Here is a 185,836-nt window from a genome sequence, read left to right as displayed (position 1 = left end):
AGCTGACGCCCGAGATGGCGCCATTGAGGCGTACCCCGGTGGTCTGGCTCGATTGATTGCCCAGCGCCAGGTTATCCAGGCCCAGGCGGTACTGGTAGGCGGTGGCGGTCAGCTCGGGCATGAGCACGTACTGGGCATTCAGCAGATGGCTGTGGCCTTCGATATTGGCCGGGCTGGCCGCCGTGTCGAAGCGGCCGTTGCCCGGGCCGAAGATGCTGTTGATGTTGTCGAGGTAGGCGTAAGTCAGGGTCAGGCCGTCCAGCGGCTTGAGCTGGCCGAGCACGCCGTCATAGGTCTGCTCGTTCTGCCGCCAGGCGACGCCGCCGACGAAGCGCTGGTTGTCCAGATTGATGCGCTGACGGCCAACGACCGCGCTGCCCAGGCTGTGGTCATAGCGCAGCAGGGCCTGGTTGACCTCGCTGCCGTCCGGGTCGGCGACCACCGCGTAGTCGCCCTGGCCGTTGCGCGTGCTGTTGTAGCTGGCATCGCCGATACGGCTGACGTTGTCGGCCTCGATCAGGGCGGAGAGGCCGTACCACTTGCCGCTCTGGAAGCCGACGCGGGTGCGCAGGGTCTGGGCGTTGGCGTTGTTCAGGGCGTTGTCCTGGTCAACGTGTTCGTAGCGGTAGCGCAGGTCGAGGATCGGTTTGCCTTCAGTGATCAGGGTGCTCAACGGTTGGGTGGCACAAGCGGCGTGGCTGAAGGTGCTGCTGGCGATGGCCAGGGACAAAAAAGAGAGAGTTATCGGGCGCATGGCATGCTTCCTATATGGGCCAAAATCGCAAAAAAAAACGCCACAGTGCCCAGGGCTCAAAGATGAGCGGGGTACCGTGACGTCGTTGTCGGATGTGTGGCAGACACGCCGTTGTGCTGACCGAGGCTGGTCATAGCAGGTGGCGTGCCATAATTTACAAGTGCATGATTTATATGGATTTAGATATTGTTTGATGACGTTTTACGATCAGGTTACGCACCGTCCCCGTTCGTTGCGCATTGATACAGTGCAGCTGTAATGCCGTTATCCGGGGCGACTGTAGCGGGCGCCATGCCGGCGGCCACGGCATGCTAGGCCTTACACATGCCAGGAGTTTCACCCATGCAACTCGAATTCCATCAGGTCGACGCCTTCACCAATCGCCCGTTTTCCGGTAACCCGGCCATGGTCTATCGCCTGGACAGCTGGCTCAGCACCGCGCTGATGCAGCAGATCGCCGCGGAGCACAACCTGGCGGAAACCGCGTTTCTGGTGAAGGAGGGCGCCGCCTGGCATATCCGCTGGTTTACCCCACTCGCCGAGGTGCCCTTGTGCGGGCACGCCACCCTGGCCAGTGCCCAGGTGCTGTTCGAATGCTATGCCGAGCCGGGTGAGTGCATCGACTTTACCTGCCAGTCCGGGGCTCTGCGGGTGAGTCGGGAGGCGGGCCGGCTGGTGCTGGATTTCCCGCTGCGCAGGGCTGAGCCTTGTGAGTTGACCGTGCAGGTCGAGCGGGCCATGGGCATGCCGGTGCACGGGGTATTGGCACTGCAAGGCCAGCAGGGCATCCAGGAACTGCTGGTGATCCTGGCGTCGGAAGCGGCGGTGCGTGCGTTCCAGCCGAACTTGCCAGCCCTGGCCGAGTTACCGGGCTTGGGCGTGCTGATCACGGCGCCAGGCGAACGGCATGATTTCGTCTCGCGCTACTTTGCCCCGGCAATCGGCATCAATGAAGACCCGGTCACCGGCTCGACCCATTGCATGCTCACGCCTTATTGGGCCGAGCGCTTGGGCAAGAGCGAACTGAGTGCCTACCAGTGCTCGGCCCGGGGCGGCGAGTTGCACTGCCGGCTTGAGGGTGAGCGCGTCAAGATCGCCGGTCAGGCGCTGTTGGTGGCCAGTGGACGCTTGTGCTTGAGCGAGGATTAGCGGCCTGAGCCAGCGGCGGGTGTCACTCGCCGCGGGTCGTCGCTGCGCTCCTAAGTCGCCCGGCGGATGGACAGTGCGCCGAATTTGGGGCACTCCAGGGTTTATATGAACTGCCTGCGCGTCCTGGCCTGGACTCAGCTGGCGCTACTGAAGCGGCGCACGCTGGAATCGCCGAGGTTAATGTGGGCGGCGATGCTGCCGGGGGCGGGGAACACCACCAGGTGATCGGCCGCCACACGAATGCCGACGTGTTCGCCAGGGCGGTGGTCGGCATGGCTGGGGAACAGCGATTCCAGCAGGCTGCCGGTCGCCAGTTGCAGGCGGTAGAGGGTGGCGGCGCCGAGGAAGGTCTTGCCGACGATCAGTGCTTTCAGCTCGCTGTCCGGGGCGTAGACGATGTCGTCCGGGCGCAGCAGCACATCCACTGCGCTGCCGCTCGCCCAGGTATAGGCGCGATTGCCGCGAATCAGGCCCAGTTCGGTCTGCACCGTGTCCGGGCTGAGCAACTGGCCGCGAATAAAGTAGCCCTGGCCAATGAAGCTGGCGACGAAGGGAGTCAGTGGTTCGTGGTAGAGGTTGTACGGGGTATCCCATTGCTGCAGTCGGCCCTCATGAAAGACGCCGACATGATCGCTGACGGCGAAGGCCTCTTCCTGGTCATGGGTCACCAGAATCGCACTGGTGCCGCGGGCTTTGAGAATGTCGCGAACCTCATGGCTCAAGCGTCGGCGCAACTCGCCATCGAGGTTGGAAAAGGGTTCGTCGAGCAGCAGCAGGCGTGGCTCCGGGGCCAGTGCGCGGGCCAGGGCCACCCGCTGTTGCTGGCCGCCGGACAGCTCGTGGGGATAGCGCTTGCTCAGGTGGCTGAGTTTGACCAGCTCCAACAGTTCGCCGGTGATGCGTTCGCAGTTGGGTTGCTGGCGAATGCCGAAGGCAATGTTTTCCGCCACGCTCAGGTGCGGGAACAGCGCGTAGTCCTGGAACACCATGCCGATTCGGCGCTTCTCCGGCGCCAGGGTGAACCCGGCGCGGGAAATCACCTCGTCGGCCAGTTGAATCTCGCCCTCGAGCACCGGCTCGAAGCCGGCGATGGCGCGCAGGGTAGTGGTCTTGCCGCAGCCTGACGGGCCGAGCAGGCAGCCGATGTCGCCGGCGTTGAGGTGCAGATGGAGGTTCTGCACCACCTTGTGCTCGGGGTAGCCGCAGCTCAAGTCACGCAGGTTCAGCAGCAGGGGGGTGCTCATGCGTGGTGATACGCCGGCTCGACCAGAAATTCGAGCAGGGCCTTTTGCGCATGCAGGCGGTTCTCCGCCTGGTCCCAGGCCGCCGAGCGCGGGTCGTCGAGCAGGTCTTCGCTGATCTCTTCGCCGCGGTGGGCCGGCAGGCAGTGCAGGAATAGCACGTCTTCGGCAGCGGCATCGAGCAGGGCGCGGTTGACCTGATAGGGCGTGAACAACTTGAGGCGCTCGGCGATTTCTTCCTCCTGGCCCATCGAGGCCCAGACATCGGTGCTTACCAGGTGCGCACCGGCTACCGCCTCGCGCGGGTCGCGGAAGATCGTCACCCGATCCTCGGCCTGAGCCAGGAACTGGGGGTGCGGCTCATAGCCTTCGGGGCAGGCGATGCGCAGTTGGAAGTCGAATTGCTGCGCGGCTTCTATATAGGAGTTGCACATGTTGTTGCCGTCGCCGATCCAGGCCACGGTCTTGCCTTTGATGCTGCCGCGCTGTTCGTGGAAGGTCTGCATGTCGGCCAGCAGCTGGCAGGGGTGCAGGTCGTCGGACAAGCCATTGATCACCGGCACTCGTGAACTCGCGGCGAACTCGGTCAGGGTGCTGTGGGCGAAGGTGCGGATCATCACCGCATCGAGCATGCGCGACATGACGATGGCCGCATCGCCGATCGGTTCGCCACGGCCAAGCTGGGTGTCGCGCGGCGACAAAAAGATCGCCTGCCCGCCAAGCTGGATCATGCCCGCCTCGAACGACAGGCGGGTCCGGGTCGAGGCTTTCTCGAAAATCATCCCCAGCACGCGGTTCTTCAGCGGCTCGAACAGCACGCCACGGTTGCGCAAGTCCTTAAGCTCCATGCCGCGGCGGATCAGGCTCACCAGTTCTTGCGGTGTGCAGTCCTTCAGCGAGAGAAAGTGTCTTGCGCTCATGGTTAACTACCTTTTGACAGCTGGGCGCAGGTTCAAGGGCCGGGTTTAACGGTGGAAACGGCAGAACCTGCGGCTGGGAGCCGCACAGTGCGACGAAACGGGGAAGGCGCGATCTTATAAGGAAATGGCGAGCAGGCGCAAATTGTCCTGTCGGCCATGGATAAGCCGGTGCCGTGTAAGCGTTTACCTCATTCGCTGTGCGAGAGGTCATATTTCTGGCATCTGTGCTTGCCCGGCAGATGCATGGCTTCTGGGATGCCCGCGCCTTTTCGAGGCAATGCAGTGTCCCCGCAATGGGTTATCCATGGAATGTAATGCACAGGAGTCTTGCATGAAACGCATCCTAACTATCGCCACGCTCTCTGCCGTCGCCCTGTTGACTGGTTGTGCCAGCCAGAACGTCAGTCAGCCGACTGCGCAGCTCAATGGTGAAGTGACTACCAACCTGAAGGCCGATGTCAAACTAGGCGAGACCATCACGGGTTAATCGTCGGTGAACATCCTGTTCAATGTGATCAAGCTGGGTGGCGACACTCAGTTCGCCGATGGCGTGACCTATGGTGGTGACGAGGGTGGTTTCGCCCTGGGTATCGACCCGGTTGCTTCCGCCAAATCCGCAGCTGCTTACAAGGCCGTCATGTCTCGGGTGCCGATCTGATCGTTGCACCGCGTTACGAAGTGAGCGTTGAGGATTACCTTGTCTACAAGACCGTCAACGTAAAAGTGACCGGTAAGAAAGGCACCGTGACCGCTATCCGCTAAGGACTAGTTGTTCGCACCTATGAATCGGTCGGCATGATGCCGGCCGATTCATCAGATGAACGCTGCTGGCGCAGTTCCCTCTCAGTCGCCATAGTCATATTCGTGCCGACCATTGCGGTCGTATTGAACAAGAATATGAGGCTAGGCCATGACCAAGACCCTCCATCACCGTGCGTGCCATCTGTGCGAAGCCATCTGCGGCTTGACCATCGAAACCGAAACCCAAGCTGACGGCTCAACGCAGATCCGTTCGATCAAGGGTGATGCCCAGGACAGCTTCAGTCGCGGTCATGTCTGCCCTAAAGCCGTGGCCTTGCAGGACATCCAGAACGATCCCGACCGTTTGCGGCACCCCATGCGCCGAGTCGGTAGCGAATGGCAGGCGATCGAATGGGACGAGGCCTTTGCCCTGGTTGCCGAGCGTCTCAGTGATATCCAGGCGCGCCATGGTGCCAATGCCGTGGCCAGCTATCAGGGCAATCCCAGTGTGCATAACTACGGGTTGTTGACCCACAGCAACTACTTCCTCGGTCTGCTCAAGACCCGCAGCCGCTTCTCCGCCACCTCGGTGGATCAACTGCCCCATCACCTGGTCAGTTTGCAGATGTACGGCCACGGTTTCCTGCTGCCGATCTGCGATATCGACCACACCGACTTCATGCTGATCCTCGGCGGCAATCCTTTGGCCTCCAACGGCAGCATCATGACCGTGCCCGATGTGGAGAAACGCCTGAAGGCGATCAAGGCGCGCGGCGGCAAAGTCGTGGTGGTCGACCCGCGCCGCAGTGAAACCGCAGCGATTGCCGATCAGCATGTGTTCGTGCGGCCGGGCGAGGATGCCGCGCTGCTGTTCGGCCTGCTCAATACCCTGTTCGAGGAAGGCCTGACGCGTACCAGTCATCTGCCGGTCACCGGGCTGGACGAGGCCCGTGCAGCCATCGCCGGCTTCACCGCCGAAGCCATGAGCGAGCGTTGCGGTGTGCCGGCCGACATCATTCGCCAGTTGGCCCGCGACTTCGCCGCGGCGGACAAGGCGGTGTGCTACGGCCGCATGGGCGTTTCCACCCAGGCCTTTGGCACGCTGTGCCATTGGCTGATCCAGTTGATCAATCTGGTCACCGGCAACCTCGACCGCGAGGGCGGGGCGCTGTGCACCGAGGCTGCCATCGACCTGACCACCGGCAGTTCCGGCACCCGCTTCGACCGCTGGCGCAGCCGCGTTTCCGGGTTGCCGGAATATAGCGGCGAACTGCCGGTCGCGGCCCTGGCCGAAGAAATGCTGACCCCGGGCGAGGGGCAGATCCGTGCCCTGGTCACGGTCGCCGGCAACCCGGTGCTCTCGACCCCCAACGGCCGCCAGCTGGAACAGGCGCTGGACGGCCTGGAGTTCATGCTCAGCATCGACACCTATATCAACGAAACCACCCGCTACGCCGACCTGATCCTGCCACCCACCGGACCGCTGGAGCATGATCACTACGACATGACCTTCAACAGCTTCGCCGTGCGCAACGTCGCCCGTTTCAACCTGCCGGTGCTGGAAAAGCCGGCCGGTACCCTGCACGACTGGGAAATCTTCGTCGGCCTGGCCAGGGCCTTCGCCGGCAAGCTCGGCGTCGAGCTGAAGCCGACCATGGAACCGGCGAAAATTATCGACATGGGGCTGCGTGCGGGCCGCTATGGCGATAAGTCCGAGCATCAGCTGTCCCTGGCCACGCTGCTGGACTATCCACACGGTATCGACCTGGGGGCGCTCAAGCCCAGCCTGGCGGCACGCTTGCGCACCCCGGACCAGCAAGTCCAGGCCGCACCGGCCTTGCTCTTGAGCGATCTGCCGCGCTTCGCTGCGCAGCCGCTACCCGAGGCCGACCAGCTGCTGCTGATCGGCCGTCGCCATGTGCGCAGCAACAACTCCTGGATGCACAATTACCACCGCCTGGTGAAAGGCAAGCCGCGCCATCAACTGTTGATGAATCCGGCGGATCTGCACCAGCGCGGCTTGGCCGACGGCCAGTTGGTCAGCGTGCGTTCGCGGGTCGGCGCCATCGACGTGGAGGTCGCCGCCAGCGACGAGATGATGCCCGGTGTGGTCAGTCTGCCCCACGGTTGGGGTCATGCACGTCCCGGCGTACAATTGACCATAGCCAGCGCGCAACCCGGTGCCAGCGCCAACGACCTGACCGATGAGCGCCAGCTCGATGCCTTGTCCGGCAATGCTGCGCTCAATGGCGTGCCGGTCGAGGTCTGTGCCGCCTGACTCCGTAGCCACTCGGCGGAGTCGGTTGAGCCAAGGCCGAGCATTGCGCTCGGCTTTTCGCTACAATGCCGCCACCGTGCCGACCCGTGAGTCGGGAAGTTTAGACCTGAGGTGCCCCATGGATATCATCGAAACCATCAAAGAGCAGATCGCCAACAATACCGTTCTGCTGTACATGAAAGGCTCGCCGAACGCGCCGCAGTGCGGTTTTTCCTCCAAAGCTGCGCAGGCGGTAATGGCTTGTGGCGAGAAATTCGCCTATGTCGACATCCTGCAGAACCCGGAAATCCGCGCCAATCTGCCGAAGTACGCCAACTGGCCGACCTTCCCGCAGCTCTGGGTTGGCGGCGAACTGGTTGGTGGCAGCGACATCGTCGCCGAGATGTTCGAGAAGGGTGAGCTGCAGACCCTGATCAAGAGCGCCATGCAGAAAACCGACGCCTGAGTCGGTTTTGCGGCAAAAAAAGCCCCGCGATTGCGGGGTTTTTTGTGCCTGAATGCCTGGCCGTGACAGGGCAAACAAAAACGGGAGCCTCTAGGCTCCCGTTGATCTCGCGCAATAGGCGATCAGTCGTTCATCTGCGACTGCAGGTAGTTCTGCAAACCGACGGCGTCGAGCAGGCTCAGTTGGGTTTCCAGCCAGTCGATGTGTTCTTCTTCCGAGCAGAGGATCTCTTTCAGCAGATCGCGACTGGCGTAGTCGCCGATGCTTTCGCAATAGGCAATCGCCGCCTTCAGGTCGATATGCGCCTTGTGCTCGATCTTCAGGTCGCACTCGAGCATTTCCTTGGTGTTTTCACCGATCAGCAGTTTGCCGAGATCCTGCACGTTCGGCAGGCCTTCGAGGAAGAGGATGCGCTTGATCAGCTTGTCCGCATGCTTCATCTCGTCGATGGACTCGTGGTACTCGTGTTCGCCGAGTTTCTTCAGGCCCCAGTCTTCATACATGCGCGCGTGCAGGAAGTATTGGTTGATGGCGACCAACTCGTTACCGAGGACCTTGTTCAGATGCTGGATGACTTTCTTGTCGCCTTTCATGGTCTGAGCTGCCTTGCTGGGAAAGTTGATAGGAAATCTTGGGCCGGGCAATAGCGTCTGTCAAATCTAAGTATCTGAAATCTAAACATAAATAACTATCAATAAGGACTAATGTCCTCCCTGCCCAAGGCCTAAGCTCTTGAATTTCGGGTATAAAAAACCGGGCACGTGGCCCGGTTGTTTTACATCGAGTACCTAGGCGGCGACAAAATTCGCTGTACAGGCCAAGGCCGCCTGACTGCTTTGCACTTCGCTGAGGGTTTCGCGAACCACTTGCTTGGCCAGGCAGGCACATTTACCGCATTGACTGGCAACGCCGAGGGTCGTGCGCACATCACGGTAGCTGCAGCAACCTTCAAAGATTGCGTCGCGGATTTGATGGTCGGTGACACCTTCGCAGAGACAGACATACATGGGATAAGACTCGTCGCAGGGCAGTGGTTGGTTGCGTTCGATACTAATGCTAATGAGAATGCTTGTCAAAGCTCTTGTCCAAGGCTGACGATCGATGTCGGGTGCAGCAGGCCAGCGGTGGAGGAGAGGCCCGGAAAGCGGCCAGGGCCTCCGCTCAGAAAAGCGCTGGGCGAGGCTGAAAATCGACGTGTATGATGGCCGGCCCCGCAGGTGCGGGCGTTGTCATCATGCGGTCGTCAGGCGGCTTCAAGGTGAATTCGGCTCGCACCCGATCCATGACTCAAGGAGATATTCAATGAGCGTACTCGTCGGTAAGAAAGCCCCTGATTTTGATGTTGCTGCAGTACTGGGCAATGGCGAAATCGTCGATAGTTTCAGCCTGTCCTCGGCGATCAAGGGTAAATACGGCCTGGTGTTCTTCTATCCACTGGATTTCACCTTCGTTTGCCCATCCGAACTTATCGCTTTGGATCGCCGCATTCCCGAGTTCCAGGAACGTAACGTCGAAGTAATTGGCGTGTCGATCGACTCGCACTTCACCCACAATGCCTGGCGCAACACCCCGGTAGAAAAGGGCGGCATTGGCCCGGTCAAGTACACCCTGGCGGCCGACATCAATCACGAAATCTGCAAGGCCTACGACGTCGAGTCCGAAGACGGCGTGGCCTTCCGCGGCGCGTTCCTGATCGACTTGAATGGCGTTGTGCGGTCGCAGATCGTCAATGACCTGCCGCTGGGCCGCAACATGGATGAGTTGTTGCGTCTGGTCGATGCCCTGCAGTTCACCGAAGAGCATGGCGAAGTGTGCCCGGCCAACTGGATCAAAGGCGACAAAGGCATGGTCGCCTCGCCGGAAGGCGTAGCCAAGTACCTGACCGAGAACGCCGCCAGCCTGTAAGGTATTCTGCGGCGCACAAAAAAACCGGCTCGCGGCCGGTTTTTTTGTGGGTGGGATCTTTAGGAACCAGCTGGCTGTGGTCCTGCAGATGCAAGCAGGCGTCAGTCGTCGAAGTCGTGCCAGCCACCCATTTCCTTCCAACGGTTGACGATGCCGCAGAACAGCTCGGCGGTTTTTTCCGTGTCATAGCGTGCCGAGTGAGCTTCACGGCCATCGAAGTCGATATCGGCAGCCTGGCAGGCTTTGGCCAGTACGGTCTGGCCGTAGGCGAGGCCGGCGAGGGTGGCGGTGTCGAAGCTCGAGAAGGGGTGGAAGGGGTTGCGCTTCATGTCGCAGCGCGTGACGGCGGCATTGAGGAAGCCGAGGTCGAAGCTGCTGTTATGCCCCACCAGGATCGCTCGTTTGCAGCCGTTGGCTTTCAGCGACTTGCGCAGGCTGCGGAAGATCTCGGTCAGCGCGTGTTCTTCGCTGACGGCCATGCGCAGCGGGTGATCGAGCTTGATCCCGGTGAAGTCCAGGGCTGCCTGCTCGATATTGGCGCCGGCGAAGGGCTCGACGCGGAAAAACAGGGTGTGCTCGGGGTAGAGGAAGCCGCTTTCATCCATGCCGATGGTGGTGGCGGCGATTTCCAGCAGGGCATCGGTGGCGCAATTGAAGCCGCCGGTCTCCACGTCCACGACGACCGGCAGATAGCCGCGAAAGCGTTCCGCCATCGGATGCCGCGAGCCGCTGCCAGTATTCGGGTGATCCAGTTCGGTGTCGAAATGTTCGCCGCTCACGCGTTGTCCTCCAGCAGGCGCCAGCGCAGTGTTTCACCAGCGCGCAGCGGGATTACGGTTTGTTCGCCCAGTGGCAATTCGCCAGGTACGACCCAGTCCTGACGAACCAGGGTGATAGTGTCGCTGTTGCGCGGCAGGCCATAGAAGTCGGGACCATGCTGGCTGGCGAAGGCTTCGAGCTTGTCCAGGGCATTGCGCTGCTCGAACGCTTCGGCATACAGCTCGATGGCGGCATAGGCGCTGTAGCAGCCGGCGCAACCGCAGGCGGCTTCCTTGGCGTGCCGGGCATGTGGCGCCGAGTCGGTGCCGAGGAAGAACTTCGGGCTACCGCTGGTGGCGGCGTCGAGCAAGGCTTCCTGGTGCACGTTGCGCTTGAGAATCGGCAGGCAGTAGAAGTGCGGGCGGATTCCGCCAACCAGCATGTGGTTGCGGTTGTACAGCAGGTGATGGGCGGTGATGGTGGCACCGACGTTGGCCGAGGCCGCGTTGACGAATTCGACCGCATCGCGGGTGGTGATGTGTTCGAATACCACCTTGAGGGTCGGGAAGCGCTCGACCACCCGGCTCAGTTGTTCGTCGATAAAGAACTTCTCGCGATCGAAGACATCGATCTCGCTGCGCGTCACTTCGCCGTGTACCAACAGCGGCAGGCCGACTTCGGCCATGGCTTCCAGGGTCGGGAAGATCTTGTCGATGCTGGTTACGCCGGAATCGGAGTTGGTGGTGGCGCCGGCCGGGTAGAGTTTGGCCGCATGCACAAAGCCCGAGGCCTTGGCGGCGCGCACATCGGCCGGGCTGCTCAGGTCGGTGAGGTAAAGCACCATCAGCGGCTCGAAACGACTGCCTGCCGGGCGTGCGGCAAGAATCCGCTGGCGGTAGGCATCGGCCTCGCTGGCATTGCGTACCGGCGGCACCAGATTGGGCATGATGATGGCGCGGGCGAAGGTCCGGGCGGCGTCGGCAACAGTGTGCGCCAGCACGGCGCCATCGCGCAGGTGAATATGCCAGTCGTCGGGACGCAGCAAAGTGAGGCGGTCGGTCATGGATGTTTCCAGGCGGGCAAAACGTGCAGGGAATGCTACCGGAAAAGCCCAGTCAGGGCACGCCGAAAGCGGCCTCTGTGCAATGGGCTGTGGTGGTGAAAACCGGGCGCAGTAGCTGCTTAACCCTGAATCAAGACATCCGCAGTGGTTTGCTTGCGCCTGCCGGCGCAATCGGCTGCTCAAGTTTTGCCCGATGGCACCGATAGTCAGGGGGTACGTGGTATTTCCTGGAGTCTTCCGTGCGCTCGTCCTCTCTCGTCCTATTGTGCCTGCTGGCCAGCCAGCCAGCGCTAGCCATCACCTTCCAGACCCGCCTGGAAAAGGTCGAGTGGGCGGTTGCCGGTGACCAGTTCGAGTGCCGCCTGAGCCAGCCGATCACCGACTTCGGTGCAGGGATCTTCGTGCGCCGGGCTGGCGAGCAGGCGACCTTTAATCTGCAGGTACCTGAGCGCTGGCTGGGCGCCGGCTCGGCAACGCTGCTGGCGGCCGCCGCCCCTTGGCAGCCGGGGCGTGGCGATATCAACCTGGGGGCGGTCAGGGTTGGCGACGGGGAGGTGCCTTTCAGCAGCACTCAGGAACAGGCCAGTCGTCTGCTCAGCGGCTTGCTGGAGGGGCGTAGCCCATTGATCCGCCATCGCAGCCGGCATGCGGGCGATAGCCTTGAAGTGCGCTTGCTGCCGGTCAGGTTTCGCAAGGCCTACAACGATTACCTGGCCTGTACGGCCAAGCTGCTACCGGTCAATTTCGAACAGATCCGCCAATCCCGTGTCGGTTTCCCAGGTGGCGGCGTGGACTTGGCGCCGCAGGCCAAGGCCGAGCTGGACGTCATTCTGAGCTATCTCAAGGCCGACCCCAGCGTCAATCGTATCCAGCTCGATGGCCATGCCGATAACAGCGGTAATCGCCTGACCAATCGCGACCTGTCGCGGCGTCGTGCCCTGGCGGTGATGGAGTACCTGCAAGCCAATGGCGTGTCGCCCGAGCAGATCACCTTGCGCTTTCATGGCGAGCGTTACCCCCTGGTGCCGAATAACAGTGAAGCCAATCGCGCGAAAAATCGACGGGTCAGCGTAGCGTTGGCCCGGGTGGCCGAAGCGGATGAAACGCCTGAGACCCCGCTGTAGCGCTGCCTGCAGAGGGGGGGCTGAATCGCTGCGAGTGGGCTGGGCCGATTCCCGGCTTTGCCGCTTCGTCGTCACAGACTGTCGCAGTGCTGTAAATCATCCTGCGTGACCAGTAGAATCACCGGTTTCCCGAACAACCCCGTGGAGTTGATTGGCATGGCCGACGTAAACAAGGTAGTCCTGGCATATTCCGGTGGCCTGGACACTTCCGTGATCCTCAAGTGGCTGCAAGACACCTATAACTGTGAAGTGGTGACCTTCACCGCCGACCTCGGCCAGGGCGAGGAAGTCGAGCCGGCCCGCGCCAAGGCCAAGGCCATGGGCGTCAAGGAAGTCTACATCGACGACCTGCGCGAAGAATTCGTCCGCGACTTCGTCTACCCGATGTTCCGCGCCAACACCGTCTACGAAGGCGAGTACCTGCTGGGTACCTCCATCGCCCGCCCGCTGATTGCCAAGCGCCTGATCGAAATCGCCAACGAGACTGGTGCAGATGCCATCTCCCACGGCGCCACCGGCAAGGGCAACGATCAGGTGCGTTTCGAGCTGGGCGCCTATGCGCTCAAGCCAGGTGTGAAGGTGATTGCTCCTTGGCGCGAGTGGGACCTGCTGTCGCGCGAGAAACTGATGGACTACGCCGCCAAGCACGAAATCCCGATCGAACGTCACGGCAAGAAGAAGTCGCCGTACTCCATGGATGCCAACCTGCTGCACATCTCCTATGAAGGCGGCGTGCTGGAAGACACCTGGGCCGAGCATGAAGAAGACATGTGGAAGTGGACGGTGTCCCCTGAAGCTGCGCCGGACAAGGCGACCTATATCGAGCTGACCTACCGCGCCGGTGACATCGTCGCCATCGACGGCAAGGACATGACCCCTGCCACGGTATTGGCCGAGTTGAACCGCATCGGCGGCGAGAACGGCATCGGGCGCCTGGACATCGTCGAGAACCGCTTCGTCGGCATGAAGTCGCGTGGCTGCTACGAGACCCCCGGCGGCACCATCATGCTCAAGGGCCACCGCGCCATCGAGTCGATCACCCTCGACCGAGAAGTCGCTCACCTGAAAGACGAGTTGATGCCCAAATACGCCAGCCTGATCTACAACGGTTTCTGGTGGAGCCCAGAGCGTCTGATGCTGCAACAGATGATCGACGCCTCCCAGGCCAACGTGAACGGCGTAGTGCGCATGAAGCTGTACAAGGGCAACGTGATCATCACCGGGCGCAAGTCCGATGACTCGCTGTTCGATGCTAATATCGCCACCTTCGAGGACGACGCCGGCGCCTATGATCAGCAGGACGCGGCCGGCTTCATCAAGCTCAACGCCCTGCGTATGCGCATCGCGGCTAACAAGGGTCGCAAGCTGCTCTGATAGACTGAGCACCTAAGCCCCGCAAACCCCGGCCTAGAGCCGGGGTTTGCATTTCAGGCCCGTGAGCGCGGGCAGCGGACAAGGAGAAACCCAATGAGGCTACTGCACACCATGCTGCGCGTTGGCGATCTGGATAAATCCATCGCCTTCTATACCGACGTGCTGGGCATGACCCTGCTGCGGCGCAAGGATTACCCGGACGGCCAGTTCACCCTGGCCTTCGTCGGCTACGGTGACGAGGCGCATAACAGCGTGATCGAGCTGACCTATAACTGGGGCGTCGACAGCTACGAACAGGGTACAGGCTACGGCCATATCGCCCTGGAAGTGGCGGACGTCTACAAGGCTTGCGAAGACATCCGCGCCCGCGGTGGCAAGGTCACCCGCGAGCCGGGGCCGATGAAGCATGGCAGCAGCATCCTGGCCTTCGTTGAAGACCCGGATGGCTACAAGATCGAGTTGCTGTCGCCGTCGCGTGCGGACTGACGGTTACTGGCGCGCCCCGGCAGCGTAGTTGGCCGCTCGACCACGAAAAAGCCCCGCATCGTTGCGGGGCTTTTTCGTATTGGCGTGAGAACTACAGGTCGAAGTCGTATTCGGCCAGTTGTTTGTGCAAGCGCCGCTCTTCGAGGAAATTGTCGATGACGCGCCGTTTGGTCAGGTTGGTTTTGGCAACCTCAACAGGGGCATCGGCATCGCCGTCGTCGGCATCTTCTGCGACAAAGTCTTCGTCGAGCTCGAGGTCTTCTTTACCAGTGCTCATGTTTTTCACTCCCGGCTACAAGGGCCATTTGCGCACCTTATAGCCGCAAAAGCGGGGCGGGTAAAAAAGATTTTTTCTATCGGTCAGGCGTTGAACTGTTGAAAGCTCAATCGTCCGAGGTTTTGTGCTTGTATTCGCACAGGTCTTCGATGCGGCAACTGCCACAGCGTGGCTTGCGCGCCAGGCAAACATAGCGACCATGGAGGATCAGCCAGTGGTGTGAATCGAGGAGAAATTCCGTGGGCACGAACTTCAACAGCTTCTTTTCCACCTCGAGCACATTCTTGCCGGGGGCAATCCCGGTGCGGTTGCTGACCCGGAAAATATGCGTGTCCACCGCCATGGTCAGCTGGCGAAAGGCCGTGTTGAGCACCACGTTGGCGGTCTTGCGGCCGACCCCTGGCAGCGCTTCAAGGTCTTCGCGCGTCTGCGGCACCTGGCTGCCGTGGCGTTCGATCAGCAGGCGACAGGTCTCTATGACGTTCTTCGCCTTGCCGTTGTACAGACCTATGGTCTTGATGTACTCGGACAGGCCGTCCACGCCCAGGGCATAGATCGCCTCCGGTGTGTTGGCGACGGGAAACAGTTTGGCGGTGGCCTTGTTCACCCCGACGTCGGTGGCTTGGGCCGAGAGGATGACCGCGATCAGCAGTTCGAAAGGCGAACTGTAGGCCAGCTCGGTTTTTGGCTCTGGATTGTCTTCGTGCAGACGGCGGAAGATTTCGTAGCGCTTGGCGGCATTCACTCGATCACTCCGGTGACCCGCACCCGACGGCTGGGCGCCGGCACGTCAACCTGCTTTGCTTTGGCCCGTTCGGCCAGCACTTGATCGATGCGGTTTTTCCCGGCGATCAGCAGGCCCAGAACGATGAAGGCGCCTGGGGGCAGAATGGCCAGCAGGAAGCCTTTGTAGTCGGCTAACAGGGTCAGTTGCCAATCGGCGGCGCCGGGGCCGAACAGCAGGTGCATATTGGCGAACAGCGAGCCGGTGCCGAGCAGTTCGCGGACGGCGCCGATCATGACCAGCACCCCGCCGAAACCGATACCCATCACCAGGCCGTCATAGGCTGCTCGCCCCGGATCGTTCTTCGCCGCAAAACCGTCGGCGCGACCAAGAATCACGCAGTTGGTGGTGATCAGCGGGATGAAGATGCCGAGGATCTGATACAGCTCGTAGGTGTAGGCTTGCATCAATAGTTCGATGCAGGTGGTCAGGGCGGCGATGATCATCACGAAGGCCGGCAGACGCACGGCGGTGTTGACCACGCCGCGCACCAGTGACACCGCGGTGTTGGAGCAGATCAGTACCACCGCACTGGCCAGGGCCAGGCCCAGGGCGTTGACCGTGGAGTTGCTGACCCCGAGCAGCGGGCAGAGACCGAGCAGCTGAACCAGCGCCGGGTTGTTCTTCCACAGACCGTTAAGGGTGATCTCGCGATAGCTGGGGCTGCTCATGGCGTGGTTCCTCGATCATCCGGGGCGCTGCTGTCGCCCTCGCTGGTGCGCGAATGGCTGACATCGGCCTCAGCCTCGTCACGCAGGTCGGCATCGCGGGCCGCGCCCGTATTGCTGGCGACCAGCAGTTCGGCGCGATGCCGATCGAAATACAGCAGCGCGTTGTGCACCGCTTTGACCACTGCGCGCGGGGTGATGGTGGCGCCGGTGAACTGATCGAACTCGCCGCGATCCTTCTTCACCGCCCAGCCGGCCTCATCTGGATCGCTGAGCGATTTGCCATTGAACCCCAGGATCCAGTTGCTTTTCGCCAGCTCGACCCTGTCGCCCAGGCCCGGGGTTTCGCGGTGACTGAGCACGCGCACACCAGCCAGGTGGCCATCGGCACGAATGCCAACCAGCAAGCGGATTGTGCCGCTGTAACCGTCCGGGGCGGTGGTCTGAAGGATCACCGCGCTGGGCTGCTGCTCCTTCAGGGCGATATAGGCGGTTTGCGGCAGCTTGCTGCCGAGCAGCAAGGGGTCGCGCACCTCGATGCGGTTGTCCAGCAGATGGTTGTCGTAGCTCTCCGCCGGAAGGATTTCAGTCAGGGTGCGCATCTGCGCCTGTTGCTGGGCCACTTCGATCTGCCTGGCGGTGGCGAGTTGCACCAGCGTCACCACGCCGACCGTGGCCACAGCGAACAGGCCGAGGACCAGGCTGTTCTTCAGCATCGAGCGGCTGATTTCCGGGAAGGTCATGGTCATTCTCCCAGATTGAAGCCGCGAGTCGGCTTGCGGTGACCGTAGGTGCGCGGTCGCGTGTAATAGTCGATGGTCGGCGCGGCCAGGTTCATCAGCAGCACGGCGAAGGCCACGGCGTCCGGGTAGCCGCCCCAGGCGCGGATCACATAGACCAGCACGCCGACGCCGGCACCGAAAATCAGGCGCCCACGGTTGCTGGTGGCGCCGGATACCGGGTCGGTGACAATGAAGAAGGCGCCGAGCATGGTCGCGCCGGTGAGCAGGTGAAACAGCGGCGAGCCATTGGAATCCGAGCCCGAACCATGCCAGAACAGCAGGCTCATGAGGGCCAGGCTGGCGAGCATGCCCACGGGCGCATGCCAGGTGAACACGCGCTTGTAGAGCAGATAGAGGCCGCCAGCGAGAAAGGCCAGGTTGACCGCTTCAGCTGCTGCGCCGCCGAAGCGGCCAAACGCCGGGTTTTGTGCCCAGAGTTCGTCCATGGTCAGGCTCTTGTTGATCTTGATGACATCCAGCGCGGTGGCCTGGGTCCAGCCATCGGGCAGGGCGGCCAGGCCGAAAATGTGCTGCAGGCCATCGAGTAGACCGACCGAGTGCGGCGCCGGCCAGCTGGTCATTTCCACCGGGAAGGAGATCAGCACCACCACATAACCGAGCATCGCAGGGTTGAACGGGTTCTGTCCGAGGCCGCCGTACAGTTGCTTGCCGAAGACGATGGCGAAGCCGGTGGCGATCAGGGTCAACCACCAGGGGGAATAGGCAGGCAGGGCCAGGGCCAGCAGCACCGCGGTGACCAGAGCGCTGTAGTCCTTGAGAAAGAAACCCAGGGGGCGCTGGCGCAGGGTCAGGATCGCTGCCTCGAAGCCCAGGGCGCAGGCGCTGGCCCAGAGCAGGTTGGTCAGGGTGCCAAAGCCGAACAGCCAGGTCAGTGCCAGGATCCCCGGCACGGTGGCCAGCAGTACCTGCAGCATCACCTGCTGGGTACGGTTGCTGCCCTTGGCGTGGGGCGATGTGATGCGGGGCAGGGCCATTGGCACTCCGGTTGGTGTCTTGCGCAGGCCACGCGGTGCGCGGCCTTGATAGCTGTTCAGAATCGCAGCCCGGATGCACTCCCGGCTACGGGGTGTCGGTTAGCCTGCGTGTTCCTGTAATTTCTGTTCGGCTTCCACCAGGCGCTGACGGGCTGCCGTCAGGGCATCGGCAGCGCTGCTCTCGTCACGTTCCAGTTTGCGCAGGTCGGCACGGGCGAAGGCCACTTCGGTTTTCAGGGCGCGGGTGGCCTCATCGATCGGCTGTTTATCCATGCGTACCAGTGTTGGTACAGGCTTGCCGGCCATCGCTTCGGCCGCGTGGAGAGTTTGTTCGGCCTGGGCCATCGCCTCGCGCAGACTGCCTAGTTCGACGTCATCGCGGTCGGCTTTCTCGGCTTTTTTCAGCTCGGCGCGTTTCATCGCCAGTTCAATCTTGGCTTTTTTCAGGGCGCTATCGTCGCCAGCTTTGGCTGACGCGGCGGGCGACTGGGTGTCCAATTCAGCCAGCAGTGCTTCTGCGGCCTGCAACTGCACGCGCAGTTCCCTCAGCTGTTCAGGGCTGGGGGTCTCGGTTTTCTCCAGCTTGCGCAGCTGGGCGCGGAGCATGGCCGCGTCGATCTTGGCTTTCTTCAGGGCGCCGTCGTCGACCGGCTGTGGTGGCGGGGCGGCCTGGCTTTGCAGGCTACTCAGGGCCTTTTCGGCCTCCTCGAGCTGCTGGCGCAGGCGGGCCAGTTCGGCCAGCTGGTCGTCATCCGGGGCTTCGAGTTTTTCCAGCTTGCGCAACTGGGCGCGGAGCATGGCCGCGTCGATCTTGGCTTTCTTCAGGGCGGTATCGTCAGCCGGCTTCGGCGCGGGGGCGGCCTGGCTTTGCAGGGCGGCGAGGGCCTTTTCGGCTTCTTCGAGCTGCTGGCGCAGGCGGGCCAGTTCGGCCAGCTGGTCGTCATCCGGGGCTTCGAGTTTTTCCAGCTTGCGCAACTGGGCGCGGAGCATGGCTGCGTCGATCTTGGCTTTCTTCAGGGCGCCGTCGTCGACCGGCTTCGGCGCGGGGGCGGCCTGGCTTTGCAGGCTGCTCAGGGCCTTATCGGCCTCTTCGAGCTGCTGGCGCAGGCGGGCCAGCTCGGCCAGTTGGTCGTCATCCGGGGCTTCGAGTTTTTCCAGCTTGCGCAGTTGCGCGCGGAGCATGGCCGCGTCGATCTTGGCTTTCTTCAGGGCCGCATCATCCGCCGGAGGCGCCGCTGCGGCAGCTGGGCTGGACAGCATGGCGTTGTCCAGAGCCTGCTGTGCGGTTGTTGCGGCACTGCGCAGCTGGTCGACCTGGGCCTGCATCTCGGGCGTGGCGTGGCTCGCCAGTTGTTTCTCGGCCTTCTTCAGCGCGACCTGGGCCATGCTGGCTTCGATCTTGAGTTTCTTCAGTTCATCGCTGAGGCCGGCCGGCTTGGCTGTGTGCGCGCCATCGTCAGTGCCCACTGGCGCCGCAGCTTGGGCGGCTTTGGCGCGGGCGGCTTTCTCGGCGCGGGCTTTGCGCTCGGCTTCTTTCTGCTCTTCGGCGCGGCGCAGGCGCTCCTGGCGCAACTCAAAGCGCTGCTTGGACTGCTCGGCCTTGAACTGCTTCTGTTCCAGATCGCGAATTTCGCCCTTGGCCGCCCGGTAGTACTGCACCAGGGGAATGCTCGACGGGCAGACATAGGCGCAGGCGCCGCATTCGATGCAGTCGAACAGGTTGTGTGCCTTGAGCTGCTCGTGTTCCTGGCCGATGGCGAAGAAGTGCAGCTGCTGCGGCAGCAGGCTGACCGGACAGACCTCTGCGCATTCACCACAGCGGATGCAGGGCAAGGCCGGTGGCGGCGCTGGCAATTCTGCGCTGGTCGCGGCGAGCAGGCAGTTGGTGGTTTTGATCAGGGGTACGTCGAGCGATGGCAGGGTAAAGCCCATCATCGGCCCGCCCATGATCAGGCGGTTGAGCTTGCTGCGGTCTAGGCCGGCAAACTCCAGCAGTTCGCCGACCGGGGTGCCGAGCAACGCCTCGACGTTCATTGGTCGCGCCAGAGCCTCGCCGGTCAGGGTAGTGATGCGCGAGATCAGCGGTTTGCCGAGAACCACGGCATCGTGGATGGCTTTGCAGGTGCCGACGTTCTGGCAGAGGATACCGATATCCGCTGGCAGACCGCCGCTGGGCACTTCGACGCCGGTGAGAATCTGGATCAGTTGCTTCTCGCCGCCGGAGGGGTATTTGGTCGGGAAGACCCGCAGTTGATAGCTGCGCTCGCTCAAGGCCGCGCGCAGTGCGGCGATGGCTTCTGGTTTGTTGTCTTCGACGCCGATCAGAACCTGGTCGGGCTGGATCAGTTGCGCGACGATGTCGATGCCGGAGATCAGCTGCTGGGTCCATTCGCGCATCAACAGGTCGTCGGCCGTGATGTACGGCTCGCACTCGGTACCGTTGATCACCAGCGTATGGATTTTCTGAGTTGGCCGCGCGTTGAGCTTGACCGCCGTGGGGAAACCGGCGCCGCCCAGGCCGCTGATCCCGGCCTGGCGAATCATCTCCAGCAGGCTGCTGGTTTCCAGGTGGCGGTAATCCGGGCAGGGTGTCAGTGCACACCACTGATCCAGTCCGTCGCTGTCGATGACGATGGCCTGGGCGAGCATGCCGGAAACATGGGGATAAGGCTGCGGGCCGATAAAGCTGACCGTGCCGGAGGTCGGGGCATGCAGCGGCACGCTGACGAAACCGGTGGCGGCGGCGATCAGCTGGCCCTTGAGTACCCGTTGGCCCAGGTTGACCACAGGCTCGGCCGCTGCGCCGATGTGCTGGTTGAGCGGCAACACCAGGCGCTTGGGCAGCGGTGCCGGCTGGATCGGCGTGCGGTTGGAGAGTTCTTTACGCTCCGGCGGATGGATGCCGCCGGGGATATCCCATACCAGGGGTTGCATCGCCGTCATGCTGCCTGCTCCCGGTCGGTAGCGATCAACTGGCCGGGCGCCAGGGGTTTGCTCCACTTCCAGCTTTGCACGCTGCTGCCAAGCGGGATCATGTCGATGCAGTCTACCGGGCAAGGTTCGACGCACAGGTCGCAGCCGGTGCATTCGGAGACGATTACCGTGTGCATCTGCTTGGCCGCGCCGACAATGGCGTCCACCGGACAGGCCTGGATGCACTTGGTGCAGCCGATGCACTCGGCCTCGCGAATGTAGGCGACCATCTGCGGTTTTTCGCCTTCCACCGCGTCCAGCGGTTCGGCTTCGACATCCAGCAGGTCGGCCAGGGCCTGGATGGTCGCTTCGCCGCCCGGTGGGCATTTGTTGATCTTGTCGCCGCCGGCAATCGCCTCGGCATAGGGCTTGCAGCCTGGATAGCCGCACTGGCCACACTGGGTCTGCGGCAGCAGGCCGTTGATCTGCTCGGCGATCGGGTTGCCTTCGACCTTGAAGCGCACCGCGGCGAAACCGAGGATGGCGCCGGCCACCAGGCACAGCGCCAGCAGGGCAAGCACCGCGCTGAACAACAGACTCATAGCTTGATCAGCCCGGTAAAGCCCATGAACGCCAGCGACATCAGACCGGCCGTGACCATGCCGATAGCGGCACCCTGGAAGGTTTTCGGCACGTCGGCGATGGCGATGCGCTCACGCATGGCGGCGAACAGCACCAGCACCAGGGAAAAGCCGAGGCCGGCGGCGAAACCATTGGCGGTGGCGGTGATAAACGTGAACTCGGCCTTGTTGGCATTGAGCAGGGCCACGCCAAGGACGATGCAGTTGGTGGTGATCAGCGGCAGGAAGATACCGAGCACGCGGTACAGCAGCGGACTGGTCTTGTTCACCACCATCTCGGTGAACTGCACCACCACGGCGATCACCAGGATGAAACTGATGGTGCGCAGGAATTCGATATCCAGTGGCTCGAGCACGTAATGCTGGACCAGGTAGCTGCACATGGCCGCCAGGGTCAGGACGAAGGTGGTGGCAAGGGAGAGGCCGATGGCCGTCTCGATTTTCTTCGACACGCCCATAAACGGGCACAGGCCGAGGAATTGCACCAGCACGAAGTTGTTGACCAGGATGGCGCTGACCATGATCAAGGCGAGTTCGGTCATTGCGGGTTCCGTTGGTGGACAGGGCAAGGCCGTAGGCAAAGGGTTGTCTATTATCGGGAAGCCTGCCCGGCCATACAAGCTGGATCACTGTTGCTGAATGGCAAGCATAAGGCTGGCGCAGCGTATTGGGGGTACGCTGCGCCTATACGCCGCAGTAGCGTTACTTGACCCGCTGGCCCGGCTTGGCACCGCTGTCCGGGCTGAGCAGGTAGATTTCCTCGCCACCGGGGCCGGCTGCCAGGACCATGCCTTCGGACACGCCGAACTTCATCTTGCGTGCGGCCAGGTTGGCGACGTAGAGGGTCAGGCGGCCTTCCAGCTGACTCGGGTCCGGGTAGGCGCTCTTTATCCCGGAAAACACGTTGCGCTTGCCGTCGCCGATGTCCAGGGTCAGGCGCAGCAGCTTGTCGGCGCCTTCGACGAACTCGCACTTCTCGATCAGGGCGATACGCAGGTCGACTGCGGCAAAGGCGTCGAAGGCGATTTCCGCAGCCAGCGGCTCCTTGGTCAATTCGCCATTGCCTTGCGGCGCACTCTCGGTCTGGCTGGCGGCGAGGTCTTCTTTGGAGGCTTCGATCATGGCGTCGATTTTCGCAGGCTCGATACGGGTCAGCAGGGCGCTGAACGGGTTCAGTTGGTGGTTGGCCAGCAGGCTCTGGTGGTCGTTCCAGGTCAGCGGCGCAACATTGAGGAAGGCTTCGGCATCGGCGGCCAGTTTCGGCAGCACCGGCTTGAGGAAGATCAGCAGCTGGCGGAACAGGTTGATGCCCAGGGCGCAGATGGCCTGGACCTCGTCCTGCTTGCCATCCTGTTTGGCCAGGGACCAGGGCGCCTTGTCGGCGATCCAGGCGTTGGCGCGGTCGGCCAGGCCCATGATTTCGCGCATGGCGCGGGCAAAGTCACGCGCCTCGTAGGCCTCGGCGATGCTCGGCGCGGCGGCCTGGAAAGCCTCGGTCAGCTCGGGTGCGGCGTTGCCGGCGACCAGCACGCCAGCATTGCCCTTGTGGATAAAGCCGGCGCAGCGGCTGGCGATATTGACCACCTTGCCGACCAGGTCCGAATTGACCTTCTGCACGAAGTCTTCGAGGTTGAGGTCGAGGTCGTCGACGCCGCGCGCGAGCTTGGCGGCGTAGTAGTAGCGCAGATATTCCGGGTTCAGATGATCGAGGTAGGTGCGCGCCTTGATAAAGGTGCCGCGCGACTTGGACATCTTCTGGCCGTTGACGGTCAGGTAGCCGTGCACGTTGACCCCGGTCGGCTTACGGTAGCCGGCGCCTTCGAGCATCGCTGGCCAGAACAGGGCGTGGAAGTTGACGATGTCCTTGCCGATGAAGTGATACAGCTCGGCTGTCGAGTCCTTGCCCCAGAAGGCGTCGAAGTCCAGTTCGGGAGTGCGTGCGCAGAGATTCTTGAAGCTGGCCATGTAGCCGACAGGGGCGTCCAGCCAGACATAGAAGTACTTGCCGGGTTCGTCGGGGATCTCGAAGCCGAAGTAGGGCGCATCGCGGCTGATGTCCCATTCCTTCAGGCCGGAATCCAGCCATTCGGCGATCTTGTTGGCCACTGCGTCCTGCAGGGCGCCGCCGCGGGTCCAGCCTTTCAGCATGGCCTCGAAGTCCGGCAGCTTGAAGAAGAAGTGCTTGGAGTCGCGCAGCTCCGGCACCGCGCCGGAGATCGCCGAGCGCGGGTTCTTCAGCTCGGTGGGCTCATAGGTGGCGCCGCATTTCTCGCAGTTGTCGCCGTACTGGTCCTCGGCGCCGCACTTCGGGCAGCTGCCCTTGATGAAGCGGTCGGCGAGAAACATGCCCTTTTCCGGGTCGAAGTACTGGGTCACCGAGCGGGTGGCGATATGCCCGGCGTCGCGCAGTTTCAGGTAGATCGCCGCCGACAGCTCGTGGTTCTCTTCGGAGTGGGTCGAGTGGTAGTTGTCGAAGTTGACCAAAAAGTCGCCGAAGTCGGCAGTGTGCTCGGCCTTGACGTTGTCAATCAGCTGTTCCGGGGTGATGCCTTCTTTCTCGGCGCGCAGCATGATCGCCGAGCCATGGGCATCGTCGGCGCACACATAGATGGCCTGGTTGCCGCGCAGCTTCTGGAAACGCACCCACATATCGGTCTGGATGTACTCGAGCATATGGCCAAGGTGAATCGAACCATTGGCATAGGGCAGGGCGCTGGTAACGAGAATCTTGCGGGCTTCGCTCATGGGAATCGGCTGCACTGGTATAACGAAAGAAGTCGGCAACTATATAGGCGGCGCGGATTTTTTTCATCCGCTGGATCGTCTGGGCAGGTGGCGCTGCATCGACCAGGGGCGATGATGAGCCAGAGAGGCGGTGCGCACGGCGCAGTCTACGGGGTAATATGCCCGCCTGTTTTACTCGGTCTTTCCCTGGGAGTCTTCTATGTCCGTCACCCGCGCAGCGATCGAAGCTGCACTGTCCCAATACACCGATCCCCACCTTGATCAGGATCCTGTCAGCGCCGGTTGTCTGCGTGAAGTGGATATCCAGGGCGGCAAGGTCAGCGTGCGTCTGCAGTTGGGTTACGCTGCTGGCCTGTTCAAAAGCGGCTGGGCGCAGATGCTGCAGATGGCCCTGGAAAACCTCGAGGGCGTCGACAGCGCGCAGGTGCAGGTCGACTGCGTGATCGAGGCGCACAAGGCGCAGGATCAAGTGCCGGCGCTGGCCAGCGTGAAGAACGTGATCGCGGTGGCTTCGGGCAAGGGCGGGGTGGGCAAATCGACCACCGCCGCCAACCTGGCGTTGGCGCTGATGCGCGAAGGGGCCAGGGTCGGCATTCTCGATGCGGATATCTATGGGCCTAGCCAGGGCATCATGTTTGGCCTACCTGAGGGTACGCGGCCCGAGATCAAGGATCAGAAATGGTTCGTGCCGCTCAAGGCCCATGGCGTCGAAGTCATGTCGATGGCCTTTCTGACCGACGAAAACACCCCGGTGGTATGGCGCGGGCCAATGGTCTCCGGTGCGCTGATCCAGTTGATCAGCCAAACCGCTTGGGGCGACCTGGATTATCTGGTGGTCGACATGCCCCCGGGCACTGGCGACATCCAGCTGACCCTGGCGCAGAAAGTGCCGGTGTCCGGCGCGGTGATCGTCACCACGCCGCAGGATCTGGCGCTGCTGGATGCCAAGAAGGGCGTGGAGATGTTCCGCAAGGTGAATATCCCGGTGCTCGGTGTGGTGGAAAACATGGCAGTGCACATCTGCTCGAACTGCGGGCATGCCGAGCACCTGTTCGGTGAAGGGGGCGGTGAGAAGCTGGCGGCGCAGTTCGGTGTCGACCTGCTGGCGTCCTTGCCCCTGTCGATGGCCATCCGCATGCAGTCCGACGGCGGCAAGCCGACCACTATCGCCGACCCGGAAAGCCAGATCGCCATGATCTATCAGGAGATTGCTCGCAATGTCGGCGCGCGTATCGCTCGGGGTGAGCGGCAGGCGCAGGCCATGCCGAGTATTGTGGTCAGCGAGGACTGAATGAGTCAGCGCCGTGCGCCTGGGGCGCACGGCGTAGGCGACGGATTAGCGCCCACAAAAAAGCCCCGCACATGGCGGGGCTTTTTCTCAAGCGAGGTTAGATCAGGTTATGCAACCTGAACTTCCTCAGCTTGCATGCCTTTCTGACCACGGGTGGCCACGAAAGTCACTGCTTGGCCTTCTTTCAGGCTCTTGAAACCATCGCTCTGGATAGCTTTGAAGTGTACGAACAGGTCGTCACCGGATTGCGGAGTGATAAAGCCGTAGCCTTTCTCATCGTTAAACCACTTGACGGTACCATTCTGACGATTCGACATGTTATGTCTCCTAACAATTTTTAATAACAGCCCTGGAAAAGCCCAGGCCGGGACTGAGTGCAACGAGTACTAGGAGTCGGACGATGTTTGGATCGAAATCTAGGCATCAAGTAGCGATTCGCGGTGACACATGCAGCACAGTGGCGCTACTGTACTCGTTTTTAACGCTAAGCGCGAACGCTCTGTACACCTTTCTGTTATTTGGCGACGGCTGAAGCAAAGCGCAGGCTTGCGTGATGACGTTGGTCGACAGCCTTTGAACCCTGCCGCCGGCCCCGGTAAGATGCGCTCACTTTTTCATCACCCGCTTATTCAGGACGCCCGCCATGAGCATCAAATCGGATAAATGGATTCGCCGCATGGCGCAGGAACACGGCATGATCGAGCCTTTCGTCGAGCGCCAGGTGCGCACCGAAGGCAGTCAGGCGCTGATCTCCTACGGTGTATCCAGCTATGGCTACGATGTGCGCTGCGCCGATGAGTTCAAGGTGTTTACCAACATCAACTCGGCCACCGTGGATCCGAAGAATTTCGATGAAAAGAGCTTCGTCGACGTAAAGAGCGATGTCTGCATCATTCCACCGAACTCCTTCGCCCTAGCCCGCACCGTCGAATTCTTCCGTATCCCACGTAATGTACTGACCATCTGCCTGGGCAAGAGCACCTACGCGCGCTGCGGCATCATCGTCAACGTCACCCCGCTGGAGCCCGAGTGGGAGGGTCATGTGACGCTGGAATTCTCCAATACCACCACCTTGCCGGCGAAGATCTACGCCAACGAAGGCGTGGCCCAGATGCTCTTTTTCGAGTCCGACGAGGAGTGCGAAGTGTCCTATAAGGATCGCGGCGGCAAGTACCAGGGGCAACTCGGCGTAACTTTGCCGAAAGCCTGATCGTTCTGCTGGACCACGAAAAAGCCGGTTTCCGCGCACTGTGGGAACCGGCTTTTTCTTGCCTGCAATTTGGTGATCAGGGCGCCAGTGGCAGCTCGCGCTTGTGCCGGCTGTTGTCGTAGGTGCGGGTGATGATGGCGTAAGCCTCGTCGCGGACCGGCTGGCCATGCAGGAATGCGTCGATCTCGGCGTAACTGACGCCGTGCGCTTCTTCGTCCGGCTTGCCCGGACGCAATTCCTCCAGGTCGGCGGTGGGCACCTTGAACACCAGGCTTTCCGGTGCGCCAAGCTGCTTGGCGATGGCCCGCACCTGGCCTTTGACCAGGCCGCTGAGCGGTGCCAGGTCGCAAGCGCCGTCCCCGAACTTGGTGAAAAAGCCCATGACCGCCTCGGCAGCATGGTCGGTGCCGATGACCAGGCCGTTATTGGCGTTGGCAATGGCGAACTGGGCGACCATGCGCATGCGGGCCTTGATGTTGCCGACGACGAAGTCGCGGCGTGCCTCGCTGAGCTTCTGCAGGTGGCTGACCTGCTCGCCAAGTGCGTACACGCTGTCGGCGATGTTCACTGTGTCTTCTTCGTCCGCGCGGATAAATTCCAGTGACGCCTGGGCGTCGTGCTCGTCGTGCTGGGTGCCATGGGGCAGGCGCACGGCAATGAAGCGATACGCGGCGTCGTTCGTCTCGTTGCGCAGCTCTTCCACACTCTGTTGCGCGAGGCGTCCAGCGGTCAGCGAATCGACCCCGCCGCTGATGCCCAGCACCAGTACTTTCAGGCCCGCGTTACGCAGGCAATTCTTGATAAAGGTTTTGCGCCGCTCGATCTCTGCCAGCAGGGCGGTTTCGTCGGCAAAGGGGGGCACCACGTTCAGGGCGGTGGCGATCTCGGCTTGGCGGCTGCTCATGGTGGTTCCTTAGTGCAAGTCGGTTGCGCAGATGAAAGTGAAACCTGCTCGTTGGGTAATGCGGCCAGTTGGCATGGCGTGGCGCAGGCGCTGCAGGATCATATGCCAACTGTGGCCTTGCGTTAATCGTCAATGGCCGTGGATTAGGTGAAAATTCAGGCAAAAAAATAGGCGCCATGGGCGCCCGGAGAATCAATCGATGCATCTGCTTTGAGGCATGCCGACACATAAGGTTCAGTCTTGGCGGTAGTGCTGTTCACTTTAGGGGGCGCTGATCCTGCTGTTCCACCTCCGTCGCGCCCTGTCGCCTGTGGCTTTCGCCAATTTACCCAGCTACAAAAATACTGCTCAGTTGGCTTAAAAGAACAGCATTGCAGTCTTGGCGAGCTATCGGCGCTGAAACATTCGGAAAACCTGTCCGGCGGGGTATTGCCCAAAGTGCCCGGACGGCTTTGCTAAGGTGGGGCTAAGCAGGCTCGTGTCCGTCAGCATGCGAAGATTGAGTGGGAGGAATGAGGTATGACGACCTGGAAGATCACATACAGTAAAGATGAGCGCACTGAGGTGTTCGAGCTTCAGTCCGCCAGCAAGCCGAGCCTGGAAGAGGCGGTAATGCATCTGCTCAAAATGGCCGAGCAGGTGTACGAGCGCGAGGAACCCAGAGACCTTCCGAATGAAATCCAGACCCCAGCTGTGCGTCTGGCTGAGTGTTACGGCATTACCATTACCGGGATTACTCGCGACTGACCATTGTCCAGCGCCCGGCAGGCTCGGGGTGCGCGGTCGCAGGCCCAAGTTGTGCGCAAAAAAAAGGCGCCCAAAGGCGCCCTGAAATAATGATCTATGGAGTAAGTCCGTCAATTCAGAGCGCAGACCTGGCAGCTTGGTTCAGCCGTCGCCGACCAGCGGTAACTATTTTCCGGGTGTCAGGATCAGGCGTTTACTGCCGTAGACCTTCTCAAGGTTCTGCGGCTGAAACGGGAAGCTCATGTACTGGCCCTTGCGCCAGGCCTCGATGCCGTCGGCGTAATGCTCACTCGCCGGGTTGCCGGATTGGCCGGAGCTGTTCAGGCCGATCAGTGGCTCTTCGCGACCGAAGTCGACCACGATGCGCATGGCCGGAATCAGCCAGGTGTCGAAGTCCTGTCCCCAGCTGTAGGCCGATACGTTGAGGGTGCTGTGGTCGCCGCCGGCCGGGTAGGGGCCGCGGTCGAGGTAGTCCTTCAGTGCGTTGATTGCGGCGCGCTGGCTGGTGCTCATGTAGGGCGCCAGTTTGCTGGTTTCACTGATCCAGGTGTAGCTGTGCAGCTTGCCCCATTGCCAGCCACTGCGCTCACTGCCGAGCTTGGTTTCGGCGAAGGTCACGGCGGCGGCCAGGCTGCGGGCGAGAATGGCAGGCTTGTCTTCTTGCTCGGCGCTGCCGATATCGTTCCAGAATGGACTGTCGTCGCGGCCAAGCAGGTGGTCGGCCTGGGCCGAATAGGATTGCTTGGCGGTTTCCACCAGAGCCAGCCAGGGCGCACTGGTATCGGGGCCCAGTTCATCGAGGAAGATCTGCCGCGCGCTTTCGTGCAGGAAGGCACCATAGAGTGCGGCATCCCCCGAGCTTGCCCTGAGATTGCCGTCGAATGCCATCAGTCTGCTGTAGGCTTCGCTCGCCTTTGCGCGTTCCTGCGCGGGCAGGGCAGCGATGGCCTGTTGCAGCGGCTCGGCCATGCCGGGGGCTGTGAACATGCTTTGCAGCTTGCTGACGAAGGGGCTGGTCTGGTCGTATTGCATGGCAATCATGCTGCGCGTGTCGTGCCTGCCGCTGCCAGCCAGTTGTGCGAGGCGCTCGTAGCGCTCCGGGTAGAACCAGGAATTGGACAATTGCATGCCATAACCGCGTGGCACGGTGCGATTGTTGGCGGTGCCCAACCAGCCTTGCTGCGGGTCCTGGTCGTAGGGATGCAGCATGGGGTCGGCGAAACCATCCCAGTCGTAGCGGCCATCCCAGCCAGGCGAGGGCATCAGGCCAAGGCCTTCGCGGCGATTGGGGAAGCGCCCGGTGACTTGCCAGCCGATGTGCTGGGCGTCGGCGAAGACGATGTTCAGTGGCATGGCTCGCACTTCACGGGTGGCTTCGAAGGCTTGCTCTACCGACTGCGCGCGGGACAGATCGAATAGCGCATCGAGGCTCTGGTCCGTCTCGAATTGGCTGGTCTGCAGGGCCAGGCCGTAACCGCTGCCCAGCTGCAAGGGCTGGAAAGGGTGCTTGCGTTCGCCCAGTACCGAATTGAGCAGCGGCCCGTGACGGGTCTCGAAGATGGTTTCGCGGATCGGTCGCTGACCCTTGATGAAGAAGGTCTCCTGGCGCTCCCGGGCGGGCAGCCATTTGCCCTCGGCCTGATAATAGAGGCGGTTGCCTCGGCGTTGGATTTTCTCCAGGAACAGGTCCTGGTTGTCGCCCATGACCATGGTCATGCCCCAGCCGAGCTTGCCGTTGAACCCTGCGACGATGGCCGGCACACCGGCAATCGACACGCCCGCGGCCTGGAATTTCGGTGAGCGGATCTGGACGAAGTTCCACGCCGATGGCATCGCCAGTGGCAGGTGGGTGTCGTTGGCCAGCAGGCTTTTGCCGCTCCGGCTGTTCTGTGGGGCAATGGCCCAGTTATTCGATGCTGCGACGCCGAGCATGTGAGCGCTGGCGAGTTGGCTGGCGGCATTCTTGATGGCGGCCAGGCCGGGGACTTGTCCGCTCAGGGTCAAACCCTTGAGTTTTTCGGCCTCATCGAACGGTAGCGGTTCGTTCGGGTAGGTGGGCAGCAGCCAGGCGAGTTGGTCGCTGCCGACTTTCTGCGCCAGCACCAGTGCGGCGATTTCTTCCTGCAGGTTGACCGCCAGGCCGAAATTCAGCAGGCAGAACACCAGCACCGAGTCTTCGGCTTTCCAGTAGGGCGGCCGATAGCCGGATTGGGCCAGGTCCATCGGCAGCTTGTCGCGATAGCGGAACAGGTAGGCATTGACGCCGCGGGCGTATACCTCGAAGAACTTCTTCATTCGTGGCGAGGCGCTGTCGTAGAGCACTGCGGCACTTTTTTTCAGGTTGACCGCGCGCATCAGGCGATCGATTTCCAGTACGCCGGGGCCTGCCATCTCCGCCAATCGGCCTTCGGCCATCAGGCGCAGGCCGACCATCTGGCTGAGGCGGTCGCTGGCATGCACATAGCCCAGGGCGAACAGCGCGTCGTGGAAGGTGTTGGTTTCGATCAGCGGCATGCCCAGGGCATTGCGTCGCACCACAACGGTTTGTGCCAGGCCCTGAATGCGCACGCTGCCTTGGTCCGGCTGCAGGCTATCGCGGTAACGGCTGTCGAGAATCGACTGGCAGCCGCTTAACGCCAAGCCGCTAGCAAGGGTGGCGGCGAGGCCCAGATGGGCCATGGGACGGAATGCGCGCGATAGCATGCGGCGAGCTCCTTGCAGAACGCAGGACAGGAAAGATCGGTGGAGAAAGTGCCGGCCAACCCCTGAAAGCCTGCCAGGGTCAGTTGCCGGGTTGCTTCAGGCCTTCGTCGAGCAGCCAGCGCGCGGCTGTGCGAGCGGCAGCCTTGTGCTGCAGTTCCAGTTCATTGAAGCGTTTTTCGTGCTGGCGCCGCTCGCTCGGGTCCAGTGCCTTCCAGTTCGCATGGGTCGGCACCTGGGCGGTGGCTTCGAACAGCAGGTGAAACACCTGGCAGCGACTGTCCTGGCTGAGCGCAGTGTCGTAGTTGTCCAGCAGCACCTTGATCCGAATAGCGCCTTCGATCAATGGCAGCTGGCTATCGAGCAGGCTGCTGGCGAGCACCTGCAAGTCGCCAGCCAGACGTTCACGGCGCTGGTTTTCTGCCTGCGCCACGTTGCGCCGTTGCGCCCAGACTCGGCGCCACAGCAGCAAGGCATACAGCGCAAGGGCCGTCACCAGCAGGGCGCCGGCCAACAGAAGCAGTAGATTCAAGGTGCTCATGGGCACATCAAGCACCGTGGCATTTCTTGAACTTCTTCTGGCTACCGCACGGGCAGGGGTCGTTGCGACCGACATCTTTCAGGGTGTTGCGCACCGGCTCCTGGTGAGCATGGTTGCAGTCCGGGCCATGCACGTGACCGTGATCGTGATCGTGATCGTGGTCATGATCAGGCTCGGCGTGGTTGCAGTCGGGACCGTGTACGTGGGCTTGTTGGTTCATGTGCATTTACTCAGGAATGAAATCGCCGGGGATTATCTCGCCATTACGCGACATGTGCACGCTGCGCCCGAACATCAAGCCAGTTTTTACCTGACCTTCGAGGCGATAGCGGATCGGCTCTTCGGGTCGCTCAAGCAATTTGACGATTTGTCGTAGGTGCCGCCAGAGGTTGGTGCGCACCGGGACATCGAACACATGGTGACCATGGGCCGGAACCGTGAACCAGGTATTGGTTTCGCCTTCTGCCAGTTTCACCTCGTTGAGGTGCACCCGATAATCCAGGCCGCGCACCGGCAGGCTCATGCTGTTGGGGTTGTCGATGCGAAAACGCAGGACGAACTGCTGCTCCAGCAACTTGGCCCTGATGACTTCGACTTTGACCAAGCTGACATCCGGATCCTTGAATCCCCCGCTCATCCAGGTGGAACATCCACCGATGCTGGAAAATAGGCCGAACAACATCAATAGGCTGAGAGTTCTTATAGTTAGCGCCTGGGAAAACATTTCATACTCCAAAGGACGCGTCAGTGTAACAAGCACGTGCTTCGCTGCAACGTGTTGTGCGAGATTGTGAAGTAACGCCCGCCTGCCGGGCCATCCCCCATGCGGCTGGCCGCTAACGTCTGGAGGCGGCGCCGCGACAGCATTCGATGGTTTTACGGCCTCTGCGGGTACAAGCCTGCGCCATACTGGGCGCTGATGAAGACAGGAGAGTGACCATGGTTCGTTATGAGATCGCCTTCACCGGCCAGTTAGTGCCGGGGGCGCAACTGGAGTCGGTGCAAGCTAATCTGGCCAAGTTGTTCCAGGCTGATGCTCAGCGTATTGCCTTGCTGTTTTCCGGTCGGCGCATTGTGATCAAGAACAACCTGGATGCAGCGGGCGCGGAAAAATACCGCAGCACCTTGCTGCGCGCCGGTGCTCAGGTCGAAGTGAGGGACATGGCGGAGGAGATCGAGTTGGCAGCGCCGCCCGCCGCCGAAGGGGTTGTGCCTGCGGCAGCGGCGGATGCGCCTGTCGGCAAGCGGCTGAAAGTGCTGCCGCGCGATGAGTACATGGCGGCGTTCTCCGAGGTTGATGCGCCGGATTTTGGAATCGCCCCGCTTGGTGAGGACTTGCAGGATGAGAAGCCTGCGCCGCAAGCACCGCCTGTCGATCTGTCGCAATTCAGTCTGGCGCCTGCCGGTAGCGACATGGGTGAGATAAAGCCCGCACCGGCGCCGCCACCTCCGGATATTTCCCATCTGAAATTACAGGAATAGGCCTAGGTCGGGATTGCTCCCGACCTTGTCGCAGCACCCGGCAGGCGCACAGAGCCGTTCACCGAAGGCTAGTACGGGCTTTGCTGCGCGCGGTTGAAATGCGCGTGGATCTGCAGCCGGCAGCACCACCGTCGCGTTATTCCAGCGCGACGCGCCGAGCACCTTGTGTGGAGCAAACGGGTGAGCCGCTCAATGAGCGCAACGGCATCGCCGTTGTACCCGGATGAACCGGTCTGCTGCGTTTTTTTTCAGACAAATCCCGCGCAGCATTTCTTGAATTTCTGTCCGCTGCCGCAAGGGCAGGGGTCATTGCGGCCAGCCTGTAGCGCGACCGTAGGGTCAATAAAGTACCAATGGCCCTTGTGCTGGACGAAGGCGGAGCGTTCGCGGTGGGCATGTTCGCCGCTGTCATCGTGCCAGCGGGCGGTAAAGGTCACGAAAGCATGCTCCGGCTCGCCGCCCAGTACTTCAGAGGTCTCGACGTTGAGGCTAAGCCAGGTGCTGTGCAGGCTCCAGGCACTGATAGCGGCGCGATCCAGGCCCGGCTGTTGAGCCACCAGGGTAGTCGCCAGGAGGTAATCAACCAGTCCCAGTACATAGGCGCTGTAGCGGGAGCGCATGAGTATTTCGGCGCTCGGCGCCGGCAGCCCCGCATGGTAGCGACCGCAGCACTCGCTGAGTGAGTCGCCACTGCCGCAAGGGCAGCTTGGCGGAACGGCGTTGACTGTGTGCATGTGGTTCACCACCAGTATTTGCCAAAATTTTCCGGGTTGGCCCAGAACTTGGCATTCAGCCAGGCGGGCACCTGCTTGTAGTCGAGCAGGTCGTAGGTGAACAGGCTCAGGGTCTGTTCGCCTCGCTGAAAGCGCTCGCTGGCTTGCAGGGCCAGGGCGAAGAAATCGGTGTCCTGCCAGGCGCAGGCCTGCAGGTCGACCAGCACGGCCAGGCGACTGGCATTCAGGTTGCGGATGCCTCCGAGCAGCTCCAGCCCGGTTCGCTTGGGCAGGTGTTCGAGGCAGTCGACGACCAGCGCCAGGTCGAATCGTTGAGCGGCCAGTTCCGCCGGCAAGGTGCCTGCGGCGGCATGGGCGACTTGGCAATCGGCATGTGCGGCCCTGAAAGCGTCCAGCGCCGGCAGTTCGCTGGCGCCTATCAACAGCAGGCGGCTGGGTGCGTAACGCTCCAGTAGAGCGGCTAGCGCTTGTTGTGGCGTGCGGGAACTAATGCTCGCGGTCATCGATAATCCTCGATCGGTTCCGAAAAGACTAACGCGCGGCTGCGTGAAGGCCTAGAGCCGATGATTTTTAGAGTATTTAAATGAAGTCTGGCGAATTCTAAAGCAGAGGTCTTTAATCCATAAGTGTCGGTTTTCGTCCGATCCCTACTGGAGATATGCATATGAGCATCATAAGGAAAGCGGTACCCCTAATTTTGACGACAAGTTTCTTGACGGGTTGCGCCGGTTTGCAAAAAACCGATTGGCCGATGTGTGCGGCAGTTGGTGGTGTGGGCGGCGCGGCACTGGGCGCTATCGAGAGTTCGACCTGGGCGGGTGGCGGCGCGTTGGTCGGTGCCGGCATGGCGGCGGCCTATTGCTGGGTGCATGGCGCCGGCGAGGAAGAAGAAATGGCGATGGTAGAGGAGGTGATGGTCGAGGAGCCTGTCATGCCTGAACCCGTCGCAGAAGCTGTTCGAGTCGAACTGGATGTGAAATTCGATTTCGACAAGGCTCAAGTGAAAGAAGGCAGTTTTGCCGACATCAAAAACCTTGCAGACTTCATGGCGCAATACCCGCAAACCACCACCGTGGTTGAAGGGCATACCGACTCCGTCGGTACCGACACTTACAACCAGGGTCTGTCCGAGCGTCGTGCCAACGCTGTTCGCGATGTGCTGGTCAACCAGTATGGTGTGGCAGGTAGTCGCGTCAACTCAGTAGGTTATGGCGAAACTCGACCGGTCGCTGACAACTCGACTGCTGAAGGTCGGGCAATCAACCGTCGAGTTGAGGCTGAAGTCGAGGCACGGCCTTAACTGTAGCCATGTGCACCCTCACGGAGGGTGCACTTGTACTATCCAGAGGGTGCGCTTAACTCCTGTGTTACCGGCGTGCTGCTGGTAATACAGGAGATACACCATGAGAACCAGACTCTTCAGAGTTGCTTTCCCCCTTCTCTTGGCCAGTAGTATTCTTTCTGGTTGCGTCACGACTTCCAGTACGGGAGACGCAGTACTCAACCAAGGGAACTGGCCCTTGTGCACTGCGATTGGAGGCCTGGCCGGTGGTGGCCTAGGCGCAATCGAGAGTTCGGCTTGGGCAGCAGGCGGTGCCGTGGCCGGAGCGGTCATAGGCAGCCTTATTTGCTATGCCCAGGACGGTGATGAGGATGGCGATGGCGTGTTTGATCGTCGCGACCGTTGTCCCGGTACACCACCCAATACTTCGGTGCGCCACAATGGCTGCCCATACACGGAGTATGCGAGTCCAGCGCAAGCGATGGAGCCTGATGAGCCTGTAGTGCCGGTTCGCGTCGAGTTGGACGTCAAGTTCGACTTTGACAAGTCGGTCGTCAAGGAAGGCAGTCAGGCCGACATCAAAAGTCTCGCTGACTTCATGACGCAGTATCCGCAGACCACTACGGTTGTCGAGGGGCACACCGATGCCATCGGCTCCGATGCCTATAATCAAGGCTTGTCCGAGCGGCGTGCCAATGCGGTGCGCGACATACTGGTCGAGCAGCATGGTATCGAAACCAACCGGGTATCGGCTGTAGGTTACGGCGAATCACGCCCTGTTGCCGATAACGACACCGAGTCTGGACGCGCGATCAACCGAAGGGTCGAAGCCGCGGTCGAAGCGCTGCCGTAGCCGACGTTACCTGATACGGGCCGATCTTTGATCGGCCATGTATCTGGCGCGGCGGAGGCCGCTGCACTTTTTGCTAGCCTGGCGCAAAGCAGTTAAGGTGCCGCAGAACAAACAGCTGCCAGGGGCGAACATGAAAATCTTGTTGGGGTTGGGGAAAGTGCTGACCGCATTATTTTGGGGCGTGGTCTTGGCCAATCTGATCAATCCGTTCGCGCAACCTTTTGCACTGTTGCTGAATATGGCGGGCGCTTTGCTTGTATTGATCCACGGATTGGAGTTGTGGCTATTCAATGAGCGTGTGAACGGGCGTACTCGGCTGGGTCTCGAGCGCGTACAGATATTACTGTTCGGCATCTTTCACTTGCAGGGATTGTCGTTGGCACCGGCGCAGCTGGTGAGCGCGCCCCTGGCGCAGGTGGAGGTCGAGCATGCGTAGCCTGTTGCTATTGGCCGCACTCTGCAGCCCGCTGGCACTGGCGCAGAGCCTGATCGAGGTGCAGTCGCATACCATGCTGCGATTGCCCGCGACAACCCATGTGTTGCAGGTGGAGCGCTTGCACATCGCAGATCATGGCACCTTGCTGATTCCGTCCGGGCTGACTGACATGCATGTCGCGGAACTGCGCCTGGGACGTGACGCGCGAATTGCCATTGCACCTGGCGAGCAGCCATTTCGTCTCGACGTGGGCAGCGGTGAGGTCGCTGCCGGCGCGCAGATCAGCGTGCGTGGTGCCCCGGGATCGTTCCTGCAGCCGGCATTGCCGGGTCGGACGCTGAGCCTTCGCCTTGTGGGTGTGGTAACCGAGGCCCTCCTGGTCGATGCCCGAGGTGGCATGGGTGCGCCAGGTTACTCCGGTCTGGATGGTGCGGATGGCAAGCCGGGCGGCTGTGCCTGGGGTCAGGCCAGTCGCGGCCATGATGGGTTGCGCGGCGGCGATGGCCAGGCCGGAGCCAGGGGTGGGCAAGTGCGCCTGGAGGTGCCGCTGGACTTTCCTCTGGAGCGGTTGCAGGTGCGCCTCGATGGCGGCGCTGGTGGCTCTGCCGGCAATGGCGGAAACGCTGGGGCTGGTGGCGCGAGCAAGGGCTGCTGGCTGTACAGCACTTCGCATGCCCGTGATGGGCGCTCCGGTCAGTCCGGCCAATCAGGCATTGCAGGGGCGGCAGGCAATCTGGATGTAGTGCGCTTTTAACTCAGCGGCTCCAAGGCCAGGAGCGTAATGCGCTCCTGGCTCGCCCTCAAAAGCCTGGGCGGGTGGCCGCGATGCTGATCAGGCCCAGACCCAGAATCAGGTTGATTCCCACCAGGCGGCGAATTCGCCCGAGCACGGCACCGCCGCTCGGCCAGTCTTCAGCGGCCACCGCGCGACGCAGTTCAGGCAGTTGCAGCGCCTGTACACGGAGAAACAGCGCGAGCATGGCGATATACAGGCCAATCATGATGTGGACATAGCGCGGCGCGGCCTCGAAGCCGGCAAAGCGCAGGTTGAGCATGACCACGCCGGTGATCGGCAGCACTATCACGGCCGCCCAGACCCAGTAGAAGAAGCGCTGAAATACCTCGAGCCACAGTTTCAAGCGAGCCGGCGCCTCTAGTGCGCTGACGGCGGCAGGGCGCAGGATCATCCAGGCGAAGAACATGCCGCCGACCCATGCGAGTGCGGCGAGCAGATGCAGGGCGTAGGTCACAGCGTAAGGTGTCATGTAAAACTCCAGTCCGGGTTCTGCGCATTATCGATTAGCGCGCTATGATAGCGGCCGTTGCAAGACACTGAAAATTTATCCAGCCTTTTCGCGCCCAGACCCCACGTCCAGATCCCATGCTCAGTACCGAACTCAAGTCCCAGATCCAGGGCGCCTACACGCGTTTTCTCGAAGCCAAGTCGCTCAAGCCGCGCTATGGCCAACGGCTGATGATCGCCGACATCGCCAAGGTGCTGGGGGCGATCAAGGTCGACGGGGAAGGCCGGCGTGAGGGTGAGCCGGCCGTGGTGGCGGTAGAAGCCGGTACTGGCACCGGCAAGACAGTGGCCTACTGCCTGGCGGCGATTCCCGTGGCCAAGGCTGCCGGCAAGCGTCTGGTGATAGCCACCGCGACAGTGGCCCTGCAGGAGCAGATCGTCCACAAGGATCTGCCCGACCTGATGCGCAACAGTGGTCTGAGCTTCAGCTTCGCCCTGGCCAAGGGCCGGGGCCGCTACCTGTGCCTGTCCAAGCTCGACATGCTGTTGCAGGAAGGCCAGGCGCAAAGTGCCACCGCCCAGTTGTTCGAGGAAGAAGGCTTCCGTATCGACGTCGACGAGCAGAGTCAGAAACTGTTCGTGGTCATGATGGAAAAGCTCGCCGGCAACAAATGGGATGGCGATCGCGACAACTGGCCCGAGGAGCTGGAGGACGCGCGTTGGTCGCAGCTGACCACCGACCACAGCCAGTGCACCAGCCGGCATTGCCCGAACTTCCAGCAGTGCGCCTTCTACAAGGCCCGCGAGGGCATGGGCAAGGTCGATGTGATCGTCACCAACCACGACATGGTGCTCGCCGACCTGGCGCTGGGCGGTGGCGCGGTGCTGCCCGACCCGCGGGAAACCCTCTATGTATTCGACGAAGGTCACCATCTGCCGGACAAGGCTATCGGTCACTTCGCCCATTTCACCCGCTTGCGCTCGACCGCCGATTGGCTGGAACAGACCGCGAAGAACCTCAGCAAGCTGCTGGCCCAGCACCCGTTGCCGGGTGATCTGGGGCGCTTGATCGAACAGGTTCCGGAGCTGGCGCGGGAGATCAAGACCCAGCAGCAGTTCATGTTCAGCGCCTGCGAGCAGGTGGCCGAGTTCAAGCCCGGCGAAGACATGCAGGGCCGTGAACGACCGCGTCATCGTTTCGTTGGCGGTCAGGTGCCGGAGCACCTGCGTGAGCTGGGAACGGAGTTGAAGAAGGGTTTTTCCAAGCTGTCCGAGCTGTTCACCGGAGTGACCGAAAAACTCAAGGAAGCGATGGATGGCGAGGCCACAATCGGCATCGCCAGTCACCAGGCCGAGGAGTGGTATCCGCTGTTCGGCAGCCTGCTGGCGCGTGCCCATGGTAGCTGGGAGCTGTGGCTGGCCTTCACCGCCGAAGACCCCGAAGACAGTCCGCCGATGGCGCGCTGGCTGACCCTGGCCGACAGCGGTGCGCTGTTCGACATCGAGGTCAATGCCAGCCCGATCCTGGCCGCCGAAACCCTGCGTCGCAATCTGTGGAATGTGGCCTATGGCGCCCTGGTGACCTCGGCAACCCTGACTGCGCTGGGTACCTTCGATCGCTATCGGATGCGTGCCGGCCTGCCCAAGGTGGCGGTGACCTCCGTGGTGCCGAGCCCTTTTCATCATGCCGATGCCGGCGTTCTGCGGGTGCCGAACCTGAATGCCGATCCGCGTGATGCGGTGGCACACACGGCAGCGATCATTCGCGATTTGCCAGCATTGGTGGAAGGCTCGCGCGGCACCCTGGTGTTGTTCTCCTCGCGTAAACAGATGCAAGACGTGTTCGAGGGGCTTGAGCGCGATTGGCGCAAGCGGGTATTTATCCAGGGCAATCTGTCCAAGCAGGAAACCCTCAACAAGCACAAGGCGCGGGTCGACAGCGGCGAAGACAGCGTGTTGTTCGGTTTGGCCAGTTTCGCCGAAGGCGTCGATCTGCCCGGCGCCTACTGCGAGCATGTGGTGATCGCCAAAATCCCCTTCGCGGTGCCGGATGACCCGGTGGAGGCGGCGCTTGCAGAGTGGATCGAAGCGCGCGGTGGCAACCCCTTTATGGAGATCGCCGTGCCCGACGCCTCGCTGCGCCTGGTCCAGGCCTGCGGGCGCTTGCTGCGTACCGAAGCCGACCGCGGCACCATTACCTTGCTCGACCGGCGAGTGGTGACCCAGCGTTATGGCAAGGCAATTCTCAATGCGCTACCGCCCTTTCGGCGAGAGATCAGTTAGCCGGCTGCCCGGGTTCCCAAGTGCATGCCGGGCTGGAACAATGCGCGGCTGATCACCCATTCCCCATACCAAGGAGCCGTTTGTGCAGATACAGGGCTATTTCGACCTCAAGTTCGAGGCGGTCAAGGACGCCTTCGCCGCCCTGTTCGACGACCCACAGGAGCGTGGTGCCGCGCTCTGCGTGCAGATCGCCGGCGAGACGGTGCTGGATATCTGGGCCGGGGTGGCCGATAAGGATGGCCAACAGGCTTGGCACAGCGACACCATCCTCAACCTGTTTTCCTGCACCAAGACCTTTGCCGCCGTCACCGCCTTGCAACTGGTCGGCGAGGGCAAACTCGAACTGGACGCCCCCGTTTCCCGGTATTGGCCAGAGTTCGCCGCCGCTGGCAAAGCCAGGATCACCCTGCGTCATTTGCTCAGTCATCAGGCCGGGTTGCCGGCGTTGCACCAGATGCTGCCGGCAGAGGCCTTGTACGACTGGCAGGCGATGACCAGCGCCCTGGCGGCCGAAGAAGCCTGGTGGCCACTCGGCGAGGGGCATGGCTATGCGCCCATCACCTATGGCTGGCTGGTTGGCGAACTGTTGCGGCGCGTCGAAGGCTGCGGCCCGGGTGAGTCGATAGTCGCGCGCACCGCCAAACCGCTGGGCCTGGACTTTCATGTCGGTCTGGCCGATGAAGATTTCGACCGCGTGGCACATATCTCCCGCGGCAAGGGCAGCATGGGTGATGCCGCCGCCCAGCGCCTGCTCAAGGTCATGATGAGCGATTCGACCGCCATGACTACGCGGGCATTCAGCAACCCGCCGTCGATCATGACCAGCACTAATAAGCCGCAGTGGCGTCGAATGCAGCAACCGGCGGCCAACGGTCACGGTAATGCACGCAGTCTTGCCGGTTTTTACAGCGGTTTGCTCGATGGCCGCTTGCTGGAAAGCGAGTTGCTCGATGAGCTGACCCGTGAGCATGGTGTCGGTGATGACAAGACCCTGCTGACCCGCACGCGCTTCGGTCTGGGCTGCATGCTTGATCAACCCGGGGTGGCCAATGCCACCTATGGCATGGGCGCGCAAGCTTTCGGGCACCCGGGTGCGGGTGGTTCCAGCGGCTTCGCCGATCCGGAGCGTGATGTGGCATTTGGCTTCGTGGTCAACAATCTAGGACCGTTCGTCTTGATGGACCCTCGAGCGCAGAAACTTGCGCGGGTATTGGCAGATTGTTTGTAGAAAGCTCGGCTAAACTCCGGGCACAGCTTGCTTGTTTTTATGTGCTTATGCCGGCCCTTCGCTGGTTTCTTTTGACTGTTTCGTAGTAGGTGTCCGATGCTAGCCAACAAACCCCTCGCCTTCGTCCTGTGTCTGCTTCTCGCCGGTTGTGTCGGCTCTGAGAAGATCAAACAGCCACGAGTGGTTGCCATGCCCGACCCGGAAGTCACCCAGGCCTGGCTGGACGATTACGAACCGCGCGTGCGGGAGGCGATCAAAGGCAGCCACTTCGAGTTGGAACGGCGCGAGAACCTGCTGGTGGTAACCGCTCCGGTGCTGGGCAGCTTCAATCCGGACCGTCCATTGATGCTGCTGCCAGTGACCCTTGGGCCGATCAGCCGGGTTGCCAAACTTGCGGAAAACGACCAGAGCGTTGCCGTGCTCGTGCTCGGCCATGCCGACAGCAGTGGCGTCGCTACGGCCAACCGCGAACTCAGTCATGAGCGGGCGCGGGCCTTTACCGCGATTTTCCGCTTGAGCGGGTTGAAGCAGAATCGCCTGATGGTCAAAGGCATGGGCTCGGACATGCCGCGTGCGGCCAATGACAGCGTCGAGGGTCGCGAACTGAATCGGCGGGTGGAAATCATGCTGACCTCGAAGGGCACCATGAAGGGGCTGGTCGCCAAGTACAGTCAGCCGGCTCCGGCCGCTACGCCGGCGCTGGTCGCAGTCCGCAGCAAGCAGCAAGACAGTGCCAGCTCGGTTACCGGCAAGTAGTTACTTGCTCTGGATCAAGCCAAGTACGGCGCGTCCGGGTAAGCTAGGCAGCCTCCGTTCTAGAGGGCTTTGTCATGACCCAGACCCTGGCCGATATGCGCCGCGACTACACCCGTGATGGCTTGTGCGAAACGCAGGCGCCTGGCGAGCCATACAGCTTGTTCAAGCAATGGTTTGCCGACGCGCTGAAGACCGAGCAACCGCCGGTTGAGCCCAATACCATGACCCTGGCCACTGTAGATGCCGAGGGTTGCCCGCATTGTCGGGTGCTGCTGCTCAAGGGTTTGGACGAGCGTGGTTTCACCTTCTTCAGCAACTACGACAGTGCTAAAGGCGAGCAATTGGCCGCCAGGCCCTATGCGGCCATGACCTTTTTCTGGCCGACCCTGGAGCGCCAGGTGCGCATCGAGGGACGGGTCGAACGCGTCACCGCGGCCGAGTCCGATGCCTATTTTCAGGTGCGTCCGCTGGGCAGTCGCCTGGGCGCCTGGGCTTCGCCACAGAGCCAGGTGATCAAGGACCGCGCCGAGCTGGAACGTTTGCTGGCGCAAGTCGAAGAGCGCTTTCTCGATCAGGCGCCCCACTGTCCGCCACATTGGGGCGGTTATCGCCTGCTGGCCGAGCGTGTCGAGTTCTGGCAGGGCCGTGCCAGTCGTCTGCATGATCGCCTCGACTATCGCCTGCACAACGATGTCTGGAGCCGCGAGCGGCTGGCCCCCTGATTACGCGCGCGTCTGAAAAGTTCGCGCCTGCTGCGGCCGCCTACAGTCCGGTTACCTTGAGAAAATCCGTGATCCCCATGGTGCACTTGCCCTGGGCAGTGCGCCGATGGGCTCATCGGAGCGGCACAAAAGTTGGCGGTTTGTCGCTGCGCTCCGAACGGATCACGGCACGCGTCCTCGGAAGGGCGCTCGAGATTTTCACAAGCGCTCAGGGCGCGCGGTAATCGGCGGCCGCGCGTTCCAGCCAGGCGTGCAGCTCACGACGTTTGACCTTGCCGGCCTGGGCTTCGGCAAGGCGCTGGAGCATATAATTCTTCTTCGCGGCGTCCTTGCCTGCCATCGATAAGGCCAGGTCGCGGTCGGCCCAGCGCTTGATGCGCACGTACAGCCACCAGTGGAAGTAGAGCCCAGCGCAGGTCAGGCTGGCGATGATGAAATAATCCATGGGTGTTCCCTCCTGCGGCGAAGCCTAACCGATAGCCTAAGCTGACTGAAGCAGGCAGGTTGTCGCGCAGGGTTTTTCCGAGGGCAGGATGACAGCTGCGGACTTTGCCGGTCTAATGAGCCCTATATTGCAAACGGAGGCGGTTCTCATGCGTAAGCCTGTTGCGTTGGTTACAGTTTTTACTGCATTGGCTCTGATCCTGGGTGGCTGTGCGTCCAGTCTCACGGGCGACACCTATTCGCGCGATGAAGCCCGCACGGTGCAAACCGTGCGCATGGGGACTATCGAATCGCTGCGGCCGGTGAAGATCGAAGGCACCAGGACGCCGATCGGTGCTGGTGCCGGTGCGGTGGTCGGGGGTGTGGCTGGTAGCGGTGTCGGTGGCGGTCGCGGCAGTGCTGTCGCGGCGGTGATCGGTGCAGTCGCCGGCGGCTTGATCGGTGCCGCCACGGAAGAGGGCTTCACCCGTACCCAGGGTGTCGAAATCACCGTGCGAGAAGATGACGGCACCATGCGCGCCTATGTCCAGGCCGTTGAAGAGAATCAGGTCTTCCGGGTTGGTCAGCGTGTACGGATCATGACCGCCAACGGCACCAGCCGCGTCGCCCCGTAACCCGTGTTCAAGCCGGATCGGCGTCAGCTGATCCGGCTTTTTCGTGCGCGTCATTTAATGGCTTTTATGCTGTTGCCTGGCAACCGCTACAGTCAGACAATCCCGCGGGTTGCGATTTTAGTAATACTTCTATTTATAACGCTGTATCGATAGGCGAGGGTAATCGTGGAATAATCCTGCGCCGACAAAGGCTTAGCTGGCTCTGGCGGGGGGTGGCGAGTGGCACTTGAGTCATGCGAGGGCTCCCTGGGAATGATCGCAGGCCTTTCAGATCATGCAGCAGGCGTAGACCTGCAGATACATTAAGGCGCGCCAGCCCATGACGGTGAATCCGCGTCATGGGCTGGCGTAGCAGTTTGGACGCTAACCGTCGGCCACGATTTGGCTGGCGGGCATGCAAAAAAGGGGTTTTGTGTATGGCGCTTGCGCTTATTGTCGCCTTGCCATTCTTGGGGATGATCCTGCCACTGTTGGCTGATCGATTGGGGCGTTCAGCCTGCTCGGTGGCGGCGGGACTGGCGCCGTTGGCGGCTTTGCTCCTGCTCCTGTCGCAACAATCGTCGGTGTTTGCCGGTGAGTTGGTCAAGGTTCAGCTGAACTGGTTGCCGGCGCTGGGGCTGAACCTGAGCCTGCGCCTGGATGGCCTGGGCTTTCTGTTCGCCCTGCTGATTCTCGGCATTGGCCTGCTGGTGATTCTCTACGCCCGTTACTACCTGACGAAGCAGGAACCGATGGGGCGTTTCTACGCTTTCCTGCTGCTGTTCATGGGTTCCATGCTCGGCGTGGTGCTATCGGAAAACCTGTTGCTGATGCTGATGTTCTGGGAGCTGACCAGTCTCTCGTCGTTCCTCTTGATCGGCTTCTGGAGTGGTCGTTCGGATGCTCGCACGGGTGCGCGCATGGCTCTGGCGATTACCGGCGGCGGCGGTCTGGCCCTGCTTGCGGGGATTTTGCTGATCGGTCATATCGTCGGCAGCTTCGAGCTGTCGCAGGTGCTCACCGCCGGCGATGCAATCCGTGCCCATGAACTCTACCCCTTGGCTCTGGTGATGGTGCTGCTCGGGGTGTTCACCAAGTCGGCGCAATTTCCCTTCCACTTCTGGTTGCCCCATGCGATGGCCGCGCCGACGCCGGTTTCGGCCTATCTGCACTCGGCGACCATGGTCAAGGCCGGGGTGTTTCTGCTCGCGCGGCTGTACCCGGCGTTGGCCGGCACCGAATGGTGGTTCTACCTGGTCAGCATCACCGGTCTGGTGACTTTGTTGGTCGGCGCCTGCATGGCCCTGTTTCAGCACGACCTCAAGGGCCTGCTGGCCTACTCGACCATCAGTCACCTGGGCCTGATTACCCTGCTGTTTGGCCTGGATACCCGCCTGGCGACGGTGGCCGCGGTGTTCCATATCATCAATCACGCGACCTTCAAGGCTTCGCTGTTCATGGCCGCGGGCATCATCGACCATGAGACCGGCAGCCGCGATATGCGCCGAATCAACGGCATGTGGAAATACATGCCACATACCGCCATGTTGGCGATGGTCGCGGCCTCGGCGATGGCCGGGGTGCCCTTGCTCAATGGCTTCCTGAGCAAGGAGATGTTCTTCAGTGAGACCCTCAACCAGCACCTGCTCGGGAGCTTCAACTGGGTGATCCCGGCGACGGCGACCCTGGCCGGGGTATTCTCGGTGGCCTACTCGCTGCGCTTTATCCATGACGTGTTCTTCAACGGCGAACCGATCAACCTGCCGAAGTACCCGCCCCATGAACCGCCGCGTTACATGAAGCTGCCGGTGGAAGTCCTGGTATTCCTCTGTCTGCTGGTTGGTATCGTGCCGGCCTACACGGTGGCGCCGCTGCTCGCCGCGGCGGCGACGTCGACCTTGGGTGGGGACCTGCCCGAATACAGCCTGGCGATCTGGCATGGCTTCAACCTGCCGCTGCTGATGAGCTTTATCGCCCTGTTTGGCGGGATTCTCGTGTATTTATGCCGTCAACCGTTATTCCGCTGGTATTCCGGCCTGCCGAGCATGGATGCCCGCTTGTTGTTCGAGCAGGGCATGCTGCTGCTGGTGCGGGTTTGCGTAGCGATCACCAAACGCCTGGAAAACGGTTCGTTGCAGCATTACCTGGGGTTGCTACTGGGCAGCGCGTTGCTGGTGGTGACCTTTGCGCTCAGCACCTTGCCGCAAGTTACCGGCCCGTTGGCAATGACCCCGATCGATGGCATCACCGCATTGGGATTGGGCATCCTGGCCCTGGCCGCGTTGACGACGGTGGTGTTTCATCGCCAACGCCTGGTGTCGCTGCTGATGCTCAGTGTGGTCGGCCTGATGGTGGCACTGGCCTTTGCCCGCTATTCGGCACCGGATCTGGCCCTGACCCAGCTCTCGGTGGAGGTGGTGACTATCGTCCTGCTGATGCTGGCGCTGTTCTTCCTGCCGGCGCAGACGCGCAGCGAGTCGAGCAGCATCCGTGGACTGCGCGATTTCATCCTGGCGGTGGGCTTCGGGCTGATGGTGGCGATCCTGGTGTTTGCCGTCCTCACCCGGCCCTATGACAGCATTTCCAGTTTCTTCCTGGAGAACAGCCTTTCCGGCGGCGGTGGCAGCAACGTGGTCAACGTGATCCTGGTGGACTTCCGCGGCTTCGATACCCTGGGCGAGATCAGCGTGCTGGCGATTGCCGGTGTTGGCATCTACGCCATGCTCGATGGCCTGCGCCTGTTCCAGCCGCGCGCCGATACACACGGCCGCAACTGGGCGCGTGATCGGCATCCGTTGATCCTGGTCACTCTGTCGCGGGTGTTGTTGCCGATGGCCCTGTTGATTTCGGTGTTCATCTTCCTGCGTGGACACAACCTGCCGGGCGGCGGTTTCATTGCCGGCCTGGTCACCGCCGTGGCGCTGATCCTGCAATACGTCGCCAGCGGCGTGCAGTGGACCCAGTCGCGGCTGCCGCTCAACTATCACCGCATGGCCGGGGCCGGGGTGCTGATCGCCGGGCTTACCGGGCTCGGCAGTTGGCTGTTCGACCGGCCGTTCCTGACTTCGGCATTTGGTCATTTCGAGATCCCGTTGATCGGCGAGATCGAACTGGCCACTGCCATGTTGTTTGACCTGGGTGTGTACCTGACCGTGGTCGGTGCGACCCTGCTGATTCTCGCCAACCTGGGCAAGCTGACCCAGGATCAGGCCGGACAAGAGGTACTTTGAGATGGAAGCTTTGTTTGCCGGAGCCCTCGGCATTCTCACCGCCAGCGGTGTTTACCTGCTGCTGCGGGCGCGCACCTTTCCGGTGGTGATGGGCCTGACGCTGATCTCCTATGCGGTCAACCTGTTCCTGTTCGCCATGGGTCGCCTGCAGACCGGGGTGACCACCGTGATCGGCGCCAACGCCGACTATGCCGATCCGCTGCCGCAGGCACTGGTACTGACCGCCATCGTGATTGGCTTCGCCATGACCGCCTTCGTGGTGGTGCTGGCGCTGCGCAGCGTCGGCGAAATGCAAACCGACCACGTCGATGGCCGGGAGTCCACCCGATGAATCACGGGTTGATCCTGCCGGTATTGCTGCCGATGTTCATCGGCTGCCTGCTGCTGTTCGGTGCTCGGCTGAGCATGCCGGTCAAGCGCACCCTGTCGTTGGCCTGCGCCACCGTGCTGGTGCCCCTGAGCTTCTGGCTGATGTGGCAGGCCGACCAGGGCGTGCTGCAGGTCTATGCCCTGGGCAACTGGCAAGCACCGTTCGGCATCATCCTGCTGCTCGATCGGCTGAGTGCGCTGCTGCTGGTAGCCACCGCGGTGCTGGCCTTTTTTGCCCTGCTCTATGCGACACGCGGCGATGACGAGCGCGGGCGCAATTTCCATGCGCTGTTCCAGTTCCAGTTGATGGGCATCAACGGCGCCTTTCTCACCGGCGACCTGTTCAACCTGTTCGTGTTCTTCGAGATCCTGTTGATTGCCTCCTATTCGCTGTTGCTGCATGGCGGCGGCGCGGATCGGGTGCGCGCGGGCTTGCACTACGTGATCCTCAATCTGGTCGGTTCGGCCTTGTTCCTGCTGGCAGTCGGCGTGCTCTATGGCATCACCGGCACCCTGAACATGGCCGACATGGCCGTGCGGGTCGCCGCCGCCACAGCCGATCAGGCGCCACTGTTGGGGGCCGCCGGCCTGCTGCTGCTGGTGGTGTTCGGCTTGAAGGCGGCGTTCCTGCCGCTGTATTTCTGGCTGCCCAGGGCATATGCCTCGGCCACGGCGCCGGTAGCGGCCCTGTTCGCGATCATGACCAAGATCGGTTTGTACTCGATCCTGCGCGTGTACACGCTGATCTTCGGTGACGATGCCGGCATGCTGGCCAACATGGCCCAGGAATGGCTCTGGCCATTAGCGCTGTTGACCATCAGCCTGGGCGTCATCGGCGCGCTGGCGGCGAGCAGCCTGCACGGCTTGCTCGCCTACCTGGTGGTGGTGTCGGTCGGCACCGTGCTGGCGGGGATTTCCCTGGGCACGCCGCAAGCCCTGGCCGCTGCCTTGTTCTACCTGCTGCACAGCACCTGGATTGCCGGTGGCCTGTTCCTCCTGGCCGACCTGATCGCGCGCCAGCGCGGGGTGAAAGCCGCCCAGCTGATCCAGGGGCCGGCATTGCAAAATCCGCGTCTGCTGGGGACCCTGTTCTTCGCTGGAGCGATCAGTGTGGCCGGCTTGCCGCCGCTGTCGGGGTTCTTCGGCAAGCTGCTGCTGTTACAGGCAGTCGAACCGGGCCTGCAGGCGCTGTTCCTCTGGCCAGTGCTGCTGGGCGGAGGCCTGGCCACCTTGGTCGCGCTCAGTCGCGCCGGCAGCACCTTGTTCTGGCGGGTCGGGCTGAGCCAGTTGGACAGCGCCGAACTGGACACCGGGCGTTTGCTGGCCTGCATCGGCCTGCTGCTGCTCAGTCCGCTGCTGGTTGGGCTGGCCGCGCCGCTGCTGGCCTATGTCGACGCCACGGCCAACCAGTTGCTGGACCTGCAGTTGTATCGCCAGATCATCCTGCCGGGAGGTGCGTCATGAAAGCCCGTCGCTGGCTGCCCCATCCGCTGCTGAGCCTGACCTTGCTGCTGGTCTGGCTGCTGCTGGTCAATGAGCTGAGCGTGGGCCACTGGTTGCTTGGTACGCTGCTGGGCTGGCTGATTCCGCTGGTGACCCAGGTGTTCTGGATCAACCCGCCGCGCATTCGCAAACCACTGAAGCTGTGCTTTTTCTTCCTCCAGGTACTGGGAGATATCATCATCGCCAACCTGCAGGTAGCCAAGCTGATCCTGGGACCCAGCGCCAGGTTGCGTCCGGCCTTTGTCGAGATTCCCATGCTGCTGGAGGATGAACTGGCCCTGACCATGCTCGCCAGCATCATTTCCCTGACCCCGGGGACGGTCTCCGCCGATTTGAGCGACGACCGCAAAACCCTGTTGGTGCATGGTCTGGATGTGGACGACGAGGCCGCCTTGGTCGAGCAGATCAAGCGCCGCTACGAAGCACCACTGCTGGAGGTATTCGCATGCTCGCCTACGTGATTCCGCTATGCCTGGCGATCATGGGCCTGGCCCTGATGCTGACCCTGGCGCGCCTGATCAAGGGACCCGATATGCCGGACCGGATCCTGGCCCTGGACACCCTGTACATCAATGCCATCGCCTTGCTGGTGCTGTTTGGTATCTGGCTGGGCTCGGATCTGTATTTCGAAGCGGCGCTGCTGATCGCCGTGATGGGCTTTATCGGCACGGTGGCGGTGGCTAAATACCTACTGCGCGGCGACATCATCGAGTAGGGAATTGTCATGCATAGCTGGATCGAAGCGTTGGTCGCCCTGTTTCTGCTGCTTGGCAGCCTGTTTGCCCTGGTTGGTGCCATTGGCCTGTACCGCCTGCCGGACTTCTTCATGCGCCTGCACGGGCCGACCAAGTCGACCACCCTGGGCGTAGGCGGCATGGTCATCGCCTCCCTGATCTACTTCGGCAGCCGTGGCGACGGCATCAGCCTGCACGAGTTGCTGATCACCCTGTTTCTGTTCATCACCGCACCGGTCAGCGCCCATATGCTGGCCAAGGCCGCCCTGCAGCAGAAACTGCGCCTGAGCGACAAGACCCGCGGCAGGCCCTGGGAGCAGTAGGGCGAGTGGCGCGGCGTTCCGTTTGGAGCGCCGCGACGCCCGTCAGCGTTGTGCCGTGCCGGTCAACCCCTGGTGCACTGCCTCCGGCGAGTGACAGCCTACGGATCGCGGATTACTCCAGATCACAGGGCCACTCGGGAGGGCGGACGCTGGCCGGAACCTGCCTGCGCACTATGCCCCTGTCTCCTGCGCAAGCATTGCCAAGCGCACAGTTCGTGCCCCTGACTGTATCTGTTCGCACCGCACAGGCCTCACTACACTCGGGCTTTTGCGGGGAGTGGCACATGAGCGGGCAGGGTAGAGGAGTGGCAGTGGTCTGCCTGGTCGTGGCCATGGCGCTGTGGGGCAGCTCCTTCATCGCCCTGAAATGGGCCTTTGCCGAACTGCCGCCGCTGTGGGTGATCTTCGCCCGCATGGCCCTCGGCAGCCTGGTGTTCCTGCTTGCCTGGCGCTGGCGCGGGCGCATCTGCTACCGCGCTGGCGACTGGAAGTACCTGCTCGGTCTGGCCGCTTGTGAGCCCTGTCTGTACTTCATCTTCGAGGCCTTGGCGCTGCAGAACACCAGTGCCGCGCAGGCCGGGATGATCACTGCGCTGCTGCCGTTGCTGGTGGCCATGGGCGCCTTGGTCTTCCTGCGTGAGCGGATCAGCCGCACCACCCTGGCCGGCTTTCTCCTGGCGGTAGTGGGAGCGGTCTGGCTGAGCCTGGCTGGCCATGCTGACCTGCACGCGCCCAACCCGCTGCTCGGCAACTTCTACGAACTGCTCGCCATGCTCTGCGCCATGGGCTACACCTTGCTGCTCAAGCACCTGTCCGCGCGCTATTCGGCCTTTATCCTGACGGCGATGCAGGCGTTTATCGGCAGCCTGTTCTTCCTGCCGCTGGCGCTGCTCAGCGCACCCCTGCCCGCGAGCATCTCGCCGCAGGGCTTGCTGGCTGTGGCCTACCTGGGGGTGGTGGTGACGGTTGGCGCCTATGGTTTGTACAACTATGGTGTCAGCCAGTTGCCAGCCAGCCAGGCGTCGGGCTTTACCAACCTGATTCCGCTGTTCACCCTGGTGTTTGCCATGCTGCTGCTCGGCGAGCGCTTGAATACCCTGCAACTGTTTGCTGCGGCGCTGGTGTTCGGCGGTGTGGCCCTGAGTCAATGGCGCAATGCGCCAGCCGTACCGGTTGGCGTGCTGGATTGAGGAGGTACTGATGGGTGATTGCAGGCTGTGGGAGCGCGAGGCGATCCGCATCATCGAGGCGGATTTCCAGCGCAGTGCCGATACCCACCTGATCCCCCTGGCGCTGCCTGGCCTGCCGGGCATCGAGCTGTATTTCAAGGACGAGTCCAGCCATCCCACCGGCAGCCTCAAGCATCGCCTGGCCCGTTCGCTGTTTCTCTATGCCCTGTGCAATGGCTGGCTCAAGCCAGGCGCGCCGGTGATCGAAGCCTCCAGCGGCTCCACGGCCGTTTCCGAGGCCTATTTCGCCGGCCTGCTGGGCCTGCCGTTTATCGCGGTGATGCCAGCATCCACCTCGCCGGAGAAGATCGCGCAGATCGCCTTCTATGGTGGCCAGAGCCATCTGGTCGACGATCCGCGGCAGATCTACGCCGAGTCCGAACGGCTGGCGCGTGAGCGTGGCGGCCACTTCATGGATCAGTTCACCTACGCCGAGCGCGCCACCGACTGGCGCGCCAACAACAACATCGCCGAATCGATTTTCCAACAGATGCGCAGCGAGCGCTTTCCCGAGCCGACCTGGCTGGTGTCCAGCCCCGGCACCGGCGGCACCCTGGCCACCCTCGGCCGTTATGTGCGCTACCGCCGTCACACCACCCGGGTGCTGTGCGCCGATGCCGAGCGCTCGGTGTTCTTCGACTATTACCGCAGCGGCGATGCCAGCCTGACCCTGGACTGCGGCTCGCGCATCGAAGGCATTGGCCGGCCGCGGGTCGAGGCGTCCTTCCTGCCCTCGGTGATCGACGCCATGTGCAAGGTGCCCGACGCCCTCTCGCTGGCGGCCATGCACTACCTGGCGCGACGCCTGGGCCGGCATGTCGGTGGTTCCAGCGGGACCAACCTGATCGGCGCACTGCTGGTCGCGCAACGCATGGTCGCGGCCGGCGAATCGGGCTCGCTGGTGGCGATTCTCTGCGATGGCGGCGAGCGCTATGCCACCACCTATTACGACCAGAACTGGCTGCAGGCCCAGGGCTTCGAGCTGGCGCCGCTGATCGACGCGGTGGCGGCCTGCGCCGAAGGTGGCGAGCCGTTGCCGGGCGAGCTGCCCACGGCTGGCTTCGAGGGCTGATCCTTCGAACGGGGCGCTGTTCGGATGGCTCGGCGAATCGAGGGCCGCTGGACTGGCGCTGCGTGGATGCTCGAGAAACCATTCGGATCTTGAGCTGAGATGACGCGGACGGTGCACCGCAGCCGCCGCGTCATCCGGGGTCAGGTTTTAATGGCCGGTCTTGACCTGGGTCCAGCTGCGGGAAATGACGCGCAGGGTCTTGTGCGGCAACACGTCGGCGACCCATAGACGCTTGAGCACGTCTTCTGACGGATAGACGCCTGGATTGCTGGTGATGGCTTCATCGACCAGGGCGGAGGCGTCCTTGTTCGGGTTGGCGTAGACCACGTAGTTGGTGATCGGGGCGATGACCTCCGGGCGCATGATGTAGTTCATGAACTGGGTGGCTGCCTCGGGGGCGTTGGCATCCGCCGGAATGGCCATCATGTCGAACCACAGAGATGACCCTTCCTTGGGAATGCTGTACTTGATCACCAGGCCATTCGTGGCCTCCTCGGCACGGGCGGCTGCCTGCAGCACGTCGCCGGAATAGCCGATCGCCACGCAGATATCGCCATTGGCCAGGTCGCTGATATAGCGCGAGGAGTGGAAATAGCTGATGTACGGGCGGACTTCCAGCAGCTTGGCTACTGCCTTGGCATAGTCCTTCGGCTCGGTGCTCTGCGACGGCAGGCCGATGTAGTTCAGGACCATCGGGAAAAGTTCGTCGCCGGAGTCGAGCATGGCGATGCCGCACTTGGCCAGCTTCTCGGCGTATTTCGGCTCGAGGATCATGGCCAGGGAGTCCACAGGGGCATCTTCGCCCAGAATCTCCTTGACCTTCTTTTCGTTGTAGCCGATGCCATTGGTGCCCCACAGGTACGGGATGGCGTATTCGTTGCCCGGATCGGCCTTCTGCAGCTGCTGCATCAGCACCGGGTCGAGGTGGCTCAGGTTCGGCAGCTTGCTCTTGTCGAGCTTTTGAAAGGCGCCGGCCTTGATCTGCTTGGCCAGGAAATGCCCGCTGGGAACCACGATGTCATAGCCGGAATTGCCGGAAAGCAGCTTGGCCTCGAGGGTCTCGTTGCTATCGAAAACATCATAGGTGACCTGGGTCCCCGACTCTTTCTCGAAGTTGCTGACGGTGTCTTCAGCGATGTAGTCGGACCAGTTGTAGATGCGCAGGCTGGTAGCCGCCTGCGAGCTGGAGGCGGCGAGCAGACCGCCAAGGGCGAGGCTGAGCAGGGAGTGGGTGACGCGCGTACTCATGGAAGGATTCCTTGAATTATTGTTATTGGGCATCCGCACACACACACATGTTGTGTGCGGAATGCTGTTCGATAGTGTGGTATTTGTCTTACGGTCGCAACAAGAAACTGCACCAATTTGGCGCATTTTCACGATACTGTTTGGGGATTGGCAGCGCTGGCCCCGCACGCTGGGGCCGTGTCCGTTGGGGCGTCGGGGCTATCCGGGCCAGGAGGGGACGGGAAAGGTGAAGAATTGCCGTCAGTAAGTCGCCTGGACATCCCCGGCGGACAAGGTTTCGCCATTTTCCACGTTGCGCGGTGGCGAGGGTCGTGCAGGGTGGACAACGCGTAGCTTGTCCATCATCGCTCTCCGGCGCGCCCAGCGTTCAGGGATCAACCCTGTTGTCTGGCTGGGAAAAAAGTGAAAAAGGGGCGGATCCCTTTTTCATCCTCGCGATTGAGTCACAAGGCGCTGTTCCCGCTACCGCCAAGCCAAAAGGCCCATCATTTGATGGGCCTTTTGGCTTGGCGGTTGACCGCGGCTTTCAGGCTGCAGCCGACTGAGCAGAGCAGGGCATCAGCTGCGCAGCATGTCCTTCGCTACCGCCTCGGCCACGCGGATGCCGTCGACTCCGGCCGAGAGGATGCCGCCGGCATAACCGGCGCCTTCGCCGGCCGGGTACAGGCCCTTGACGTTGAGGCTCTGCAAGTCGGCGCCGCGGGTGATGCGCAGCGGCGAGGAGGTGCGCGTCTCGATGCCGGTGAGTACCGCGTCAGCCATGGCGAAGCCCTTGATCTGCTTGTCGAAGGCTGGCAGCGCTTCGCGGATCGCCTCGATGGCGAAGTCCGGCAGGGCCAGCGCCAGGTCGCCGAGCTTGACGCCCGGCTTGTAGGACGGCTCGATACTACCGAGCGTGGTCGAGGGACGGCCGGCGATGAAGTCGCCAACCAGTTGCCCCGGCGCCTCGTAGGTGCTGCCACCGAGCAGGTAGGCCTGGGATTCCAGGCGTTCCTGCAACTCGATGCCGGCCAGTGGGCCGCCCGGATAATCCTGCTCCGGGGTGATGCCGACGACGATGCCGGCGTTGGCGTTGCGTTCGTTGCGCGAGTACTGACTCATGCCGTTGGTCACCACGCGCTCGGGTTCCGAGGTGGCGGCGACCACGGTGCCGCCCGGGCACATGCAGAAGCTGTAAACCGAGCGGCCGTTGCTGGCGTGGTGCACCAGCTTGTAGTCGGCGGCGCCGAGCTTGGGGTGGCCGGCGTACTTGCCCAGGCGCGCCCGGTCGATCAGCGACTGGGGGTGCTCGATGCGAAAGCCCACCGAGAACGGCTTGGCCTCCATGTACACGCCACGACTGTGCAGCATGCGGAAGGTGTCGCGCGAGCTGTGGCCCAGGGCCAGGAGCACATGGCGGCTGCGCAGTTGCTCGCCGCTGTCGAGCACCACGCCCTGTAACTGACCGTCCTCGATCAGCACATCGCTGACTCGCTGCTGGAAGCGTACTTCGCCGCCCAGGGCCTTGATTTCCTCGCGCATGGTGGCGACCACCCCGGTCAGGCGGAAGGTGCCGATGTGCGGTTTGCTGACGTAGAGGATTTCCTCGGGTGCGCCGGCCTTGACGAATTCCTGCAGGACCTTGCGCCCCAGGTGCTTGGGGTCCTTGATCTGGCTGTACAGCTTGCCGTCGGAGAAGGTGCCGGCGCCGCCTTCGCCAAACTGCACGTTGGATTCCGGGTGGAGCACGTTCTTGCGCCACAGATCCCAGGTGTCCTTGGTGCGCTGGCGCACTTCGGTGCCGCGTTCGAGCACGATCGGCCTGAGCCCGGCTTGCGCGAGGATCAGCGCGGCGAAGATTCCGCAGGGGCCGAAACCGACCACCAGCGGACGCTCCTCGAGGCCTGCAGGCGCCTGGCCGACCGGCTGATAGGCGATGTTCGGCGCGGGGGTTATGTGGTGGTCGTTGGCGAATTTGGCCAGCAGCGCCGATTCGTCGCGCAGGCTGCAGTCGATGGTGTAGATGAACTGCAGTTCGCTGGATTTCTTGCGGGCGTCATAGCTGCGCTTGAACAGATTGAAGTCGAGCAGGTCGTCATCGCCTATCCCCAGGCGCTGGATTATGGCTGGGCGCAGGGCCTCTTCGGGGTGGTCGAGCGGCAGCTTGAGTTCGGTGATACGCAGCATGAGGCAATCCAGGATCAGGGCCGGAGGCAACCCGGCAGCTAAGACAAGGTGGCGATTATAAGCGCTATTGGGCCGGGAGGGGGCACGCTGCACTGGCCTGGATCCATCTGCGCTTCAGCCCAGCGCTAGCAGCGGCAGGTTGCTCAATCCTCGCGCGCGCCGCCGAAGTAGGCGCAGCCGCGCATCACTTGACCATTGAGGCGCAGTTCGGCTGACAGGTGCTGTACGGCGCCGCTCATGCTGTCGACGCAGCGTTGCGGCGCGGCCCACAGCTCCAGGCGTTGGCCGTTGGCTTCACTGGTCAGGTTGAGGCGGTTTTCCGGCAACTGTTCTTCCAGATAGGGCAAGGCCAGCGGTTCCTGGCCGGCGCGGTTGAGAACCAAGCCCTGGCTGCTGACGGTCACGCTCCAGCCTGGCTCCTGGCCGCTGGCATGCAGGGTGGTGCGCTTGAAGTTGGGGTCATCGCAGCCCGGGCCTTCGCGTTGCAGGCGGTATACGCGGCTAAGGGTCAATTGGCCATCGACGCCGGTTCGCTGGCTGGCTGCCAACTGGCCACGCAGATCGGCAAACAGCGGACCGGGGCCGTCGGCCAGCAGTTCGGCCGCGTCGCGCATGATGCTGGTCGCGCCGTCATTGGTGATGACGAAATGCCGTTGCTCCTGGCAGGGGCGCAGCAGCAGTTGGCCGGCATCCAGGCTCAGCTCGCCTTGCAGGCGGGTGGGTATCGCCGAATCGGTCTTGGGTTTTTCGCTGAACACCTGGCAACTGGCAAAAAGCGGTAACAGGGCAAACAATAAAATACGACTGGCGTGCATCGCGGCTCTCCTGGCAAGAGCGGCCACGGTACTCAGCCACATGGGCGATCACAAGGGCAGAGTCTGATGATTCAGTGCAAACGGGTATACGACGAAGTGGCCGCAACCGATGGTCGGCGGGTATTGGTCGACCGCCTATGGCCGCGCGGTTGCAGCAAGGCAACCTTGCAACTGGACGCCTGGCTGCGCGAGGTGGCGCCATCCACCGAATTGCGTCGCCAATTTGGCCACGCGCCCGATCGGTTTGGCGAGTTTCGCCAACTCTACCGGCGCGAACTGGCCGGCCACCCGGAATATTGGCAAGGGCTGCTGGACATCGCCGAGCAAGATACCCTGACCCTGTTGTTCGCCGCCCGCGCGACGCAGTCGAACAACGCCCAGGTGCTGGCCGAGTTTCTCGAAGAGGAGCTGGACCGCCGAGCCGAGCCCAGCTCGGCGCTGTGTTACGCGGACAGGCTCTGAGCCTTGCGCCTAGCCGGCCAGGCCGACATAGACATTCTGCACGTCGTCGTGGCCGTCGATGGCCTCGAGGAAGGCTTCGACTTCCTCCATTTCGGCGTCGCTCAGGCCGGTGACCGGGTTCTTCGGTCGATAGCCCAGGTTGGCCGAGTTGACCGTGAAACCCTGGTCGGGCAGGGCGCGGCACACCGCGTCGAGATCGGTCAGCTCGGTGATGAACAGGGTGTTGCCCTCATCGGCTGGCTCGAAATCCTGGGCGCCGGCTTCGATGGCGGCCAGTTCCGGGTCGGCGCCGCTGTCGCTGGAGGCTTCAATCAGGCCCACGTGGTCGAAGTCCCAGGTCACCGAGCCGGAAGCCCCCATCTGGCCCTTGCGGAACAGCACACGGATCTCGGCCACGGTGCGGTTGATGTTATCGGTCAGGCATTCGACGATCACCGGCACCTGATGCGGCGCGAAGCCTTCATAGGTGGTGCGTTCGAAGTTGACGGTTTCACCGCTCAAGCCCGCGCCTTTTTTGATCGCCCGGTCCAGGGTGTCCTTGGGCATCGAGGCCTTTTTCGCCTGATGCACGGCCAGGCGCAGCTTGGGGTTCATGTCCGGGTCGGCGCCGTTACGCGCGGCGATCATGATTTCTTTCACCAAGCGGCCGAAAATCTTGCCCCTGGCGTTGGCGGCGGCTTCTCTAGGTTTGGCTTTCCATTGTGCGCCCATGCGGATTCTCTTGGTCTGTGCGGGTGAGTAAGTAGCCGGCCGTGAGGTTCTTGCCGGTGAGGCCACGTGCAGATGAGCGGCGGCCAGCAGAAAACCAGGCTACGGAGTTAGACCACGGATTTTAATCGCTCCGCCGGCGCCTGACACCCTTTGATTGACATGACCCCTTCGCCAGCGCTGGCGGGAATCTACTGGCAGCCGCTTGATCCGGGAAAAACGTCCAGGAGCAGGCCACTCGGGGGGATCTGAACAACGTCCAACTTGTCCTGGCGCAACTGACGGCCTGATGCGCTGGTCTATGCTTGTCGTGAATCAGCAGAGGAGACGGGTTATGCGCAAGGTATTGGTTGCATTCGATGGCTCGGACAGTTCGAAGCGTGCTCTACAGTACGTCATCGACTTCGCCCGTGATCATGCGGCGACGCTGGAGGTGCATTTGCTCAATGTGCAGCACGAGCCGGTGTTGTACGGCGAGTACGTGACTGGCGCGATCATCGAGCAAATGCAGCAGTCACTGCAGGCCACCGCATCCGAAATCCTCGAGTGGCCGGCCGATCACTTAAAGGCCGCCGGTATCCGCTACAAGGCGCACACCGCGATCGGCAACGTGGCGGCACTGGTGAGCGAGTTCGCCGATCAACTGGGCTGTGACACCGTGGTGATGGGCACGCGCGGCCTGGGCAGTTTCACCGGCATGCTGCTGGGCTCTGTGGCCACGCGGGTGGTTCATGAAGTGTCGGTGCCGGTGCTGCTGGTGAAGTAGGCACTCGAGTAGATCTGCGCCGAACATGCGGCAGGCGGCACCGGTCTATGCTTGTAAATGAAGCGAAAGAGGAGACTGGTGATGCGTAAGATACTGCTTGCCTTCGATGGTTCGGACAGCTCGAAGCGTGCCCTGCAGTACGTGATCGACTTTGCCCACATGCATGCCGCAACGCTGGAGGTGCATCTGCTCAACGTGCAGCATGAACCCGCGCTGTATGGCGAATACATCAATGATGAAATGATCAGCAATATGCGCCAGTCCTTGCAACTGGCCGCCACTGAGCTGCTCGAGTGGCCGGCCGCGCAGTTGCAGGAGGCGAAAATAGCCCATGAGAAGCACACCGCCTTCGGCAATGTGGCGGAGCAAATAGGCCTCATAACCAAGCACCTGCAGTGCGACACCGTGGTGATGGGCACGCGTGGCCTGGGCAGTTTCACCGGCTTGTTGCTGGGCTCGGTGGCCTCGCGGGTGATTCATGAGGTGTCGGTGCCGGTGCTGCTGGTGAAATAGCCGGTCAGCAGATGTTGCTGATTAGCGCAGCCAAGTGGCGGCGGGCCATGCCTTCAAGGGCATGCCAGCCGTGCGTAGCGTTGCGAGTGGCGAAACCTGGGAACGCTGTAGCCAGCGTCTTCCGCTGAGAGGGTCGCAGCGTCGGTAGTCCACCAGTCTTTAGCCTGCATTAGTCCAAGTCGCGTTATGACCTGGGCTAAAGCAGGCTTGTGTCCGCCCAGGTTAGAGGTTGCGCCAGATCAGTTGAATGCCTGCCAACAGCATTCCCAGGCGAGCTATACGGTAGAACCAAGTGTGATTGACCCGCGACTGCAGCCACAGGCCGCTCCACACACCAAGCGGCACGATAGGCGCAAGCATCAGGCTGTACAGCAGGTTCTCCTCGCTGAACTGGCCCAGGGCCGCATAGGGGATCAGTTTCAGGGCGTTGGTCAGCAGGAAGAACAGGTTGATGGTGGCAACGTAGCGCACCTTGTCGAGCTGTTGCGGCAGCAGGTGCATCATCACCGGCGGGCCGCCGGCGTGGGCGACAAAACTGGTGAAGCCGGCCAAGGTCGAGAGCAGGGTGCCGCGACCCCTGTGCAGCGGGCGCGGCGACTGGCTGCCGTTGATCAGGCCCAGCAGCACGAAGGACACGGCAATCATCCCGATCAGCAAGCCGATCAGGTTTTCATTGAGCAGCTCGAAGCTCAGCCAGCCGATGCCGATGCCGATCAGCGCGCCGGGCATCATCACCTTGAGGTTAGCCATATCCCACTTGCCGAAATAGGCCTTCAGCCCCACCAGGTCGGCCAGGCAGAGAATCGGCAGCATCACGGCCGCCGCCTGCTTCGGCGTGCTGGCCAACGCCAGCAGCGGCACTGCGATACCGCCGAGTGCGCCGCCGAAGCCGCCTTTGGAGAGTCCGGTGAGGAATACCGCCGGTAGGGCAAACAGGAGAAAATCAGACAGGCTCATAAAACCAGGCCACAGCGCAAAAGCGCGCAGGTTAGCAGAGGGCAGGCCGTTGCTGCATGGCGTCTGTGGGGTTTGCTGAGGATCGTCCAGCGCCGCAAGCGCACAGCGGACTGTGTGGCCATTTTGTCCAGCGACTGTGTATAGAGGCGATAGGCCGTCGCTGCTCTAATGACTGCTCACCCGTGAAGATGAGGAAGCGCCGTGTCGCCCAAGGATTTGCTGTTGGCGCTGGTAGTGATCATCGTCTGGGGGCTGAATTTTGTAGTGATCAAGATCGGCCTGCATGACATGCCGCCGATGTTGCTGGGGGCGTTGCGTTTCATGCTCGCAGCCTTCCCGGCGGTTCTGTTCATCAAGCGCCCGCAGATTCCGCTGCGCTGGCTGCTGCTTTACGGGCTGACCATCTCGCTGGGCCAGTTCGCCTTTCTGTTCTATGCCATGTCGGTGGGCATGCCGGCGGGCCTGGCTTCGCTGGTGTTGCAGTCCCAGGCCTTCTTCACCCTGTTATTTGCCGCGCTGTTTCTCGGCGAACGCCTGCGCCTGGCCAATTTGTTCGGCCTGTTGGTGGCGGCGGCAGGCTTGCTGCTGATTGGCCTGCAGGGCGACCGGCTGATGACCCTGGCCGGGTTTTTCCTGACCATTGGCGCGGCGTCAATGTGGGCGCTGGGCAATATCGTCACGCGCAAGCTGGGCAAGGTGAACCTGGTTGGCCTGGTGGTGTGGGGCAGTCTGGTGCCGCCACTGCCATTCCTGGCGCTGTCCTGGCTTGTTGAAGGGCCCGAGGCGATCGAGGCCGCCCTGCGTGGGATCAGTCTGGATTCGATCCTGGTGCTGATCTACCTGGCTTTCGGCGCGACCATTCTCGGCTATGGCCTGTGGAGCCGGCTGCTGTCGCGCTACCCGGTCAGCCAGGTGGCGCCGTTCTCGCTGCTGGTGCCAGTGGTGGGGCTGACATCTTCGGCGCTGCTGCTCGACGAACGTCTGGGGGCGCTGCAAGTGCTTGGCGCGCTCCTGGTCATGCTCGGGCTGCTGATCAACGTCTGCGGCGGCTGGCTGTACGGGCGTTTACGCCTGGCTTGAGCGGCGTTCGGCTGTTAGCGCTTGCCCATGGAGCGGCGGGTGCCATTCGGTGCCGGACCGATCTTCTTTTCGTGAGCGGACTTGTTGCCTTTCTGGTGCCAGGCCTGGCCGTCGTTTCTGGCCGAGGCGTCTGCGGCGGCGGAGAACAGCGAGGCAAAGCCTGCCAGGCCGGGTTTCTTCACCACGGTCGGTTCGCTGGTTGCGGCTGTAGCGGGTTCACCATCGGTAGCCTGAGTGGCGAGCGTTGGGTCAGGCGAGTGGGTGCTGGTCATGGAAGGTCCGCTGCGGCCGAGGGAAAAGTGGGGCGCGAGTATACCTGTCTATCCAGCGCCACCCTATTCCGTTGATCGAGGGGGCTCTCAGTTCGCTTCGGCAATCGCCCTGGCCGCTTTCAGGTGACTGGCGCCGTCCGGTCAAACCTTGCAGCCGGTGGCTCCAGGTCGCCGCGTGGAGGCCAAGTCGGCGCCGCTGCGCATCGCCTGGGTCGTGGCTGCGATTCTTGGATCTTTACCCTCGGCTTACTCATGGCTGACCTCAGCTGACGCGTATCCGTTGTTTGATGGAGGTCGGGGAATACGTCCCCGTGAATACCAGGAGGTACTTATGCTGAGTCGAATTTCCAAGGTCGTACTACTGGCCGGTTGTCTTGTCGCGGCAGGCAGTGCATCCGCTTTCGAGCGAAGCCAAGTCGTTCCCGTCATCGCAGGCGTGGCCGTCGGCGCGCTGCTGGTTTCTACGCTCAATAATTCGCATGACGATAGACATCGCCATGATTACCGCCAGCCGCAACGGGTGGTGCACTACGCACCGCGCCGCTACTCGCATCATCGCCATGGTTACGCACCACAACAGGTTAGCTACGTGGCCGTGCCGGTTCGTGGCGACTATCGCAATAATCGTGGCCATCGCGACTATCGCGATCAGCGTAACCACCGTGACCAACGCAACCATCGCGATCGCGATCAGCACAATCAGCGCAACTATCGTCGCGATTGAGCAGACGCCGCGTGGCGAGATCTTGTTCAACTGAAATTTAAGGTGCGCACTTTTAACACCCTGACTCCCTTCCTGGCCCGCGTCCTGCGGGCCTTTCTTCGTCCGCGCTCCGCGTCATGCTCTAGCCAGCGCTCAAGCGCAATCAGCCACGCCTGTCCTTGGTAACCGGGTGCGCTGGAAAAGCGTCGGCGGGTCGACATGGCCCGAGGTGCAGTATGGCGGGCGGCCGTCTGGCCGTAATCGATGATCTTTCGCGCCAAGGTACTACCCTGACTAAAGCCATTGCGCCTGAGCCGAAGGGCAAATCCGGCATACGTCCAGCACGAGGAAACTTGCATGGAAAAGAAAACAGAACTCGAGACCTATCAACGCTTGCGTAAGCAGCACCCGGATTATTTCGACGCGGTCGAGGCGTTGGGCAAGGCTGTGCGACTTGCCGGCCCGCTTGAGGGGCAGGTCATTCAACTGGTGCAACTTGGCGCCGCGGCGGCCATCCGCTCAGAGGGCGCGGTGCACAGTCATGTGCGCAGGGCGCTGGAAGCCGGAGCCACTGCCGAGCAGATCCACCACGCGCTGCTCTCGCTCACCAGTACCATCGGTTTCCCGACAGTGGTTGCGGCCTTGAGTTGGGCAGACGATGTGATTGGCAAAGCGCAGGCCTGAGGCCAGGGGGGCAGGAGGCTGATCGTACCTGCGCAAAACACAGGTACGATCGAAACTGTCAGAGGGTGTGAAAATATCCAGCGCCGTCACGAGACCGTTTACTGACGGTCGCAGTAGGCGAGAGATTTTTCATAGACGCTCAGTCCTGACGACTGGTGACTTCGAGCAGGTGGAAACCGAACTGGGTTTTCACCGGGCCTTGCACGACATTGATCGGGGCGCTGAACACCACGGTGTCGAATTCCTTGACCATCTGACCCGGGCCGAAGGAACCGAGGTCGCCGCCGCTACGGCTGGACGGGCAGGTGGAGTTGTCTTTGGCAACCTGGGCGAAGTCGGCACCGCCTTCGATAGCGGTTTTGAGTTCGAGGCACTTGGCTTCGGATGCAACCAGGATGTGACGGGCAGTGGCTTTGGCCATGGGGGTGACTCCTTTTCAAATAAGGTGCAAAGCCTACCGTAATCACCGCGGGATTCAAACGCCGGCCAGCGGCTGCCCTGGATAAGGCCGTCTGCTTGCCCGCTGGTGTGGGTGATGCCTTGCCGTCTATCGCGCTGCTTGGCGAGCAGCGCGCCGCGCAATATGTTCCCGGACTCCGAGGCCTGCGTTCGGGGCTTGGAGTGCGACTGCCTGGACCGCTCGGTACGGTAACAACGGATCAATATCTTTTCAGCCGTTGTCTAAAATTGAACAGGAGGGCATGACGGTCCCCAGGCATCCATTTCAGGAGGTCTTGCCATGAATACCTTGACCATTGAAGGCTGGTGCAAAGCCAGCGGCGCCACAAAGTCCACGCCGGTGGGCAGCTTCCATTTTCGCGTCAGTGAGCCCGATCATCTGCGCCTGGAACAGGCCGAGGAGCGCTTGCAGAAGACGCACGAGGCAGAAGCCATGATCGATGCCGATATGGCCAGCATGGAGTTGGCTACGCCGGAGGAATGTGGCCTCCTGTCCGATTGCCAATGGCGCGTCTATTTGAATGCGGATCAGCGCGGCCAATTTCATCTGGTCGGGCACCGGGCGAGTGACGGCAGTTTGGTTTACACCAATGCAGTCATGATCGACCAGCTGGGTTAGGCAGGGCGGCGCAGGCGCGCGAACCGTTACGCAGACCAGCGGCCACGCCTTTGATATTGCCCTGCTGGGGTGTTGGCAGATGAGGGGTAACGCTCGATTTACTGAGCGGCGGTGGTGGTTTGCGCCTTCAAGCTGAATCCAGTTGCAGTACAGTGTCACCGAGCAACCGGTCGATCATTCTAGCGGCCCAGCCAGGCCATCAAGCTCCAGGACGTGTATGACACGAACCATGCCCCTTGCCGCCCATTCCACTGGCTGTCGCGCGCGCCGCAACCGCCTGACACTGCTCACGCTGGCGACGGTTGCGCTGCTCGCTGGCGCATCGGCATCCGCCAGCGACAGCCAGCAGCTGATCGCACTGATCAACCAATACCGCGAATCGCCACAGACCTGCGCCGGCCAGCCAGGCGAGGTCGCCGGCCCGCTGGTGCCCGACGAGCGCCTGGCCCGCGTGCAGCTGGCGCCCAGTGGGCAATTGCGGGACGCCTTGCAGCGGGTCGGCTATCAGCCGGCCACGGTAAAGGTGATTACCTTATCCGGGCCGGGCAGCGTGAACGCCGCGATAGAGGTGTTGAAACAGCGCTACTGCGCCTCGTTGCTGGATGTGCAATACGCTGAGGTCGGGGTGCAGCGAACGGCCAATACCTGGCAGGTGATCCTTGCCCGGTCATTCCTGCCCAGCGGCCTGCCGGATTGGCAGGTGGCGGGTCAGGAACTCCTGCAATTGGTCAATGCCGCCCGCGCCAAATCGCAGCGCTGTGGCAGCCAGGCAATGAGTCCGGTAGGGCCGTTGCGCTGGAGTGAGCCGCTCGGCCAAATTGCCCTGGCGCACAGCCGCGACATGGCCGTGCACAATTATTTCAGCCACCGCGCCAAGGACGGCAGCCTGGCGGGTACACGCGCAGTGCTCGATGGCTATGACTGGCAATTGATCGGCGAAAACATCGGCGCAGGGCAGGGCACGGCAAAACAGACAGTCGCCGGCTGGCTGGCCAGCCCCACATACTGCTTCAATCTCATGAACCCGGACTTCACGGAAATGGGCGGCGCCTATGCGCTGAATCCGCAGAGCGATGCGGCCATCTACTGGACGCTGCTGTTGGGCACGCCGCAATAGGATCAGCGTGCCCGAGGCGCGGGTGGGCCCATGTCGATGCATCCGGTTCGAGGCAGCGCTGCCAGGTACAGGCGCAGCTAGCCGAGACCTTTTCGCCAGCAGCGTTGTCTACACTCAGACTGTTCAGCCCACCCAGTAGGCATACACGCAAAGTGAACACAGACACCATGGTCGCGATACGAGAACCCTTGTCCGCACCCCGGAGCCTTGTCCGCCGCTGCGGTCTGCGCGGCGTCGCGCTGCTGTTGCTCGGCATGCTGTCTGCCACCACGGCGCAGGCCTCCGATTCGCGGACCCTGCTGACGCTGATCAACATGTATCGCCAAGCCTCGCCAATCTGCGATGGCCGGCAGGTTCCGACACTGGGCCCGCTTGCGGCAGATGGCAGGTTGGCGCGGGTGCTGGTGGCTACCGAGGCGCAACTTCAGCGCGAACTGAAGAGGGCCGGCTATCAGGCCGGCAGGGTGCAGGTGATTGCCCTGACGGGACTCACTAACGTCAATGCCGTGATGGCTGCGCTCAAGCAACGCTACTGCGGCCCCTTGCTGGATCCCCAATTCAGCGAGATCGGCGTTTTGCACAGGGACAGGACCTGGCAACTGATACTCGCCCAGCCTCTGCTATCCCGTGACTTGGGCGACTGGCAGCACGCCGGGCGGGCGATCCTGCAACAGGTCAACCAGGCTCGCGCCAGCCCCAGGAACTGCGGCGCTCAGGCGTTCGCCGCGGCAGCGCCGCTAACCTGGAATGCTCGACTCGCCGACTCCGCGCTGGCGCACAGTCGCGACATGGCCGCGCGCAATTACTTCAGCCATACCAGTAAAGGCGGCAGCCAAGCCGGCGTGCGCGCCCAGCAGGCCGGCTACCGCTGGCAGCGCATCGGTGAAAACATCGCCGCCGGCCAGGGCAGCGCGACACAGGCGGTAGCCGGCTGGCTGGCCAGCCCGTCCCACTGCCCCAACATCATGAACCCGCACTTCACCGAGATGGGCGCCGCCTACGCGGTGAATCCCGAGAGCGATTCGCTCATCTACTGGACCCAGGTGTTCGGCACCCCGCGTTAGGCTGCGGCAACTGGCAGTCATGGCGATCCGGCGATCCGGCGATGATGTGTCGCTGGTTATCGGATCGAGTAGTGCGCCGCGCGGTAACGGCCTCAATGCCCGAAGCCACGTCCCAGTATGTCGCCACCATCCATTCTCGCGACGCTGGATCCCGGCTGCGCTGATTCGCCGCCAGCCGAAGCGAGCGGGCGGACCTCGTGCAAGGTCGCGCCGCCTCATAGCCTTTGCTACTTCTGGTGCTGCTAGCCCTGCAGCCAGGCTTCGGCTTGTGCCTCCTGGCCCAGGTCGAAGGCCTTGATCTGCAATCCCGGAATCAGCGCGCCCTCGAATTCGCTGGCTTTCCTCACCCATTCCTTGCCGGCGACCACGGCCATGCGGTCGAAGCGCCGCACAAAACGGAACAGTTGCGGAATACGCGACAACTCGACGGCCACCGCGCCCAGTGTCGGCAGCGCAAAATCGCCGATTCGATACAACATCAGGCCGTGCTCGATGCCTTCGGATTGCTGGCTCAGCTCATCCAGTGCGCTGCGCATTTCTTCACGGTCGAGCTTGCCGGAAAATTCGACGTCGATGCGGTTCTCGCCGTGGCGCATGACCTTGAACATGGGGTCTTCTCCTCGTGTGATGTGACTTCCACCATACGCCTCCTGCCTGCACACGGTCATGGCCGTTCGCTGAGCGTCAGCGCCCGAACCAGCCAAATCGCGGCGGGTTGAGCTCTATGCTCGCTAGCGTACAGACAGCTCGCCGCCATCCCCTGAACAATGCAACGTTACCTGTGCGTGAGCAAATCGAGCGCCAGGTGTTTCAACAAGGTTTTGCACTGGAGTATCACCCATGGACATTTTCAAACTTGCTTCCACCGCTATCCTGCTCTCCGCTTTAGGGCTGAGCGGCTGCTCCGGCATGTCTCATCAAGAGAAGGGCACAGTCGCAGGGGCTGCCGTTGGTGGCGTGGCGGGCAACTTGCTCTGTGGTGGCGTGCTCTGCACGGGTGCCGGCGCCGTGGTGGGTGGCGTAATTGGCCACGAAGTCAGCAAAGACAAGGATTAGGCCACATCGCGGTGAGCGCCCGACAAGCACGCCATGTGCGCATCGGGCCGGCCGCAGCACGCGAACACGCCGAGGGCGGCACTCGGTGGATATATTGCACAGGGGGGGCTTTGGCCGCGAAGCCCTGGTTCATTTGACCCCAGAAAGGGCACCTCGATAACGCCCTTGCCGTGCAGGTCCTCTGTTGCGCTTGCCTGCTAACGGCCCGCGCGGCACATGGTCCGGCTGAGTAAACCAATCATCTATAGAGCGGCGTGACTCATAGCGCCAGCGCCCCAGTTCCTCCCGGATGGGCAGTGCGATCTGCTGGGTGCGGACACGGCCAGTCTGCTCGACTAGGGGGTTGGGCAGGCAGGGCTGGCTTTGCCAGTACTCAGCATGCCCAGGCAATATTGATTATTGCCGTTGCGCTTGGCCGCATACATCGCCTGGTCGGCAATGTGGATGAGGCTGTCGATGTGCGAGCCGTGCTCTGGAAACATGGCAATGCCAAGACTGGCGCCGACCTGATGGCTGGCATTGCCGAGGCTGAGCGGCAGGGACAGTCGCTGCAGAATCTTCTCGCTGATTATCTGCGCCTCCTGGTGCAGGCTCTTGCTGCGTGCCAGGCCCTCGATGATCACGACAAACTCATCGCCGCCGAGCCTTGCCACCATGTCGGATTCGCGCAGCGTCTGCTGTAAGCGTTGTGCCGTGCTGACCAATAATTGGTCGCCAACGGCATGCCCGTATTCATCATTGATTTGCTTGAAACCGTTGAGGTCGATAAATACCAAGGCCACCCTGGTGGCGTTGCTGCGTGCGCGCACCAGTGCCTGGGTTAAAAACTCTTCCAGCAGCAAGCGGTTGGGAAGTCCGGTCAGTGGGTCGTGGCGGGCGATTTTTTCCAACTGGCTGACCGAGGCTTTCTCCTCGGTGATGTCGCGCACCACACCCATCATCTTGATCGGTTGGCCGTTGGCATCCTTGACCACGTTGCCGGTTTCGCGCAGCCAGTGGATGCTGCCGTCAGGCCAGATCACCCGATACTCTTCGTCATGGTTGTGGCCGGTTGCAATGCACTGCAGCTCGCCGGCCCGCACTTGTTCGCGGTCATCCGGGTGGACGCAGTTACAGAACAGCTCATAGGTCGGGGTTACTTCACCGGCCTCGAAGCCGAACATGCCGTAGATGGCCTCCGACCAATACAGCTTGTCGGTATCGATCGACCAGTCCCAGGTACCAATGCGGGCGAAGTACTGACTGCGCTTGAACCGTTCGACATCTTCACCGGGATTGTCGTGCTGATACGTCGAGCGGGTCAGCACGAAGGCATGGCCGTGCGTGGCCACCGCTACTGGGTTCACATCCACCATCTGTTGCTTGCCATCCGCCGGCAGCAGGATGTGCTGGCGAGTAGGCGTTGTGGCTTGCTCACCGGGCGTTGGCAACCAACGCAGCAGCGGCGTGCCTTGCAGCGTTGCGGTGGGGTTGCCCAGCAGCCTTACCGCCGCGGCGTTATGCGCGCTGATGCGACCGTCGCGGTTCACCAGCAACAGCCCCTCGGGCAGGGCGTCGAGCAAGGCGCGATGTTGTGCCAGCTGTTGTTTTATCCGGCGCAGGCGCTGCAGCAACACCAGTGTCGGCAAAACGAGCAGAAGCGCAGCGATGATGGCGAGGCTGGTGGCAAGCATTGGCTTCCGTGCACAAGAGTGAAGGACGCGCCGCTGGAAAACGACTAATGCTGGCCATTATGCCCGGTAAGTATAGGGGGAGGTATCCAGCCATTACCTAGGGCAGGTTGTATCCGGCCCGACAGCGCCGCCCGGGCTGCCCTTCTATGAATAGTCCATGGAATCTGCAGCGAGCCGCGATTCGCAGGGTGCCACTCGCCGCAGGCAATGCACCGCGGGTATTTGCGAGAGGCACAAGAGCTGGCGGGTTGTCGCTGCGCTACGCGGCACGGCGTGGGGGGCTTACTTGGCTACATCCAGGCGCTGATCGGTGAATACGCAGAGCACGCCGGCCCGGTTGTGCATCACCTGATGGTTGAAGTCGCAATAGGCGGCGGCCACGCTCAGGGCCATTTCTTCGGTGATCAACTTGCCCTGGTCCGGACGGAACCAGGCCATCTGGCCGGTTTTGCAGCGCTGCGCCTGGGGGTCGGTGTTGTAGGTGCACAGGCTGCCCAGATCAACGGGCGGGGCATCATTGAAACAGGCGGATAACGACAGGGTAGCGGTGCTCAGCAGAAGCAGGCGGACGATGGGGCGCATGGCAGGGTATCCCGACTATGGAGGAGAGGCTGGTGTTAGTGCCAGAAAAGCCGCGAAGGTTCCGTTGCCGCCGGATCTGGCGCGGTCAGGCTCAAGGGTCAGCGCATGCAGAACCTGCACGCTGTCCGCCCGCCGCCGAGTGGCGTGAATCAGCCAAGCTACTGCGCTGCTGGTGAAGTAACCGTTCGTGGCAATCATCCATGGCCTGCCGGCATCCCCGCTCCCTGCCGACAAGTGCCGACAGGAAGCAGGAGTGCGCTGCTGCGCTTCAGGTACACCTCACTGCACGGACTCTCGCCACTTGGCGTTGGCGAAGCCAATTTGCAGGGCTTGGTCGATCTCGATGATAGGCACCAGTTTGAAATCGAAAAATGGTGCCCAGGCGCCATGCACTTGCAGAGCCGCAGCGGCGGAGTCCGTCTCGACCAGCGCTAAACCACCGCTGCCGTCGGCATTGGTGTAATGGGCCTTGAATATATAAGTTTCTGGCGGCGTCCAGTTGGTGAACAGTTTGAGGGCACGGCTCTGTGACTCCTCCGTGGTATTGGCGCGAAGCTGGTAGCTGACTGCGAATAACATAAGAGCCTCCTGACAGGAGTGCAGCAACGTCCCTTTGCAGGACATCGGGCTGCGAGAGCGCCCGGTGCGGAAATGTGGACGGATCGCCACTCTAAAACTATAGCCAAGGGGCAAGAGCCTGAGGCTGTCTGAGTCCATCAACTGAAACGTGGAGAAAGCTATCCAATGAAGTCGGGTAGTCGGCCCTGCACAAGCCACTCCCAGGGGCGCTTGGCGTGGCCCGGCAATTCGGCAATGAGTGACCCGGGACACGATCGAGGGCAGTAAGTCCCTGCAGGCCTTGGTAGTTGTGCTGGCTGATAGCTGTTCTCATTGGCGAACGATTGCGATTGCAATTATAATTCGCGGCTTTTGACCGAGGCCGATCTGCCGTGGGTATTCTCTCGCCTATCCCTGACCGCCTGAGCGAGCTGGCGATCGAGCCGGTAATCCAGCAGTTTTCCGGTATTTTCGATCTGAACGGGCGCTTTGGCCTGCTGTTTCTCGGCATCTCCTACAGCGTCGCCTACGGCCTGTTTCGCTTCAGGCGGCATCGCGGGCTGACCGACGCACGTTCGTTCTGGCACTTCATCGGTGGCAGTCGGGTCAATTTCCATCGCTCGGCGTTGCTGGATTATCGCTACTACTTCGTGCGGGCCATCCTCAAAGTGGCGCTGGTGCTGCCGATCATCGGCCTGGTCGACCCGCATATCCTCCGCGCCGCCGACTACATGGCCTTTTTCAGCACACTCTGGGGCGCGCGCCCGCAGCTGGGGCAGAACCTCTCGCTGTCCCTGCTCTACGGGCTGGGCGTGTTTCTGGTCAGCGACTTCACCCATTACTGGACGCACCGGGCCTTTCATTGCCGCTGGCTGTGGGCGTTCCACAAGGTCCATCACTCGGCACCCGTGCTGGTGCCGGTGACCGCGAGCCGGGTGCACTTTGTCGAAAAGCTCGTCGGCAAGCTGGCCAGCGCCATCTGCCTCGGCGCCTACGCCGGGACCTTCTGGTACGCCTGCGGCGGTGAGATCAGCCGCTACACCCTGTTCGGTGTGACCTACTTGGTGTTCATCTGCAGCGCGCTGGCGGCCAACCTGCGCCACAGCCATGTCTGGCTGTCGTTCGGGCCGCTGCTCGAGCATGTGCTGAATAGCCCGGCCCAGCACCAGATCCACCACAGCGATGCGCCCCGGCACTTCCACAAGAACTTCGGCACCAACCTGTCGCTGTGGGACTGGATGTTCGGCACGCTCTACGTCACCAACGCCAAGCCGGAAACCATCAGCTTTGGCACCGCCGAGCAGGATTCCCATCGCTACCTGACGCTCTACGGCTTGATCGTCACGCCCTTCGTGGACACCGCGCGACAGCTTTTCCCGGCGCAACGCGCACAGGTGGATGCGTCTGGATCTTCAACTCTGGATCGGATCTACCCAGCCAATTGAAGTGAATCCCTAGCAATCGCGTTGTCGGCCCTGGGGCAGGCCATTTCCGGGGCGACATGGCTGTTGCAGTGCATCTGGGGCGCCTAGCCCGCAGGAGGCATGCCGTCCTCCACCCTTAACGCACGCGTCTTGCTCAGTGAAAAGCTGGGGTTGTCCCCTGATCTTCTCGGCGGATCAAACCGCTAGCGCGAGGACCTGCGCCAGGTGTTGCTGGTAACGGGCGACGTCCGCCTCGATGGCCGGACGCTTCATCACGTCGACGCAGAGGAAGGTTGCCAGCGGACTCATGCCGAGGAACTGGTTGGCTTTGTGGAAGGGCAAGTACACCGCATCCACGCCTTGGCCCGCGAAGAAGTCCGTCGGGTCGTCGAAGGCCTGCTGCGGTGCATTCCAGGTGAGCGAGAGCATGTACTGCTTGCCCTGGAGCAGGCCACCGCTGCCGTACTTCTGCGAGGCGTCCGCGCGGGTGCGACCATCGTTGGCGTACAGGCTGCCATGGCCGGCGGTGAAGACTTCGTCGAGGTACTTCTTCACCGTCCAGGGCGCGCCCATCCACCAACCCGGCATCTGATAGATGATCACATCGGCCCAGAGGAATTTCGCCACTTCCTCGGCGAGGTCGAAGCCGGCATCGATCCGGGTCTGTTGCAGGTCGCAGCCCGCGCGGTCGAGAACGGCCAGCGCGGCGTCATGCAGGGTGGCGTTGTAACGGCCTTCGGAATGGGCGAACTGTTTACCGCCGTCGAGCAGCAGAATCTTTTTCATGGCATGGGCCTCGGTCAATTGGATGGCGGCATGCTATGGGCTGCGGCTGCGGAGAAACAGCGGCTGCGCAGCAAATGATATGTGCTTGAAAGGCATGAATCAGGAGGCTTTACCCAGTGTAAGGTGAGTGAATCCTGCCTTGGAGTACCACCATGCCTGACCGATACGGCTTCATCCTGCATGCCCACACCCGGCCCGAAAAGGCCGCCGAGTTTGAAGCGCTGTTCCGCGCCTATGTCGAGCCCAGCCGGGCGGAGGAGGGCTGCATCGAATACCACATGCTGCGTGATCAGCAGGATCCGACGCTGTTCATCTTCGTTGAGGTCTGGCAATCGAAGGAGCACCTGGCCATCCACAGCGCCTTGCCGCACATGCGGCGCTTCCATGAGCGGCGCCTGGACTACCTGCGCAGCGACTTCGAGGTTCGCCAGGTCGAGATGCTCAGCCCGGCCAGCTAAGTCGCAGGCAATAGCCATTCACCCGTCAGATAAAATAGAACCATTGCGCCGCGCAGTGTTCCACTCTCTGTAACCCATCGAACTGAGGTGTGGCATGAGCAGCACGAAAGACAAGATCACCGGCAATGCCAACGAAGCCATCGGCAAAGTGAAGGAAGGTATCGGCAAGGCTACCGACAATCCCCGCCTCGAAGGCGAAGGTCTTGCCCAGCAAGTGAAAGGCAAGGCCCAGCAAATCAAGGGCGACATCAAGGACGCGATCAAGAGCAGGGTCAACAAGGTCTGATCGAGCTACGACCAGCCCGGCCATGTTCAGCAATGGCCGGGCTTGCTATGCGTGCCCCGAATCTTTTCCGCGGGTAAATCAGGGACGGCGCTGATGGCTTCCAGGACAGGCATCCCTTCCTCCTGCCCTTAACCCACGGGTTTTGCTGCGCTAAGCGGCTGTCCAAGCGATTATCACGCGGTGTTTTTCTTCACTCTCAGCAGAAGCGCAGGGGCGCTCCCGTACGCCCGCACGACAATTGCCGCTGGCCCCGGCGCTGACTATCCCGCGAAACTGCTGCGCCAGACGCAGGCTCAGGCCCCCTGGCAGCAGGCTTTTTTGCGTTGGCTACCGCCCGGCTGGCGTTGCGCGGGCACTGCAGTGCCTTGCTAGACTGACCAAGGAGAAGCTCCACGCGCACGAGCCTGCTATCCAGGGACGGCGTGGTCAACGGAGGTTGCCAATGAACGGTCATTTGTATGCATGCGTGCTGGCTGCGGTGATGGTGGGGCCCTGGGTGGCCACTGCAAGCTACGCCGATGAGCCTTCCCATCTTCTGGACGGTAAGACCTTCATCGGCCGCAATGGCGAAAAGGGCAATTCGCTGGCGACCGACGAGGAGGAGGCACTTATCTTCACCGATGGCCTGTTTACCTCGGCCTCCTGCGAGCCCTATAACTTCGGCAGCAGCGAATACTCCACCCGGGTCGACGGCGAACGCATCTACTTCGAGGCGACCACCACCAGTCCCAGCCATGGTCAGATTGCCTGGCAGGGCGTGGTCGAGGGCAATACAGCACGAGCCACTTTTGTCTGGACCAAGGAGCGTTGGTACTGGGATACCCGCCGTGAATACTGGTTCGAGGGTTCGCTGAAGGAATAGTCGGGCTGCGAACGCCACAGTAATCTCGTCATGGAGACCTGCCAATGATCGAACCCAGGCAACCGGCACGGCCACTCTTGCCCTGGGCGCGTTACCTGAAGATCAGCCTGTTTGTGCTGGTGGTGATGGTAGTGAACGTCGGTGGTTCCTGGCTGATGCGGCAGACCAACTTTCAGCTCTTTCCCCGTCATGAGCCCTTGATGCAAGCCATGGTGCTGGGGTTCGCGCTGCTCTACGTGGTGCTGATGGCCACACCGTTCATGCCCGGTATCGAGGTTGGTCTGGCGCTGATGTTTCTGCTTGGCGGCAAGGGTGCGCTACTCATCTACCTGTGCACGCTGGCGGCTCTGTCGATCAGCTTTGCCGTAGGGCGCAGCCTGCCGCCAAGGTTGTTGTGGCATATGCTCGACTGGCTGCACCTCCATCGCGCCGGCGCCCTGGTCCGTCAGCTCGAACCCCTCGATCCAGCAGCACGCCTGAAGCTGCTCAACGACAAGGCCCCGAAGACAGTCGCGCCGTTTTTGCTAGAGCACCGCTACCTGACGATTGCCGTACTGCTCAACCTGCCAGGCAACGCTCTGATCGGAGGCGGCGGTGGCATAGGACTGGTGGTTGGCATGAGCAGGTTAGTCCCCTTCCATGGCTATCTCACGCTGGTGGCCTGCGCCGTGGCCCCGGTGCCGCTGTGGTTCTGGCTGCATGGCGCCTAGTTGATGGTCGTGCGCCTGGATTGGAGGCGTCGCGTGGGGCTGCCTGGCGCATCGATTGGCCCGCAACACCCGGGCATTTTAGGTGGGGGTCGCTAGGCACGGGGCGCTGGTGATTTCGCAATGCCGGGTTCAACCTTCCTTGCGCCGGCTACACGTGGTTCAACGTCCTCGTCGTTGCGCTGACGCAAGCCGTGTCCCCGTTGTTCTGTGGTGTCGAATCGACAGGCAAAAATAAAGCCGGCTGATTGGGCCGGCTTTATTGTGGGCAGCAGTTCTGATCTAGTCATACGGTGTTCTCGCTCAGACAGTCGGAGCCACCTTAGGCGGTGCGGCTGTCGATCAGGCGGTCCGAGCCACCTTCGGCGACGCGGCTGTCGATCAGGCGGTCCGAGCCACCTTCGGCGACGCGGCTGTCGATCAGGCGGTCCGAGCCACCTTCGGCGACGCGGCTGTCGATCAGGCGATCCGAGCCACCTTCGGCGACGCGGCTGTCGATCAGGCGATCCGAGCCACCTTCGGCGATGCGGCTTTCAATCAGGCGATCCGAGCCGCCTTCGGCGACAACTGGCTGAGCGGAGGACGCAGCAAAAACGTTGGCGGCCAGTACAGAGAAAGCAACGCTGAGGAGGAGTTGGCGTTTCATGATGGTGTGCTCCGGGGTGTTGGTTGGGTGTGGAGCAGATGGTACGCCCGAGGTTTTTTAAGAGAACTTCATTGGGCTGATGGTAAGTATCGATGCCAGCAATAGCGCCCGAGCATCTCCGCAACTGGTAGGCGGGGGCGAAAAATCCCCTACCTGCCGCCGGTCCCGATTGATGGGCGCCCCCCGGCAGCCTTGTACACTGTGGTTTTTCCCCGGAGACCCTTGCCATGAACAATCCGCCTTTCGGCGTCGGTGACGCCTCTTACCAGGCCGCAGGGGGGATCGACGGCCTGCGTCGCCTGGTCGACGATTTCTACCGGCTGATGGACCAGTTGCCGAAAGCGGCCGCGTTGCGCCGCATGCACCCGCAGAGCCTGGATGTGTCCCGGGACAAGCTGGCCTGCTTCCTCAGCGGCTGGCTGGGTGGGCCGCGTCTGTTCAGCGAGAAGTACGGCGCCATCTCGATACCAGCCTTCCACGCCCAGTGGCCGATCGACCAGGCCGGCAGCGATGCCTGGTTGAAGTGCATGGCGCAGGCGATCGAGTTGCAGGGCTACACCCCGGCGTTCGCCGAGTACCTGCTGACCCAGTTGCGGGTGCCGGCCCAGCGCATTGTCCAGGCCAGCCAGAACCGGCACGGCGTTTAGCTCGGAATTGGCGATGGATCTGTCGGTGTTATCCCGGCGAGGCGATTGGCATGGCCGTCGGTCCAGCTGACAAGTCCGGCCGCGCTGACAGCTGGATCGCCAACTAGACTGATTGCATTCGGGCCGGGTCCTTGCCACGGGATGCGGTGATTGGCATGCCGGGGCAGACCCCGGCCAGGAGGTCGAGGTGGACAAACGGCAAAGGCTTGGCGCAGGCCTGTCACGGCGTCGCTTTCTCTATGGCAGTGCGGTCCTCGGCGCAGGCTTACTGGCCGCGCCGGCCCTGGCGCAGCAAGTCTGTCGACCCACGGCGGGCGACATCCTCGGTCCCTACTACCGCTTCGGCTCGCCTTTTCTGGCGAAACTGGCCGGGCCGGAAGAGGCTGGCGAGCGGCTGGTGGTGAGCGGTACGGTGCTCAGCGAGGACTGCCGAACGCCGATTGCCAACGCCCTGGTCGAAGTCTGGCAGGCCAACAGTACCGGCCAGTACGACACCCAGACCCCCGGCAACTTCACCGACAAGGGCAATTTCCACCTACGCGGCATGCTTTACACCGACGCCCAGGGTCGCTACCGCATCGAGACCGTGATGCCCGGACGCTATCCGGTACCGCCGAACCTGCCGGGGTTGGAACAGTACGCCGGGATCACACGGCCGGCGCATATCCACTTCCGGGTGATGGAGTCGCTGCACGTGCCGGTGACCCTGCAACTGTACTTTGCCGGTGACCCCTTCATCGCCAAAGACCCCTGGGCCAGCGCGCACCCGGATAGCGTCATCGCGCTGGAGGCAGAGGGCGAGGGGCGGCGCGGGGTGTTCGATATCGTGCTGTCCAGAGGGGTCTAGCAGCATCTGGCGCGCCAGGTGCTGAGGGCAGCTGGCGCCGCGCGATACCCGTGCAATGGGTGACTTGCTTGCTCAGGATCGCGTCGCTCAACTTATCCTGCGAGCTAGCCAAGTAACTGAAATGTATAGACATTAATGCAGGATAAGGCGCTCGCGGACCAGCGCCTGCGCTTGCTGGGCCATCTGGTCGAGCTGGCGGTCGCGCTGTTTCTCCGCCTCGCTCATGGCCTTTTGGCCGTGCTCCTTCACCAGGTAGGTGTGGATCTGCCGGACTTCCTTGGATTGATAGATGGGCGCCAGGTCCTGCACCGCCACCATGCCGTCCGAGGCATGGCCTCGGGTACTCATCAGCACTTGCGGCCCCCGCGCCGCCAGCACCTGAAAACCCATGGCCTCGAAGGTCGGCACCTTGCTGGCCACACAGGCCAGTTCGGCATGGGGATGGCGAGTGACCATGCGCTGCAGCATGGCCCGCGCCATACCGCGCCGGCGCTGGCTGGCCTGGACGGCCATATAGGCCAGGGTGCAGGCCTCGGGGTCATCCTTGGCCGGCAGGTAAAGGGCAAAGCCCAGCACCTGGGAAGGGTCGAGGTCGTCCAGGGCCAGGATCAACTGCGCGGTGCTATCCACGGCACTGTCCATGGCCTGCAGGTATAGGTGCATCTCGTAGCCGATCACGTACTGGTACAACTGGTAGAGGGGATTGCTGGGCGTCAGCGACACCGGGCTGATGTCGCTGAGGTAGTCCACCACCATCTGCAGGATCTGGCTTTTCAGCGACTCCGGAGGCGGGTTGTCCAGGTGTACAAGGGTAAACATCGTGAGTCTGGCTCCGGGGCGTGCCTGCATAGGGGAATCGGCGTTGGCGGCATTGTAACGGCTGCATGGTTTGCTCGTTTACATACGCTGTATGGGCGCGATCAGAATGTTGGGCCGTTAGCTCTGCACCGTCTGATGTTCGGTTTGATGGGTATCGCTGCACTTATCCCATTCTGCGAGTTATTGCACGAGAGCTACTCGACAGCCGTTGCAATAACGCCTGCTCACACAACCTGAAGAGCATGTAGCAGGCCATGGCCAGCAGCGCTATCAGCGTTAGTTCGACAAACTGAAGTAAGCCGCCGCTCATCAGCGCCACCCAGCCATGCCTAACGATAAAGGCAGCATTGCTGCTGAGTAAATGCACCAGGTCGATAGTGAGGTAGCCAAAAGCCAAAAAGCTCGCCGTCATCAGGAGGAAGCTAACCAATAGATGACGGTGTAACCATAGATAAAATGAACTGAAAGTTGGCATGTTCACTCCCGTTGAGCGGGCAGTTTGGTCGGGGCTACCTTTGCCGCCGGCACGGTGTTGCCATTGCGGCAAGGACGTACAGGAAATGTAGCTTAGCTGGGGGGCAGGGTGGGCCAGCTGACAGGATGATGGGTATTTGATCGTTCCCACGCGGACGGTTCAACCAAACATTTGGCTTTCGCAATAACAAGGTGGCCAATGCAGTGGGGTAGATCACCGCACTGCGCCGACAGTCGAAGGGACGGAAAACTGGGACTCTGTGCAGGGCAGCCTACAGCGGCCCCTGCGCAGAGTCATCGCGGCGTCAGAGCCAGGTCAAGCCGATGCTGATGATGATTCCGGTAATTAGCAGCAGCATCAGGCAGTAGCCCATGATGTCTTTTGCCTTCAGCCCGGCAATAGCCAGTACGGGCAACGCCCAGAAGGGTTGTAGCAGATTGGTCCAGGCATCACCCCAGGCAACGGCCATTGCAACACGGGGTATGCTCGCCCCCAGCTCCTGAGCCGCAGGCAACATGACCGGTGCCTGAACAGCCCATTGGCCGCCACCGGAGGGCACGAAGATATTCACCAGCCCGGCGCTGATAAAACTCCAAAACGGCAAGCTTTCGGCTGTAGCTATGGACACAAATCCAGAAGAAATACTGGCGGCCAGCCCCGAAGCGGTCATCACACCCATGATCCCGGCATAAAACGGAAACTGGATAACGATGCCGGCACTGCCTTTCACCGCTTCGTTCAGGCTGTCCAATAACCGGCGTGGGGTCTGGTGCAAAATGATCGCCAGGAACAGGAACATGAAGTTCACGATGTTCAGGTTCAGCCCACCGTCGTTGAGAAAATACTGAAAGATAAAGGCAAGGCCACTGAAGCCCACAAGCCAGGCAAGCATCCGGCTGTTTTCCAGGTGCTCCGCGGGACGGGTGATAGTGAACTGGGTGTCGGGTTGATCATCCAGTAACTTCGGGTCTACATAAACACTGTCTTCTGCGCTGGGCAGCATCAGGCGATTGACTGCCGGCACCACAATAAACAACGCGACCACGATGGCCAGGTTAAAGAAAGCGAAAATGGTTTCGCCGGTGCCAATGACCCCAATCACGCTTTCGCTAAAGTGCCCATCGGTGGCGATGACCAGCGGAATTGACCCGGCCAGGCCGCCGTGCCAAACGATGAAGCCAGAGTAGGCGCTGGCAATCAGCAGCGGATAATGCACGCGGATCTGGCGAGCCAGGGCCTTGGCAAACAACGCACCAACCACCAGGCCAAAGCCCCAGTTAATCCAGCTGGCGATCAACGCCACAAAGGTGACCAGAACAATCGCCTGCCCCGGGGTTTTCGCGAGGGACGCTAGGCGGTTGAGGATGTCTCGAACCAGCGGTGTGCTGGCCAGCATGAAGCCGGCCACCAGCACGAGCAGCATCTGCATCGAGAAGCTCAACAGGTTCCAGAATCCCTGCCCCCACATTTCGATAACCGCCATCGGCCCATGGCCTTCAACAATAATCGCGGCAGCAAAAGCCACCAGCGTGAGTATCAGCACGAATATAAAAGGATCAGGCAGGTATCGGTCTACCAGCTTCACTAAGGGTTTGGCTGCACGGTCAAGCATGTTGAGTTTCTCCATTATTATAAATTTTGCATTGGAGTTTTCCGGATGACATGCGTCGGAGCAAAGCCACTCGAAACTGAGCCTGACGTCTTACCAGACCCGGGATGGAACATAACTACAGGGGAATTGGTTGGCTCGTAATACCTGGTATTAGTGCTTCAAAGCGGAGTTGTGAGGCCGCGGCGGCGTATCTTGGCGATCAGGTTTGCCGGAATTGCGCACAGGCCAAAGCCTCCGGCCTGGACGGATATGCGGTCGGTGAGACCGGCCAGGGGTTCCTCGTGGTGGCCTACACGCTGGTCGAGTCCATTCATGCTGCTGCGCCTCTTGTCGGTGTCGTGTCGGCAATCGTGCCGCCGGGAAGCGAGGCAGAGCTTCTCTTGTGCAGACTGTTTTGTTAATTTTGTTTTTCTTTGCAATTGATCGTAAAAGTAAATGAATAACCGTCAGGCAATGTAACGGCGCAGTGCCCCGCTCGATCCACGTAGCCCCGTTTGAGTGGGTTGTGGTGGATGTAGTCGAGCTTTTCTCGCATCACCTCTGAACTGTAAATCAGCTCCGCATGCGAACCCTCCTGCCAGAGTTGGTGCACACGGTCGCCCTTGTATGCACGTTTGGCGAAGCGCAGTCGTTCCAATACACGTTCTGCTCCGCGGTCTCGCAGGTGATCGATGATCTGGCGTGCCGTGAATGACTTGAATCCCCTGACGCATTTGCCCAGCTCAGGGGCCTGGGCGACGTAGTGCAGGTGGTTTTCCAGTATCACGTAGCCGTGGAGGCGCAAGCCTTGGTTTGCCTGTTGATAGCGCCAGCAGTCGAGCAGAATTTCGACCAGAGCAGGGCGGTTGAACAGCGGTAGTCACTCCAGCACTGTGCAAGTGAGGAAGTGCGGTTTTTCAGGTTCGGTGATGACGTAACGGCTGCGGCCCATTGGATTCTTCCTTGAATCGGCTGGCTATGAGTGGAGTAGGGCGGTTTCTCTATTTCCGATGGCTTCCCACGCTTCGCGTACAGCTGCTGCTGATTGCGGTATTCGACAACGGTCGACTGGCTTTGCGGGCAAGTCTGCGATGCGAGTAAAGGAAGTAATTCGTCGTAAGGGCGATGAGTTACTTCATCGCAGTGAAGATGCACCGGCTACCAAGTCGATAAAGCATCCAAGCTGTAAGTCTGCAAAAGTCGTGGTCGGTTCACTATTCCTTCACGGGCTTATCGACAACCACATAACGCTTGCCCCCACTGCGTTTGGCCACGTACATGGCTTCATCCGCGTGCTGAACCATATGCAGATCACTCTGGCCGTGCTCTGGGTATATCGCGATGCCCAGGCTTGGAGCACTAATCAGGGTATTCCCTTCCAGTAGGTAGGGGGCGCTCAGGGTGACAATGATTTTCTCGGCCACCAGGGTGGCATCTTCCTGCCTGCAGATGTTGTCCAAAACAACGGCGAATTCATCACCGCCCAAACGGCCAACAGTATCGGACTCCCGCACGCACTGCTTCAGGCGCTGAGCGACTTCCCGCAGCAGAAGGTCGCCTGTGGTGTGGCCAAAGGTATCGTTGATGTGCTTGAAGTTGTCCATGTCGAGATAAAGCACCGCCAGCCGTAAGGAATCTCTCTGCGCCCTTTGCAGGGAACTGCGCAGGCGGTCCAGGAACAGCGCACGGTTTGGCAGTTCAGTCAGTTGGTCGTATTGCGCAAGAAACTCCAGGCGAGAATGCGTGCGCTTGCGCTCTATCGCAGCCGCTACCTGGCTCGACACGAATTGCAGCAGCACCTTGTCCTGTTCGTTGTAACGCACGACCCCGGAATAGTTCTGAAGCACCAGCGCGCCGATGGTATTGCTGCCCGATATCAGCGGCACACTAAGCCAGTCCACGGCGCGTGTACCTACCACGGCACCAATCTTTGCGAGCAGCCGCTCGGCCGTCTCGGGCGTTAACAACAGGGCTTCGCCGGAGCGTATAACCTCGGCAACTAGGGCCCCAGAGCCCAAGGGCATGGGTGACGGCGGCGCCTCAAATTGATCAACGTAATACGGAAAACTGAGCTGTTCATGCGTGGCGTCGTATAACGCCACCGAAAAATTCTCGCCGGGCAGCACCTGACTGATCACCTCGTGCACTCGCTTATAGAGCGTCTGCAGGTCGCCAACCGAGTGGGCCACTTCCGATATCGCATACAACGCGGCTTGCTTCGCCTCGGCACATTTGCGCCGAGTGATATCGCGCGCCACACCCACCCGCACCTGCTCAGTCTCAAGCCATTGGGCAGACCACATGATATGAACGACATGACCGTCTTTATGAAAATAACGGTTCTCATGATCCTGCGAGGGTTCGCCCAAATTAATGCGCTCGACGAGCGTCCGGCTGACGGCGCGATCATCCGGGTGCATCATGTCAAAGGCGACCCGGCCAACCATTTCTTCGGGCCGGAACCCGAAAACCCGCTCGCTGGCCGCGCTGACGGATAGAAAACGACCGTCTTTATCCACTACGCAGACAACGTCCAGTAGCAGATCCAGTAGCTTGTCGTGGGGTAGGTAGGGTTTTGACGGCATGGTGATGACTATACTGCCCCGCTTGTTGGGTTCGCTAGCGCGATGATTTACCCATGGCCATGATCCGGTGTAAGGCCGAAATCAGTAATAGTGGTTAATGGCCGTGTGGTTCGTTCTCTATCTACTGAGCTTATGGAAACTGCTGCAATCCCGTAGGCGCGGCCTTGGCCGCGATTCCCTGTTTTGATCGTTCGACGCCTCGACGTGGCAACGCTCTGCTGGGGGTTCAGGCGGCCTGCCGCTGGCCGCCGAGGCTGATGAACCAGCTCAGCGCTTCGTCCCACAGCGGCTGCGCGCTGCTGCGGAAGTAGCCCATGTGGCCGATCGCACCGAGGCCCTCGGCCCGTGAGTCAATGGTGCGGGGTTGGTAGGGCGCGTTGTGGTAGTGCGCCATGAAAGCATCACGCGAGGCCGGCGGTGCCCATAGGTCGTCCAGGGCGTTGGCGGCGACCATTGGCGTGCGTACGCTGGCGAAGCGCTCGGCCATGCCCGTTTGCTCGGGGTCGTCGAAGAAATAGCGGGGGAAGCGGCACCAGCGTTTCCACTGCTGGTACACCCCCAGCGGCAGATCTTCACCCATGCCCAGCTGGCTCCAGGCCAGGTAGCCCTTGCGCTTGACGATCAGGGGCGCGACCAGGTGCCACATCAACTGCACGCGCAGACGTTCAAATGGCGGCATCCAGCCGTGCCAACCCGGCCCCGGTGCCGAACGTGAAGAAACCAGCGACCCGCTCATGTCCCGGCAGCAACCCAAAGGCATGCCCGCCGAAGGAGTGGCCGACCATGTAGGTGGGCAGATCGGGTTGATGCAGGTGGTCGAGGGCCGCAGCCAAGTCGTGCCAGGCCCAATCCAGGTACTGCATCTTGAAGCCGCGCAGGTTGCCTGGTTTGGACTGGCCGATGCCCCGGTAATCGACGCTGAGGGTGGTGAAGCCCTGCTGTGCGGCATATTCGGCGAAGCGCCGATAGAACCCCTGGGGCACGCCGGTGGCGCCGCCAATCAGCAGGCGTGCGCGCGGCTCAGGCGCGTGATAGAGGACGGCGCGCAACGGGTAGCCGTCGCCGGCTTTCAAGTTCAGCTCTTCGCGGTGGATCGCATGCTCAGGCTTCATGGCGTTTCTCCCGTGGGTATTGGCGGATCAGTTCGAACAGCGCGTTACTGGCGCGTACCAGCGGCTCCCGGCTACCGGCCACGCGGGCTTGCAGCAGGCCGCCTTCGTAGAGGGAAACAAACAAAGTAGCGAAATTCTCGGCGGGCTCGGCGGCAAAACCGACGTTGCTCAGTTGTGCGGCCAGCGCTGCGCGCAGACGCGCAAAGCAACCCGCCAAGGCTGCACGGATTGCCACATCCTCGGGGCTGCTTTCCAGGGCCACCGTGGCCAGCGGGCAACCGCGCTCGAACTGGCTGCTTTCCAGTTGCTGCAGGGTGTTGTGCAGCCAGCGCCGCATGGCTTCCAGCGGTTCCGGGTGGCGGGCGAACAGCTGGGCGAAGAAGGCATCTATGCCGTTGCCGATATGTTCGATGGCGGCCACCGCCAGCTCGGTCTTGCCACCGGGGAAATGATGATAAAGGCTGCCCTTGGGCGCTTGCGCGTGGGTCAGCAGTTCATTCAGGCCGACACCATGCAGGCCCTTGCGTTGCAGAGCGTCGGCCATGGCGGCGATCAGTTTGTCGCGGGTAGTGAGTGTGTTCATGGCGGGATTATATAGACCGGTCGGTCCAGAGGTAAAGGCGGTATAGCGGTCAACCTGCATGGCAAATCAGTCAGTCTGGGGCTGGCTCGGCATACGCTGCCTTGGGGCAGCGCGCATCCGGGCTCTGATGGCTCCCATGTCGATGCGTCGAACCGTCCGCGTGGTAGCAAGCTTGTGGCGCTCCGCGCCGACGTAGGAACGATCTGAAACTCATCTTCCAAGTCTACGGGTACCAACAGGCCCTCGACATGCGGCGCGCGTGAGTGGTTCTGGTTGAGCAGATGCAGACGCTGCTGGCCAACTCCGCTGTGTAGCCGGTGGCTGCAACGGGCGGCAATCAAGTACCCTGGCGCCTTGATCTATCCCCTCGATCCCCTGGCATTGGTCGTTGCACAAGGACGCGAAGTTTGAGCGACACGCACAGCTACTACGAGCAGAACGCCGAACAGTTTTTTGCCGATACCATCGCCGTGGACATGAGCGCGTTGTATGCGCGCTTTCTCGAAGCGATACCCGTCGGCGGCTTCATCCTGGATGCCGGCTGTGGTTCCGGGCGCGATGCCAAGGCGTTTGCGGCGTGCGGCTATCGCGTCGCGGCTTTCGATGCCTCGCCGGCGTTAGCGGTGCTGGCCAGCCAGCACCTCGGCCAGCCGGTTCCGGTGCGGAGCTTCGCAGAGGTCGACGAACTCAACCGCTATGACGGTGTATGGGCCTGCGCCAGCTTGCTGCATGTGCCGCATGCGCAGATGCCCGATGCGCTCGCCCGCCTGTGGCAGGCGTTGAAGCCGGGCGGGATCTTCTATTGCAGCTTCAAGGTCGGTGAAGGCGAGCGCGAGCATCAGGGCCGTCGCTTCACCGATGCGGCCGAAGCGCAGATGGATACCTGGCTGGCGCCGTTGGCCGACGTGGCCGACGTCAGTTACTGGCACAGCGCCGACCAGCGTCCCGGGCGCAGCGATGCCTGGCTGAACGTATTGGCCCGGCGCCAGCCGGTACCGTCGGCGCGCCTGGTCACCGGCGGCAAGCTGGACCACTTCCTGCCGCACCTGTGCGCCGCGATCAACAGCGCCAGCGAAGTCGACATGGCGGTGGCCTTTATCAAGAGCACCGGGCTGCGCTTGTTGCTGCCCGATTTGTTGGCGCGGCTGAAGCCGGGCGAGGAGGGCGCGCCGACCGCGCGGGTGCGCGTCGTCACCAGCGATTACCTCGACGTCACCGACCCCGAAGCGCTGCGCAGCCTGATGTTGCTGCAGGATGAAGGCGCCCAGGTGCGCGTCTACGAAAGCGCCGGCAGCAGCTTCCATATGAAGGCCTACCTGTTCGCCGCCCAGGACGCGGACGGGCAACTGCGCGGCCAGGCGTTCATCGGCTCGAGCAACATCAGCCGCCAGGCGCTACGCGATGGCTTGGAGTGGAATTACCGCATCGACTATCCCGGCGATGACGGCTTCCTCGAGGCGCGCAGCCGCTACGAGGAATTGTTCGCCAATCCACGCAGCAAGCCGCTGAGCCATGCCTGGATCGACGACTACGAGGCCCGGCGCCAACCGCCACCGGTCGCCATCGCCCCGGGTAGCCTGGAAGTGGAACCGCCACCGACGCCGACGAGCATCCAGGGCGAAGCGCTGCAGGCCCTGGCGCTGACCCGCGAGCACGGTTACCGGCGCGGCCTTGTGGTGTTGGCGACCGGCCTGGGCAAGACCTGGCTAGCTGCTTTCGATGCCAAACAGGCCGGGGCACGGCGGGTCTTGTTCGTGGCTCACCGCGAGGAAATTCTGCATCAGGCTGCCGAGACCTTCGTGAGTATTCGGCCGGGGCAGCGGGTCGGTTTTTACATGGGCCAGCAGCGCGACAGCCAGGTCGACGTGCTCTGCGCCTCGGTACAGACGCTCGGGCGCGTCGAGCACCTGGAGCGCTTTTCGCCGCGGCATTTCGATTACATCGTCATCGACGAATTCCACCATGCCGCCGCGCCCACCTATCACCGCTTGCTCAACTATTTTCTGCCGTCTTTCCTGCTCGGCCTGACCGCGACGCCGGATCGTACCGACTGCTCCAATATCCTGTCGTTGTGCGACGACAACCTGGTGTTCGAGACCAACCTGTTTCGCGGCATCGAAAGCCAGTTGCTGGCGCCGTTCCATTACTACGGCATCTTCGACGACAGCGTGGATTACCAGGCGATTCCCTGGCGCAATGGCCGTTTCGACCCCGAGCAGCTGGCCAACAAACTCGCCACCCTGGGCCGCGCGCGCCACGTGCTGAAAACCTGGCGAGAACACGCCCAGAGCCGGACGCTGGCGTTTTGCGTGTCGATCCGCCATGCCGAGTTCATGGCCGAGTACTTCCGCAAGCAAGGCGTCGAGGCCGCCGCCGTGTATGCCGGCTCGAGCCTGTCGCGGGGTGAGGCGCTGGAGCGACTGGACGATGGCCGCCTGCCGCTGATCTTCTCGGTCGACCTGTTCAGCGAAGGCGTCGACCTGCCCGCCATCGACACGGTGATGATGCTGCGGCCGACCGAGTCGAAGATTCTCTTCCTGCAGCAATTGGGCCGTGGCCTGCGCAAGGCCGAGGGCAAGGACAAGTTGGTGGTGCTCGACTTCATCGGCAACCACCAGAGCTTCCTGCACAAGCCGCAGGCGTTGATGGGCAACAGCATGAACCACCGGCAACTGGCCGCGTTTGCCCGCGCCGCCGCAGAACAGCGCTTGGAACTGCCGGAGGGTTGCTTCGTCAACTACGACCTGCAGTTGCTCGACTTCCTCACGTCGCTCGACGGCGACGGCGTGCAGAGCCATTACCAGGCATTGCGCGAAGGGCTAAACCGGCGCCCCAGCTTGAGCGAGTTTTACCGCTCCGGCGCCAGCCTGCAGCAGATGCGCAAGCAATTCGGTGACTGGTTCGCCCTGTTGGAGCAGATGGGCGACCTGCCCGAGGCGCAACGGGACTTGGCCACGGCGCATCGGCCCTTCCTGCGCGAGCTGGAAACCACCGCCATGACCAAGAGCTTCAAGATGATCCTGCTGGAAGCCTTCCAGGAACTGGACGGCTGGCGCACAGCGCCCAGCGAAGCGGCCTTGGCCGAGCGTTCCTGGCAGCTCCTGCAACGGCGCCGGCCGCTGCTGGCCGACTTGCCGGAGGAACAGGCTCGATTGGCGGACGGCAGCGCGCCGGCCTGGCTGCGCTACTGGCAGAGCAACCCGATCAACGCCTGGGTCGGCGGCAATCAGCAGCGCGGCGGCCAGCGCTTCTTCGTCGTGGAACAAGGGTGTTTCGTCCCGCGCTTTAAGATCGGCGAAGCCGAGCGGAAAGGCTTCGCCGAGCTGGTCCAGGAATTGGTCGACTTCCGCTTGGCCTCCTACGCAGTGCGCAGGGCGGTCACGGCAGCGCCGGTGGTCAGCTTGCCGGTCGCCACGCGCAGCGGCACCGAGCTGCCGTTCTTCCCCAACCTGAAAATCGCCTGCGGCCACTTCAAGACCGGCACGGCCGACAGCGAGGAATACCGTCTGGTCGGCGAGGGCCATGGCCGCCTGGATAGCTCACGGCACTTCATCGCCCGCGCCTCCGGCAACTCGATGAATGGCGGCAAGCAGCCAGTGCGCGATGGTGACTACCTGCTGCTCGAGCAGATCAACCCGAAAAGCGCCGGCTCGATCACCGGCACCACCATGGCCATCGAGCGGCAGGACGCTGCCGGCGACAACCAGTACCTGCTGCGGGTGATCCTCAAGGCAGCGGACGGCAGCTACCTGCTGCGCGCGAACAATCCCGACTACGCCGATATCGCCGTCACCGAAGAGCTGCGCGAGCAGCTACACACCTTCGCCCGCCTCAAGGCGGTGCTCGACCCGCTGGAGCTGGTGATCGGCGAACGCTTCCTGCGCGAGAACATCCCGGCGCTGTTTGGCGCCAAGTTCAACACCGGCAACTGGAACGCCGGCCATGTACTGTTGGCCGAGCAGCGTGCCCATGTGCTGCTGGTGACCCTGAACAAACAAGGCAAGGTTGCGGAGCACCGCTACCTCGACCATTGGCTCGACGAACAGAGCTTCCACTGGCAAAGCCAGAACGCGACCACACCCAGCAGCAAACGGGGCAAGGAAATCATCGAGCACGAGAAGCTGGGGATCAGCATTCATCTGTTCGTGCGGGAGAACAAAGTCGAAAACGGCAAGGGTGCACCGTTTACTTATCACGGCAAGGTGAGGTATCGCAGCCACAGTGGCAGTGGGCCGATGAGTGTGGTGTTTGGTTTGATGTAGGGGCGCGCTTCGTAAGCGTTGGGGGCAGTAGAAGATATTGGTGTCCCCTAGCCTCCCAGACAAGCGTGTCGTTGAACCGACATATCATGTTGACGCGACACTAGGACCGCAGAGTTAAAAATATATGCGGGCCGCGGAATTGATCAAAAATAAACCACTACGCCCCTTTAGCTCTTGCTCTAGTTGTCTGATCTCACAATGGCCCGAATGAATCTCGATGGAATTTGCATCGTGCGTCCATCATCGGTGCGAAGTATCAGATTTTCACCAAGCGACCAGACGACGTGGATCTTTGTCAGTGCGCAGCCTTCATCCAACGCTAGCCATTTCAGCGTCGCCTCGTCGCAGTAGCTCTGCTCCAGCAAGAGTGCGTCGGCTTGGTAATTACCGAGCCCCAGGGCACGCACCGTTTTATCTGGCAGGGTGGTGAGCACGCCGCTGTAGCCGGCAATCAGCAGTGCGAAGAATACGGAAAAGTGCAGCGCAGCATTCCAGCCTGCGATAAAGAGAAACGAGCATAGCGCCGCTATGAACGAGACGGCCAGCATGACAGCGACATAAACCAGCCACTTCCACGCACCAATATCGAACCCTTCGATGACCGGTGCGGTTTGCGCCAGGATGACGGCGGTAAATCCACCTACTGCCATGACGGCCACATCAGCGACCCACAGATAGCGAAGGAAACTGAGCGGCGGCAGCCCGAAAGCAGATTGGACGATCAGGCCGACGATCAGGCTAACCAGTACTGGCATCAAAAAGATCGACAGAACGAATAGTTTCGGCGCAAGGAGCGCAACCGTCACCAGCCCGGCTGTACAGGCCAAGAAGGGAAGCCAATACACCAGGCAGCCCAATTTCAGTACCCACCAGACCCGCTGGTTATCGAGATAAGGGCGCGAGTACCGTAGCTCATCCTTGATCGTCGTGTGCTCGAGAAATTGGGCGAAGATCCAGGGGCCGGGTAGGAACAGCGGCACTACCAGAGCGCCAATGATGGCGAAGCCAATGGCCGCAGCAGCAAGCAGTAAAGAGGAAAACTGGAACAGGTCGAAGCTGGGATAGAAATGGTTGCGGTAAAAATAGAAGATGAATATGCATAAGCCGAAGAGCGGCGGGGCGACCTTGGCCACCAAGGAAAAGTGCCGACGGAAAAAGCCGTTAGATTGCTCAAGTGCCAGATCAAACCAATCCGTGTCCGATGCCGGGCGATCAATCCATTTTTGTTGCATTTCATCATCCCTGGCGTCGTTCAAAGGCGGAAAGTGTACAGAGGCTGAACCCGCAGTGCTGGCTCTTCTTCTGATAGTCCCTAGGTTCCACCTGAACGCATCCCGGGCGGAATTCCCATTCGGCAGCATGTTCGCGGTCAACCCGGAAAGGGAGCAGCCGGCAGGGAAAATAGCAGCTTAAAAACACGGCTGACGCGCCAACTACTTTGCAAAACGCCGGTCGCCGGCATGTATCCGCCGCTTCTGTATCGACATATCTAACGGTTCCGCCCTTACGGCGGGTTACTTTTGGCAGTCGCCCCAAAAGTAACCAAAAAGTCTTGCCCCTGGCATTCGGGTCTCGCTGCGCTCGACTTCCCTCGTTCCATCATTGCTCCAGGGGCACGCCGCGAAGGGCCATCCCTGGCCCATCGCGGCTCTCGCGGCATCCATGCCGCTCAACTCCTTCCGCAACGATTCCACTCGGCCTCCTGATGGGGCGTTTGGCGTCGTCTGTGCCATTGCGGTTCGATGACCCAAAGCAGAGCCACAGCTTTTTGATGGGTATCGCTGCGCTCAACCCATCCTCCAAATCTGCGGATACCAGCCGGCCCTGTAGGAGCGGCCCACGGCCGCGATGCTTTTGCTGTTCGCCCTGTCCTTCACAAATCGTCCAGACAACGCGATCCCTGATCCCGTCAGGAGGCCGAGTGGAGGTGCTGTGGAGAGGGGCGTTTGGCATGGATGCCAAACGAGGAACGATGGGCCAGGGATGGCCCACCGTGACGACCCTCGGAACAGCACCGGAGCGAGGGGAGTTGAGCGCAGCGAAACCCGGATGCCGGGCGCGCTTTCTCTTTGGTTACTTTCTCTTTTGCGCGAGCAAAGAGAAAGTGACTCGCCGTAAGGGCGAAACCAGTAGACGCGTGCAGCGGAGAAAATAAATCTGTCCCCTTTTCTTAGTCCCCTTTTCTTTACTGGTGGATGACGCTTTTTCATCCACCGTTGCTGCGGTTGTCCGGGCTACTCGCTCTTTTTCCCTTTTCTACTTGTGTAGTTGGTCGTCAGCGATCCTTGAAGCTCTTTTGCTGTGGATGTCGTTTAAGAAGGATATGTTTGCATATACAACTTGTACGACGCTTTCTATTTGGAAGTAACACAAATATATTGTGGCGGTCAGTGCTGATATTTTTATAATATGGATGTGTTCTTGATAAATTTGTGTTTCAGATAGTATCGCTTTTAGTAGGTATAGTATCAGTATTGATGTGGCTATGAGGGAGGATTTTATGATGCTCCCTACAATTGCTTCTAATCTTTTTGTGTCTTCGCTGGTCTCGCTGAAGTCCGCTGGGTTTAAGTTTTTGTTTGTTATTTTTAGTAGTGCGTTTGGGTATAGGAATGCGATCCATATTCCCATGATGGTGAATATCATGCCTGAGATGGCTAGTAGTGTTGATGTAATATCTTTGTATGTGCTGTAGTCAAAATTTGTCCCTGCCTTGAATAGGCTGGCAAAAACTATGGGAAGTAGTATTGCTAAGATTATATTTTTCTTCATTCTAAGCCTCGGCTGCTTGCAAGGCTTTGATTGCTTCTTTTTTGATCGGAGCAAGAATTCCGTCGCGTTTTCCGTTTAGGTGCATGAAGAGGTGGGCCGCGGATAGTATATGTTTGCCTTCATCGTCGACCGAGATATTGTCGGATAGTCGGTATTTGTCCGCCCAGCATATTCCGTTTTCAGTTTGAAAGCCGACATTGGTGAAAGTGCTAGCATCGTTATTGTTCTCTCTGGCATAGGCGTCGATGATTTCGCGGATTTCGGCTGGTGTAGGTTTCGCCTCAACGCGAATTTCAAGGTTGCGAATTTGTTTTTTATCTTTTGCTGAGGCATATGGCACGCCAAAGCGGTCGAATAGCTTCAGCCACTCAGCTCTTTCATCTTTGATAGATAGAGAGATTTGTTCTCTTTTTACTAGATGAGTAACTTTTGCTGCTAGTTCTGTAAGCCGGGAATCTGATGTATCTAGACTCATCATGCTTACATCAAATCTGAAATGCAGCTTCGGAGCTGCATGGTCTATATTGCCGCTCTCATCGTTCTGTATTATCTGAACATAATTATGTTCAGTAATTCGTTTGGTAGTGTTGGGTATGTCGATTCGATTGTTTATGACTTGAGTAACCCAATCTTGAAAGGGAGACGTATCGCAACGCGAATGATCAAATTTTATGGAGGCAACTGCTTCAAGTGATGGGATTATCCAGTAATAGCATGGCTTTCCCCATATTACAGGTTTTCCTTTGTGGTTGTCTTCGCGTGAGAGTACCTCGGTTTCTCCTGGTACTATCCCAATTGTTTTTCCGGTGGAGTCTGCGTCGCTTTTCCAGAGTGTTACCAAAAAATCCCCTGTGGTGGCGTCGTGGAATATTTCATGGCAATACATTTTCTCTTTATTCTTTTTTGTATCCCAAGGTAGGGATTTTTTCAAAATCTACAGTGCTTTTCCAATCCTGAATTAAGGAGAAGGCTTGTGCCGCAGTGCAGCCAAAAGGGTTGGGTGTGACGTATTTATAAAGGCCGCATTTGTTGATGTTGAAGAAGTTAATATATCCATTGATCAGCATTTTAGATCCTTAAAAAAGAAAGCCCCGCACTAGGCGGGGCTTTTAGTTTCTCTCGCTACCCCGAACATTCGTAATCAGGTAAAGCGCTTCTTATCTGTCCTAACGGTTTAGACCCCGAAGGTTTTCATGAATTGCTGAAACGCTAGGGTTGATGCATGGCACTTCCCTTGTTTAGAGTTTCACAAATGTTGAACTGGATTTTCAGGAAATCTGAATTTTTTTGAGTCGACTTCATGTCCAGCGAAACAACTGGGTTTTCGCATGCTTAGGATACTCAATTTGTCTAGCATTGAGAATAATTCTTGGGCGACTGCGGAAGTAACGTGTAATCAAGAACGAGTGCTGAATACATAATTGCACACCGGCCGGGATTACGTAAATGAGTGCCGTGCTTGCCTACGAGCCATTTTCGGCACTTGGCTGCCGAGTACGATTTGGCCGGAATTAGGCTGCGTTTATAGTGAGGTCGTGAGGCAGCATCGCAACAGGCGCGGGCAAAATCGGAAAATATACAAATCGAATATTATACTGTCCTCGCTCTTGTTTCAGTGCATCGTGACGTATGATTGACGATGTTAGAGTCCGCCCCGGGGGGGCAAAAAAAATCGTTGGAGAATAGTCATCCTGACTATTAGCGGAGCTCCTGGGTTTTTCTAGGGACGCCTTCTCTATTATATCTGCGATTAAATGGATGGATGATGCGACTGAACTAGACCAGGTTGTGTCGTTTTTTGGCAATCTCCTTTACGTCATCAATTCGCAGAAGAGGTTGTTTATAGTAATAGTTTGGTAGAAAATGTGGTCGGATTTTGTTTTTTGAAAGCAATTTTCCTGATGCGTTTTTTGGGGCGTTAAGAATTTTGTCCGCTTCTCCAAGGCTACAATACTCGGCTAGCAGCAGATTGAGTTTTTGTAAATCAGGTGGGTTAAGGTACTCAGTATTGCCTATTCTAACGATTTGTACGTATTTGGGTGTGGCAAAGCGCCGCACAAAGGATGCGTGTGTCATCTCGCGGATCGATAAAAAATCTGACAGCGGCGTCAGTGATTTTAACAGGGTCTCAAGCGTGGAAAGCTCTTTAATCGAAACTCCCCAGTAGTGTTGATAGCATGGCGCACGCTTGGGCTTGATCTCTAAGCGGATCAGTTGCGTTGTATCATGTTTGGTAATCCCTAGGCTTTTTGCGACCTCTTCCACGGGTAAAATTTTTTTTTGCAGCCAGTATATTCCAAAGTCATCATGATAGGGGTTCACATGATGCGCAAGGTCCGACGGAAGTTTTGAGCGGTCAAAGATCTGACTTCCTGTGCCAGTGACGGCCGGTCCTGCTATTGGGGATATGCCGAGGTTTTGCAGAACGCGCGTTACCATCTTGGAACTTAAATTGAGTTCTTTCCCGAGATCTGTGGGAGTAGCAAAGCGCTGATGAAATTTCAGTATATCCTCATGGGCAATTAAATTTAAATCGTCTTTATGGTGAGCGAGCAATCCCAAGTCTCGGTAGTAGATAACTGTTCGTAGGTGCACGTGCAGAAATGATGCGGCCTTGGAGAGAGATATTGTCGGTGTTGAACTAGACGGGCAAATTTTTCGAGATTGAAATTTTCCCAAGGAGTATTTCAAGGAAGGCAGATCTCGTATGGTCGCCTCTATAGCTGGTACGTCTTCGAGGCTGATGAAGAAAGGAGGGCCGTACCATTCTGAAAATATTGAGTATTGAATGGAAAACTTTCGGAGTGCCAGATGGATAGTGGCGGTCGATTTTCCGAGGCGGCGGCTAAGTTGCCGAAGCTGGATGTGGGTGTCCACAAATGCGTCGACGGCGTATTTTAGAAGGTAGGTCTTTGAATTGAAGATCTGTTTTTTGCCGAAGGCATTGTGTTTAAGTAGATAGGCAAAGTGCCGTTTGCAGACGGAGAGCTTCGTGAAGGCTTCCTGATATTCATAGTAAACACCCTCACGGATCGCCATTTCTACACTCTGCCTTCTACCGATTGGTCGGTTGGACGCTTTTATTACCTCAGCAATTTGTGACAATTCTTCAGTCGTGTAAGGTTGACCGCCAGTATGAGTTGGGAACAGCTTTCTAAAACGTTTATCTTTCCTAAGCATACTCCATTCCTCTTGGCCGATGTGAAGAAGGTTCGGCATCAGGCTCGAGGGGATTCGGATGGATGAGGGAGTGGAGAGCGTGCGAGCAGGGAACTTGTCGAAATGACAGCGTAATTGTGCCGCTATGGATAGCGGGATGACCGGTTGTAATTTTCTCAGCAGTACTTCAATTTCTAACGGATCCGTTATGTTGTAGAGATGAGAAAGAGACAAGGCCGCTCGCTCAACGTCGTCAAATACAAGCGCTATTGCTGCGGCAAATTTCTCGTGGATAGGAGTAGTGCTGATTTCTTTGAGATCCGTGTCTAAATGGCGGAGAATTGAAATGACTCGGTCGAAGCGAAGTTGGTCTTCGGCTTCTAATATTTCCATCAATCGCCGCTCCGGCAGCGCCTCTTCCCAAGAACATGCGGGCGATTTAAGTGGTGCGCCGCAGTCGCAATGGCTTGACAACTGGTTGAGCCAGGTCAGGTGCTTTTGGCATTTAGGACAGGTGGACAAATAATGCCTGTTGTGAATGGGGCAGTGTGAGGTGAGATAGATGTCTTTCAAGGAGTGTTCCCATCCATCACTTGCACACTCCGTACACAATGCGGCGTCGACTCTACGCAAGAGACGACGGCTCATGCGGAGTTTTCCGATGCTGATCGGCCCCCAGGATTGTTCGCCTGTGCTGTAGAAACTGCACCGTACTTGGTCCTGCAGGGGTTCCTCCAGGTTTGATGCAATGAACCGTTCGAATCGGCTACCTTGAAGCAAAGAGGAAATAGGGAGTAGTCCCGGCACGAAGTGGAATGCTATGAACTTGCTCACATTTGAATAGCCATTGCGACGGCAGAGCCGTTTGATTACGCTTGTTGGACTTTCATGTGGCAAGGGGATTGGAATAAAGTTAAGTGTCTTCATGGTTGTGGTCATATATTTTATGGTAGCAATTGCTCAGCGGCTCGTCGAAGGGGCACTCAAATTGACGGAGCTTCAGGTCAAGCAACGCTGCGGCTCTCTTGAAATCGGCCAAATTAAGACCCGTGCTTCGGTGAGGGAGCGCATTTTGCAAGGCTCCGTGAATTACCATCCGAATATATTCCAGATTTCCCGACGTGGCGACATACAGGCGCGCAGCAATGTCAGGATCTGTCAATTTGGATCCGCCAGATATATTGGCAATGGCCTGGATGTGCTCATCAAGCTTCGAGAGCAGAATCATATAGTCTGACGCTTTGTCCTCGCTGTACGAAAGGTATTTCAATTCGATTACATACGGAAAGCGACGGGCCAGGGCAGGGCGTTCATCTAACAGCTCTAAGCAATTGTTGGTACCTGCTAAAACAAAAGAGCGATGGCTCTCATTGATCAGGGTGATGAGCCAATCAACTACAATTTCTTTGGCTTTTACAGCTTCAGGCTTGACCAAATAATGAAATTCATCAAATTCACATACTCGGATGCGACACGTTTTGAAGAGCTCCAACATGCGAAACGTCAACTCTACCGTATCGCCTCGAAGGTCAGCTGGTTTTCCTATCGGAGCGAGTTTTTGAACGACTGTCTTGGCAAATGATTTAACGGTGACAGGCGATGGCGTGCTGCAATAGAAGGCAGGTCGGATGGTATAAACGCCGTCGGGATAAGTCTCTTCGTGAGTAGGTCCGAAAGAGTCTCTGAAGATTTCGCATAACGTCGATTTTCCCGAGCCAGATGGTCCGATCACCATAGCCGAATTTGGTACCCCGCGTTGCTGTGTGGTTTCAACACTTTTTTGCAGCATGGTGTAAGCATGGTGGAATGCTGGAAACAGCACTATCTGAGTCGAAAACTCATTCAAAACGGTGGTATTCGAGTTAGTCATGGTGCACCTGTACCGTGGTTGCGAACTCGGGGGGACTTGAGTCGACCAGCGTCACCTCTGGATAGGTCGTCGGCGACGTGGTGGGCGGCTTGGCCTCTGGGCTTTTGGATGGTGAAGGCAGGTAGGTGGACCGATTTTCCTCCAGCCGGGCTCGGCGTTTACGTCCCCGCTTACTCTTGTCGGCATGCAACTTCAGGATGAGCTGGACGCGCGCCCGGCGTGCGGCTTGGAAATCGAATTTTGCCGCGTTCTGTCTGAGTTCTTGCTGGATCAAATGATGCATTTCGAGCGTGAGGTTGGACTGATAATCCATATCCACTGCTTTAGCGGTGATGAGCTCGTCGGGCCAACAGGGGTGGCACATCGTTATGCTGCCAAGATCGCTGATGTCGTAGAAGATGCACAGCTTCACCCGTTTTACAGAGCGTTGAGCGAGACGACGTATGCCGGGTGCGGTCCACCGTAGTTTTTCGAATCCGATGGTGTCGCCTGTGGTGGCTGCATATCGTTTACTCAACATCAGCCGACGCACGTCGCTGGCGTCAAAGAGTCTGGGCGGTGAAAACCGGTCCAGATTGTTGATCCAGGTATTATGCGGAGAGTCGTTGAGCGACCTGTGGAAATTGTTGTGATAGACCTGAAGGAACTCTTCAAATCGAAGTATGAGTTCCTCAAGTGTATAAATTGTATGTTCTGCTGGGTTGTAGTCCCCTCGATCATCAGGATTGGAGAAGGTGGTCCCGCTCAAATGGTGGGAAAATTGCGTGTTGAGCGTTTTAAACCAGCGTTCGACATGTGGCTTTTGATTAGGGCTGTAGGGTTCGCAGAAAATTATGTGTGCACCCAAGAGATCCATCACTTCGGACAGCTTCTTGCCCGCGAACTCATTGCCGTTATCAAGTACGTAATATTGCCCTAGTCCAGCGTATGGGTTCCCTGATATCAGTCCGTTTTTCAACGCACGCAAGGTTTTCTCTATGCAGGGAGGGTTCAATGAAATGTCGTATGCGTTGACGCACCGGGACTTGCTGTCAAGAAAGAGGCTCAGGAATGGTCGACCTAATATGTCACCGCCGGCGCCTCGGACAAAGACGTCCATTTCTTGTGTGTCTCCCTCAATGCGCTCAAGTAGGCGAAAGGGCGAACTGGTCTTCTGGCTCCAGTGTTGATTTTTCAGCGCAAGGCGTTTGCCCTTCTGGTGAAGATCTTTTTCGTAGGGATCAATTTCCTGAATGATCCTCCAGAGTGTCGTTTTGCTGGGAACGTGCAGTTGGTCCGTGATCGCACGGCGTTCGTTCAAGTCCTCGACACTGGAAATGATGACATCAATCAGTTCTGTTGCGGTAATCGGCGTATCTTGAAAGTACAACTCTTGGATCCAGTAATCGATTAACTCTTGGATTACGGGAAGTTGGCGGGTTACGCGAAGCTGGCGAGTTCGGCGTCTCGTCGGGATCAGCGCGATCGGGTTGCCCCCCGCTAGGCGGTAGGATCTGGTCCATTCATATAAGGTTGTATAACAAGGAGGCGAAGGGTCAGAAATTTCAACTTTCACTCGTGCTATCAAAGCCTCAGTCAATTGGCGAGGAAGTTGGCCGCCAAGCTCAGTTTCGCCAGCCCGAACATAGAAGAGTCGCCTATTCAGTTCATTTTTTGCCGAATCGTCCAGCGCACTGATGATGCGCTTCGAACCGTCTATAAAAGGTGCCTCTTGAACTTTCACCAAGTTCCCTCTGCGGTAGGCTTGGTAGAGTTGGTCAATGTGATGAATTAAAATATGATTGGGTCGACTAAGGCTACGCAATTGAGCCCTCTCAGGCTCCACCGCGGTGACCTGATAAGTTTCAGTGCGGAGCCTCCAGTGCTCGCCTACGAGTATTGTAAAGGTCTGAGAAGTACCCATCGTTTTCGCAAGCCTGCTTGATCAGGTATGACGTGAGCGAACCACGTGTTGGTCTTGAGTACACAAAAGCAAGATGTACTCTCGGTTCGGGAAAGTTGCTACTTCAACGCCCGCTTTCAGGGTGGGCGTTGCCGTTTGTTCCGCACTCTGGTGGAGCAGGTGATTGCGTTGGAAAGGTCAATGTCGAGTGCGCCGTAAAATACGGCATGCGCGATGTTGCCGGGCAGAAACCCCAGATTCAGCAAATCACCAATGCTCGTAGGTTGTTGACGTGATGCCAGTAGGGCGCAAAGTTTCGCAGTGCTTTCGCCGTTGCTTGGAAAAGACTGGTGATATAGAAAAGCAAGGTTGGCAGTGCGGATTTTTTGATAAAAATGCGACGCTGCAAGGTATTCCAGCATGCAACCTCGCGTGGCCAGCAGTTCAGCATAGCGTGTAATCCGGGCGCTAGTGGCCTTGTCTTCAAAGCTTTCGTCATTCTTGACTTCAACCAGACGCTGTGACCCGTTAGCAAAGCAGACCAGAAAATCAGGCGTGTAGCGGTAGTTAGTTCTAATAAATTTCAGGGTGTAGGGGTGGGCTTCATAGTGAACAACATCGTTGCGGCGTTCGAGTTCCAAGCAAAAGGCTGCCTCGAGCAAGGAGTCACAGACGACGACTGAACGGTTCTTCCGCGAAGAGAATTTTGTGACTCGGCTGCCCATCCGTCCGTGGCGAGGATGCACAGCCTCGACAGCAGTGGCTACTTCGGTAAGTTGTTCAACCACACCGCCGGTGATGAGAGTGGTCATTTTTGCTCACCTTGATCGTTTGGCATCTGGAATGTTGATACCGAATGAGGATTTTCCTTACTAACAATATTTGACGTCCCAATGAAATCGTTAATGAATTGTTTCAAATCTTCAAGTTTTGTTGATTTCGGAGTTTCAGCGCTCCCCCAACGTGCAGAGTGTGGCACTGCCCTACGTAGGGCCTGTGTCAGCTTTGTGAGGGGGTGTTCGAGGAAGCACCACGGCATAGAATGCTGAGGAGTGATTGCGAAGACCGCCGTACTAAAGTGTTTTTCAATAAGTTCCGGGCTGAACAGCGCGCGATCAGCATGAATGACCAAGTTACATCCGCGAAGCGTGGAAGCGGATTGTTTGGGAAAAACCAAGCTCGTGAGGGGATGGCTAGCGGTCGGGTATTTCATAGTGATCGCATAACACCAAATTTGATTTGAATATTTGAATGCCATCATGCTTAAAAAGGGCCGGCCAGCACGCAAGCCCACGGGGGAGTGACATCCATCCTGCACAAGTACATCCAGTTTGGTTACGTCAAAACCTATAAGCACGGAGGGTATGCTGTCGCCCGTTACTCTAACGGCGGAATGCTTTCTCATTGCGACCTCTCGTTAGGCTAAAGGTATCTATAGAAATGGCTCGATATTTCCAATCGCTCTTTGTAATAAAACTACATTCTTGAGGTTTAAGTATGCGCCTATCCTGCTGGATTGACTCTGACCGAAATTGGTGTTTAATATAATTGACGAATTTTCCGCGCAAGGCTCTATCTTCAATGTTGTAGAACAAGCTGTTGAGGACGGATATCCGCGCAGGCTGAACGGGCCTTAAAACTGTGAGGATCATCCATGCGATTTCCTCATCTTGACCAGACTACCCGGGGACTGCGTGGCCAGGCATTTGTTCACGCCGCCGCAGATATGGCCGGGCGCCCTCACAAGCCTGATTCGATGGCAGCCTGGTATCTTCAGTGCCACCCAAATCTGCGTTCGGACGTGAGCAAGCAGTGGCGTCGTGCATTCGAGGGGGCCACGATTGCCAGCTGGGTGCGCGAGGACCTATCCAACCGTTTTCCTTCGCTACGCCAAGTCTTTGATAATCCGTTCTGGGCGCTAATGTCCGAGTCGTCTGCTGCAATGGATTGGGACGAGTTGGCCGATACCATCCGTGTAGCAGATCAACCGCTTGACGGGGCTATGGGAAGATTGACTGCGCTGTTATTCGATCGCGTGGATTGGCCATGCTTTTGTGTTCACTTGGTGTTGCTGCGTACTCACCACCGTCGCTTCATGATGTACCGACAGTGGCTCGCGAATAACTTCGTTCGAGTCTTCGGTTGGGTTAGCGTGCAGTCACCGTTTCTGTTTATAGCAAACGAAGTTTACCGCCAGTTGAACCCATCAGTTCTTGGTATGCGTGCCAGTCCTCCCGCTGTAACTCCGTGGGCTGCGTGGCCAGACATTCATAAACTTAACCTAGGGCTAATCGAGCGGTGTGGACAGGCGGGCTGGTTGTCTAAGCATGATCAGCAATTGGCGTTGTTGTGGTGGAATCTCTCGCCAGTGCAGTGTAGTGCGGTGTTGGACCTGTTGTACGAGGACGATGAGACCGTGTGCTTGCCCGAAGCGATGCCGACGGTGCTCCAGCAAGTTTGGCGAAGAAAGCGCAATCGCTGGCTCGATCACCCAGTTACCTTAAATGGATTTCATTGCAGTTTTCCCCAAGTTGAATAGTTGTCTACAGCACCTTGAAATATCTCGCATGGTCGGCGACGGCAGTGCCCGCAATTTCTTCAGCGAGTCGATCGAGCCCGGGCCGATGTCGTGGGTTGCGCGCTGATGGCCAGAATCCGGTGGCGGTGGCGGTGTTTCAATCGCCACGCTGCTGGATCGGAAGAAGTCGTTCCAGCTGGCGAGCCATGTTGCGCAGGTCCTGCCGCCGATCTTGCACGCAGTGACGGGTTGTCTCGCGCATCACTGACAACTGCAACTGGGAGGTCGCCGCGTCGGCTTGGGCAGCCTGGAGCCTGGCCTCCAGCTGCTGATACCTGTTGACCTGGTGTTACAACTCCTGGGCGCGATTCCGCAGCTCCTGGGCACGGATGACGATGAAACGGCGATTGTTCCTGTGATCACTCAGGATCATGCCGACGCCATCCATGCCGACTCAGAGGTGGTGAAGCTCTTCTACCAGGAGAGCTACAAGTACGGATGCCATGCGTTCAATTGGGGAGCGAGCAAAGGCATGGATCACTTCCAGGATGTGTGCGTTGTGTTGAGCGACAGAAATTGGAAACTCTATCTTGGGAGTAGTTTCGAGGTTCTCCCTGCCCAGACGCGCAATAAGCTCTACGTGGCCTGCTCCCGTGCGCGTGGCAATCTCTATCTGGCGCACGAAAAGCACTTTAGATCTTTTAAGGCCATCTGACGCGGGTCACACAAGCGCCTTTTGAACAGCGAACTGTTGGGCTGGGAGCTTTTGCGGGAGGAGTTCAGTGTCCGCTTTTGGCCCAGGCTGTGTAAAAACGTTGGCATCGACTTTGCTGTGATTTCATGGATTTGAAATTAGTGGGGACGCCGATGAAGCGTTTTATCCAGGGAGAGCATCGAGGCCAAAGCACGCTGCTTCCCGAGAGCCTGGATGACTATGTGGCGGACACCAACCCGGTGCGGGTGGTCGATGTTTTCGTCGATGAACTCGACCTTGGCCAGCTGGGTTTCGACGGTGTCGTCCCGGCTGAAACAGGTCGGCCCGCCTACCATCCTGCCGACCTCCTGAAGATCTACATCTACGGCTATCTCAATCGCATCCAGTCCAGTCGCCGTCTCGAACGCGAGGCTCAGCGCAACGTTGAGTTGATGTGGCTGACTGGACGGTTGATGCCGGACTTCAAGACCATCGCCAACTTCCGCAAGGATAACGGCAAGGCAATCCGCGGCGTCTGTCGGCAGTTCGTGGTGCTGTGCCAGCAGCTTGGTCTGTTCTCGGAAGCGCTCGTAGCCATTGATGGCAGCAAGTTCAAGGCGGTCAACAATCGCGACCGCAACTTCACCAGCGCCAAGCTTCAGCGGCGAATGGAGGAGATCGAGTCCAGCATCAACCGCTACCTGACCGCACTCGATACCGCAGATCGTCAGGAACCTGCCGTGGCGCAGGTCAAAGCCGAACGCCTCCACGACAAGATCGCGACCTTGAAAACTAAGCTGCAGGAGCTCAAGGAAATCGAGGTTCAGCTCAACGAAACACCGGATAAACAGATCTCCCTAACCGATCCCGATGCCCGCTCAATGAAGACCCGGGGCACCGGCATGGTCGGCTACAACGTGCAGGCGGCGGTCGATGCGAAGCACCACCTGATCGTGACGCACGAGGTCACGAACAACGGAGTTGATCGAGACCAGCTGAGCGCCATGGCCAAGCAGGCGCGAGACGCCATGGGGGTCGAGGAACTCTCGGCGGTCGCAGACAGAGGCTACTTCAAAGGCGAAGAAATCCTGGCGTGCCATGAGGCTGGAATCACTGTTTTCGTGCCTAAGACGCTGACCTCGGGCGCGACAGCGGCTGGCCGCTTCGGAAAAGGTGATTTCATCTATGACGCAACCAAGAACGAGTACCGATGCCCGGCAGGGCAAAGCCTGATCTGGCGTTTTTCAAGCGTCGAGAAAGGGCTGAAGTTGCACCGCTACTGGAGTTCGCACTGCCAAGGGTGCGCGTTGAAAGAGCACTGTACGCCGAGCCCACAGCGCCGGGTGAGCCGCTGGGAGCATGAGGCCGTGCTCGAGGCGATGCAGAGTCGCCTGGATCAAGCGCCCGAGATGATGCGGATCCGCCGCCAAACGGTCGAGCACCCGTTCGGCACGCTGAAATCCTGGATGGGCGCCACCCACTTCCTCACCAGAACGCTCGACCGGGTGAGTACTGAGATGAGCCTGCACGTGCTCGCCTACAATCTCAAACGCGTGTTGAACCTGCTGGGCAGCGGTGCCCTGATGGCCGCGATGAAGGCCTGAGGCCTGTTTTACGACTTCTGCCGCCCTCCAGCAGGCACGCCGAAGCCGAAAGTGCATAGTAACCAGAATCACCGATTGCGCTTGATTGGGCCCCCGACAGCCTCCTGGACACTGAGAAAATCCCCCGGCAGTTGATTGCCATCGCTTGCTGCGTTTTTACACAGTCTGGGCCGATTTCTGCCTGTCGCCACCGGCAGCTTTGGGTCGACATCTGCCCACTGCGCCAGACTGAGGTCGGACAAAAGCGGCCATCGAGTTTCTACGAATACAGGGGCGATTCAACCATCCAAAATTTCGGCTCAAAAAAAGGCCCTTGCAGGGCCCTTTTGTACTCAAACAAAAATCACTTGGTCAGCCAGGACTCGACGGTAGCGGAGCCATGCTCAGCTTTCCATTCCTTCAGCGTTTTCTGATTGCCGCCTTTGGTTTCTACGACTTCGCCAGTGTGAGGGTTTTTATAAACCTTTACCTGGCGTGGTTTGCGGCTGCCGGCTTTGGAATCGACGGTTGGAGCGCGACGACCAGCTTGAGGATCAAGCAGGTTGATGATGTCTTTCAAGCTGAAGCCGTACTTGGCAAGCAAGTCCCGTAGCTTCGATTCAAATTCTATTTCTTTCTTGAGACCTGCATCGCCCTTCATTGCTTCAAGCTCAGCAAGCTGGGACGCAAGTTGTTGTTCGAGTTTACGAAACTCAGCAAGACGGGACATTTGATGCTCCAAATAAATTTAAGCGGGTAAAAATAACAACCCTATCATACTAATTTTAATGGATAGAGTAAGCACGTCAAACAGAAGCCGTTGCGCTCCCAATACAAAATCTTCACCCGGTTACGCGACTTGTTGAGAAAGACGAACAGTACCGGGTCGAACACGGCTACTTTGATGTCCAGCTCGACCAGGGCGGCCAGGCCGTCGATGGACTTCCGAAAATCCACGGGCTTGGGGTAGAGGTAGACTTTTTCGACCTTGGCGTCGGGACGCATCATGCGGGGTAGGCTCCAGAGGGAATCGGGAGCTCAGCATCGGGCCTTAGTCAGCCCTTTTGAATGTGTGCTTTATGGAGCGGTTACGTTGGTCGAGGTGAATCGCCCCTGGTTTCGTAGACACCTCACAGCCCTCGGCTAGAAGGGGATATCGTCGTCATATGCATCTAGATGCCCCGGCTGACCTGGTAACGGCATTGCAGGCTGCGCTGCTTGATTCTGATCCACATTGGGCTGTTCCGCTCCCGGCTGTGGGGCATCGGGAATCACCCACCCCGGCTCCCTAACCTCGGCCCATGCGCCAAACTCGGCATCGCCCGAACGGGGCTTAGGAGAAGCATTAGGGGCTCGAAGGAGTGTTGGCATTGAGATGCTGCCGCCGAAAACTATCGCAGTCTGGCGGGGCAATCCGGCAATCCGTCTAATTTCACGCCGGTCAGCCCATTCGCTTGCGGACTGGATTGCAGCCAAGTCCTTTTCAGAGGTCAGCCGGAATGACACCCAGTTATTACACTGTGAAAGCACCGTCGGAGAAATCTCTGAAGGCCTTTGCGTACTGAGCCACAGCGCGAGTCCAAACTTACGACCTTCCTTGGCAAGCCGCTCATACGCCAGTGAGTTATCGCCTGCCTCCTCACCGGAACCTATGGGCCGCAAGTAATGGTGGGCTTCCTCCAACACCAACAAAGTAGGGATTTTATTGTCTTGCCCGCGTCGAAAAAGCTCGTACGCATACAGCTCCAACAGGGACCCCAATATAAATGGAGCAAGGTCATGGGACAGGTGCCGAAGGTTAATTATGTGGACCCGCCAAGGCACCTCCTGTCCGCCAAATATTTGCTCGACAAGGTGAGTTGACTCCCTAGTCCAACTAAGGCCTTGCTTATCGACACCAGGCCCACCTTCGACATTCACAGCGTCCCGAAACATCGGGTCTTCTGCGAACCTATGAATCCGAGTAACCAGCGGAGACACATTGGAATAGTGGAAGGCGCTCCGTTCTACTCCATTTTGCTTGGTGGGCTGCAAGCTATGGCTCTCTGCAACAAGTGCCGCAAGCGCAGCCATATTGGGCCAATGCATTGCACTGACCGCTTGGCCATTACGCATGCGTTTGATTCGCTCGTCCGCTGTATCTGCACCATGCTGGCGACAATCATCGAACATGGAGGCCACCGGGTCGGTCGCAAGACCAGCACCTCCTTGCTGTGGAAACCACTTAACTTCATGAAGGTGCTCAAGAGCAAAGGTCAAAGCCGGCCTTTGAGTTTTCTCGCTAGGGATAAGCAACCGATGGAGCCCGTACCGCCCAAGCGCATAGTAGGGAATCTTGAAAGCGTCCGGCCCCTGCCCACCAATGGTGGTGCACTTGACTGCACCCGCAGGGAGTTCAGGGAGGTTCAGTGCATCCTCGTATTCTCCGTTGATGTCAAAGATGACTACTCGCGCGCTAGGCAGGCGCACGATTTGCTGCAGGACTGCCGCAGTAAAGCAGCTCTTTCCCTGCCCTGAGCTACCCAGCACAGCAACATGCCTGGAAATAAGACTTTCTAAATCGACATGGAGACTACCGCCTCCGCGAAGGTCATCGCCCAGTTTGATCGGTACGCCGCCTTGGATGTCGCTTCCAAGGATGGCAGTCAGCTCCTCCGTAGTCAGCGGGAAAGCTTCCGCACCCAGGGGCGGTGTAGCAATCGAGTCGCTTATGAAGCGGGCCTTCCCGGCTTCTCTGGTTAACCTGCCAACCACTATTCCTGAAATATTCCGCAGAGGTTCGCTCTGGTGGGTGCTGGAGCCGACACCCTGCCGATGCGCCTCTCTAGGCTCATCGAAGCTCAGTGAAACTACTTTCATAACGAGCGCCCGACTGCCTGAATCGAGTACAAGCAGGCTACCGACCTCAGTAACGGTTGATACGCCCTGCGCATGTGATGCCAACTGCCCTCGATGCATGTCCAGCAAGTTGAGGGTGACATCAGACCCTTCGATTTTTACGACGTATCCGACAGGAAGACGGCTCCTCATTCCGCGTCACCTGCATTCTGTTGCATGCGTTTCAACGTTTCAGCTAAGCGACGCATTTCATCATCGTAGAGCAATGGGTCAGGCAAATTCCGGGCTAGGGAGTCAATGTAAGCGTGCGCTCCGCCCCCTCCAACAACGGTTACCCTTGGGTTGTTCAGCGACAGCAGTTTGCGAAGTGCGGATGGCAACTCAGCCGCTGCAGGGTCACCATTGAAGCCTGATGAGTAGATGACCAACTGCAGCGTTGGATTTAGCAGCGCGGATCGGATGAGCCGATTGATGTGCTCATCACCAAATCCATACCCACAGAGAATTAAACATGTCTGAGGCTTAGACATGAATTCGGCAAATCTACGGAATAGCTCTCCTAGAACATAGCCAACGGTATCCATGTACTTGGCCGCCCTTGGCATCACCATAAGCCCCAGCCCTGAGCCTTCTGGGTCAGCTAGGAAAGCCTTAATCCGCTGGTGCGCCAACGAGGCGGGAATTTCGAAAACCTCTCCCCGCTCCTCCCGCCAGGTCAAAGACCCATGTAACTTCGCCAGGTAGATGTTGTAGACACCAAACCTTGCCTCCCCGCGTGCCTGCGTGTTCCTAAATCCCAGATCAAAGCTCTGTGGTGAAAACCGGCGATTATGTATACCAAGAAACCCATTCGACACCTGCAAATCGATTGACTCCGCTGCCCATTCAATTGCGAGGTCATAGTTGGTAGTAAACACCCACGGCGACGACTGGCCAGGCTGCCTGGCTGAAACAAGTTTCTGAAGGATCGTTCTTTGACTTGCGAGCCCAACTTCATCTGACTCTACGCCACTTGGAGAAGTCCACCAGACCTCCTGCAAAAGGGCAGCCTCTACAACCACCCCATCTAAAGCTGCACGGACTTTTTTCAGTGTATTAAGCGCGTTCACTTGTTTTTGCTCATCGGGGGTGAGCCCCAACAATTCATCGTCATTGATGCGTGCTGTTTCCCGAGCCCATTCCGATAAAGCAATTTCAAGACGATCTATTAGGCGCTCAATGTTTGGGACTACTGGCGCATCGGGTCGCACCTCAGGGGCATCCAAGAAGCCATTTGCAAGCAACCAGGCAGCCTCATCGGCGCACTGCCCTACAAAGTTCCGCCATAGCGCCGCCATCGTATGGCCACCCGCATCGACAGAGGCCCCCGCCCCCAAAAGAAGCCCAACATTTTCTAAGCGAAGCAGAGACGCTAGGTGAGCCTGAAGCTCAAGTTCGTCGGTTAAACGTGAAGCTCCGCGTATTGCGACAAAAGGCATCCTGACCCCCTGGGAATATCCATTCATTGGGCACTTCGAGTCAAAGCACGCTCAAGCCTACCGCCTTGGTCATCGAGAACATAGGTCGACGCTACCAAATAGCCATCATTCTGCGTTGCTGTTGGGTAGCCATCCAATCCGGTTCCAAGGAGACCCTACTAGATGGCTATGCAATCTATTTCACCAGCACTGCTTCGCCTTCCCAGCGTCTGCGCCCTAGTGGGGCTAAGCAAATCACAGGTCTACAGGTTGATTCGGGCGGGCGAATTCCCTGCGGCTATTCAGCTCGGCACAAACTCCATGGCGTGGCCTGCTGAGCGGGGTCACGCCTGGATTGCGGATAAAATCAGTGCATCTGCTCGTTAGCAATGATGCCAATACCGGCACGAATCTTTGCCCTGTTACGATAAAAGGGGGACGCATTTATTTGTAGGAACGACCGACCGATTTTGGCCGGTTGTGGCCTGTTGCATCTCTGCCACTACTGGTCTGGCAATGCATGGTGACGGGCTAGAGCGGGTCACCGACCAACATGGCGGCGCTGGCATCGAACTCGCAGTCATCGCCCTTCGGCAGCAGTTCCAGGGAGGCGGAGCCAGCCGGCAGCGCCACCACCAGGCTGCGCGTCACGCAGTTTGCATGGGGCATCACACCGGTGGCATGCAACATCTGCTCCGTCCAATCCACCACCTCGTAGTTGAACACCTGGGCTTCCAGGTCTTCCCCTTCGTCGTGGTGAAGGATCGAGGCATAGGCTTCCAGGCATCTGCCGCTATCGCGGTTGCAGCGGATCTCAACTGCATTCACTCCAGGCGGTTCGTAACCGGCCACCGTGCTCCAGCCGCCCCACAGCATTAGATCATTACCCTGCTGCTCAATAATCAACGGTGGGCGAACCAAGCTATGGTGCTGCTCCAGGGGGGTCGGGTTGGCCAGCCATAGGGCCGCATAAGAAGCCACCAGGGCAGACGCGAGGGAAATGGAGAGGTAGCGAAGAATGGGCATGGTCGAGTTCCTTTCGAGAGGTAGGCTGTCCTAGCCAGTTATCCGTTTGGGATACCGCAAATCACTCTAGACCAAGGCCGGCATAATTTCATGCAGGCAGTACCTCTGGGGCTTCCGGTTGCACACACCTCTGTAGCTGCTACCCAGATCGTGGCCATCGAGTGCCCGAATTAATCGTCCCTGGTTTTGTATACATAATCATGAATCCCCTTAGGGGCGCTGTCGTCGCTCACCAGAGAGACAGGCCCGGCCAAAAGCGACCGTTCAACTAATGGGCATCTGCCGGCCAAAAGCGGACTCACAATTAGGCATGGAAGCCTTTAGAGAACTCGAGGCTATTCAATCAGCTAAAAGACGGCGCTTTCCGAGGCAGTAGTCGATCAGTCTCCTGCCTGACTATGGCATAGCACTCACAGCTCAGATGTTCGAGTTTAATACGATTAAGCACAGTGATATGACCACGGTGGTATGCGATCACGCCCAATCTCCGCAGTATACAGGCAGCTTCAGTGATGCCCTCACGACGCACCCCGAGCATGTCGGAAATGAGCTTCTGGGTCATCGTCAACTGATTGCCCGGCAAACGATCCAGCGATAACAGTAAGCATCGGCATAGCTGTTGGAGGATGGAGTGATACCGATTGCAAACTGATGTTTGCGACATTTGGATAATCAGTGTCTGGATGTAGCGCAGTATCAGTATATTCAGCTCACTGTGGTGGTTGAACTCGTCCTGGAGTAGTTTTCCAGGCATTCGGTAGGCACGACCAGCACTTTGTACGACTGCACGGCTGATTGTGCTATCGACGCCCAGGAACAGCGAAATACCGACTAGTCCCTCGTTACCAACCACCGATACCTCAGCTGAATCACCGTTCCCCAATACATGGAGGAGCGAAATGATTGAGTCAACGGGAAAATAGACATGACTTATTGTCTCGCAGGACTCGTAGAGAATTTCGCCCTGCGGTAATGCCACCCATTCCATATGACGGAAAAGGCGCTTTTTAGCGGCCTCTGAAAGGGCTATCAAAAGGCGGTTCTGCCGAAGCATGCTCAACATCTCTAACGGAAGTTGAGAACACTGTAATAGCGACAGAAATGAAGCTCTGTTCGGTACTGCACATAAGGTTTGCGAACGATCCAAAAAGGTGCGGCCCAACAAGCAAGCAGTCATTTCGGAGGTCTGCCTGAAGAAACGGCAGAGACGATAGATTATCCACAGGCCTTAGTGGCAAGGCTTCGTTCTGTTCTGCCGTCAGCGCTCGAAGGCGGTGGCCACCGCACTCGCCCGATTACTGGCAGCAGCCGATACAGATGTGAGTATCGCCAATTACCACGGCTGACTGTTTTCAACAGAATCGGCCAATGGCTGCCTGTCGTGGGCGGCCGAGATCGGCCAGAAGCGCCCACAAACTAGCTGTTTACGATCCAGGGCTTGATGAGGAATCGCAGCGGAAGAGCTTCGCGAGGACGAAGAAGAGCGCGAGCGTACTGGTAGCTTCGAATAGGCTAGCCCGACGACTCCATTTGGCCGGGAGTCGCCAGTAGCATCGGGCTGGAGTCGGTCAGAAGTGGACGTCCAGCCAGATGCCTTAAACAGATGCGCCTCGTAAACCCAACTGTTGTGTAGCATGGTGCACTCGATGCAGGAGACGTAGGGGCGAGGAGCGCATGAATTACGACAATGAGAAATTTTCGGACTTGCTTCACCACTTCAAGTCTCGCAAGGAATACGCTGCTGCTCGAATGTCTGACTTATCCGACCAGGGGGAACTCTGTTTCGCTTTGTCAGGCTTGACCTTTCGAGACGGGCCTTACGCCTTCCCGGGAGTTGGGGAATTGCGGGAAGTCCGTCATCCTCCAGGAGAGATAGAGTTAGCCGCAGCGCTGAGAAACAAGTCTCTCCTAAGCGCAGTCGCTCGTCATATGCCCGCAGTGACTCATGAGCTTGCACTGCGATGCAGCGAGCCTAAGTTCATACAGTCGAACCTGAATATCGGCTGGTGGATCATATCTGCGCTTCGATGTCGTACGCTCACCGAAATACTGGTTCCCGCAGTAGCAAGCGCTTCATGGGACGTCCTACCCGCTGTTCAAGCTGATTCCTGCGAGGTTCAACTACTTGAGGACGTGCCTGCGGCCCGGCAGCTGAGCCACAAAGTTGAGATATCCATAGAGACTCTCGACTGGGTGCAAGCGAACCTTGAGCATTGGATAAAACTGCTGGAGCAACCTGCATTCCGGCTCGCTACAGACTCCCTGACGACTCACCACCAACACGCGAATTTGAGAATGGCAGCTGCAGCTCTCTGGGCGGGCTTTGAGGCTCTCTTTGGCGTCAACTCGGAGCTTCGTTTTCGTCTTGCACTTCTGGCGGCTGCATACCTCGAGGAGCGTGGCCCAGATCGCCTGGCTCTCTATCGTAGGATCAAGAAGCTCTACGACTACCGATCAAAGGCTGTGCATGGAGGGGCTACCTCGGATGATCGCCTAACTGACCACATAATTGAGGTGCGGGGACTTCTGTCCCGTTTGATGTGCCACATGACAGAAGCCGGAAAACTGCCCACTACTGACGAGTACGAAGAGCGGCTCCTGAGTTGAGACATTGCCCACGGCAACTATCGGCCAACAGCACCGTTAGCAACGGGCTGTTCTCGACCGAAGCGGCCCATCAGCACCAATATAGTGGTCTGTCCCCGTTTGTGATGCAGGCCTCAAATCTTCTACGGTTCAGGGCCGGAATAAGTTGGCGAGCATCAGCTGTCGGCTGATGATCTGGAATCTTGGGGAGGCTCGATGAACGAGCAAGGTGAAGAGCTGTGGATCTGCGACCAGTGTGTGGAGGAGCCGTTCCTTTCCAGCGAGATTGCATCCACAGGCGAGATCGCGGTGTGCTCCTACTGTGAGAGCGAAGACCAATGCTGGACGATCGAACAACTCGCGGATCGGGTTGAGCAAGCATTCGCCGAACACTACGTTCGCACATCCAATGAGCCGGATGATTGGCAGCAAAGCCTACTGCGGGATAGAGAGTCGGATTACGAATGGGAGCGAAACGGTGAGCCCGTTCACGATGCTATCGAAGGCGCAGCCCGCATTCCCGATGAGGCGGTTGCAGATGTACTGGAGGTTCTCGGTGAACGGCACTCTGACTTCGACACGGCGGCCATGGGAGACGAGTGCGAGTTCGACGCTGACTCGTACTATGAGCAGAAGGATTCTAGCGACGCTACTTGGCAGTATGAGTGGCGGCATTTCGAGAGAACGCTGAAAACTGAGGCCAGGTACTTTTCTCGGGCAGCTACAGATCACCTCGCAGCTGTTTTCGGGAGGATAGATCAGCTTGGTACCTTGGATGGCAAGCCGGTGGTTGTGGACGCAGGCCCCGGTACGTCGATTGCGATTCTTTTCAGAGCACGAGTATTCCAGTCGGAGGAGCCGCTTAAAGAGGCACTTTGCCGTCCCGATCGCCACCTGGGCTCTCCCCCCGCCCGTGCTGCAGCAGCGGGCAGAATGAATGCCCGAGGTATCTCGGTATTCTATGGGGCCACCTCTCCAGGTGTTGCACTCGCTGAGGTTCGGCCGCCAGTGGGTAGCCAGGTCGCGCTGGCTACTTTCAGAATCATCCGCCCTCTACGCCTTCTGGATCTTTCCGCGCTTGAAAATGCGTCAGACGGTGGGAGCGTGTTCGACCCGACGCTGCTCCAACGGCTGGAGCGCGTGTCCTTCCTGCAATCGCTCGGTCGCAAGATGACGCGGCCGGTGATGCCCGATGATCAGGAGTTCGACTACCTGTCCACGCAGGCGGTGGCTGATTTCCTGGCGACCGAAAACGATCCGACGTTGGACGGCATCCTCTTCAATTCGACACAGTCAGAAGAGGGGGACAACATCGTACTGTTCCACAAGGCGTCACGCGTGAAGAGCATGGATCTACCAGCAGACGTCGAGCTGAGTGCCAGCACCACGAGTTGCGACAGTGATGGTTGGTACCCCGACTATTGCGTGCGGGAGGAAGTGCCAATGCTGGACGAGGCTGAGACTGCTCTGGCGTCAAGCCCCTGGGCTATGACATTTCATCATATCCCTGAGGATGAGGATGTGCGCGAGGAGACGCTAGACGTCATCCCAACCTCGGTGGAAGTTCATCACGTTAAAAGAGTGAAGGTGGAATGTGATCCGCACAAGGTAGAGCGTTACCGTCATCAGGTGAGCAAGAACGACACTTTCTGAGCGGCATGCTGATGCAGTTGGTCACGGGCCGGATGTGGTGGTCAAGTCTGGTGATAAGGCCGAATTCGCTTTAGCTCAAATGGTCGTTGATGAGCTGGTGTTGCGCGGTGGGCAGTGTCGCAGGCAACTTAGCCCAGAACAAAAGCACTGGACAACCACAAATCAACAGTGCGGTGGCAGCAGCATTTGATTAGAAGCCCCACTAGCGACCGGCTGCTCTTGGCCGATTTCTGCCTGTCGCGTCTCGCCTTCTACTGGTCAAATCTTACGCAATTGGTGGTCAGCATGAGAGCAACTGGTGGGTTAGTTGGCCGCAATTATGCGCACGGCTAGTGATCACGCTCGTAGCAGTGCCCACATCGGCCCATGGCGTTGCCTAGATATTGCGCTGTGATGACAGCAAGGTGTGCAGCTGCACGATTTGTCGCCCCTGGGCTCTCAGGTCACGGCGATCCTGGCGGTGGTCGAGCACATAGCGTCGGGCCTTCTCGTGCAGGATCGACACTTGAAGTTGCAGGGTCCGGCACCTTTCTTGTTCCTGCTGCAGCGCGTCCTGCAGCTGTTGGTGCAGCAGGGGCCAGCGCGCGAGTTCCTGCGCTTGGCTGTGCAGTTCCTGGGTCCGAAGCCGTTGTTCGGCGCTGAGCCGCTCGAGATCCCGATACAGCTGGTTGAGTTCCTCCTGCTTGACCATCAGTTGCTCCTGCAGGCGTCGCTGCTCTTGTTGCAGCTGTTGCACTTGGGCTTCGTGCCGATTGACCTCTTCCTCACGTTGGCGGAGCTGCTGCTGTCGGTAGTGCTCCAGGGCCTCACGGGAGTGTTGGTGTTTTTCTTCCAGTGATTGGATCTGTCCGGCTCGTTCTTCGAGCAACTCCAGGTGATGCTGCTCGGCACTCAGCAGTCGCTGTCGCTCGACCTCCAGCTGTTGCAGCTGCTCGCCTAGGGCGCGTTCGCGGACTTGGCCTTCCCGCCGCTCTTGAACGATCAGCTGATGAGCTTTCTGCAGCTCTTCGCGGCGGGCCTGATCGATGTCCCGCTGGTGCATGTAGGCGGCCTGCTGCCGCTCCAGGCGGGCGCGGTCGGCGGCCACCGCACCCTGAGCGTCGGCAGCCAGACGCTGGGCTAGACTGCTGATGTAGGCCTGCAGTTCTTCGCTGAGGTTGACCGTCGGCGGGCGTGGCTCTTCGCTAGCCAACTCCTTAAGGAAGCGCTGAATGGTGCTTTTCGAGCCGGTGTTGCCCAACTCGATGCGCACCGCCTCGATACTGGGACGCTGGTCGCGGGCGAGCAGGGCATCACGGGCCTGCTGCACCAGCGCCTTGTTGATACCTGCACGGGCCATGCTGTTACTCCGACTATTTCATACTGTTTTACCAGTATGGAATTACACCTGTACCGGTGTGCAGTGCGATGGTTGGAATTCGGACGAACTGGCGTTTGAGAATGGGGCATTCTCAAACCTCATCCCCTATTTGAGCCGATTGGCCGTCGGCCAGCGGTACGGAGGACGTGCTATGACCGACAACGCGGATCGCTACCTGACTGCGGCGCGGCGCGAGAGTACCCAGCGGCGCTACCGTCAGGCTTTGGAGCACTTCGAACTGGTGTGGGGCGGACTGCTGCCGGCCACCAGCGAAACGGTGGTGCGCTACCTCGCGGATTCGGCTGAGCGTCTTTCCAGCAGTACCTTACGTGCGCATTTGGCTGCGTTGGCGCGTTGGCATATCCGCCAGGGATTTGTCGATCCGACCAAGGCACCTCAGGTGCGTGACGTGCTGCGCGGTATTCAAGCGTTGCATCCACATATGCCGCGGCAGGCCGAACCACTACAGCTCACCGAGCTGTCACGTTGCGTCGAATGGTTGATTGCTCAGGAAGCCGGCCTCACGGATGCGGCCATGCGCGGCCATAGACGTGATCGGGCCCTGATTCTTTTGGGCTTCTGGCGTGGATTTCGCAGCGACGACCTGTGCCGTCTCCGGGCGGAGACTATCCAGATAAGGGCTGGCGAGGGCATGCAGTTGTTTTTGCCGAGCAGTAAAACCGACCGTGACCATCGGGGGCGCTCTTTTTTCGTCCCTGCGTTGCGACGGTTATGTCCGGTGCAAGCCTATGAAGACTGGATCGCGGTGACGAAGATCCAGCATGGACCGGTATTTCGAGCGCTGGATCGCTGGGGCCATCTCAGTGAGGAAGCTCTGCATCCGTACAGTGTGCCCCGCATCCTGAGTCGCGCCCTGATTCGCAGTGGAGTAGATGCGGACCGTTTCAGTGGTCACTCCTTGCGCCGCGGGTTTGCCACCTGGGCGGCGCGTAACGGCTGGGGCACCAAAGCACTGATGGATTACGTCGGTTGGCGAGACGTGCAATCTGCCCTGCGCTACATCGAGCCTGATATGCCTTTTGGAGAGTTCAAGAAGCGTTCCTCGGACAACGGCCGCGTGGAGCAATGAGCGGGAAGGATGTTTGGTCGACGGCGTCCCAGAAAGCAGTGATGTCTATCTCGCAGCAGATATGGAAACGGTTGAAACATGAATCGAACCCCATGTACAGAGGTAAGCGCGTGCGCTTCTACTCCACGGTTGACCTGGTCAATCTGCTGGAGTGCGAAAAGCACGGCGGCAAAGCCAGGCGCATCGCCCAAGCACTGCTGCGCATGGACGTGGTCATCCTCGATGAGCTGGGTTATTTGCTGTTCAGTCAGGTCGGTGGTGCCCAGGTGTTTCATTTGCTGTCCAAGCTTTACGAGCACACCAGCGTGGCGATCACGACCAACCTGAGCTTTGCAGGATAGTCGAGTGTGTTCGGCGACGCCAAGATGACCACATCCTTGCTGGATCGGCTTACGCACAACTGCCGCATAGTCGAAACCGGCAATGAGTCCTACCGGCTGCAAGACAGTAGCTTGGCAGCCCGGGCAAAGATCAAATCACGGGAACGAAAACGCAAGGACGATCAGAAGTCCGGTGGACGACGAACCGTTTTTATTTTAGGGAAAGGATGGCTTGCTGCATAACGACATGTGACAGGTCATCAGTCGCCGCTTGGAACGTTCGAAAGGACGGGATTCAAAATCAGTTCCGTTGCTAAACTTATCCACAATTGCTGATGCTGAAATCAGCAATCTGCCCTGGGTCAATTTTCCATCAGCGCCAACACCCTACCAGTCTGACTGCGTCAGCAGCCCGTAATAACGGCCTTGAGCATGCGCTTGAAGGTATCGATATCCGCCTCGTTGAACTGCGCGAAGACCTTGCTCTGCTGCTCGCGGGCGATAGTCCAGAGAGCTTCGGTCTGCTCCACGCCAGCCGAGGTGAGCAAATAACGCTCATCAGTGTGGGCCACCAGTCCCTTACGCTTGAGAATATCCACCGCCTGCTCGATCTCGCGCACCGGCATCGCGACCTCGCGCAGCAGCTCGCACATGCTCAAGCCTGCATCATTCTCCAACACCATCAGCATGCGCGCCTCGCTAGTACGGAGGCCGCTGCTCAGTTGTTTGGGCTGGTAATCGGTCTGGTAGTGGCGCACGGCTTGAGTCATTAGATAGTAGAGGTTGTGGCTTAAGCGCCCCTGAAGGGCACTGGAAGGCTGCTGAGCCTCGGTCTTTTTATTCATCCGCGTGTGCGGCAATACCATGGAGTAGGCGCCTTGATGATATAGCAGTGGTGAGCGGCCGATATCGTCAAAAGCCACTACCTTGCCGATCAGTATCCAGTGGTCACCGCCATCGAGCTGCTGATAGTTTTCGCACTGTAAACGTGCGGAGCAGTCCTCGAGCAGCGGCGCCCCACCCTGACCCTCGACATAATCGATGTCGGCGAATTTATCGTCGCGCGGGCGTGCGAAGTGATTGGATAAATCGATCTGGTCGGCTGCCAGGATATTTACCGCAAAATGCGTGGCCTCCTTGAAAACATCAAAGCTGGTGGAGCGCTTGTCGATGCTCCAGAGGACCAGCGGCGGGTCCAGGGACACCGAGTTGAAACTGTTGGCGGTTACCCCAACCTTCTTACCCGAAAGGGCGGTTGCGGTAACGATAGTGACGCCGGTGGCGAAGTTACCCAAGGCACGACGAAAATCACGCGGGTCGAAATTTGCTTGTGCGTCAGACATGACGGACTCCTCAGCCGTCCACCGCTTTCGTTAGTGGACGGCCTTCTTATTGTTCGTTTGAAGCGGCCTGCCACACAGACCAACTCATGCAGGTAGCTTGCGAGCCGCTCGCTCAGGCCATGCTGGGATCGGGATCGAGCCCCATGAGCTCGCGTCCGAGGATCTGCTTACACACGTCATAGTCCGTGTAGGCATGGGCCCCGGTCATGTGCGAATCACGAAACAAGCGCTGCATTTCGTTGTTCTCGAACCAGCTCATGCCGCCGGAAGCTTCGAAAAGGCGGTCAACTGCCTGGATGCACATCTTGACCGCGTAAGCTTGGTTGGTACGCCAAAACGCTAGAGTTTCGCGACTCGGAAACTGGTGGAGTTCGCTATGTTCGGCGTGCTCCTGCCAGGTCTTTTCCAAGAACGCGCGTGCGGCGACGACCTGATGAGTCGACTCCGCCAAGCGCATCAACGAAGGCGTCGCGGCGCCAACGCTGGCACCGGTGTAGGCGCGCACACGGTTCTTGGTCTTTTCCCTGAACGCAACCAGCATGCGCTCGGCGACGCCCAGACCAATCGCAGAGAAACCACTGGCGAAATATGGACGGTAAGGCGAGTAGAAGATTTTGCTATCGGGATACAGGCCAAACCCGGCAGACTTCCCTTCCATCATGTCCTTGGCGGCCTGGATACGATGATTCGGCACGAACACGTCCTCGATGATCAACGTCTTTGTGCCACTGCCCTTCATGCCTGCGGCGAACCAGTCGTCACGGATCTGGTAATCGCTACGCGGCAGCACTGCGAAACAGTAGATCCACTCACCCTCAGCGTTCTTCCGACGGCAACCGACAATGGCCCACTCGGCATGATCGCTGCCACTGCTCCAGCCCATTTCGCCATTGAAGATGACGCCACCTTCGGCCTCTTCCACTTTGCCAAAAGGCGCAATACTGCTGCTGGCCGTGGCATCGCGGTCATTGCCCCAAATCTCATCCTGCAGTTGCTTGGGGAACAGCGCCAGCTGATGGCTGTGCGTGCACAACAGACTGAATGCCCAGGCGGTACTGGCGCACGCGCCGGCCAAGGCGGCGACGCAATCGGCGAACTCCGGAAGGGATATTTCCAGACCGCCATACACCTTGGGCTGAAAGGCCCGGTGCATGCCGATAGCCTTGAGCAAGGCTATGTTTTCCGCCGGAACCTGGCGCTCCTGCTCTGCGCGAATGGCATTGGCGGCGATCTGAGGCAGAATGGCGTTCAGATCGGCAAGAAGAGAGTTTGGCTTTTTCATGTCATTGCCCTGTTTATTGTTAGTACCCGGTCAGCGTGTGCGGACAGTCACCTGTCAGCTCAGCGCGGCCCAAAGAATAGGGTCGCGCCCGCTGGGCCGAAGGTATATCGAATGGCTACTGGGCGATTATGCAGAGCAGAAGCACTCCTAGAAATGGACGTTACAAACCCTCCATTGCACTTTTCATGGGTAAATAGGGAGTGCCAGGGCAATAACATGAATATATTCATTAACAGCTATGTTATTCACCATGAGCGCGGCACAATCTAGAGACCGGTACGGTCAGTGGGTTAACTCAAGCTCGACAGGCTGAGATTTGAGTCCCGGCGCTGTGCAGCCTTCATAGCGAGCTATGGCGAGAAGTGGCGACCCAGTATCAAGTCGCAGTCGCCTGAATTGACTGATTGAACGGGTCACACAGGCCACCATCCACCGCCTCCTCCAAAAGCATCTAGCATGATCCATTGGCCTAGCGCATTGAGCGCCCTGCGGCACCGCAACTTCTGCCTGTATTTCGCCGGTCACGCTATATCGACCCTGGGCACCTGGATCCAACAAGTGGCTCTAGCTTGGCTGGTATACCGCCTGACCGGCTCCGCAGCCATGCTGGGAGTGACTACCTGCGCCGCTCTGCTGCCTCAACTGCTGATCGGCCCACTGGCAGGAGCTTGGATCGATCGCCACGACAAACGCCGCCTACTGATTCTGATCGAAGGCCTCTTGGGCATGCAGGCGTTGGTGCTGGCGCTGCTAACCGCAACCGAGCAGATTGACGCGACACTGATCGTGAGCATGGCGACGCTGCTCGGCGTGCTCAATGCGGTGGACACTCCGCTGCGGCAATCACTGCTCAGTCAATTCGTCGATGACCGTAGTGATCTCCCTAACGCTCTGGCATTGAACGCCATGTTGTTCACTTTATCGCGCTTTATTGGACCTCCACTGGCCGGGTTGCTGCTCGCAGTGACCGGCGAGGCGGCGTGCTTCGCACTCAATGGTGCCTCCTATCTGGCCCTGATGGGCGGGCTGGCAGTCATGCGCATGCCGGGTTCGCCGCGGGCCAGCGGCTCATTTCGCAATGTTCTCGGCGAGGGCCTGAACTACGCCCGACACACGCCCCAAATCAGATTGCTGATGCTCAGCGTCATGGTGGTCAATCTCACCGCTTCTAGCTATGTGGTGCTCCTGCCCGTCTACGCCAAGGATCTATTCGCCGGTGATGCGGCCACCCTAGGCTGGCTGTGGGGCGCTGCCGGCCTGGGCTCGTTGGGGTCCAGCATCGTCCTGGCAGTCAAACCCACGCAGGTATCCATGTCCCGGTTGATCCTCGGTTCCGCCATAGCCTGCGCCCTGGCCATGCTGGCCTTCGCCAGTAGCCGCCAATTGGGGATGTCATTGGCCGCCCTGGTGGTTCTAGGGTTCGGCATTTCCTGCTGCAATGTTGGCACCAATATCCTGCTGCAAAGCTCGGCACCGGAGGCATTACGGGGTCGAGTGGTGTCGCTCTACACCTCGACACGCTTCGGTTTCGATGCCATTGGCGGCCTGCTCGCTGGCCTTTGCGCCGCACAAGTGGGTGCGCCGCCGGTGATAGCCATCTCTGGGGGAGTCCTGCTCGTCTATTGCGCCTGGCTATGGCGACGGGGTGGCTGAGCAAGGCTCGCCTCACTCCCGACCGTTTGCCCGCGCTGCTTTTACTGACTATTGCGAGTGCGATAATCGCCAGGCGTGATGCCGGCGTGACGAGAGAAGAAGCGACTGAAATACGCCGGATCCTTGAAGCCGAGCTGAAAACAAATTTCGTTGACTGTGCCGCCAGTGAAGAGCAAGAGGCGTTTGGCTTCCTGCATCAGACGGTCGAATATGAGGCGCTTGGACGGCAGGTCGGCTACACGTCGACAGATATCATTGAGCCGCGCCTCGGTAACCCCCAACTGCTCGGCGTAACGCTCCAGCGGCCAATGCTCAGGGTAATTCGCCTCGATCAGGACGTTGAAACGCTGAAATATCTGCAAGTCTTCGCGGCGGGCCGGATGTGCCTTAACCGAACGCGCCGAAAGACGTAACAAGCTGATGAAGATCAACCGCGTCAGCGCCGTCAAACTCATCGCCCGCCCAGGCCGGTCATCGGCGAATTCGCTGCGCAACTCGTCGAACAGCAGGTTGAGGCGCGTGATCTCCCCCGTAAACTTTGCCTCTAGATCGCCTATCGCCACGCAGACCGGGGCGATTTGCGGTCCCGCTGCAAGGCCAGACTGCTCCTCGAGCAAGGGCCAGATCAGATCCTGGCGAACGGTAAGTACATGCCCATCACTCTCGGGCTGAGTCACGAATGCATGAGGAAAGGTAGGGGGTGTCAGAAAGAACATCGGCCCTTCCTGCTGGAATCGCCGATCATCCAGGTAGACCCGCACTACACCACTTTTGACATAGTGCACCTGGAAGAAGCGATCATGTCGATGAACTGGCATGTTGCGGCCGAAGAAGTCCGCCAGCTTACCTAAAGCTTCGTAGTGCACGTCTGCATCGGCGTAACGCTGATCATAGACCTGGCCAATGTTGATATTGGGTATTGGCTGCAGATCACGCATGGACTGCCTCCTGCTCGCCCCTGAAATCAAACGGTCAAAGCTTGATCTGCTTTAACTCGTTAAGTAGCTCCAGCAATTGTGCCAACTTATCCTCACCGAACAGATCCTGAATCTTGCGGTAGTTACCCTCCATACCTTCATTCATGGAAAGGAAGCATTGCTGCCCCTGCTCGGTCAAGTTAATGAACACACGACGCTGATCCTGCGTTGACTTACGACGACTGACGATACCCTCACGTTCCAGGCGGGTCAGCACGCCCGTCATGCTTGGTTTGAGGATGCAGGCCTGCTCGGCCAGACGATAGCTTTCCATCTCCCCATACTGGCGCAGGATACGGATCACTCGCCACTGCTGTTCAGTTAGTCCGTGCTCGTTGAGCAGGGGACGAAAGAAGCTCATGGCAGCTTCACGCGCCTGGAGCAGCGTCAGGGTCAAGGAGGGTCTTGGTGCAGGCATAGTCAAAGTCGCAACTGAAATTTATGAAGAGCTTAACGATATACCCTCAAGCCTGCACCGCCAGCTGGCAACGGTCAACTGCCTCAAGCAAATTGAAGGCTGCCGACCCGCCTTGAGCAGTCGGGATGCGCCACCACATCAGTAAAAGTGCAATTGATTCACTGAAACAGCTATTCAAACGCGGGTTCGCAGCTATCACCATCAACAGATAACGCTATGGGTCACCGGCCATTGACAGTCGTTAATATGTTATCTATAAGGTTAATATGTTAACCATATTTCGTTGTTGCCTTTCCGCAGCTCCGATTAATACCCGCAGGAGAAGATAAATGAGCCGCACCCTAGAGCAGGCTGCTGCCGGAACCCTGTTCGGCATCGCGCTGAACTACCAAGGCTTGCTGGCAAACCGCCTTGAGGAATTCCAACAGCCACCTTACCAGAAGCCACCCGTCAAGCCGGTGCTGTTCATCAAGACCCCTAACACCCGCAATGGCCACGCCCAGCCGGTGGTATTCCCGGAGGGCGTTGAGCGTCTGCAACCGGGCCCAGCCCTAGGCGTGGTGATCGGAAAAGACGCCAGCCGCGTCGGCGAGGCCAACGCCATGGACTATGTGGCTGGCTACGTGATAGTCAACGAATTCAGCCTGCCCGAGGACAGCTATTACCGTCCGGCGGTAAAAGCCAAGTGTCGAGACGGCTTCTGCCCCGTAGGTCCGGAACTGGTACCGACCAGCCAGATCACCGATCCCAACACCCTAGGTATTCGCCTGTTCGTCAATGGCCAGTTGCGCCAGGAAAATTCCACCGCCAACTGGGTTCGCAACATTCCCCAATTGATCGCCACGCTCAGCGAGTTCATGACCCTGCACGCAGGTGACGTACTGATTACCGGCACTCCAGAAGGTCGCGTGGACGTCAATCCTGGCGATGTCGTCGAAGTTGAAATCGATGGCCTCGGTCGTCTCGCCAACACCGTGGTCGCGGAATAAGGAACTCTCAGATGAAACACGCCCGTATCCGCTATCAGGATCAGATCCACGCCGTCACGGTCGAGGCTGACAACTCTGTACGCCTGGCAGATGGCCGCCTACTCGGCGAAAACCAAGTCGAGTGGCTGCCACCAGCCAGCGGCAGTATGTTCGCCTTGGGTCTGAACTATGCCGACCACGCCGCCGAGCTGGCATTTGCGCCACCGACTGAGCCGCTGGCCTTTATCAAGTCGCCGGGCACCTACACCGGCCACAACCAGCTCACCTGGCGTCCGGACAACGTCGCCTACATGCACTACGAGTGCGAGCTGGTCGCGGTGATCGGCAAGCCTGCCCGCAACGTCAAGCGCGAAGATGCCTTGAGCTATCTGGCCGGCTACACCGTCTGCAACGACTACGCCATCCGCGACTACCTGGAGAACTACTACCGTCCCAACCTGCGGGTGAAGAACCGCGACGCCACGACTCCGGTCGGCCCGTGGATGGTCGATGTCACCGACGTACCGGATCCGAGCAAGCTGAAGCTGCGTACTTGGATCAACGGTGAGCTGAAGCAGGAAGGCACCACCGCGGACATGATCTTCGACATCCCCTACTTGATCGAATACTTCTCCAGCTTCATGACCCTGCAACCGGGCGACATGATCGCCACTGGCACGCCGGAAGGCCTGGCCGACGTGGTGCCCGGCGATGAAGTCGTGGTGGAGGTCGAAGGCGTCGCACGCCTGGTCAACCGTATCGTCAGCGAAGCCGAGTTCTTCGCCCGTCAACAAGAGGCACAAGCACAATGATCAAGCACTGGATCAACGGCCAGGAAGTCGAAAGCAAGGAAACCTTCACCAATTACAACCCGGCCACCGGCGAAGCCATCGGTGAAGTGGCCAGCGGTGGTGCCGAGGAGATCGCAGCCGCCGTGGCCGCCGCCAAGGCGGCCTTCCCGAAGTGGGCCAACACCCCGGCCAAGGAACGCGCCAAGCTGATGCGCAATCTGGGTGAGCTGATCGATCAGAACGTACCGCGCCTGGCCGAGCTGGAGACCCAGGACACCGGTCTGCCGATCCATCAGACCAAGAACGTGCTGATCCCGCGTGCCTCGCACAACTTCGACTTCTTCGCCGAAGTCTGCACCAACATGAACGGGCACACCTACCCGGTCGACGATCAGATGCTCAACTACACCCTGTACCAACCGGTGGGGGTCTGTGGCCTAGTGTCGCCGTGGAACGTACCCTTCATGACCGCCACCTGGAAGACCGCGCCCTGCCTGGCCCTGGGTAACACCGCGGTACTGAAGATGAGCGAGCTGTCGCCGCTGACCGCCAACGAACTGGGCCGCCTGGCCGTCGAGGCCGGGATTCCGCCCGGTGTCCTCAACATAGTGCAGGGTTACGGCGCCACCGCCGGCGATGCGCTGGTCCGCCATCCGGACGTGCGCGCCATCTCCTTCACTGGCGGCACGGCCACCGGCAAGAAGATCATGCAGACCGCCGGCCTGAAGAAGTACTCCATGGAGCTGGGCGGCAAATCGCCGGTCCTGATCTTCGAAGACGCTGACCTGGAGCGCGCACTGGACGCGGCGCTGTTCACCATCTTCTCGTTGAACGGCGAACGCTGCACCGCCGGCAGCCGGATCTTCATCCAGGAAAGCGTCTATCCGCAGTTCGTCGCGGAGTTCGCCGCCCGCGCCAAGCGCCTGATCGTCGGTGACCCGCAGGACCCGAAGACCCAGGTCGGCTCGATGATCACCCAGGCCCACTACGACAAGGTCACCGGCTATATCCGCATCGGTATCGAAGAAGGCGCCACCCTGCTGGCCGGCGGCCTGGAGCGCCCGGCTAACCTGCCGGCGCACCTGGCCAAGGGGCAGTTCATCCAGCCGACCGTGTTCGCCGATGTGAACAACCAGATGCGCATCGCCCAGGAAGAGATCTTTGGCCCGGTGGTCTGCCTGATCCCGTTCAAGGACGAAGCCGAAGCCTTGCAACTGGCCAACGACACCGAATACGGCCTGGCCTCCTATATCTGGACCCAGGACATCGGCAAGGCCCACCGCCTGGCCCGTGGCATCGAAGCCGGGATGGTGTTCATCAACAGCCAGAACGTGCGCGACTTGCGACAGCCATTCGGTGGGGTCAAGGGCTCCGGCACCGGCCGCGAGGGCGGCGAGTACAGCTTCGAGGTGTTCGCCGAGATCAAGAACGTGTGCATCTCCATGGGCAGCCACCACATCCCGCGCTGGGGCGTGTAAACATCCGACAACTACGGCCGGGAAATACGCCCGGCCCGCTTGCTGATCGTGCGAACGTCCTAACCATAGAGCCTCACAGGAGGCATACAAGGAGAACCGCCATGGGCGAAGTCGTCCTAGCCGCCAAAGTCTGCCACGTACCTTCGATGTACTTGTCCGAACTGCCTGGACCACACCAGGGCTGCCGCGAAGCCGCGATCGCCGGCCACAAGCTGATCGCCAAGCGCGCCCGCGAACTCGGTGCCGATACCGCGGTGGTATTTGATGTGCACTGGCTGGTCAACAGTGGCTACCACATCAACAACGGCGAACACTTTAAGGGCATCTACACCAGCAACGAGTTGCCGCACTTCATCAAGAACATGGAGTACGACTACCAAGGCTGCCCCGAGTTGGGCGAGCTGATCGCCGAGGAAGCCAACGCCGCCGGCGTGCGCACCCGTGCGCACAATATTCCCAGCCTGGAGCTGGAATACGGCACCCTGGTCCCCATGCGCTACATGCACATGGACGCCGCCGAGGATCAGCACTTCAAGGTCGTGTCCGTAGCCGCCTGGTGCGCCTGGCACAAGCTGGAAGACAGCCTGGCCTTCGGCGCTGCAGTCCGTCGCGCCATCGAAAAGAGCGACCGCAAGGTGCTGGTGCTGGCTTCCGGCTCGCTGTCGCATCGTTTCTCCGATGACCGCGAGGCCGAGGCGAACATGCACAAGTGGACCCGTGAGTTCGACAAGCAGGTGGACATGCGCGTGGTTGAGCTGTGGAAACAGGGCCGCTTCGAAGAGTTCTGCGCCATGCTGCCGGACTACGCCGAGCACTGTTTCGGCGAAGGCAAGATGCACGACACCGCGATGCTTCTAGGCCTGCTAGGCGGCCCGGCCTACACCGGCAGGGTGGAAGTAGTCACCGAGCCCTTCGGCAGCTCTGGCACCGGCCAGATGAACGCCATTTTCCCAGTATAAGTCTCACTGTTCGCCTGAAGCAGGCTTCAGCCGGTCTGTTCCATGCGGCATATCCCGCTCTTCGGAGAGCTCCCGATGCCACATTTCATTGCCGAATATTCAGCCAACCTCGATGCCGAAGCAGATCTGCAGGGGCTATTCGAAAAGGTTCACACCTGCCTAGGTGATAGCAAGGTATTCCCCCTCGGCGGCATTCGCAGCCGTGCCGTGCGCATGGACACCTTCCGCATGGCCGACGGCAAGCACGACTATGGCTTCGTCCACATGACGCTCAAGGTCGGCGCCGGCCGTGACCTGGCCACCCGCAAACAGGTCGCTGACGCGTTGTTCGAGGTAATCAAGGCGCACTTCGCCGAACTACAGGCACGCCGCCTGCTGGCGCTGTCGTTCGAGATGATCGAGCTCAATGCCGAGCTGAATTACAAGCACAACAACATTCATGCCTTCCTCAATGGCCAGGCCAGTTGACCCTGCTCTCAACCCATCCGATTAAATAGAGATAAAGCCATGCTCGACACCTCGATCATCCAACAGGCCGCCGCTCGACTCGATGCTGCTGAACGCTCTCGTGAACAGGTGCGTCAGTTCTCCCTCGACTACCCCGGCATCAGTATCGAGGATGCTTACGCCATCCAGCGTGCTTGGGTGGCGCTGAAGATTAAGAGCGGTCGCAAGCTGGTCGGCCACAAGATTGGTCTGACCTCCCGTGCCATGCAGGTGTCGTCGAACATCACCGAGCCGGACTATGGTGCTTTACTCGATGACATGCTGTTCGAGGAAGGTAGCGACATTCCCTTCGAGCGCTTTATCGTGCCACGGGTCGAAGTGGAACTGGCGTTCATCCTCGGCAGGCCGCTGCGAGGGCCGAACTGCACAGTGTTCGATGTACTGGAAGCCACTGAGTGGGTGATTCCGGCGCTGGAAATCATCGACGCGCGGATCCACCAGATCGACCCGGACAGCAAGGTCACCCGTAAGGTGTTCGACACCATTTCCGACAACGCCGCCAATGCCGGTGTGGTCATGGGCGGGCGGCCGGTTCGGCCCACCGAGATCGACCTGCGTCGCGTGCCCGCGATCCTCTACCGCAATGGCGTGATCGAGGAGTCCGGCGTCTCGGCAGCTGTGCTCAATCATCCGGCCAAGGGCGTGGCCTGGCTGGCCAACAAGCTGGCGCCTTATGACGTCACCCTGGAGGCTGGACAAATCATCCTCGGCGGCTCCTTCACCCGTCCGGTGGCTGCCAATCCGGGGGACACCTTCCACGTCGACTACGATCAACTCGGTTCGGTTTCCTGCCGATTCGTCTGAGGAGCGCCGCTATGCAATTGCCCATCAACAGCTTCAAACAGCGCCTGAGCAGCGGCCAGGCACAGATCGGCCTGTGGCTTGGTCTCGCCGATGCCTACAGTACTGAACTGGCCGCCAATGTCGGCTTCGATTGGCTGCTGATCGACGGCGAACACGCGCCCAATGACCTGCGCAGCCTGCTTGCCCAGCTCCAGGCGATTGCGCCTTATGCCCAGCAACCCGGCGTCAGCCAACCGATCATCCGGCCCCCGGTGGGCGATACGGTACTGATCAAGCAATTGCTCGACATCGGCGTGCAAACCCTACTGGTGCCGATGGTCGAATCCGCCGAACAGGCCGGCGAACTGGTCCGCGCCATGCGCTATCCACCACACGGCATCCGCGGCGTAGGCAGCGCCCTGGCTCGCGCCTCGCGCTGGAACAGTATTCCCGGCTATCTGGATCACGCCGATGAGCAGATGTGCCTGTTGGTGCAGATCGAAAATCTGGAAGGTTTGGCCAATCTCGATGCCATCGCCGCCGTCGACGGCGTCGATGGCGTATTTATCGGGCCTGCCGACCTTTCCGCAGCCATGAGCCACCGTGGCAACCCAGGCCATCCAGAGGTTCAGGCCGCCATCGAGGACGCCATTGTGCACATACGTCGGGCTGGCAAGGCGGCCGGCATCCTCTCAGCCGACGAGACCCTGGCCCGGCGCTATATAGAACTGGGCGCCGCGTTTGTCGCGGTTGGCGTCGATACCAGCCTGCTGATGCGCAGCCTGCAGAGCCTGTGCGGAAAATTCAAAGATGCGCCCCTCCCGATTCCCGCCAGTGGCGTGTACTGACCCATTTTGGTGAGAACCGTTGAAACCCAATGCCCGAACACGTCTGCGCACCCAGGCCTGTGTAAACGGACACTGGAACGACGCGGGCATCCTCAGGGCCAACGACACCGAATTTGGGCTGGCCTCGTACGTCTACACCCAAAATCTTGGCCGCGCCAGGCGCGTCGGCGAGGCGCTGAAGTACGGAATGGTTGGCATCAACGAAGGCTTGACCTCCACCGAGGTCGCACCGTTCGGCGGCATCTAGCAATCCGGTCTGGGCCGCGCAGGCTCGCATTACGGCATTGATGACTACATCGAGTAGAAATACATGTGCCTGGGCATCGGCTAAACCACTGATCGCTTAGTGGTTGCCTCCTTTACCGGCTCTTAATGGGCCGGTTTTTTAGAGTTCCAGAAAGCAAAATGAAAACAGAACTCCCACAGCCAGGCTGTTGCCCGCCAGCCACGTATTGGGCGAATCCAGACAGTGTGTTACCTGCTGGCAGCTGGTTGGTATCCCATCTCCAGGCTGTCCAGTAATCCCGCCCATGCGCATTGCTTGCAAGCAGTGGAGAGCGGTCCCATCAGGGCCAACCTTGGACTTTTTTGAGGAGGCAAGGCATGCCTGCAGGGTGCCACTCGGCTCTATCGGCCGAGTGGGGAGATCAAAATGGGCAAAGCTGGCGCGCAGAATAAATCTACTAACTTGTTTATGACCTATACGTCCGGTCTATATCTAGAGGCTCTACCCGATGAACAGTCTGCTGCGCTCCCAGCCCTCAATCACCCTGCAACTCGCCATTCAAGCCATGCACCAGGCCCTGGAGAAAGCTAAGGACGAACAGGTACAGGTGAGTATTGCCATCGTCGATGCAGGTGGTCTGCAGATTCATATGGCGCACATGGATGGTGCCCCGTTACACAGCCGCGATATAGCACTTAACAAGGCCCTGACCGCACTATCCTTCGGCGTGCCCACCCGCACCTGGCAGAAGCGCCTGGAAAACTGCTCCGCCGCTGTGCGCCAGGGTCTCCCACTGCAGCCAAAAATGGCCCTGTTCGGTGGCGGTGAGCCGCTACATGCGGGTAACGCGGTAATCGGCGCCATTGGTATATCCGGAGCATCCGAGCAGGTCGATTCTCGCTGCGCAGAGGCCGCCGCCAAGTACGTGCATAGCGCCATACCCCAGTAGTCCTATCAGACCCGGTAAAGGCTGCGTTGGGCGTAGGGGAGTTCTATGAGCGTCTAAGGGGTCACCCAGCAGACATCAACATACTCGACCGTATCCGCCAATAACAACAGCCGCCGGGCGCCTGTCGCCCGGCAATTGGAGAGATTCGACATGTCCCAGCTCAATCCGCATCAACTCGCTTTCCGCAATGCCATGGCCCATATAGTCCGCTGACCCTGGTGCCGCTGGCGGTGCAGGGGGTAGTCGTCGGGGAAATGCATGCAGCATGCTAGCGACTGACAGTTGGCTTTGCCGGCTGGCGTCGATACGGCCTGGCGGGCCGGGTTGCTGCGGGGGATGGCCGGTGGCTGACGTCGGCAAAGATTCGGCTGGTGGTCGAGCCGGTCGATATGCGCCTGGGGATCGATGGGCTTTCGGCACACATCCAGCAGACGCTCGGGCGTCCAGCCTGAGATGGCACGGTCTATGCTTTTCGTAATCGGCGCGGCTCGAGCTGTTGCAGTGGAATGGCACTGGTGTGTGGTCGTTAGCGTCCTACGCCGAGAATATCGGTGTCACCGAAGCGCGACTCAATGATATTTTCCAGCGCGTTGCTGGCTTGCTCTCCAAGCGACTTGTGCACGAACGGTTAATGCAGGAGACGTGGCGTTTCCTGCTGTATAGCGGCAGCTCGGTGAACGAAATCTGCTACCAGCGGGGCTTTAAAGATCCGGCATACTTCAACCGGTTTTTTCTCGTAACGCCGGGATGGCTGCAGGGGGGATCGCCTGCACATGGCTGATGATTTTGGGTTGGCCTGACGCCGGATACTTGGGGCGCGTGCCTTTTGTAAATTTGTTAACCTATTAACTTTATGGTTGCGCATTTGCGAGAGTCCCATGCCGTATCTCCACCATCCTAAGCGCCGTATCCTCCTTTTAGCTGGGTTGGTGGCTTTCGGTCCGTTGTCTATTGATACCTATCTACCGAGTCTTCCTCTCATTGCCGCCGATCTAGATGCCGCTGATAGTCAGGTACAGATGACTATAGGTCTGTATTTGGCTGGACTCTGCATAGGGATGCTTTTCTATGGGCCGCTTTCTGATCGCTTCGGCCGACGCTGGCTCCTTCTCGGCGGCATCTGTTTGTATCTTGTAGCGACCCTTGGTTGCTTATTCGCCGGATCTGTTTCCTCGCTAATGGGTTGGCGCTTCTTCCAGGCCTTGGGGGGCGCCGCGGCATCGGTGCTTGGTAGAGCAATCGTTCGCGATCAATTTCCTTTAGAGCAGTCGGCAAGAATCCTGTCGCTCATGCACCTTGCAACCATGCTCGCCACCCTAGTGGCTCCGTTGATTGGTAGCTTGTTGGCCCAAGTTTCCGGCTGGCGGGCGGTGTTCGCATTGCTTTTTGTGTTGGCAGCGCTGTGCTTGGTAGCTGTGTTTGTGGGGATTCCGGAAACTCATCCGGTCGAGCGCCGCGGACGGTCAATAGGGCAGGTATTTCGCGCTTATGGCGCGATTCTCCTGCAGCCGCAGGCATTGGGTTATTTGCTATGTATGGGGTTGTCGTTCGGCGGGATGTTCGCCTTCATAACCGCCTCGCCCTTCGTCTATATCAAGCACTTTGGCGTTTCCTCGCAGCATTACGCCTGGCTCTTCGGTCTGAATATTTTTGGAATTATCCTCATTACGAGTCTCAATGCACGGTTAGTGGGGCGTCTTGGACCACAGCGCATGCTTACGTTCGGTGCGTCTTTAGCACTATTTGCAGCACTGTTTTTATTGACGTGCGGCTTTACAGGTTGGGGCGGATTGCCTGCGATAGTGTTTGGCGTGTTGTTCTACGTTAGCGTGACTGGCCTGCTCGGGGCTAATTGCGTGGCTAGCTTGCTAGCATTATTTCCGCGTCAGGCCGGCGCGGCAGCAGGCTTGGCGGTGGCGTGCCAGTTCGCGTTGGGTGCTGCATTCAGTGCGATGGTTGGTGTGTTCGACGGCGGTCCGAAATCGATGTGCATGGCGATCGGAAGCGCTGGAATTGGTTGTTTCCTGGCCTTTTTGTTGACCCGTAAGTATGCGGCCCGTTTGCTGCCAGAAGCGGGTTAATTGAGGCCGCTTGTACTCGGGTTTTGATCTGCCCATAGGCTAAGCCTGAAACGGTAAACCGCGAGTAGCACGCCTGCCAGAGCTATGGCAACGGGGCCGTCGATAGCGTCAAATCCAAAGCGTGTGGCGGTGTAAATCGACACCACGCGTCCACGTAGTTCTACAGGTGTGCTGCTCTGTAGGACGATATTGGTACCCACATTACTGACTGTCACACGAAAGCCGAGCAGCGCCATGGCCACAATCGATATCGTTCTTCCGATGAAGACAAAGCGTGGGCGGTAAGCCGGGGCACCTTTTGTAACTCTGCTGAGTTCAGTGGCAGATCCCTGGAGAGCGGAGCTCAATCCAGATAGCGGTCGAAAAGTGTTTTGACCAACTGGCGCAGCCAGATGATTCCCGGGTCGTGATGATGGCGTGGGTGCCAATACTGACGCAGGTTCAGTGGGGGAGCTACGATCGGAGTTTTGACTACTTTTACGGCCTTGTAGCGGAGAAATATCTTGCCTAGTTCACTTGGCACGGTAGCAACGAGGCCGAGGTCTCCCTCCAGGATTGTAGGGATCGTTACAAAGTGTGGTGTCGTAAGGTAGATATCTCTTTGCAAGCCAAGATCATCTATGAATTGGTCGTAACGAGTGCTCCTGTCCGAGAGAACGACAGAAATGTGTTTCATGCTCAGGAACTGCTGCAAATCCATTTCATCGTGTGGATATGCGTTACTGACGATGGTCGCAAATGAGTGCTTAAAAAGCTCTTGCTGGAAAAGGTTTGGATCCTGAATGTAGTGAGAGCCTATTGCGAGATCTGTGTCCCCTTTTTCCAGAGAGTTCGCAATGTGCTCGGTCGACATCTGCGATGTCCGGATTCGGCAATTGGGTGCAAGTCTCTGAAGCGCCTCAATGAGTCGCGGTAAAAACACCAACTCACCCATATCAGTCATGCAAAGGCTGAACACTCTCACCGACGTAGTCGGGTCAAAACTTGCTCGAGCCAATAGGTTGCGCTGAACGGTCGAAACGATGTCGAGGACGAAGCCGCTCACCTCTTCCGCAAAAGGCGTCGGCTTCATCGCATCACCAATACGCACGAAAAGGGGGTCCTCGTAAAACTCTCGCAGACGCCGCAATGCATGGCTCATAGCACTTTGCGTCAGGCCTAGATTCTCAGCAGCTCGAGATACGTTGCGCTCACGCAGTAGCGCGTCGAAGGCGAGTAGCAAATTCATATCGAATTTCTTTGTATGAGCCGCGTGCATGGTTTGTATTGACCTCATGATCTATGCGCATAACGTTTCCTAATCTAGCATGACATTCCTGATTACAGATCCACCCTAAAACAACAAAAGATGAGGATAGCGTCATGCTCCTACGCAATGCTTGGTATGTGGCCGCTTGGTCAAGTGAAGTTCTGGCCGAAAAGCTTTTCGCGAGAACTATTCTGAATGTGCCAGTAGTCCTCTGGCGTGATACCTCCGGCGCAGTAGCAGCCTTTGAGGACCGCTGCTGTCACCGTGGCGCGCCATTGTCGAGTGGGCGCTTGGAAGGTGATCAGCTTCGTTGCATGTACCACGGCCTTTTGTTCGATACTTCCGGTCGCTGTGTCGAAATTCCTGGGCAGGAGCGAATTCCCCCGCAGGCGAAAGTACGTACCTTCCCCATCGTGGAGAAGCACAAGTGGATTTGGATTTGGGTGGGGGATGCCAGTTTGGCGGACCCGTCCCAGATACCTGACACGCATTGGCTGGATGACCCGGAATGGAGAAGCCTTGAGGGTTATACCTACTACACCACCAGCTATCTTCTGATCGCGGACAATCTGCTTGATCTGGCGCATCTGCCGTATGTGCATCCGACCACGCTGGGTGGTGATGAAGCCTATGCAGCATGCATTCCTCAAGTAGATAAGCTGGAAAATGGTGTTCGAGTCACACGTTGGGGCGAGGGTATTAAACCGGCTCCGTTTGTGCAGAAAATCAAAAACTATCAAGGCTCGGTAGATCGCTGGAATATCTACGATTTCTTGCTGCCCAGTATTTTTCTGATGGATTCAGGCATGCAGCCTGTTGGGAACAATGCGAAGGAAGGCAATCGAGTCAATGCCGCTGAATTCCGCAGTACACAGGCGCTAACGCCGGAAACGGATGACTCCACGCATTATTTCTTTTCTCAACCTCATAACTTTGCCATTGATGACCCAAAGGTCACCGCGGCGATCCATGAGCAGGTCGTAAAGGCCTTTGAAGAAGATAGCGACATCATTCATGCGCAAGATCGCATATTAAAGCTGAATTCCGATTTCAAGATGATGCCAATCGGAGCGGATGCCGCGCTTTCTTATTACAGATGGCTTGTGGCTAAGGCGTATAAGGCTGAGCAGGCGGCGAACAATCCAGTCAACTTTCAGGAGGTCTGAACATGGGCGCCTGGAACCGTGCTCGGGTGAAGACGTTGCAGCGAGCGGCGCATGCAGTCTTGGATATCCAGCTTGTAGCTGATGATGGGCAGCCTTTGCCTGAGGCGCAGGCAGGGTCGCACATTGATGTCCGACTGCCGAATGGCTTGATTCGGCAGTACTCCATTCACGAATACAGTTTTGAGGCCGCTAGCTATTCAATTGGAGTCGGACTATCCGAGCCATCACGGGGCGGTTCAGCCTTCATTCATGAGCGACTTGAAGTTGGGGATGTGCTTGAGATTGGTGCGCCCCGAAATAACTTTCCGATTGAGCCGGGCGCGAGGTCTTACTTGTTCATTGCTGGGGGCATTGGCATAACGCCAATTCTTAGCATGATTCGTTGGTGCGCTGCCAACAGCAAGCCTTGGGCTCTTCTCTATTGTGTGCGTTCGCGCGCTCGAGCCGCTTACATCGAGTATCTGCCAGGCGGGGGTAAGTTGGTGCTCCACGCCGATGATGAGCAAGCAGGACGTCCCGATCTGCAAACGTTTCTTCGTCAGGCGTGTGCCGATGACCAGGTGTATTGCTGTGGCCCAGCACTACTTATGGATGCAGTGGGTAATGTTGCGCAGGGCTACCTCCCTTCGGCTCAGGTGCACTTCGAACTATTTAGCGCACCAGAGTCAAGTGCACAACAGGACGGACCGAATAAGAGCTTCATTGTGGAGTTGGCTCAAAGCGGGTTTGAACTGACTGTTCCTGCAGATTCTAGCCTCCTGGATGTTCTCGAAGCGGCAGGGATATTGGTGCCTTATTCCTGCCGGGAGGGTCTGTGTCGTACCTGTGAATGCGAAGTGCTAGAGGGCGAGGTAGACCACCGTGACTATGTTCTCAGCGATGCGGAGCGAGCCTCTAACAAAGTGATGTTGCAATGCGTCTCGCGAGCTAAGTCTGAAAAGCTGGTTCTCGATCTCTGATGGGTATTTAGCATAGCGCTGCACGCCTAAGGATATTTATGGTTACTTCTGAATTGAACGATATCCGGGGCTTGCTTTTGTCCCGCAGAGAAAATCCCCTTGGGTCGCTACAGGAGGCGCGAGAGAGTTTTGACCAGCTCTGCAAGTTATTCCCGGCTCCCCCTGAGTGCTCATTTGCTTCCTCTGTACTGGGTGGTGTACCCGTGCGCGTCGCAACACAACCCAGTGCTGAGGCTTCGTTGCTATACGTCCATGGTGGTGGGTTCATGGTAGGCAGCGCTGAAGGTTTTGAGGGTATTGCCGGCACCCTTGCTTCTGCCGTGTCAGCCAATGCTTACATTATTGATTATCGGCTTGCGCCTGAACATCCTTACCCGGCTGCGGCAGAGGATTTCCTGGCCGCCTATTCGGCAATTCTCGACAGTTGCGAAAGCGCGAACGAGATCGTGCTGGTCGGGGACTCGGCTGGCGCTGGGTTGATCGTTGCGTCTCTCATACAGGCAAAGAGTCTGAGCATGGCCATGCCCGGATGTGTCGTGCTGTTTTCTCCTTGGATAGACCTGACTCTTACCGGTGACAGTATTCAGCGCAAGGCTTCTGTCGACTGCTTTCTAACATTGCAAAAGCTGCAAACTTGCGCTACCGCGTTTCTAGGGCCAGACCTTGGGGGGGCCACGTTCATTCTAGATTCCGACCTCAGTGGGTTTCCGCCTCTGATGATCCAGGTTGGGAGCGATGAGATGCTTCTTGATGATTCTATTCGCCTGGCGAGAAATGCTGGCGTGGCGGGTGTAGACGTTAAGCTGGAGGTCTGGCCTTGCATGTTTCACGTTTGGCAGACATTTGCGCCGAGTCTTACAGAAGGGCGTAATGCGCTTGCTGCATCTGCAGACTTTATCAATGCGGTGCTTGGGCGTGCCAAGGCGGTTAAGATGGCACCTTGCGTTGCTGCAACGGGAAACATTTGATTGTCGCCACGATGGCAGCCAAGGCAATCCACTCAGCCACATTCGAACGCTTTATTGGCAGTCCGCGTCGGCTGGGTACCGGGGCTGCTCCGCCCGCAAGCCCACATATTGTAGTCAGTGACAGATATCGACGGCCGTTTCATTCCACCGCGGCACGTTTCGCCGCTTACGCCGCTGCCGTGCACACCGACGGGGTGAGCCCCAGCGTCACGTCGGCCACGCGGATGCTAATCAACTCGGAGACTCGGGCCCCGTGTAGTAGAACAGCGCCTTCAGCATGCGACCGCGCCGGGCACGCCGTGTATTGGCATCGTGCGCCGCAAGCATTGCCTGAACCTCGTCGCGGGAGAGAAACCCGAGCAGTGGTTAACGCTTTAACGGGATGCCAAGATTTGCAAGGCCAGTTGCAGAGCTGACGGGCATTGCAAGGCCACGTAATGGGCAAAGGCTCGAACGGCGGCCATGCGCCGAAGCTACTGGGGGAGCTTCTGCCATTGGGCACCGCTGCGAAGGATCCAAAGGAGGGCCTCGATAAACCATCGACAGCTGGGTGCCTGCAGTAGCGGTATCCCCTATGTGGCGTTCAGCTGGCCCTGTATCTGAACCCGCTCGGTATCGCTTGACTGGCTTCTGTCGGTCATGGGAAAGCCGAATTCTAGAGGTTGGCTTACGTCAACGGACCTAACGAAAATACATCTAGCCGTGCTTGACAGGCACGGCCTTATCTTGCAAGTATACGGTACGTTCCGTTTCGATAGTGGATTTTGCGGCTGCTCCTGCTAGCGATTCTTGACGAGAGCTAGGCAGCCCTTCTAGAGGCTAGAGGGGGCGGTTTTGCGGCGTAAAAATTGAAATCTAGCGAAGCCTAATACAAAAACAAAAGAGGTTCGTATATGCGTGTATATAAGTCCAGTTCGTATGCGTATTCGGCGCCTACCTGTCGGTCGCATCTTCTCTCATGCGTGATGGCTGGTAGTGCGGCGAGTTTGATATCGCTAAGTGCTAGTGCATTCCAAATTGATACCGGCAACAACGACCTTAGGGTTCGCTGGGACAATACCCTCAAGTACAGTGCCGCATGGCGTGTTGAGGATCAGAGCAGCAAGCTTGCCAACAGCCATGTCGCTTTGAACCAAGATGACGGTGATCGTGGGTTCGATAAGGGCCTGATATCGAACCGTTTCGATCTCCTCTCAGAAGTGGACATTGGCTTCCGTGATTTCGGTGCTCGCGTAAGCGGCGCGGGCTGGTTCGACACCGAATATCAAAAGGATAATGACAACAACAACCCCGCCCGGGCTAACCAGCGTTCAGTTGCTTATAACGAATTTACCGACGATACCCGGCACCTTCACGGCGGCGATGCTGAAGTGTTGGATGCGTTCGTGTATTGGAATGGTGAAGTTGCCGATCGTGCTTTGTCCGTGCGCTTGGGTCGACATGGGTTGGTCTGGGGTGAGAGCCTGTTTTTTGGTTCCAACGGGATCGCGGGCGGCATGGCTCCCGTGGACGTGGTGAAGGCTATCTCGGTACCCAATACCCAGTTCAAGGAGATCACCAGGCCAGTAAGTCAGCTGTCTACTTCCTACCAGCTTACTGATGCGCTCTCCCTGGGTGCTTTCTATCAGTTTGAATGGGAGGAAACCCACTTGCCTGCTGCTGGCAGCTATTTCTCGACTCTCGACATGATGGGGGAGGGGGCTGAACGCATCATTGTTGGGGAGCCATTCCCTGAATTTCTCGGTGGCAATCCAAATAGTCCAGCCGCCTTTTTTCATGGAAATAACAAGGAAGCTAGGAGTTCTGGGCAGGGTGGTTTGCAGTTGCGCTACGCAGCTGAAACTGTCGACTATGGGCTCTATGCCATCCAATACCACGATAAAACGCCCCAGCTGTACCTCCGCCCTGATGTAGCAGGCCCGAATTTCGCTACCGGGAAAGTGGGTGAATTCTACTGGGTGTATCCGGAAGATATCCGTGCACTGGGCGCGAGTTTCACCACGTCAGTTGGTGAGTACAATTTTGCTGGGGAGGCGTCTATGCGCTGGAACATGCCCCTGGTTTCGAATGGTCAGGTCGTACTACCTGGTGTGGACGCTAACAATGACAGCCACCCGCTATACGCGGTAGGGCGGACAGCCCATGTGAATCTGAACGTTCTCGCTTCTCTTGAACCGTCGTTCATATCCAATGAAGCCACCTTGATCGGTGAAATTGCCTGGAACCGGTTGCTGAGCGTTACAGATAACCGATCGGCATTGGATTCGAATGCTACAGACGATGGAGTAGGGATCAAGTTAGTCTATTCGCCAACGTATCGTCAGATTTTCTCAGGCATTGATCTTAGCGTACCACTGGGGGTTAGTTATTTCCCAATGGGCAAGTCCGCTGTGGTTGGCGGTTTTGGGCCTGATAAAGGCGGTGATTTCAACATCGGTGTGAGTGCCACCTACCTTGATCGTGTCACTTTGGGGCTGACATACACACATTATTACGGCTCAGATGGCACCACGCTCAACGAAGCGAGTACGTTCAACTTTAAGCAGGCATTAAAGGATCGGGATTACCTGGCCTTCTCAATCAAGAGCACTTTCTAAGAGGACTTGCAGATGACTTTCCGGTTTAAATTTAGTGCCGCTTGCTTTTCCATACTGGGTGCTGTTGCTCTGAGTGCGTCTTCGATGGCCGCCGGAGTTGATGATTTGGGTAAAAGCCTGACGCCGCTGGGTGCGGAGCGGGCTGGCAATGCCGATAACACTATCCCTGAGTGGGATGGTGGATACACTACGGTTGATCCAGCCTATAAGAAGGGAGGCAAGCGCGGGGATCCTTTTGCCTCAGATAAGCCTTTGTTCAGCATCACGTCGAAGAATATGGCTCAGTACGCCGAAAAGCTGAGCGATGGTGTTAAGGAAATGTTCAAGCGATATCCGGACACTTATCGAATGGATATTTACCAAACACGTCGTACTGCTGCGGCGCCGCAGTGGATTTATGACAACACTGCGAAGAATGCAAGAAGCGCCAAGCTGGTAGAAGGGGGCGGCGGTCTTATGCCTGAAGGGGCTTATGGTGGCATCCCCTTCCCGATTCCGAAGAATGGCGACGAGGCGATGTGGAACCATCTGCTAAGTTGGAGCGGTACTTCGATTACACGGGACGCCCGTTTCTACCTGATTACCGCCGATGGTCAACAGGTAATGACTACCGATGGCCGCGCTATCCAAGAAATGCCATATTATTTCAAGGATGGCTCGGCGCAGACATTCGATGGCGATTATTGGATGATCCGTCTACTTAATGTTGGTCCGCCAATTCGCGCTGGCGAGCAAGCGATGGATCGGGCCAATCTCAATGCCGATAAATCACAAACGCATATCTATCTTGCCGGTCAGCGGCGTGTGCGCAAGGTGCCTAACTCCTGCTGCGACACTCCAGCACCATCCTCAGCAGGCGTGATGGCTTATGATGAGCTGAACGTTTATAAAGGGCGGTTGACTCGTTTCAACTGGACGTTGGTAGGTAAGAAGGAAGTATATATCCCCTATAACACCAATAAATTCTTTACTGCAGACAAGCCTGAAGACGTACTTGGTAAGCGGCATCTCAATCCGGACGCTCTGCGCTGGGAGATGCATCGTGTGTGGGTAGTTGAGGCGGATTTGAAATCAGGTGAGCGGCATCAAATGGTTAAAAGTCGTTACTACCTAGATGAAGATACCTGGCAGGCAGTGTTAGCTGATCGTTGGGATGCTAGTGGTCAATTGGCGAAAACCCTGTGGGCGTTGCCAGCTGTCATGCCAGATATCCCTGCCTTAGCTTCGGTGACGTCGGGCTTCTATGACTTTACTTCTGGTACCTGGTTTGTTCTTGATTTATTCACTGGGCAACCCTCGCAATGGGGGATTGTAGATCGCTTCAAAAAGTCTGATTTCTCGCCTGCGGTTATGGCGGGACAGGGTGTGCGTTAACGCTACGCCTCTCTGAAAAGCACCGACGCTCCGTTGGTCGGTGCTTTTGCAATACAGGTTCTTAGAGATAATAAAAATGTTAATGAACAGTCGTTTAGGTAGCTTGGCGTTAGCGTTCTATCTGTCTGCTTTCGCATCGCTGACTTATGCTGAAGGGCACGCTGTTGGGTCTGTCCTGTCCTCTCCTGCGATGCAAATTGCCACACCCGCCCATGCTGTTCTAATTGATTTGGCACGTGCTGGTGACCGACTAGTTGCCGTTGGTGAAAGGGGGGTCATTGTATTGTCCGATGACAATGGCCAGACCTGGCGTCAGGTTCAGGTTCCTGTCTCAGTTAGCCTAGTTTCAGTTCAATTTGTGGACACCCAGCGTGGCTGGGCTGTCGGACACGCTGGCGTAGTGTTGGCCACTGTGGATGGTGGCGAGCACTGGCACCTTCAGCTTACTGGTGTGCAGGCTGCAGAGATCGAGCTAAAGGCTGCTCAGGATGACAAAGCAATTGCAGCCGATACCGAAGCGGCTGATATGCGCATTTCCAATGCAGAGCGCCTGGTAGCGGATGGGGCGGATAAGCCATTCCTGGCGCTGCACTTTCTCGACGCTAAGCACGGTCTCGTCGTCGGCTCATACGGGATAGCATTTTCGACTCAGGATGGGGGGGGCACTTGGTACTCGCAGATTGGCCACATCGAAAATCCGTCGCTTGTGCATCTCTATGCTATCGCTCAGAAAGATCACCTTTGGTTCCTGGCCGGTGAGCAAGGTTATGTTGCTCGTTCGACCGATGACGGTGAGTCCTTCGCGCAACTGCAAAGTCCATATAACGGTAGCTTCTTCACCGCCAACTTACGCGGTGACGGAGCACTGCTGGTGGCAGGCCTAAAAGGTCATGCCTATCTGTCATCTGATGATGGTGACAGCTTTCATAGTATGAAGGTCTTTTGGCCCACTTCAATCAGCAGCTCCATTCGGATGCCCGATGGGACCGTACTGCTAGCCAATCAAGCCGGTGGTTTGTTGAGTAGCTCTGTCCCAAATGGGGAAGAGCTTAACCCTGTTGGCAAACCCTTGGGTATTCCTGTGAGCAGCATTATTGAGGCGGTCGACGGCAGTCTGATTACCTCCGGTGTTACTGGTTTGTCACGTTTTTCACATCTAACCACTGATGTTCCGGAGTGAGCATATGAATTCCGCGTGTCATCCTTCCCAGCCTAAGCCCGGCGCATTTGATCCAAGCTCCGGAACCTTGGTAGAGCGTGCTCTATTCAATCATCGGCGATGGGTTCTGCTGCTTTGTCTGCTGACTACTCTTCTGCTCGGCTGGCAATCCACACGCCTTGGGTTGAACGCTAGTTTTGAGAAGATGATTCCTACCGGACACCCTTACATTGCGAATTACTTAGCAAATCAAAAGGATCTGTCTGGGATCGGTAATACGGTGCGCGTCGCTGTCGCTAACAAGAAAGGAAATATTTACGACGCCAACTACCTGCGTACATTGCAGTCCATGAGCGACCGAATCTTCCTGTTACCAGGTGTTGATCGCGCTTACATGAAGTCGCTTTGGACGCCTGCGACCCGCTGGGTTTCTGTGACGGAGGATGGGCTAGACGGAGGCCCGGTAATTCCTGATAAGTACGACGGCAGCACCGCGTCACTAGCCAAACTGCGCAGGAATGTGCAGCTGTCGAATGAGATTGGCCAACTAATCGCTTTCGACCAACGCTCCAGCATTATTGCCATCCCATTGCTGTCGCGCACGCCGGATGGACAACCCCTGGATTACGCCAAACTATCTGCTCAGTTGGAGGCGCTTCGGGCTGAATTTCAAAGTGAAAGTGTCGACATCCACATCACTGGTTTCGCCAAGAAGGTTGGCGATCTGATTGAAGGGTTGACGCAGATTATGTTGTTTTTTGCCGTCGCGATCACGATCACGACGGCGGTGCTCTATGGCTATACCCGCTGTGTGCGCAGTACGCTTCTAGTGGTGTTCTGCTCGCTGGTGGCAGTGGTATGGCAGCTTGGATTGTTACCGTTATTAGGGTACGAGCTGGACCCGTACTCGGTACTGGTGCCCTTCCTTGTTTTTGCCATTGGCATGAGCCATGGTGCCCAAAAAATGAACGGGATCATGCAGGATATCGGTCGTGGCATGCATCGTGTGGTCGCCGCGCGATTCACGTTTCGCCGTTTGTTCCTCGCCGGCCTCACTGCGCTGCTTTGTGATGCCGTGGGTTTTGCCGTGCTAATAACCATTCAGATCAAAGTAATCCAAGATTTGGCGATCATCGCCAGCATTGGCGTAGCAGTACTGATTTTCACCAACCTAATTCTGCTACCGGTGCTGCTCTCGTACATTGGCGTAAACCCGCGCGCTGCCGAACTGAGCTTGAAGAGTGAGCGGGCCGAACAGAGCGGCCTAGAGCGACACGCGTTTTGGCGGTTCCTTGACCTTTTTACTCGCAAACCATGGGCTTTGATCAGCGTAGGTGTCAGCTTGGTGGTCGCTGTGCTTGGCTTTATGGTCAGCTTGCATCTGGCAATTGGCGATCTGGATGCCGGTGCGCCGGAGCTACGCCCGGACTCGCGCTACAACCTGGATGATGCCTTCATGACGCGCAGTTATGGGGCCAGTAGTGATCTGTTCGCAATAATGGTGAAGACGCCGAAGAGTGCCTGCTCGCGCTACGACATATTGCGCAAGGTCGATGAGTTGGATTGGCAATTGCGCAGTCTACCGGGGGTAGATTCGACTAACTCTTTGGCGCTACTGAGTCGCCGCATGTTGGTGGGGCTGTCTGAAGGCAACTCAAAATGGTACGAATTGCAGAACAATCAAGCGATGCTCAACATGATTACTGCCAGCGCGCCGCGAGGCCTCTATAACGAGTCCTGCAGTTTACTTACGCTTTACGTATATCTAAAAGATCACAAGGCCGAAACGCTTACGCGACTGGTAAATCATGTCGAGGCTTTTGCAGCGGCTAATGACACCGATGAAGTTAAATTCCAGCTTGCCGCCGGGAATGCGGGTATTGAGGCGGCTACGAACATTGTGGTGAAAGAGGCAAATCGCGAGATGCTGTTCTGGGTGTACGGAACCGTTATCTTGCTCTGCCTCATCACGTTCAGGTCCTGGCGAGCCACTCTTTGTGCTGTAATTCCGCTCATGCTCACGTCGATCTTGTGTGAAGCATTGATGGTCGGGTTAGGTATTGGCGTGAAGGTGGCAACCTTGCCGGTGATCGCTCTAGGTGTTGGTATCGGTGTTGACTACGCGTTGTATGTAATGACCATCATGCTGGGCTTCTTGCGCGAGGGTAAAAGCCTCTCAGAAGCTTATTACCGTGCCCTGGTTTCCACCGGCAAGGTGGTAATGCTCACAGGGGTAACCTTGGCCATCGGGGTGGGTACCTGGATATTTTCTCCAATCAAATTTCAGGCCGACATGGGTGTGCTCCTGGCGTTCATGTTCATCTGGAACATGGTAGGGGCTCTGTTGCTGCTGCCGGCACTGGCTTACTTCCTTTTGCCTTCCACGCATCGGCGTGATCCTTCTGGCAGCAGGCTGGCTAGCCTGGAGACGTTGAGAGATCAATCCATTTCAACTGTGTCTTGATAGCGCCAACGCCTCATCGGTAGCCCTGTCAACCCAAGATGCAGTGTAGTGGTCAACTAATCGTGGACACTGGTTTAGGTTTATCCGGCCAGTGATTCTGCATCTGCAGGCGTCCTGCTCCGTTGTAGTCGGTGGTGGCTGTAATAGTTCGTTAGATCGGGCAAAACCTCTGCCCCCGTCTGCTCTTGGCCATGCTCAGGAACCCGTTCAGCCTTTAAGTTTTGAAGAGACACTCCATTGTCCCAGTAGTTAGCCTACAAGCAACATGAACACTGGTTTTCCCCCATATGGATAGTCTGAAGTCGTCATGTATTTCTGGCTGACTTCAGCCCCCGCCGATTTTGACAGATTCGACAGCGCCAACAGTGTCACCGTTGCGCAGTAATCTTGGTCATTCCACGGAGGCGCACCTTCGCATCGCATCGCATACCCGACCCATCTCGATCAGGAACAATTCCTTGCGGATCTGTTTGCGCTTGTCGGCATACTCGGTGTAAGCGAAGGTCATCTGCTCCATCGGGAAACTCGGCAGGTTGAGCCTGGGTATATTGCCAAAACTGTGGAATCATCCCTGAAAGCGTACGGTACGGATATATTAAATGTTGTTTATTGTAAGGTATTGTTTATAAAGGGGTTATATAAATAGCAGGCAGCCAATGATCTGTTTATGTTGACAATACGATACGGCCCGTATTATTTTGTCGCATCACAATCAGAGGTGTGAGATGACCAAACGAAAACTGCGGGTGATGTGGTTTGTCCCCCCGGCTATAGCTGTTGTAGCGGCTTGGAATGAGCGTTTAGATTTTACGCTGGAGTCCAGCAAAACCCATTCTTCAGACGAGCAATTTGACGCGCTCGTTAATGGCCGTATCGACGCAGTCGTTACCTCGATTGATAATGTCTTGCACTGGAACCAGCGGTCAGGTCCTAAAGATTTTGTTGTGGTTGCACAGGTAGAAGCTACGACACCTCTACGTTTGATCGGTCGACCTAACCTCTCCACTCCTGCAGATTTACTGGGTGGCAATATCCTTGTGGATGCCCCTGAAAACGGCTTCGTTGTTGCACTCATGTCTATCTTGCATGCGAATGGATTAAATGTCGGCGACTATTCCATGTTGCAAGTCGGTGGTGTGGTTGAAAGATATAACTCCCTGGTTCAGGGGAGGGGGGACGCCACGTTACTGGGGCCGCCATTCGACTCTCTTGCGATAAAGCAAGGGTTGAAAGAAATAGCGTCTGTTCAAAATTCGTACCCTGAATTCCCAGGCCAGGGGGTTGTAATACGAAAGGCAAACGCGGATAGCAAAATTGCTCTTGAGATTTGGCTCGCTGAGCTAGCACATGCATTGTCAATTATTCCATTTAGTACTGAACGGCTGCAGGAGTCTTTGGCATTGCAAGGCATGCCTGATGATGCAGTTTGCGCGTTAATGGATTCCGTACCCAAAACGTTGACTCCTGACAAAATAGGAGTCCAGCTGTTAATCGATCAGCGAGCCCGTTTGGCATTGGCAGGCTCAGATTCGACTTATAGTCAAATTATTGATTGCACATATTTGACGTGAATAGCGGAGGTATTAATGAAAAAATTCGCTCTTGGTACTTTTTCCGTAAAATCTCATACAGGTAGTGATCGATTCGCTGGCCTTGTAATGAATGGGAAAGTAGTGCCGATTCAACGACTGGCGCTTGAATTTGGCATTAGCTCTTTGCTGAATAAGTCAGTCCTTCAGCTTCTTGATTCGTGGACTGAAAGTTTTCATGCGTTAGCGGGTTTTGTCGATATGGTCAATCCCGCGGATTGGCATGATGAGGTGGATCTGAAATTCCATCCTGCGATCGATCTCCCTCGGCAGGTTTTCTGTACCGGGGCTAATTACCGTAAGCACGTAGTAGATCTGACGGTTGACTCTAACGTAGGTCCAGAGGGCTTGAGTAAGGAAGAGCTCAAGGCTTGGGCTGAGGAAATGATGGATGAGCGGGTGGCTTTGGGTGAACCCTATGTATTCACTAAGCCCGTTTCGGCCATTGCTGGCGCGTATGATGATTTAGTATTGCCGTCCAATACTGAGAAGCCTGACTGGGAGTTGGAGCTGGCTGTAGTTATTGGGAAGGAGGGCTATAATGTCGATGTTTCTGAAGCCATGGATTATGTAGCCGGTTACACAATTGTTAATGATATCTCTGCGCGTGATCTAATCCCTCGAACTGATTACAAGATGTTGGGGACTGATTGGTTTAGATCCAAGGGGCAGCCAGGCTTTCTTCCTCTTGGCCCGTATTTGGTGCCTAAATCATTTATTGAAAATCCGTACGATCTGTCAATGCTTTTGCATGTGTCTGGCTCTACCATGCAGGATGAAAATACATCGGATATGTTGTTTAGTATTGAGCAGCAAATTGCTTATATATCTAAGTACGCTAAATTACTGCCCGGTGATGTGATCTGCACAGGTTCTCCTGCTGGAAACGGAACACATTACAATCGATTCCTCAAGAGTGGTGATGTGATGCATGGCGAGATTTCTGGTCTTGGTTATCAACGCCAAAAATGTGTTGCGCAAAAAAATAATTCTTAAGTGGTGCTAATGGACAATTCTGACCGCGCTTTACTTGAACAGCTTATATCCAAAGGGGTTTTTGATGTGCCTCTTGAAATGACACACGGTTTAAAGGAATTTGGCGCTCGTTTAGTGAAAGGGGAGCCTGGGGTTATAGAACTTAGTTTTCAGGTTCCAGAAACTACTACTCAAGGGAATGGGGTGGTATCTGGCGGGGCTTTAACGACCATGTTGGATTACGCAATGGCTTATGCCGTTTTGAGTAAGTTGAAGTATGGGAAAACCTGTGCCACAACGAGTATTACCGTAAATATGCAGGCCGCCGCTGAGCCGTCATTGATGCGTGTAGTCGGAACGGTAGACAGAGTAGGGCGTCAGGTGGCTTTTGCGCGAAGCGAAATATATGACGTTAAAGACCGCCTCATTGCTAACTCTTCAGCAACTTTCTTTGTAATGGACGTGGTTTCTGGTTGATTGGGTTCTGGGCGTAAAAAGTTTCATTAAATAAAAACGATACGTATCGACATTTTGGAGGAGTGATGAGTAAAAACGACGCGGCTACTCATAAGCCAGTTCGAAGAATTGTCACCGGTCACGACGAGAAAGGGAGTTCTATTTTCCTTAGTGATGGTGGTGCTCTTAATGTTGTCGCAGGCGCAGGGCGGCCCGTTGCACAAGTTCTGTGGGCGACAGGTGAGGGGCGGGCTAGCGGTGATGAGCCAGCACCTGAGGGGCACAAATTTGCGTTCCATTCTGAGGGTGGCTCGATTCTTCGTATCGTCGATTTTCCACCGGACGAAAGTTACAACCAGGAAGAGTTGGTTGACTTCTTAGATAAAGAAGGAGTTCGGGATCAGAATAAGCCACGGCATTTCTGGTTTCACAAAACGGAGTCTTTAGATTACGCAGTAGTGTTGGAGGGCGAAATTTACGCGATGTTGGACGAGGGCGAGAGGCTTCTGCGCTCTGGCGATGTGTTGATTCAGCGGGCTACTAACCACAGTTGGTCAAATCGCTCTGGAAAAAACTGCCGCATGCTATTTGTCCTGCTTGCATTGAAAGAAGGGGAGCCACTATGAAAAAAGTCATCATTACGGCAGCCATCACGGGTGGTGCGCACACTCCCTCGATGTCTCCCTATCTTCCCATCACTCCGGGTGAGATTGCAGAGCAAGCTATCGAGGCTGTGGAAGCTGGCGCCGCCATCGTCCATCTTCATGCTCGTGATCCGATTGACGGCCGTCCTACGGGAAGCCCTGATGTCTTCCGGCAGTTTGTTAACCGCATCAAGAATGAAACCGACGCCATTATTAATATCTCCACTGGCGGTGGTGGACCTGGCATGCCCATTAACGAGCGAGCAGCGGCAGGCTTGGCACTGGAACCTGAGATGTGCTCACTGAACATGGGGTCAATCAACCTCAATCTTTCTGAAATGGCTAAAAAAGACCGAGATTGGCGTTTCGATTGGGAGGTTAAGCATCTTGAGGCAACAAAGGATCAGGTCTTCAAAAACACCTACAGCGATATTGAGTGGATATTGACGGAAATTGGTGGTGGTGGGACCCGTTTCGAGTTTGAGTGCTACGACATCAGTCACTTGTATACGTTGAAGTATTTCCTTGATCATGGACTCGTTAAACCTCCGCTTTTTATTCAATCTGTCTTTGGTTTGCGAGGGGCTATGGGGTCGCATTTTGAGGATGTAATGCATCAGAAGCGGACAGCAGACCGCCTGTTTGGAGACCAGTATCATTGGTCCGTTCTTGGTGCAGGCAAAGACCAAATCCCGCTGGCTACTATGGCTGCTTTGATGGGCGGGAATGTCCGTGTTGGGCTCGAAGACAGTCTTTACATCGGTAGAGGAGAGCTTGCGGTTTCAAACGCAGAGCAGGTTCGGAAAATTAGGACAATTTTGGAAGCGCTCGGTATCGAGGTGGCAACACCTGATGAGGCGCGAGAAATGCTGGGTCTTAAAGGTAAGGATTGCACTGCGTTTTAAGGCGAGTACAGCTCTTACTTACGTCGGAAATATCTATTAAGCTTTTCTGCTGTGTCATGTTTTTCGTTACTTTCCGGTGTAAAGCCGGCTTTTTCGACCGTAGGCGTCCGGCGAACACGACTTCCTGACGCCACCGCTTAGGGCTATGGTGTCCACCTATTGTAAGTGGACACCATTTTTAGCCCTAACAAGCGGATCGCCATGCGCCAACGAAACTCATAGCCAGCGGCGGCGGTAGAGATCCGCGAATACCTTGGCCAGGAAGTCCTGTCGACCCAGCAAGGAGGTCACCAGCACTTCGCTTTCACCGCTGGCCAGTTCGACCCGGACCAGATGCCGTTTGACCCGGCCCGCGGGATCGACGCCGGCCTTGGTACACAACAGACGCGCTTCGGGATGACTGGCGGCGAAGAACAGAGTGTCTTTGACCTGACCCGAGTGGAGTAACTGTTTGACCTGCGCGTTGTAGCCACAGGGCAGGCGCATCAGGAAATGCCGCTGTTGCTGCTCAAACAGCCAGTGCCAGTGCTAGCCGCTGTCAAACAGCGTCAGGCTGTCAGCGGGCAGATGCACGAGGTGCAGGTGGGCGGAATCGCGCTCGCCGACCTCGGATAGCACGATCATGCGCAATTGTACCCATCTGACCAGTCAGTTGCATGTGTGCTGACCACGGATTGCATCCGAGTTGACCCTTAGGCTGTATCGATGAGACGGTAATCCCCCCATTTTTAGCACTCGCCAAAAGTAGAGGTCAGGTCCGCAGTATGCCGCGATAGCCGGTCGCAGCGGCCTTGGCACTGGCTTTGGTTTGCTCTACAGCGGACACCACGCACTTGTCTTCATCTAGAAAAGCTTACCCAGGGGTCTCAAGTCCAATCAGATGAGCTGCGGTTTGCTGTGCTTTCTCCAGATCGAGATACATCGTGGCGAATGACTCCATAAGAAGCTCAGGAGGCAGCGCCCAGTCCCATTTCTCCCTGATCATATTCTGAACATTGTGAAGGATAGTGCTCGCCTTAAGCTCCTTTAAAGCTGCAACCTCTCGAAGCTTGCTTTCAAGCAACGCCCCTCCACCTTGCACCTCAATGACCAGTCCTGAGTTCTCAGTGGGCAAGCCGACGTACTCGAGAAGGACGGCTAAGGCATCGCTGGTCCAATCACCCTGCCAGGTGAAAAGACAGGTTCTTCCTCCGCTCTCAATAAAGCGCTGATGGCCCAACTTAAGATCAGCAAAGCCTTGCCGCGCCTCCGCCAGTAAACTCTGTGCCACTGGATCGAGGTAGGGATAGGCCTCCTCTTCCTGCAGTACGTTTTTCATCTCTTGCCGAACATTGTCGTGAACTCGAGCAGCCAGACCGTCAAAAGCCGGGGGAGCTCCTCCTAGGCAAGGCTTGACGACAATCACCTTGCCTTCCGTATCAACGTTAATCACCTGCCAACGACGCCCGGCGAAGATGATGCGCTGTTCAGCACACAGTGGTCGCGAGATAGGCAGGGCCCCAAGGGGTCTTCCATCGCAAACAATTCGGAATTCTTCATTGCTTGTGAATGCACTGTAGAAGTCATAGTGGTTGATCAGCCGCTCGCCCAAGGTCGCAAGCGTGGCCGACCTTGTATCCGTCGCAGAAGGCCGTCGTCAGATTGTGAAGTTCCATGGAGACTTCGATGACGACGCATCGATCGTCCTCGACGAGACCAGTTATTTCAAGAGGTTGAATTATGACTCCCCGCTGGACATCAAACTCAGTAACGACGTCCTGGGGAATTCAGTCCTCTTCATCGGATACAGCCTGACCGACATCAACATCCGACTCCTGTTCTATCGACGGACAGAGATGTGGGGGCGCTCGGCCCTCTCATCTGCCAGGCCAAAGTCCTACGTGTTCACGAATCGACCGAACCCAGTCGCACAGGAGGTCTTGGGCCAGTGGGGAATCGAGATGATTGTTTCGGAGGATGACGACCCTAAGAAGGCGCTCACAGATTTCCTTCACGAATTGGTGAGCTAAGGTTGAGCCGTCGCACGGAGGGTGCCCTTTGTAAGGGTACCCCTTCAACCACTACGGAATTGGTAGATTGGGACTTATCTAACTACCAAGACCGCCTAGTGCGACGTACTTTATTTCCAAGTAGTCGTCAAGGCCATACTTTGATCCTTCTCGACCTAGGCCGGAAGTTTTCACGCCGCCAAATGGGGCGACTTCGGTTGAGATAATTCCTTCGTTAACACCAACCATGCCGAACTCAAGGTTATCGACAACGCGGAAAATTCGACCCACATCGCGTGCATAAACATAGGCCGCCAAACCGAATGGCGTATCGTTGGCCATCTCGATTGCTTCCGCTTCTGTTTCGAATCGGAAGAGTGGAGCTACTGGGCCGAATGTTTCATCGTTAAAAATCAGTGCTTCGCGAGGCACATTGATTAAAACGGTCGGTTCGAAGTAGCTACCACCTAATGCATGGCGTTTGCCACCTGTTGCGACCGTTGCGCCTTTTGCTAGAGCGTCGGCAATATGTTCCTCAACTTTGTCCACTGCCTCGCTATTGATAAGTGGTCCTTGGACGACGCCTTCGTGCATGCCGTTACCAACTTTAAGGGCTGCGGTCGCTTCGGCGAGCTTTTTAGCGAAAGCATCGTAGATACCCGATTGTACGAGTATGCGGTTAGCTGCAACGCAGGCTTGGCCGGTATTACGGTACTTGGCAGCCACGGTACCCTTAACGGCGGCGTCGATGTCAGCATCGTCGAAGACGATAAATGGAGCATTGCCTCCCAGTTCCATGCTCGTTTTTTTGACTGTTGGCGCACATTGAGCGAGAAGCAGTGAGCCGACTTCAGTTGAACCGGTGAACGATAGCTTGCGTACTACTGGGCTAGCGGTGAGCTCCCCGCCGATTGCTCTAGCGGAGCCGGTAACAACGTTGCACACACCAGCAGGTAAACCGGCGCGCTCAGCCAACACTGCCAGAGCAAGAGCTGAAAGCGGGGTTTGACTCGCAGGTTTGATGACTCCTGCGCAGCCTACAGCCCAGCCTGGGCCGGCCTTGCGAGTAATCATCGCTGATGGAAAGTTCCAGGGTGTGATTGCTGCAAAAACACCGATAGGTGATTTCTGAACCAGGAGGCGTCGACCATCTACGTTTTGCGGGATGATATCGCCATAAACCCGTTTTGCTTCCTCTGCATACCACTCGATGAAGCCAGCGGCATAGATGATCTCTCCGCGCGACTCAACCAGCGGCTTACCTTGTTCGGCGGTCATGATGACTGCAAGATCTTCAAGGTTTTCGTGCATTAGATCGAACAGTATGCGTAGAATTTTTGAGCGCTCTTTAGGCAGCGTGTTGCGCCATCCACGCATCGCGCGTTCGGCTGCTACAATAGCGCGTTGAGTTTCGACTGCACCACCATTGGGAACTCTGGCTACCAATTCTCCTGTGGCTGGGTTGCGTACCTCAATCGTTTGGCCGTTGTCGGCTTGGACCCATTCGCCACCGATCAGCATGGCTTGGCGCAATAGGTCAGGATCTTTCAGTTGCAATGTTACGTGTGCGTTCATTGGGTAAGTCTCACGCAGGGTTTCGGCCGACGAAGAAGGCTTCGTCAATGTCAGTGGTTGGGTTAAGACCTGCGGCCTCTAACCCTTTGCGCAGCACTACCATGTCTCGCTGGTACACGCGCTGCGTTGGGTGCGGCAATGGACCGCCGTTGTAACCCTGTAGCCAGCCTTGGTACTTCCACATCATTCGGTTCAGCAGGCCGTTGGCGGCCATTGGGAGGCTAGCGAACGCTTTGCGTGCGGGGTCAATCTTGTACCAGAGCTGGGTTGCCTCGTCGTGGTTACCGGACTGAATGAGTTTGTGGATGTGCGGAATCGTCGGGCCGTAATACGAGGAATAGTTAGTACCACAGAAGGGGATGTCCATTACCTGCGCCAGCGGTACGTACTCGTACTCGAGTGGGGAGGAGATAACTACTTCCTTATGGAACTCCCGGTGTACTTCAATGGCGGACATGATGTAGGGCAGTCCACCTTCTGCTTTGATAGCAACGACGTTAGGAATCTCATCTACCATCCGGCGCAGCACGGAAACTGGGATGTCGGCCGGGTGAAGTCGACCAAAGCCCCATGCGGGTAAAGGGAAAACGATAACGCCAAGTTTGGTCGCGTCGCAAAACGCTTTGGTGTACTCAAATACCTCGTCGAAAGACTTTGGATGGAAGTACGGTGGGTAGCCGAGGAGTACCAAGTCGGCGCCAGCTGCTTCGGCGCACTTTACTGCCTCGATGTTGTCTTCCAGGGTGTTAAATACCGCGTGGTGAATGACCATGAGGCGACCAGCTGCTTGGTCGGCCATGATGCGGCAAAATTCACCGTATTGGTCGAGTGTGATTGCAACTTCAGAGCAGGAGAGCGAGCCGACGAAGCCGTGCTTAATGGCGAGCTCTACATCATGTCGAACAGCTTTTTCGTTGATGCGTTTGAAGTCCGCAGTAAGGGTTGGAATGGTGACGTTGCCGACGCCGTTGAGGCGCTCACGTGCCCAGTCGCGGGCGTCCTTTTTGTTGTAGTTGGCCATGGACGGCTCCTAACAGTTTGCGTTAATGGTAATCGGTGTGTGCGATTCAGCGTTTCGTTTCAAATTCGATAGGCAATGGTGTCGCCTGGCCAGCCTCTAGTGCCTTGGTCAGAATCAACTCTGCAACTACGATGTCCTGCAGGCCCCCGCCAACCGATTTGAACATAGGGGCCTTCGCACGACATAGTTGATCGTTGCACGCGCCACTCATCAAGTCGGCCAGGCTGAAGGCCTTGTCGTGAAAGCGGATGCCGGCAGCGTGTGCAGCAATCATGTCTCCCGTTTCTTCCAGCACTTCTTCCAGGGTGTCGCAAATGATTAGATCGCTTCGCTCGACTACCGAAACGTCGATTTCACGTTGTTCAGGAATTGTTGAGCCAATCGATACGACTGTCGCACCTGGTTTCAGCCAGGCAGCGAAAAGAATGGGTTCCTCGCCTTGAGAGCGAGCGGCAGTTAGCACGATATCGGCACCCTCTACAGCTTCTCTGGCCGAGGCGACCCCTTTAGCTGTTATCCCTAGATCACGAGTTACAGCTGCTGCAAACGCTTCGCGTCGTGCCTGAGTCGGGCTGAATACGGTCACTTCGGTTAGCTGGCGCACGCTTGCGAAAGCTCGTGTATGCATAGAGGCTTCCAAACCGCTGCCGAGAACGGCGAGTCGGGCTGGTCGCTTAGGGGCAAGTAGGTCTAGGGCTGAAGCTGAAGTGGCCGCAGTGCGGTACCCAGTAACCAAGTTTCCATCGATAAATGCAGCGATTCGATTTGTCGTCCGATCGAACAGCACAATGACGTACTCAATTCCTGGTGGCGCGTCCCCCCCCATGTTTGAGCCCATCAATTTGGCACCGTAATAGCGTCCACCTACCGGTATAGCCGGAAGTGTTCGCAGCCATGTTTTATCAAGAACGGCAACGGTGCGTGGCGGCGTCGCCTTCGCCGGAATCTTATGGCCGTACGCTTTCTGCAGCGCCGCAATGGCATCTTCCCATCGGAAAACAGATCTTGCGACATCGCTAGACACGAACACGGGTGCTTGAAGGGGGGCAGTCATTATTTGAACTCCGTGAAAACTTTTAGAAGTCGATTGCGTGGCCTTGGATTGCGGTAGTGGCTTGTATCTACACCCAAAGGGTCAAATACGTTTTCGGACGCTGATCAGCTAATCCGAACCGCCGAAAGGCCCCATGGCAGTGTGTCGTCTGGACTGAAATACCTCGTTGATCTACCAGATCAATTGCTCTTCATGAGGCGCGTCAATGCATTGGCATGAGAAGATAAACGACACGCAACGTATCTAAAGTATCGTTGGCTGTAAGCTTGATTGTCAATCGGGTTTTCGCGTTATTTGACGTGGGGCATCCATGGTTGTACTTTGGAAACGGTGCGTATAGTATCTGGTATGCATTGACGCCAAAATGACTGGGAGAGCTATATGAAATTAGGTAGGTTTGTGGTCGACGGCTTAGACGGCCCAGTACAGCGCATTTGTTTGGTTGTGCCCGAGCAGGGCCGTGTCGTTGATCTGCGCGCAGCGGAATCGCTACGCCTGCAGGCACAGGGCGCTACCCGCGAGGCGGCGCTTCGATACGCATCAATACTGTTTCCCGAGAGCATGTCGGCTGCAATCGCACTTGGGCAGCAGTTCCTTGACTCAGCTGCAGAGGCGGCAGAAATGTGCGGTGATGATGCTTCTCTCGCTATTGATGGCCTCCGCTGGGGACCTGCCTGCGATCCTTCGGTTGTACGCGATGGCCTTACCTTTACTAAGCACATCCGGCAGTTTCATGAGCGCATGGATAAAACGCCAGCTTCGGCGCTGCTTGACATTCCTGGCTACTTCAAAGGAACGCCATGGACAGTCATTGGTCACGAAGCTGAGGTGCCATGGCCAGCGCAAGGTCAGCGACTGGACTATGAGTTGGAGATTGGCTGGGTGATTGGTAAGCGTGCACATAACGTCACTCCGGACAACGCCCTCGATCATCTTTTTGGTCTAACAATTTTCAACGATTTTAGTGCCCGCGACCTTCAGGGAAGAGAATTCGATATTGGTATGGGGCCGACCAAAAGCAAGGATTTTGCTTATGGTATTGGGCCGTGGATTACCACGATTGATGAGTTTGCCAGCTTGGACAAAATTGCTATGTCGGTTCGGGTCAATGGCGAAATCTGGGGGCAGGGTGACACCTCGGAAATGCTTTGGACTCCACAAGAACTCATTGCTTACGTCTCCATCGATGACCATGTGCAGCCGGGTGATGTGATCGGATCTGGCACTATGGGTAACGGTTCGGCGCTGGAGTTGGGCCGCAGTCTCAACCCGGGAGATGTAGTTGAGCTGGACGTTGCAGGTGTTGGTGTTCTTCGAAATCGCATTGGTGAGAAGAAAGAGGGTGGGTGGTGGCCTGAGAAGCGCCAACCCTTCATGTAAGTAAAATGCGCCAGTAGCCTGGTGGGTGGGTGTGTTTCGGTAGATCGGCAACCTTCTGATCTGCCGCAATCCGAAAGGAAGGAGGATGGTGGTATAGCTATGTGTGTCCATAACCGATTTTTAGAAATATCCGCTGAAATTCACGCGGCCAGACGCGATGGTTAGCTTGTGAGTGGGGCGATATATGCTGCAGTAAAATAGCTATGTCGACTGATACTTAAGGCAATCCACGGCGCGCATCAGCGCAGCAGATTATGATGGATTCCAAGGTTGTTATGGGGTTCAGAAAAAAACGTTGTGCCTTACCAGAAATCGTCACTCGCCACGTAATCCACGTGGCTCGGCATGGCACCACTCGCATTCCAGTGATCAGCCTGCTTTCCAGCAGTGACCACCCGCCACAGAAGCGGAGAGGAGACAAGAGATGAGCAGAGTCAAACGCGTTTTGATTGTGGGCAGTGGGATTGGTGGCGCTACTGCCGCCTACGCGCTACGAAAAGTGGGTGTTGATGTTCATAGCATCGATATCAAGCCTGATACCCCTACTGCGGGTTCTGGAATCTGTTTGCTGCACAACGCAATGCGAGCTTTGGACTCGCTTGGGTTGGCGGAGCCCTGCCTGGATAGCGGATTTCATTTCAATGCATTCCGTCAGTTCAACTCTGCGGGTGAACTCCTGCAAACCAATCCAGCCCCGCCTAGCTGCGGGATACCTAGACCAGAGCTCGCCCGCATCCTTGAAACTGCCGCGGCGGGAGCAGGGGCTATCCTTGAGAAGGGGCTGACAATTGAGTATTTGAAGGACCGCGGAGATTGTGTCGAAGTTCGATTCTCCGACGGTCGCGAGGGGATCTACGACTTGGTAGTGGCCGCCGACGGAGCCTACTCCAAATTACGTGAGCAGGTGTTTGGAGTCGACTGCGGTCCTCGCTTCGCTGGTCAAAGTGTATGGCGTTTCAATGCTCCACGTCCCGACCAGGTAGATGCATTCTGCCTGTATCGTAGCGCGTCAGGGAGAACTGTTGGTTCTTTCCCTACCTCGAAAGACTCTTGCTACATCTTTTTCTTGGAAAACAGCCAGGAGCCTTTGCGAATTCCGGAAGGGGAGGCTCATCTGCTAATCCGCGAGCGACTGGCTGAATATACTGCCCCGACTATTCGGGAGTCGCTTGAGTTGGTAACGGATGCTAAGCAAATTATTTTCCGTCCTCTCGATATTACTTTGGTGCCCGCCCCTTGGCATCTTGGTCGTGTCGTTCTCTTGGGTGATGCTGCGCATGCGCCAACCCCGCATATGACCTCCGGTGGAGGTATGGCCATCGAGGATGCGGTGGTGCTCGCAGAATGCGTTGCTAGCACTAATTCTGCTAGAGAGGCGCTTGAGGCCTATAGCGATCGTCGATATGACCGGGTGAAAACAATCTATGACGCGTCAATGCAGCTCTGCCGATACGAACAGGGGGATGCTATTGGAAACAGGGAAAGGTCAAGCGCATTATTGCTGCAGACCTACCAATATCTAGGGCAGCCTATTTAGCGTGACAGCGTAGTCGCTAGTGAAGGTGGCGACCTTGGTTCGGCTATGTCAGCGAATTGAGGTCGTTATTTGCGGAATAAGAGGAAGTTATTATCTGTCTTGATCCGCACCGATTTTTATTCTTTGGACCTGGAATTTCGAAATTTGCTAATGAACCATAAAAGCTTTATTTTCGTTAGGGGAAAAAGGTGCCCGATGGTTCGAGTTGAATAATAAAGTTCTGTCCGCAAGAGGGACTGTCTATTTTGCTTCTAGGGTAACTCTATCTCAGGAGTTATTTACTCCCAGCAGGTGGTAGACGTAGTTGATGTGCGCGTCGGCAAACTCAGCATCCAATGGAGCGTGGCCAATCATCAGTCTCATATACACAGCGCCATAAATAACATCCATCAAAATTTCCACGTTAGTGTCAGCCGAGATTTCGCCGCTTTTGCGCCACTCCTCGATAGTTTCTCTGATTACTGCGCGCCTCCCGTAGTGAAACCGTTCTCTAAAAGCTCTCAATGTAGACGGATCCGACTGGCCCTCTGCGATTATTTGAGCAACTACACGACCAGACCACCCCGAATATTGCTCGACCAGTGAGCGGAAGTGATGGGCGAGCGCTCCTTTTAGGCCAAGTTCGCGAGGCAAAGTTGTTTTGACGAGATGGTTTTCGATGAATGCGTCAATTACAACGAGGGCTTTGGAATCCCACCATCTATAAATAGTTGCCTTGCTTACGCCAGCCTCTCTTGCAATCGCTTCAATTGAGATTGCCTGAATTGATTTTTCCTGAAGAAGCTTAATTGTTGCATCTAAAATCTGACGGCGCGTAGCTTCGCTTCGCGGCCGACCGACCGACGATTTGCTCGCCGAGGCGGATGATTTTTCCTGCATTAGTGAGGCTCCATAGTCCAAGTATTTGATATTGAATGGTTTTTTCATTACTGGGTTAAATCGAAACGATGTGATCAGTATATTGAGTGTTCCGCCAGAATTCCACCCCGTTTTCACGCGGGGTGGATTCAATTAGTTGGTAGCTGTACGTCTCCTCGTGGGCATCGTGCCGAAGGTTTTTAGATTTTATGAAGCTTTCTACTTTGATTGGAAAATTGGTTCTCGTGGCTTTACAATACGTAACGTATCGTATATTTTTAGACATCCGACCTAGAGGCGCAATTTCAAGCCTATGTCTGAGTGAGGAGGAAGGGCTGTATGGTTATTGGTTGGTTTTCAGATGATAGATCGGAGGCTGCTGGAGCCCAGCTTGATTCAGGTAGTTGCTGGAAAGGGAGGGCGCCACGGACTGTCCTCCCGCTGTGCCTGAGCCTGTGAGAGTGCGCATGGTGGCGAGAACTGCAGAGGGACTGCCGCAGTCGACGAGGGATTGAGTTTAAATATGTGCTTCAGCCAGTTGTAGGTTTTTAGAGCGGCTGATGCCGATGGTGCGTGTAATTTGAATGGCCGAAAAAGATAAGCCTTCAAAAAAAGTTAATAGTAGCTTGTGACTCGGGTGGTATATAAGTTGAGTTTGCATGCTTGAGCGGACGTCAAGTAACCTAATAAGGGGAACAAAAAATGAATATTATTGGACCTGACACTCTAATTTTTGGCGTAGATGATGTTGAACAATGCGAAAAGTTCTTCACTGATTACGGGTTAAATCCGGTTGGTGAGGGCCGTTTTGAGGCATTGGATGGAACGGGCGTAGTTGTTAAGCACCGAGACGACTCATCCCTGCCGGCTTGGACCCTAGAAACGGCTAACATGCTTAGAAAGACCGTATATGGTGTGAAAGATCAGTCGGTACTTGATGAGATTAAGTGTGAGTTTGAGGGGGAGCGCGAGATTAAGGTTCTTCTTGATGGCTCGCTTGAGGTAGTGGACGATGTCGGTTTCACTTTGGGCTTTCAGATTACAGTTAGAAAGGATATTAACTTGAGTGCTGAGCGTGTCAACGCGCCCGGTAGTATCCATAGGCCAGCCAACACAACAGGTGTTATTGCGGATAATTCATTGCCCCCACCAAAACCTCGCAGTCTGTCTCACGTCGTTTACTTCGTGCCCGATATAGAGAAAGCTGAAAATTTCTATACCAACCGGCTTGGTTTCAGACTGTCAGATCGCTTTGTTGGGATGGGGCCATTTCTGCGTCCAGCTGGCACTTTTGATCACCACACGCTCTTCTTTATCCAGACACCACCCGAATTGCAAGGCTGCGAGCACTTTACTTTCCACATGGGTGGGCCTTCTGAGGTGTTCAGTGCAGGCTACGCGTTCGCTGGCAAAGGTTATGAGAGTTACTGGGGGCCGGGTCGCCATCAGTTTGGCTCAAACTGGTTCTGGTACTTTAATACGCCTCTGGGGTGCCATATTGAGTATGACGCTGATATGGATCAGCATGATGATGATTGGGTCCCTCGAGTTGCTCCGGCAATTGTCGATAATTCTCAAATATTCCTGTTTAACTGGCGTGAAAAGTGGGCGCCGGGCGGTCCGAAATAATAGGTTGGTCAATGAGTTTCCCTGAAGAAACCATGTGGGTATGTCATGTAAGTGACATACCTACTGGGACCTCATTCGGTGTCAGGTTTGCAGATTTTGGCAGTGATGACATTTTTTTTGTTAATAACGGCGAGGGGATTTACGCTTACAGAAATTCATGCCCGCATTGGCCAGGTTCTACATTGCCGTTAAAAAAAAACCAGTATCTTGATAGCGTTGGGGAGTACATCATTTGTCGAGGGCATGGGGCTGTATTTGAAATAGATACCGGCCTTTGCATTAAGGGTGCATGTGTAGGGCAGAGCCTTACGCAGGTTGATATTAAGGTAGGTGAGTTGGGAGATATTTTTGTATTCGGCAATAAACTGTGACTAAAGAACGTTTATGTCAGTCTGTTATTTGTTCGCAAGCTCTGATGATTGGGGTGCGGATTGGATGTGCCATTGAATGTTGGGGTATTGTCGCGGTATATAAAAATCCGAAGGACTACGGAGAATGATGATTGATGGGTTCTATAATTACTAGTTTCTGATTTGGGCATGCTTATCCATGCGTTTATTATTTTCGAGAATTATTTGGGTCAATCGATTGTGAAAATAATTGCTAAGGAATCTTCATTTGCTGGCGTGATTGGAGTCATGGTTTCGGCTGTCGTTGCTTTTCTAGCCGCCTATTGTTTAGTTTCTGCGCAACTAAATTTGCTTTATGTTTCCATTGGTAATGCCCTTTGTGGTTTTTTTAGTGGTTTTTTTAGTGGTTTGATGAGCGGTCTTGTAGGCGTTAATTTAGTTCTAATAAATATTGCTGACAATTAAAAAGGTTTAAAGTATTAGTGGTTGGACGTCCACTGATGCTTAGCTAAGTGAGGAGCTGGTGATCTGGTATTGTTAGTAAGAAATTCAGATTGCTGCAGGCTTCGCGGTAGGTCCGTACCAAGGATTTGTTAGAGGAAAACTTGATAATTTAAATTTACGGATAACAGCGGGGTGCCTTTTTGTCACTGATGATGTGTTGAAAGTGCACATGTAGTTTCCATTTTTTTCATACAGAATCCTTGTATGGTCTCTGAAGGCTGAGTGGTTTTTTACACAGCCATGTTATGGCGTTCATCATTTGGAGCGAAAGTGATGAACGAAGCTGTAGTGACGCTGAGCGGAATTAAACCATTGGTTACGAGGTTGATTTTATAGCCAGCTTTGAACTGCTAAATTAGGTTCGCTTTCTACCTTGTCCAGCAGTGTAGGTGCGGACTAATGCAAGGCTGTTGACAGAGTTGATTTTTCGGCACCGATGGCTTTACCCGTGTTAAAGCGACTTTTGATAAGTAAACGTAGGGGCGTTCCTGCCACCCTTATCCCAATCCAACTCCGGTTGGAGAACTTAAGCTTGTGCTTCTTGGTACCTGCATTTTGGAGTAAACGATGCGTAGTTTGAAATCTATTGGAGCTGGACTGACGCTGTCGGTGGTATTCCTTTTAGCTACGGATGCCAAAGCGCAGGGTACGCCTGAAGCGACCCGGGCTAAGCAGCTTTTGCATAATGCGGTGACTTACTATCGCGACCAAGGTGATGCCGCACTCGCGGCATTTAGTAGGCAGGGTGAGTTTATTGATGGTGAGCATTACGTATTTGTCGTTGATACCCACGGTACCATGCTTGCCAGTGGAGGCTCCTCGGCTGTTTTGATAGGCCGCGATGTGTCCAATGCACTTGAACCTGAGCTGCGCCGAGCATTTCAGCAGGCCTTAGCAGCTCCTGAAAATGGCCGCATCAACACCGCTGAGTACCGCTGGATGAACGTCCGCGACGGCCGTGTCGAACGTAAGCAGGTGTATTACCAGCGTTACAAGGATCGCATCATCGCCGTCGGCGTGTACTTACCGCGAGCCACTCCGGAGCAAGCCCAGGGTTTATTAGTCAAGGCAACTAGTGCTCTAGAAACAGATCCGAAGAGCCTGATCAAAGCGATCAATGGCCTTTCTGCAGATTATCGTGAAGACGATCTTTATGTGTTTGTGGTTGATCTAAGTAGCCAGCGTTACGTCGCCCATGGCTATAACCCGCGTTTACTCGGTGTGGACTTTGGCACTATCCACGATTCCGATGGTAAGCCTGTGGGAGCTCCCATACTGGCGTTAATGAGCAAATCTAATACCGCGGAGTTCGACTACCGGTGGAAAAACCCAGTTACCTCGAAGGTTGAAGACAAGCACGCGTTGGTGAGTAAGGTCGGTCATTACATACTGGCCGTGGGGTACTACCAGAACCCACGTTGACTACCGTAGTGCCAGTCATCGGTTCGATTTAATTGGAATAACTCAAAATATTAATCCCGATGCTCCTCCTGCTTCAGGACACCACAATGCGTTTATATTTCCTTTTGGCTGTTCTGCTCACGTTGTCCAGCTGGGCTCATGCGGGCTCTTCGGCCGAGCGGTTACACTCGATTCGTATAGAGTCATTTACTGCCTGTAGCTACTTGATTTTGTTTCTAAATCCGCATCAAGGCGGTGCAGAGCCGCTTTACGCGGAGCGATACAAGGCGGCATTTCGCAAGCTTCAGACCCTAGTATCCAGCGAGCACGAAACAGTCATGGGTGAGGCGTTGGCTGGAATGAGGTATAAAACAGCTGAGCTGGAAGGCAAGTTTGATCTTGACCCAATGATGTTTCCTACATGGTTAAATCCCATTCTCACTGCTCAGGCGAAACTAGATTCTGAGGCTGCCAAACAATACGCAGTGGCACACCCGGCTGACGCTAAAACTCTGCTTGTACAACAACTAGATTTAGACTTGAGTCGCCTGTTGCTTGTTTATCAGGCCCGAACCTTTGGCTCACTCAACGTCTCAGCGATGGACGGAGTTGAAAATCCAATGCAACACCTTGATAACCGGATTAATCAAGAGTTTGAAGGGCTCAGTAAACTGCTACCTGATCAGTCAGTAGAGCGGGGCAAGCTTCGACGGATTTATGGCTATATCAGGCCAAGTTTATTGGATAATCAGCGAGGCTCCATTCCCAACGGAGTTGCTTATTACATGGAGCAAATCAGATCGGAGTTGCGGGCGCTGTGACTACAATGCCCCAGTAATGAGCGCTTCATATAGCGCTCTATAGGACCAAGCCTTCAGTTCTCTCGGTAACTCTTAGTGTTCCGGACGGCGGGCTTTACCTTTTGGCACAACAATAAGTGCTCTGCTGCTAGGGCTGTGTTCCTGTTGCAAGTGCACCACTACTGCCATGTAGAGGAGATTTGTATGTATTTGGCGAGCCGGTTGCTGGGGGATCTGTCAGTAGGCGCCAAGCTGTCGATTGGTTTTGGGTTGGTGCTGCTATTCACTCTCGGGGTAGGGGTTACCGCCTTCCATTCTTTGAGTCTGTTGGGGGTTAGAGGTGAGCAACTTCGCACTGAATCCTGGATTCAAAAATCAATTTTGCAGGCTCGTATCGCGGAAAAAGAATATGCGCTCAATCTTGCGCCGCTGGCGCAGGATCAAGTGCGAGGTTCAGTTGAGCAGCTTACTCAGCATTTCAATCAACTCCCGAGCAAAAATAGCGCTGAGATTGCGATGCGGGATGCAACCAGCGACTATTTGAAGCAATTCCTAAGTTATGCTGATTCTCTGCGGCAAGCACGAGAGGCTCGGTTGCGCATGCAAACACTCGCGCAGACAGCGGGTGAAAGCTTCAATTTGGTATTTCTCGACCAGTTAGATGCGTTGAACGCCCAACAAGAACAAGGTACCCCTCCGGAAAGCGGGCAATTGTTCTTGTTGGAGCAGATCACCGCTCTGCGTGACAAACTGGTCAAACTACGTGATAGCGAGATTTATTATTCGCTAGATGGTGAGGAGCGTTACCGTAGCGATTGGGAGATGAGAATGAGTGACCTACAGTCTTCAATGCAGGTGATCAATCTCGGCGATCAGGAAAAGGCTTCGTTGCAGGCTGCAAGTAATGCGCTTGGGGATTATCGACAAGCCTTCAAGCAGTTCACTGCCAGCCGCAAACAAAGCGCTCGTAGTAGCGAAGCAATGAGCGCACAAACCCAGAAAGTCAGTGAATTGTTAGATGAAGCCAACCACTTTCAGAGCGAGGCGATCCAACGCGACGGTCGCAACGCATACAGACAGCTTGGCTTGATTAGCCTGCTGGCGTTAACGCTGGGTATTGGCGCGAGTCTGTTGATACGCCAGTTGATATTGCAACCAATACGTAGGGCTGTTCATCTGACTCAGCGAGTTGCTGCGGGTGACCTGAGCTGTACACTTGAAAGTGGTAGCGTTCGGCAAGATGAACTTGGGCAACTATTGGATACCGTCAATAGCATGTTGGAGAGTCTAAGGGGCTTGGTTGGCCGAATTGGTACCGGGGTAGGCCTACTCAATGGAACGGCAGGGAGCCTTGCTGACGTCATTCAGCGAAGTAGTCGGGGAGTTGAGAAACAACGGCAGGAGACTGAAATCGCCGCTACCGCAATGCAGCAGATGACGGCGATGGCCAGCGAAGTTGCACGTAACGTCGAGGCCGCTAGTGCCGCAGTAACTCTTGCCGATAGCCAGGCGCGCGAAGGTGACGACTTAGCACGCCAAGCGGGCTCCAAAGTCGACCAGCTTGCTTTGGAAATGACCGGCTGCGCTGAGGCTATGCAATCGTTGCTAGCAGAAAGTACCGCTATAGGTGGCGTGCTTGATGTGATTAAAGCTGTAGCAGAGCAGACCAATTTGTTGGCGTTAAATGCGGCTATTGAAGCGGCGCGAGCTGGTGAGCACGGTCGTGGATTCGCAGTGGTCGCTGACGAAGTGCGTGGCCTGGCGCGCCGCACACAGAGTTCTACTGCTGAAATCGAAGGATTGATCGACCGCCTGCGTGGTGTCGCCCAGCAGGCAACTGAGCGGCTACAGGGTAGCCATGCTCTGACAGGTGAAACAGTAATTCTTGCTGGTCAGGCATCTCAGGCGCTGACACGAATTACTCGCGCCGTATCGAGCATTGATCAGATGAACAAACAAATTTCAGCTGCTGCGGAGCAACAGCGAGTTGTGGCAGAGCAGGCTAGCCAGAACATAGTGCGAGTTCGCGAAGTAGCAGAGGAAAGTGCCCAGGAAAGTGTGTATTTACAGCGTTTAACGCTGGAACTGCAGCAGGTCGACGCGGAGTTGAATGCCGCGGTTGGACACTTTCGGACATGAATATTACGGTTTAAGGCGAAATTATCTAATTGGATATGAGTCGTTGCGTGAAGATTATCCCCATAGGCCGGGGATGTCTACCGGGGCGGGGGTAGTCCAATCGTCATTACCCAGGCGTCAAACTGACGTGGAGTCTGCGACATGAGAGGCTTCCAACTATATCTGCTGCAACTGAGTTTTTGCCGAACCCAGAATCACGCGGATGCTAAATGACTGCGGTATTTACGGCACATATTGCGATTTTGATTATAAAAAGCGCAACTTCCGCAAGCCGTCGGTAGACGATCCAAGATTTTTTCGGGGCGTGCGGTGGTGCGCTATCGCAAGGGAAAACGAATATCTGTTCCGCACATCTCACGCCGCACAACTGCACATTCAAACGCGAGGAGTGGGGTCGCACGTCGAGAGTGCCGCTCGGCTCGGTACTTGCGAAAGACTAGTTTTGGCTTAGATCTGCACGGAATAGATTGCACAAAACGATACGGTGCGTTTATATTTGTGCGTGCAGACAAAATCCACCCTGGGCAGCACAAAGTGAACGCGCTAAGCAGGCAAATATGCACCAGAGCTGAACCTAGAGGTGAGCGGCGCGGTTGTTAACGGCCTGGCACTGGTCGGCGACGGCAGGGTGTCTATCCATATTCTGTGTTTTACCTCATACCACAATGCATTCGGAGGGATCATGTCGATCGCCAATATTCCAGACTTTCGAGTCGGGCGGAGGAAGCTACTCACTGCCCTAGGAAGCGCCTCGGCGCTTGCGATGCTGGGTGTACTCCCAACGCTTTTTGCGCCTACCCGGGAGCAAGTTCGGATGGCGTTGAGCACCTCGCAGTTCGACATCCGCTACGTGGTGACGGACCGCCGGCTGCCGCCAAGCCTGGCCTTTGCCCATCAGCACGCTGCGAGCAGCGTCGGGCGGCTCGAGGTAACGGACGGACTCACGAAGTTGTGGCAGGAATCGCTCGCACCATTGTGGCGCGAGCGCAGCGGTGCGGTCGCTGGACTCACCACGCGCGAGGTCTGGCATTGTCTCGCAGAGCAGGCTCGCAGCCAGTCGCGCCGTACGGTCGTGCTGCAACAGCATGACGTCGCAGCGGATCAACCTTACCCCTTGGTTTCTTGGATTATTGTGTGACGTCATGAGAATACCCCCAAATGTATCCCCCGAGGTCTTTGCCACAGCGCTGCAAGAGTTTGCCGGCGTAGTCGGCAAGGAATGGGTGTTCACCGCGGACGAAGACCTGTTTCCCTACCGTGATGCCTATTCCCCGCTGCGTGAAACACCCGAGGATCGAAGCGCATCTGCTGCCTTGGCCCCCAGTTCGGCCGAGGAAGTGCAGGCGCTGGTGCGTATTGCCAATAAGCACCGCATCCCGCTTTACACGGTTTCCACCGGTAAAAACCTAGGCTATGGCGGTTCGGCCCCGAACCATTCAGGCAGTGTAGTGCTGGACCTGAAGCGGATGAACCGCATCATCGAGGTTAGCGAAAGCAATGCATACGCCATCGTCGAACCAGGCGTTAGCTATTTCGATCTGTACAACTACATCCAGGAGCGCGGTTTGAAGGTGTGGTTGGACGTGGCCGATCCGGGCTGGGGCAGTGTACTCGGCAATGCGCTTGACCATGGCGTGGGCCATACGCTGTCGCGCTTTCGCAATCACTTCGATTCGCACTGCGGCCTGGAGGTGGTGTTAGCCAACGGCGAAGTGGTGCGTACCGGCATGGGTGCGCTGCCCGGTTCCAAGACCTGGGGGCAGTTCAAGATGGGCATGGGGCCGATCCTGGATGGCATCTTCTCCCAGTCCAACTTCGGCGTTGTCACCAAGATGGGCATCTGGTTGATGCCTGCGCCGGAAGCTTTCATGCACGGCGTAGTCACGGCCCCGCGCTATGACGACTTGCACGCCGTGGTTGAATTGCTCAAGTACGCCGAGAACAGCGGCCTGGCGCCTGGCGCGCCGGAAATGGGCAGTCCGCTGCTCGGCATCAGCAACTACGTCAAACATCTGGTCGATGCCTTCTACGAAGGGCCGCCGCAGTTGAAGAAGGAGCAGGCCGACCTAGTGGCGAAGGCTAAGGTTGGTTATTCCGCCGAGCTTCAGAAGTATGGTCTGGACAACAAGATCCCGTATTGGGTGCTCCACCTGAAGTTCTACGGTCCGCGGAAGGTGATTCAGGCGCAGTGGGAGGCGGTACAGGAACGGGCGTCGAAGGCGATCAAGGGCGTCGGATTCCAGGCTGGCCCGATCCAGACCGATCCGCGTAAGGCGTCCGCTGAATGGACAATCTATCCGCAGGACGTGGGCGTGCCAAACATGGATTTCTTCGGCATGGGCACGCGCGCGGGTGGCAATCCGCATCCGATGCGCGGCCACATGTGGTTCTCTCCGGTCATTCCACAGAGTGCGGAAGGCATCCTCGAAGCCAATCGCGTCTTCGAAGAAGCACACCGCACCATCCCCGCGCTGCAGAACGTCCCAATCTGGAACCTCAGACCGTTTGCACTGCCTGCTCCGTTCTTCGAACGCACCTTCCTGTTCATCGTAGGTTTTCCGATTACCGACGACACGGCAATGAACAAAGCATCCGTCAAGGCCTATCGGACGATGCTCGATATTGGCGCGCAGCATGGCTGGGGCGAATACCGCTGCCACCCTGAATTCCAGGACCAGGCCATGGGCCTGTATTCGTACAACAACAACAGCCTGCTGCGCTTGAACGAAACCATCAAGGACGCCATCGACCCCAACGGGATTCTGTCGCCGGGCCGATATGGCATCTGGCCCAAGCACTTGAGGACTGGCGCCAAATGAAAAATATTCTTACCAGCATGCTGGTGGTCCTGGCGTGTTCGGCTGTTATCGCGGCCGCTGCTGCACCAACGAAGGAATCCGAGCCGGCCCATCGCGGCAAGCAAATTTACGACCAGTGGTGCGTGATCTGCCACGCCGCAGCTCCGCGCATGCCTGGCACGGCTTCGCTGGAGGCCAAGTATGGCGGCAGTCTGCCGGCGGCGCTGGAGGATCGCACGGACTTGGCCCCAGCGTTCATCAAGTATTTCGTTCGCAACGGCGTACTGATCATGCCGTCATTCCGTAAAACCGAAATCACCGACGCCGACCTTGAGTTGCTTGTCGACTACCTAAAGGCCAAAGACCAATGAGCTCGCATTCTGTTTCTGACTCCCTGACCAAGGCGGCTAGCAACCGGCGGGAATCGCGCAACGGTACCGCAGCGCTCGTCATCGGGCATTGTGCTGGCCTGATGGATATCACCACTTTGCCGATCTGGGTCGGAATCGTCTTAATCGGGCAGCTAGCCCTTGATCCGCAGAGTGCAGGCTTCTTGCTGACTCTTTTCCTCGGATCGGTTGTGCTCAGCAGCCTGTGTATCGCCCCCAAACTTTCTCGACTCAACCGCAAGGGCATAGCGTCGGCGGCTTATGCAGTGGCTGGTATGGCCTTCGCCACCATGCCGAGCATAAGTGGCAGTTACAGCCTATTGGCTTCGGCGCATGTCGTCGCAGGCCTGGCTGTCGGCTGCGGCCTGTCGATAGTTCACGGGACGATGGGTGGCACTGCCAATCCGCACCGCACAGCGGCAATGGCGTTCACCACTTTAAGCCTGGTGTCCATCCTGGTGATGGCGACACTGCCTCCGCTAGTGGGCAAGATCGGCCCGAACATATTCTTCTACACAATGTCAGGCATCATGTTCACTGCCTCACTGGCAGGACTGCTGGCTTTTCCGAACGTCGCCCGTACGGTCCATCACGAGCGGTTGGCGCTCGCCAAACTGCCTACGCGAGTGTGGTTCGGCATCGCCGGCGTGAGTTTGCTTATGGTGAGCCATTCGATGGTCTTCGGCTTCATCGAACGTGTAGGGGGTTGGCACGGGTTTAGCGCCGCGCAGATCACCACGGTGCTTGTCATCAGTGGATTCGTGAACCTTGTTCCGGTAGCCCTCTCTAGCATGCTCGAACGACACTTGTCGGCCGCAGGCGTGGTCATTGCAGGCCCACTGATCCAGGCAGCTGCCGCTTTTGCCGTGACCCAGTGGAGCGGCTATGGAGTGTACATCGTCGCGACCTCGATCCTCATTGCCGTGGTCACATTTACCCATGTATTCGCCTTCGGCGTATTGGCGCGGCTGGATCCGTCCGGTCGCGTGGTTGCGGCCACGCCGGTGATGGTCATGGCCGGCTCGGCCACTGGCCCGCTGCTTGGTGGCGTCCTAGCGCAGCATATCGGTTACGGCAGCCTGGGCTGGGCGGCTCTGGTGCTGGGCCTCCTGTCCGCCACCAGCTTCCGGCTTGGCACCCGCAACTCGTAATGAAGCAAAGCAACAGCATGAAACACACAATAAGAGGTTTGGCATGAGCAAGCGTTTGCAGGGCAAGGTGGTGCTGCTGACCGGCATCGGCAGCGGTATGGGGCGCGTGACGGCGCGGTTGTTCGCCAGCGAAGGCGCAATCGTCGTCGGTTGCGACATTAATCCCGAGACGGCGGCGGAAACCGCAAAACTGGTAGAAACCGATGGTCACTCTATCGACGTGGTTGCCCCGGTCGACCTCAGCAGTCGCGACGAAGTGGCGCGTTGGATCGATGGCGCCGCCGCCAGGCATGGCCGTATTGACGTGCTCTACAACAACGCCAGTCTGCCGCGCTTCGCGCCTTTCGCGGTACAGAGTGATGCCGATTACGTTTTCACCATACAGAACGAGCTCGATCTGGTCTGGCGTGCCTGTCAGCTTGCCTGGCCGCACCTTGTGAAGTCGTGCGGAGCTATCGTCAACATCGGCTCCGGTGCCGGCCTCCAGGGAGCACGCGCACTACCGCAGGCGGCGCATGCTGCGGCCAAGGGAGCTGTGCTTGCCCTAACCCGCCAGCTTGCTGCCGAAGGTATTGCCGTCGGCGTGCGGGTCAACTCGATCAGCCCGGGCGTGATGAACACACCTCCGATTCAGTCGATGTATCGGGAACTTGGCGACAAGGCACCGGTGGCTCCGATCGTAGAGCGCACCCTTACTGGCAAGCCGGGTGAGCCTATCGCCGTTGCCTGGGCCGGTCTTTACCTTGCGTCCGACGAGGCGAAATGGGTCACCGCGATCAATATCCCGGTGGATGGTGGCGCGAGTTCGATCATGTAGCCTCCCCCGTTCTAGACAATGGGTTCGGGCAATACCCAATAGGCAAGAGTGGTTTTGACGATGACGATGACGATTACAAGCACGAGCAATGCAGCCGCGGTGCTGGCCAGCCCGCTGAAGATCAACGGGCTGGAAATTAAAAACCGCATCATCCTTGGGCCGATGGCAGTATTGCGCCCGACCGAAGACGGCCGACCCAGCGAGCAGAGCATCGCGTTCCTCAAGCGCCGAGCGCAGGGCGGGGTGGGCCTGGTCATCGTCGGCGGATCGGTATGCAGCGAGCGGGCCTGGAACGAGTCGCCGTTTGCGCCGAACCTTCGCTTCGACAAAGACGAGTTTGTCGATGACCTCAAACGCCTAACCGCCGCAGTGCACGAATACGGCACGCCGGTGTTTGCCCAGCTTTTCCCGAGCTTCGGCCGCATGGGTGTACCGCGCAACGACAGGTGGATTTCGGCAGCCAGCCCGAAGCCGGTGAGCATCGGTTCCGGCGGCTTGCCCAACCATCTCTACATCCCTGGTGGCCGCATCACTCCGGTGCCGCATGAGGCTAGTGCCGAGGAGATCAAGGATATTGAGGTCAGCGTGGTCGCCGGCGCGCGCCGGGCCAAGGCTGCCGGTTTCGATGGCGTCGAGATCGGCGCACACATGTGCTACTTCTACTCTTCCTTCCTGTCGCCGCTGTCTAATCAGCGCACCGACGAATACGGCGGCTCAGCCGAGAATCGCGCTCGCATCCTGCGCGACGTGGTCGCCGCAGTGCGTGCCGAAGTTGGTACAGATTACCCTGTGGGTCTGCGCATGAGCGTGAACGACCACATGCGTGGCGGCCAGGAGCCGGAAGGTTTCGCCGAAGTGGCCTCGCACATCGCCAGGGCCGGCCTTGATTTCATCTCACTCAGCGAAGGCAATTACGAGTCGATGCGCGACAACGTGCCGAGCACTTCCGGCAACATGCTTGCCCACGGCGAACCACAGGCGTTTCGCAAGGCGCTCGGCAGCGGGGTCCGCCTGTTCCTGTCCAGCACGCCTGACCCAAAACAAGCGGCGAATGCGATCACGGCTGGCCATGTGGATGCCAGCATGCTTGCCCGGCAGATGCTGGCCGATCCGGACTACGCGTTGAAGGTCATCGAAGGCCGCGAGGCCGAGATCGTGTGGTGTGACCACGCCAATTCTTGCCTGCGCCGGCTGATCCTCAACGTTCCGGTTGCCTGCCACAAGAACCCGGAGATGGGGAGCGAGGCTCCAGACACCAAACGCTCCAGCCCAGGCCAGGAGTTTGCTGTGTGGGCGGCAGGCAACAAAGTGCTGATGGGTGCCGCCGACACGCTCGCCCGCGCTGCGCAGAAGATGAAGTGACCCAATTGGAGCGAACACCCCGATAAGCCTCATAATTGAGGCTTATCGGGGTGTTTATGACCAAGAAGGCTCGAGGTCGCAGGTCTACGTTAAACGCCGGACACTGGAAGGCTTGTCCTCAAAATAAATTCAACGTTGTTTGAAGCGGTATATCGTCCGGGAGCTGTAAGCATTGATTGTGGCCGATTTGGCGTGCTCGGCGGGTCTGCTTTGACATAGGAGCGCCGACGCACCGATGGAACGTGTGTTCCGCCGCTTGAAAACCGAATGGATACCGACGCTGGGTTACAGAACTGCCCATGAAGCCCAGCGTGATATCAGCCATTTTTTGATGCATCGGTACAACTGGATCCAGCCCCCTCAATTCAACGGTGGATGTCCCTAGATCAGGCCGAGAAAAAATTTAACGTCGTGTCCGGTATTTGTTGACCACTACACAGTGGTCGATTCACTCCGCCATTCTGGACTACCCCCGCTCCGGTAGACATCCCCGGCCCAGCCGCTGTTGAATCGATACGAATTTTGCGCTGCATGAGCCATGTATACCGAAATTAGCGAAATTAGCTTATTTTCATAAACTCGCTAATTTCAGTAGAGATTCAGGTTATCGCCCAATGTCATCAACTTAAGGATTCTCTGAAGTAGCCATGCATTTCTGGCTGACTTCAGCCTCCGCTGATTTTGAAAGCGGAAAATTGATCTGAAACGATCAGATCGCCTGCTCATCTTTCTGTTTTAGCCACCGCGAGCACCTCGCGATGGCATTGCCCACATTACGGGCGCACCTCTCCTGCAGTTGTCAGTAAATGTGTGTGCGCCATCCACAGATTTGACAGCGTGAATAGCGTGACCAGTTGCTCCGTGTTCTTGGCCAGGCCACGGAAGCGCGTCTTCACATAACCGAACTGACGCTTGATCACTCGGAACGGATGCTCGACCTTGGCGCGCATCTTGGCCTTCTCGATTTTGCGCTTGGCTTTGTACAGTGCACTGAGCTTATTGAATTTCTTGTAATTGCTCCACCGTGCCGCAACTTGCCAGATCACTTGACGGCTTTAATGCTCGGGGCGCTTCTCGACACCGGTATAGCCGGCATCGGCGTCCACCATTTTTTCCTCGCCGTGCAACAGCTTGTCGACCTGGGTGGCATCAGCCACGTTCGCTGCCGTGCCTACCACGCTGTGCACCAGACCTGACTCGTCATCCACGCGATGTGCTCCTTCATGCCGAAATAGTACTGGTTGCCCTTCTTGGTTTGATGCATTTCTGGATCGCGCTTACGCTCCTTGTTCTTGGTCGAACTCGGCGCATTGATCAGCGTGGCATCGACGATGGTGCCCTGGCGCAGCGACAGCCCTTCACCTAGCTGCGAAATTTTTGAAGACTCTCACCCGTGTCCCGAAAGGTACTGGCATGACTTACTAATCAGGTACACACTTTCGGCATCTGGCGCAACATTTAGCGTCACGTGACGAAAAGGGAGGTGCTTATGGACGCGGCAGCACCCGGCAGAGCCGGAAAAGCCAAAGCAGCCGTCGTGAAAGGTAAGGGCGGGCTATTTAAAACGCGTCACTCAGTCGACCATTACAAAACCACGCACGTAGGGAGGAGTACAGATATTTCCAAGAGTGCGCTGGTCACCAGCCTTCTCACGGGTGGAGCTTCGCCTGATGATCTGGGGGCGGTGTATCGCGTGACCAAAGAAGGGATCACGATTGCCACGCTCACTGAGTTCACGAAGTCGCTCCAAATGTTCAATAGCGACTATCTGCTGATGGCTCTGACAGGACTTTCTGAACGAACCATTAAGCGGCGTCAGCAGAAACCAGCAGAGCCATTGAACTCAGAGCAGAGTGCCCGAGCATTCCTGGGTGCCCAAATCCTAGAGCAGGCAATCAGGGTGATAGGTACTCCTGAGCTTGCAGAGGCATGGATGTCAAAGCCTGCAATTGGCCTTGATGGCAGGAGACCCATCGACCTATTGGATAACTCGATCGGCACACAACTGGTGAGCGAGTTCCTGACCCGCCTGGAGTACGGGGTCTACCAATGATCATGGGCCAGGGAGCGGCGACCTTTTCATTTGGCGATTGGACCCTGAAGAGTTTGGTGCAACATGGGATAGCGGGATTGGTGCCGAGAAGGTCGGTGGCCGGTAGAACTCGAAAGGTGTTCGGGTGGTTTACGGCAGCGTGGACTCGTTCACTCAGACCTTCATCGAGGCTGGGCTGAAACCGTCGGACTCAACAGTGCTGACTGCTAGCACTTTCTGAATCGCAATACGCTGGTTTTTTAGCATGAGTGCCGTCGGGCACTGTGGCAATAATGCTGTTAGGGAAGGTCTGAAGTAGCCATGTATTTCTGGCTGACTTCAGCCTCTGCCGATTTTGAAAGCGGTGAATCGATGAAAAGCGATCAGATCACCTGCTTATTTCTGAGTTTTTAGCCGCCGCAAGCACCTCGCGGCAGCTATTCCCCGCATTACAGACGCACCTCTCCTGCATAAGTCAGTAAATTTCTGTGCGCCATCCACAGGTTTGATAGCGCGAACAGTGTCACCAGTTGCGCCGTGTTCTTCGTCAGGTCACGGAAGCGCGTCTTCACATAATCGAACTGGCGTTTGATCATTCTGAATGAGTGTTCGACCCTGGTCCGAACCTGTGTCCTGGCCTTCTCGATCTTGCGCTTGGCTTTGTATAAAGCGCTGCGCTTGCCCAGTTTCTTGTAGGTGCTGCGTCGTGCCGCCACCTGCCAAATAACCTTCCGGCCATCATGCTCCGGACGCTTTTTGACACTGGTATAACCTGTATCAGCTCCCACCATGTATTCCTCGCCGTGCAACAGCAAATCGACTTGGGTGATCTCCGCCACGTTGGCCACCGTGCCCATCACGCTGTGTACCAGGCCGGACTCGGCGTCCACGCCCATATGGGCCTTCCTCCCGAAGTAATACTGCTAGCTTTTCTTGGTTTGGTGCATTTCCGGGGCGCGTTTACCGTCTTTGTTCTTGGTCGAACTGGGCTCATTAATCAACGTGGCATCCACGATGGCGCCTTGGCGCAACGACAGGCCGCGGTCGACCAGATAGCCATTGATCACGGCCAGAATTCCCGCGGCCGATTCGTGTTTCTCCAGCAGTCGCGGAAGTTGAAAATCGTGGCTTCGCCGGGAATTCGCTCCAGACTCAATCCGGTAAACTGGCGCAGGATGGTCCTCTCGTACAGTGCTTCTTCCATCGCCGGGTTGCTGTATGACAGCGTGCAGCGCTTCGTGAAGCAGTGGATAACGTGTAAGACCCGCCCAGCAGCTACGCAGGCGTTTGTACCGCTAGTATTCGCGCCTGGCGATGCTTGCCAGTTCTACTGGAGCCATGAGCAGGTCGAGATTGCAGGCGTGGTGCAGACGGTCAAGGTCGCGCATTTACTCCTGAGCTACAGCCGGAAGATGTTCGTAGCGGGCCTATCCGCGCGAGGCGCAGGAGATGGTATTTGATGCGCATAACCGCGCCTTTGCCTTCTTTGGCGGCGTGCCGAGTTGCAGATCATTACAACCGACGAACAGAAGAAGGCCATCATCGACTAGATGGCGGCGCAAGGTGTGATGTGATAGACCCTGGTCGAGTATTGGAAAAGAAGCGGCAAGCAGTTTCCTGGATCGTTATGCTCGATGTATAGAAATCACGCTGGAGTATGCGAATAAATGTGGCATGTCGACCCTGTCTCCTTACGACTTTTCATCGCTGTCTGCGAGGAAGGGACAATTGCCCATGCCAGTGAGCGTGAGTTCATTGCGCCTTCGGCGGTGAGTAAGCGTATCGCCGATATCGAGGCGACCTTTGGTACGCCGATGCTGATCCGCAGCAAGCGTGGGGTTACGCCTACCCCGGCAGGGCAGGCTTTATTACGGCATGCTCGGCAGCTGATGCGCAGTATGGAACTGCTTCAGGGTGAGCTCAGTGAATATGCCGAGGGGGCTCGTGGGCATGTGCGGGTGTTGGCGAACGTCTCCTCGATCATGGAATTCCTCCCTGAAGAGCTCTCCGAGTTCATGCTGGCTAACGAGCATATTCAGGTGGATATCGAGGAGCGCTTCAGCCCGGATGTGGTACGTGGGGTGCTTGAAGGGAATGCCGATCTGGGGATCTGTCGCAAGTCTATGGCAGTGGGCGATTTAGAGTTTATTCCCTATCGCACTGACCATTTGGCCGTGGTGGTCAATTCCAGACACCCGTTGGCTGGGCGCAGCAGCATTGCCTTCCAGGAAACCCTGGACTACGACCACTTAGGGCTTTCGGTGTATGCCACGCTGAATACGTACATGCAGAGAACCGCGACCGAATGTGGGCGGGAACTGCGCTTTCGCACCTATGTGTCCTCATTCGATGCAGCCTATCGTTTGGTACAAGTAGGTTTAGCTTTGGGGGTATTTCCGCAGGAGGCGGTGAATCGATACGCGAAGCTGTTTGATCTGCATGTCATTCCGCTGGTGGATGAGTGGGCACAGGGTGAGTTTGTCATCTGCGTGCGCGATGCTGATGCACTCTCGCTTTCCGCTCGCCGTCTGCTTAACCACCTGTTGGCGCGGGTTCCGGTTCTACAGTCGCAGCTATAGCGCCTCTGGCTGATCCATCGTCTATGACGATGGATCAGCGCGTGAATAACGTCTTTTCCCTACTGGGTCGTCTCTCTAGTCTTGCCCCCAAGCAACACTGCCTTGAGAGACACCCAAATGACAAAAATAATTATCAATGAAGTGGGTATGCGTGATGGCTTGCAAAGTCTGCAATGCGTCATGCCCACCAGCGACAAGAAAAAGTGGATCGACGCCGCCTATGCCGCAGGTGTCCGATACATGGAAGTCGCATCATTCGTGCCCGCCAAATTGCTGCCGCAGATGGCTGACGCCAGTGAGATCATCGCCCACGCCCTGACTTATCCCGATCTGATTGTTACCGCGCTTGCGCCCAACCTTCGTGGCGCTGAAAACGCTTTGGCTTCGGGTGCGCACCGCATCGTTGCACCTATTTCGGTCAGCTCTGCCCACAGTCTGGCCAACGTCCGGCGCACGCCGCTGGAGATGATTGAAGAGTTCGGCCGCATGTGCGAGTTGCGCAGCAGTTCGGGCATGAACCAAGTGCAGCTTATTGCTGGCATGTCTGTGGCTTTCGGCTGTACCCGCCAGGGACATGTACCGCTCAGCGACTTGTGCGAGCTAACCCGGCGTGTTCTTGAAACCGGTTGCGATGCGGTTTCCCTCGGCGACACCACAGGCTACGCCACCCCGGGTCAAGTCGGCGAAGCTATTGACGCCGTGCGTGCCATTGCCGGCGACAAATTGCAGGCAGCACATTTCCATGACACCCGCGGCCTGGCCTTGGTCAACAGTCTTGTCGCGGTTCAGCACGGTATTCGTGAGCTGGACTCCTCGCTCGCCGGGCTGGGAGGTTGCCCGTTCGCCCCGGGCGCTTCCGGCAATACCGTCACTGAAGACTTGGTGTTCATGCTCAGCAGCATGGGTTTCGATACCGGTATCGACCTGGAAAAGCTGATTGCCTCGCGTGACCTGCTCGAGTCCTCGCTGCCGGGTGAGCCGCTGTACGGCTATATCGCCCGCGCGGGTCTGCCAAAGAACTATCGCTCGCTTGCTGTCAACGCCTGACGCCTGGCGAAAACCTGATTCTGGAGATAACGAATATGTCGAATCTGCCCCTTGACGGCGTCCGTGTCGTTGAAATTTCTCACATGGTCATGGGTCCGACCTGCGGCATGATCCTCGGTGACCTGGGCGCCGAAGTGATCAAGATCGAGCCGACTCGTGGTGATGGTACCCGGCGTCTGCTCGGTGCTGGTGCAGGGTTCTTTCGCACCTTCAACCGCAACAAGAAAAGCATCTCCATCGACGTAAACGAGCCGGCAGGCCGAGATGCGGTGTTGCAGTTGATCGATACCGCCGATGTGTTCATCGAGAACTTCAAGCCGGGGCGCATGACTGACCTGGGCTTCGGTTACGAGTCGTTGCGAGCACGCAATCCGAAGCTGATCTATGCCACGCACAAGGGTTTTCTCAGTGGTCCGTACGACAAACGTCTGGCCCTCGACGAAGTGGTGCAGATGATGGCGGGGTTGGCCTATATGACCGGCCCGGTCGGTCGGCCACTGCGTGCTGGTAGTTCGGTCAACGACATCATGGGCGGCATGTTTGGTGCGATCGGTGTACTCGCCGCGCTCAATGAGCGGAACAAAACAGGTGTTGGCAAGGAAGTGCAAAGTGCCCTGTATGAGAACTGCGTGTTGCTTGCCGCTCAGCATATGCAGCAGTACATGGTTACCGGTGAGGCCGCAGCGCCCATGCCCAATCGCATCAGCGCCTGGGCAATCTACGACGTCTTTGAGTTCGCCGGTAAAGAGCAAATGTTCGTCGCGGCAACCGGCGAAGGTCAATGGACGGCGCTCTGCAAGCTGTTGGGACAGGACACTCTAATGGCTGATCCGACATTGGCCACCAACAACGACCGAGTTCTACAGCGCCCGCGTTTGCTGGCGCACCTTGCCGAAGTGTTCGCCAATATCGATGCCCAGGCTCTGGCTCCTCAGCTCGAAGCCAATGGGATTCCGTTTGCGCCTATCCGTAGGCCCGAAGAACTGTTCGCCGATGAGCACCTGATCAAGAGTGGCGGCCTGGCCAAGCTTGAACTGGAAGACGGATCGTTGACAGACATGCCGCTGTTGCCGCTGTCGCTGAACGGTGAGCGGCTGCAGCCGCGTTGCTCCATTCCGCGGATTGGCGAGCACACCCGTCAGGTCATGTTGCAGTTGGGCTATAGCGAGGCGCAGATCGATGAGTTGCGCTCCGCCGGTGTGTTCAAGACCGACGATTGAGACCCGAAAGAACCACGGCGACCCCGGAGTTGTCGGCACGAACTGAATGCTGAGAGCGGCTATCGTGCTGGCTCCGACTAGAGGCAGAGGATTAGGAAATGGCTATTTATCAATACGATGGGCAGCAGCCGGAGATTCACGAGAGCAGTTATGTGGCTGACGACGCCACTGTGATCGGCAATGTGGTGCTGCATGAAGGCTCCAGCGTGTGGCCGCAAGCGGTGCTGCGTGGCGATAACGAGGTGATCGATATCGGCGTCGGTAGCAACGTGCAGGAAGGTGCTGTGTTGCACACTGACCCTGGCTTTCCTCTTAAGGTCGGCGACAACGTCACAATCGGCCATCAGGCCATGTTGCATGGCTGCACTGTCGGCGACGGCACCCTGATAGGTATTCAGGCGGTTGTGCTTAATGGTGTGGTGTTTGGCAAGAACTGTCTGGTCGGCGCTGGTGCGGTGGTTACCGAGGGTAAGGTCTTCCCGGATAACTCTCTGATCATCGGTGCGCCGGCCAAAGTGGTTCGCGAGCTTACTGAAGAAACTGTCGCCAAGTTCCATGAAAACGCTCGCGACTATGTCGAGCGCGCCCAGAAGCACAAGCAGACGTTGAAGCGCATCGGCTGAATGCACAAGTGCATGCCTAGGCCTGTGCATACGTTGGAGTCACCTGAGTCAAAACCGCGCCACCTGCGTGAGTGCAAGAACAACTCTCCGACAATTACAAATATAGAGAAACATCATGATCGGTAGGAACATACCTGTCGTTGCTGAGTGTCGCGATACCCCCTCCTCGCCAAGGCTTTTGCGTTATACCCTGGCGCAGACCAGTGCTCCCCTGGCACCAGGTTATGCCTCTTTCCTGCGATGGCAATCCATCGATCACGCGTGTTCCTGAATTCTACGGGCGGCTTGTCGCTGCCCGGAGATTGACTTGCCCTGGCTGCAGGGTCTTCCAATAAAAAAATGGGTTAAGCCACAATGACAATAAAACTCCGCCTTGCCATCAAATCAGTGCTTTGCATCAGCCTGGGCGTGACGGCTCCTGCCGCGTTCGCTGATTTTATCGACGATGCCAGTGGTAGTCTGGAAATGCGTAACTTCTATTTCAGCCGCGACTATCGTGATAGCACCGCCAAGCAGTCTAAGCGTGAAGAGTGGGCCCAGGGCTTCACCCTGCGCTTGCAGTCGGGTTTCACCGAGGGCACGGTCGGTTTCGGTCTAGATGCGATCGGTATGCTCGGCCTCAAGCTCGACTCCAGTCCGGATCATACCGGCAGCGGGTTGTTGCCGCGTGGTTCGGACAGGCGTGCCGAAGACAATTATTCCAAAGCTGCGCTGACTGCCAAGGCTCGTTTTGCGAAGAGCGAACTACGCCTCGGTGGCTTGAGCTCGACCCTGCCGTTGCTGGCCGCCAACAACAGTCGGCTGTTTCCGCAAACCTTTAATGGTGGTCAGCTGGTATCCAAGGATATTGACTCCCTAACCTTCACTCTTGGGCGGGTCGACTCGGTCAAACAGCGCGATTCCAGCGAATTTGAAGATCTGACCACCATGTCTCAGCAGGGCGCCTACTCCACCAAAGTCACCAGCGACAGCTACACATACGGCGGCGTGGATTATCAGGTACTGCCCAACCTAACCCTGAGCTATCACGCCAGTGAGTTGCAAGACTTCTACCGCCGTGACTTCGTCGGCCTCAAGTACAACCAGCCAATCGGGCCGGGCAAAGCCTTCGCTGAACTGCGCTACTTCGATGCCCGCGAAACCGGCGATGAGCTGCTTGGCGAGGTGGATAACCGCACCTTCAGCAGTCTGTTCGGTTACAGCATCAATGGCCACACATTCAGTGGCGGCTACCAGAAGGGTTACGGCGACACCGCCTACGCATATGTCGGTGGTAGCGACACTTACCTGTTCAGCGAAATGCAGGTAAGTACCTTTGCCCTGGCCAATGAACGCGTTTTGCATGCCCGCTATGACTACAACTTCGCCGAGTTGGGCGTGCCTGGGCTGACCTTTAGCCTGCGCTATGTCAAGGGTGATGAGGTTGACGTGAGTAATGTCGGCGGACCACGTGCGGCTCGGGTTCGTGCCGCTGGCGGCGAGGGGCATGAGTGGGAGCGCGCCACCGATATCACCTATGTGGTGCAATCCGGGGCGCTGAAGAACCTGTCGCTGCGTTGGAGGAACTCAACCAATCGCTCGAATTTTTCCGAGAGTGCCGACGAGCACCGGGTGATCGTCAGCTACGTACATAACTTCTAAATTGCGGTTCGGGCCCTGCGGGGTCCAGGATCCGACAGTGTGCAGAAACGCTTAGTGCCCTGGGGGCGCTATTGCGGTCAGGCTAAAACAACTACAAAAAGAGGCATCACTATGAAAGTTGCATTCAAATTCGCTGCAGTTGCCATTCTTTCGGCCAGTGCTTTCGCATCGGCGCATGCGGCCGACTACACCATGCGCCTGAGTCATCAACTGCCGGCCTCGCACCATGTCGCGAAGGCACTCGAGCAGTTTGCCGAAGACGTAAAAACCAACACCAGCGGCCAGGTTGAGGTTCAACTCTTCGGAGGTGAACAACTATTCAAAGGCACCCAGAACCATGCTGCTGTAGCTCGCGGTCAAGTTGAGGCCGCGTCAGTTGTGAGCTTGCTATGGGGCGGCACCGTGCCGGAAGTGCAGGTGTTCAGCATTCCTTACCTGATGACCTCACGTGAGAAGATCAATAATTTCTACGGTTCCGACGCCGCCAAGCTGTTGAATGAAAAATTGCAGCAAAAAGGCGTGACCAATATCGCTTGGCTGCTGGATGCAAATAACGCAACGTTTACCTCGCAGAAGCACCCACTGATCGCTCCCGAGGATTTCAAGGGTGTGAAGATCCGGGGGCTGAGCCGACTAAGTGACGTGGGCTTTATTGCCTTGGGGGCGGCACCATCCACCATGCCCGGCTCTGAGGTATATCAAGGTCTTCAGACTGGCGTTATTGACGCTGGTGTCAGTAGCGCCAGTGCGGTTTACGCCCGTCGCTATTACGAGGTACAGAAGTATGCGGTCGCAACTCCTTTGCTGACGGTGTTCCAAAACCTGATCGTCAACCCGCGCTGGTGGGCGTCACTGCCTGCTGATGTACAGGCCGGCGTGGCAAAGGCCGCGCAGAGCGCTGAGCAGACTTTGCTGCCTAAATCAGACGCAGTCGATCCAGAAGGCGTGGCCAAACTTGAGACGGTCGGCATGGTGGTGACTGTGCATACGCCCGAGCAAATTCAGGCATTGGAACGTGTGATGCAACCGCCTGTGATCGAGGAGTTTCAAAAGACCACAGCGGATGGGCAAAAGCTCATCGAGATGATCAAGCAACTCTGACCTGTTTTGCCGGGAGGAGGCGAGCGACTCAGGGCTGGCGCCAGGCGCTGGTTTGCGCCTCTTTCCATCATTCACCGAGGTGATGTCATGAATAGTAAGCAAGCCTATCTGAGCAACCATATGAGCGAGATCAATCCCCCAGTCTTCTGCCGGATCTTCAGCACAGTCGTCGGTGCGCTGTTCAGCGTTGCCATGGCGCTTTCCGCAGCTTGTGTGCTGGTGGCGCTGGCCCTGATCGGTTACTCGGTGGTGGTTCGCTACGTCGTCGGTCAGCCATCGCTTTGGATTGATGAAGTGGTGGGTTTTCTAGTGATCGGTGTTGTGATGTTTGGAGCCGCCTGCGCGTTACGCGAGGGCCGGCATATTGGCGTGGATCTGGTCACGGAATTGATGAGTTCGAGCGCTCAGCGTTGGGCGCAGATCTGGTCGATGTCTGTTGTTCTGATTCTCTCCGTGTTTCTGGTGGTGAACGGCTGGGAAGCAGCAATGTTTTCAAAGTCTATCGGCATGGTGACTCAGGGTTACCTGGAGTTGCCTATGTATCAGTTGCAGCTGCTGATCCCTCTGGGTGGCTGCCTGCTCACACTGGCCGCGGTGGATAGCCTGTTGCGCCTGGCATGCGGTGCGTCAGCATTCGTCACAACTGAAGAGGGGAAGCACTAATGCTCGCCATTTCCTTGTTGCTTTTAGGCCTGATTCTGCTGTTGCTCACAGGCTTGCCTATTTTTGCTGGTCTGTCTCTGTTTGGCGGACTGCTACTGCTCAGCGAACCCGGCGGATTGGCGATTGTCTCCGATATTGTCTTCGCCAAGACGGGGATGTATGTGTTGGTGGCCATCCCGTTGTTCGCTTACATGGCCCATGTAATGATCCGTGGGCGCATCGTTGATGATCTCTACAGCACAGCCTATACATTGACTCGGCATTTGCCGGGCGGGGTTGGCATTGCGACTATCGCAGCCTGCATGATTTTTTCGGCAATCTCTGGCTCAAGTGTAGCGACCGCACTGACCATCGGCGCGGTGGCAATTCCGCAGATGATTCGCTACGGATATGACCCGAAGATTGCCTACGGCCTGGTAGCCGCTGGCGGCACCCTGGGCATTCTGATTCCGCCGTCTGGGCCTATGATTCTTTACGGGGTGGCAACCGATACGTCGATCAGTGGGCTGTTTATGGCGGGGCTCTTGCCTGGATTTCTGCTGGCGGTGATTTTCTGCGTCTATTGCATGTTCCGTCAGCGCGGTACCAAGCGCGAGCAGCGTGCCAGCGCTGGTGAAATGTTTGTAGCGATTCGCAAGTCAGGTTGGGCCATCACGCTTCCTGGGCTGGTGCTGGGCGGTATGTATGCCGGTGTATTCACCGCAACTGAAGCTGCTGCGATTGGCGCCATATTGGCACTGATGATCGCTGGGCTGGCATATCGAAGCATCGGACTTCGTGATATATGGGCCTGCGCTATAGATGCCGCGCGGACGTCGGCCATGTTGTTCATGATCCTCGCTTCGGCAGCGGTGTTCAGTTATGCACTGACGAAGATGATGGTGCCACAGCAGATCGTCGACATGGTTACCCATCTAAATATGGGGCCTTTAGGTTTCATCCTGGCAATGATGGTGATGCTGTTCATCCTTGGGATGTTCCTCGAGTCAATCGCGATTATCCTCATTACATCACCGGTTATTTTGCCGGTTATGACGCACCTTGGCATTGATCCTATTTGGTATGGAGTCCTGCTCGTAATTAACCTGGAAATAGCGATGATTACGCCACCAGTCGGAATGAACCTGTTCACCATTAAAGCGGTTACCCATTCGCCCATGGGGCCGATTATTCGTGGCTCTTTTCCCTTCGTCCTACTGATGATGCTTGGGTTGGGTTTGGTTGTTGCGTTCCCCCAGATTGCGGTCTGGCTGCCGAATAGCATGATGAATACACCCTAAAGTGTTGTGCGCCTTGGGCCTGCCACACTCTGCTGGTTCTACAGTCGAGAGGCGCCCCCCTTTTCAATCGATAAAGTGACCCGCTTTTAGCAATCCCTAACAAGAAGAAAACACCATGAATTGGGCTTTCGTTCTTCAGCTTGCTTTGGCTGCACTCAGTGGCCAGCCACTCTCTAATCAATGCGTCGTATACGCGACACAATCCAGCTTAACCGACGATGTTAATTGGGTTTCATCGCGCGCTTGCACCGAGACATTGATGCCGGAGTACTGGTCATGTGGTTAAGAAAATTGAAACTCGCGCCGCGCTCTGCCCTGTGTTTCGGTTTGTTTGCGTTGTTGGTTATTTGCCTTGGTGGTTTTGCATTAAGACAGACCTCGCAACTGAACCATGCCACAAAGCAAATTGAGCAGTATGTCGTTCCTAGCAACAGGGCACTTGCATCTCTCGATAAACGATTCGTCGCTCTTCGCGGTGAGCATATTCGTTTGCGTAACCCTATCGAGTCAGACGAGCGCAAGGCGCAGGCGCTGAGCGAAATCAGGACGTCCAGAGAGCCTATGCAGATCCAGTTGGTGGGGCTGCGCGATTTGATGATCAGCAATGCGGCCCGCGCCGAACTGGAACAGGTTACGGCGAGCATCCAGGCAATGTCAGTGGTCGAGGACGACTATCTCGATAAATTGATGCGACTGGGGGACGAGCATCTCGAAGTCGTGCAGGCACGAGAGGCATTGAGAGCCGCTACGGATAAACTCGGCAGGGATTTCTCGCGCTTGGTTGAATTGAACGACACCATAGCCTCTGAAATTGGCCAGACGGCCAATGACATTTTTCACGAGACTGTCGTCTTGGTCAGCGCCGCCATTATTTTCTCGATCATCGCAGTCATAGCGCTGGCTTGGCTCTACGCCAGCAGCTTGCTAGCACCGTTGAGCGAAGCCTTACGCATCGCTCAACGGATAGCTGGCAACGATTTTAGCGAGGTCATCCATGTTGACGGTCGTGATGAGCCAGCCCTTTTGCTCAGTGCTTTAGCGACGATGCAGCAGAGCTTGCGTGAAGCATTGAATCAAATTGGTGATTCGTCTGCGCAGCTAGCAACGACCTCTAAACAACTCAATACAGTGACCGAGGATGCATCACGGTGTCTTCAGCGGCAGAACGATGAAATCGAAATGGCTGCCACGGCAGTCAATGAAATGAGTGCCGCGGTTGATGAGGTCGCCCTCAATGCAGCGTCTGCTGCCCAGGCCGCAGCACAGTCTGGGATTGCCACTAGTCACGGACGCAAGCAGGTCGATGCTACGGCCAGTGCTATTACCAATATGGTACTAAGCGTTCAATCGTCTTCGGACGACATTAAGGGCCTTGCCCTACAGGCTAATGACATTGGCAAGGTATTGGATGTAATAAGGGCAATAGCCGAACAGACGAACTTGCTCGCATTGAATGCTGCAATTGAGGCTGCTCGTGCCGGCGAAGCGGGCCGGGGTTTCGCCGTTGTAGCCGACGAGGTTCGAGCGTTGGCGCATCGTACCCAGCAATCGACGCATGAAATTGAGCAGATGGTTGCAACGATACAGATCGGCACAGACAAGGCTGTCATGTCTATGGAACGAACCAGTACTCAGGCGGGTGCTACCTTGCAATTGGCCCAAGCTGCCGGACTTGCCTTGGTGGAAATAACTGACTCAATCACACAAATCAATGACAGGAATCTGATGATTGCGGCTGCTACTGAGCAGCAGGCGCAGGTAGCCAGGGAAGTGGATAGAAACCTCATGAGCATTCGTGATTTGTCTTCACAGTCTGCGACTGGCTCACATCAGACATCTACGGCTAGCGGCGAGTTGTCACAACTGTCGGGCCAACTGCATCGACTGGTGCAGCGTTTCACCCTATAGCCGTATTTTAGCGCATTGATGTCTATCGATCAGACGCTTCTCTCTGAGGCGGTAGTTCGCTCGGAAAACCCCCAATGAGCGTACCGGGATGAGTAATCCGTCGATGAAAAAACGTTTTTGGCAAGTACTAAAAATTGGGGGATTACCCTGGAAGTTGCAGCTTTATGCCGACCGGAACGTTTTCCCGGTTGACGTCTCACTACACCCCAACCTCGGCGTTCGATCACCAGGGCCACGCCCTGACCACCACCGATGCGCAGGGTGGCCAGCCTTTTCTTGGCGTCGAGCATGAGCCTCTCGTTTTGCGGGGTCACCTGAATCCGGCAGCCGGAGCCACCGATCGGGTGGCCGATGGTGATGGCGCCCCGTTGACGTTGACGTCTTTTTTGAACGCCGGCTTGAGCTTGCCCAGAGATTCGGCGCGCGGATGTTCGTCGATGGCGAAGGCCAAGGGCTCGCCCTTGCGCTGGGGAATCATGATCGGGGTTATTTCGTCGGCGAAGCGTCCGGCCTCGATGGCGGCGCAGGCTTTCTGCTGCGAGGCGGCGGCGAAGGCGTTCTGCGCTTCGCGACTGATGCCGTACTTGTTCATCAGGTTCTCGGCGGCGATGTCCATTTGGTAGTCGTTGAAGGCGTCCCTCTGGCCGTCGGTGATCATGGTATCGATCGGATGGGAGTGGCCCATGCGCAGACTGATACGTGCGCCGGAAATCAGGTAGGGACCAGGCTCATGCTCTCCATGCCGCCGGCGATGATCGCCGCAGCGGATTGCCTAGGCATCCAGGTGCAGGGCTGTTAGGCCCGAGCCGCAGACCTTGTTCAGGGTCAGTGTCGGCGCCGCGTGGGGCAGGCCGGGTTTTTCCAGCAGGTGGCGGATCACCGCGACGTGCAGTTCGGGGGTGGCGATGCCAGCCAGCGAACCCTGGAAGCTGCCGGCGGTGGTGCGGGTGGCAGGGACTATGACGACTTCTTGCATGACGAACTTCCATACAAAAAAGGCGCGACACCGCCTTCCCGAGGAGTGTCGCGCCAACTGCCCGAAGGCAGAGCCGTGTAAAACACCAACAATTAAAAATGGGCTTACCAGCCTATCGGCTCACTACGCTTGTGGCGCTGTGTTGGTTCGCCCAACGTTCAGATCTGGATGGGGCGTGCCGTCATGGCTTCCAGTTCTTGCAGACTGACGCCGGGGGCCATCTCGACCAGTTTCAGGCCCGAATCAACAACATCCAGCACAGCCAAGTCGGTGATGATCCGATCGACCACACCAACACCTGTCAGCGGTAACTGACAAATCTTGTGAATTTTTGGGTTGCCATCCTTGGCGCAGTGCTCCATCAGCACTATCGAGCACGCAGAGCTCGGTGTTCAAAGTGCGGGCAACAGGGTGCCACGGCACTCGCCGAAACCAATGGAGGGGTAGCCTTCGCGGTGGCAGCGGGCGCGCATGATTACTTCATCGCCATCAGCGAGGAAGGTGCGTTGCTCGCCACTCGGCAGGCTCAGCGGCTGCTTGCCGCCGACGGTGCTCTCCAGCAAGCTGCCGAAGGCTTCAGACTGCGGGCCGGACAAGGTGCCGGAACCGAAGAGGTCACCCGGTTGCAGCTTGCAACCACCGACACTGTGGTGCGCGACCATTTGGGCCACGGTCCAGTACATGTTCAATGTGTTGCTCCGCGCCAAGCGCTGGGGCGGCAATCCCTGCTCGCGCATGGCGGCGGTGAGCAGCAGTACTTCCAACTCGATATCGATAGCACCAGTGGCCTGGTCTGCTTCGTCGAGCAAGTAGGGCAAGGGCTGCGGATCGCCTTCGGGGCGCGCAGGTTGGGTTTTGCGAAATGGCTCCAGGGCTTCGGCAGTAATCACCCAGGGCGATACGCTGCTGGCGAAGTTCTTCGACAGAAAAGGGCCAAGCGGCTGGTATTCCCAGGCCTGTACGTCACGCGCGGACCAGTCGTTCAGCAGGCAGAATCCTGCCACATGCTCGCTGGCCTGGCCGATGGCGATAGGCTCGCCCATTTCATTGCCCTGGCCGATCCAGATGCCCAGTTCCAGCTCGTAGTCCAGGCGCTTGCTCGGCCCGAAACTCGGGGTGTCCTGCCCCGGCGGCAAGGTCTGCCCGTTAGGGCGACGGACCGGGGTGTCGGATACACAAATGGTCGAGGCGCGGCCATGGTAGCCAATGGGTACATGTTTGTAGTTAGGTAACAAGGGGTTGTCCGGGCGGAACAACTTGCCGACGTTGTTGGCGTGGTGAATACCGACGTAAAAGTCGGTGTAGTCGCCGATACGCGCTGGCAGGTGCAACTGGCAAGCGTGCATGGGCACTAGCAGGGTTTCGCCCAGTGCCTGCATGGCTTCGCGCTGTTTGCTGCGCTCATCCAGCAGCTCCAGCAGTGCGCCGCGCAAGGCACGACGGGCGGCAGCGCCGAGGGCGAAGAAGTCGTTCAGCTGGGATCGACTGGCGGTTTCGGCGGCGGCGACGGCCGCGCCATGAAACAAGCCGGCATCCAGTGCAGCCTGAAGATCCAGGATCATCTCGCCGATAGCCACACCGCCCCGTGGCGACTTATTGGTGCTGCTGAAGATACCCAGAGGCAGATTCTGCAGCGGGAAGTCTGGGTGGTCATTAGCCGAAGCCAGCCAGCTGCGATGATTGCTATGCGTGGTCATTATCAGCGGCTCTCTTTGTTGAACGACTTGCGCATGCCAGTCCAGCATGCGTCGTAGTTGCCTTGCAGTTGCGGGCATTCGAGGGCATAGCGGGTCGGCCGTAGCACGGTGCTGGTCTCGAACATGAACGCCATGGTTTGCTCAATCTTACTTGGTGCAAGTTCCACCTCAATGGCTTTCTCGGTGGTGGCGTTG

General features: G+C 58.0%; 167 protein-coding genes and 22 pseudogenes (1 of these 189 only partly in view). 108 read left to right on the top strand and 81 right to left on the bottom strand.

Translation table 11 applies throughout. From position 1 onward, the window contains the following. Positions 1–754, bottom strand: a pseudogene (locus LJY18_RS17435) (alginate export family protein); the annotation flags it as partial. Between the two features lie 342 nt (positions 755–1,096). Between LJY18_RS17435 and LJY18_RS17430 the strand changes: the two are divergent. After that, positions 1,097–1,903, top strand: a complete 807-nt coding sequence (locus LJY18_RS17430; RefSeq protein WP_238043043.1) for a PhzF family phenazine biosynthesis protein — start codon at positions 1,097–1,099, stop codon at positions 1,901–1,903. Between the two features lie 134 nt (positions 1,904–2,037). Here the strand turns inward: LJY18_RS17430 and LJY18_RS17425 are convergent, their stop codons facing one another. Together LJY18_RS17425 and argF are read right to left on the bottom strand one after the other, a co-directional pair. Further along, complete coding sequence (locus LJY18_RS17425; protein ID WP_238043042.1) at positions 2,038–3,147, bottom strand: ABC transporter ATP-binding protein; 1,110 nt, start codon at positions 3,145–3,147, stop codon at positions 2,038–2,040. Further along, positions 3,144–4,064 (bottom strand): ornithine carbamoyltransferase, encoded by a 921-nt coding sequence (gene argF / locus LJY18_RS17420; protein WP_238043041.1) that lies wholly within the window; start codon positions 4,062–4,064, stop codon positions 3,144–3,146. Before argF ends, LJY18_RS17425 begins: the two co-directional genes overlap by 4 nt. 331 nt (positions 4,065–4,395) lie before the next feature. Here argF and LJY18_RS17415 point away from each other — a divergent pair. The 3 genes and pseudogenes from LJY18_RS17415 to grxD all read left to right on the top strand — a co-directional run bounded on the left by LJY18_RS17415 (position 4,396) and on the right by grxD (position 7,528). Continuing rightward, positions 4,396–4,826: pseudogene (locus tag LJY18_RS17415) on the top strand (hypothetical protein). A gap of 148 nt (positions 4,827–4,974) precedes the next feature. Beyond that, positions 4,975–7,083, top strand: coding sequence for a molybdopterin oxidoreductase family protein (locus tag LJY18_RS17410; protein WP_238043040.1), 2,109 nt, complete (start codon positions 4,975–4,977; stop codon positions 7,081–7,083). A gap of 118 nt (positions 7,084–7,201) precedes the next feature. Beyond that, positions 7,202–7,528, top strand: a complete 327-nt coding sequence (gene grxD / locus LJY18_RS17405) for a Grx4 family monothiol glutaredoxin (protein WP_172145121.1) — start codon at positions 7,202–7,204, stop codon at positions 7,526–7,528. Positions 7,529–7,650: 122 nt separating this feature from the next. Here the strand turns inward: grxD and bfr are convergent, their stop codons facing one another. Further along, a complete protein-coding gene (gene bfr, locus LJY18_RS17400; RefSeq protein ID WP_238043039.1) occupies positions 7,651–8,121 on the bottom strand; it encodes a bacterioferritin in 471 nt (156 codons plus the stop codon). A 195-nt stretch (positions 8,122–8,316) separates the two neighbouring features. Next, on the bottom strand, positions 8,317–8,535 hold the full coding sequence (locus LJY18_RS17395) for a bacterioferritin-associated ferredoxin (RefSeq protein ID WP_238043038.1): 219 nt from the start codon (positions 8,533–8,535) through the stop codon (positions 8,317–8,319). A 295-nt stretch (positions 8,536–8,830) separates the two neighbouring features. Here LJY18_RS17395 and LJY18_RS17390 point away from each other — a divergent pair, with 295 nt between their 5' ends. Then, positions 8,831–9,433 carry a peroxiredoxin gene (locus LJY18_RS17390; protein WP_238043037.1) on the top strand — a complete coding sequence of 201 codons (603 nt, stop codon included), beginning with the start codon at positions 8,831–8,833 and terminating at the stop codon, positions 9,431–9,433. 101 nt (positions 9,434–9,534) lie between these two features. On the opposite strand, the gene rnt is transcribed toward LJY18_RS17390, so the two are convergent. Beyond that, a complete protein-coding gene (rnt, locus tag LJY18_RS17385) occupies positions 9,535–10,212 on the bottom strand; it encodes a ribonuclease T (protein ID WP_238043036.1) in 678 nt (225 codons plus the stop codon). Beyond that, positions 10,209–11,255: a dihydroorotase gene (gene pyrC, locus LJY18_RS17380; RefSeq protein WP_238043035.1), complete on the bottom strand. Its 1,047-nt coding sequence runs from the start codon at positions 11,253–11,255 to the stop codon at positions 10,209–10,211. Before pyrC ends, rnt begins: the two co-directional genes overlap by 4 nt. Before the next feature lie 239 nt (positions 11,256–11,494). On the opposite strand from pyrC, the gene LJY18_RS17375 reads away from it, so the two are divergent. The 3 genes from LJY18_RS17375 to gloA all read left to right on the top strand — a co-directional run bounded on the left by LJY18_RS17375 (position 11,495) and on the right by gloA (position 14,239). Beyond that, entirely contained in the window at positions 11,495–12,379 is an 885-nt protein-coding gene (locus LJY18_RS17375) for a flagellar protein MotY (protein ID WP_238043034.1), read from the top strand. A 156-nt stretch (positions 12,380–12,535) separates the two neighbouring features. Next, positions 12,536–13,753 (top strand): argininosuccinate synthase, encoded by a 1,218-nt coding sequence (locus LJY18_RS17370; RefSeq protein ID WP_238043033.1) that lies wholly within the window; start codon positions 12,536–12,538, stop codon positions 13,751–13,753. Positions 13,754–13,846: 93 nt separating this feature from the next. After that, entirely contained in the window at positions 13,847–14,239 is a 393-nt protein-coding gene (gene gloA / locus LJY18_RS17365; RefSeq protein WP_238043032.1) for a lactoylglutathione lyase, read from the top strand. A gap of 91 nt (positions 14,240–14,330) precedes the next feature. On the opposite strand, the gene LJY18_RS17360 is transcribed toward gloA, so the two are convergent. The 9 genes from LJY18_RS17360 to metG all read right to left on the bottom strand — a co-directional run bounded on the left by LJY18_RS17360 (position 14,331) and on the right by metG (position 24,044). After that, positions 14,331–14,516 carry a PA3496 family putative envelope integrity protein gene (locus tag LJY18_RS17360; RefSeq protein ID WP_238043031.1) on the bottom strand — a complete coding sequence of 62 codons (186 nt, stop codon included), beginning with the start codon at positions 14,514–14,516 and terminating at the stop codon, positions 14,331–14,333. Positions 14,517–14,622: 106 nt separating this feature from the next. After that, a complete protein-coding gene (gene nth / locus LJY18_RS17355) occupies positions 14,623–15,261 on the bottom strand; it encodes an endonuclease III (RefSeq protein WP_238043030.1) in 639 nt (212 codons plus the stop codon). Further along, the gene (locus tag LJY18_RS17350; protein WP_238043029.1) at positions 15,258–15,971 is read right to left on the bottom strand and encodes an electron transport complex subunit E; all 714 of its coding nucleotides are present in this window, start codon (positions 15,969–15,971) and stop codon (positions 15,258–15,260) included. The genes nth and LJY18_RS17350 overlap by 4 nt, the downstream gene beginning before the upstream one ends. Next, a complete protein-coding gene (gene rsxG, locus LJY18_RS17345; protein WP_238043028.1) occupies positions 15,968–16,711 on the bottom strand; it encodes an electron transport complex subunit RsxG in 744 nt (247 codons plus the stop codon). Before rsxG ends, LJY18_RS17350 begins: the two co-directional genes overlap by 4 nt. Before the next feature lie 2 nt (positions 16,712–16,713). Beyond that, positions 16,714–17,745, bottom strand: coding sequence for an electron transport complex subunit RsxD (rsxD, locus tag LJY18_RS17340; RefSeq protein WP_238043027.1), 1,032 nt, complete (start codon positions 17,743–17,745; stop codon positions 16,714–16,716). A gap of 99 nt (positions 17,746–17,844) precedes the next feature. Beyond that, a complete protein-coding gene (rsxC, locus tag LJY18_RS17335) occupies positions 17,845–20,688 on the bottom strand; it encodes an electron transport complex subunit RsxC (RefSeq protein ID WP_238043026.1) in 2,844 nt (947 codons plus the stop codon). Then, positions 20,685–21,260, bottom strand: coding sequence for an electron transport complex subunit RsxB (gene rsxB, locus LJY18_RS17330; RefSeq protein WP_238043025.1), 576 nt, complete (start codon positions 21,258–21,260; stop codon positions 20,685–20,687). The genes rsxC and rsxB overlap by 4 nt, the downstream gene beginning before the upstream one ends. Further along, complete coding sequence (gene rsxA, locus LJY18_RS17325; protein WP_238043024.1) at positions 21,257–21,841, bottom strand: electron transport complex subunit RsxA; 585 nt, start codon at positions 21,839–21,841, stop codon at positions 21,257–21,259. The genes rsxB and rsxA overlap by 4 nt, the downstream gene beginning before the upstream one ends. A 160-nt stretch (positions 21,842–22,001) precedes the next feature. Further along, positions 22,002–24,044: a methionine--tRNA ligase gene (gene metG, locus LJY18_RS17320; RefSeq protein ID WP_238043023.1), complete on the bottom strand. Its 2,043-nt coding sequence runs from the start codon at positions 24,042–24,044 to the stop codon at positions 22,002–22,004. Positions 24,045–24,243: 199 nt separating this feature from the next. Here metG and apbC point away from each other — a divergent pair, with 199 nt between their 5' ends. Further along, a complete protein-coding gene (gene apbC / locus LJY18_RS17315; protein ID WP_238043022.1) occupies positions 24,244–25,335 on the top strand; it encodes an iron-sulfur cluster carrier protein ApbC in 1,092 nt (363 codons plus the stop codon). Positions 25,336–25,442: 107 nt separating this feature from the next. On the opposite strand, the gene LJY18_RS17310 is transcribed toward apbC, so the two are convergent. After that, positions 25,443–25,652, bottom strand: a complete 210-nt coding sequence (locus LJY18_RS17310) for a cold-shock protein (protein ID WP_079202733.1) — start codon at positions 25,650–25,652, stop codon at positions 25,443–25,445. A gap of 326 nt (positions 25,653–25,978) precedes the next feature. On the opposite strand from LJY18_RS17310, the gene dcd reads away from it, so the two are divergent. Next, positions 25,979–26,545: a dCTP deaminase gene (dcd, locus tag LJY18_RS17305; RefSeq protein WP_238043021.1), complete on the top strand. Its 567-nt coding sequence runs from the start codon at positions 25,979–25,981 to the stop codon at positions 26,543–26,545. 76 nt (positions 26,546–26,621) lie between these two features. Here the strand turns inward: dcd and nadE are convergent, their stop codons facing one another. Then, entirely contained in the window at positions 26,622–27,449 is an 828-nt protein-coding gene (gene nadE, locus LJY18_RS17300; protein ID WP_238043020.1) for an ammonia-dependent NAD(+) synthetase, read from the bottom strand. A gap of 519 nt (positions 27,450–27,968) precedes the next feature. Here nadE and LJY18_RS17295 point away from each other — a divergent pair. Next, positions 27,969–28,196 (top strand): hypothetical protein, encoded by a 228-nt coding sequence (locus tag LJY18_RS17295; protein WP_238043019.1) that lies wholly within the window; start codon positions 27,969–27,971, stop codon positions 28,194–28,196. A gap of 165 nt (positions 28,197–28,361) precedes the next feature. Here LJY18_RS17295 and LJY18_RS17290 read toward each other — a convergent pair whose 3' ends face one another. The 4 genes from LJY18_RS17290 to LJY18_RS17275 form a co-directional block, all read right to left on the bottom strand. Further along, positions 28,362–30,899: a penicillin acylase family protein gene (locus tag LJY18_RS17290; protein WP_238043018.1), complete on the bottom strand. Its 2,538-nt coding sequence runs from the start codon at positions 30,897–30,899 to the stop codon at positions 28,362–28,364. Positions 30,900–30,978: 79 nt separating this feature from the next. Beyond that, on the bottom strand, positions 30,979–31,437 hold the full coding sequence (locus LJY18_RS17285) for a DUF2489 domain-containing protein (protein WP_238043017.1): 459 nt from the start codon (positions 31,435–31,437) through the stop codon (positions 30,979–30,981). A gap of 7 nt (positions 31,438–31,444) precedes the next feature. Beyond that, the gene (locus LJY18_RS17280) at positions 31,445–31,657 is read right to left on the bottom strand and encodes an SEC-C metal-binding domain-containing protein (protein WP_238043016.1); all 213 of its coding nucleotides are present in this window, start codon (positions 31,655–31,657) and stop codon (positions 31,445–31,447) included. A 6-nt stretch (positions 31,658–31,663) separates the two neighbouring features. After that, complete coding sequence (locus tag LJY18_RS17275; RefSeq protein WP_238043015.1) at positions 31,664–32,161, bottom strand: LEA type 2 family protein; 498 nt, start codon at positions 32,159–32,161, stop codon at positions 31,664–31,666. 215 nt (positions 32,162–32,376) lie between these two features. On the opposite strand from LJY18_RS17275, the gene LJY18_RS17270 reads away from it, so the two are divergent. Then, positions 32,377–32,919: a hypothetical protein gene (locus LJY18_RS17270; RefSeq protein ID WP_238043014.1), complete on the top strand. Its 543-nt coding sequence runs from the start codon at positions 32,377–32,379 to the stop codon at positions 32,917–32,919. Positions 32,920–33,167: 248 nt separating this feature from the next. Here the strand turns inward: LJY18_RS17270 and LJY18_RS17265 are convergent, their stop codons facing one another. Together LJY18_RS17265 and LJY18_RS17260 are read right to left on the bottom strand one after the other, a co-directional pair. Continuing rightward, entirely contained in the window at positions 33,168–33,653 is a 486-nt protein-coding gene (locus tag LJY18_RS17265; protein WP_238043013.1) for a YchJ family protein, read from the bottom strand. A 5-nt stretch (positions 33,654–33,658) separates the two neighbouring features. Continuing rightward, positions 33,659–34,156, bottom strand: a complete 498-nt coding sequence (locus LJY18_RS17260) for a DUF6231 family protein (protein ID WP_238043012.1) — start codon at positions 34,154–34,156, stop codon at positions 33,659–33,661. 440 nt (positions 34,157–34,596) lie between these two features. Here LJY18_RS17260 and LJY18_RS17255 point away from each other — a divergent pair. The 4 genes and pseudogenes from LJY18_RS17255 to LJY18_RS17240 form a co-directional block, all read left to right on the top strand. Then, positions 34,597–34,953, top strand: a pseudogene (locus LJY18_RS17255) (OmpA family protein); the annotation flags it as partial. Between the two features lie 103 nt (positions 34,954–35,056). Further along, positions 35,057–35,788 carry an OmpA family protein gene (locus tag LJY18_RS17250; RefSeq protein ID WP_238043011.1) on the top strand — a complete coding sequence of 244 codons (732 nt, stop codon included), beginning with the start codon at positions 35,057–35,059 and terminating at the stop codon, positions 35,786–35,788. Positions 35,789–35,918: 130 nt separating this feature from the next. Beyond that, positions 35,919–36,224, top strand: coding sequence for a DUF1145 domain-containing protein (locus LJY18_RS17245; RefSeq protein ID WP_238043010.1), 306 nt, complete (start codon positions 35,919–35,921; stop codon positions 36,222–36,224). Further along, positions 36,217–36,978: a collagen-like protein gene (locus LJY18_RS17240; protein WP_238043009.1), complete on the top strand. Its 762-nt coding sequence runs from the start codon at positions 36,217–36,219 to the stop codon at positions 36,976–36,978. Before LJY18_RS17245 ends, LJY18_RS17240 begins: the two co-directional genes overlap by 8 nt. 46 nt (positions 36,979–37,024) lie before the next feature. On the opposite strand, the gene LJY18_RS17235 is transcribed toward LJY18_RS17240, so the two are convergent. After that, the gene (locus tag LJY18_RS17235; RefSeq protein ID WP_238043008.1) at positions 37,025–37,489 is read right to left on the bottom strand and encodes a CopD family protein; all 465 of its coding nucleotides are present in this window, start codon (positions 37,487–37,489) and stop codon (positions 37,025–37,027) included. A 116-nt stretch (positions 37,490–37,605) separates the two neighbouring features. On the opposite strand from LJY18_RS17235, the gene dinG reads away from it, so the two are divergent. From dinG to pdxH, 4 genes and pseudogenes are all read left to right on the top strand, one after another. Further along, positions 37,606–39,750, top strand: a complete 2,145-nt coding sequence (gene dinG, locus LJY18_RS17230) for an ATP-dependent DNA helicase DinG (protein WP_238043007.1) — start codon at positions 37,606–37,608, stop codon at positions 39,748–39,750. A gap of 82 nt (positions 39,751–39,832) precedes the next feature. Further along, positions 39,833–40,978, top strand: a complete 1,146-nt coding sequence (locus LJY18_RS17225) for a serine hydrolase domain-containing protein (protein WP_238043006.1) — start codon at positions 39,833–39,835, stop codon at positions 40,976–40,978. A gap of 96 nt (positions 40,979–41,074) precedes the next feature. Then, positions 41,075–41,686 (top strand): annotated as a pseudogene (locus LJY18_RS17220) (OmpA family protein); the annotation flags it as partial. A gap of 122 nt (positions 41,687–41,808) precedes the next feature. Further along, a complete protein-coding gene (gene pdxH / locus LJY18_RS17215; protein WP_238043004.1) occupies positions 41,809–42,456 on the top strand; it encodes a pyridoxamine 5'-phosphate oxidase in 648 nt (215 codons plus the stop codon). Between the two features lie 208 nt (positions 42,457–42,664). Here the strand turns inward: pdxH and LJY18_RS17210 are convergent, their stop codons facing one another. Next, complete coding sequence (locus LJY18_RS17210; RefSeq protein WP_238043003.1) at positions 42,665–42,901, bottom strand: hypothetical protein; 237 nt, start codon at positions 42,899–42,901, stop codon at positions 42,665–42,667. A 148-nt stretch (positions 42,902–43,049) separates the two neighbouring features. On the opposite strand from LJY18_RS17210, the gene LJY18_RS17205 reads away from it, so the two are divergent. From LJY18_RS17205 to LJY18_RS17165, 9 genes are all read left to right on the top strand, one after another. Beyond that, positions 43,050–43,514 (top strand): glycine zipper domain-containing protein, encoded by a 465-nt coding sequence (locus LJY18_RS17205; RefSeq protein ID WP_238043002.1) that lies wholly within the window; start codon positions 43,050–43,052, stop codon positions 43,512–43,514. 416 nt (positions 43,515–43,930) lie between these two features. Next, a complete protein-coding gene (locus LJY18_RS17200) occupies positions 43,931–46,723 on the top strand; it encodes a monovalent cation/H+ antiporter subunit A (RefSeq protein WP_238043001.1) in 2,793 nt (930 codons plus the stop codon). Position 46,724: 1 nt separating this feature from the next. Next, on the top strand, positions 46,725–47,054 hold the full coding sequence (locus LJY18_RS17195) for a Na+/H+ antiporter subunit C (RefSeq protein WP_238043000.1): 330 nt from the start codon (positions 46,725–46,727) through the stop codon (positions 47,052–47,054). After that, positions 47,051–48,556, top strand: coding sequence for a monovalent cation/H+ antiporter subunit D (locus tag LJY18_RS17190; RefSeq protein WP_238042999.1), 1,506 nt, complete (start codon positions 47,051–47,053; stop codon positions 48,554–48,556). The genes LJY18_RS17195 and LJY18_RS17190 overlap by 4 nt, the downstream gene beginning before the upstream one ends. Then, positions 48,553–49,056 (top strand): Na+/H+ antiporter subunit E, encoded by a 504-nt coding sequence (locus LJY18_RS17185; RefSeq protein WP_238042998.1) that lies wholly within the window; start codon positions 48,553–48,555, stop codon positions 49,054–49,056. Before LJY18_RS17190 ends, LJY18_RS17185 begins: the two co-directional genes overlap by 4 nt. Further along, positions 49,041–49,310: a K+/H+ antiporter subunit F gene (locus tag LJY18_RS17180; protein ID WP_238042997.1), complete on the top strand. Its 270-nt coding sequence runs from the start codon at positions 49,041–49,043 to the stop codon at positions 49,308–49,310. The genes LJY18_RS17185 and LJY18_RS17180 overlap by 16 nt, the downstream gene beginning before the upstream one ends. A 9-nt stretch (positions 49,311–49,319) precedes the next feature. Beyond that, positions 49,320–49,652, top strand: a complete 333-nt coding sequence (locus LJY18_RS17175) for a Na+/H+ antiporter subunit G (protein WP_172145280.1) — start codon at positions 49,320–49,322, stop codon at positions 49,650–49,652. Between the two features lie 284 nt (positions 49,653–49,936). Continuing rightward, on the top strand, positions 49,937–50,842 hold the full coding sequence (locus LJY18_RS17170) for a DMT family transporter (protein WP_238042996.1): 906 nt from the start codon (positions 49,937–49,939) through the stop codon (positions 50,840–50,842). Between the two features lie 10 nt (positions 50,843–50,852). Beyond that, complete coding sequence (locus tag LJY18_RS17165) at positions 50,853–51,953, top strand: PLP-dependent cysteine synthase family protein (RefSeq protein ID WP_238042995.1); 1,101 nt, start codon at positions 50,853–50,855, stop codon at positions 51,951–51,953. A 147-nt stretch (positions 51,954–52,100) separates the two neighbouring features. Here the strand turns inward: LJY18_RS17165 and LJY18_RS17160 are convergent, their stop codons facing one another. The 3 genes from LJY18_RS17160 to LJY18_RS17150 all read right to left on the bottom strand — a co-directional run bounded on the left by LJY18_RS17160 (position 52,101) and on the right by LJY18_RS17150 (position 56,182). After that, positions 52,101–53,201, bottom strand: coding sequence for a polyamine ABC transporter substrate-binding protein (locus LJY18_RS17160; protein WP_238042994.1), 1,101 nt, complete (start codon positions 53,199–53,201; stop codon positions 52,101–52,103). A 558-nt stretch (positions 53,202–53,759) separates the two neighbouring features. Further along, entirely contained in the window at positions 53,760–55,367 is a 1,608-nt protein-coding gene (locus tag LJY18_RS17155; RefSeq protein WP_238042993.1) for an NAD(P)/FAD-dependent oxidoreductase, read from the bottom strand. 143 nt (positions 55,368–55,510) lie between these two features. Next, positions 55,511–56,182 carry a COG3650 family protein gene (locus LJY18_RS17150; protein ID WP_238042992.1) on the bottom strand — a complete coding sequence of 224 codons (672 nt, stop codon included), beginning with the start codon at positions 56,180–56,182 and terminating at the stop codon, positions 55,511–55,513. A gap of 66 nt (positions 56,183–56,248) precedes the next feature. Between LJY18_RS17150 and LJY18_RS17145 the strand changes: the two genes are divergently transcribed. Continuing rightward, complete coding sequence (locus LJY18_RS17145; protein ID WP_238042991.1) at positions 56,249–56,644, top strand: DUF488 domain-containing protein; 396 nt, start codon at positions 56,249–56,251, stop codon at positions 56,642–56,644. A 9-nt stretch (positions 56,645–56,653) separates the two neighbouring features. Here the strand turns inward: LJY18_RS17145 and LJY18_RS17140 are convergent, their stop codons facing one another. After that, positions 56,654–57,355 carry a YebC/PmpR family DNA-binding transcriptional regulator gene (locus tag LJY18_RS17140; RefSeq protein ID WP_238042990.1) on the bottom strand — a complete coding sequence of 234 codons (702 nt, stop codon included), beginning with the start codon at positions 57,353–57,355 and terminating at the stop codon, positions 56,654–56,656. 331 nt (positions 57,356–57,686) lie between these two features. Between LJY18_RS17140 and LJY18_RS17135 the strand changes: the two genes are divergently transcribed. Then, positions 57,687–58,118: a universal stress protein gene (locus tag LJY18_RS17135; protein ID WP_238042989.1), complete on the top strand. Its 432-nt coding sequence runs from the start codon at positions 57,687–57,689 to the stop codon at positions 58,116–58,118. Positions 58,119–58,199: 81 nt separating this feature from the next. Then, complete coding sequence (locus LJY18_RS17130; RefSeq protein WP_238042988.1) at positions 58,200–58,631, top strand: universal stress protein; 432 nt, start codon at positions 58,200–58,202, stop codon at positions 58,629–58,631. Positions 58,632–58,853: 222 nt separating this feature from the next. Here LJY18_RS17130 and LJY18_RS17125 read toward each other — a convergent pair whose 3' ends face one another. Continuing rightward, positions 58,854–59,588 carry a sulfite exporter TauE/SafE family protein gene (locus LJY18_RS17125; RefSeq protein ID WP_238042987.1) on the bottom strand — a complete coding sequence of 245 codons (735 nt, stop codon included), beginning with the start codon at positions 59,586–59,588 and terminating at the stop codon, positions 58,854–58,856. A 201-nt stretch (positions 59,589–59,789) separates the two neighbouring features. Here LJY18_RS17125 and LJY18_RS17120 point away from each other — a divergent pair, with 201 nt between their 5' ends. Further along, complete coding sequence (locus LJY18_RS17120; RefSeq protein WP_238042986.1) at positions 59,790–60,668, top strand: EamA family transporter; 879 nt, start codon at positions 59,790–59,792, stop codon at positions 60,666–60,668. A 14-nt stretch (positions 60,669–60,682) separates the two neighbouring features. Here the strand turns inward: LJY18_RS17120 and LJY18_RS17115 are convergent, their stop codons facing one another. Next, positions 60,683–60,940, bottom strand: coding sequence for a hypothetical protein (locus LJY18_RS17115; protein ID WP_238043058.1), 258 nt, complete (start codon positions 60,938–60,940; stop codon positions 60,683–60,685). 331 nt (positions 60,941–61,271) lie between these two features. Here LJY18_RS17115 and LJY18_RS17110 point away from each other — a divergent pair, with 331 nt between their 5' ends. Both LJY18_RS17110 and LJY18_RS17105 read left to right on the top strand, forming a co-directional pair. Further along, a complete protein-coding gene (locus LJY18_RS17110) occupies positions 61,272–61,664 on the top strand; it encodes a hypothetical protein (RefSeq protein WP_238042985.1) in 393 nt (130 codons plus the stop codon). A gap of 336 nt (positions 61,665–62,000) precedes the next feature. Then, on the top strand, positions 62,001–62,327 hold the full coding sequence (locus LJY18_RS17105; RefSeq protein ID WP_238042984.1) for a carboxymuconolactone decarboxylase family protein: 327 nt from the start codon (positions 62,001–62,003) through the stop codon (positions 62,325–62,327). Between the two features lie 139 nt (positions 62,328–62,466). On the opposite strand, the gene LJY18_RS17100 is transcribed toward LJY18_RS17105, so the two are convergent. Beyond that, a complete protein-coding gene (locus LJY18_RS17100; RefSeq protein WP_238042983.1) occupies positions 62,467–62,748 on the bottom strand; it encodes a peptidylprolyl isomerase in 282 nt (93 codons plus the stop codon). Between the two features lie 318 nt (positions 62,749–63,066). Here LJY18_RS17100 and LJY18_RS17095 point away from each other — a divergent pair, with 318 nt between their 5' ends. From LJY18_RS17095 to LJY18_RS17085, 3 genes are all read left to right on the top strand, one after another. Then, a complete protein-coding gene (locus LJY18_RS17095) occupies positions 63,067–63,405 on the top strand; it encodes a hypothetical protein (protein ID WP_238042982.1) in 339 nt (112 codons plus the stop codon). A 229-nt stretch (positions 63,406–63,634) separates the two neighbouring features. Further along, entirely contained in the window at positions 63,635–64,522 is an 888-nt protein-coding gene (locus LJY18_RS17090) for a CAP domain-containing protein (RefSeq protein WP_238042981.1), read from the top strand. Between the two features lie 188 nt (positions 64,523–64,710). Further along, positions 64,711–65,586, top strand: a complete 876-nt coding sequence (locus LJY18_RS17085; RefSeq protein ID WP_238042980.1) for a CAP domain-containing protein — start codon at positions 64,711–64,713, stop codon at positions 65,584–65,586. Positions 65,587–65,828: 242 nt separating this feature from the next. Here LJY18_RS17085 and LJY18_RS17080 read toward each other — a convergent pair whose 3' ends face one another. Continuing rightward, positions 65,829–66,194, bottom strand: a complete 366-nt coding sequence (locus tag LJY18_RS17080; protein WP_238042979.1) for an STAS/SEC14 domain-containing protein — start codon at positions 66,192–66,194, stop codon at positions 65,829–65,831. Between the two features lie 232 nt (positions 66,195–66,426). On the opposite strand from LJY18_RS17080, the gene LJY18_RS17075 reads away from it, so the two are divergent. Next, the gene (locus LJY18_RS17075; protein WP_238042978.1) at positions 66,427–66,642 is read left to right on the top strand and encodes a glycine zipper 2TM domain-containing protein; all 216 of its coding nucleotides are present in this window, start codon (positions 66,427–66,429) and stop codon (positions 66,640–66,642) included. Between the two features lie 335 nt (positions 66,643–66,977). On the opposite strand, the gene LJY18_RS17070 is transcribed toward LJY18_RS17075, so the two are convergent. From LJY18_RS17070 to LJY18_RS17060, 3 genes are all read right to left on the bottom strand, one after another. Beyond that, positions 66,978–68,315, bottom strand: coding sequence for a diguanylate cyclase domain-containing protein (locus tag LJY18_RS17070; RefSeq protein ID WP_238042977.1), 1,338 nt, complete (start codon positions 68,313–68,315; stop codon positions 66,978–66,980). A gap of 282 nt (positions 68,316–68,597) precedes the next feature. Further along, a complete protein-coding gene (locus tag LJY18_RS17065) occupies positions 68,598–68,897 on the bottom strand; it encodes a hypothetical protein (RefSeq protein ID WP_238042976.1) in 300 nt (99 codons plus the stop codon). A gap of 279 nt (positions 68,898–69,176) precedes the next feature. Beyond that, the gene (locus tag LJY18_RS17060) at positions 69,177–69,476 is read right to left on the bottom strand and encodes a DUF3303 domain-containing protein (RefSeq protein ID WP_238042975.1); all 300 of its coding nucleotides are present in this window, start codon (positions 69,474–69,476) and stop codon (positions 69,177–69,179) included. Positions 69,477–69,847: 371 nt separating this feature from the next. On the opposite strand from LJY18_RS17060, the gene LJY18_RS17055 reads away from it, so the two are divergent. Continuing rightward, positions 69,848–70,900 (top strand): sterol desaturase family protein, encoded by a 1,053-nt coding sequence (locus tag LJY18_RS17055; protein WP_238042974.1) that lies wholly within the window; start codon positions 69,848–69,850, stop codon positions 70,898–70,900. Between the two features lie 174 nt (positions 70,901–71,074). Here the strand turns inward: LJY18_RS17055 and LJY18_RS17050 are convergent, their stop codons facing one another. Further along, positions 71,075–71,665: an NAD(P)H-dependent oxidoreductase gene (locus LJY18_RS17050; protein ID WP_238042973.1), complete on the bottom strand. Its 591-nt coding sequence runs from the start codon at positions 71,663–71,665 to the stop codon at positions 71,075–71,077. 152 nt (positions 71,666–71,817) lie between these two features. Here LJY18_RS17050 and LJY18_RS17045 point away from each other — a divergent pair, with 152 nt between their 5' ends. The 4 genes from LJY18_RS17045 to LJY18_RS17030 all read left to right on the top strand — a co-directional run bounded on the left by LJY18_RS17045 (position 71,818) and on the right by LJY18_RS17030 (position 73,981). Next, entirely contained in the window at positions 71,818–72,123 is a 306-nt protein-coding gene (locus LJY18_RS17045) for a putative quinol monooxygenase (RefSeq protein ID WP_238042972.1), read from the top strand. Between the two features lie 94 nt (positions 72,124–72,217). Continuing rightward, on the top strand, positions 72,218–72,409 hold the full coding sequence (locus tag LJY18_RS17040) for a CsbD family protein (RefSeq protein WP_238042971.1): 192 nt from the start codon (positions 72,218–72,220) through the stop codon (positions 72,407–72,409). A gap of 442 nt (positions 72,410–72,851) precedes the next feature. Continuing rightward, positions 72,852–73,271 carry a hypothetical protein gene (locus LJY18_RS17035; protein ID WP_238042970.1) on the top strand — a complete coding sequence of 140 codons (420 nt, stop codon included), beginning with the start codon at positions 72,852–72,854 and terminating at the stop codon, positions 73,269–73,271. Between the two features lie 44 nt (positions 73,272–73,315). Further along, a complete protein-coding gene (locus LJY18_RS17030; protein ID WP_238042969.1) occupies positions 73,316–73,981 on the top strand; it encodes a hypothetical protein in 666 nt (221 codons plus the stop codon). 322 nt (positions 73,982–74,303) lie between these two features. On the opposite strand, the pseudogene LJY18_RS17025 reads toward LJY18_RS17030, so the two are convergent. Next, positions 74,304–74,624 (bottom strand): annotated as a pseudogene (locus LJY18_RS17025) (phage infection protein); the annotation flags it as partial. 227 nt (positions 74,625–74,851) lie between these two features. Between LJY18_RS17025 and LJY18_RS17020 the strand changes: the two are divergent. Together LJY18_RS17020 and LJY18_RS17015 are read left to right on the top strand one after the other, a co-directional pair. After that, entirely contained in the window at positions 74,852–75,271 is a 420-nt protein-coding gene (locus tag LJY18_RS17020) for a group II truncated hemoglobin (RefSeq protein ID WP_238042968.1), read from the top strand. Positions 75,272–75,458: 187 nt separating this feature from the next. Continuing rightward, positions 75,459–76,118: a dioxygenase family protein gene (locus tag LJY18_RS17015; protein WP_238042967.1), complete on the top strand. Its 660-nt coding sequence runs from the start codon at positions 75,459–75,461 to the stop codon at positions 76,116–76,118. Between the two features lie 132 nt (positions 76,119–76,250). On the opposite strand, the gene LJY18_RS17010 is transcribed toward LJY18_RS17015, so the two are convergent. From LJY18_RS17010 to LJY18_RS16975, 8 genes and pseudogenes are all read right to left on the bottom strand, one after another. Next, the gene (locus LJY18_RS17010) at positions 76,251–76,937 is read right to left on the bottom strand and encodes a GNAT family N-acetyltransferase (protein WP_238042966.1); all 687 of its coding nucleotides are present in this window, start codon (positions 76,935–76,937) and stop codon (positions 76,251–76,253) included. Positions 76,938–77,100: 163 nt separating this feature from the next. Next, positions 77,101–77,412, bottom strand: coding sequence for a hypothetical protein (locus LJY18_RS17005; RefSeq protein WP_238042965.1), 312 nt, complete (start codon positions 77,410–77,412; stop codon positions 77,101–77,103). A 304-nt stretch (positions 77,413–77,716) separates the two neighbouring features. Then, complete coding sequence (locus LJY18_RS17000; RefSeq protein WP_238042964.1) at positions 77,717–79,024, bottom strand: short-chain fatty acid transporter; 1,308 nt, start codon at positions 79,022–79,024, stop codon at positions 77,717–77,719. A gap of 173 nt (positions 79,025–79,197) precedes the next feature. Then, positions 79,198–79,338, bottom strand: a pseudogene (locus LJY18_RS16995) (succinyl-CoA--3-ketoacid-CoA transferase); the annotation flags it as partial. An 83-nt stretch (positions 79,339–79,421) separates the two neighbouring features. Next, a pseudogene (locus LJY18_RS16990) lies at positions 79,422–79,955 on the bottom strand (REP-associated tyrosine transposase). Positions 79,956–80,217: 262 nt separating this feature from the next. Then, positions 80,218–81,588: a sensor domain-containing diguanylate cyclase gene (locus tag LJY18_RS16985; RefSeq protein WP_238042963.1), complete on the bottom strand. Its 1,371-nt coding sequence runs from the start codon at positions 81,586–81,588 to the stop codon at positions 80,218–80,220. Between the two features lie 226 nt (positions 81,589–81,814). Continuing rightward, a pseudogene (locus LJY18_RS16980) lies at positions 81,815–82,700 on the bottom strand (alpha/beta hydrolase family protein). Next, positions 82,690–83,283 (bottom strand): TetR/AcrR family transcriptional regulator, encoded by a 594-nt coding sequence (locus tag LJY18_RS16975; protein ID WP_238042962.1) that lies wholly within the window; start codon positions 83,281–83,283, stop codon positions 82,690–82,692. Before LJY18_RS16975 ends, LJY18_RS16980 begins: the two are co-directional and overlap by 11 nt. Before the next feature lie 407 nt (positions 83,284–83,690). Between LJY18_RS16975 and LJY18_RS16970 the strand changes: the two genes are divergently transcribed. Next, positions 83,691–87,545 carry a DUF3427 domain-containing protein gene (locus LJY18_RS16970; RefSeq protein ID WP_238042961.1) on the top strand — a complete coding sequence of 1,285 codons (3,855 nt, stop codon included), beginning with the start codon at positions 83,691–83,693 and terminating at the stop codon, positions 87,543–87,545. Positions 87,546–87,724: 179 nt separating this feature from the next. Here LJY18_RS16970 and LJY18_RS16965 read toward each other — a convergent pair whose 3' ends face one another. From LJY18_RS16965 to LJY18_RS16925, 9 genes are all read right to left on the bottom strand, one after another. Further along, positions 87,725–88,777 (bottom strand): hypothetical protein, encoded by a 1,053-nt coding sequence (locus LJY18_RS16965; RefSeq protein ID WP_238042960.1) that lies wholly within the window; start codon positions 88,775–88,777, stop codon positions 87,725–87,727. 1,024 nt (positions 88,778–89,801) lie between these two features. Further along, entirely contained in the window at positions 89,802–90,317 is a 516-nt protein-coding gene (locus tag LJY18_RS16960) for a hypothetical protein (RefSeq protein WP_238042959.1), read from the bottom strand. A gap of 1 nt (position 90,318) precedes the next feature. Further along, positions 90,319–91,248 carry a hypothetical protein gene (locus LJY18_RS16955; protein ID WP_238042958.1) on the bottom strand — a complete coding sequence of 310 codons (930 nt, stop codon included), beginning with the start codon at positions 91,246–91,248 and terminating at the stop codon, positions 90,319–90,321. Further along, entirely contained in the window at positions 91,211–91,384 is a 174-nt protein-coding gene (locus tag LJY18_RS16950; RefSeq protein WP_238042957.1) for a hypothetical protein, read from the bottom strand. Before LJY18_RS16950 ends, LJY18_RS16955 begins: the two co-directional genes overlap by 38 nt. A 709-nt stretch (positions 91,385–92,093) precedes the next feature. Beyond that, positions 92,094–94,124, bottom strand: a complete 2,031-nt coding sequence (locus LJY18_RS16945; RefSeq protein ID WP_238042956.1) for a hypothetical protein — start codon at positions 94,122–94,124, stop codon at positions 92,094–92,096. A gap of 265 nt (positions 94,125–94,389) precedes the next feature. Continuing rightward, positions 94,390–95,346: a TniB family NTP-binding protein gene (locus LJY18_RS16940; protein ID WP_238042955.1), complete on the bottom strand. Its 957-nt coding sequence runs from the start codon at positions 95,344–95,346 to the stop codon at positions 94,390–94,392. Further along, complete coding sequence (locus LJY18_RS16935; protein ID WP_238042954.1) at positions 95,339–97,069, bottom strand: hypothetical protein; 1,731 nt, start codon at positions 97,067–97,069, stop codon at positions 95,339–95,341. Before LJY18_RS16935 ends, LJY18_RS16940 begins: the two co-directional genes overlap by 8 nt. 296 nt (positions 97,070–97,365) lie before the next feature. Continuing rightward, positions 97,366–98,040 (bottom strand): TnsA endonuclease N-terminal domain-containing protein, encoded by a 675-nt coding sequence (locus LJY18_RS16930; RefSeq protein WP_238042953.1) that lies wholly within the window; start codon positions 98,038–98,040, stop codon positions 97,366–97,368. Further along, the gene (locus tag LJY18_RS16925; protein ID WP_238042952.1) at positions 98,037–98,633 is read right to left on the bottom strand and encodes a hypothetical protein; all 597 of its coding nucleotides are present in this window, start codon (positions 98,631–98,633) and stop codon (positions 98,037–98,039) included. Before LJY18_RS16925 ends, LJY18_RS16930 begins: the two co-directional genes overlap by 4 nt. Positions 98,634–98,882: 249 nt before the next feature. On the opposite strand from LJY18_RS16925, the gene LJY18_RS16920 reads away from it, so the two are divergent. The 3 genes from LJY18_RS16920 (at position 98,883) to LJY18_RS16910 (ending at position 102,044) form a co-directional block, all read left to right on the top strand. After that, positions 98,883–99,767, top strand: a complete 885-nt coding sequence (locus tag LJY18_RS16920; protein WP_238042951.1) for a hypothetical protein — start codon at positions 98,883–98,885, stop codon at positions 99,765–99,767. A 277-nt stretch (positions 99,768–100,044) separates the two neighbouring features. Further along, the gene (locus LJY18_RS16915) at positions 100,045–100,461 is read left to right on the top strand and encodes a hypothetical protein (protein ID WP_238042950.1); all 417 of its coding nucleotides are present in this window, start codon (positions 100,045–100,047) and stop codon (positions 100,459–100,461) included. Between the two features lie 152 nt (positions 100,462–100,613). Further along, positions 100,614–102,044, top strand: coding sequence for an IS1182 family transposase (locus LJY18_RS16910; RefSeq protein WP_238042949.1), 1,431 nt, complete (start codon positions 100,614–100,616; stop codon positions 102,042–102,044). A gap of 343 nt (positions 102,045–102,387) precedes the next feature. Here the strand turns inward: LJY18_RS16910 and LJY18_RS16905 are convergent, their stop codons facing one another. The 4 genes from LJY18_RS16905 to LJY18_RS16890 all read right to left on the bottom strand — a co-directional run bounded on the left by LJY18_RS16905 (position 102,388) and on the right by LJY18_RS16890 (position 106,339). Then, positions 102,388–102,753, bottom strand: coding sequence for a histone-like nucleoid-structuring protein, MvaT/MvaU family (locus LJY18_RS16905; protein WP_131670720.1), 366 nt, complete (start codon positions 102,751–102,753; stop codon positions 102,388–102,390). A gap of 44 nt (positions 102,754–102,797) precedes the next feature. Beyond that, positions 102,798–103,031 carry an IS66 family insertion sequence element accessory protein TnpB gene (tnpB, locus tag LJY18_RS16900; protein ID WP_238042948.1) on the bottom strand — a complete coding sequence of 78 codons (234 nt, stop codon included), beginning with the start codon at positions 103,029–103,031 and terminating at the stop codon, positions 102,798–102,800. A 135-nt stretch (positions 103,032–103,166) separates the two neighbouring features. Next, entirely contained in the window at positions 103,167–105,053 is a 1,887-nt protein-coding gene (gene herA / locus LJY18_RS16895; protein WP_238042947.1) for an anti-phage-associated helicase HerA, read from the bottom strand. Continuing rightward, on the bottom strand, positions 105,050–106,339 hold the full coding sequence (locus LJY18_RS16890) for an SIR2 family anti-phage-associated protein (RefSeq protein ID WP_238042946.1): 1,290 nt from the start codon (positions 106,337–106,339) through the stop codon (positions 105,050–105,052). Before LJY18_RS16890 ends, herA begins: the two co-directional genes overlap by 4 nt. A 162-nt stretch (positions 106,340–106,501) precedes the next feature. On the opposite strand from LJY18_RS16890, the gene LJY18_RS16885 reads away from it, so the two are divergent. Then, positions 106,502–106,705: a helix-turn-helix transcriptional regulator gene (locus tag LJY18_RS16885; RefSeq protein ID WP_330872773.1), complete on the top strand. Its 204-nt coding sequence runs from the start codon at positions 106,502–106,504 to the stop codon at positions 106,703–106,705. Positions 106,706–106,849: 144 nt separating this feature from the next. Here LJY18_RS16885 and LJY18_RS16880 read toward each other — a convergent pair whose 3' ends face one another. Both LJY18_RS16880 and LJY18_RS16875 read right to left on the bottom strand, forming a co-directional pair. Further along, entirely contained in the window at positions 106,850–107,344 is a 495-nt protein-coding gene (locus tag LJY18_RS16880; RefSeq protein ID WP_238042945.1) for a hypothetical protein, read from the bottom strand. Positions 107,345–107,687: 343 nt separating this feature from the next. Continuing rightward, the gene (locus LJY18_RS16875; RefSeq protein ID WP_442964498.1) at positions 107,688–108,398 is read right to left on the bottom strand and encodes a Crp/Fnr family transcriptional regulator; all 711 of its coding nucleotides are present in this window, start codon (positions 108,396–108,398) and stop codon (positions 107,688–107,690) included. 620 nt (positions 108,399–109,018) lie between these two features. Between LJY18_RS16875 and LJY18_RS16870 the strand changes: the two genes are divergently transcribed. Continuing rightward, positions 109,019–109,951 carry a HEPN domain-containing protein gene (locus LJY18_RS16870; protein ID WP_238042944.1) on the top strand — a complete coding sequence of 311 codons (933 nt, stop codon included), beginning with the start codon at positions 109,019–109,021 and terminating at the stop codon, positions 109,949–109,951. A gap of 195 nt (positions 109,952–110,146) precedes the next feature. Further along, on the top strand, positions 110,147–111,583 hold the full coding sequence (locus LJY18_RS16865; RefSeq protein ID WP_238042943.1) for an RES family NAD+ phosphorylase: 1,437 nt from the start codon (positions 110,147–110,149) through the stop codon (positions 111,581–111,583). A 376-nt stretch (positions 111,584–111,959) separates the two neighbouring features. Here the strand turns inward: LJY18_RS16865 and LJY18_RS16860 are convergent, their stop codons facing one another. Continuing rightward, positions 111,960–112,922 carry a DNA-binding protein gene (locus LJY18_RS16860; protein ID WP_238042942.1) on the bottom strand — a complete coding sequence of 321 codons (963 nt, stop codon included), beginning with the start codon at positions 112,920–112,922 and terminating at the stop codon, positions 111,960–111,962. A 172-nt stretch (positions 112,923–113,094) separates the two neighbouring features. On the opposite strand from LJY18_RS16860, the gene LJY18_RS16855 reads away from it, so the two are divergent. Both LJY18_RS16855 and LJY18_RS16850 read left to right on the top strand, forming a co-directional pair. Then, on the top strand, positions 113,095–114,033 hold the full coding sequence (locus tag LJY18_RS16855) for a site-specific integrase (RefSeq protein ID WP_238042941.1): 939 nt from the start codon (positions 113,095–113,097) through the stop codon (positions 114,031–114,033). A 101-nt stretch (positions 114,034–114,134) separates the two neighbouring features. Continuing rightward, positions 114,135–114,573: pseudogene (locus tag LJY18_RS16850) on the top strand (ATP-binding protein); the annotation flags it as partial. A gap of 184 nt (positions 114,574–114,757) precedes the next feature. Here LJY18_RS16850 and LJY18_RS16845 read toward each other — a convergent pair. Continuing rightward, complete coding sequence (locus tag LJY18_RS16845; RefSeq protein ID WP_238042940.1) at positions 114,758–115,696, bottom strand: p-hydroxyphenylacetate 3-hydroxylase reductase component; 939 nt, start codon at positions 115,694–115,696, stop codon at positions 114,758–114,760. A gap of 112 nt (positions 115,697–115,808) precedes the next feature. Continuing rightward, on the bottom strand, positions 115,809–116,978 hold the full coding sequence (locus LJY18_RS16840) for a p-hydroxyphenylacetate 3-hydroxylase oxygenase component (RefSeq protein ID WP_238042939.1): 1,170 nt from the start codon (positions 116,976–116,978) through the stop codon (positions 115,809–115,811). Positions 116,979–117,434: 456 nt separating this feature from the next. Here LJY18_RS16840 and LJY18_RS16835 point away from each other — a divergent pair, with 456 nt between their 5' ends. Further along, positions 117,435–118,631 (top strand): MFS transporter, encoded by a 1,197-nt coding sequence (locus tag LJY18_RS16835; RefSeq protein ID WP_238042938.1) that lies wholly within the window; start codon positions 117,435–117,437, stop codon positions 118,629–118,631. Positions 118,632–118,672: 41 nt separating this feature from the next. Here the strand turns inward: LJY18_RS16835 and hpaA are convergent, their stop codons facing one another. Both hpaA and hpaR read right to left on the bottom strand, forming a co-directional pair. Then, a complete protein-coding gene (gene hpaA, locus LJY18_RS16830; RefSeq protein ID WP_238042937.1) occupies positions 118,673–119,569 on the bottom strand; it encodes a 4-hydroxyphenylacetate catabolism regulatory protein HpaA in 897 nt (298 codons plus the stop codon). 34 nt (positions 119,570–119,603) lie between these two features. Then, entirely contained in the window at positions 119,604–120,026 is a 423-nt protein-coding gene (gene hpaR / locus LJY18_RS16825) for a homoprotocatechuate degradation operon regulator HpaR (protein ID WP_238042936.1), read from the bottom strand. 329 nt (positions 120,027–120,355) lie between these two features. Between hpaR and LJY18_RS16820 the strand changes: the two genes are divergently transcribed. The 11 genes and pseudogenes from LJY18_RS16820 (at position 120,356) to LJY18_RS16770 (ending at position 129,616) form a co-directional block, all read left to right on the top strand. Further along, positions 120,356–121,015, top strand: a complete 660-nt coding sequence (locus tag LJY18_RS16820; protein WP_238042935.1) for a fumarylacetoacetate hydrolase family protein — start codon at positions 120,356–120,358, stop codon at positions 121,013–121,015. Positions 121,016–121,026: 11 nt separating this feature from the next. After that, positions 121,027–121,806, top strand: coding sequence for a fumarylacetoacetate hydrolase family protein (locus LJY18_RS16815; protein WP_238042934.1), 780 nt, complete (start codon positions 121,027–121,029; stop codon positions 121,804–121,806). Then, positions 121,803–123,263, top strand: a complete 1,461-nt coding sequence (gene hpaE / locus LJY18_RS16810; RefSeq protein WP_238042933.1) for a 5-carboxymethyl-2-hydroxymuconate semialdehyde dehydrogenase — start codon at positions 121,803–121,805, stop codon at positions 123,261–123,263. The genes LJY18_RS16815 and hpaE overlap by 4 nt, the downstream gene beginning before the upstream one ends. 101 nt (positions 123,264–123,364) lie before the next feature. Next, entirely contained in the window at positions 123,365–124,222 is an 858-nt protein-coding gene (hpaD, locus tag LJY18_RS16805) for a 3,4-dihydroxyphenylacetate 2,3-dioxygenase (RefSeq protein WP_238042932.1), read from the top strand. Between the two features lie 75 nt (positions 124,223–124,297). Then, positions 124,298–124,690 carry a 5-carboxymethyl-2-hydroxymuconate Delta-isomerase gene (locus tag LJY18_RS16800; RefSeq protein ID WP_238042931.1) on the top strand — a complete coding sequence of 131 codons (393 nt, stop codon included), beginning with the start codon at positions 124,298–124,300 and terminating at the stop codon, positions 124,688–124,690. Positions 124,691–124,729: 39 nt separating this feature from the next. After that, positions 124,730–125,533 carry a 2-oxo-hept-4-ene-1,7-dioate hydratase gene (gene hpaH, locus LJY18_RS16795; RefSeq protein ID WP_238042930.1) on the top strand — a complete coding sequence of 268 codons (804 nt, stop codon included), beginning with the start codon at positions 124,730–124,732 and terminating at the stop codon, positions 125,531–125,533. Positions 125,534–125,544: 11 nt separating this feature from the next. Beyond that, the gene (gene hpaI / locus LJY18_RS16790) at positions 125,545–126,360 is read left to right on the top strand and encodes a 4-hydroxy-2-oxoheptanedioate aldolase (RefSeq protein WP_238042929.1); all 816 of its coding nucleotides are present in this window, start codon (positions 125,545–125,547) and stop codon (positions 126,358–126,360) included. Between the two features lie 88 nt (positions 126,361–126,448). Next, positions 126,449–126,664 (top strand): annotated as a pseudogene (locus LJY18_RS16785) (aldehyde dehydrogenase family protein); the annotation flags it as partial. A gap of 430 nt (positions 126,665–127,094) precedes the next feature. Further along, the gene (locus LJY18_RS16780) at positions 127,095–127,535 is read left to right on the top strand and encodes a GlcG/HbpS family heme-binding protein (protein ID WP_238042928.1); all 441 of its coding nucleotides are present in this window, start codon (positions 127,095–127,097) and stop codon (positions 127,533–127,535) included. Positions 127,536–128,025: 490 nt separating this feature from the next. Next, positions 128,026–128,316, top strand: a pseudogene (locus LJY18_RS16775) (helix-turn-helix domain-containing protein); the annotation flags it as partial. 97 nt (positions 128,317–128,413) lie between these two features. Further along, a complete protein-coding gene (locus tag LJY18_RS16770; RefSeq protein WP_238042927.1) occupies positions 128,414–129,616 on the top strand; it encodes a Bcr/CflA family multidrug efflux MFS transporter in 1,203 nt (400 codons plus the stop codon). 343 nt (positions 129,617–129,959) lie between these two features. On the opposite strand, the gene LJY18_RS16760 is transcribed toward LJY18_RS16770, so the two are convergent. Further along, positions 129,960–130,844, bottom strand: a complete 885-nt coding sequence (locus tag LJY18_RS16760; RefSeq protein WP_238042926.1) for a LysR family transcriptional regulator — start codon at positions 130,842–130,844, stop codon at positions 129,960–129,962. A 134-nt stretch (positions 130,845–130,978) separates the two neighbouring features. Between LJY18_RS16760 and LJY18_RS16755 the strand changes: the two genes are divergently transcribed. The 7 genes from LJY18_RS16755 to LJY18_RS16725 all read left to right on the top strand — a co-directional run bounded on the left by LJY18_RS16755 (position 130,979) and on the right by LJY18_RS16725 (position 141,552). Next, entirely contained in the window at positions 130,979–132,031 is a 1,053-nt protein-coding gene (locus tag LJY18_RS16755) for an aromatic ring-hydroxylating dioxygenase subunit alpha (protein ID WP_238042925.1), read from the top strand. A 2-nt stretch (positions 132,032–132,033) separates the two neighbouring features. Next, positions 132,034–132,990, top strand: coding sequence for a PDR/VanB family oxidoreductase (locus LJY18_RS16750; RefSeq protein WP_238042924.1), 957 nt, complete (start codon positions 132,034–132,036; stop codon positions 132,988–132,990). A gap of 38 nt (positions 132,991–133,028) precedes the next feature. Continuing rightward, complete coding sequence (locus LJY18_RS16745; RefSeq protein ID WP_238042923.1) at positions 133,029–133,958, top strand: alpha/beta hydrolase; 930 nt, start codon at positions 133,029–133,031, stop codon at positions 133,956–133,958. 965 nt (positions 133,959–134,923) lie between these two features. Next, entirely contained in the window at positions 134,924–136,555 is a 1,632-nt protein-coding gene (locus tag LJY18_RS16740) for a DUF1302 domain-containing protein (protein WP_238043053.1), read from the top strand. Positions 136,556–136,567: 12 nt separating this feature from the next. Next, positions 136,568–137,929, top strand: a complete 1,362-nt coding sequence (locus tag LJY18_RS16735) for a DUF1329 domain-containing protein (RefSeq protein ID WP_238042922.1) — start codon at positions 136,568–136,570, stop codon at positions 137,927–137,929. Between the two features lie 82 nt (positions 137,930–138,011). Then, a complete protein-coding gene (locus tag LJY18_RS16730) occupies positions 138,012–139,109 on the top strand; it encodes a WD40/YVTN/BNR-like repeat-containing protein (protein ID WP_238042921.1) in 1,098 nt (365 codons plus the stop codon). A 4-nt stretch (positions 139,110–139,113) separates the two neighbouring features. Then, entirely contained in the window at positions 139,114–141,552 is a 2,439-nt protein-coding gene (locus LJY18_RS16725) for an efflux RND transporter permease subunit (RefSeq protein WP_238042920.1), read from the top strand. A gap of 391 nt (positions 141,553–141,943) precedes the next feature. On the opposite strand, the gene LJY18_RS22520 is transcribed toward LJY18_RS16725, so the two are convergent. Continuing rightward, positions 141,944–142,069, bottom strand: a complete 126-nt coding sequence (locus tag LJY18_RS22520) for a hypothetical protein (RefSeq protein WP_269137864.1) — start codon at positions 142,067–142,069, stop codon at positions 141,944–141,946. A gap of 208 nt (positions 142,070–142,277) precedes the next feature. Between LJY18_RS22520 and LJY18_RS16720 the strand changes: the two genes are divergently transcribed. The 5 genes from LJY18_RS16720 (at position 142,278) to LJY18_RS16700 (ending at position 146,121) form a co-directional block, all read left to right on the top strand. Next, entirely contained in the window at positions 142,278–143,123 is an 846-nt protein-coding gene (locus LJY18_RS16720; RefSeq protein WP_238042919.1) for an ABC transporter substrate-binding protein, read from the top strand. Between the two features lie 15 nt (positions 143,124–143,138). After that, complete coding sequence (locus LJY18_RS16715; RefSeq protein WP_238042918.1) at positions 143,139–144,137, top strand: fumarylacetoacetate hydrolase family protein; 999 nt, start codon at positions 143,139–143,141, stop codon at positions 144,135–144,137. A gap of 9 nt (positions 144,138–144,146) precedes the next feature. Then, on the top strand, positions 144,147–144,593 hold the full coding sequence (locus tag LJY18_RS16710) for a PaaI family thioesterase (RefSeq protein ID WP_238042917.1): 447 nt from the start codon (positions 144,147–144,149) through the stop codon (positions 144,591–144,593). A gap of 65 nt (positions 144,594–144,658) precedes the next feature. Continuing rightward, a complete protein-coding gene (locus LJY18_RS16705; RefSeq protein WP_238042916.1) occupies positions 144,659–145,198 on the top strand; it encodes a cupin domain-containing protein in 540 nt (179 codons plus the stop codon). Then, positions 145,195–146,121, top strand: a complete 927-nt coding sequence (locus LJY18_RS16700; protein WP_238042915.1) for a 3-keto-5-aminohexanoate cleavage protein — start codon at positions 145,195–145,197, stop codon at positions 146,119–146,121. Before LJY18_RS16705 ends, LJY18_RS16700 begins: the two co-directional genes overlap by 4 nt. A 222-nt stretch (positions 146,122–146,343) precedes the next feature. Here the strand turns inward: LJY18_RS16700 and LJY18_RS16695 are convergent. Together LJY18_RS16695 and LJY18_RS16690 are read right to left on the bottom strand one after the other, a co-directional pair. Then, positions 146,344–146,745: pseudogene (locus LJY18_RS16695) on the bottom strand (IS4 family transposase); the annotation flags it as partial. Between the two features lie 229 nt (positions 146,746–146,974). Then, positions 146,975–147,712: pseudogene (locus LJY18_RS16690) on the bottom strand (DEAD/DEAH box helicase); the annotation flags it as partial. On the opposite strand from LJY18_RS16690, the pseudogene LJY18_RS16685 reads away from it, so the two are divergent. Continuing rightward, positions 147,711–148,130 (top strand): annotated as a pseudogene (locus tag LJY18_RS16685) (SIR2 family protein); the annotation flags it as partial. The pseudogenes LJY18_RS16690 and LJY18_RS16685 sit on opposite strands and share 2 nt — an antisense overlap. Positions 148,131–148,208: 78 nt before the next feature. On the opposite strand, the gene LJY18_RS16680 reads toward LJY18_RS16685, so the two are convergent. The 3 genes from LJY18_RS16680 to LJY18_RS16670 are packed head-to-tail and all read right to left on the bottom strand — an operon-like array spanning position 148,209 to position 151,759. Further along, positions 148,209–149,666: an NAD-dependent succinate-semialdehyde dehydrogenase gene (locus LJY18_RS16680; protein WP_330872776.1), complete on the bottom strand. Its 1,458-nt coding sequence runs from the start codon at positions 149,664–149,666 to the stop codon at positions 148,209–148,211. 28 nt (positions 149,667–149,694) lie between these two features. Next, a complete protein-coding gene (locus tag LJY18_RS16675) occupies positions 149,695–150,705 on the bottom strand; it encodes a dihydrodipicolinate synthase family protein (RefSeq protein ID WP_238042913.1) in 1,011 nt (336 codons plus the stop codon). Positions 150,706–150,751: 46 nt separating this feature from the next. Further along, entirely contained in the window at positions 150,752–151,759 is a 1,008-nt protein-coding gene (locus tag LJY18_RS16670) for an ornithine cyclodeaminase family protein (protein WP_238042912.1), read from the bottom strand. Positions 151,760–152,140: 381 nt separating this feature from the next. Between LJY18_RS16670 and LJY18_RS16665 the strand changes: the two genes are divergently transcribed. Both LJY18_RS16665 and LJY18_RS16660 read left to right on the top strand, forming a co-directional pair. Then, positions 152,141–153,139 carry a fumarylacetoacetate hydrolase family protein gene (locus LJY18_RS16665; protein ID WP_238042911.1) on the top strand — a complete coding sequence of 333 codons (999 nt, stop codon included), beginning with the start codon at positions 152,141–152,143 and terminating at the stop codon, positions 153,137–153,139. A 424-nt stretch (positions 153,140–153,563) separates the two neighbouring features. Beyond that, complete coding sequence (locus LJY18_RS16660) at positions 153,564–154,676, top strand: FAD-dependent monooxygenase (RefSeq protein WP_238042910.1); 1,113 nt, start codon at positions 153,564–153,566, stop codon at positions 154,674–154,676. A gap of 267 nt (positions 154,677–154,943) precedes the next feature. Here LJY18_RS16660 and LJY18_RS16655 read toward each other — a convergent pair whose 3' ends face one another. Then, positions 154,944–155,555, bottom strand: a complete 612-nt coding sequence (locus tag LJY18_RS16655; RefSeq protein ID WP_238042909.1) for a TetR/AcrR family transcriptional regulator — start codon at positions 155,553–155,555, stop codon at positions 154,944–154,946. 681 nt (positions 155,556–156,236) lie between these two features. On the opposite strand from LJY18_RS16655, the gene LJY18_RS16650 reads away from it, so the two are divergent. The 14 genes and pseudogenes from LJY18_RS16650 to LJY18_RS16590 form a co-directional block, all read left to right on the top strand. Beyond that, positions 156,237–157,163: a VOC family protein gene (locus LJY18_RS16650; protein WP_238042908.1), complete on the top strand. Its 927-nt coding sequence runs from the start codon at positions 156,237–156,239 to the stop codon at positions 157,161–157,163. Positions 157,164–157,174: 11 nt separating this feature from the next. Then, positions 157,175–157,534: a Rieske (2Fe-2S) protein gene (locus LJY18_RS16645; RefSeq protein WP_238042907.1), complete on the top strand. Its 360-nt coding sequence runs from the start codon at positions 157,175–157,177 to the stop codon at positions 157,532–157,534. 168 nt (positions 157,535–157,702) lie between these two features. Continuing rightward, positions 157,703–157,978, top strand: a complete 276-nt coding sequence (locus LJY18_RS16640) for a hypothetical protein (protein ID WP_238042906.1) — start codon at positions 157,703–157,705, stop codon at positions 157,976–157,978. 606 nt (positions 157,979–158,584) lie between these two features. Beyond that, entirely contained in the window at positions 158,585–159,439 is an 855-nt protein-coding gene (locus LJY18_RS16635) for a cache domain-containing protein (RefSeq protein WP_238042905.1), read from the top strand. A gap of 86 nt (positions 159,440–159,525) precedes the next feature. After that, on the top strand, positions 159,526–160,239 hold the full coding sequence (locus LJY18_RS16630; RefSeq protein WP_238042904.1) for a hypothetical protein: 714 nt from the start codon (positions 159,526–159,528) through the stop codon (positions 160,237–160,239). Between the two features lie 183 nt (positions 160,240–160,422). Then, positions 160,423–161,499: pseudogene (locus tag LJY18_RS22780) on the top strand (HAMP domain-containing protein); the annotation flags it as partial. Then, complete coding sequence (locus LJY18_RS22775) at positions 161,494–162,357, top strand: methyl-accepting chemotaxis protein (RefSeq protein ID WP_442964501.1); 864 nt, start codon at positions 161,494–161,496, stop codon at positions 162,355–162,357. The pseudogene LJY18_RS22780 and the gene LJY18_RS22775, both read left to right, overlap by 6 nt. A gap of 682 nt (positions 162,358–163,039) precedes the next feature. Continuing rightward, a complete protein-coding gene (locus LJY18_RS16620; RefSeq protein ID WP_238042902.1) occupies positions 163,040–163,495 on the top strand; it encodes a hypothetical protein in 456 nt (151 codons plus the stop codon). A 4-nt stretch (positions 163,496–163,499) separates the two neighbouring features. Further along, positions 163,500–165,176, top strand: a complete 1,677-nt coding sequence (locus tag LJY18_RS16615) for an FAD-binding oxidoreductase (RefSeq protein ID WP_238042901.1) — start codon at positions 163,500–163,502, stop codon at positions 165,174–165,176. Continuing rightward, positions 165,173–165,526 carry a c-type cytochrome gene (locus LJY18_RS16610; protein ID WP_238042900.1) on the top strand — a complete coding sequence of 118 codons (354 nt, stop codon included), beginning with the start codon at positions 165,173–165,175 and terminating at the stop codon, positions 165,524–165,526. The genes LJY18_RS16615 and LJY18_RS16610 overlap by 4 nt, the downstream gene beginning before the upstream one ends. Next, the gene (locus LJY18_RS16605; RefSeq protein WP_238042899.1) at positions 165,523–166,695 is read left to right on the top strand and encodes a hypothetical protein; all 1,173 of its coding nucleotides are present in this window, start codon (positions 165,523–165,525) and stop codon (positions 166,693–166,695) included. The genes LJY18_RS16610 and LJY18_RS16605 overlap by 4 nt, the downstream gene beginning before the upstream one ends. Before the next feature lie 43 nt (positions 166,696–166,738). After that, positions 166,739–167,512, top strand: a complete 774-nt coding sequence (locus LJY18_RS16600; protein WP_238042898.1) for an SDR family NAD(P)-dependent oxidoreductase — start codon at positions 166,739–166,741, stop codon at positions 167,510–167,512. 60 nt (positions 167,513–167,572) lie between these two features. Continuing rightward, entirely contained in the window at positions 167,573–168,874 is a 1,302-nt protein-coding gene (locus LJY18_RS16595; protein WP_238042897.1) for an NADH:flavin oxidoreductase, read from the top strand. Positions 168,875–169,100: 226 nt separating this feature from the next. Then, positions 169,101–169,303, top strand: a pseudogene (locus tag LJY18_RS16590) (IS3 family transposase); the annotation flags it as partial. Between the two features lie 344 nt (positions 169,304–169,647). Here the strand turns inward: LJY18_RS16590 and LJY18_RS16585 are convergent. Beyond that, positions 169,648–170,231 (bottom strand): annotated as a pseudogene (locus LJY18_RS16585) (IS5 family transposase); the annotation flags it as partial. A 132-nt stretch (positions 170,232–170,363) separates the two neighbouring features. On the opposite strand from LJY18_RS16585, the gene parS reads away from it, so the two are divergent. Next, positions 170,364–170,927, top strand: a complete 564-nt coding sequence (parS, locus tag LJY18_RS16580) for a type II RES/Xre toxin-antitoxin system antitoxin (protein ID WP_238042896.1) — start codon at positions 170,364–170,366, stop codon at positions 170,925–170,927. Between the two features lie 428 nt (positions 170,928–171,355). Here the strand turns inward: parS and LJY18_RS16575 are convergent. Beyond that, positions 171,356–172,125 (bottom strand): annotated as a pseudogene (locus LJY18_RS16575) (IS5 family transposase); the annotation flags it as partial. Between LJY18_RS16575 and LJY18_RS16570 the strand changes: the two are divergent. From LJY18_RS16570 to LJY18_RS22765, 11 genes and pseudogenes are all read left to right on the top strand, one after another. Next, a pseudogene (locus LJY18_RS16570) lies at positions 172,124–172,400 on the top strand (IS21 family transposase); the annotation flags it as partial. The pseudogenes LJY18_RS16575 and LJY18_RS16570 sit on opposite strands and share 2 nt — an antisense overlap. 173 nt (positions 172,401–172,573) lie before the next feature. Then, positions 172,574–173,485 (top strand): LysR family transcriptional regulator, encoded by a 912-nt coding sequence (locus LJY18_RS16565; protein WP_238042895.1) that lies wholly within the window; start codon positions 172,574–172,576, stop codon positions 173,483–173,485. A gap of 117 nt (positions 173,486–173,602) precedes the next feature. After that, positions 173,603–174,532, top strand: coding sequence for a hydroxymethylglutaryl-CoA lyase (locus tag LJY18_RS16560; protein ID WP_238043051.1), 930 nt, complete (start codon positions 173,603–173,605; stop codon positions 174,530–174,532). Between the two features lie 35 nt (positions 174,533–174,567). Continuing rightward, a complete protein-coding gene (locus tag LJY18_RS16555; protein WP_238042894.1) occupies positions 174,568–175,752 on the top strand; it encodes a CaiB/BaiF CoA transferase family protein in 1,185 nt (394 codons plus the stop codon). 98 nt (positions 175,753–175,850) lie between these two features. Next, the gene (locus LJY18_RS16550; protein ID WP_238042893.1) at positions 175,851–176,375 is read left to right on the top strand and encodes a gamma carbonic anhydrase family protein; all 525 of its coding nucleotides are present in this window, start codon (positions 175,851–175,853) and stop codon (positions 176,373–176,375) included. Positions 176,376–176,729: 354 nt separating this feature from the next. Beyond that, positions 176,730–178,016, top strand: a complete 1,287-nt coding sequence (locus LJY18_RS16545; protein ID WP_238042892.1) for an OprD family porin — start codon at positions 176,730–176,732, stop codon at positions 178,014–178,016. Between the two features lie 111 nt (positions 178,017–178,127). Beyond that, positions 178,128–179,117: a TRAP transporter substrate-binding protein DctP gene (gene dctP, locus LJY18_RS16540; RefSeq protein ID WP_238042891.1), complete on the top strand. Its 990-nt coding sequence runs from the start codon at positions 178,128–178,130 to the stop codon at positions 179,115–179,117. Positions 179,118–179,204: 87 nt separating this feature from the next. Next, positions 179,205–179,780 carry a TRAP transporter small permease gene (locus tag LJY18_RS16535; protein ID WP_238042890.1) on the top strand — a complete coding sequence of 192 codons (576 nt, stop codon included), beginning with the start codon at positions 179,205–179,207 and terminating at the stop codon, positions 179,778–179,780. Then, a complete protein-coding gene (locus tag LJY18_RS16530; RefSeq protein ID WP_238042889.1) occupies positions 179,780–181,060 on the top strand; it encodes a TRAP transporter large permease in 1,281 nt (426 codons plus the stop codon). Before LJY18_RS16535 ends, LJY18_RS16530 begins: the two co-directional genes overlap by 1 nt. A 276-nt stretch (positions 181,061–181,336) precedes the next feature. Further along, positions 181,337–182,113, top strand: a pseudogene (locus tag LJY18_RS22770) (MCP four helix bundle domain-containing protein); the annotation flags it as partial. Further along, complete coding sequence (locus tag LJY18_RS22765; RefSeq protein WP_442964500.1) at positions 182,105–182,968, top strand: methyl-accepting chemotaxis protein; 864 nt, start codon at positions 182,105–182,107, stop codon at positions 182,966–182,968. The pseudogene LJY18_RS22770 and the gene LJY18_RS22765, both read left to right, overlap by 9 nt. 215 nt (positions 182,969–183,183) lie before the next feature. Here the strand turns inward: LJY18_RS22765 and LJY18_RS16520 are convergent. The 4 genes and pseudogenes from LJY18_RS16520 to hmgA all read right to left on the bottom strand — a co-directional run. After that, positions 183,184–183,944, bottom strand: a pseudogene (locus tag LJY18_RS16520) (hypothetical protein); the annotation flags it as partial. A gap of 158 nt (positions 183,945–184,102) precedes the next feature. Beyond that, positions 184,103–184,315: pseudogene (locus LJY18_RS16515) on the bottom strand (CoA-transferase); the annotation flags it as partial. A 21-nt stretch (positions 184,316–184,336) separates the two neighbouring features. After that, positions 184,337–185,641, bottom strand: coding sequence for a fumarylacetoacetase (gene fahA, locus LJY18_RS16510; RefSeq protein ID WP_238042887.1), 1,305 nt, complete (start codon positions 185,639–185,641; stop codon positions 184,337–184,339). A gap of 2 nt (positions 185,642–185,643) precedes the next feature. Continuing rightward, positions 185,644–185,836 carry the final stretch of a homogentisate 1,2-dioxygenase gene (gene hmgA / locus LJY18_RS16505; RefSeq protein WP_238042886.1) on the bottom strand. The gene runs 1,112 nt beyond the window's last position, so the window shows 193 of its 1,305 coding nt (coding positions 1,113–1,305); its start codon lies beyond the right edge, outside the window — the gene reads right to left on this strand; its stop codon occupies positions 185,644–185,646.

It is taken from the genome of Pseudomonas sp. MMS21 TM103, from assembly GCF_022132145.1.
Taxonomy (GTDB): Bacteria; Pseudomonadota; Gammaproteobacteria; order Pseudomonadales; family Pseudomonadaceae; genus Aquipseudomonas.
Note: the sequence above shows the minus strand (reverse complement) of the source record. Positions and strands in the feature narration are given on the sequence as shown.

Bases quoted from the DNA above. Each gene is read 5' to 3' on its own strand.
- LJY18_RS17430 (WP_238043043.1), top strand. From the start codon at position 1,097: ATGCAACTCGAATTCCATCAGGTCGACGCCTTCACCAATCGCCCGTTT.
- LJY18_RS17425 (WP_238043042.1), bottom strand. From the start codon at position 3,147: ATGAGCACCCCCCTGCTGCTGAACCTGCGTGACTTGAGCTGCGGCTAC.
- argF (WP_238043041.1), bottom strand. From the start codon at position 4,064: ATGAGCGCAAGACACTTTCTCTCGCTGAAGGACTGCACACCGCAAGAA.
- LJY18_RS17410 (WP_238043040.1), top strand. From the start codon at position 4,975: ATGACCAAGACCCTCCATCACCGTGCGTGCCATCTGTGCGAAGCCATC.
- grxD (WP_172145121.1), top strand. From the start codon at position 7,202: ATGGATATCATCGAAACCATCAAAGAGCAGATCGCCAACAATACCGTT.
- bfr (WP_238043039.1), bottom strand. From the start codon at position 8,121: ATGAAAGGCGACAAGAAAGTCATCCAGCATCTGAACAAGGTCCTCGGT.
- LJY18_RS17395 (WP_238043038.1), bottom strand. From the start codon at position 8,535: ATGTATGTCTGTCTCTGCGAAGGTGTCACCGACCATCAAATCCGCGAC.
- LJY18_RS17390 (WP_238043037.1), top strand. From the start codon at position 8,831: ATGAGCGTACTCGTCGGTAAGAAAGCCCCTGATTTTGATGTTGCTGCA.
- pyrC (WP_238043035.1), bottom strand. From the start codon at position 11,255: ATGACCGACCGCCTCACTTTGCTGCGTCCCGACGACTGGCATATTCAC.
- LJY18_RS17370 (WP_238043033.1), top strand. From the start codon at position 12,536: ATGGCCGACGTAAACAAGGTAGTCCTGGCATATTCCGGTGGCCTGGAC.
- gloA (WP_238043032.1), top strand. From the start codon at position 13,847: ATGAGGCTACTGCACACCATGCTGCGCGTTGGCGATCTGGATAAATCC.
- LJY18_RS17360 (WP_238043031.1), bottom strand. From the start codon at position 14,516: ATGAGCACTGGTAAAGAAGACCTCGAGCTCGACGAAGACTTTGTCGCA.
- LJY18_RS17350 (WP_238043029.1), bottom strand. From the start codon at position 15,971: ATGAGCAGCCCCAGCTATCGCGAGATCACCCTTAACGGTCTGTGGAAG.
- rsxG (WP_238043028.1), bottom strand. From the start codon at position 16,711: ATGACCTTCCCGGAAATCAGCCGCTCGATGCTGAAGAACAGCCTGGTC.
- rsxD (WP_238043027.1), bottom strand. From the start codon at position 17,745: ATGGCCCTGCCCCGCATCACATCGCCCCACGCCAAGGGCAGCAACCGT.
- rsxC (WP_238043026.1), bottom strand. From the start codon at position 20,688: ATGACGGCGATGCAACCCCTGGTATGGGATATCCCCGGCGGCATCCAT.
- rsxB (WP_238043025.1), bottom strand. From the start codon at position 21,260: ATGAGTCTGTTGTTCAGCGCGGTGCTTGCCCTGCTGGCGCTGTGCCTG.
- rsxA (WP_238043024.1), bottom strand. From the start codon at position 21,841: ATGACCGAACTCGCCTTGATCATGGTCAGCGCCATCCTGGTCAACAAC.
- metG (WP_238043023.1), bottom strand. From the start codon at position 24,044: ATGAGCGAAGCCCGCAAGATTCTCGTTACCAGCGCCCTGCCCTATGCC.
- apbC (WP_238043022.1), top strand. From the start codon at position 24,244: ATGTCCGTCACCCGCGCAGCGATCGAAGCTGCACTGTCCCAATACACC.
- LJY18_RS17310 (WP_079202733.1), bottom strand. From the start codon at position 25,652: ATGTCGAATCGTCAGAATGGTACCGTCAAGTGGTTTAACGATGAGAAA.
- dcd (WP_238043021.1), top strand. From the start codon at position 25,979: ATGAGCATCAAATCGGATAAATGGATTCGCCGCATGGCGCAGGAACAC.
- nadE (WP_238043020.1), bottom strand. From the start codon at position 27,449: ATGAGCAGCCGCCAAGCCGAGATCGCCACCGCCCTGAACGTGGTGCCC.
- LJY18_RS17295 (WP_238043019.1), top strand. From the start codon at position 27,969: ATGACGACCTGGAAGATCACATACAGTAAAGATGAGCGCACTGAGGTG.
- LJY18_RS17290 (WP_238043018.1), bottom strand. From the start codon at position 30,899: ATGCTATCGCGCGCATTCCGTCCCATGGCCCATCTGGGCCTCGCCGCC.
- LJY18_RS17285 (WP_238043017.1), bottom strand. From the start codon at position 31,437: ATGAGCACCTTGAATCTACTGCTTCTGTTGGCCGGCGCCCTGCTGGTG.
- LJY18_RS17280 (WP_238043016.1), bottom strand. From the start codon at position 31,657: ATGAACCAACAAGCCCACGTACACGGTCCCGACTGCAACCACGCCGAG.
- LJY18_RS17275 (WP_238043015.1), bottom strand. From the start codon at position 32,161: ATGTTTTCCCAGGCGCTAACTATAAGAACTCTCAGCCTATTGATGTTG.
- LJY18_RS17270 (WP_238043014.1), top strand. From the start codon at position 32,377: ATGGTTCGTTATGAGATCGCCTTCACCGGCCAGTTAGTGCCGGGGGCG.
- LJY18_RS17265 (WP_238043013.1), bottom strand. From the start codon at position 33,653: ATGCACACAGTCAACGCCGTTCCGCCAAGCTGCCCTTGCGGCAGTGGC.
- LJY18_RS17260 (WP_238043012.1), bottom strand. From the start codon at position 34,156: ATGACCGCGAGCATTAGTTCCCGCACGCCACAACAAGCGCTAGCCGCT.
- LJY18_RS17250 (WP_238043011.1), top strand. From the start codon at position 35,057: ATGAGAACCAGACTCTTCAGAGTTGCTTTCCCCCTTCTCTTGGCCAGT.
- LJY18_RS17245 (WP_238043010.1), top strand. From the start codon at position 35,919: ATGAAAATCTTGTTGGGGTTGGGGAAAGTGCTGACCGCATTATTTTGG.
- LJY18_RS17240 (WP_238043009.1), top strand. From the start codon at position 36,217: ATGCGTAGCCTGTTGCTATTGGCCGCACTCTGCAGCCCGCTGGCACTG.
- LJY18_RS17235 (WP_238043008.1), bottom strand. From the start codon at position 37,489: ATGACACCTTACGCTGTGACCTACGCCCTGCATCTGCTCGCCGCACTC.
- dinG (WP_238043007.1), top strand. From the start codon at position 37,606: ATGCTCAGTACCGAACTCAAGTCCCAGATCCAGGGCGCCTACACGCGT.
- pdxH (WP_238043004.1), top strand. From the start codon at position 41,809: ATGACCCAGACCCTGGCCGATATGCGCCGCGACTACACCCGTGATGGC.
- LJY18_RS17210 (WP_238043003.1), bottom strand. From the start codon at position 42,901: ATGGATTATTTCATCATCGCCAGCCTGACCTGCGCTGGGCTCTACTTC.
- LJY18_RS17205 (WP_238043002.1), top strand. From the start codon at position 43,050: ATGCGTAAGCCTGTTGCGTTGGTTACAGTTTTTACTGCATTGGCTCTG.
- LJY18_RS17200 (WP_238043001.1), top strand. From the start codon at position 43,931: ATGGCGCTTGCGCTTATTGTCGCCTTGCCATTCTTGGGGATGATCCTG.
- LJY18_RS17195 (WP_238043000.1), top strand. From the start codon at position 46,725: ATGGAAGCTTTGTTTGCCGGAGCCCTCGGCATTCTCACCGCCAGCGGT.
- LJY18_RS17190 (WP_238042999.1), top strand. From the start codon at position 47,051: ATGAATCACGGGTTGATCCTGCCGGTATTGCTGCCGATGTTCATCGGC.
- LJY18_RS17185 (WP_238042998.1), top strand. From the start codon at position 48,553: ATGAAAGCCCGTCGCTGGCTGCCCCATCCGCTGCTGAGCCTGACCTTG.
- LJY18_RS17180 (WP_238042997.1), top strand. From the start codon at position 49,041: ATGCTCGCCTACGTGATTCCGCTATGCCTGGCGATCATGGGCCTGGCC.
- LJY18_RS17175 (WP_172145280.1), top strand. From the start codon at position 49,320: ATGCATAGCTGGATCGAAGCGTTGGTCGCCCTGTTTCTGCTGCTTGGC.
- LJY18_RS17170 (WP_238042996.1), top strand. From the start codon at position 49,937: ATGAGCGGGCAGGGTAGAGGAGTGGCAGTGGTCTGCCTGGTCGTGGCC.
- LJY18_RS17165 (WP_238042995.1), top strand. From the start codon at position 50,853: ATGGGTGATTGCAGGCTGTGGGAGCGCGAGGCGATCCGCATCATCGAG.
- LJY18_RS17160 (WP_238042994.1), bottom strand. From the start codon at position 53,201: ATGAGTACGCGCGTCACCCACTCCCTGCTCAGCCTCGCCCTTGGCGGT.
- LJY18_RS17155 (WP_238042993.1), bottom strand. From the start codon at position 55,367: ATGCTGCGTATCACCGAACTCAAGCTGCCGCTCGACCACCCCGAAGAG.
- LJY18_RS17150 (WP_238042992.1), bottom strand. From the start codon at position 56,182: ATGCACGCCAGTCGTATTTTATTGTTTGCCCTGTTACCGCTTTTTGCC.
- LJY18_RS17145 (WP_238042991.1), top strand. From the start codon at position 56,249: ATGATTCAGTGCAAACGGGTATACGACGAAGTGGCCGCAACCGATGGT.
- LJY18_RS17140 (WP_238042990.1), bottom strand. From the start codon at position 57,355: ATGGGCGCACAATGGAAAGCCAAACCTAGAGAAGCCGCCGCCAACGCC.
- LJY18_RS17135 (WP_238042989.1), top strand. From the start codon at position 57,687: ATGCGCAAGGTATTGGTTGCATTCGATGGCTCGGACAGTTCGAAGCGT.
- LJY18_RS17130 (WP_238042988.1), top strand. From the start codon at position 58,200: ATGCGTAAGATACTGCTTGCCTTCGATGGTTCGGACAGCTCGAAGCGT.
- LJY18_RS17125 (WP_238042987.1), bottom strand. From the start codon at position 59,588: ATGAGCCTGTCTGATTTTCTCCTGTTTGCCCTACCGGCGGTATTCCTC.
- LJY18_RS17115 (WP_238043058.1), bottom strand. From the start codon at position 60,940: ATGACCAGCACCCACTCGCCTGACCCAACGCTCGCCACTCAGGCTACC.
- LJY18_RS17110 (WP_238042985.1), top strand. From the start codon at position 61,272: ATGCTGAGTCGAATTTCCAAGGTCGTACTACTGGCCGGTTGTCTTGTC.
- LJY18_RS17105 (WP_238042984.1), top strand. From the start codon at position 62,001: ATGGAAAAGAAAACAGAACTCGAGACCTATCAACGCTTGCGTAAGCAG.
- LJY18_RS17100 (WP_238042983.1), bottom strand. From the start codon at position 62,748: ATGGCCAAAGCCACTGCCCGTCACATCCTGGTTGCATCCGAAGCCAAG.
- LJY18_RS17095 (WP_238042982.1), top strand. From the start codon at position 63,067: ATGAATACCTTGACCATTGAAGGCTGGTGCAAAGCCAGCGGCGCCACA.
- LJY18_RS17090 (WP_238042981.1), top strand. From the start codon at position 63,635: ATGCCCCTTGCCGCCCATTCCACTGGCTGTCGCGCGCGCCGCAACCGC.
- LJY18_RS17080 (WP_238042979.1), bottom strand. From the start codon at position 66,194: ATGTTCAAGGTCATGCGCCACGGCGAGAACCGCATCGACGTCGAATTT.
- LJY18_RS17075 (WP_238042978.1), top strand. From the start codon at position 66,427: ATGGACATTTTCAAACTTGCTTCCACCGCTATCCTGCTCTCCGCTTTA.
- LJY18_RS17070 (WP_238042977.1), bottom strand. From the start codon at position 68,315: ATGCTTGCCACCAGCCTCGCCATCATCGCTGCGCTTCTGCTCGTTTTG.
- LJY18_RS17065 (WP_238042976.1), bottom strand. From the start codon at position 68,897: ATGCGCCCCATCGTCCGCCTGCTTCTGCTGAGCACCGCTACCCTGTCG.
- LJY18_RS17060 (WP_238042975.1), bottom strand. From the start codon at position 69,476: ATGTTATTCGCAGTCAGCTACCAGCTTCGCGCCAATACCACGGAGGAG.
- LJY18_RS17050 (WP_238042973.1), bottom strand. From the start codon at position 71,665: ATGAAAAAGATTCTGCTGCTCGACGGCGGTAAACAGTTCGCCCATTCC.
- LJY18_RS17045 (WP_238042972.1), top strand. From the start codon at position 71,818: ATGCCTGACCGATACGGCTTCATCCTGCATGCCCACACCCGGCCCGAA.
- LJY18_RS17040 (WP_238042971.1), top strand. From the start codon at position 72,218: ATGAGCAGCACGAAAGACAAGATCACCGGCAATGCCAACGAAGCCATC.
- LJY18_RS17035 (WP_238042970.1), top strand. From the start codon at position 72,852: ATGAACGGTCATTTGTATGCATGCGTGCTGGCTGCGGTGATGGTGGGG.
- LJY18_RS17030 (WP_238042969.1), top strand. From the start codon at position 73,316: ATGATCGAACCCAGGCAACCGGCACGGCCACTCTTGCCCTGGGCGCGT.
- LJY18_RS17020 (WP_238042968.1), top strand. From the start codon at position 74,852: ATGAACAATCCGCCTTTCGGCGTCGGTGACGCCTCTTACCAGGCCGCA.
- LJY18_RS17010 (WP_238042966.1), bottom strand. From the start codon at position 76,937: ATGTTTACCCTTGTACACCTGGACAACCCGCCTCCGGAGTCGCTGAAA.
- LJY18_RS17005 (WP_238042965.1), bottom strand. From the start codon at position 77,412: ATGCCAACTTTCAGTTCATTTTATCTATGGTTACACCGTCATCTATTG.
- LJY18_RS17000 (WP_238042964.1), bottom strand. From the start codon at position 79,024: ATGCTTGACCGTGCAGCCAAACCCTTAGTGAAGCTGGTAGACCGATAC.
- LJY18_RS16985 (WP_238042963.1), bottom strand. From the start codon at position 81,588: ATGCCGTCAAAACCCTACCTACCCCACGACAAGCTACTGGATCTGCTA.
- LJY18_RS16975 (WP_238042962.1), bottom strand. From the start codon at position 83,283: ATGAACACACTCACTACCCGCGACAAACTGATCGCCGCCATGGCCGAC.
- LJY18_RS16965 (WP_238042960.1), bottom strand. From the start codon at position 88,777: ATGCAACAAAAATGGATTGATCGCCCGGCATCGGACACGGATTGGTTT.
- LJY18_RS16960 (WP_238042959.1), bottom strand. From the start codon at position 90,317: ATGAAGAAAAATATAATCTTAGCAATACTACTTCCCATAGTTTTTGCC.
- LJY18_RS16950 (WP_238042957.1), bottom strand. From the start codon at position 91,384: ATGCTGATCAATGGATATATTAACTTCTTCAACATCAACAAATGCGGC.
- LJY18_RS16945 (WP_238042956.1), bottom strand. From the start codon at position 94,124: ATGAGCCGTCGTCTCTTGCGTAGAGTCGACGCCGCATTGTGTACGGAG.
- LJY18_RS16940 (WP_238042955.1), bottom strand. From the start codon at position 95,346: ATGACTAACTCGAATACCACCGTTTTGAATGAGTTTTCGACTCAGATA.
- LJY18_RS16930 (WP_238042953.1), bottom strand. From the start codon at position 98,040: ATGACCACTCTCATCACCGGCGGTGTGGTTGAACAACTTACCGAAGTA.
- LJY18_RS16925 (WP_238042952.1), bottom strand. From the start codon at position 98,633: ATGAGAAAGCATTCCGCCGTTAGAGTAACGGGCGACAGCATACCCTCC.
- LJY18_RS16920 (WP_238042951.1), top strand. From the start codon at position 98,883: ATGCGATTTCCTCATCTTGACCAGACTACCCGGGGACTGCGTGGCCAG.
- LJY18_RS16910 (WP_238042949.1), top strand. From the start codon at position 100,614: ATGAAGCGTTTTATCCAGGGAGAGCATCGAGGCCAAAGCACGCTGCTT.
- LJY18_RS16905 (WP_131670720.1), bottom strand. From the start codon at position 102,753: ATGTCCCGTCTTGCTGAGTTTCGTAAACTCGAACAACAACTTGCGTCC.
- tnpB (WP_238042948.1), bottom strand. From the start codon at position 103,031: ATGATGCGTCCCGACGCCAAGGTCGAAAAAGTCTACCTCTACCCCAAG.
- herA (WP_238042947.1), bottom strand. From the start codon at position 105,053: ATGAGGAGCCGTCTTCCTGTCGGATACGTCGTAAAAATCGAAGGGTCT.
- LJY18_RS16890 (WP_238042946.1), bottom strand. From the start codon at position 106,339: ATGCCTTTTGTCGCAATACGCGGAGCTTCACGTTTAACCGACGAACTT.
- LJY18_RS16885 (WP_330872773.1), top strand. From the start codon at position 106,502: ATGGCTATGCAATCTATTTCACCAGCACTGCTTCGCCTTCCCAGCGTC.
- LJY18_RS16880 (WP_238042945.1), bottom strand. From the start codon at position 107,344: ATGCCCATTCTTCGCTACCTCTCCATTTCCCTCGCGTCTGCCCTGGTG.
- LJY18_RS16875 (WP_442964498.1), bottom strand. From the start codon at position 108,398: ATGCTTCGGCAGAACCGCCTTTTGATAGCCCTTTCAGAGGCCGCTAAA.
- LJY18_RS16870 (WP_238042944.1), top strand. From the start codon at position 109,019: ATGAATTACGACAATGAGAAATTTTCGGACTTGCTTCACCACTTCAAG.
- LJY18_RS16865 (WP_238042943.1), top strand. From the start codon at position 110,147: ATGAACGAGCAAGGTGAAGAGCTGTGGATCTGCGACCAGTGTGTGGAG.
- LJY18_RS16860 (WP_238042942.1), bottom strand. From the start codon at position 112,922: ATGGCCCGTGCAGGTATCAACAAGGCGCTGGTGCAGCAGGCCCGTGAT.
- LJY18_RS16855 (WP_238042941.1), top strand. From the start codon at position 113,095: ATGACCGACAACGCGGATCGCTACCTGACTGCGGCGCGGCGCGAGAGT.
- LJY18_RS16845 (WP_238042940.1), bottom strand. From the start codon at position 115,696: ATGTCTGACGCACAAGCAAATTTCGACCCGCGTGATTTTCGTCGTGCC.
- LJY18_RS16840 (WP_238042939.1), bottom strand. From the start codon at position 116,978: ATGAAAAAGCCAAACTCTCTTCTTGCCGATCTGAACGCCATTCTGCCT.
- LJY18_RS16835 (WP_238042938.1), top strand. From the start codon at position 117,435: ATGATCCATTGGCCTAGCGCATTGAGCGCCCTGCGGCACCGCAACTTC.
- hpaA (WP_238042937.1), bottom strand. From the start codon at position 119,569: ATGCGTGATCTGCAGCCAATACCCAATATCAACATTGGCCAGGTCTAT.
- hpaR (WP_238042936.1), bottom strand. From the start codon at position 120,026: ATGCCTGCACCAAGACCCTCCTTGACCCTGACGCTGCTCCAGGCGCGT.
- LJY18_RS16820 (WP_238042935.1), top strand. From the start codon at position 120,356: ATGAGCCGCACCCTAGAGCAGGCTGCTGCCGGAACCCTGTTCGGCATC.
- LJY18_RS16815 (WP_238042934.1), top strand. From the start codon at position 121,027: ATGAAACACGCCCGTATCCGCTATCAGGATCAGATCCACGCCGTCACG.
- hpaE (WP_238042933.1), top strand. From the start codon at position 121,803: ATGATCAAGCACTGGATCAACGGCCAGGAAGTCGAAAGCAAGGAAACC.
- hpaD (WP_238042932.1), top strand. From the start codon at position 123,365: ATGGGCGAAGTCGTCCTAGCCGCCAAAGTCTGCCACGTACCTTCGATG.
- LJY18_RS16800 (WP_238042931.1), top strand. From the start codon at position 124,298: ATGCCACATTTCATTGCCGAATATTCAGCCAACCTCGATGCCGAAGCA.
- hpaH (WP_238042930.1), top strand. From the start codon at position 124,730: ATGCTCGACACCTCGATCATCCAACAGGCCGCCGCTCGACTCGATGCT.
- hpaI (WP_238042929.1), top strand. From the start codon at position 125,545: ATGCAATTGCCCATCAACAGCTTCAAACAGCGCCTGAGCAGCGGCCAG.
- LJY18_RS16780 (WP_238042928.1), top strand. From the start codon at position 127,095: ATGAACAGTCTGCTGCGCTCCCAGCCCTCAATCACCCTGCAACTCGCC.
- LJY18_RS16770 (WP_238042927.1), top strand. From the start codon at position 128,414: ATGCCGTATCTCCACCATCCTAAGCGCCGTATCCTCCTTTTAGCTGGG.
- LJY18_RS16760 (WP_238042926.1), bottom strand. From the start codon at position 130,844: ATGAATTTGCTACTCGCCTTCGACGCGCTACTGCGTGAGCGCAACGTA.
- LJY18_RS16755 (WP_238042925.1), top strand. From the start codon at position 130,979: ATGCTCCTACGCAATGCTTGGTATGTGGCCGCTTGGTCAAGTGAAGTT.
- LJY18_RS16750 (WP_238042924.1), top strand. From the start codon at position 132,034: ATGGGCGCCTGGAACCGTGCTCGGGTGAAGACGTTGCAGCGAGCGGCG.
- LJY18_RS16745 (WP_238042923.1), top strand. From the start codon at position 133,029: ATGGTTACTTCTGAATTGAACGATATCCGGGGCTTGCTTTTGTCCCGC.
- LJY18_RS16740 (WP_238043053.1), top strand. From the start codon at position 134,924: ATGGCTGGTAGTGCGGCGAGTTTGATATCGCTAAGTGCTAGTGCATTC.
- LJY18_RS16735 (WP_238042922.1), top strand. From the start codon at position 136,568: ATGACTTTCCGGTTTAAATTTAGTGCCGCTTGCTTTTCCATACTGGGT.
- LJY18_RS16730 (WP_238042921.1), top strand. From the start codon at position 138,012: ATGAACAGTCGTTTAGGTAGCTTGGCGTTAGCGTTCTATCTGTCTGCT.
- LJY18_RS16725 (WP_238042920.1), top strand. From the start codon at position 139,114: ATGAATTCCGCGTGTCATCCTTCCCAGCCTAAGCCCGGCGCATTTGAT.
- LJY18_RS22520 (WP_269137864.1), bottom strand. From the start codon at position 142,069: ATGGAGCAGATGACCTTCGCTTACACCGAGTATGCCGACAAGCGCAAA.
- LJY18_RS16720 (WP_238042919.1), top strand. From the start codon at position 142,278: ATGACCAAACGAAAACTGCGGGTGATGTGGTTTGTCCCCCCGGCTATA.
- LJY18_RS16715 (WP_238042918.1), top strand. From the start codon at position 143,139: ATGAAAAAATTCGCTCTTGGTACTTTTTCCGTAAAATCTCATACAGGT.
- LJY18_RS16710 (WP_238042917.1), top strand. From the start codon at position 144,147: ATGGACAATTCTGACCGCGCTTTACTTGAACAGCTTATATCCAAAGGG.
- LJY18_RS16705 (WP_238042916.1), top strand. From the start codon at position 144,659: ATGAGTAAAAACGACGCGGCTACTCATAAGCCAGTTCGAAGAATTGTC.
- LJY18_RS16700 (WP_238042915.1), top strand. From the start codon at position 145,195: ATGAAAAAAGTCATCATTACGGCAGCCATCACGGGTGGTGCGCACACT.
- LJY18_RS16675 (WP_238042913.1), bottom strand. From the start codon at position 150,705: ATGGCCAACTACAACAAAAAGGACGCCCGCGACTGGGCACGTGAGCGC.
- LJY18_RS16670 (WP_238042912.1), bottom strand. From the start codon at position 151,759: ATGACTGCCCCCCTTCAAGCACCCGTGTTCGTGTCTAGCGATGTCGCA.
- LJY18_RS16665 (WP_238042911.1), top strand. From the start codon at position 152,141: ATGAAATTAGGTAGGTTTGTGGTCGACGGCTTAGACGGCCCAGTACAG.
- LJY18_RS16660 (WP_238042910.1), top strand. From the start codon at position 153,564: ATGAGCAGAGTCAAACGCGTTTTGATTGTGGGCAGTGGGATTGGTGGC.
- LJY18_RS16655 (WP_238042909.1), bottom strand. From the start codon at position 155,555: ATGCAGGAAAAATCATCCGCCTCGGCGAGCAAATCGTCGGTCGGTCGG.
- LJY18_RS16650 (WP_238042908.1), top strand. From the start codon at position 156,237: ATGAATATTATTGGACCTGACACTCTAATTTTTGGCGTAGATGATGTT.
- LJY18_RS16645 (WP_238042907.1), top strand. From the start codon at position 157,175: ATGAGTTTCCCTGAAGAAACCATGTGGGTATGTCATGTAAGTGACATA.
- LJY18_RS16640 (WP_238042906.1), top strand. From the start codon at position 157,703: ATGCTTATCCATGCGTTTATTATTTTCGAGAATTATTTGGGTCAATCG.
- LJY18_RS16635 (WP_238042905.1), top strand. From the start codon at position 158,585: ATGCGTAGTTTGAAATCTATTGGAGCTGGACTGACGCTGTCGGTGGTA.
- LJY18_RS16630 (WP_238042904.1), top strand. From the start codon at position 159,526: ATGCGTTTATATTTCCTTTTGGCTGTTCTGCTCACGTTGTCCAGCTGG.
- LJY18_RS22775 (WP_442964501.1), top strand. From the start codon at position 161,494: ATGTTGGAGAGTCTAAGGGGCTTGGTTGGCCGAATTGGTACCGGGGTA.
- LJY18_RS16620 (WP_238042902.1), top strand. From the start codon at position 163,040: ATGTCGATCGCCAATATTCCAGACTTTCGAGTCGGGCGGAGGAAGCTA.
- LJY18_RS16615 (WP_238042901.1), top strand. From the start codon at position 163,500: ATGAGAATACCCCCAAATGTATCCCCCGAGGTCTTTGCCACAGCGCTG.
- LJY18_RS16610 (WP_238042900.1), top strand. From the start codon at position 165,173: ATGAAAAATATTCTTACCAGCATGCTGGTGGTCCTGGCGTGTTCGGCT.
- LJY18_RS16605 (WP_238042899.1), top strand. From the start codon at position 165,523: ATGAGCTCGCATTCTGTTTCTGACTCCCTGACCAAGGCGGCTAGCAAC.
- LJY18_RS16600 (WP_238042898.1), top strand. From the start codon at position 166,739: ATGAGCAAGCGTTTGCAGGGCAAGGTGGTGCTGCTGACCGGCATCGGC.
- LJY18_RS16595 (WP_238042897.1), top strand. From the start codon at position 167,573: ATGACGATGACGATTACAAGCACGAGCAATGCAGCCGCGGTGCTGGCC.
- parS (WP_238042896.1), top strand. From the start codon at position 170,364: ATGGACGCGGCAGCACCCGGCAGAGCCGGAAAAGCCAAAGCAGCCGTC.
- LJY18_RS16565 (WP_238042895.1), top strand. From the start codon at position 172,574: ATGTGGCATGTCGACCCTGTCTCCTTACGACTTTTCATCGCTGTCTGC.
- LJY18_RS16560 (WP_238043051.1), top strand. From the start codon at position 173,603: ATGACAAAAATAATTATCAATGAAGTGGGTATGCGTGATGGCTTGCAA.
- LJY18_RS16555 (WP_238042894.1), top strand. From the start codon at position 174,568: ATGTCGAATCTGCCCCTTGACGGCGTCCGTGTCGTTGAAATTTCTCAC.
- LJY18_RS16550 (WP_238042893.1), top strand. From the start codon at position 175,851: ATGGCTATTTATCAATACGATGGGCAGCAGCCGGAGATTCACGAGAGC.
- LJY18_RS16545 (WP_238042892.1), top strand. From the start codon at position 176,730: ATGACAATAAAACTCCGCCTTGCCATCAAATCAGTGCTTTGCATCAGC.
- dctP (WP_238042891.1), top strand. From the start codon at position 178,128: ATGAAAGTTGCATTCAAATTCGCTGCAGTTGCCATTCTTTCGGCCAGT.
- LJY18_RS16535 (WP_238042890.1), top strand. From the start codon at position 179,205: ATGAATAGTAAGCAAGCCTATCTGAGCAACCATATGAGCGAGATCAAT.
- LJY18_RS16530 (WP_238042889.1), top strand. From the start codon at position 179,780: ATGCTCGCCATTTCCTTGTTGCTTTTAGGCCTGATTCTGCTGTTGCTC.
- LJY18_RS22765 (WP_442964500.1), top strand. From the start codon at position 182,105: ATGCAGCAGAGCTTGCGTGAAGCATTGAATCAAATTGGTGATTCGTCT.
- fahA (WP_238042887.1), bottom strand. From the start codon at position 185,641: ATGACCACGCATAGCAATCATCGCAGCTGGCTGGCTTCGGCTAATGAC.